Consider the following 224,552-nt stretch of genomic DNA (forward strand, 5'->3'; position numbering starts at 1 on the left):
AATTTCGGCCATTGGCGTGTCCGCATGTCGCTGTTCCTCAACGGCCGCATGCCGGTGACCACGGACCTGCCCTATTCCTGGTACGACACGCCCAACATCCATTTCTGCACCATCCGCGACTTCGTCAATCTGTGCGACGAGCTTGGCGCGACGGTCGAAAAGGCAACCGCACTCGACGCCAATGGCCAGAAGATCGGCTTGTCGATGCCGTGGTGGTTCTGGAATTTCTTCGGCCAGCAGGCGGTGTTCTTGCTGACACGGTAATCCCGCTATCTCTTTGTTTTGACGCAATTCCCTTAGGGAAAGCGCTACGCGCTTTTCCCGGGAAAACCGTTTCACACTTTTCCTGGAATTGCTCCAATCGCCGCGCCACCGTCGGCTTCACGTCTGGTCAAGGACATCCGTGGCCTTATGTGGATGCTCAACGCCATCGACGAAGATCACGTCGGATTCCGAGTTGTCGGTCCGCAACGTCAGTATCGCCTGATAGGCGGCCGAATTGTACCATCTGCGCACTTGCTGCCTGTCGGGAAATTCGATGATGATCAGGTGGCCCGGCCATTTGTTTTCGATGACCTCGACATCGCCGCCATGGACCAGAAAACGGCCGCCGAAAGGGTCCAGCGTGGCATCGATCTTCTGCAGGTATTCGACAAGCTGCGGACCCATCCGGGCTTGGCGCATATGGGCAACGGCGTAAGCAGTCATGACTGTATTCCCTCGGGAACCGAAGCCGACCAGCCGGCCTCGCGACGGCAATCTACCGAAACACCGGCCGCGATGCGATTACGTCTGACGTAGTGGAACGCATCCGGATTACAGACGCGTCGTTCGTCGCAAGGACGATTTGCAAGCATAACGCGCGGCAATAGTGTTGCAGTTGAAGCGCTAGTTTCTGGAATTCGTCATTTTGCACGCATTGAGCAGCATCACGATGGGGTGACACGGACGCTTGTTTTCTGTAGCGTCATGGCCAATACGGGGGATATGGAAGGGGGAGTCCGATCCATTTGACCGTCCTGAAGATCGAAAGACCTGGCAGGAAGCGCATTTTTGCGCTGGAAATGGCTGACGCAATATGACCGGGAAGACAGAGCACGCTCCTCTCATCACAGTGATCACGCCGACCCACAACAGGCGGGAGGCGGTGTTGCGCGCCGTGGAAAGTGTACTTTCCCAGAGCATGCCGAGGTTCGAGCATATTGTCGTTGACGATGGCTCGATGGACGGAACCGCGGCGGCGCTAGCCGGCATTCGCGATCCGCGCCTGATCTATGTCGGTGCGAAATGGCGAGGCGCCAATGCCGCCCGCAATGCGGGCATCGAGCGCGCGCGAGCACCGGTCGTGACGTTCCTCGATTCCGACGACATCTATCTGCCGCACAGGCTTGAACGAACCCTGACCTGGTTCGATGCCGATCCGGCGCTGGAAGTGCTGATCAGCTCATATATCTCCCTGAAGGCCGGACGCGCCACCAATTGCATCAATCGCGATGCATTCCTCAACTCGGCCACGCTGGAGCGAACGCTGGTGGCGGAGACAATCTTGATCGCAGGATCGGCGATAACAGCCCGCCGCGAGGCGTTGCTGGCCATCGGCGGCTACGACAGCGACATCGCCCGGATGCAGGATCGGGAACTGCTGCTGCGCCTTGCCCGACGCTTCGGCGCGCAGTTGTCCCAGAACATCGACTGGACGAAGCACAATTCGGACAATTCGATTTCGCGACGTCGCCGCGGCTATGTCGAAGCCTATGCGAACCTGATGCGCAAACACCCGAATATTGCCCGCTCCTACCCGCATATTCCGCCCTACATGATCATGCGGCAGATCATTTCCGATATTCTGAAGTGCCGGATCCCGGAAGCCTTCTCGGGCTACATGGCCAACCGCTCGTCGAAAGATCTCGGCTACTCGCTGCCCGAACTGATCAATGGCTATGTCTATGGCCGGCGCTGGCGCCGCGACCTCCACGATGAGTTTCGGCAGAAGTTCGGCGCCCGCCCGGCCTGAGCCCAGTTGCGACGACGCTCATCGGTCGAGCTCCGGAAAATACGGGTCCGAAAAAAACCGTCTGTCCCGCTCGCCTTGCAGGCAATCGATAGGCGCGGCAGCGTCGACAGGGATGACCCTCATCCTCTCCTGAATGCCGCTCACTTCGAGGATCAGCTTGCGCCGGATGGCCGTCGAAAATTCGGCGGCCGCGTAAATCGGCAGCACGAAGGAACCAGGCCCTCCGGTCACGCACTGTGCATAATACTGGTCGAGATGGCTGAAGGTTGGCGATGGGTTGATCAGGATCGGCAGTCCGTTGATGACGATGCCTTTGGCGGTTGCCGCATCGCGCGTCGCGGTGACCGGCGGGCCGATATTGTTGGGGCCATCGCCTGAAATGTCGATAACGCTGCGTTCGCCTTCGAAAGAAGTGCGGTCGAAAAGCTCGGTGCCGAAAGCCAGCGCACTGGAAATCGAGGTGCCGCGGAAGCTGCGGAACGGTCTGGCCGCGACCTTGTCGGCAAAGCTGTTGGCGCTCTCGGCGCTGTCGATGATTTGCCAATCGATGATCGCGTCATCGCGCACCGTGCCGGCCCATTCGAAATAGGCGAGCGCAATGCGGCCCGTATGGCCGGCGCGGACAGCCTGGATGAAATCTGGATGCCGCAGCGCCTCGACATAACCGGCGCGCTGCAGGGCGAACTCCTTCTCGTCCATCGACAGCGAAATGTCGACCGCCAGCACCAGCTCGACATCGACCGCCAGCACATCCGGCGGCGAGGCGATGGGAGCTGCCTGGGCACAAGCAAGACAGGCAAGCAGGCGCAAAGCATCAAGCATGGCCGACGCCAGGGTTGTTTCTCCGGGGAAGCTTCCTTCGCGATCACGGCAAAATAAAGCTTGGGGCCCGTAGCCGGGAAAACAGCCTATTTCTTGCGGCGGGCGGCCGCCGGCGGCGGGTCGATCGCGCCGGCCCTGACGCGGACGGGTTTCAGCGCCGGTGCACCGGAATCCTTGACGATCGTCAACGCGCGCGGAAAGAAATGATTGTTGTGCTGGCCGCGTCCGATGTTGAGGATCGCGGTCCCGGGCAAACGCTTCTCCAGCATCGACAGCACGCGCCGCAGCGAGGGTCCGTCGAACGCGTCCATGGCTTCGTCGATGATCACCCATTTCGGCTGCCGCAAGGCGAGCCTGGCAAAGGCTAGCGAACGCTGTTCGTCATCACCCAGCTCATGCTCCCAGCGCGCGCTGCGATCGAGTGAGGATGACAGCCGTCCAAGCCCGACCTCGGCAAGCACCGCCCAAATGTCGGCGTCATTCGCCGGCGCGATTCCGTTCGGGTGATCGAGAACCTCGCGCAACGTACCGGCGGGGAAATACGGGACGCGCGGCACGAATATGGGGGTCTCTCCCGCCGGTAGGCCGATCCGTCCGCTTCCCCATGGCCACAGACCGGCAATGGCGCGGAAGAACAACGTCTTGCCGGCGCCCGGGTCGCCGGTGATCATGACGCGCTCGCCGGGGCGGATTTCGACATGCTGGTCGGCGAGCCTGGTGCAGCCGTCCCGCGAGGCCACTTCGAGCTTCTCGAAAGTCAGGCTGCCATTGGCGTTTTCGCCGAAGGCGATGCGCCTTTCCGTGTCGTGCAGCACATCGGTTTCATCGAGTGCGATGCGGAAGTCGGCGACGCGCATCAGCGTGGCGCGCCAGTCGGCGATGCTGCCGATGTTGTTGATGAACCAGCGCAAGGAAGAGTGGACCTGGTTGAAGGCGCCGACCGCCATCATCAACCCGCCAAAGCTGATATCGCCCGAGAAATAGACCGGCGAGGCGACCAGGATGGGTGCCACGACAGTGATCCAGCCATAGGTATCGGTCACCCAGGACAGGTTGATCTGGGCGGTGTAGATGCGTCGCATGGCGCCCAGCACCGTGCCAAGGTCGAGTCCGAGCCGTCGCCTGGCATCAGCCTCGCCATGGTACAGCGCAATGGCATCGACATTCTCGTTGACGCGCACCATCGAGGAGCGCAGTTCGGCTTCGCGCGTGTAGCGGTCGCTGTTGAGACGGATCAGCGGCCGGCCGACCAGCCAGCTCAGCCAGGAGGCGGTGCCGGCATAAAGGATGGCGGCCCAGACCATGTAGCCCGGTATGGCCAGAGAGGTGCCGCCGATATGAAACACGAAGCCCGAAGACAGTTCCCACAACACGCCGACAAATGACACGAGCAGGATGCACGACTGCAGCAGGCCGACGCCGAGATCGGTCGATAGGTCGGACAGATGCGCGGCATCCTGCTGCATGCGCTGGTCGGGATTGACGCCGATGGCGCCGGCATTGGCCAGCCGGAAGGCGCGCGCCGGTCGCATCCATTGGTCGATCAGATCCGCCGTCAACGCCTCGCGCAGCCTGAGCCTGATCATTTGGTTGAGCCAGGTCTGGCCGATATTGAGCACCAGAAGCCCGCCGGCGATTGCCGCAAACACGAGAAGCTGGTGCAGGAAGGCCGCCATGTCGCGGCGCGCAAGCGCATCGTAGAAAGGCTGATTCCAGCGGTTGAGCAGGACCTGGCCGATCGACGTTGCGATGATGACGGCCATGATGCCGACCGACGTCCACAGCAACCATTTGCGAACCGGCGACACCACCAGCGCCCGCCTGATCGTCGCCACCTGTTCATGCAGGCTGCTGGCTTCAACCGCCACGGTGATCGGCTGAACGGCAGCGGCATTCTCCAGTTGATCAGCCATACCTGAGGTCCTTGCGTTCAGTAGCGGTGCTGAAACCGGGTGGAGAGACTTGAAGGCATCCGTCGTTCAAATGGGCTCAGAGCCCACTTGCGACAGATAGGGTGGGAAAAGACCCCAGACGTTGTTGACGCGATCACGAAGCTGTCACCCTCGCGACCGATGGCCTGGCATCCCCGGCCTCATTCCGACGGCCAAGCCGCGTGGCGCCATGCGGCGACAGCACCGGCACGAAGACGCGGCGCGAGGCGCGCTGGGCGACCGGAACGCCTTGATAGAGCCGCTTCTGCGCCTCGACGACGATGACGCCGGAAAAGATCGGCCACAGCCGCCGGCCGACACGCTCCAGCACATTGTGGAAGCGCATCATGAAGCGCCGCCGCGATGGCGGGAAGAACAGCGCGTCAGACCAGGACGCAGGCGTGAAATTCGTCTCGCGCAGCAGTTCCGTGAGCTGGCCGCGCGAGAAAGGCCGGCCATTGCCGAACGGCGTGTGCTCGAAGCGCGCCCAGACGCCGCGCCGGTTGGGCACGACGATGACGACGCGGCCAGCCGGTGACAGCACCCGCCAGATCTCGTTCAGCGTTTCGCGCGGATTTTCGACATGTTCGAGCGAATGGACGAGCAGCATGCGGTCGATGCAGGAATCGACCAGCGGCAGCTCCTCGTCGAAGACCAGTGCCGTCGCCGTAGGCCCCTTCGCCGGCCACACCACGGCGCCTTGCGTTGCCGGCATGAAGGCGAAGACCCGCTCGGCATCGGTGCCGAAGCGCTCCAGCCATGGCAAGGTGTAGCCGAGGCCGACCAGCCGCTCATTGGGTACGGCTGCCCAGATCGACGACAGCGCCATGGTGATCGAGCGCTCGGCGAACCGGCCGAGCGTTGTCGAATAGAAGGAGCGAAGATCGACGATGTCGGAATGCATGCGAGGGATGTAGCCGTGATATCAGCCGGTTTCAACAAAAGGCCTTGAAGAGGTCGACATCACGGGATGTCATTCGACATTCCGGGATGACATCCGCGCGCCGGCGCCCTATGTCTGCGGCGACGATGGAGAGATGCGATGCCGGTCGAAATCGAACAATTTATGTGCCGCAGCGACAATTTCGGCGTGCTGGTGCATGACCCCAAAAGTGGTCAGACCGCGATCATCGATGCACCAGAGGAAGCGCCGATCCTGGCCGCGCTCAAGCGCACCGGCTGGACGCCGACGATGATCCTGACAACGCATCACCATGTCGATCATGTCGAGGCCAATCTGGCGCTGAAGGAACGCTTCAAGCTGCGCATCGTCGGTCCGGAACCGGAAAAGGCGAAGATCCCCGGCATCGACGAAACCGTCGAAGAGGGGTCCGTCGTTCATCTCGGCGATGAGCGGATCGAGGTGATCGCCACGCCCGGCCACACCGCCGGCCACGTCTCCTATTACTTGCCGGCATCGAAGGTGGCGTTCACCGCCGACACGCTGTTTGCGCTGGGCTGCGGGCGGCTGTTCGAATGCAAGCCGCCGGTGATGTACGAATCGCTGAAGAAGCTTGTAGCGCTTCCCGCCGCGACCGTCGTCTATTGCGGCCACGAATATACGCTCTCCAACGCCCGTTTCGCGCTGACCGTCGACCCGACCAATTCGGCGTTGAAGGAACGTGCCGCCAAGATCGAGGCGTTGCGGGTCGACAACAAGCCGACCCTGCCGACGACGATCGGCGAGGAACTGTCGACCAATCCGTTCCTGCGCTGGCACGATCCGGCGATCCGCAAGCATCTTGGGCTGGAGAAGGCCTCGGACGCCGAGGTGTTCGCCGAAATCCGCAAGCGCAAGGACAATTTCTAGTGCATGTCGCGCAAAAGTCGCCCCGGTTTTGCGCGAACGGCATGCATAAAGACAAACATCCAAAGCGTGTCGCTTGAATCCGTTCAAACGCGACGCGCTTTAGGCAATCCAGGATGGTCCGAGAATCATGACCAGCGCCGCCGAAATCATCGCGATCCTCGGTCTGAAGCCGCACCCGGAAGGCGGCTGGTACGCGGAGACCTTTCGCGACGGCGCCGGCGGCGCGCGCGGCCATTCGACCGCGATCTATTTCCTGCTGGAGCAGCACCAGGTTTCGGCCTGGCACCGGGTCAAGGACGCCACCGAGGTCTGGCATTTCCATGCCGGTGCCCCGCTGGCGTTGTCGATGAGTGAGGAAGATGGCGCCGTGTTCGAGCAGGTGCTCGGCGCCGAGCTGGCGGCGGGCGAGCGGCCGCAGATCGTCGTGCCGGCAGGCTGGTGGCAATCGGCGCGCAGCCTGGGCGAATGGACCCTGGTCGGCTGCACCGTCGCACCGGGCTTTGAGTTTGCCACCTTCGAGCTGGCCGAGCCAGGCTGGCAGCCGGGAACGCCCTAGAGTGCGTTGAGATTCAGGTCAGGCCGAGTCGAAAACGGTGAGTTCCGAGAACCGGAGCGGAGCGTACTTTTGGTACGTGAGCACCGGAAGCGCAGGAACCCGCCGTTTGCAGGCCGGCATCACCTGAAGCTCAATGCACTCTTAACTCAGCAGGAACCCAAGGGTAATCGCCAGTTGGGCGGCATAGTAGAGCGCCCAGACGGCAAAGCGCATCCAGACGCGATGCGGCGAGATGGCGGCCACCAGGAATTTTTCTGCGGCGAGCAGCCCGTCCGATGCCATGAACAGCAGCGCGCCGCCGATAATCGAAACGCTGCCTGTCGTCAGCGCCGAAATGCCCATGGCGAGGATGGCCGCGACATAGACGGCGATCGGGACACGCAGGCCTGGACCGACGCGACGCCAGAGCGCCGCCAGCATGACGATCGCGAACACCGCCATTGCCAGTGCGATCGCCCCGCGCCACGATTCGGCGCCAAGCAATTCCAAGCCGCCACTGCGCAGGAAGAGCGCGACATAGACGATATGGGCGACGAGAAAACTGGCCAGCCCGCCGAGAAAGGCCTTTTCGCCGTCGCGAGACAGGAAAGCGTCGCCAACGGCGCTGAGCGCAAGGGCCATGACCAGCAGCGGCGGGCCGCCTTGCAGCGCCGCCAGCACGGCAAGCATCGCCACGGCGAGCGTCTTTGCCGCCGAGCGGGCGAGCGTCGGCGGCATGCCTGATGTGAAGGCGTAGATCACCGCCGCCACCAGCGAAAAGATCAGTGTTGCATTGGCATTGGCGTCGATGCCGCCTAGAAACGGCATCGTCATGCTTCGGCTCCGCTTTCGGTCGCGGCCGGCTTGCGCAGGAACAGCGACTTTGCCGCCAGTGCCGCCCCGCCGGCGATGAGCACACAGGCGGCGAGAATGCGCAGCGACGGCTCGGCGACGCCGGCCGCGATCAGCACCAGTGTCGACAACAACGGCGCCGCATAGCTTGCCGCGCCGAGCACCTGTATGTTGCCGCGCTTGACGCCGATGTCCCAGGCGTAGAAGGCCGCTCCGACCGGCATCAGCCCAAGCCCGAGCACGGCCAGCCACTGGCCGACACCGTCCGGCAGCACGGTCTCTTCCAGCGCCAGGTGGCAGGCGAGCGACAGCACCGCGGTCGCCGCACAGAACCAGGTGACGATGCTGGTCGGCACCGACGGGAAGCGCCGCGACAGAAGCGAATAGGACGACCACAGCACGGCGCAGACGGCGGCCATGGCATAGCCAAAGGCGTAGCGGGCATCGAAGGCGAGACCGCCGCCCTTGGTGACGATCAGCACGGTACCGGCAAGGCCGAGCAGCGCGCCGACGACATGGTTCCAGGCCAGGCGCTCGCCCGGCATCAGCGCCGAACCAAGCACAATCAGCAGAGGCCACAGATAGGCGATCAGGCTCGCCTCCACCGCCGGCGCATTGCGCAGCGCGGTGAAGTAGAAGAAGTGGTAGCCGAACAGGCCGGCAATGCCGATCAGCCAGACCTGCGGCGGTATCTTCTGGCTCTTGTCGGCAGCGGGCATGAACAGCCGCGCGACAAGCCCGACCCCAGTGCCGATCGAGAAGGTGATCGCCGACAGCAGGAACGGCGGCACCTGACCGGAGGCATCCGTGAGCAGCGCCAGCAGCGCCCACATGGCGACCGCGGAAAAGCCGATGAGTGTTGCGCGCGCCATTCTGTCTCCAGTGGCGTGCCCATTCTGTCCCCAGTGGCGCGCCTATTGTATCGCTTCGAAACGCCTGGCGCTGATGGTCAAGGTGCCGATCTGCGTTCCAACCGTGGCGTGGATCGGCGCATATACGCCGGTTTGGCCGAGCGGTGCAAACGTCACCATCATGCGGCTGCGGTCCTTCAGATAATTGATCGCCTTGCGGCCCTTGCGGTAGCCCGCCACCGGCTCGAAACCCATCCGGCAGGTGACGGTATCGCCCTTGTAACCCGGCACCGAGATCGTGCCTTTCGAATCGTAGCTCAGCGTTAGATCGGCGCGCATCTCGCCATCATAGAACTTCACCGTGCGACCGCAGACCTGGTCGAGACTGTCGGCGTGGATGACCGTGGCGGCCATCGGATCGAGCACCGATGCCAGGTCGCTGGCGCCAAGCGGCACCCAGTTGTTGGGGTCGCGCTTGCCAGGCGCGGGGATGACCTGCGTCGAGGTGACCGTGCCATTGGCAAAGCGGATATCGACCACCGATGCCTTCTTGCCGGAGGTATAGTCGGCACGAAACGCCTGCGGCACCATCTTCTTGCCCGAAATCGTGCCTTTGGACGAGATCGTGCCCTGTGTATCGTCGAACAGCTTGGCGAGACCGGCAGCGCTGACGCTGCCTTCGATCGCGTAGGCGCCGTTCTCATAGTGGCTGGAAAACGTTGATTTCGCTATCGAAAGACCAAGGAACGACACCGTGTACTCGCCCTTGAACGACTGCGGCGAGGCAGCTGCGGCGGACGGCAAGGCAATGGCAAGCACGGCAGCAAGGGCGTGAGACGAACGAAGCATGGCGGCATCGGGTCCTTGATTTTTGGCCGGAGGCGGGCAACTCCGGGCTGGCATGTCCCAATGAGACCGCTTATAGGATGAATTCCGGCCTTAATATGAAATGCCGGGCGCGTCCGTGGGCATACCGGAGCTTGACGCACCGGCGAAATGCAACTATGGAACGCCAACTTTTTCCATAAGGCCGCCAGACTAGAACCGCGCGCCACCCGGCGTGGGCACAAGGTTTGGCAGACCCGAGAACTGAAGGTTAGAACTATGTCCCGCACCTGCGAACTCACTGCCAAGGCAGTCATGTCCGGCAACAATGTGAGCCACGCCAACAACAAGACCAAGCGTCGCTTCCTGCCGAACCTCGTCAAAGTGACGCTGATCTCGGAAGCGCTGAACCAGAACGTGCGCCTGCGCATTTCCGCCAACGCGCTGCGTTCGGTCGAACATCGCGGCGGTCTGGATGCCTTCCTGGCCAAGGCCGACGTCAAGGAACTGTCGCAGCGCGCGCGTCTGTTGAAGAAGCAGATCGCCAAGAAGCTCGCCGACCAGCCTGCTGCTTAACATCGTTTAAAGGCGGGGGACGACCGCCTTGGGCATCGGATCGAATCCGCAAGGTTCGGCAATCCGGTGCTCAAATACGAAGCGAGCACAGCCCGATGGGCATGACGCTCCGCTGGTTCCATTACCCAGGATAAAAAAATGAATTCCTTCTCGCGATACCTGCCCTTCGTGGCCGCCATGGCGCTTGTCGTCGTGGCGTCGAACATTCTCGTGCAGTTCCCGATGCAGGGACAGATCGGCGACCTGTCGCTGGCCGACCTGCTGACCTGGGGCGCCTTCACCTATCCCTTCTCGTTCCTGGTGACCGATCTCGCCAACCGCCGCTACGGGCCTGCCGTGGCACGCAGGATCGTCTTTGTCGGCTTCATGACGGCGGTGATCTGCTCGATCCTCGTCCCGCCCTTCCTGTTCCGCCACGGCCTGATCGAATTCGAGACCGCCGCCGACCGGCTGGTGCGCATCGCCGCAGCGTCCGGCGCGGCGTTCCTCTGCGCGCAATTGCTTGACGTGACCGTGTTCAATCGGCTGCGCCGGCAGAGCTGGTGGCGGGCGCCGATTGTCGGCACGCTGGTCGGCTCGGTGTTCGACACCGCCGTGTTCTTTACCGTCGCTTTCTCTGCCGCTTTCGCCTTTGCTGGTCCCAACGACAGTTTCGCGCTCGAAACCGCACCGTTGATGGGCGTGTTCCATGTCGACGCCATGCGCTGGGTTTCCTGGGCGCTTGGCGACCTCAGTGTGAAGCTTATCATCGCCATTGTGGCACTCATCCCCTACCGGCTGCTCGCCGCCCGCTGGAGCCAGCCGGCTGTTGCGGTCTAGGCCGTGATCCCCTGGGTTCAGCTCGATTCGGCAAAGACCCCGGATGGCGGACAAGAGCTTCGCCTCAAGCGGCGCGGTTCTGAATTCTCGATCATGCTCGGCACCAACGAGCTGATGAACAGCCGCCTCAGCGGCTCCGAGGAAGCGCTGGCAAAACTGTCCTGCCAAAGGATTGCCAGCCATCGGCAACCGAGGATCCTGATCGGCGGGCTCGGCATGGGTTTTACCTTGCGCGCCGCTCTCGCCGAACTCGGCAATGATGCCGGCATCGTTGTCGCGGAGCTGGTGCCGGCGGTCGTCGCCTGGGCACGCGGCGCGATGGCCGAGGTGTTTGGCGACTGCCTCGACGATCCGCGCGTCACTGTTCAGGAGACCGACGTTGGCCAGCTGATACGCTCTGAGCCCGCAGCCTGGGACGCCATCCTGCTCGATGTCGACAACGGCCCGGAAGGCATCGTCCACAAATCCAACGATGCGCTTTACAGCCTGCACGGCCTCGGAGCCGCACGCACCGCCCTCAAGACGGGCGGTGTCTTGGCGGTGTGGTCGCAAGGCACGGATAGCGGCTTCACGCGGCGGCTTAAGCAGGCAGGCTTCGTGGTCGAGGAGGTCAACACGCGCGCCAACGGCAAGCGTGGCGCGCGCCATATCATCTGGATAGCCACCAACGGCCCACGATCCTGAGCGAAAGCCGGGCAGCGGATCGGTTTACTTCGACTTCTGGAGTTCTGCGCCAAGGGCTTCCAACAGCCCGCGGGTTCCCTCTTCCCGTCCCTTGGCGGAATCGACACCGTCGAAAAAGGCGCCCTGCTCGGTATAGGTCAGCCGCGTGCCATTGCCGGAGGGCGTCAGCTCCACGGTGGTCAGCGTTGCCGACATTGGCTGCGGCCCGATCGCCATCCTGTAGGAGAAGACAATGCGCTGGTCGGGAACGATGTCCTGGAACTGCGCGTCGAGCCTGACCTCCGGGCCGCCGGCATAGCTGAAGCGGGACACCTCGCCACCGCCGACGCGGAAGTCGAAGCTGAATTCAGCAATGGCAAAACCATCGCCTTCGACCCGCCAGCGCCGCACGGTCGCCTTGTCGGCGAAGGCATGGAAGACTTGGGTAGGCGATTGCGGATATCCGCTCGATGGTGAATGTGGAGTGGATGACGGAATGCTCGTCTTTCACGGGGGCGATCTGGTTCATGTCTGTTCGTCCTTTTCCTGATCTTGAACTTTCGAGGGCGATTGGCCTGTCTCGGCCAGGATCTGGCCAAGACGGTCGAGGTGACGTTCCGCCGGTATGCGGCGTTCCGTGATCCAGTCGGCGAGCGGGGCAAGCCCACCCGGTTCGATCCGGCAGGTGCGCACCCGTCCGATCTTTTCGCTACGGATCAGCCCGCAGGCCTCCAGCGTCTGCAGATGTTGCAGCACGGCGGCGAACGTCATGCCGAACGGCTCCGCCAACTGGCTGACGGTGGCCGGTCCGCGGCTCAACCTTTCCAGGATCTGCCGGCGGGTGGGCTCGACCAGAGCCCGCAAGATGCTGTCGATCTCGGAATAGTTAAGCATGGACTTGAGTATTGCGAGGTCAGCGTCAATTGTCAAGTCTGGACTAAAGTATTTTGATGAACGAGGCCGCGGCTGGAAAAGGCCGTCGACATCGGAAGCTTGGGAAGCAAATGACGCGCGCCGGACACCCGCCGCGTCGGGAGTCGCCACTGGCCGTCCCCGGCCAGGCGTTGTTCAATCCTGGTGCAGGATGAATTCCAGATAGAGGTTGCGCTGCAGGATCGAGTGGTTGTCGTCGGAGATCAGCGACACCATCAGAGCGCCGTCGTCGCGGGTCCAGACGTCGAGCCCTTCCATATTGTCTATCTGGTAGCCCATGTCGGCCTCCAGCAGCACCGGCCCGTCGGCAACGGCGCCTTTCTCGACGCTTTCGCCATAGATGCGCCGCAGCCGCATCTTGACGCCGCGCGCCATCGAAAAACTGCGCTCCAGCAACAGCAGGTCTCCATCCGGCAGGAAGGCGCCGTCGGTGATGTCGAAGTCGCCGTTGCGCTTGACGGTGAACACACCCTTGTGCGGCCCTTCGATGATGGCGGCATAGATGTTGCCGGCCTTGTCGAGGCTCTTCTCGGAGACCACCACCAGCCCGCCCTGATGCTGGCCATTGGCATTGGCATGGGTGACGGTCTCGAAGCCGCGATTCTGGCGCAATTCCCGGGCCGGCACGAGGAAATCCAGCTGCTTGAACGGCGCCTTCATGCCAGCCGGGTCGATCTTGAACTGGGCAACGTGGTGGTCGCGCTCGAAGCCGACAGTGGCGATGCCGTCCTTGACGGCGAGGCCTTCGGCGTCGACCTTCCACTTCTCGTCGATCGCCCGGCCCGTTTCGTCGACCATCTGCTGCATGCGGAAATTCTGGATGCCGGACGGCCGCTTGTCGGCGTCGCGGACCGCCGTTCCGAAGAACCAGAAACCGGTGTCTGCAACGCCGATGAAATCGCTGCCGGCTTTGAGAAAGCGGAAGGCCGACAGCGCCCCGAAATCGCGCGTCGGCGAGGTCATTTCCAGCCCGCCGACGAATTCGAATGGGCCGAACTGTTTGTCGGCGCGGCCGATTTGGAATTCGGTGATCGGGCGGGCCGAGATTTCGACCGGTTCGACCGAGGTCGAGCCGGCCGAACCGGCCAGCGCCGAAGCCGCGCCGGCAAGCAGGGCAATGGCGGCGAAAAGCGTCTGCTGGAAGCCGCCGCGCGAAAAGATCATCCGGCGCGCCGCATGCCGCCACGCCGCGTGTCGCGCGCGCTTTCCTCGGCGAACAGCGAAGCCAGTTGCTCGGTCATGGCGCCGGCCAGTTCCTCGGCATCGACGATGGTGACGGCGCGCCTGTAATAGCGGGTGACGTCATGGCCGATGCCGATGGCCAGCAGTTCCACCGGCGAGCGCGTCTCGATCAACTCGATGACGGCGCGCAGATGGCGCTCGAGATAATTGCCCGGATTGACCGACAGCGTCGAATCGTCGACCGGCGCGCCGTCCGAGATCATCATCAGGATCTTGCGCTGTTCCGGCCGGGCGATCAGCCGGTTGTGCGCCCACAGCAGCGCCTCGCCGTCGATGTTTTCCTTGAGCAGGCCCTCGCGCATCATCAGGCCGAGATTGCGCCGTGCCCGCCGCCAGGGATGATCGGCGGATTTGTAGATGATGTGGCGCAAATCGTTGAGCCGGCCGGGGTTCGGCGGCTTGCCGTCCTTCAGCCACTTCTCACGCGCCTGCCCGCCCTTCCAGGCCCGCGTGGTGAAACCAAGGATCTCGACCGAGACGCCGCAGCGTTCCAGCGTGCGCGCCAGGATGTCGGCGCAGGTGGCGGCCACCGTGATCGGCCGGCCCCGCATCGAGCCTGAATTGTCGAGCACCAGCGTCACCACCGTGTCGCGGAATTTGGTGTCGCGCTCCTGCTTGAAGGACAGCGGCTGCATCGGGTCGATGACGACACGAACCAGCCGCGCCGGGTCGAGGTAGCCCTCTTCCAGGTCGAAATCCCACGACCGGTTCTGCTGCGCCATCAGCCGGCGCTGCAGCCGGTTGGCCAGCCGGCCGACGACGCCGGACAGATTGGCAAGCTGCTTGTCGAGGAAGGCGCGCAGTCGGTCGAGCTCTTCTTCTTCGCAAAGCTCCTCGGCCCCGACCGTTTCGTCGAAAGCCGTGGTGAAGACCTTGTAGTCGATTTCCTTCGGCAGATTGGTGAAGGGATTGTCGTTGCGGCGCGCCTCGCCGGGTGTCTCGGCATCCGCATCGTCATCGTCGGACAGATCGTCGGCGGTGGCGTCGGAGGCTTCCGTCTCGGCCGACTGCTCGTCATCGGCCGAAGCCTCGGCATCCTCGGACTGCGACTGCTCGGAGCCGGAATCCTCTTCGCCGCCCTCCTCGCTCTGCTCCTCGCCTTGCGGCTGGTTGTCGTCATTGTCCTCGGAGTCTTCGGTCTCCTGGTCGTCGCCGAGTTCCTCGGCCATTTCCATGGAGGCGAGCATGTCGCGCACGACGCGGGCGAAGGCTTGCTGGTCGTCGAGCTTGGCCGAGAGACCGTCGAGATCGGCGCTGGCCTTTTCCTCGACCCAGGGCCGCCAGAGCTCGACCAGTCGCTCGCCGCTTTTCGGGATCGGACGGCCGGTCAGCTTCTCGCGCACCATCAGCGCCAGTGCTTCCTCGATCGGCGCGTCGGCCTTGTCCTTGACGTCGACGAGGTTGGCCTTGGCGTATTTGTCCTCCAGCATCGAGCCGATGTTGTCGGCGACGCCCTGCATGGCGCGGCTGCCGATGGCCTCGACGCGGGCCTGCTCGACCGCGTCGTAGACGGCGCGGGCCTGCTTGCCTTCCGGCGCCAGCTTGGTGTGGATGCGCACGTCGTGGCAGGCGCGCTTCAGCGCCATGGAATCGCCGAGGCCGCGGGTGATAGCGATGTCGGTCTTCGACGCTTTCTTCGGCAGCTCCGGCAGCCGCGCCCGGCTGCCGGCAAGTGCTGGCCGGTCCTTGGCGAAGCCGACTTCGAGCTCCTTGTCGCCGGCGATGGCACGCATGCAGACCGTGACGGCGCGCTTGAAGCTGTCGGCTTCAGACCCCGTCTTCGACTTGTTGCGCGTGTTGTCGCCCGGACCCGCCATCGAGACTCTGCTTAGCCCAGCACCACATTGGCAGCTGATTCCGGCAGATCCTCGCCAAAGGCGCGCTGGTAGAACTCGGCGACCACCGAACGCTCCAACTCGTCGCACTTGTTGAGGAAGGTCAGCCGGAACGCCATGCCGATATTGCCGAAGATTTCGGCATTCTCGGCCCAGGTGATGACCGTACGCGGGCTCATCACGGTCGACAGATCGCCATTGATGAAGGCCGAGCGCGTCATGTCGGCAACGCGCACCATCTTGTTGACGATGTCCTTGCCCTTGCCGTCGCGATAGTGCTTGGCCTTGGCCAGCACGATGTTCACTTCATTGTCGTGCGGCAGGTAGTTCAGCGTGGTGACGATCGACCAGCGGTCCATCTGCGCCTGGTTGATCTGCTGGGTGCCGTGATAGAGACCGGTGGTGTCGCCGAGGCCAACCGTGTTGGCGGTCGAGAACAACCGGAAGGCCGGATGCGGACGAATGACCCGGCTCTGGTCGAGCAGCGTCAGCCGGCCCGACGATTCCAGCACGCGCTGGATGACGAACATCACGTCCGGACGGCCGGCGTCATACTCGTCGAAGCAGAGCGCGACATTGTGCTGGTAGGCCCAAGGCAGGATGCCGTCGCGGAATTCGGTGATCTGCAGGCCGTCCTTGACGACGATCGCATCCTTGCCGACGAGATCGATACGGCTGACATGGCTGTCGAGGTTGACGCGCACGCAAGGCCAGTTGAGGCGGGCGGCAACCTGTTCGATATGGGTCGACTTGCCGGTGCCGTGATAGCCCGACACCATGACGCGGCGGTTGTAGGCAAAGCCTGCAAGGATCGCCATCGTCGTGTTCTTGTCGAACAGATAGTCCGGATCGATGTCGGGCACATGCTCGCTGGTCACCGAATAGGCCGGCACCACCATCTTGGACTCGAACCCGAATTTCTCCTTCACCGACACCGTCGTGTCGGGCAGGTTGGCGATGTCGCGATCGACCTTGTTCATATCTCTCAACGTCTCCACGGGCGAAAAGCCTGATTTCGCCGGCAATCGATTTTGTCCGGGGGCGGTCTTAGAGCCTTTTCCAACCTTATGAAAGTTGGAAAACGACACGGACTGTATGGTCGCTCAGCACAGGCCCGCCTGTTTGAGCACGCGATAGGCCTGCAGCACATCGCGGAACCGGTCTTCCGAACCTCTGTCGCCACCATTCGCATCCGGATGGTGACGCTTCACCAGTTCCTTATAGCGCGCCTTGATCTCCTTGCCAGTCGCCTTTGTATCAAGGCCAAGCGTTTCCAGCGCCTTGGCCTCAAGCGGCTTGGCCTTGCGCTCGCGCGCCTCGCGCGGGTCCTTCGGCCCCTTGAACAGGTCGAACGGGTCGCGCATGCGATTATAGTAGCCGGCGCGGCCGGAGCGCATCTGGGCCACATCGGGCGACGAACGCGTCGAGGCACCGTTGACGCCCATCTTCCAGGTCGGCCGGTGGCCGGTCATCGCTTCCTTCTGGAAGCGCGCGACCTCGGTGTCCGGCACGCCGGAGAAATAGTTGAAGCCCTTGTTGTACTCGCGCACATGATCGAAGCAGAAGCGGAAATACTCGCCCTCCTTCATCCGCCCGACCGGCGCACGATGGGTGCCCGCTTCCTTGCAGCCGTCCCACTGGCAGATCGGCGAGTGCGACTTCAGCTCCGCGTCCTTGTCGGGGCGGACGCGAATCTTCTCGAAATATTTGGGGTACGGCTTCATCTCACCCATTTATGGGGCGTTCGCAGATGCGAAACAAGAATTGACATTTTCGCGATGATCGCCCTAACCGCTGAATCGCGGCTTAAAGCAGGCGAATGGCGGATTTTGTTGCGCGGTAGCGACTTTTGCGACGACCGATTGCGGTTTCGCGGGCAATGCACCGGCCATATGTGGTGAAGGGAGACGGCGATGTCCATACAGGCGACCATGGAAGACAAGCTCAACAAGGCATTTTCGCCCGACCGGCTGGTCATCATCAACGAAAGCCATCTCCATGCCGGCCATCACCACCATGGTTCCGACCATCATGGCGCCTATGACGGCACCGGCGAGACGCATTTTCGCGTCCGCGTCGTCTCTTCCGCCTTTGCCGGCATGAGCCGCATCGACCGCCACCGCGCCGTCAACGAACTGCTTGCCGACGAACTGAAGGCCGGCGTGCATGCGCTGGCGATCGAACCGGCGGCTCCCGGCGAAAAGACCCGCTGGTAGGTCGGTTCCGCCTTGGCTGTGCTCAGAGCACCGCTTCGATAAGAAACGGTCCGCGCCGCGACAAGGCGCTGTCCAGCAGCGCGTCGAACCGCTCGCAGGTGTCGGCGCGAGCCGCCTCCACGCCCATGCCTTTGGCCAGGCAAACCCAGTCCAGCGACGGATGGTCGAGATCGAGCATTCGCCTGGCGTTCTCGCCGATGGCGCCAACACCGACATTGCGCATCTCGCCATGCAGGATCGCATAGGTTCGGTTGGAAAAGACGATCGTCACCACGTCGAGCTTTTCCCTAGCCTGTGTCCACAGCCCCTGCACCGTGTACATGCCGCTGCCGTCGGCCTCCAGATTGATCACCTTGCGATCGGGACAGGCGATCGCAGCCCCGGTTGCCATCGGAATGCCTCCGCCGATCGATCCGCCCGTGCCCATCATGTAGTCGTGAGGAGCGGCGAAGGCCGATAGCGCGAAGAAACGCCGCGCCGAGGTAACCGCTTCGTCGCAGATGATCGCATCGGCCGGCAGCTTTCGCGCCACCGACAGCGCGATCGCATCCTCGGTCAGTTTTCCGCTCGGCGTTGCCTCGTCGGGAAAGGCGGTCGCGAACACCGTCTGTTGCGACGGCTTGACGCCGAGTTCGTCGCGGAGTGCTTCCAGCGCCGCATTGAGATTCTCGCCATGGGTGGCCAGCGTCAGCACCTGGCAGCCCTCCCGAACCAGCCGTCCCGGCTTTCCCGGATAGGCGAAGAAGGCAACCGGCTCCTTCGCGCCGACCAGGACCAGAACGTCGATATCCCGCAGCACAGCCGTGGCGGCATCGACCGGATAGGGGATGCGTATCGGCGCGACACGTCCGCGGCCACGCTGCATCCGGGCGGTCAGAACCTCGCTGAACAGACGGACATCGCTGCCTGTCGAGATCTGCCCGGCGATGGCGAGTGCATCCGCTCTCGCCGCTCGCCCGCGAACGATGATGCCGGCCCGACCCGGAGCGGCGCGGATCGCCGCGGCGACTGTGCGCACGGCGTCCATGTTGACGGCGGGCGGCGATGCCAGCTTCACCTTGCCGACTGAGGCCGCGCCGACTTCGCCCCAGGCGGCATCCGCCGGCAGGATCAGGGTAGTTACGCCTGGAGGCGTCAGCGAAGCGCGGTAGGCCGCCTCGGTCGCCGGCGCGACATCGTCTGGGCCAGCGATGCGGCGCACCCAGTTCGACATTGGCGTCGCAAGGCTCTCGATATCGCTGGTGAGCGGAGCATCGAGCGACAGATGATAGGAAGCGTGGTCGCCGACAATGTTGATCATCGGGCTCAGGGCGCGCCGCGCATTGTGCATGTTGGCCAGGCCGTTGGCCAAGCCGGGGCCGGTATGCAGCAGCGTCGCGGCCGGGCGATCGGTCATCCGCGCATAGCCGTCGGCGGCACCGGTCACCACGCCCTCGAACAGGCCGAGCACGCAACGCATCTGAGGTTTCCGGTCAAGCGCTGCAACGAAGTGCATTTCGGACGTGCCGGGGTTGGCAAAGCAGACCGGCACATCATTGGCCAGCAGCACGTCACACAGGACATCGGCGCCGTTCATGAAATTCTCTCCCGTTTGACGATCGAAAAGAGCAATTGCACCGGCAGACGCCCGCGCAGCAATATCCCGCCAGCACTTTTGATCTGATCCAGTTCCTCTGACGCCTGTGCCTCGTCGGGGTCAGGGGTCAGCTGACGGTCGATTTCAGGAACGCCAGCGCGGCGGCGGTCAGCGCGTCGCCATCTTCGCCGAAATCGCGATTGATCGACATATGCGTATAGGCGCTGCCGTCGAACACTGTGACCTTGGTGCCGGTGGCGCGCAGGCGCGCGGCAAAGGCCTTCGACTCCTCGCCACGGCCCGCGGCGCGCGAATAGGCGATGAAGGTCGGCGGATGCTTGCGGCCGTCGACGTAACTGGCGGGCGACAGCGCAGCCCATTGCGTGGGATCGGAAAAGACACGCGCATAGGCCCGGACCATGCCGCCATTGCTGGAAAGGGCTGCAAGATCATAGGCCCTGGTATCGTCGAGGATGAGTGCTGCGACACCAGGCAATCCACCGCGCATGCCGGTCAGTGCAATCAGATGGCAGCCGGCCGAATGGCCCATGCCGACAATGCGGTTCGGGTCGCCGCCATGCCGGGCGATGTTGGCGCGCACATAGGCATAGGCCTTTTCGACATCGCCGGCCTGGGTGGCGACGTCGGCCTCGGGCAACATGCGATAGTCGATGGAGACGAAGCAGAAGCCGTTGGCGAGCAGGAAGGCCGGCTTGGCGTTGACCTGGCTGCGTTTGCCAAACTGCCAGCTGCCACCATGGACGAAAAAGACGACCGGCAGGCCGGTTGCACCATCGGGCGCATAGATGTCGAGCTTGGCCGGCCCGTAATCGAAGGTTTTTGGCGCGGGTTGGCGCGGGCGCCGAGCCGCCGATGCTCCCAATGGCAGCATCGCCGCCACGGAGGCCAGAATGAGGCTTCGTCGATCGATCATCATGGTCTCCCGACCGTGTAGGCCAACAGTGCCCGCAGGCGCAACGAGCGTCCAGTTAAGGATTGGTAATACCCAGAGGTCTGGCTCGACGATCGATCATCGATCCGAACCTCGAATGGCACTCGGGCTTTTGGGGGGCTCATCCGCTGTAGAGGAGGCCGGATCAACCGGGCTTCGTCGAACTCGCATCGGGTCGCAACTGTCGCAGCATCAGGCCGCATCAAATGCACTGCCCTGCAGTTCAGTTCACGAAATCAATATCTACCCCTTGACGGTCTCATCTGGCCATCACCACCTAAGTATTTGGGCAAGCATTCCAGCCACATGGGTGGTGTCCCGGGTTTCAATGCCAGATGCACGCGCTCTCCTTCATGTGAAGGGAACCACAATGCTTTCCAGCAGTTGAATCTATGACGAGCCGTCTGGTACCCAGAACGGCTCTGAGGGCAAGGATATCATGCGAGAGAACCAGTCTGACGTCTTCGATCTGTTTTCGGAAATCTACACGGGTGCTGCGCAGGAGGAGATCAGCATCCAGCAATATCTCCTTGCCTGCCGAGAGGACAGATCGATGTATGCCTCGGCGCCTGAACGGATGGTCGAGGCGATCGGCGAGCCGAACCTGGTCGACACCAGCAAGGATGAACGACTCGGCCGCATCTTCTCCAACCGGACCGTCAAGGTGTACCCCACCTTTGCAGATTTCTATGGCATGGAGGACACAATCGAGCGCATCGCCGGCTATTTTCGCTACGCTTCCCAGGGGCTCGAGGAGCGCAAGCAGATACTCTATCTCCTAGGCCCGGTTGGCGGCGGCAAATCCTCCCTTGCCGAACGGCTGAAGAAATTGATGGAGCAGCGCCCGATCTACACGCTGAAGGTCGGTAACCAGGTCAGCCCGGTTTTCGAATCGCCGCTTGGCCTCTTCCATCCCGATCGCATGGGCGACCTGCTGCAGGATAAATACGGCATAGCCCGACGCCGGCTGAACGGGCTCATCTCGCCATGGGCGGCCAAGCGCCTCGACGAACTGTCCGGCGACATTTCCAAGTTCAGCGTGGTCAAGCTGATGCCTTCGCGATTGCGCCAGATCGGCATCGCCAAGACCGAGCCCGGCGATGAGAACAATCAGGACGTCTCGGCCCTGGTCGGCAAGGTCGATATCAGACAGTTGGAAAATTTCAGCCAGTCCGATCCGGACGCCTATTCCTATAGCGGCGGACTGAACCGGACCACCCAGGGCCTGCTTGAATTCGTGGAAATGTTCAAGGCGCCCATCAAGGTCCTGCATCCGTTGCTGACCGCGACCCAGGAGGGCAGCTACAACGGCACCGAAAATTTCGGCGCCTTTCCCTACCAGGGGATCATCGTGGCCCATTCCAACGAGTCGGAGTGGCAGCAGTTCAAGAACAACAAGAATAATGAGGCCTTTCTCGATCGCATCCTCGTGGTCAAGGTGCCCTATTGTTTGCGGATCACCGAAGAGAGGCAGATTTACGAAAAGCTGCTGCGGGAGAGCGAATTGGCCGCCAGTCCCTGCGCGCCCGAGGTGCTGGACATTCTCAGCCGGTTCACCGTCTCGACCCGCCTGGCCGAGCATGACAATTCGCCACTCTACACCAAGATGCGCGCCTATGACGGCGAGAACCTGAAGGACGTCGACCCCAAGGCGAAGTCGGTTCAGGAATATCGCGATGCCGCCGGGGTCGATGAGGGCATGAGGGGCGTCAGCACGCGCTTCGCCTTCAAGATCTTGTCGCAGACCTTCAACTACGACACGAAGGAGGTGGCTGCCGATCCCGTGCATCTGATGTACATCCTGGAAGAGGCGATCAAGCGCGAGCAGTTTCCAAAGGAGACGGAAGCTGCCTATCTCGAGTTCATCAAGTCGGAACTGGCAACGCGCTATGCCGAGTTCATCGGCCACGAAATCCAGAAGGCCTATCTGGAATCGTACAGCGAGTATGGCCAGAACCTCTTCGACCGTTACATCGCCTATGCCGATGCCTGGATCGAGGATCAGGACTACAAGGATCCCGACACCGGCCAGGTTCTCAATCGCGAGGTATTGGACAAGGAATTGTCGCAGGTCGAAAAACCGGCCGGCATCGCCAATCCTAAGGACTTCCGCAACGAGGTGGTGAAGTTCACGTTGCGGGCGCGCGCAAGAAACCACGACCGCAACCCGTCATGGACGAGTTATGAAAAGCTCCGCGAAGTCATCGAGAAGCGGATGTTCGGACAGGTCGAGGATCTCTTGCCGGTGATCAGCTTCGGTTCCAAGCAGGACAGCGTCACGGAAAAGCGCCACAATGAATTCGTGCAGCGGATGGTCGAGCGCGGCTACACCCAGCGGCAGGTGCGTCGCCTTGTGGACTGGTACATGCGAGTGAACAAGGCGGGTTGAGAGAGCCCGGATGGTTCCATGCCGATCTTCATCGACCGTCGCCTGAATCCAAAGGACAAGAGCCTCGGCAATCGCCAGCGCTTTCTCAGGCGTGCGCGCGAGGAGCTGAAGCGGAGCATAAGCGATCAGATCCGCACCGGCAGTATCGCCGACGTGGATGCCGAGCATGCCGTACCCATGCCTGAAAGAGGCACAGGCGAGCCGAGCTTCAACAACGCCTGGAACAGCGGCAGGCGCCAGCACATCCTGCCGGGCAACAGGCATTTCTCCCCTGGAGACCTGATCCCCAAGCCCGGCCAGGGTGGTGGCGCGGGGTCCCCAGGAAACACGGCGTCTGAAGACGACTTTCGTTTCGTGCTGTCACGCGAAGAGGTGCTCGATCTTTTTTTCGAGGATCTCGAACTCCCAGATATGGTCAAGCTCAACCTCAAGGAGATCCTTGCCTTCAAGCCGCGCCGGGCTGGCTTCGCCGCTACCGGTTCACCGACCAACATCAATGTTGGGCGCACGATGCGTAACAGTCACGGCCGCCGCATTGCGCTGAGGCGTCCTAAGCAGGCGGAGTTGGACGCGATCCTCCAGGAAATCGCTACGCTTGAGGTGGTGCCATCCAGCGCAGCTGCACGCCAGCGCATTGCGGCATTGCGCGAAGAGCTCGACCGGCTGGAACGCCGCCGCCGGCGAATTGCCTATGTCGATCCGGTCGACATCCGCTTCAACCGCTTCGATCCTCGGCCTGTGCCGAACGTCAACGCCGTCATGTTCTGCCTGATGGATGTGTCCGGCTCGATGGGCGAGCGCGAAAAGGATCTGGCCAAGCGCTTCTTCGTGCTGCTGCATCTGTTCTTGAAACGGCGCTACGACCGTATCGAGATCGTCTTCATCCGCCACACGCACCTGGCCCAGGAGGTCGATGAGGAAACATTTTTCTACAACACGCAAAGCGGCGGCACTGTCGTGTCCACCGCGCTGGAGGAAATGCATCGCATTATTGAGGAACGTTACCCGGCCCGCGAATGGAACATCTATGCCGCCCAGGCCTCGGACGGCGACAATTTCGCCGGCGATTCCGAGCGATGCATAGCCTTGCTCAACGGCAAGCTCATGCGGCTGTGCCAGTATTTTGCCTATGTCGAGATCATCGACGAGCGTGAAGCCCATATCTTCGGCACGACTGAAAACGGGACATCGCTATGGCGTGCCTATTGCGAAATCGACCTGAGATGGCCGAACTTCCAGATGAGCCGCATCGCCACGCCCGCCGATATCTACCCGGTCTTTCGCCAGCTCTTCGGCAGACAGCCGGCTCCCCTCAAGAGAGCGTGAGGGGGTCCGATGGTCCGACAAGCCAGTAAATCCAGCCTGCTTTTTTCAGGGTCCGACTGGGATTTCAAGACATTGTCACGGGCCTATGACGCGATCGAGGCAATCGCGGTTGAAGAGCTTCATCTCGATACCTACCCCGTGCAGATGGAGATCATCTCCTCCCAACAGATGCTCGACGCCTATTCGTCGGTCGGCATGCCACTGATGTACCGTCACTGGTCTTTCGGCAAACATTTCCTCTACCAGGATCTGCTTTATCGCAAAGGCGGGCGAGGGCTTGCCTATGAACTGGTCATCAATTCCAATCCCTGCATCGTCTATCTGATGGAGGAAAACACCATGGCCCTGCAGGCCTTGGTGACGGCCCATGCTGCGCTCGGACACAACCATTTCTTTAAGAACAATCAGTTGTTCAAGCAGTGGACGGACGCCGGGGCGATCCTCGGCTATCTGGACTTCGCCAAGGGCTACATTGTTCGTTGCGAGGAGCGGCACGGCCTCACCGCCGTCGAGGCTGTTCTCGATTCCGCCCACGCGCTGATGGCGCAGGGCGTGTTCCGCTATCACCGGCCGCCGAAGCTGTCGTCGGAGCGGCAGCGCGAAGGGCTTCGCGAGCGCCTCGAATACGAAGAGCACTCCTACAATGATTTGTGGCGCACGCTGCCGCCGTCGCAGCAAAGGGCCAACGACAAGGGACAAAACCCGGAGCGGAAGAAATCGCTCAACCTGCCCGAGGAAAACCTGCTTTATTTCCTGGAAAAGAACAGCCTGGTCCTGGAGCCTTGGCAGCGTGAGATCATCAGGATCGTTCGTGTCATAGCACAATATTTTTATCCACAACGGCAAACACAGGTGATGAACGAGGGCTGCGCCACTTTCGTCCACTATACGCTGATGAACACGCTGTTCGATCGCGGCCAGATCAGCGAAGGCGCCATGCTCGAAATCCTGCGCAATCATTCCAACGTGGTCTTCCAGCCGGCGTTCGACGATCCGCGCTTTTCCGGTATCAATCCCTACGCTCTCGGCCTCGATATGATGCAGGACATTCAGCGCATCTCGACCGAGCCGACGGCCGAGGACCGGGACTGGTTTCCCGACATCGCCGGCCGCGGCAACTGGCGCGAGGTCCTGCTCGACGCCTGGGCGGATCACCGCGACGAGTCCTTTATCCGCCAGTACCTCAGTCCGACCTTGATCCGAAAATGGCGGTTCTTTGTGCTCGGCGACGCCGCCGACCAACCGCATTGCCAGGTCGCCTCGATCCACAACGAGCGCGGCTATGACAAGATACGCGCCGCGCTCGCTCACAGCTACGACGTCGGCGCGAACCGACCGGACATCCAGGTGGTGGATGTCGATCTGCTCGGCGACCGGCATTTGCGACTGCAGCACAAGGTCAATGACGGAGTCCTTCTCGAGGATGCCAGCCGCGACGCCACGCTTCGTCACATCCGCAGGCTTTGGGGTTATGAGGTCAGCTTGGCGGCCGTCGACGCTGAAACGGACGCGACGATCCACGAACGCTCGACGAGCCAGATCGCAGAATGAGGCTCCGTAGTTGCGCTGGTTCTCATGGGGTCAAAAAGTGCGCACCGGTCTTGGGCGACATGCATCAAAACAGGGGCTTGAAGCACGTCGCGTGAATTCGTTTCAGCGCGACACGCTTTAAGCGTCGCCGGCTGGCCTTATTCTCAGCCGGGCGATCCGGTTCTTGTCGCGCTTCATTACGACGAAGCGTTTGCCGTGGAACGTAAAAGCCTGTTTTTCCTCGGGGATCGACTGCGTCTCGTGAATGACGAGGCCGGCAATGGTGGTCGCCTCCTCATCCGGCAGGTTCCAGTCGAGCGCCCGGTTCAGGTCACGGATCGGCACCGTGCCGTCGACGACGACGGAACCGTCCGCCTCCTGCTTGACGCCCTGGATGTCGACATCGTGCTCGTCGGCGATCTCGCCGACGATCTCCTCGATGATGTCCTCCAGCGTCACCAGCCCTTCGACCTCGCCATATTCATCGACGACGACGGCGAAATGCGCCTTGCGGCGCAGGAAGGCGTTGAGCTGTTCCTGCAAGGTCGTGGTGTCGGGCACGAACCACGGTTTCGAGGCGATCTTCATCACGTCGATCTTGGAAAAGTCGTTGCCGACGTCGTTGAGCGCCCGCAACAGGTCCTTGGCGTGCAGCACGCCGACAATGTTGTCGAGCGAGCCCTTCCACAGCGGCATGCGGGTGTGCGGGCTCTGCAGGATCTCGCGCACCACCGCTTCCGGCGCATTGTCGGCATTGACCGAGCGCATGTTGGTGCGGTGGACCATGATGTCGGACACTTCGAGTTCGGCGAGATCGAACAGGCCGCCGACGCGATCGCGATCCTCGCGCACCACCTGGCCGTCGCGGCGGAAATCGTCGACCGCGCCGCGCAACTCGTCCTGGCTCGAGCGCTGCGGCTCGATGCGCGACAGTTCATAGCCGAAAGCGGCAAGCAGGCGCGTGCGCAAGGCAACGGCCAGCAGAATGAGGACGGCAAGGACAGCAACGACGATCCAGCCGGTCTCGTTGGTCATCTCGGCCGGCTCTTCTGCTGGCTCGGCCGGCTCTTCTGCTGGCCCGGCCGGCTTTCCTGCTCGCCCGGATGGCTCTCCTTCAGGAACGACAGCACTTCCGAAGCCGGCACGTCCTTGGCGATGAAGGCCTGGCCGATGCCGCGCGTCAGGATGAAAGTCAGCGCACCCCGCGACACCTTCTTGTCCTGGGCGATGAAGGAAAGCAGCGCCTCGGCATCGGGCAAATCACCAGGAATGTCGGCCATCCGCCACGGCAGGCCGACGGCACGCAGATGCGCCTCGACGCGCGCCGCATCGTCGGGGCTGGCGAGGTTGAGCCGCGATGAGAACCGGTGCGCCAGCGCCATGCCGATGGCGACACCCTCGCCATGGACGAGCCGGGTTCCGCCATACTGGGTGGCGGCTTCCAGCGCGTGGCCGAAAGTGTGGCCGAGATTGAGCAGCGCGCGGTCGCCGGTCTCGAACTCGTCGCGGGCGACCACATCGGCCTTGGCGCGGCAGGCTTCGGCAATGGCCTGCGCCCTCTCCGGCCCGCCGGCAAACACTCGGGCCCAGTTCTCTTCCAGCCAGGCGAAAAACGCCGGCCGGTCGATGAGGCCATATTTGGCGAGCTCGGCATAGCCGGCTCGGAATTCGCGGATCGGCAGCGTGTCGAGCACTTCGGTATCGGCCAGCACCAGCTTCGGCTGATGGAAGACGCCGACCAGGTTCTTGCCGCGCGCACTGTTGATGCCGGTCTTGCCGCCGACCGAGGAATCGACCTGCGCCAGCAATGAGGTCGGTATCTGCACGAAATTCATGCCGCGGCGCACGATGCCGGCGGCAAAGCCGGCAAGGTCGCCGATGACGCCGCCGCCAAAGGCGATGACGATGTCGCCGCGTTCCAGCCTGGCGGCCAGCACACCGTCGACCACCTCTTCGAGATGGGCGAAGCTCTTGGTCTTCTCGCCGGGCGGCAGTGTGATGACAGCGGGCTGGATGTCGCTCTTTTCGAGACCGTCCTTCAGCGCATCGAGATGCGCTGCCGCGACATTGGCGTCGGTGATGACAGCGGCGCGTGTACCCGGCAGGCGGCGCGAAATCTCGGTACCGGCGCGCGACAACAGACCGGAGCCGATCAGGATGTCGTAGGCCCGGTCGCCAAGGCCGACTTCGACCGTGACTGGCTGATCTGCGCTCACGATCGTACCTCGCCTGTAGGGGCAGTCTCATCAATGCCGAAATGCCGGCAAAGCGCATCCACCACCTCGGTCGCGATGACCTCCTTGCGGTCGTCGCGGGTCGGCACGGTGACGTCGGATGTCGCGTAGACCGGATAGCGCTCGCCCATCAGCCGCTCGAGCACGGCGCGGGGGTCGGCACTTTTCAGGAGCGGGCGGTTCTGCTTCTTGGAGACGCGGTCCATCAAAAGGTCGATCTCGGCCTTCAGCCACACCGACACGCCATGGCCTGCGATGGCCTCGCGCGTCTGCGCGTTCATGAAGGCGCCGCCGCCGGTCGACAGCACCTGCGGGCCGTTCTCCAGCACGCGCAGGATGACGCGTTGCTCCAGAGCCCTGAACTCGGTCTCGCCATACCGCTCGAACAGCTCCGGAACGGTCATGCGCGAGACGCTTTCGATCTCCTGGTCGCTGTCGATGAAGGGCAGCGCCAGCATCGTCGCCACCTTGCGGCCGATCGCCGTCTTGCCGGCGCCCATCAACCCGACAAAGACGACGGAACGGCTGCCCAGCCGGCCAAGCAGCGCGGCGTGGTTCTCGTCTGGAGGATTTGCTGGCAGCGCGTTCATCAGATACTTCGAGGGTCCTCTTTGCCGGCGTATCGACATGAAAAGCCCGTTTGCGTCAAGCGTGGCGAGCAGCCTGAGCCCGATATGGGCTGGCCGGACTGCATCAGAAGTTGCTCACAAACCTCAGCTTCTTCCTTGAATTGGCCGGAATGGCGTCCCATAAGGGCACAGGGTTTGGAAACGCAGAACAAGAAGACGGGCGAAAATTGATGCCGACACTGTTTCGCTTTGTCGTGATCCTCGCGATTCTGGTCGGCATTGCCTATGGTACGATGTTCGCGCTGGTGATGTTCGTCGAGCCCAAGAAGGCTGAAATGAGCGTGCGCATCCCTCCCGAAAAGCTCAACCCCAAGAAAAGCTGATCGCTGCCAGGAAAAGCCCTGCCAAGAAAAAGCCCGCCAAGAAAAACCCCGAATGAACAGCGCCGCCCGCATCGAAGCCTTCCTGGAAATGATGAGCGCCGAGCGGGGTGCCGCCGAGAACACGCTGTCCTCCTATCGCCGTGACCTCGAAGACGCTTCGGACGCGATCGGTGGCGCGCTTGCCAGTGCCGCCGCCGCCGATATCCGCGCCTATCTGGACGACATCGCCGCGCGCGGCTTTGCCGCGACGTCGCAGGCGCGCAAACTGTCGGCCATCCGCCAGTTCTTCAAATTCCTCTACGCCGAGGGCCTACGCGCAGATGACCCGACCGGCACGCTGGACAGCCCGAAAAAGGGCCGCCCGCTGCCGAAGACGATGAGCGAGGCCGACACCGGCCGGCTGATCGACCGCGCAGCACTTGAGGCCGGCGATCCCAGGCTCGGCAACGATGCCGCGCTTGGCAACAGCGAGTGGCTGGCGGCGCTGCGCCTACATGCGCTGGTCGAGGTGCTTTATGCCACCGGCCTGCGCGTTTCCGAACTGGTCGGCCTGCCGGTGACGGTGGCGCAGCGCGACGACCGCTTCTTCATGGTGCGCGGCAAGGGTGACAAGGAGCGCATGGTGCCGCTGTCGACCAAGGCGCGTACGGCGATGCGGAGCTGGCTTGCCGCCCGCGCCAAGGTGCCGGCCTTCGCCGACAGTCCGTTTCTGTTTCCGGCCGCCTCCGACAGCGGCTATCTCTCGCGCCAGGTCTTTGCCCGCGACCTGAAAGGACTGGCGGCAAGGGCCGGCATCGCCTCGGCGAAGATCTCGCCGCATGTGCTGCGCCATGCTTTCGCCAGCCATCTCCTGCAGAACGGCGCCGATCTCAGGGCCGTGCAGCAGTTGCTCGGCCATGCCGACATATCGACGACACAGATTTACACGCATGTGCTGGAAGAGCGGCTGGTGCGGCTGGTCAACGATCATCATCCGCTTGCCGACTAGGCCTCATATCGCTATGTGAGGACGACATTCCACCGCCCGGAGCCTTGGATTTCAGGGTTCTGCCGTTCCTCGCCTTCCGACGTATCGGTCCGCTCACGCATGTACAATTACCTCGATTTCGAAAAGCCTGTGCAGGACCTCGAGGGCAAGATCCTCGAGCTGAAGAAGCTTGCCGAGAATGGCGAGGCGGTCGATGTCGGCGACGAGATCAGCCGTCTCGAGAAGCGCTCCCGCGATGCGCTGCGCGACGCCTACAAGGCGCTGACGCCGTGGCAGAAGGTGCAGGTGGCGCGCCATCCCGACAGGCCGCATTGCGTCGACTACATCAAGGGCCTGTTCAACGATTTCACGCCGCTGGCCGGTGACCGCAATTTCGGCGAGGACCAGGCGATCGTCGGCGGTTTCGCCCGCTTCCGCGGCGAGCCCGTGGCCATCATCGGCCAGGAAAAGGGCTCCGACACGACCAGCCGGCTGAAGCACAATTTCGGCTCGGTGCGACCGGAAGGCTATCGCAAGGCGGTGCGGCTGATGGAACTCGCCGACCGCTTCAATATCCCGCTGCTGACGCTGGTCGACACCGCCGGCGCCTATCCCGGCGTCGGGGCGGAGGAACGCGGCCAGGCGGAAGCGATTGCCCGCTCGACCTCGGCCTGCCTTGGCCTGAAAGTGCCGTCGATCTCGGTGGTTATCGGCGAAGGCGGCTCGGGCGGCGCCATTGCGATTGCCACCGCCAACCGCGTCTACATGCTCGAACACGCCATCTATTCGGTGATCTCGCCGGAGGGCGCCGCTTCGATCCTGTGGCGCGACACGACACGATCGAAGGACGCGGCGACCAACATGAAGATCACCGCGCAGGATCTTCTGGAGCTGAAGATCATCGACGCCATCATCCCCGAGCCGCTGGGCGGCGCGCATCGTGGCGCTGAAACCGTGATTGCCGCGACCGGCGACCTCATCGCCAAGACGATGAAGGAGTTTTCCGGCGCCAATACCGACTTCCGCGAGCAGCGCCGCGAGAAATACCTGGCAATGGGTCGCAGCCTCTAAACCATGTCCCGCCACCGCAATGTGGCGGCGCGGAGCATTTTTGCCACAAAAATGCCGCTGCATTCGGCTCAATGAGACTGACGCAAGGGGACGCGTCGGCACTTGCGGTAAGGAATTTTCAAGGTTAACGGGCTTAGTGTCCGTACACGTTCAGTGCAGTAGCCGTGGCATGAATTGCCTTGGCGCCAGAGAAAAAGACGATATCCGTAGCCATGTTCGCCAAGCTTGCCCGCACCGGAATCCTGATCGCTGCCCTCGGCGTTGCTGGCTGCAACGATTCGTCGATGAAGGATTTTGCCCCGGAGGCCAACAAGCCGCTGCCCGACAAGATCCTCGCCGACATGAGGGCCAAGGGCATGGTCCGCACCTCGTCAGTGATGGCCCGCATCTTCAAGGAAGAGGGCAAGCTCGAAATCTGGAAGGCCAAGACCAACGGCCGCTACGACATGGTGGCGAGCTACGACATCTGCAAATGGTCGGGCAAGCTCGGACCGAAATACACCGAAGGCGACCGCCAGGCGCCGGAAGGTTTTTATACGGTGCGTCCGGCGCAGATGAACCCGCGCTCGAACTACCATCTGTCCTTCAACATCGGCTTTCCCAACGCCTATGACCGCGCCAATGGCCGCACCGGTGCCAATCTGATGGTGCACGGCGCCTGTTCGTCGTCGGGCTGCTATTCGATGACCGATGCGCAGATCGAGCAGATCTATGCCTTCGGCCGCGACGCCTTTCAGGGTGGCCAGACCGAATTCCAGATCCAGGCTTTTCCGTTCCGCATGACCGCCGCCAACATGGCGCGCTACCGCAACGACCCGAACTATGAGTTCTGGAAGATGCTGAAGGTTGGCTACGACAATTTCGAGGTCACCAAGGTGCCGCCGAAGGTCGACGTCTGCGAGAAGCGCTATGTCTTCAACCAGGTTGCCGCCGACGGCCAGACATTTGATCCGACCGGCGCCTGCCCGGCGACCACGCAGCCTGATTCGCTGAAGAGCGCCTACAACGCCTATCAGAGCACCTACGACGCGGCGTTCAACGGCGCGCTCAAGGCCAGCGTGCCCCCGCCGAAGCCAACCATCGCCGGCATCAAGGAAGCCAGCATCGTCTCCGACTGGTCCAAGCGCCGGGCGCGCGGCGAGCGCGTGCCGATCGACCCGCCGTCGCTCAATAACGACGGCTCGGTGACCGAGACGGCGCGCATGGGCCGCATCGATTCGCCGGCCGGCCGCAAGATGGCGGCACTCGACGCCGAAAAGGCCGCCAAGCAGAAGGCCGAGGAGCAGAGGCTGGCCGCCATAGAGGCCGCCAAGCAGGCCAAGGAAGCCGCCAAGGCGCAGGCCCTGGCCGAGAAGGAAGCGGCCAAGGCCCAAAAAGAGGCGGCCAAGGCAGCCAAGGAAGCACCTGTCGCCACCGCCACCATCGCAGCCCCCACGGAGGCCGCGCCTGAAGCTGAAACGCAAGCGGCAAGCGCCGACGAGAGCAGGGTCACCAGGCTGAAGAACAAGCTGCTCGGCATGTTCGGCGGCTGAGGTTTTCGCCGATGCGTGTCACCCAAAAGTGCGTAGCGGTTTTGGGGCAACGACATGCTTGAAAACAAGGACTCCAAGCGTGCGAGCGTCTACGATCTCAAGGGGCTGAACTGCCCCTTGCCTGTGCTGAAAGCAAAGAAACGGCTGGCCGGGATGCAAGCGGGCAGCAGGCTTTGGCTTGAGACCACCGATCCACTCGCCGTCATCGACATCCCGGCATTTTGTTCCGACAGCGGCCACCGTCTTGTCGAAACGGCGGCGGTGTCAGGCGGTCATCGTTTTCTGGTCGAGCGCGGCGAGCAGCAATCGTAGAGTTTACCGTCCGGCGATCGCCAGCGGATTGTTTTCCAGCGCCGCGCGGTCGGGCGTGTCGATCGACGGCCGATTGGTGAAGGCGGCGAACAGCCGGCGCACATAGTCTTCAGGCATGTCGAGCGTGATCAGCACCAGCCGTGTGCCGCGCTGGCCATCCGGCCAGGACGGCAATTGCACTGGCGGATGCAGGATTTTCTGCACACCATGGATCACCAATGGCCGCAACGGGTCTTCGCTGAGCTCGATGACGCCCTTCATTCGCAGCAGATGCTCGCCATGTGCCGAGCGCAACAGGTCGAGAAACATCTCGATCGCCGAAAACGGCACCGGGCCGTCATGGACCAGCGAATAGGAGCGCACGCGCTGATCGTGGCGGTGGCCGTGGTCATACTCGTGATCATGACCGTCATGATGATCATGATCATGCGCCTCGCCCAGCCAGCGCCGCACATCGGCAGATTTGGTCGCCGGATTGTAGAGACCGCAATCAAACAGCGCCGCCACGCCTGTCTTCGTGTCGGCGGCATCAAGCAAATCGGCGCCCGGATTGATCTGCAGCAGGCGCACCCGCAGCGTTTCCAATTCATGCGGGTCGGTGACCATATCGGCTTTGCTGAGCACGATGCGGTCGGCAACCGCCACCTGCTTGACCGCTTCGACATGCGCGTCGAGGGTCGCATTGCCATTGACCGCATCGACCAGCGTGATGACGCCGTCGAGCCGGAAGGCCTGGACCAGCGCCGGATGCGCCATGATCGACTGCAGCACCGGCGCCGGGTCGGCGAGACCCGTGGTCTCGACGATGACGCGGGCCAGACGGGCTATGCGGCCGGTCTGCAACCGGTCGACCAGGTCGGCCAGCGTGTCGACCAGTTCGCCGCGCACCGTGCAGCACAGGCAGCCATCCGACAGCTGAATGATGCCGTCGGAGGCCTGCTCGACCAGAAGATGGTCGATCGCCACTTCACCGAACTCGTTGATGATGACCGCCGTGTCGGCCAGCGCCGGATCCTTCAACAGCCGGTTGAGCAGTGTCGTCTTGCCGGCGCCGAGGAAACCGGTCAGCACGGAAACAGGGATCGGAAAGCTGCTCATCGGGCTCCGCCTGTTTGTTCGAACATGATCTCTGGCGAAAACCGGATGCCACTTTTCGGGATCATGCTCTAGTTCGCAGCCTTGACCGGCTGGTCGCCTTGCGCGGCGGAACCGGCAATGACCGGACCCGCGCCGGCCGGCGCCGGCTGGTCGGGACGCCAGCTCGGGATCGGCACGTCGGCATATTCCTGGCCGCCCTGGTCGAGCATGGCCTTCGGCGCCGGACCGGTGGCGCCGCCGAGGCCGACGGCAACCAGCGTCGGCACATGGTCGAGCTTTTCCTGGTAGGGCGATTTCGGCACATCCTTGGCGGCAGCGGCGGCGGGCGGTGCCTCGGACCGCTCCGCCGGCGCCTTCTTCTTGCAGATCTCGTCCTGCATGTCGTTGGGCGAGACAGTGTCGCCGTAGGGCGCCAGCGTGGCGATGGTGGCCGAGCCCACGGCGGGCGTGTCAAAACCCTGGTCGAGCAATTTCGCTGCGGCCTCGGCACGGGTGATTGCCGACTTCTCGCCCAGCACGACCGCCACCAGCGTGCGCCCGTTGCGGGTCGCCGAGCCGATCATGTTGAAGCCGGAGGGGCAGACGAAGCCCGTCTTCATGCCGTCGGCGCCAGGATACCGGCCGATCAGCAGATTGTAGTTCGCGATCGCCTTCTTGCCGACCGCAAGCCCCTCGATCGAGAACCACGGCGCATATTGCGGAAATTCGCGCCGGATCGCCATCACCAGCACGGCGAGGTCGCGCGCCGTCGTATACTGGTCCGGCGAATAGAGCCCGTTCGGATTGACGAAATGCGTGCCGTTCATGCCGAGGCGAGTCGCCTCGGCGTTCATCCGTTCGGCGAAGGCTGCCTGCGAGCCGCCGACATTCTCGCCGACAGCCATGGCGATGTCATTGGCCGACTTGACCAGCATCATCTTCAGCGCGTTGTCGAGCCGCATCACCGAGCCCGGCTTGAAGCCCATCTTGCTTGGCGGCTCGGCGGCGGAGTGTTTGGTCACCTTGATCGGCGAATCAAGCTGGACCTCGCCGGCCGCGATCGCCCGGAATGTCACATAAGCGGTCATCAGCTTGCTCAGGGACGCCGGATACCAGCGCTTGAACGCGTCCTGATGCTGCAGGATCTTGCCATTGTTGAGGTCGAACACAACGACCGGATTGGCCAGCGCCGACCCGGCCAGGACCGACAGCGCGATTGCGCCAGCCGAGAATAGTTTGAGGAAATGCCTGTGCCGCATGATCAAATCCGAAATCGCCTCTTGCCGTAGTCGCCCCTGGCTCCGTAAGATTTCGTTACGCGACCGCCAGCATGATGAGTCCGACCCTCAAAAACCGGACTGCATCGTTGCGGTGCTATTTACTCTATGTGACGCCAACATGGCAAAGTGCCTGACGATCACAATTGCAAGGCAGCGGACAACACCCGCCTGTCCCAACAGCGAGATGGAACCATCATGCCAATCCTGAACCGTGCCGCCGAAATGCAGGACGAAGTTGCCGGCTGGCGCCAGCATCTGCACCAGACGCCAGAACTGAACTTCGATGTCTTCAAGACCGCTGCCTTCGTCACCGACAAGCTGAAAGCCTTCGGTTGCGACGACGTGGTGACCGGCCTCGGCAAGACCGGCGTCGTTGGCATCATCCGCGGCCGCCAGGGCGAAGGCCCCACCATCGGGCTGCGCGCCGACATGGACGCGCTGCCGCTCAACGAGATCACCGGCAAGCCCTATGCCTCGACCAACCCCGGCAAGATGCATGCCTGCGGTCATGACGGCCACACGGCGATGCTTTTGGGTGCCGCGAAATATCTCGCCGAGACGCGCAATTTCACCGGCTCGGTGGCGGTGATCTTCCAGCCGGCCGAGGAAGGTGGTGGCGGCGGCAACGAGATGGTCAAGGACGGCATGATGGAACGTTTCGACATCTCCAGGGTGTTCGGCATGCACAACATGCCGGGCCTGCCTGTCGGGCAGTTCGCCATCCGCCCGGGCCCGATCATGGCGGCGACGGCCGAGTTCACCATCACCGTGCGCGGCAAGGGCGGCCATGCGGCAATGCCGCACGGCACGATCGACCCGATCGTCATCACCAGCCAGCTGGTCGGCGCGTTGCAGACGATCGCCTCGCGCAGCACCGATCCGGTCGAGGCCGTGGTGGTGTCGGTGACCAAATTCCACGCCGGCGATGCCTATAACATCATCCCGGAAACGGCGGAAATCGCCGGCACCGTGCGCACCTTGCGCAAGGAAATCGCCAAAAAGTCCGAAGAGCGCATCCGCACCATCTGCGACGGGCTGGCGACCGCGTTCGGCGCCAAGATCGAGGTCGACTATCAGGCGAATTACCCCGTCACCTTCAACCACGCGGAAGAGACGGTGTTTGCCAGCGATGTCGCGGCTGGTGTCGCCGGCGATGCCCATGTCCACCGTGGCATCCAGCCGGTGATGGGCGGCGAGGATTTCTCCTACATGCTGGAAGCCCGCCCCGGCGCCTTCATCTTCATCGGCAATGGCGACACCGCCGGTCTCCACCACCCGGCCTACGACTTCAACGACGAGGTCATCCCGCACGGCATGAGCTATTGGGTGAGACTGGCGGAAACAGCACTCGCCGCCTGATGCATGTCGCGCAAAGGGCTGGCCGAATTGCGTTCGGCCAGCCTCTTGGCGAAACGATCCGAAGCGGCTATGTGTCTGGCCGCGTGGTCCCGTAGCTCAGTAGGATAGAGCGGCAGATTCCTAATCTGTAGGTCACAGGTTCGATTCCTGTCGGGATCACCACGTTTTCAATAGCTTAGCGGATTGACGCCGTACTTTTTTGCCATTTCTGCCTGACGGGAACTCGACAAGCATGCCGTCGCCGGTGAGCTTGACGATGCGGCCCTGGTGTTCGGCGATCTTGCCGTCGGCCATCTCGCGCCGATGCGTCTTGAGCGCCGACAGCGTGCCGGCTTCGTCAAGCCCCATCAGCCTGGAATAGCCGACCACGTCGGCGGCAAGGATGGCGGTAAGCCGGCGTTCCATTGCTATCTCGCAAGCTCCAGCACCGTCTGCCAGCGCGGAAGGCTGTGCAGCGGATCAAAATCCGAGTCTTGCAGAACCCACGCTTTCATTTCGTGGTTGGCGCGCGGCATCACCCTTTCGAGCATGTCGAACACCCGGTCGAAATCACCGAGGAAGCAGTGGAAGCAGGCAAGGTTGTATTGGGTCAGGACATCGTCGGGGTCGATCGCGAAAGCGCGCGCGGCCCACTCCTTCGCTCGATCGACCTCGCCAAGTCCGGCGAGCGCGTTGGCGCCGAGGTAGGCAGGCCGGGGATTTTCCGGATTCCTTGCAAACTCGCGCTCGGCTCGTTCAACACCCCTGCGAGCAGTCTCCCCTTGTTCCTCATGTCGTCCCAACGTGCGATAGATCTGAATCAGCAGAAGCAGGGATTGGTAGTCGTTGGGGTCTATCTCGGCGGCGCGCTCCCAGTGGACGGCGGCCTTTTCGAGCTTTCCCCGCGCATAACAGCTGCGGGCGTAGAAATAGTGGGCTTCGAACAGGTTGGGATTGCCCGCGATCGCCTGCTCGAATTCTCGGTCCGCTTCGTCGTACCGCTGGCCGACCGAGAGGGCCAGTCCGCGCGAGGCATGCGCTTCGGCCAGTCCGCTTTCGATCTCGAGCGCCTTGGCGGCGTTGGCCAGTATGCCGTCGAGCGACACCTCCTCGCTGTAGTCGAGGAACAGGAAGGAGTCGCAATCGGCGCTGCCGGCATAGGCGCGCGCATAGAGCGGGTCGAGCTCGATCGCCATCGTGAACATCCGTCTGGCGAGCCGGTAGTTCAGCTTTGTGCCGCGGTGGAAAAACTCACGGCCTCTCAGATAGTAGGTGTAAGCCTCGACACTCTCGGTCGGCGACGCCTCGATCGCCTTCTTTTCTTCCGGCAGCAGCCTGACCTTGAGCTGGTCGACGATCGTTTTTGTGATCTCGTCCTGAATCGCGAAGATGTCAGTCAGGTCGCGGTCGTAACGATCGGCCCACAGATGCGTGCCGTCCTTGCTGTCGATCAGCTGCGCGGTGATGCGCACGCGCTGGCCGGCCTTGCGGACGCTGCCTTCAAGCACCGTTGCGACATTGAAGCGCCGGCTGACCTCCTGCACGTCGACCGACTTGCCCTTGTAGGTGAACACCGAATTGCGGGCGATCACCGACAGGCCGGAGATTTTCGAGAGATCGGTGATGATGTCTTCGGTGATGCCGTCGGAGAAATACTCCTGCTCCGGGTCGCCACTCATGTTGTTGAACGGCAGCACAGCGATCGACGGTTTTTCCTTCGCCGGCGCTGGCTTGGGCGACGCCGCGCCGTTCGTCACGCGCGGCGGCGGAGCGCCGGCGAAGAGGTCGATATTGTAGACTCGAACCGGCCGGTCGATGTTCTTCAGCGTCTGCTCGCCGGTGTCCTCGAAGGAGAGATCGAGCCGGTTGCCGACATTGTCGCGGACCGAGCCGGACACCGCGACGCCGCCGGGCTTGGCGATGCTTTCGATGCGCGCCGCGATGTTGACGCCGTCGCCATAGATGTCGTTGTCCTCGAAGATGATGTCACCGAGATGGACGCCGATGCGGAATTCGATGCGGCGCTCCTCCGGCACGTCGACATTGCGCTCGCGCATCCGGCGCTGGATGTCAGCGGCGCACGCCACTGCGTTCACCACGCTCGGGAACTCGACAAGCATGCCGTCGCCGGTGAGCTTGACGATGCGGCCCTGGTATTCGGCGATCTTGCCGTCGGCCATCTCGCGCCGATGCGTCTTGAGCGCCGACAGCGTGCCGGCTTCGTCAAGCCCCATCAGCCTGGAATAGCGGACCACGTCGGCGGCAAGGATGGCGGTAAGCCGGCGTTCCATACTCGGTTGCCCCGCTTGTTTCGGAGGCATACCTTAGCAGTTTCCCGCGTCGCAAGCGGGCTTTTCGTCGACCAGAGGAAGAATACCAACATCTCACCCAGCTCTCTATTCGAACGGCCTCACGGTAAGCAGTACGCTGCCAAACGACAACGGCCCATTCGACGGTAGTGTTTCATCGTAGCGGAGCGAGGAGTGTTGAGAAGTTTGCGCGACATACCATCGCTAGCTGGGAGGTATCGCAACCAGGAAGCCACTGGCCAGCAGATATTCATAAAGATGCAGTAGAGGGGATGCGGGGCGCAACTGATCGGCAGTTATCCATTGCCGGCTACCGTCAACCTCCCATCCGCGTCCCAACTCAGTTTCGAGCAGGGGAAGCAACTCCTCGCGAGGGCAGGGATAGGCCAGTACACGTACGTTGGAGCCGAAAAGCCGCGCGATACCCTCGAGCAGGCGGCCTTCCAGGTGCTGGTATCTCACATCGTCGAAAATCCGTATCAACGCAGGCAGCGGCACGGCAAAACGCAACGGAGCCTGCGTATAGCGACGCACGAATGCGGTGGTGCGGTACAACTGGCGATGCTGCGTCATCATCGCTGCGCCCTTGCCCATTGCAGGAAGCGGCGCATTGGAATCGACGACCGTCAGGCGTACATCGATGACGTCCTTCACCTCAGGACTGCCCGCGACCTCACGGCGGAGCGTTTCCAGACACTCAGCAACCGCCTTGGCAGAAAGGCCGTCACGCGGGTCGCTTGCAAGGGGTATAATAACCACAGCCTTCTTATACAGAAATTCGTTGGCGGCGACGGCCGCACCGTCACCGTCCAGCATCACCGCCTCAGCCTGACCGTCGCGTGCCAAGGCCATGTGCAGTTCGCGCATGTCGCAACCCGCGAACGCGCGGCCTCGCATCACGATCTGATCAATTTCGAGGCGATCATTTGCAAGGTTGTCGAACATCCTCGCAGGCAAATCACCGGGGGCTGCCCGCTCATTCAGCAGCGCATGCAGCAGGTTCACACCGAGAATGCCCACCGCCTCCTGCTGAAGCAGGTTGGCATTATTGCGAAGGTTTACGTGCAGCAGAATGTCGCTCGCCTCAGCCCGCGGGTGATCCTGAAAGCGGACGCCGATCCAGCCGTGGCAATCGTTGGTGCCCGCAAAGTTGCGGGCGGCGATGGTATCGGCGAACGCAAACAAGCGCGTATCTTTGCCGCGCGTGTCACCGATCTGTTGCACAAGCGATTTCCATTCACAATCGAGCATCGTCTCAAGCCGCGGCCTGGACACGTAGCGTGTTCCGGAGCCGTAAAGGTCATCGCTCACTTCCTTGTCGTAGGCTGAGACGGTCTTGGCCACCGTGCCAGACGCGGCGCCAACGCGCAGAAACCATCGCGCCACTTCTTGACCCGCGCCGATCTCGGCGAACGAGCCGAAACTCGTTGCGTCGAGATTGACCTCCAGCGCCTTCCGATGCGTGTCAGCAGCGGCGTTATCCGATCGACCAGTCGCATCGGTAGTGGCAGTATAATTCATGGCGGGGTCTCTGCGGTGGACTGCGGTTGCGTCTGAATACTGCCGCCCAGCGCTAGCTGCAAATTGATCCGCTGGGCGAGTTGTTCGCTCTGAACGAGCAGCAAACCAGCTGCGCCCAATGCGCATTCACCTGTTGCTTTTGAACCGCGCGAAGATCGCCGCTGCCTATGAGGCCGACAGAACTTGCAATAAGCATAGCGAGTCCGCTTTACGGCGGCTAGCGGGCGTCGCTACGCCAGTCGACAGGTTGCCGCTCGTTCGACCGCATTTGTCGGAAATCAGTGCCCAGCGATGCCCAGTGCCTTCATGTCGAAAAGTGGCAACGCCAGGAATGCCTTCGCAACGAGAGCATTGGCAAGATCGACGAAGAACGATCCGGCCAGGGTGATCAGCAAGAACGCCTTCGGGGCTGGACCGTAACGGCGCGCCACCTCATCCATGGTCGCCATCGCGACGGGCATCGAAGATATCCCGAAGCCGAGGAAACCACCGACCGTAACCGCTGCCTCATAGTCCCGGCCCAGCAACCGGAATAGAACGAAATAGGCAATCGCCACGATGACGATGATCTGCAGCAGTACGTTGACGAAAAGTGGTCCGAGGATAGCGGCAACGGTAATCAGCTTTGTGCTCATGAGGCTGAGCACCAGAAACAGGTTCAGAGCGACCTCGCCGCCCTTTTGAATCGGCTCGAAGTCCAGCCGGATGCGTGTCCAGTCAACAAGGTTCGTCAGGAAAACTCCCGCGAGCATCGCCGACAGGAAGCCAGGCAGCAACAATCCTGCGTCCTTGGCCCAGCTATTGAGCTTGTCGCCAAGAAGGACCGATACCGCAACAATCAGGATGGTCGCCAGAATACTCTCAAGGTTCCCGCGATCCTCCTGAACTGTTGCCGGCGCCTCCTTTTGCGGCTCGGCGAAGGAGACCTCCGTCTGCGGTGGCGCAACCGGAGAGAGTTTGTGACGCCCGATCAGCCAGCCGGTAATGGGTCCCGACACCAGCGCGCCGGTGATGACCGCAAGAGTCGCCGCTCCTGCTCCGACCGCTTGCGCGTTCTGAAGCCCGACGGCCTCCGCCTCCTTCGCCCAGGCAAGTGCCGTCCCTGGCCCACCGACGAAGGAAAGGCTCCCGGCAAGGAGCCCGTAGAAGGGGTGTGCACCCCAAGCCGTAGCGACACCGATGCCAACCAGATTCTGGCAGACCAGCAAAAGCACTGTCACCGCGCAGAGGATGACCAACGGACGGCCGCCGGCTCGCAGCGCCTTCAACTTCGCCGACAGGCCGATCGTCGTGAAGAAGACAAGCAACAGAAGATCGCGGAGCTTTGTGCCGAAGGCGACCTCGGTTCCGAACATGACCTGAGCAAGGAGAACCAGCAGCGCCACTATCATGGCACCGATCACGGCATTGGGCATGTCGATGCGTTTCAGCGCTGGAACCATTTGACGGATGCGGGTCCCCGCGACCAGCGCGATCAGACCAATGATCAAAGTTGCAAGTTCCGAGAATTCAACATGGTCCGCGGCCATCGGCTCAATCCCCCCGTCGAAGCTCTGCGAGCGCCTCCTTCATCGCCACCAATCTCGCTTCGGCGAATGGCTGAACGTCTTCGGCGATGCAAGATAACAACTGCGCTGCTCGGCCAGCTTATCACCAATGCCAGGTCATCGAGACCGGAAAACCCCCTTGGCGCTTCGATCCCACCTGCGAGCCCCTCCCAGATCAATAGCCAAGGCGAGGAGACGGCACACCAACCCGGATCAATCTCGAAAAATCCGGCGACAGGCCTGACTTCCGCGCACGGTCGTCTATGTGTGCTAGCTCCCGCAAGGTCGACAATGGCAAGCGGGTGTCGAGCGCACCCCGGTCGTACGCGTATTCGGGAAGATAGCCGTTGACGATGAGGCGCCAGTCGAGGGGAACGGCGTCGCCGACCGCTCGCATCATCTTGACGATCGTCGTCGTGCAGTTCGTCGTGATGGAATTGTAGAATGCAGGCTTCGTGGAAAGCGCATTTGCGTCCGAGACGTATTCCAGCAGAAGCGCCCGGGCCGCGTCAGGCGCCGCTTTCAGGCGATAGATCTGGACGTCCTCCCCCCGAACATTTGACCTGACGCCGACCACGTCTCGCTCGTCGGCAGCGATAATGACCAGGGGATTGCTCTTGAACAGGTCCGCTATGGGCGAAAACTCGCCACCGACACGACGCCGCACCTCAATGGACCAGGCAAGATATTCACCACCGGAGAAGCCAAAGCTCATGATGACATGGGCCATTTCCGGTCCAGCCCAATAGGACATGAAGAGGTCGGCGGTCTGAAGGGTGGAAAGGTCGTAGGTCCGGGTTGTCCAACGTTCGGTGAAATCGGTGTCGCTGCGCCATTCGAAGTCGCGCACGTCTTTCAGCGTCAACAGGTTTCCGTCGCGAGTGCCGGTTACCTGACGGGCCACATCTGGCGCCCAGTCGGCGTCGCCCAAAGGCTTGATGGTGCTCCACCAAACCAGAACCGCAGCGAACGCAGCGAGAAACAGGACGAACGCCCTGAAGCGAAAACGGCTGAAGAGGGCAATGACGGTGCCGATGCCGAATAAGATGAAAAGGGCGCAGGCCACAACCCGACCAAGCTCTGCCGAGGGCAGGCGATACCATATGGCAAATCCGGTCCAGGCAGTCAAAATTGCAACGGCTAGTGACAGGATGATGGCGAGCGATGTCCGAGCGATGCGATGCATTCATTTCCCCTTCCAGCCAGACGGGACCAGCAGAGGCGTCGCTTCAGGCGTGGGGCTCGCTCTCCGCCCACTGAATGCCATTCTCACGGAACGTTCAACGCAACTTCGAGATGGGGCATCAATAAGCTTCGCTCCCGCCTTGACTTCGTTGAAACGCTATTTCTTGCACCCTTTTGTGGGTGCCACGGGCAGGTTGCAATTCTTGCTGCCAGCATTCGTTTTCTTACTGCTTTGCGAGCCGGTCAAACTCTCGACCTCATTGCCGTAGTTTTCCCTGGTGTTCTGATCGACCATTGCAACGGGTGCCGAAATCACCAACCCTGCAGCACTGCCAGCCGCTGCCGCCGCGCCGGTCGTCGCCTGCACGATCGTGTCGCCAAGGCCCACCCTGCTGTCGGTCAGGCTCTGGCCGCCGGCCATCCGCGTTCCGATCAGCTGCACGATTTGCGGTGACGACGCGAACTTGCCGTGGTTCAAACTGTCGCCGGATTTGACTTTCGTCAGATCGATGACGACCACATTGTTGCTCGCGAGTTCTTCCTTGTATGGAGCTTGTTCCGGATCAATCGATCCGAGCCGGGGGATGTTGCCCCAGACCCGTCGCGAAACCTTGAGCGCGCGATCGTCCTGCGAGACAAAGAGGGTGAACTGCGGGTGCTGTTTGCCCATGTCGGCAATCTGCGTGCGAAACACGTCGACATCGACGTCCGGCGCGGCCAGCATGACGTTCTTGAACTTCGCCGGCAGGCCGCCATTGCGGATAGCCATCTGGCGCAAGGATTCCAAGGCAAGCCAATTACCCATCGAATGGGCGAGGATCGAAACCTCTTTTACTTCGGGATCGTGCGCCAGGTATTGGAACAGCGTCTCGAGCGCATCCCGCGTGTAGTTGGTGCTTTCGCGATCGTAGCCATAGGCCAGCGTACTGCCTCGGGAAGGCCATGTGACCAAAATCGGAGCGCTGTCGGTACCGGTATCCTTTGCGATCTGCGCAAAGCGATAAACGGAGTCCTCGAAGCGGTTGTTGAAGCCATGGATGAAGACCAGCACGCTGTGGTCCGGGCTCTTCTTGACAGAGGCGTGTAGCCACTCCTTCGCGCCATCCCGTGTTAATTCCTCGGCTTTCACAACCGCGAAATCAGTTGCCGGGTTTGAGGGCAGCTTCTTGGGCCAGGCGACCTCGCCGACCTTGCGTACCGACGCCGGCGGGATCGACACCGTAATGTCCGCAAAAGAGGGAGCGCTTCCGCGCTCGCCCGTATACATCTCGGCCGGATTGGCGGAGCGAGCGCGCGTCGTTGCCACCAGCATCTCCACCTTGCTGGATGAAGGCGACGTATCGGCCACCGGCAACAAGACATTCGTCGGGCGGGACGCACAGCCGAAAAGCAGGCCGACCAATGCAAATGCGAGCAATGCGTTGGTGGTACGCCCGACTTTCAATTTACCTATGACGCCGGTTCTCAAAACGCCCCCCAACTGTGCAACCTCAACAAGGTGGTTAGTACCGCCCTGTCGCCGACCGATCAGTCGATACAGATTGCCATGATAATGGCACCCGAGGACTGATGGGCATGCCGCTCCACACTGCCAAACGAAGACAGGCGGCCTAAAGTAAAACCCAAGCTCAAAAATTGATCTCAGGTACTTACCGGACTCTACCTCAAGTCGACGGAACTGTCAGGATTTGGAGCCTTTCCTGGTCGCCCGGGACGATATCTTCGCCGCGACGGGCTCGGTCTTCGCCTCTTGCTTAGCCGCCGAAGAAGAAGGCAGAGGATTTTCCGCCGCGCTGTCCGGCTGGGCGGGGCGAGGCGTTTCCAGCACGACGACACAGCCGTCGAGGTCATTGGTGGCCAGATGCGCATAGCGCATGGTCATCGACAGCGTCTGGTGGCCGAGCCACATCTGCACGCGCCTGATGTCGATGCCGCCCTGGACGAGACGCGAGGCGCAGGTGTGGCGCAATATGTGCGGCACCACCTGGTCGTCGGCGCCAAGGCCGACTTCGGCTTTGGCATCGTTCCAGATGGCACGGTACTGTGCCTGGCTGAGCTTGGTGAACGGGCCCTTGGGCCGGCGGCCTTCGGTGGCTGGCAGCTTGATGACCTCCTTGACCCGCTCGGTCATCGGAATGGTGCGGCTGCGGCCGGATTTGGTGATCCAGAAACTGACGCGATGCTCCTGGATGTCGTTCCAGATCAGCCCGAGCGCTTCGCCGAGACGGCATCCGCTATCGACCAGGAAGACGGAAAGCCTGTAGGCATCCTCGCTGCGGCTCTTGATAGCGGCGAACAACCGTGCCTCTTCGTCCCTCTCGAGGAAACGAATCCGTCCCGCCCGCTCCTTCTGGCGGCGGAACTCGGGCAGGCTGTGGATGTCTCCCATCTTATGAGCCTTGCGCAGCAGTTTGCTGAGGGCAGCCATCTTTCGATTGATGGTTGCGTTGCTGTTGCCGCGCTGGCGCAAGGTACCAATAAGGTTATCCAGGGTACTCTGGTCAAAGGCGCTGAATCGCTCCCCAAGGAGAAGCTCATCTATCTCGCCGATGAAAGAGCTGACATTGTATTTATGCCGCCCATCATCCCACAATATGTCCCGGTATGCTAAAAAGAGCTCACCAACCCTATACGACTTTACTTCTCTGATCTTGTTGTAACTGTATTGTATCTTCGAATTTTGAGAAGAAAACATCGAAAAATGATCGGAGGGCTCACCCTCTTGAATCGCTTCGGTCGTCATCATTTGCCACACCCCCGAGTGGGATAGATCAGCCCTATCCGCTTGGAGGCGTCCTTTCAAGAGATTTGAATCACGCAGTTGTGATTTCATCCGCCCATCAGCGGATCCCACGAAATCACCCACGGACCCTATTCAGCTACCGTTACCCCCTGTTCCTTCTGTCTGCCTTGACCCAGTCACGAAACAAAAACAGCCCGGGCGTTTGCGCGCCCGGGCTGGATTTCACCTGTGTAGAACCAGCCCTTAGAACGAGCGCTGGAAGCGGAGGAGACCGCCGATGGCGTCGTCGTCGCCAGGCCGAACACCAGTCCAGTTGGAGTCGCCCACATTGACGTAGTCGACTTCGGCCGTGATCGTCATGCCCGGAACGATGTCGTAGGCGATGTTCGCCGCGACGCCGAGGTTCTGATCCTCGTCATAGGAGATCTGAGTGTTGAACGAGGTCTTCTCGTTGAACTTGTAGGTGCCACCGCCCCAGATCGCCCAGTTGCCGCCCCACTGCTTGTAGAAGCCGCGACCGCCAGCCGGAATGGCCCAGGTCGGGTCGGAGAGGTTGTCGTCGGTGCCGTAACCGCCCATGACCCACAGCTGTATGGCGTCATTGACGTTCACGTCCAAGCGGACCTTGGTGGCGACTTCTTCGTAGTTGCTGTCATAAGCGACAACACCCGAAATGCCACCCCAGCCCTGCGTCCACTTCACGCCGCCGACGACGTGCGGAACGTAGCTGTCGATGGTGCCCTTTTCGCCCGAGCCTTCTTCGAGCGAGAGAACGGCCGAGAAGCCGTTGCCAGCATCGAAATAGTACTGGACGACGTTGGTGTCGAAATCGCCGTAGGGAACGAGCGTATCCTGGATGACGTTGCCGGCGTAACCGGTGAACGTATTGAAGGCCGATTCGTCCTTACCGACGCGGAGACCACCGAGCTGGATCCAGGCGAAGTTCAGCGAGGTGCCCTTGTTGCCGGCAGCATTGGCGTTGAAGAAATCGTCAGAGGCATCAAGCGGAGTACCATTGTCATTGCCGGTGGCATAGCCCTGCCTGTTGCCGAAGTTCCAGCGGGTCTCGGTGTAGGTCTTCAAGGTGCCGAGTTCGGTTTCCTGGCCGGTCCAGGTCTTCAGCGTGAAGCGGGCATTCTTGTAAAAGGTGTCCTGCTCGTCACCGTCCTCGTGGTCGCCTGACGTAGCGCCATCGAACGAGCCGACGTCGCCGACGCCGATGTCATAACGGACGTAGCCGCCGATGCGCAGGCAGGTCTCGGTGCCGGGGATGTAGAAGTAGCCAGCGCCGTAGACGTCGCAGATCTTGACGTATTCAGCGGGTTCCGGCTCGGCGACGACGACGGCGTCGGCGGCGCGCGCACCGGAAACTGCGAGCAGAGCCGCAGCGGAGCCGAGGAGAAGGCTCTTGATGTTCATTTTCTGACCTCCAGTCAAAAGTTAAAAAACGGGTCTGGGTATTCTTTGCTGAAGGACAGCGTTCCCTGCCCCATCCCCACTACCGAAAAAGATGCGCACCGCGCCGCTCCTTCAAACTCGACATTACCCATGAGGCGGCGGCGTTCAACCACGATCGTACCGGGCAGGTCTCTATCGGCGTGCTATCCCTGGCCTGTGTTGCAGAAACGTCACGATTTGGCCCCAGTTGGAAAGCTCTCGTTAATCTTTGGACCCCTTGCAACCCCTTGCAATCCGGCCGAATCCGGCAATTGGCCGCCGGAATTGCGGCCGAGCTCCCGAGTCGCGAGCCAGGGAATTGCCACGGAGCCGCCACATAAGGAAGGGGTGCTTCGGCAGAAGCCGGCTTCTTTAGAGATAATGCCGCCGGCTTGTTGATTGTGCGGCGCTTTTCTTTATCCCGCGGCGCAACGGAGGGGTGGCCGAGTGGTCAAGAGGCGCTCCCCTGCTAAGGGAGTAGAGGTCAAAAGCTTCTGGTGGGTTCGAATCCCATCCCTCTCCGCCATCCTGCTTCGCGCTGCGCGCCTCGCCTTCAATTTTCTCCAGCATTAACAGATGGATGACCGGGATGTTGGCCATTGCAGCCGCGCCTCACGGCCGCGAAAACCGCGGAGACGGCCACTGTTTTGTTCGATTCTGACTGGAGGTCAGAAAATGAACATCAAGAGCCTTCTCCTCGGCTCCGCTGCGGCTCTGCTCGCAGTTTCCGGTGCGCGCGCCGCCGACGCCGTCGTCGTCGCCGAGCCGGAACCCGCTGAATACGTCAAGATCTGCGACGTCTACGGCGCTGGCTATTTCTACATCCCCGGCACCGAGACCTGCCTGCGCATCGGCGGCTATGTCCGTTATGATATCGGCCTCGGCGACGTCGGCTCGTTCGATGGTGCTCGCAGCAACGACGTGCAGGACGGCAAGAACCAAAGCACCTGGTACAAAAACACCCGCTTCACGCTGAAGACCTGGACCGGCCAGGAAACCGAACTCGGCACGTTGAAGACCTACACCGAGACCCGCTTCAACTTCGGCAACTCCAACGCCGATCCTGACTTTGGCTCGAACTCCGCACACAACAAGGACGTCTCGCTGAACTTCGCCTGGATCCAGCTCGGTGGCCTGCGCGTCGGTAAGGACGAATCGGCCTTCGATACGTTCATCGGCTACGCCGGCAACGTCATCCAGGATACGCTGGTTCCCTACGGCGATTTCGACACCAACGTCGTCCAGTACTATTTCGACGCAGGCAACGGCTTCTCGGCGGTGGTCTCTCTTGAAGAAGGCTCGGGCGCCGGCGTTGATGGCCAATACGGCGTCGGTACGATCGACAGCTATGTTCCGCATGTTGTCGGCGGCGTGAAGTGGACGCAGGGCTGGGGCGCCATCAGCGGTGTCGTTGCCTATGACAGCAACTATGAAGAAGTGGCAGGCAAGGTTCGCCTGGATGTGAACGTTTCCAACGAACTGTCGCTGTTCATCATGGGTGGCTACGGCACCGACGACAATTACAACGACGCAACCTACGATCAGCCTGCGGGCGGTCGCGGCTTCTACAAGCAGTGGGGCGGCAACTGGGCAGTGTGGGGCGGCGGCACCTACAAGTTCAACGAGAAGACCTCGTTCAACGCTCAGGTGTCTGCTGACGACTGGAAGAACGTCGGCGTTGCAGCTAACGTTGCCTACGACATCGTTCCCGGCTTCACCGTCACGGCCGAAGTCGACTACCTCCATGCGGGCAAGTTCGGCGAAGCCGGCACGGAAAACTTTGCCTGGACCCCGGCCGACAAGAAGAACAGCGTCGGCGGCCTCCTCCGCTTCCAGCGCTCGTTCTAACAGGCCCTACCTGACTGAAGTCGAACCCGGCGGGCAACCGCCGGGTTCTTTCGTTACCGGAACGGCTCGCTGGTTCGATTTCCAGTGCTAAGCAAGCGGTTTCAAATTGAAGCTAGTCACCGGTCACCTGCCATTTGTCATCGGGATTGAACAGCTTTATCCCTCCGGCCACAGCCTCCGTTTTCGGGCCCAGGTCGGCCTCGTAGACAATGCCTTGCTGATTGACCACAAAGGTTTTGACGCCCGTCTCGGCATATTTCACAGGCCAGGCCAGAAGCGCGAAACCAGCGATCATGTTGCCGTTGATGATGTAGTTGTAGGCGCCACCGGCGATATTTTTGCCTTGGCCCGTCAAGATACGGAAGCGATAGCCAAAATAGCCATTGCCTTTCTTTGCCTTGTCGAGAGCCGCCTGGTTGATGAAATCGCCTGCCGGACTAACGCCATTGGTCTCGTCGGATGGCCAATATAGTCCGTCGGCCCGGCCCTCGCTGCTGACCAACTTCTGGGCGTATTCCAGCACGCCATCGCCATCGTGGTCTTCGGCAGCGTAATCACGCTGAGCGTCCACGTAGGAGCGGACCGTTTCGATCGCCGCGATCTCATTTTCGCCGACGCGCCGGTTGATGATCTCTTCGACGCCAGCCTGGGTGTCGAAAGCCCATTTGCCGTTTTTACCCTTCGTGATCGGGAATGGCAGCGTCCATAGCTTGTCGCCAATATTGAGTTCCTTGCGGTCGCCAAGGTCGCGCACGATCACCGTCTTCGCAGCGCCTTGCCGGATCTGCGCGTAGGTATCCATCACGCCTTCGCTTGTCCGCAGCTTCGCGGCATCCAGCCCAAGCAATGCCGCCAGTCCATCGAAATCGTCCTTCGCCAGGACCGATTTAAACGCTTCCACCGCCGCCGATGGATCGTCGAAAAGCGGCGGACTTTTTTTGGCCACGTAGTCCGAGAGGCTGTGCACCTCCTGCGCGCCGGCAGAATTTGCGGAACCCGCGCCAATGCCCAAGATCATTCCGGCACCGAGCAGCGAACGTAGAACAAGACTCCGGACGGACGTTTTCATGTCGGTTCTCCTCTCGCCAAACTTTATTAACGCCTGTGCCTGCCACCGCCGCGCCCGCCACCGCCGCGCCCACCACCGCCCTGCCTGCCACCGCCCTGCCTGATCATCTTGTGGCCGCCGCCGCCGCCGCTGCGAATTCCGCCTCCCATGCTCCTCGCACCGCGGTTGGAGGCAATCTGCTGACGTTTTCCGGAGCTGACGTTGCCAAGACCCGAAGGATTTCTCGGTCTGTTGTCCACTCTCGCTGCGGGCCTGGGCTTGCCGACCGGGCGATTGATTTTCCCTGACGCTTTTACGACAGAGCGGTCATTCTTTCGCGCCGAGCCAATCGGATTGTTGTTGGTTGGCTTTTTGAAATCCGGCCTCGACGCCGGGGGCCGGTTTTTCAAACCCTCTCTGATTTCGCGTTGGCGGACGTCCTTTACCTGGCCGGACTTTCCGGCAAGCGCGTTCACCCGGCCATTTCTCAGATCGGACGCCTTGTTGCGCATATTGTTGCGATCGTCGGACTTGATCCGGTTGCTGATCTTCGTTTTGTCGATGTTGGCGAATTGGTTCTTGTCGAAATTCATTTTCGAACGGTCGACGTTTTTCCAGTCGACGTCGTTGAAATTGACCTTGCCGTTTATGTTGTTGAAGCAATTGTTGCAGTCGATATCGATATCGTTGCCGTTCCAGCGCCCTCCCCACACACCCCCACCATTCCAGTCCACCGCCGCTGCCCAGACGGCGCCAGTCACGAAGGCCGCGAAATAGGGCGCAGTGGGATATTAATAACTTGGGTAGGGGGCTGGATAATAGGAGATCGGAGCAACCGGATAGTCGGTGGCATAGAGCATTTGCGGCTCATATCGTGGAACATAGATCGTTTCCGCGCTCGCGGATCGGATGACCACATTGTCGTTCTCCTCGACAACCTTGATCTTGTCATCGGACTTGATCACGCCTTTGGCGACAGCCGTGTCGCGCAACTGCTGAATAGCGACCAGAACGTCTTTTTGCTGATAGGTCAGTGCGTCGCCAAGCGCTTGGGTCCACTCCAGATCGTCGCTCATCATTTTGACGATGTCGGGGTAGTTGAGCAGTGAGATGACGCTGCCGTCCCAGCTTTCCTTTGGTTTCAGGCCTGGCTTCTTGGCGACCTGATCCAAAAACCGGTTCGCCTCCACGATCTGCAATGGATAAAGCGACGCCTCGGAAATCACCGCGACAAGTTCATCGGGGTAGAGCGCAATTCGCGCTACCAGGATTTCAAGTTCATCCTCTTCGAGCGGTTCGGGGGCTTGGGCGGCCGCAGCGCTAGCTGTAGCAGCGGCTTTATCCTGAGCAATCGCGAAAGGGGTCTGAGCGGAGCACATCAAGATCGCGATCACGACCACGGCGCCAGCATGCCAACGCGGAAACTTGATCTCCATTGTCATCCTCCCAGGTTGTGACAACCCGGTTGTCAGCGACATCCGTGTCGCTAAGTCCAGGGCGAGTGTTCTTGCCTTGGCGTTACGTTGGCGCATTGCCTGCCGATGCGGAAGGTAAGTAACTGTATGCTACGTGCAGCATTGGCAAACCCTGCCAGCGGATCAGTTGAGGTCGAGGCCATCTTCGGATCGAATGTCCGCGTCAAATAATAGTGTTCAAAGGCGCGGCGCGGATGACCGGCTGGATCCGAACGATGAGGTCTCCTTGGGCTCGAAGGAGGCATGCCGACCGGCGACTTCGATGGCGATCGGCCAGGCCTTTACTCGGCTGCTTCGGCGGAGCGGAATACCGCTAAGACGAGGCCGGGATGAAACGGAAAAGACATACGGCCCGAGCGGTCACAAGCGCTTTATGACAGCACCTTGTCTTCAGTGCTGCGCCTCGGTCCTGGCCAGAGCAACGCCGTCATGAAGATCGTATAGGCGATGGCCACCAGTATGTAGTTGACCCGCGTGGCAAAGGATTCCGCTGCCGATCCCGGCAACGGCGAGACGCCCGTTCCAAACAGGATGAGGAAGATTGTCAGCGCGCCCGCGTAGAGCTTGGCGGCAGGGTTGCTCAGAGCGGCGCGGCCGCCAAACACCAGGCCGGCGAGCAGCACCAGGACAAACAGCCAGGGGGTGGTGGGACGAACCTGCAGCAATGCGAACGCAAAGGATGCAGCCACGCCGCCGAGTAGATTGACCACGACGAGGCCGAAGGCTGCCCTGGCGCTTGCGCTTACATCGAGCTGCGACAACAGCGATGCGACGGTGATCGGAATGACGATCGCCGTGGCGAGGCCGTCCCGCGTCAGGCAAGCGAGCACGGCGATCAGCAGAATGGCAGCATTGGCGGCGGCATAGCGCGCGGCGCGAGGGTTTGCAGCAGGAGCCGGGGCTTGAACATCGGCGCTGCCTCGGTCGGGTATGACCGCATGGGCAATCCACATCAGGATCGCTCCGCTGACCACGCCCTGTACAAGGATCGACAGGATGGAATCGCCGAGATCGCGGTTGAGCACGGTCAGCAGCGGCACCATCACGGCGACCACCAGGATAAGAAAGATCGCCCCGCCACCCTTGCCGTTCGCCTGCAGGTAGAAACAGACGAAATAGACGAGCCCGAGCAGCAGCAACAGGACTGGCGGTCGGTCGCCTGTCAGCACTGCGACGGCCTGCAGAAGCGCGCCGGCGACAACAATGAGGATCACCATTCCCATTGCCTGTTTCAGCTGCAGCGGGCGGGAACTGGAGATCAAAAACTGCGCCGCGAACAATGGTCCCAGAAAGGGGATGATCGCCCCTGACAGAACCGACCAGGTGAAGCCGACGGCTACGGCCAGCGCGATGCGCAGACCCTTGCGCTTGGCATTGGCGTGCGCAAGGTCGCCGTCAGCTGACATAGGTCAGGACCGACAACACGCGCATCCAGATGCGGCCGATCGTGTTGGTCACCGGATTGTCGCCGGTATAGATCACGACGTTCGCCTGCGACCCGTAGCGCACGCCCTTGGGTCTGCCCTCGTCGAGGATCAAGCGGACCGGAAAGCTCTGTGGCGTTCTCACCCATCCGCTTTCGGTGGAAATCTTGGGCAGCCCGGTCTTGGGGTCGACACTTCCCTGGGCCACGCCCATCCCAACGCTTTCGACCGTCGCGCCAAAAACCTGGCCGGGCAAGAGGTCGAACAAAATGTCCGCGTGGTTGCCGGCGGCGACGTTCTCAAGGCTGTTCTCCTTGAACGCCGCGGTGATCCATACCGTGCCGACATCGATGAAGGTCATGGCGCTCTGGCCGGCGCCGACAACGCCTCCGACGGAAAGCTGGAGGTTGGTGACGACGCCCTCCGCCGGCGCCAGCACCGTCGTGCGCAAGAGATCAAGCTGCGCGCGTTGAAGCGCCGCGAGTGCCTCCTTCAGCTGCGGATTGTCGGCGCCTGCGGGGCCAAGCTCTTCCTGCGCCCGCTTGAGGTCCGCTTCAGCGGCGACGACCGAGGCATTTGCCTGGTCCACCGCCGCCTTCGCCTCATCGTACTTCGCCTTGGAATAGACGCCGCGCTTGACGAGCTCCATTGCCCGGTTGGCCTGTTGTTGGACGTTGTCGCGAACTGCCTGTGCCTCCACAAGGCGTGCCTGGACGGCTTCGACGGAGGCTGTCGAAGCGCCGATCGTCTGGCCTACCCGGGCAAGCTTTGCTTCTGCCTCGGCGACGGCCAGCTCGTATTGCTGCGGATCGATACGAAACAGCATCTGCCCAGGCTTCACGCCGCTGTTGTCGACCACGCCCACTTCGATGACCCGGCCGGTGACCTCCGGCGCGATGCCGACGACATAGGCGCTGACCGTCGCCTGCGATGAAGAAGGCGTGCGCCTTTCCATGAAGACCGCCAGCACGAACAGCAGGCAAGCCAGCAGCAGCACGACAAGCGCGACCCGGCGCAGCGGATTCCCCTTCGTCGCTTGTGTTTCGGCGCCGTCAGCGGAGTTGTCTTGGGAGGTTCCGGTTGCGTCGGACGCCATGGCATCTTCTCCCAGTCAGACCAAGCGGGCATCGCGCCGCCGATGGATGCTTGCTTCCTTAGAGTCTTCAGCCCAGGCAAGCCGGCATGCGGAACACGGCGCGAACGCGCGAGAAATCATGACCTACCGGCGGTTCGGTTTTCATTGCGTAAGCGCCCTCGGCGCCTCCACACTATACACAGTCTTTTGACGGTTCCAGCAACTGGGGTGTTATTTACGTGGTAACAACCGCGAATGTCGCACATTGATTTACCTGCTCGCGCCAGCGGATGTCCACGCGGATACACGATAGGTTAGCGGCTTGCTCGATCTCGCTATGCCGCTGAAGCGCGCGCTCGGCATGAAGAGCTTCAACCTGCATCCTGCGCGCGGGCCGGATGGGCCGCGGTCCACTTGGCCGTGGCATGCTGGACAGCGGCGATGAAGAGGGCCGTGGTAACCCCGAACATCATCAGCCCATTGGCGGCCTGAAGTGGCGCAAGTAGCCGCATGCGGCCGCTGAGAACCACGTCCCCATAACCAAGTGAGGTGAAGGTGACGCCCGAAAAATATACCGCCGTTTCAAAGTCCTCAAAAGCACCTAGCGACCTGTAGAGCAGCGCCCAGAACGCGACCTGGACGATGTTGCCGATCATGAGCACGATCATCAGTATCGAGAATTGCAGGAAGATCGACCGCCACGGCTTGGGACCCAGCGGTTGTTTGGTGGCCCTGGCGAAATAGCGCGCAGCGAGCATCGATGCCAGAGCCTGCAGTGCAAGGCATACCGACATCGCCAGCAAGCCGACCACAAGAACCGTGATCATGCCGCCGGACCCTCGATCCGTGGCCCGCCTTCGACCGAAGGCTGGTGCAGCCATTCATTGAGCAGCACATAGCCGACGGCCAGCAGCACCGGGCCCACAAACAGACCGAGCAAGCCGTCGACAAGCATGCCGCCGATGACACCAATGAGAATTACCGGCATCGGCGCCTCCAGTCCGCGGCCGAGCATCAATGGCTTGAGAATATTGTCGCTGAGCCCGGCGAACAGGGTCCAGACCGCAAAGATGATCGCCGGCGTGGTTGCTTCCGTCGAAAAGACATAAACTATGACAGGCAGGGTCAGCAGCACCGCCGGCACCTGCACAATGGCCAGCAAGAGTGTTGCGAGCGTCAAAAGTCCGGCTCCCGGAACGCCAATAACGAAGAAGCCGATGCCGACGAGCAGCGCCTGGATCACCGCCACGCCGACCACGCCGAGTGCCACGCCGCGGATCGTGGCGGCGGTCAGCGTAACCAGGTGTGCCCCGCGCGCCGTGCTGCCGGTGACACGTTCCAACAGGCGCCTGGCGAATTCGGCGGCACCCTTGCCGTAGGCGACGAGCACCGCGGCGATCGCGAACGAAAGGACAAACGATAATTCACCAGCGGCCAGGCCGCCAGCGAACGACATCAACGATGTCGCGGGCCCGCTCAACATCTGGCCATATTTGGCAAGCGCCGCCGGCATGTTGGTAGCGACGAGCGCCCAGGTCTCCGTCAGTTTCTGGCCCACCAGCGGCAGGTCGGCCAGCCATGGCGGCGGTGGCGGCACGGTCAAAGTGTGGTTCTGCAAACCCGAGACAAGCGAAAATATGGAAGACCCGAGCGACGTCACCACCGTGATCATCGGCACCAGCATCACCACAACGCTGACCAACCCGATCAGCACCGCCGACCACCGATTGCCAAGCCGGACGGCCAGGCGGAGGTGTAGCGGATTCAGCATCACCGCCAGGATGACCGACCAGAGCAGGATACCAGCAAAAGGCAATATGATCCGGCTGCAGGCGTAGACCAGCAAGGCCAAAAGTCCGATTTTAAGTGCGGCATCGATCATGGTCGAGTGCGGAAGCGCGTGATCGGGATTTGGCGCGTTCGGGTGCATTATCTATGCCTCGTTGCCCAGCTATACATTGTCGCCAATTCCCGTCGCTGGAGCGACCGCTCGAGAATCCGACCAAAGCGGATCAGATGGGCTCAACGGATTTGACGGCGCCGTCGGTGTCCACGAGGCAGCTTGTCTTCTTGCCGCCAGCATCGAGCTCGACCTGATAAGTTTTGGAATCGATCTTGCTCGAGGAGATGGGAAGTATCTTGGCGCTATCGACGCCGCTCGACTTGGCGACCGCGTTGGCGCAAAGAAGCTGAAGATCCGCCGGAGCCGTCTCAACCTGCGTCCTCGACATCTGCTCGGGAGCAGGCGGCGGCGTGCTGACGCAAGCGCTCAAGCTCTGCGCCATGAATCCAAGAGCTACAACCAGGATCGATCTTCTCACTGCACGTTTTTCCGACATTGCTTGTCCCTCTCCGAATGCCGCTTCAAACGCCCTTGTAAAGGGCCGCCCCCTGCATCAGAACGATGACCTTGGCGCCAACCTTGACGCGGGACGCCAGGTCGGTGATGTCGTCGTTCCGCATCCGGATACACCCTGATGACACGTCGAGCCCGATCGTCCAGGGCTCCGGCGTGCCGTGTATCCGGTAGATCGTGTCCTGATCGCCCTCGTAGAGATAGAGCGCCCTGGCGCCGAGCGGATTGTCGGGGCCTCCCGGCATGCCGGCCGCATATTTGACCGCGTTCGGATCACGAGCGACCATTTCGACCGGGGGCGTCCAGGTCGGCCATTCCGCCATGCGGCCGACGCGCACGATGCCGGCCCATCCAAACCCTTCCCGGCCGACGCCGATGCCGTAGCGCATGGCCTGCTGACCCGACTGCACAAGGTAGAGAAAATGCTTGTTGCCATCGATGATGATCGTACCGGGCATCTCCGCGGTGCGGAATTTGACCATCTGCGGGCGAAATGCCTCGGGCACCTCTTTATGGGCGGCGTAGTATTTTCGCGCTTTCTTCTTGTCGTAATCGACCCACTTGTGCGTCTGCGGATCGAATACCTGCGTTTGAGCGGCATACGCCAATGTCGCGCCGATCGCTGTCATGACAAAAGCTGCGCCAAAGACGAGGCAGCGGCCAGCCATTCTGCGATCATTGCTTTTCGAAGTGACGGACCGGATTGCGAGCGAAAAGGTCATGGTCGTCCCTGTCTCTACTTCGACCAGGCGCTAAGCCGGTCTTGATGCTTTGCAACCCAGGCCTGTGCGAACTTGGCGGGATCCTGCCGATCGACCTGCAATGCGTAGCTCATGTCGGTGACCTCGTCCGGGGTGAAGTCGACATGGGAGAGGAAGGCCGCCACTTTCGGCAGGCGCTTCGCCATCGATGACGCAAATCCGATGTAGAAATGTGATGCGTCCCACGCCACCGGCGCCTCCGATTTCGTAAGCCAGTCAGGGTCGTCGCTCGGCATCACGATGTGCCACTTGGCGGGATCGTATTTCGGCTCGGTCAATTGGACGATATCATGGAGCTTGAACATATGGTGCGGACTGTAGCAGTAGAATGCCATCGGTTGCCCGGTTGCCGCGGCTGCGTCGACTGCAGCCATGGCCATGTCTTCCGGCATTTGAAGGAGCGTCATCGTTTTTTCATAACCGTAGCTCTTGGCCCGGATCTTCTCGATGCTCGTCGACGACCAGCCCAGCGCGCCAATCCACATTTCGCCCTTGCCATCGCCGTCGGTATCGAACACGGCCGCTTTTTTCGGATCGGCCAGATCTGAAATGTCCTTGACGCCATATTTGTCAGCCGTCTCGCGCGTCACGCAGATGCCCTGCGTCGCCGACACACCCTTGGGACTGAGGTCCACGGTCTTGCGCCCGTCGACGTATTTCTTGACGAGTGAATCGAGATTGGGAAGCCAGACTTCCGGATAGACGTCGACCTCCCCGGTATCCATTCCGGCGAATGCGGTCATGGAGCCCATCTCGCGCACGTCGGCGTCCAGATTGAGTTTTTCCTTTATGCCGTACTTGATGATATTGGCGGCCGCCTGGCCCGAGGGCCAGTTCGGCATTGCAATGAGGAGGTCAGCCGCAAGGGACCGGCCATGTACTGCCAGCATCGTCAATGCCGCTAGCGACACTTTCAGCAGATGTCGCCGAAATCGACTGTCCATTTTCTCCCTCCCTGCGGGACTGAGATGAACCGTGGCGGCAACGAAGACTCCCGATATGCCACGGAACCGGCACACCATCGCCGAGACCGCTTTTGTCTGCCAGCCGGCGTTCCATCCCGTTTATTGGTTCGTGTTGTCCCGAAGACTACCGGACCGAGCCGGTAGCGGAACGTAAGTTACGTGGAGGGCAGGGTAACTTTCTGACTGCGAGGCCGTTCGAAGCAAGGTCGAATCTCCTCTCGGAAAGCCATGAAAGGCTGGACTCGCATCGGCGGCTTAATATTGAGCTGTGTCGATCACATAGAAAGTCAGTCAAAGGGCGGCACCCTGCCCATGACGACGATCGCTAGTAACAATTACCGGAATCCGCTTCCCTGGGCGAGCATGGGCGATAGGATCTGTTTGAGTGATACCCATTGCCATAATACCGGTCCTGGTAATACGGATCGCCGTAGTACGGATCGACATAATACGGATCGCCGTAATACGAACCTCCGTAGTAGTCACCGCCTCGGTAGTACCCGCCGTAGTAGCCGTTGCTGTTGGCGATCATGCTGCCGAGCAGCGCTCCGGCGACAAAAGCGCCGCCGGAGGCCCAGAAGTCGTTGTGCCGGTGGTAGTGGTGGTAGCCGCGATAGCCCCTGTGCCAGCCATCCCGAATTTGGATGAGATCGGACTGCGCGCTTTGTGCCCTGGGCACGAAGACCGGTGCGGCATCAACAGGAACAGTGCTCGTTAGTGCAAAAGTTGCGACCATGGAGGTCGCTATGCCTGACAGGAATCTCATGATCGCGTCCTCGCTGGTGGCAATGTTACCGAATGCGAAACGTCGTCATTAACTGCGGGAAACGTCGTCGATCCAAAATTGTTCCAGAGACATGCAAATCGTCTGAAGCCCGCTCCAAATGTTTGACAGGCAGGAAGGCCGCCGACCATCGGCACCCTTGTCGCGGACTGGATTTGTCAGCCTGAATTATCTGCTGCGGCCGAGTGCGGAGGAATGGTCTTCCCTTGCCCTGCCCAACCGTTCTATTTCCAGCGAATAGCAAAACAGGCTGAACAGAACCAGCAGGACTTCCAACAGCCTGACGGCTCCCTGAATGGAAGATGGGGATTGATCGAGTTCCGGTACGTGGCGGAAAAAGAGCACCGAAAACAAAGCGCCGCCAAAGAAGAAGCTGACCCGGCTGGCAAACAGGAACAGGTGCCTCACCAAGGCATTGCGAAACGGTGCGGGGATCGCAACCCAGCGAAACCTGACCCAGTAGCAGGCCTGCAGAACGAGCGCACCACAAACCACCGCGGACTGCTGATAGGGGCTGATGTCCTGTGCTTCTCCCAATTGCGTGATCACTTGCCGGAAGATTGGGAAAATCGTCAAAAACAAGAACATCGCCGCAGCCGTCTCAACGACCATCAATAAGACGTACCGGATGTTATTGCTGGTCATGCTGGACTGTCCTCTGCCACCGACCATGTCGTTCCCGGTAGAAAATGCAACTTCAACGTATCGACTTTGGTGGGCTTGACGCCGACCAGATTGCCGCGTTGTTTGATGGCCCGCCGGGAAGCGGACACTTGGTAGATGTCGGGCGCTTCTCACGGCAGACAGTCGCGAACCGAGCCGCGGATATCCTATATCCGTCACCACGGTGAGGGTGAAGCGCCAACCTTAAATTCGCATATCCCTGAAGCGATGCTAGCTGCCGCCAGTGGCGGAGATGGGTGGGAATATTGCCTGGCGGGCGGTCAGTGCTTGAGGCACTTGCGACCCACTGCCATTGCCTTGAAAGTCCCCTTCAGATCGACGACAAAGGTCCCCTTGGTGTCCGGAAACACGGTCATATTATATTTCTTCGCCACGTCGCGCTTGAACTTCGGGTCGTCGGTCAAGATGTAGCCGCCAGAATATCCGCCCTTGAGTTCGCCGCTCGTGCTCGTAGCCACACCCTTGTAGAGATGGCCGTCAAGAGAAACGAAGATTTCCGACGTGTTCCCGTTCTTGAGGCCGATATCCACCTTCGTGAACACGCCAAGATACCCGACCTCCTGATTTGCGGTAACGCCCATTTGCACCGCACTTGGCCCATCTTGGCGCACGATCAAGCAATCTCCGCGGGTTTGATTTGCATAGACCGTCCAGCCCTCGACGTCGTCCCCGTATCGGACAAGCACATCGCTGGCCTTGGGAAGCGGATTTTGTGTTTGTGCGTAGGCTGCCGTCGCAGACGTAAGTGCTACTGACATTGCCGCGATGAGTGTCATGAAGTTTCGCATGGTATTGCCTTCCCTTTGTTTGCCGTTCTTTGCTCATGAACGTTCGTTTTTGTGGATCGTTACTGCCGTGCTCATCCTGGAGCGTTGCTCGGAGGTCATTTCACCAGTCCGATCTCCCCCGGCCGCCACCTCTTGTCGAACCACGGGTCGAGCGCGCCGTAGAGGCAGCATCGGGTTCCAGCCTTTGCCGGGCAATGGTCTGGATCCAGTCCGCTTCCTTGCCTGCCGGAGCCAATGCGAGCTTTGCGGCAAGCGCGCAACCATAAGCACGGACTGTTCATCTGTGCCACAATCAGTATGTATGTTACGTGGTGTCAGGGCTTCGAAGGGGCCGCAATTCTGTCGCGCATAAGACGCAGCAATTGTGGATTGCTCCTTTGAGGCCAGCCCTTGATGTCGAGGCCGGCTTTCCTCAGCGAGCCGATGATCAATTCGACGTCTTGCGAACGGGCCAACCGCGTCGAAACCATCTGACGCATATTCTTCACCAAATCAGGTTGATTTTGGTCCAGCCATGCAACCTCGCGATCAGCCTCGATCCTATCTCCTCCTTCGCCGGTGATGGCGGCGGACGAGGCCACGCCGGAATATTGCCAGGCCAGACGAGCCGAATGGCAGGAACTCATAGATCGATTGGTCGGAGAGGTAAGAGCAGAATTGCTAGATGACGATGCCGCCGTGAGATCGCGTCTCAATCCTCCGCCACCACGGTAAGCTGGCGATCTTTTCGGCACTAAAGCGCGTCGCGTCGAAACGGATTCATGCGACGCGCTTTAAGTCTTTTGTTTCTATGCATGTCGTTGTCTCAAAACCGGGGCCACTTTTGAGCGACATGCACTAGGGATCGGTGGCCCCACGGTACTTACCGTTAGTTACGTGGCGCGTCGAAACGGCCGATGCTAAAGTAATGCATTCGCACCACTCGGCAGGGGTGCTTTACAAGGGGACGTCATGGCTGACAAAATTCACGGTTTTCTGCCGGCCACGGCCGAAATGCCAACCGACCGCCAGCGATTGATCATACGCTATCTCTTTGGAGTCCTGATCGACCTCGTGGTCCTAAACCTGTTCGATGAGTTTTCGGACAGCGTCACAGTCTCTTCCTTCAGCGTGTCATTGCTCGCCGCCATCTTGTTGCAGGCCCTTCTGAAGGGGACGATCGCTATCGAGCACCAGGTCGCCGTGTTCTTCCAGGCAAGGCAAGGTGCCTTCATGAAGTTCATGCGATTCTTCGGCGCATGGGTGGTGCTGTTCCTATCCAAGTTCGTGATCCTGGAGGTGATCACCTTTGTGTTTGGGGATAGGGTTCGCTTTGAAGGCATGCTGCACGGCGTGGTTCCGCTGATTATCGTGGTCGTCGCCATGCTCGTCGCCGAGGAAGTGATCGTGCGGTTCGTCAGATGGGTGCGTTGACAGCGTACCGCAGGGCTCACTCCACACAGGAAGCAAGCGACTTTTACGCCTCTCCAGGGCTGCGCTGTCTCATAGCAGGGGGCCGAGCGTGGCGATGCTGTTGTTCCAAAGGCGCCGTGGCAGGGACCATGAAGCCACCATCTTGGTTGTGACGGGGGTCGAGCGGGCGATGGTCGCGAAATGCCGGCCAGGGATCGGGGCGTCGACCGCCCAAAACAGGTGCGCTCGCCGCATCGAAAGATGCGGCGAGGCCCTTATGCTTCCACTCGAGCGGAAACTGTTAGCCGGCCGGGGTATACCAGATCGGCGACGTGTAGGCTCGCTCCTGTGTTGTCATGGTCACATCCGGCGACATCTTGATGCCAAAGTATTTCGCATCATAGGCGGGCCAGCGCGGTGTCGGGATCTCGATGACGCGGCCATAATAGAAGGCCCGCTGGGACGGATCGAAATCCGGGTCCTTCCACACCGCTATAAGCTCCGGTGCTCCGATCGTGTTTGTCCAGGTGGCATTGGGCACGTCCACGGTATTGCCGACCGGCGGCAGCTTGCCGTCGGCGCCTGGCTTGCGGTCGCCGGACCAGGCGACATCATAGACCTTTTCATGCACCTCGCCGGCTGCGTCCAGCCAACCCTTGATGATCTGATAGCGGTCGAGGTTGGCGCCGATCGGATCTTTCAACGCAGCGACGAGGAAGGTCGGCACCTTGCCCGCGGGCGCCTGAGTGAGATCGCCGCCCATCGGCACGCCCTTGGTGTAGCCGGCGATCGCCGGGCTGCGGGAGTTGGCGTCAGCCTCATCGAAATCGAAGCCGCCGAAGAAGCGGACCACCATCCGCGGCCCGGTCGTGGCATAGGTCTCGCGCCGCTTCATGGCGTCGAAGATCGAGGCGCGCGTGTTCTCCTGCGCCCAGACGGCGGCATAGCCCGACGCGGTCGTCTCCCAACCCATGATCTTGAGCCCGAGCTTGGGGTTCGCCATGAAGGGGTGCGACCAGCGTTCCGGGCTCGGCTCGGCGGTCGAAATCTTGCCGAAGAAATTGTCGTCGTCGGCAGTGGAGAGGCCCGTGTGCGAATCCGTGCTGCCGACCAAGCCGAATTTGTAGGGATTGACCCCCAGCTTGGCTTCCAGCTTCAGCCCGTTCTTGAGCGCCGAGCGCGTATACTCGAACTCCAGCATGTCCGGTGTCTTCTTCACGCTGAGGTCAAGATTGCCCTTGTCCCATTTCTCGAAATTGGCGAACTCGTCATTGGGAGAAAGAAAGGGGTGGCTCTCACCGTCGCCCTTCATCTGGGTGGTCTCGTAAAGCACCTCCCAGTGGGCACGCTGCTCGGCGTATTCGCGATCGATCTCCTTGCCGGTGACCGGCTCGATGATCGGGAACATCTCGCCATTGCTCAGATTGCCATTGTGGGCGATGGCAAGCACATCGCCGCCGGTCTTGTCCTCATAGTTCCGCAGCCATTTCCACAGGTCGCGCGGGTTGTTGCTGCCGACGGGCGGCTGCGTCGTGTATGGCTCGATGAGACCGGCTTTTTCGGCACCATCGCGGAAGATGACATTGCGGTGCAGGTTGTTGCCCTTGGACAGGGACGTCCATTCGAAGCCGATGAAAGCGGTGAAATGCCCCGGATCGTTGGCTTCTTCGGCTGCCGAGATAATGCTCTGCCACACCGACCGATAGGCGGGATTGCCCGGCTGGTAGATGATATCGGGCGGAAATTTGCCTTGCGAAAAGGTCACGACGATGGCCCACGCCGCTTCCCCGGCGTGCCCCGACTGTATCATGTCATACCACTCGCGGGCCTGCGCGTTCTGCAGGATCTCCGGCTTTCCGGCCATGAAGTCGGTGAACCATCCCATATTGTCGGAGTGATCCGCGACGACCAGGAAGTCGAGCGGACGTGACAGCTTGGCCGGCTGTCCTGTCGAGGAAATGACCTCCTCGCCCTTCGCAAATTTGTAGGCCTCGCGCGGTCCCAGCCTGGCTCCGGCCGCCCCGGCGTCGAAAGACAGGGCCGTGTGCAAATGCGTGTCGCCAAACAGCGGCCGCGCCGGGAAATTGCGTCCGGCATAGGGTGAGTAGGGCCGGGCCTTGATGGCTTGCCCCGCTTCCTCGACGGTATAGGTGCCGGCATCCTGTGCCCGTGCCACGGCGCTGGCGCACACGGTAAGCAATACAAGACTTGTGATTGTCAGCGGTTTCCGGATCATTGTCTCTCTCCCTCGTGGAATGAAATCTCGGTGTGGTCAGGTGTGCATCCGAGCTCGGCGGGCGCGATGCCAACCGGGTGCGACTGCATCGAAGCGAAATGGGGTGAGCCGGCCGCCGCGCTTGCTAGCGAGAAGACCGGTTTCTGTGATGTTTCGACAGCACTGTCGCTTGCGCCGACGTCCGAATAGCTGAGCAGGAATTGGGCGATCTGCGGCGCCGTCCCATAGAGACGCACCACGCCGCGCTCGACGGCCTGGCCGAAGGTCAACCGCCGCGCCGCGATTTCGGTTATTACGGCTTCGCCCGAGACGAGGACAAGGTCACCGGGGAGCGCCCCCGGAACATGAACCGTCGTGCGCAAGCCGTCGGGACCCTGATCGAAGCGTGTCCACAGCATCGGCTCGACGACGACCAGGGAAACCGAAGGCAGGGCCGCCGGACCTGGCGACGCCGCCCGGAGCATGTCGCCGAATTGCTCCAGCGCCGTCGCCGTCAGCTTAAATCTGTGTCCGAACAGATCTGGTCCGGTCTGATCGAAGTTCGCTACCGGCAGCCGTCCCGCAGCCACCTCCCTCGATATCGCGCCGACGACGTAGAGTGAATCCGGATAGAGCCAATTCAGGAAACCCTGCGAAGCGGTCTGCGGACTATCATAGCCGCAAGCGTGTCCTTCGGACGTCGGAGCAGTGGCCATAAAAGACGCAGCAAACGCCACCGCGATAGCGCGTGCAAGTTTCTGGCTCCTCAGGAGGCGCCGGCCCGTCAGTTTCGTGCGTGATCCCATTTGCTCCTCCTCACAAGAACATCGCGTCCAGTCGCTGGACGCTCCAGAATGCCGCGATGATCCCGATGGCATAGGCCGACGCGACGATCGCCTGCCGCGGGATCATGACGAACCGCATCACCGAATAAACCGCGGTCAGCAAGACGGCGATGAAGGCGAGCTGTCCGAGCTCGACGCCGACATTGAAGGCCAGCAGCGCCAGCGGAATGTCGCCATGCGGCAGGCCAAGTTCGACCAGCGCGCCGGCAAAGCCGAAGCCGTGCAGCAGGCCGAAGGCGAAGGCCACAATCCACGGCTTGGCGATGGCCAGGCTGAGCTGCCCGCGCTCCATCCGCACAACCTCGGCGGCGACCATGACGATGCTGATGGCGATCATCGCCTCCACCGGCCGCGACGGCAGCGTCAGCCATCCGAGCGTTGCGCAGGTCAAGGTGATCGAATGCGCGACTGTGAAGGCGGTGATTGCTTTCACCAGCTTGCGCCAGTCGCGCACGATGAGCATCAGCCCGGTGACGAACAGCAGGTGGTCGAAGCCGAAAGCGATATGTTCGATGCCGTGACGGACGTAGGTGACGAACACCGCCCAGACGCTCTGCGAAGCCGGGATGACTGCCGACGGTTCGCTGGGTGTGAGACGGGCTGTCCAGCTGTTGCCATTCGCGAACACCACGTGGACCAGTGTGTCGGTCATGGTGTTCTGCAACCCGTCGATCACAACGTTCTGGCCTGCGAGCGGCTCCAGGGTGCGCATGCGCCAAGTCTGCACCATGGCATCCCCGGTCGGATGCGAGATGATCGGCGTAACCGCCTCGATCTTGCCGGAAAAGAGTGCCGACAGCGCCAGTCGCGCATCGCCCTGCATCGGCGTTTTGAACAGAACGCTGAACTCGTTCGGCGCCTCCTCCTTAAGGCTGAGATATGCCGGGCGCACCTCGTGGGAATAGGCAACTTCGCAGAACAGCGCAGCAATGGCCGCTGTCAGCACGACCAGCCGAACGCACTCCAACGCAGCGCGGGCACCCTGCACGAGCGCAGACCAATTGGCCAGCCGCCTCATTGTGCGGCCACATTCGTTGCGGCCCCAGGCCCCAGCGCCGCCTTCGTACTGTCGTCAAGCTCGACGCCGTACTTGTTGCGCAGCTCGACCAGATACTCCCGGCTGAGCTCGGTCTGCTTCGCAGAGCGCCACTCAGCGAGGACGGCATCCTTCACGGTCTCGAAAGGCTTCGGCGTGGTCGCCGTGCGCTGCGTGACGAGCACCAGATGAAAGCCATAGCCAGATTTCACCGGACCGCGCCATCCACCCGGTTCAAGCGCAACCACCTCGTGCGCAAAATCGGCACCGAACATTCCGGACAGCGCCTGTTCGTCGGTATCGGCAAAGCTGTCGCCGAACAGCAGCCGGTCGCCCTCGATCGAATCGTCCTCGACATTCGCTGACAGCGCACCCAGCGCGGCGGTCGCGTCCGCCGCGGCATCCCTGCGGTGCTCCGGGTTGAAGTAGACCTGCCGGAACGACAGTTTTCCCGGTGTCTCGAACTTCGCCGGGTTGGCGGCATAAAACTGCCGCAGCTCCGCTTCGGTCGGCTCGGCAAGCTGGGCCGTATCCTCGACAAGGAATTTGAGCTTTTGCGCCAAGCGGCGGCGGATGATGGTGTCGTCCTTCTCGAGGCCCATCTCCTGCGCTTCGCGCGCCATCACTTTCTCGTTCAGCAGATCGTCGACAAGACCCTTGAGCTCATCGGCGGTTGGCTCGCGCAGCCACTGGCTCGACCAGGTCTGCTTGAGCCAGCGCAAATCGCCTTCGCCGATCCGGACCGGCTCCGCGGCTGTGGCTTCGACATGTCTGTCGTTCAGCCAGGAATAGCCGCCAAACAGGATCGCGCCGACAACGGCAAAATGCAGCAGAGGTTCCTTGAGCCACGTCATACGCTTTCCTCCGCTCCGGCTACGGCAGCATTCTGCACGCGGGCATTGTCAAATGCCGCGTTGCCTTCGACGCCGAAAACCAGCGGAACCGCCAATGGAAAAATCGATACGACGTCGCCCATGTTTGCCTCTCGTTGCGAAGGCTCCGGCAGCCGACAACAGGCATGCTCTCGAGTTACCCGTGCAACACCATTGGCGTGATACTCGATGAGCACTTCCTGCATTCCTTCACGGATAGTAGACCCCAAAGAGCTGGCGCTGGAATGTAAGTTACGTGGGGCAAGCATGTAATCGCGCTACAGAGCCTCTGTCGTTGCCGGGCGCGAACTCGTAGATGTGCCCGGGCGAGCGGGGCATCTTGCGGACCGGCGCGTGGGGACGGCACTTCGCCTTCAGCGCGCGGACTTCGCAGTTGAACCTTGCTGGCCCTTTATGGGAGCGCCGCGCCATCGTTGAGCAGCTTGCCGGTGCCGGTCAGATGCGATGTGCCACAAGCCAATGAGACGTTGTCTTACTTTCCAAGGATCAGCTCCTTGGTTGTCACCGGTTTCCCGATGGAGTTTCGCTTGGAATGCCCTGCAGCAGCAGACCACCCCAGACGGCAAGAAGTGCGTGAAATGCAACCGTAGGCCAAAGCATGACGCCGGTCATCTTCAGGACCGCGGCCGCATACACGAGGAGAATCGATACGGCCGTGTTGTAAATCAGAATGCCAACAAGCAGTCCGAACAGTGAAGGATTTAACGCGTCTTTCCTCGCCATCCAGCTTGCGACACCTATGGCAAGCAACGCCGCGCCCGCAATGCGGCCGACAAAAATTGCTTCAACCGTGGCGCTTTCCAACCCAAGCAGGAGAGCAAATGGAACGGAAGGCAGCAAAAGAAGACCGAGACCTGTCGCCGCTTCGACCGCCGCAATGACGACCAGGAATAAATTTCGTTTCGCGTTCATTTGTTGACTTTGTCCAGAGCTGGGCCCGCCGATTGGTGCTGGCAGTATCCGAGCGCACGACCCACGACCGGTCGTTGCTTGGACGATCTTGTCGCCCAAGGCCGACCTGCTGTCGGTCAGGTCTGGCCGGCGGCCATCCGCGCGCCAATCAGTTGACCTGAACGACCACGTACTTCGAACCCGAGTGCTGATAATATTTCCCGCCGCAATGCCAGACGGCCGTCCCGTTGACGGAGGTTTTGGCGCAACCGGCAGGAAGCCTGGCTACGTAGACGCTGGTTCTGCGGATTGTTCGCCGGGTCGCGCGTCGCCCGACGCCCGCGGCGCTTGTGGCCGTAAGAGGGCGGCCAACGCGCGCCAAAGCTTCAGATGATATCGATCCCCGAGTGACCAGGGAGACCGGATCAACCTGCACGAAAGTAGCCAAAGCCAAGGCCAGGACGGCGCAGTTGCGGAATGTAAGTTTCGTTGTCATCGCTTCCTCCATTGTTGTTCATTGATGCAAATTGAATCCTAGAAACGCATGACCAATCCCATGATCGGTCCTTGCTGGACGACATCGAAGACGAAGCCGTCATTGCGGTAGTTGACGCCGAGCGCGCGGTAGCCGGCGACCGCCGAAAACCGCTCGTTGAACCGGTAGCCCAGTGCGGCTGCGACATCCCAGTCGACATTGGCACCGCCTGCACCAACCATGCCCCAGCCCGTCAGATAGATTTCGGGCGTGAGCGAGTAATTCGCGCGAACGCCAACCAGCCCATCCACCCAGGTCGCTCCATCGCTGCCGGATACGCCGTCAAGGATACCGCCATGGAAGTCGAGGTCCGTGTTTACGGACCAAACCCTCATGGCGCCGACGAAATCGAGACGTCCGGTATCACTCTGGATAATCGAATAGCCAGCTCCGATTAGTCCCGAAAATGTCTCGGAAGAAACATCGACACTGGTGGCGAGGACGCCTCTCGGCGTGCCGTTTTCTCCCGATAATTTCACATACATGAGGTCGCCAAAAATGCTGTAGCGGTCGTAGCGAGCCTCGGCGACAGCCATGGCCGCGAAGTCGAGATTCTTCAGGATGTCGCTGAAGCTCGCATCAACGTCGACGGGGGGCAGACCGAACTGCGCCACCTCCCCCGACATTCCAGCCGCCCAGAAATACGGCGCAACGGAGAACGTCCACCCTTGTTCGGTGACCACCGGCTTCAGCTCCGGCGTCACTGGTGAGACCGCATCCGCGGCTCCAGCGGGATGGGTAAGCCAAAGGAAGGAAAGAACGGCACAACCTTGGGCTACTGTCCGAAAGAACGTCATCATGTCAGGGTCCCCTCCTGTGTTCCACCACCATATGCTTGATTTATTGCTCTGGGAAACGGGAGTGTTGGCATGTTTCCCGCGCTTTCGGCCCGGCACTCATGGCTGTTCACCGTGGCGGCCATGGGTTGATACCCGATTTGCGGGCGGCGTCGGTGTTCAGCACCGCTGCGCCTACCTCTCCAACCAGGCGATCCACCAGTTCCTGCCATTCGGCTCGTCTGGCCTCCCGCAATGCCGGCGGGGCTTCGTCGACCTTCGAAAGCGCAAACTCCGCATCCGCGAGTTCCTCGCAGATGTCGCGAAAGCTCTCACTTCGGTCCATCAGCCGATGGATCGTCAATTCAAACTGGGGGTATCGGCGCACTGCCGCCGAGACCGCTCGGTGCCTGTCAGACGATCCGTCTTTTGTGTTCATGACGCCAGTTCATCGACCTGACGCAATCGTATTGCAAAGAGACGGCAGCAGAAGGTAAGTTACGTGGATATGCATGTAACCGCACGATAACAAAAACTGCGGTTGCGAGGGACCAAGCGAGGGCATGGCGATCCAGGCGGAAACGCCCGCACCAAGGGAGCACGAGCTCCCTATGGAGGCTTGTCGCGCCCAACTTGCCCTTATCCTCGACAGTGCGGACTTCGATGCCACCGGCCGCGAGCGCCGCTTCCTCAGCCATGTGGTGGAAGAGGCATTGTCGGGACGAGGCGACCGTATCAAGGCCTATTCGATCGCAGTGGAAGTGTTTGGTCGCGGCGAGGCGTTCGACCCGCAGACGGATCCGATCGTTCGCATCGAGGCTGGCCACCTCAGGCGTGCGCTCGAGCGCTACTATCTGACCGCCGGACACACAGACCCAATCCTGATCACGATTCCAAAGGGGGGGTATGTCCCTGCCTTCCTGCTTCGTTCGCAGCCTTTATTGTCGCTACCGCAGGCGACCGTTGTTTCTCCAACAATCACCCACTCTCCGGTCCGATGGGTTGCGTTCCTGCTGCCTGTGATGCTTGCAGCCATTCTCGCGGCTGGAGCGTCGGTATTGGCGTGGTCGTGGACGTCTGTCAGGTCAAGCGCGCCAGAAACGCCTCACGTGCTTGTTGAGCCGTTTGACGATCTGACCGGCAACGCCGCGGCGGCAGCCATTGCGAGTGGATTGAAGCAGGAAATTGTCAGCCAACTTTCGAAGTTCAAGGACATTGTGGTCATGGAGTCGGCGCCTGAGGACGGCGATGCGTCGACCGCGCCACCACGATTTATCCTTGCTGGAAGCGTCAACCTGTCGGTCGATACCTTTCTGCTTCGGGTCAGGTTGATCAATCGAGCCAACGGTTCGGTTCTGTGGGCAGACAGCTATGATGGCCGGATGAAAGTCGCGGACCTTGTCGAAGCCCAGTCGGACATCGCGCGGAATGTATCGACGAGCTTGGCTCAAGCCTATGGCGTCATCTTCCAGGCGGATGCCAATCTCCATGTCGACAATCCGCCCGACAATTGGGTGGCATATTCGTGCACCTTGTCCTTCTATGCATATCGCGTCGACCTCAACCCAGAAACCCGTACATCCGTACGTACGTGCCTCGAGAAGGCCGTAGGGCGCTTCCCGAACTACGCCACCGCCTGGGGTCTTCTTTCGCTTGTCTACATCGATGACTATCGGTTCGAATTTCCAAACGACCCCAAACTGTCCGCCGCCGTGCTTGAGCGCGCCCTCGCCGCCGCAAGGCAGGCGGTGGAAGTCGACCCTCTCAACGTAAGAGGGCTTCAGGGAGAAATGCTTGCGCTCTATTTCAGCAAGGAAATCAATCTGGCACTGGGAGTGGGCAAACGGGGTTTGGCCATCAATCCCAACGATACCGAGTTCATGGGCGAATACGGACAGCGCCTGGCGGTCTCCGGAAATTGGCGTGACGGCTGCGCGTTGATAACGGAGGCGCGCGAAAGAAATCCGAGTTCGTTGGGCTACTATGAGGTGGAGTTGGCTCTTTGCTCTTATTTCAGCGGCGATTATCCGCAGGCGGTTATGTGGATGAAGAAATCGCCGGTTCGATCGAACCCGATCTATCATATTGTTGCGGCCGCCGTTCTGAGCGAAGGAGGCTACAAGATCGAGGCTGATCGCGAGCGCGCCTGGCTGGAGCAAAATCAACCGGCTTGGGTGAAGAACATGCGCCAGGTCGTTACGATGCGCTTGGCCCGTTCGCAAGACGTCGAAACCTTCCTCGGCTCACTGAGGAAAGCCGGCTTCGACGTGGTGGACTGAGAGCAAATTCTGTGACGTTGGCAACCGGGGGCTTGGTTCAGGGTTGGGCTCGGGACTGGCGGCTGGCCGCCCGCTCGCGATGTAGCTTGTGGCCGGCTCATAGGTCATCTCTTCCCTGATCTGTCAAAGCCCGCGCCTCTGGCGGAGAGCGCGGGCCGATCAGGCGATGGAGTCCCGATCTTCGGCAGCGATGCGGGTGAGACATCACCTGCCGCAAGCACAAACTGTTAGCGACCTCTAATGTTCCGCTCAGGCTCCGGGATTAGATGTCAGTGGCTTTGGGACGGCCTTAATGCCGTTTTCCTGAAATGCCTGGTGCACGGCGAGCAAAACGGCGCGGCGGATCATGAAGTGTTTGCCCGCTTTCGCCATGAATTTGGCCCGGATGACCAGCGTGCCGTCCTCAACCTCGCCAATTCCCTGGCTCTTGAACGGGGCGAGCAAATCCCCAGCAAGTTCCGGGTTGGCCGAAATATCCTGGCCGATCTTCTTGAAAATCTTGCGGACTTTCTCGACATCGGTGTCGAATGCAACGCGAAAGGTCAGTTTCTCGATCATCCAGTCGCGGCTGAAATTCTGGATCTTGCCAATCTCGCCATAGGGAATTGTCGCCAAGGCACCGCGCTGATGGCGCAGGGAAACCGACCGGACCGAGATTTTTTCTACGGTCCCCTTGGCGCCTGACGTTTCGATATATTCGCCGAAGCGGAATGCATCGTCGATCAGGAAAAACAGCCCGGAGACCAGGTCCTTCACCAGCGTCTGCGAGCCGAAGCCGATGGCCAGCCCGAACACACTCAAGCCGGCGATCAGAGGCCAGACATTGACCCCGATCGACACCAGGATCGAGAGCAGCGCCAACGCCACAATGCTCGATTTGCCGACCGCGCTGAGCAGCGGCACCAGCGTGCCCAGCCGTGAACGCGGCGCACCCAGCTCCTCCTCTTCACTAGCTACGGCGGGTAACTCCGCGCGCAAGGCGCGAGTCGTCCCCGTGCCGACCACGTTCCACAGAAACGCCGCCCCCAATATGATCAGCGCCACCCCGGATGCGCCCTTGGCGACCTCTCGCAGATCTATGCCGAACCCGGCAGCCAGCGGTGTCGCCCATAGCGTTCCCAGCATGGCAATCATGATAGCCACGACGGTGAAGCGGGCGGTCTGTCGCCCCGCCGCTGCCAAGATCGAGATGTCAGGAGACTCCAATCCGCGCTGCGCCCAGTTCCCGATCATTGCGTCGAGATGCGGCGCGGCAAGAAACATCAACGCGGTCAGCAGAACGGCCGATCCACGAAGCGATGCTCCCAGGGTCAGCGCGGCCTGAGTGCTGAGAAAGGTGATTATCAGGAACGCGATCACGATTGCCGGCCACATTTTGGCGAGACGGGTGCGCCAGCGGCTTCTGGGGCGCGGACCGGCGACGGCGGCAGCCAATGTTGGTCTGTGTCGCCATACCGCCCATGCAAACAGAAGGTAGATCGGAATTCCCAAGCCTGTTCGCAGCAGATCCGCCAAGGCCGGACCGACGCTCCAGAGCCGCAACGTCGCGAACAGCGTAACGCCGATGAGCGCCAAGCCAATCGCAAGCGAGAGGTCATGCACGAGCGCCGCCAGATGGGCGGAGCGCTCTGCGAACTCGGTTCGCCGCGATGCCATCAAGAGTGATCTGACGGCGGCGAGGATGATGAGGCCGAGCACGGTCGCTACCGTCCAAAGGCGAAGGGTTTGCAAAGGCACGCCAGAACCGGCCAGCAGCCGCGCAGCAATGAAACCGATCACCAGCGCCACCACAGCAGCCGCCACGCCCGCGAAGAATCTGCGCCATGCACTGGTTTTGGCACTCGCCTTCTTGAACCGCCGGGCGAGCAGGATGAACACGCCCGCGACGAGCGCGACAACCAACACAATCTCGAACAGGAGCCCAAGGAGAGATGTTCCCCCGGCCGCAAGCGAAGCCCTCAGGTTTTCAAGCTCGACGGGGACGTCGCTCAAGGCGGCAAACCGCGCGAACAGTCCGGAGACGAAACGATCGGCGAGCTGTTCGAAGCCCGAAATCAACGAAGTAACGTCCGTTTCCGCTGTCGTGTCCACGATTCCCCCTCTTCGGCCCCTCGGAAGCCAGTTCCGGCGGTCGCGGCCGCTGTCTCGCTATCCAGCACTCGACCGTCGCACAATTCAAGCTTCTTTTCTGCCCGGACCTTTTGCCCCGCGCAGGGTCCGAGCGCACTGAACTTGTCGGCCCAGGGCATGACGACCGCGCCGATGTCATAGGTCTGATTTGCGCTGCCTGTCAGGCATTTTCTGTGGCTTTCTTCTGCTCGACTTTCGGAAAACCAACATCTTATTCGGCTCTCTGTTTGAACGCCTCACGGTAAGCAAGTACGCTGCCAAACGACAATGGCCCTGTTTCTTTGCCTGTTATCAGGGAATATCAAACGGAGACTGATTCGCCTGTGACTGCTCGGTTCACCACGTTTTCAATGGCTTGGCGAAGAACCGCCGCACTTCTTAGCGAAATTGAGTTAGCGAATTGAGTCCGCTGGAGACGACGAACCCATCACGCCTTCGCATGCGCATTCGATGACTGTCGAGCCTAAGAGATGAGAGAGAATCCTCGCCTGCGCTGGCATTTCGGCATTCGCCTGCTGCATTGGCTGACCGTGATCGCGCTCGCGGCGCAAATAGCCGTTGCCTTCGGGCCGATGAACGGGCCGGGGATGGCGGCGATGAACTGGCTTCCGCTCCACATGTCGATCGGCGTGACGATCCTTGTCATCATTGTCCTCAGGCTTTGCTGGCGCATCTTCACCCAAGCCCCTGTCAGGCACGCCTCACGGTTCGTGCGGTTTGCGACCTCATTTTTCCACATGTTTCTCTACGTCGTGATTCTTGCCGTCCTGATAACGGGATGGCTGGGCTACCGGCCAATGCCTTTCATGCCACCCGCACGGCTTTTCGCAACCTTGCCTGTCCCGTTGGCGCCATCCGTCGGCGCGCTGCCGGCAAGGGCTTTCGCATTCGTCCATGCAAAGCTGGTCTGGATCATGCTTGGATTTGTCGGCGTTCACATCCTGGCTGCATTCGTGCATTTCATTCTGCTTCGCGATGGTGTCATGCGCACCATGTTCTTTGGACGGCCGGACACCGCTTCGCGGCAAGAGAACGCGCAGCTTGCGGTCAGCGATGAAGCCGGCAGCTCACGCAATCGCCCATAATCCTCCCGCAACGATCACGGCATAGCGTGCGGCCTTCCCTATTGCGACAAGAACAACGAACACCGCGAGGTTCACACGTGCCGCGCCCGCCGCAACGGTGAAAGCATCTCCGACAACCGGCAGCCAGGCAAACAGCAGCGTCCATTCGCCAAAGCGTCGGAACGTCCGGCTTGCCTGCTCATAGCGCTCAGGACTTACAGGAAACACGCGCCTGGCCCGGAGCGAGTCGATGCCACGCCCCAGAATCCAGTTCACCACGGAGCCGAGCGTGTTGCCGAGCGTGGCGACCGCAAGCAGCAGCGCCGGATCACCGCGACCCGAGACGATCAGGCCGGCGAGCACCACTTCCGATGAGACCGGCAGGATGGTTGCGGCGAGGAACGCGCTGATGAAAAGCGCGCCATAGAGCGCCGCCACCTCGGCCTATGCCTGCACGTCGACAATGCCCATCATGCCAAGCTGCTCATGCTCGAGGATGTGGCAGTGATACATGCGCGGCCCCGGCCGGTCCTGGCGCAGCAAGAGTCGCACCGTCTCGCCGCGCGCGACGTTGACGGTGTCCTTCCAGGCCAGATAAGCCGGCTTCGAGACATTGCCGTCGCGTTCGTGCTCGACCACCTGGAACTGCGTTCCATGCACATGGAATGGATGGTCCATGTCGGCCTTGTTGACGATCTCCCAAAGCTCGACCTCGCCTGCCTTGGCGACGATGTCGACGCGGTTCATATCGAAGGCGGCGCCGTTGATCAGAAACCCCATCTCCATGCCGCTGGCGCTCATGGCCATGGTTTCGGTGAACACGAAGCGCCGGCTGACGGCAGGAGCGCCGAGGAGCGCGATTGGCCGCAGCCTGTCGGGCAATGGCGGGACCGGCTCGGCCGGCGTCTCCGAAACATTGACCGTGAAGAGCGTCAGGCCGGCATCGGCAGGAAGTCCAGCGCCCATCCAGCCGCGATCGTAGTCGAGCGTGTATAATGTCGCGGGGCCGGGCTTCTCGAAGGAGACGATCAGTTCAAGCCGTTCCGCCGGGCTGAGCAGGATGTCGTCGGCTGCGACTGGCGCCTGCAAAAGACCGCCGTCCGTTCCGATGATCGTCATGGATGCGCCGTCGAAGGAGAGGCGCAAAAAGCGCGCGTTGGTCGCATTGTAAAACCGGAAGCGCCGCTTCGTGCCGAAGGAGACCGACAGAGCGGGATTCTTCTGTCCGTTGACGAGCACATGGTCGCCGACGCGCCCGTTCATCAGGTCCGTCATCGTGTTGTCGGGCAAGGTGCCATCGCCCGCGAGGCGCAGGTCAGTGAACACCAGCACAGTGTCGCCGTAGGCGGCCGGGATCGGATCGGCCTTCGGTTTGACGACGAACGCGCCGGCAAGGCCGCGATAGACCTGCTCGGCCGTCTTGCCGTGCGGATGTGGGTGATACCAGTATGAGCCGGCACTGCCTTCCGGCAGGTCGAAGCTGTAGGTGCGATCGGTGCCCGTTGCGACAGGGTCCATCGGATTGCCGTCCTGGTCGGCGGGCACCGGCATGCCATGCCAGTGGATGGTGCTTGCCTCGTCCGCAATCCGGTTGGCGAAGGTGATCTCGACCCGGTCGCCCTCGACCGCCTCGATCAGCGGCCCGGGGCTGGTGCCGTTATAGCCGAGGATCGGTGTTTCGAGCCCTTCCGCAAAACGCACAGTTGTGGACTGAGCCGTCAGCTTCGCCTTGAACAGGCCGGGCGTGCCGGCTTCGTTCGCCAGCAGGGGCAATTCGCGAAATGCTTCCCCTTCTGGCAGCACGGCCGCGCCTTGCGGCGCGGAGCCCATGTCGTGGCCTGCGTGGCCGCCCATATCCATGCCGGGCATATCGTCCATCTTCATCTGGGCAGCGGCACGCTCACTCACAAGAACCGTCGCAAGACCTGCCGCCAGAAAACCGCGTCGATGCATCTCTGTCGCCTCCTCGATCAGTCATTGAACACCCGGGTCGATCCTAAACAGACTGCCGATGCCCGGCTAGTTCAATGCGGCGTTTGAGCCGCCTGATCGGCCCGGGCGATGGCCCGGGCAAAGTTCGAGGTGAGTCCGATCGGCATCAAAGCCAAAATAGCGCCAAGGCATGCCTGTCATTGCCCGCACTGGACATCTGCCATAGGCGTTGACCATCAACGGCCTATGCGAACAGGCCGCCTCAGCCAACCCTGACGACAAAATGCTTCGTCACCGGCTCGATGATCTTCCACGTTCCCTTGAAATCGGCTTCCACCACGAAGGCATCGCCGGGGCCTACCTCGACCGGTGCGCCGCCGTCGGGGGTGATGATGATGCGGCCGGCGATCATGTGCACGAACTCGTAGTCGGTGTAGGTCGCATGATAGGTGCCGGGCGTCGCCTGCCATGTGCCCGACATCACCTTGCCGTCTTCAGTCGTGTGCTGGACGGCGGTTTTCATGGTCGGCTTGCCCTCGACCACGACCCAGCCGGCCAGATCGCCGGCTTCCGCGTTTTCGACGGCGCCGAATTTGAGGATCGTCTTGTCGGTCATATCAGGGGCTCCGTTTGATTGGTCGTTCAGGCGTCAGGTGCCTGGACGGTCAGATAGCCGATGGCCCTGGTCCGGGCAACCGGCGCGGCCTCATGGCGAGCCTTGCGCCGCGTGCGCCTCGAGCATGCGCCGCGCGCTTTCCTCGTCGGTGATCAGGATCGTCGGCGCGATCAGGTTCATGGCGCCGAGCAGCGCCTCGGTCTTCTCCGCACCGCCGGAGGTGAGGATGCGGATCGGCGCCTTGCGCAGACGGTCGACATCCACCGACATCACGTGGCTGTTGACGGGATGGTCGACCAGATCGCCATTGCGGTCGAAGAAGTGGAACAGAAGGTCGCCAACGGCGCCACGCGCAAGCAGAGCCTCCCGATCCGCTTCCTTGAGAAAGCCGCCGCGAGAGAAAGTGGTGGCCGAGGCGATGCCACCGACGCTCAGCAGAACGGCATCGAGCACGTTGGCCATTTCAAAAACCTCCTGCAGGCCGCAGCGCTCGACCAGCGCGATCTTGGTCTCGACGCTGTCGACGACGGCCGGCGTCGGGATCAGATAGCCGTCGCCCTGGAAGATTTGGGCGAAGCGCCAGGCGAACTCGGCCGGGTTGAATCGACGCACGACGCCGACACCGCCAAGCAGCGAAATGACCTTGAAGTCGGTGAGCGACTTGGCGCTGATGAAGGGCAGGCTTGAGAACAGCGTCCGACCCCAGCCAACGCCGACGCGCATGCCGGACTTCATCGTGTCGGACAGGAAGCTGCCGGTCTTGGCGCTGATCGCCGGTATCGGGTCGGCATTGGGGGCGCTAAGCGGCGCCACCAGCGCCTGCTGCAAGCCGAAGGTCCTTTCCAGCGCGCGCTCCAGCCGCACGATTTCCGACAATTCGCTCTCGATGCTGATCTTCACCTCGTTGCGCGAGCGGGCGTCCGCCAGCATGCGCACGATGCTGACGCGCCCGACGCCAAGCACGTCAGCGATCTCGTTCTGCGTCATCTGCTCGACGAAATACATCCAGGCGGCACGAATCCTGAGGCGATCCGTCCGGCTTTCGCTAGCGACCTGCTCGGTTGTCTCAGCTGCCGCCCGCCCGTTTTTGGTTTCGCCCTGTCGTCGCCTACCCAATCTATCTCTCCCCCACGGCGATGGACGAGCGCGCCGTCGCCGATTCTGCATGCTGGTCTAGTATCGCCTATTGATCTACCAATCGATAGGAACAATGTAGAGGTGGCGGCTGGCCCCGGCTGGAGGCCATCCGCGGCAATTTCGAGGCGATTGGCAATGCTCCGACAAATCTCCGAAGATGTCCGCGTCAATCTGAAAGACCGGTTGCGGGAAGTCCGCGACATCATCCGGCAGAGCCGCCATGACGGCAGCGGCGACGCCAGTGTCGTGCGCGAAGCAACCAGCCATCTGCCGCCGTTTCCGGGCAAGGGCATCGAAGATCTGCTCAGCCATGCCGCAAGTGCCTTCGACGAAGCACTGTCGATCGCCGAATCCTTTGTCCCGCATGAGCGCCCGATCAAGGTGGACGGCACGACCGTAAAAGGCCTCGGCACCTATTTCCCGGCCGGAAACGAGGATCGCCAGTTGAGCGCGGAGCGCCTGTTCCGCCGCGACATGTATTATCTGACCAAGGCGGTGCTCGCCGGCCTGAAGATCGACAATGCCCGCATCCATGAAGCCGATTTCGCCGCCGTCCATGCCACGATGCGCAAGCGGCATGGCGATCTGCTGGCCGCGTTGGTCGCGCCTGGCGCGGGACTGGAGGCGATCGCGGCCACCTGTTCGGCGCTGCTGGTCGAGTGTCTCAACCAGCGTCCCGTCCACTTTGCCGAAACCGCGCCGGAAACGCCGGCGATCGGTGACCGAGCGCTCGACGTCAACTGCCTGGCGCCGCTCGTTCTGGCCTGCGGCCTGGCGACTGCCGGCAGGGATGGTTTGCCGGAGCCGGATATGCTGGAGATCGCGATCCTGGCAGCCGATATCCGTCATGATCGCATTGTTCAGGCCTGCGCCAAGGCGAGCCCGATCGATGAACTGACACCCGTCTTCGCCACCTTGCTTGCCCATTTGCCGTAGCTACTCAGAACTCAGCTAGGCGGCACCTTCTCCCGCCATGGCCATGATCGTCTTCTTGGCACGCTGGATCGAGGCAGGGCTCATGCTGAACTCGGTCAGCCCCATCTTGACGAACGTTGCAATGAGATCGGGACGGCCGGCCGCCTCACCGCACATGCCTACCATGATGCCGGCGGCGACGCCGGCTTTTGCCGTCATTTCGATCGCCGACATGACGGCCGGGTTGGTGACATCGTTGAGCTTCGCCACGGTCGGGTTGAGCCGGTCGGCAGCCATGATGTACTGGGTCAGGTCATTGGTGCCGATCGAGAAGAAAGCCACTTCCTTGGCCAGCGCCGGGGCAATCAGCACGGCGGCCGGGGTCTCGATCATCACGCCGAGATCGAACGCCGCATGCGGCACGCCGTCGGCTTTCAGCTCGGCCGCGCACTCCGCCACCAGCACGCGCGTCCGCCTGACCTCGCCGATGTCGGCCACCATCGGCAGCATCACCTTGATGTTGCCGTGTACGGCCGCCCGCAGCAGCGCCCTGAGCTGGCGCTTGAAGATATCGGGCCGGTCGAGGCACATGCGGATGCCGCGCCAGCCGAGAAAGGGGTTTTCCTCATCGGGAAATTCGATGCCGGCGATCGGCTTGTCGCCGCCGATGTCGAGCGTGCGCACGATGACCGGGTACGGCGCAAAGGCCTTGGCCAGCGCCGCATAGGTCTCCGCCTGCATGTCTTCCGAGGGAAGGTGCATATGGCGCATGAACAGCAGCTCGGTGCGGAACAGGCCGACGCCCATCGCACCGGCCTCCTGCGCCGCCTCGATCTCCTCCAGCGAGCCGATATTGGCCGCGACCTCGATCACCTTGCCATTGGCGAGCTTCGGCGTCACCGTCTTGAAGACGGTCAACCCGGCGCGCTCCTTTGCCGCCGCCTCGACGCGGCCGGCGAATTCGGCGCGGGTCGCCGCATCGGGGTCGATGATCACACGGCCGCTGTTGCCGTCGAGTGCCACTTCGCGCGCCGTACGCAAGGCATTGATCTGGTCGCCGAGGCCGAGCACCGCCGGAATGCCGTGCGAGCGGGCGATGATGGCGATGTGCGAGGTGGCGCCGCCATGGCCGCACACCACCCCGCCGAAGCGCTTCAGCGGCGCGCGCGCCAGGTCCCAGGCGCCGATGTCGTCGGCGATGAGGACAGCGCCTTCGGGGATGGTTTCGAGGCTGACGTCGTCCTGCCCGAGCAACACCAGACAGATCTGCCGCCCGACCGCGTGGACGTCGTCCGCCCGCGCGTTGAGATAATGATCATCAACCGCGCTGAAATCGGCGGCGATGGTGGAGGCGGCGGTGATGACGGCTGAAACCGCATCGTTGCCGCCCCTGATCAGGCCCTCGGCCTCGCTGGTCAGGCTGTCGTCGGCGGCGATGTCCCTGAGTGCGGCGATGATGCCGCGGTCTCCTGCCGACAGGGTGTCCTGCGCCAGTGACCGGTCCATGCGCGCCTGGACGGCGCTGACGGCGGCGTGGAACCTGTCGATCTCGCCGGCGATCTCCTGCGCCTGCAACATGCGGCCTTGTCCGGCGATATCAGGCGGGAAATGCGCGAAGGCCGGCCCGATGGCGACACCTTCGCTTGCGGCAACGCCGCGCAAGCCGGTGATTGCGCCCGAAACCGCCGGCACAGAGTTCGGCGCGGCGGCGGCCTCCTGGCCCGTATTGCCGGCCGGCTGCGAATCCTCGTCGTCAAGGCCGGCCTTGGGATTTTCGAGATAGCCGATCAGCGCCTCGATGGCCTCGATGGCGTCGGCGCCGTTCGCCCGCACGGTGACTTCCTGGTTTTCCTTGACCGCCAGCAGCATCAGCTTGACCGAGCTCTTGGCGCTGACCGCCTTGCCGTCCTTGACCAGTTCGACGTCGGATTCGAAGCCCTTGGCGAGCCTGACGAACCGCGTCGCGGGACGGGCGTGCAAACCTTCGTGCACTCTGACGATGGTCGAGCGTTCCATGGCAATACTCTGGTCCTGGGCGCCACCGCCAACCTAGGCTGCGGCGCGAATGCTGTCAGGCGGCGATGGTGATGATCGCGCCGGTCTTGAGTGCAGCCACGAGCGCTTGCGCATCGACTTGCGATGCACAGATCTCGCCCGGTCTCTCGGCCTCGGTGGCGCCGTTGAACGAGATCACGACATGGCCCATTTCGAGCACCTTGCTCCAGGCGCTGGAACCGACCGCGGTTATGGTCGCGGCAACCGGACCTAGCGTGATCGACGCGCCCTTTTGAGGCGCGCCGTCGCTTGGTCCGTGCTCCGTCTTGTGGAGCACGGAAACCTCGGCAAGCTCCGGCGGCGAGCCATCCGCAAACAGGATGACCACGCCCCCTTCGGCAAGGTCCGCCACTTCGGGCCCGATGGCAGTGACCCGTGTTCTCAACAGAACCGTCATATGGCGAACCTCATTTCGTTTTTTCCTTAGAACACGATCAGGCTGACGATCCAGGCGATCAGCACCGAGACCGGGCCCATGATCTGGCGGCTGATGAGCACCGCCGGAACACCTATCTCGATCGTCTTCGGCTTGGCCTCGCCGAGCGCCAGGCCGACAGGGACGAAGTCGCAGCCCACCTGGGTATTGTAGGCAAACAGCGCCGGCAGCGCCATCGCCGGCGAAATCGTGCCGTTGGCGATCTGCGGACCGATGATGGCCACGCCGATGACCTGCGCGATGACCGCGCCTGGCCCGAGGATGGGCGACAGGAACGGCAGGCCGCAGATTGCCGAGATGATCAGCAGGCCGACGATGTTGTTGGCCAGCGGACCCATCGGCTGCGCCAGCACATCGCCGATGCCGGTGTAGAGGATCAGACCGATGAGCATGGTCACGAAGGCCATGAACGGCAGCACGTTGCGGACGACTTGATCGATCGTGCGGCGGCCGGCATTGAAGAAGATGCCGACGACACGGCCCATGACGCGGCCGATCGAGCTGATCAGACCGATCACGCCGCCCTCGCTCGGCAGCGGCTGCGGCGCCGCAGCCGCGTTGTTATTGCTTGAGCTCATCGATGCTGCTCCCCCGGCAGTGGTGACCGCTTCGGATCCATCCGCCATTGTGATGTTGGCCGGCTTCACGCCCGAAACGTAGATGTCCTCGGTGATGAACTGGGCAAGCGGCCCAGACTGGCCGACCGGCGTCAGATTGACGGTCGGGATGCGCTTGCGCGGATAGACGCCGCATCGCGCGGTGCCACCGCAATCGACGACGACCACCGCCATCTCGCTTTCGATCGGCGGTGCCTTGAAGCCGTCGACGGCTTCGGCGCCGGTCATATCGGCGATAAGCTGTGCCACCGGATGAATGCCACCTCCGGTGACGGAAACAACCTTGCTGCGCTGTTCGGTCGGCTCGATCACGAGCGGACCGCCCCAACCGGTTTTGCCCCGGGAGATGTGTACGGATTTGTATGTCTTGGCCATGATGTCCCTCCCCGCCCTTACAGCTCGACGCCCTGGCGGCGTGCCATGATGGCGGTGATGCGTTCGGTCAGCATGCCCTTGAGCAGGATGACGACGAGACCGACGATGGCGTACCAGATCGCCACCTTGACGTGATAACCGGCGACGACGGCGCCCTTCTTTTCCAGTTCCAGCAGCGCGACGAGAATGCCGCCCCAGACGAAATATTCGCCGGGATTGATGTGCGGGAACAGGCCGAGCGGCGGGTGCACATAGGACACGGCCGCGTCATAGAAGGCGGGCTTGTGCTTTTCTTCCAGGAACGATCCGAACGTATAGGCCATCGGATTGGTGAGGAAGAACACCGCCAGCAGCGGCAGCAGCGTGTAGCGGGTCAGCGCGATCCTGCCAGCGCCGCGCGCCAGCCCATGCACGCGCTCTTCGCCGACCAGTTCGGTGACGGCGTAGAAGGCCGTCATCAGCACCACCAGCGTCGGAATGATGCCGGTGACGAAGCCGGCGAACACCTCGCCGCCCTTCTGGAAGATACCGATGAAGTATTTGCCGATGGCGGTCAGCCAGCCGAGCTGCTCTTCCTGCTGGACTTCCTTCAGCTTTTCCTTGAACTGATCGACGGTGATCGGTCCGCTGTCCGCCTGTGCGAGGACAACGAGATGGTCGGAGGCATGCTCGACGGCGAGCTTGCCATGCAATGCGGCATCCGAGACCATGGCACCTGCGACATGCAGATTGTGCACGGCCATGTCGGCATGCTGCGCCAACAACGAAAATACAGACATTTCTCCTCCTTATGCCGCCCGCCGGTTGATCCCAGTCGGTGCGCGGCGTCCTCTAGGCCCTTGCTATGTTCAAACCGGACAGACCCGGCTTCTTCCCCGGCTCCGACCGTGTTTTGTCGATCAGTTCGATCGCCCGCTTCACGGCCTCGGCCACACCGGGTTCCCCCTCCCCCATGATTGCAGGGTTGGACCGGAGTCGATCGAGGGGAACACCCTCGAACTCTTCATGTCTCTTGAACTTGGTGAACACGGAACGGCCGCTCATCACCATTAGGCGGCGCACGACCAGGTCAGGCGTCACCACGACGAGCGCGATGGTGCCCTTGGCCAATCGACCGCGAAAATTGCCAGCTCCGACGAAGCCATCCTTGTACTGGTCGGTGACGCCCCTGAAGACATCCGAATAGTGCCGCATCTGCAGCCAGACGCCGAGCGACTGCAGCGCCCACACAATAACCAGCAGAAGCAGCCCCCACTGCCAAATCGCCATTCGGTTCTCCTCCCGAAGCCTGTGTTGAACCGCACCTTGGACCGACGCGTGACAACAGCAAAGTGAGAACATTTGTTTCCGCGAATGTCAATATGTATGATATTGGCCTTGGCTACGATCATCCACAGGCCGTCAACCGATTTCGGTGGCGGCGCCGTTGTGCTAGCCTGACCGGGAACAGGAAACGAGAAACATGGATCTGCCCTTCAGGGACGAACTGGCGCTGATGCCCGACCTTCGCCACCGGTTGCGGCAGTTGCGCTGGTTCCGCGCCACCTTCCGCGGCAGCGCCAAGGTGGTCTCGGACACGTTCGGCGTGCGCTTTGAAATCGACGAAGCCAAGCTCACCAGGGCCTTTCTCGACTGGGTCGAGATCATGGAGGCGCAGAAAGGCTTCGCCGCGGTCGACCGCGCCGACTTCATCGTCTTTGCCGCCGGCCTCGTTTTGCGCGAACTGATCAGGCAGGCGCCGGCAAGGGAAATCTCTGGCCTCAACCAGTTGATTGAGACGGATTCGAATGCCGGCACGCTGGAAATCATCCGCTTCTGGCCGGAAGGATTCCTCTACACCAACTACTGCGTCTCGGTGATCTCGGCGATCCACGAGCAGGAATTCGGCACCGCGCCAGGCATCGACAAATGCGCCGACGACCTGCGCACATGGTGGTCCTATCGCGAGAACGTGACCGAGATGCCGGCCTACGCAGTGGCTTTCCTTGACCGCTTCCTCGGCGCTGAGCCGAACTGGATCACGCCCGATCGCGCGCAGTCCCGGCAAGCCATGCAACGGGCGCTCGGATCCTCGCGTGCCAGCGATGCTATCCGCCGGCTTTGATTGTCCGCCGGTTTCGCGCTCCCTGGCGATGCGGCTGTCAAAGCACGCACTTGAACATTTGACTTTTTGCCGATAGCGATGTGCGAAATCGACTGGGAGAAAAGCGCGTGGCGCGATCAAGGCTTATCATTTTCGATTGCGACGGCGTTCTTGTCGACAGCGAACCTCTGGCCGCCCGCGCCTATGAACGCGTCTATGACAAGCATGGTATGCCTGGCGTCAACACCGGCATCATCGCCCAGTGCATCGGCATGAAGCAGTCCGATATCATCGCCAAGATCAGAGATTTGACCGGCCACCAGTTTCCGGCGACGGCCGACGGCGACATCTGGGCCGAGACCAAGGTCCTGTTTTCGCAGGAGTTGAAGCCGACCCTCGGGATCACCGCATTTCTGGCGACGCTCGTGGGCGACCGCTGCGTGGCCTCGTCATCCTCCGTCGAGCGCATAAACCACAGCCTGGCCGTCACCGGACTGGCGCGGTTTTTCGGCGATGCGATCTACAGCTCCTCGATGGTCAAGAACGGCAAGCCGGCTCCGGACATCTTCCTGTTCGCCGCCGACAAGATGGACGCCAACCCCGCCGATTGCATCGTCATCGAGGATTCACCCTTCGGCATCCAGGGCGCGGTTGCCGCCGGCATGACGGCGATCGGCTACACCGGCGGTGGCCATACCTATGCGGAGCACAGCGCGCGGCTGACAGCGGCCGGTGCCGATTTCGTCTGCGCTGACTGGCATGACGTGAGCCGGCAACTGTCCGGGCTCGGTGTCCCCGCCTAGTTTATCAGCGAAGTCCAAAGCGAGCCGCTTCTTCGGCCGAAATCACAGTCCCGACACGGTAGGCGAAGGACGAGACCCTCGTCGCATCGGTGTCGACCTCGCACCGGAAGCTCAGATGGTACCATCCTGTCGTTGTGCGGAATGCGACATCCGGGGCGTCAAGGATGTTACCCGCCTTCAGCCGAACAAATGGCAACAAGACGGGAAGATAAGAGGCGTCCAGCAGTTGCTGTTGCAACACGCTGGCGCAAAGTTTACCAGCGCGCTGATCGCGAGACACGCCGCTCATCGAGGTCGTGGCCAACGCATCGCCAGTAGCGCTCTGCGAGTTGAGCTTGCGAACACCCGGAAGGCCCGAATAAGCCCGCGATGCATCAGCGGTGGCGGCCGTGGAACTTGGCCTCTTGGCGCTCTCGCTTCCGGACTTCGAGACCTTTGAAGGGCCAGGCTTCGGCGCATTTGCGGGTTTGGGCTTCGGCGTTTCGGCCGACATGGGAAGCTCGATCTCACCGTCGCCGCCGCCGGCAGCCAACGGCGTTGGTGCCGCTTCTGTTTGCTTTTCGGCGTCTCGCGCTCCTGCCTCTTGTTTGTCTGCCTGCTGTTTGTCCAGTTCCTGGGTTGACGTTGCCTGCTTCTCCTGAGCGGGCTCAGCGTCCTTCGTCGCGGTTACCGGTTTCTCGGCGGCCTTGGTTGAAGCTGGCGGCTGATCGGAATCTGCCGGCGCTGCAGGTTGGTTTTCTGCAGGCTTCGGCACGACAGGCGGCTTCGAATCGTCATCCTTGGCTGGCGACGGCGAGTTGTCTCGAGCGCTGGCCCCATCCAGGGATTTCCTGGGGCCTGTATCCTTGTCGCCGAACTGAAAAACAGGCTTCAGGACCTCGATTGGCGAGGGCTTGCGTGGCTGTTTTTCCGGTGGTTGCGGCTTTTCGACATTCTGCTCGGGCGGTTTTTCAACCTTCGGTTCCGGTGGCTTTTTGGCTTTGGGATCCTTTGGGGGCGGCGCAGGAGCAGGCTTCGGTTGATCGGGCGGAGGCACGAGCGCGACATTTACCGCTTGCTCCTGCTGCGGTTGTTGGGGAGGCCTCGGCACGTTGTAGACCACGAGCGCGGCGATGAGCGCATGCAGGATCAGCGATGCGGGCAAGCCCCACAGCAAATTCCGACGCCGTTCTCGTGCCTCGTCCTTCATCCTGACCGATGTGGAATGAAATAGCGGCGGCTTCAAGCACAGGCACTGGATTAGCGCAATTTAGCCGCTGGACAGGATGCTGATTTGGATGACCACGCGCAGGGCCGCACCACCCAGTCCGAGGCTGGTGCGGCCTTTTTCGCCAAAGCCGCCGGCTAGGTCCCGGCATCATCACGATGCCACTCCCGCCGCCGGGATAAGCCAGCCGGACTTTATGCACAGGCGTGCCTGGGCCCCGACCTCCAACATGACTGGATCGGGCTGCTCGAAATGCAAAGTGAGATCGGGGCCAGCGGAAGACGTGAACTCGATGCGCGCCGCACCACCCTGGTAGATCACCCGCTTGACTAGGCCGTCGAGGCCGGGGCCGTCAGGCGACACGTCAAGGTCCGCTGACCGGCAGCAAATCCTGGCGCCGGCGCGCGGCCGCTCGCCTGGCCGGCAGCGGACCAACAGCTCAGTGCCGAGAACCCGCACCTTGCAGTGGCCGGCCACCTCTGCGCTCAGCACATCGGCTGGCAGCAAAATCCCTTGCGAAATGAAGGATGCCACCATCTCATTTGCCGGCTCATGATAGAGCTCGCGCGGCGTCGCGAGCTGCGCCAGCCGTCCGTGATCCATCACCGCGATCCGATCGGCCAGCGCCATCGCTTCGGCCTGATCATGGGTGATGTAGACGATGGTCGTGCCCGTGCGCTTGTGAAAGGCGGCGAACTCGTCTTCCATCGAGGCCCTCAAATGCACATCCAGATTGGCCAGCGGCTCGTCGAACAGCACCAGCGACGGCGCGGCGACAAGGCAACGCGCCAAGGCCACTCGCTGACGCTGGCCGCCTGAGAGATTGGCCGGCCTGCGGTCACCCAGCCCCTGCAGATTGACCAAGGCGAGGGCGTCGGCAACCTTCTGGCGCGCGACGGCCTTATCCAGTTTCGCCACCTTCAACGAATAGCCGATGTTCTCGGCGACCGTCATGTGTGGCCACAGCGCGTAGTTCTGGAAGACGATGCCGACCCGCCGCTTTTCCGGCGCAACGCTGCCGCCCTTGCCCGATACGACCTCGCTGCCGATGCGGATCTCGCCGGAGGTGACTTTCTCGAACCCGGCGACGAGCCGCAGCAAGGTCGTCTTGCCGCAGCCGGAGGGCCCGAGCACCGCCAGGAACTCACCGTCGCCGACATCGATCGATACATCCTTGACCGCGTCGAAGTCGGCAAAACTCTTGGTCACGTGATCCAGGGTCAATCGCGCCATGGCAGCACTCCGCTGGGCAGGTGAGCGGCAAGCATATTGGTCACCAGCATCAGCACGAAGGTGACTGCCACAGTGATGACGGACATCGCCGCCGCGTAGTTGGAATCGCCGCCCTGCTCGAAGGAGAACATCACAACGCCGATCGTTTCCGACCCTGACGACCACAGCAGCGCCGAAACGGTGAGCTCGCTGAGTGCCGTCATGAAGATCAGCAGGCCGCCGGCGATTGCCGCCGGTGCCACGAGCGGAAAGATGATCGTGCGCATGCGCATGAACAGCCCGGCGCCCGCCACCTGCGCCGCTTCCTCCAGCGCCCGGTCGATCTGGTGATAGCCGCTGATGGTCGGCCGCAGCGCCAGCACCAGGAAACGAGCGAGGTAGGCATAGAGAATGATCCAGACCGTGTTGTAGAGCTGGATGCCGGTCAGCGGAATCGGCCGCAGGAACAGGAGCAGCGAGGCGATCGCCAGCACCACGCCGGGCAAGGCGTAGGGCAGTTCGACCGACAGGTTGAGCAGCCGCACCCAACGCTGCTTGCCCCAGGCAATGAGGTAGCCGATCGGCACGGCAACTAGGACAGCGAAGAAGGCGGCCGCGATCGACAGCCAGAAGCTGTTGAAGAAGGCGCGGCTGGCCGCGTCATGCTCGAACAGCACGAAGCGGTAATTGTCGAGCGTTGCCGTCTTGGCGGTAAGGGCAATGCCGTAGCCCGGCACCAGCGATGCCAGCACCAGTCCGAACAACGGCAGCAACAGCACCACCACGATGAGCAGCCACATGCCGGCCTGAACGGCGGGCCGCCAGCGGCCGAGCTCGTAGGGCTCGGCCGGCAGCGAGGTCGAGCTGATGCGATAGTCGCGGCGGCGGCTCATGACCTCCTGGGCGAGAATACCAGCCATGGCGATGACCCCGATCAGCACCGACAGGAATGCGGCTTCGCCAAGCACCGCCGGACCGCCGCCGGCCAGCCGCTGATAGATCAGCGTCGGCAGCACGAGATAATTGGCGGGAATGCCGAGAAAGGCGGGAATGCCGAAATTGCCGACGCAGGACACGAAGGCGAGTGCCGCGGCCGCCATGATCGACGGCGTCATCAAAGGTAGCACGATGGTGACCAGCACGGTGAACCAGCCGGCGCCGCCGGCCCGCGCCGCCTCGACCAGCTCGCGCGGCAACTTGCGCAGGCCGGCGCGTACCAGCAGGAAGACCAGCGGGCCGTACTGCACGCCGAGCAGCAGGATGATGCCTGAGGTGGAATAGAGCGGATTTTTGGTGCCGAGCGGCGGTGCTGCGCCGATTAGCTTGAGGAACGGGCTTGCCGGGCCGAACAATTGCAGCCAGGCGAGCGCAGTCACCTGCGGCGCGATCATCAGCGGCATGACGTAGCAAAGCACCAGGGCGCTGCGGCCGCGTATGTCGGTCAGCGTGACGAGGACAGCCACCAGCGTTCCCGACAGCACCGCAAGCAAGGTGCCGCCAACGCCGACGACCAGTGTGTGCCAGGTCGCGATCCAGGTCGCAGGGCTTCTCAACCCGGCCTCTATCGCCATGCCGGAGAAAGTGCCGCCGGGGGCCACGATCTCCTTGATGAGGCGCAGCATCGGCAGCAAGGAAAGCAGGACGATGACGACGGCCACCGCCGCAGTCAGGACCATTTCCTGGCCCAGACTTTCCCTGATCCGTGTTGACATAATTGCGTTTCCTGAGATCGATCAGCGGACCGGGATGCCGTCGAGACGGCACCCCGCCGCGATTGTCGGGCTCAGCCGCCGAACAGTTCCGAGAACTTCGCCTTGTCGGCGTCGGTCGTGGCGACGATCGCCTTGGTGTCGAACGGCATCACCTTGATCTTGACGCCTTCCGGCATCCATTCGGGGCGGCCGACCGAGGCGCGTGCCGGCAGATAGCCCATGGACAGCGCCAGCTTCTGGCCTTCATCCGAAAGAATAAAGTCGACGAACTTCCTGGCGCCGTCAACATTCTTGGAGGTCTTCATGATCGCCACCGGTTCGGTCACCGCCGGCACGCCCTCGGACGGGAACACGAATTCGACCGGCGAGCCCTTCTTCTTGGCGTTCATCGCCATGAAGTCGACCAGGATGCCATAGGGCTTCTCGCCGCTCGCCACCGACTTCAGCACGGCGCCGTTGCCGCGCACGCTGACGGTGTTGTTGGTCTTCAGCTTCTGGAAGAAGTCTCAGCCATAATTGGTGTCGCCGACGAAGCCGGAGAGCAGATAGGCGGCCGCACCCGAATAGAGCGGGCTCGGCATGACCAGGCCATCGGCATAGGCCGGCTTGGCGAGATCGGCCCAATGCGCGGGCTTCTCAGTCGCTGCGGTGTTGTAGACAATGCCGGTGGTGATCAGCTTGCTGCCGAAATAGGTCTTGTCGGCGTCATAAGCATCCGCCTCGATGCCATCGAGCTTCGCCTCGGGATAAGGCAGCAGCCGGCCGTCCTTCTTCAACAGCTCCATGCTGACCGCGTCGGCGATCAGAAGCACGTCGGGTTGCGGGCTGCCGGCGGCGAATTCGGCTGCCATCTTGGTCAGGATGTCGCTCGTTCCCGAGCGATAGATGGTCACGTCGATACCGGGCTGCGCTTTCTTGAAGGCATCCACAGTCTTGGCCGCATCGGCCTCCGGCTGGGATGTGTAGAGCGTCAGTGTTTCAGCACCGGCGACGCCGGCAAACAAAGTTGCGGCGAGCGCAAGCTGGCTGGCCAGCAGCTTGATGAATAGCGTCTTCATGAGACCTCCTGTCTTGTCTGTGCATGAGCGGTCCGGCGTCCTGGCCGGTTCCCGTCTCCCTCCCTGCACGGCGCATATGACTGGTGGATGACAGCGCGCATGCCCGGCCCGATCAGGCGGCAGCTTCGCGCGAAATGCTCTCGCAGCACAACGATACGGGCCCGCGGAACCAGTGTTCCACGAGCCTATAGCCACCCTTGGGCTGGCTGCGACCCTTCGGGGACCCGAAGGCTTCGGCGCTTCGACCGGCCCTAGACCAGCATGCCCATCGGGTTCTCGATCAGCCGTTTGAAGGCGACCAGCAATTCGGCACCCAGCGCTCCGTCGACGGCGCGATGGTCGGTCGACAGCGTCACCGACATCACGGTGGCTATTCTGATCTCGCCGTTCTTGACCACCGCCCGCTCCTCGCCGGCGCCAACCGCGAGGATCGTCGCATGCGGTGGGTTGATGACGGCGGCAAAGTCCTTGATGCCGAACATGCCGAGGTTGGACACCGCCGTGGTGCCGCCCTGATACTCTTCCGGCTTCAGCTTGCGGCTGCGCGCCCGGCTGGTCAGGTCCTTCATCTCGTTGGAGATGGTGGACAGCGTCTTTTCGTCCGCCTTGCGGATGATCGGCGTGATCAGGCCGCCCGGGATCGACACCGCAACGCCGACATCGGCATGCTTGTGCTTGACCATGGCGCTTTCGGTCCATGACGCATTGGCATCCGGCACCGCCTTCAGCGCCATGGCCATTGCCTTGATCACCAGGTCGTTGACCGACAGTTTGTAGGCGGGTGCATCACCCTTGTCGGTCTTCTTCATCGGCGCCGCGGCATTGATCTGCGTGCGCAATGCCAGCAGCGCATCGAGTTCGCAGTCGAGCGTCAGGTAGAAATGCGGGATGGTGGTCTTGGCCTCGACCAGGCGGCGCGCGATGGTCTTGCGCATGTTGTCGTGCGGGACGAGTTCATAGGAGCCTTGCTCGAACAGTTTCAGCACCTGCTCGTCCGACATCGCCTTCACCGGCGCGGCAGGAGCAGCAGCCGGAGCCCCAGTGGGGGCTGCCTTGGCTGCAGGCTTGGCGCCGCCACCGGCAATCGCCGCGTCGACGTCGGCCTTCACCACCCGGCCGTGCGGGCCAGTTCCGGTCACGGCAGACACATCGACGCCGGCTTCCTTGGCGAGACGGCGAGCGAGTGGTGTTGCGCGCGCGACCGACGGCGATTGGCCGATCTCCCCTCTTGTGGGGGAGATGCCCGGCAGGGCAGAGGGGGGCGCGACAGAATGAGACGTCGGCGGGACAGCGCCCCCCTCTGTCGACTTCGTCGACATCTCCCCCATGGGTGGGGAGATTGGAGCCCTGTCCACCTTATCCCCATAGGCTTCGCCGTCGGCGTAGATCCAGGCAACCGCGGCACCAACCGCAATGTCGATCCCCTCTTTGCCGGTGACATCGCGCAGCACGCCGCTGGCCGGCGCGTCGATCTCCATTGCCGCCTTGTCGGTCTCGATCTCGAACAGCACATCGCCCTTGTTGACCCTGGCGCCTTCCTCGGCGAACCAGCGCGAGATCTGTCCGGTCGCCATGTCCATGTCGACCTTGGGAAGAATGACTTCGGTCGGCATTGGTCAGCGAACCCCTCTCACGAGGTCACGCGCGGCCGCGATGATGTCGGGAACCTGCGGCACAACAGCCTTTTCCAGCTCCGGATTGTAGGGGATTGGCGTCTCGGCGCCGCCCAGCCGCACGATCGGCGCGTCGAGATAATCGAACGCCTCGCTCTCGGCGATCATGGCGCTGACCTCGGCACCGATGCCCAGCGTCTTGACCGCTTCGTAGACGCACATCAGCCGCGACGTCTTCTTGACGCTGTCGATGACGGTCTGCTTGTCCATCGGCCGGATGGTCCGGAGATCGACGACTTCGATGTCGATGCCTTCGGCTTCCAGGGCGGCCGCAGCGTCAAGCGCCTTGTGCACCATGATCGAGGTGGCGACGACGGTCAGGTCGCGGCCCTCGCGGCGGACATCGGCCTTGCCGATCGGCACCGTGTAAAAGCCCTCGGGCACCGGGCCCTTCATCTTGTAGAGCAGCTTGTGTTCGAAGATCATCACCGGATCGGGATCGGCGACCGCCGCCAGCAGCATGCCCTTGGCATCGTATGGCGTCGCCGGCTGGATGACCTTGAGGCCCGGCACATGGCCGAGCCAGGCCTCGAGGCTCTGGCTGTGCTGGGCGGCGGCACCAGTGCCGGAACCAGCGGGAAAGCGCATCACCACCGGGACCGAAACCTCGCCGCCCAGCATGAAGCGCATCTTGGCCGCCTGGTTGACGATCTGCTCCATGGCCAGCGTGGCGAAATCGGAGAACTGGAACTCGAAGATCGGCCGCATGCCGGTGAGAGCGGCGCCGACCGCCACGCCCGCGCCGCCCAGTTCCGAGATCGGCGTGTCGATCACCCGCTCGGTGCCGAAGCGATCGACCAGATCGCCGGTGACCTGAAAGGCGCCGCCATAGACGCCGATATCCTCGCCCATCAGGAAGACGCGTTCGTCCATGTCCATGGCAATCGCCATGGCTTCCTGGATCGCCTGGGCGTAGCTCAGTTCACGCACCATCGCGTCCATCACGCCTGCTCCGTGTAGACATAATCGCCGGTGTCACGGACATCCGGAGACGGGCTCGCCTTGGCGAACTCGATGCCGTCGGCGATTTCCTGCGCCACTGCGCCGCGAATGGCCTCGATGCCCTTGTCGTCGATGAAGCCGAATTCGCGCAGCTCGCTTTCGAACAGGGTGATCGGGTCGCGGTTCGACATCCAGTCCTCGATCTCCTCCTTGCTGCGATAGCGGTTGCGATCGCTCTTGGAATGGCCGCGATGGCGATAGGTCTTGGATTCGATCAGCGTCGGTCCCTCGCCCGCGCGTGCACGCTCGACAGCCTTGTTGGACGCCTCGGCGACCTCCGAAAAAATGTTGCCGTTGACGATGACGCCCGGCATCGAATAGGCGGCGGCGCGCTCGGCGATGTTCTTGACGGCGGTCGAACGCGCCGTCGATGTCGACATGCCGTAGCCGTTGTTCTCGCAGACGAAGATCACCGGCAGCTTCCAGATCGCGGCCATGTTCAGCGCTTCATGGAAGGCGCCTTCATTGTTGGCGCCATCGCCGAAGAAGGAGACCACGACCTTGCCGGTCTTCATCATCTTGGAGGACAGTGCCGCCCCGACGGCGATCGGAATGCCACCGCCGACGATGCCATTGGCGCCGAGATTGCCCTTGCCGACATCGGCAATGTGCATCGAGCCGCCCCGGCCCTTGCAGTAGCCGGTGGTCTTGCCGAAGAACTCGGCGAACATGCGCTTGACCTCGGCGCCCTTGGCGATGCAGTGGCCGTGGCCGCGATGCGTCGAAGTGATCTGGTCATCCTCGGAAAGCGGCATGCAGATACCCATGGCGCTGGCTTCCTGGCCGATCGACAGGTGCATGGTGCCGTGGATCAGGCCGCGCGTGTAGCACTCCTCCGCACCCTCCTCGAAGCGCCGGATGAGGTACATCTTGTAGAGCACATTTCTGAGCTGCTCGGCGTTGTACTGGCGGTAGACGAAGGGCAGGTTGGCGCGACTGTCGTTGACGGCTTTGCTGGCTCCGGCCATGATCAGGCTCCCACGGACCCGTAGACGAGCTTGTCCTGGCGGGCGCGCAGTTCGGCGATCTTGGAGCCCGGCACGGGAGCGGCATTCGCATAGGTGATGAGCTCGCCCTTCTTGATCGGCTGGGTCACCGAGCCGCCCTGCAGCAGGCCGCAGGGAATGGCCTTGGCGGCACGCGCTTCCGGCGACGTCATGATCCAGGCGCGGTAGCAATATTCGCCGATCGCATCGAGCTTCTCGCCCGGCTTCATGTCCTTCTTGGCCACCGCGCAGACTTCGGCGGTCGGCTTGGCCAGCGGCACCATGTCGGCCTTGCCGTAGAGCACGACGCGCGCGCAGGTCAGCGGCACTTCGAGCGAGGTCAAATGATAGGGGCGGTGGAAGGTGAAGTACGGGCCCTTGCCCATCTTCAGATCTTCCATGCGCTCCGAGATGCGCGGATGCGACATGTCGGCGACGACGAAGACGCCGGGCGCGACACCCTTGCCAATCGAGTAGTCGACCACGCCGACCTTCGACAGCACGCCGCCGTCCTTTTGCGGCACCAGAACCTTGGACAGTTCGCCAAGCGTCGCCGCCGGCCCGTGCATGCCGGGCTTGTCGGGAACCAGCCCGGTGGCGTTGGCGATCGCCGCCATCTCGACCATGGTCTTGGAGCCGTCGACGAATTCGACCAGCATGCGCACATTCATGTGCCGGCGCTTGGCTTCTTCCTCATAGTCGGGGGGCGTGGCGTCGATGTTGAGCGGATTGTTCTTGCCCTTGCCGGCGGCGACGATCGGGTGACCCATCGCCGAGACGAATTCGATCAGCTCCATGCAGGAGGACGGCTCGTCGCCGGCACCCAGCGAATAGGTGACGCCGAGCCGGTCGGCCTCGCTCTTCAGATAGGCGCCGATGGTGACGTCGGCCTCGACATTCATCATCACCAGATGCTTGCCATGCTCCATGGCGCGCAGGCCGATCTCGGCGCCGACGGCTGGGACGCCGGTCGCGTCGATGACGACATCGATGAGATCATTGTTGATGATCAGGTTGGCGTCATTGGTGACCGCCACCTTACCGGCCTCCATTGCAGCCGTCATCGCCGAAGCGTTCGACACTTCGCGCGCGTGGCCGGTTTCCTGGAAGGCGATATCCACCGCTCTGCTGGCGGCGGGCAGGTTCAGTTCGGAGATCGCGCCGATCTCGATGCCGGACATATGGGCGACGCGGGTGACGATGTCGGTGCCCATCTCGCCGGAGCCGATCAGGCCGATGCGGATGGGCTTGCCCGACCTGGCGCGTTCCTCGAGATCGCGGGCAAGCCCCGTCAGCGAAACATTGGAAGCCATACCGCTCATTCCTCCGTAGTGCAGGCTCTTTGATTGCTTGACCGGTATTGAACATCTGTATTTCTGTCAAGACTAATGTCCAAATTTGCATACTTTTAAGGCGCCTGCCGGAAGACGTGTCGTGTCGAAAAAGGAGACGTGGAGGGCTGCAGCCCCTGCAGTCAGCCGATCCGCTTCGACGGTGGCCTGCGGCCGCCAGATGTGGCTTGCGATGTGAGGGAACGAAGCTGATCCAGGATCGCAGATGTTGAAATCGCTATGAAGACATTGAAATGCCGATCGGCGGCAGTCCGGAATTCACCCGACTGGTCAGCTGTGAGCCGCCAGCAGCACATCGCCTAAATCATCGTATCCTGCTGGCGTTGCACAATTTTCTCCACGGCGTCTTGCGGCACGTTGAGCTGCGCCAGCGCCCTTCGCACGATGCTTGGCCAATCCTGCATCGGGCAGCTCTTTAAGCCGGCAAAACGATCTTTGCCGATGAAGAAATTGCGCGTCGCGTGGAAGCCGAGCGCCCGATAGACCTCGAATTGCTCTTCATTGAAGAACTGATCCAAGGTCGTTTGATGGGGGAATTGCGGGTAACGCCGACGATAGTCGCGTATCATGTCGCTTTCGTCACCGCTCATGCATGACTTGATGTAGATCAGCACGCCGTGCTCGTCTTCTCCATAGTCAATTCTACCGATCGCGACGTGGGGGCCATGGAACGGCTCCTCATCGGTAGGGCTGTCGTTCAGCTTCTCCTCGGTTGCCTGCGCATTCGAGCGTCGAAGCTCGGCCCAAGGCAGATCTATCAGAATGCCGAGATCAATTCGTGCATAGCGCTCGACCCGAATGAGCGAGTTGAAATCGAGCGTCGGGTCGGCCTCGGCGTCGGCCACGACGATAACCTTACAGCGCCTTTTTAGCAGCTCATAAAGGCCCAGATTGTCGAAATGGCCTCCATCCGTCAGGTAAACATTGCTTGTCAGTTCATCGACTTTGCCCAACGCTTCCTTGGCAAAGTACCAGGGCGCGACATGGGCCAGCCATCTCCGCAGGCCCGACCGGTCACCGACGAACCGCGGGTTTGGAAGCCAGTACCCCAGGCGTACGTTCAGCGCAGCTAAGCTGAAAGTCAGGGCGCGGATGGTGTTCGCCCCCATATTTGCGGATGCCGCCGCTCCCGAGATAGCCATTGCCGTGCCAATATTGAGATTGCGGTCGGCCTGCTCAACTGAATCCGTCGCGACGTAGCCCGTTGCCTGGCTGCCGGTATAGAGTGGGCTGAGAAAGAAGGCATCGGCACTGCGACCGCGCCTGCCGAGATAGGGCGAGCCCTCCAGATTGACCGTGGTGTTTATGATCAGATACGGCGAGAACCAAATGGAATCAGCCCAGTTTCCTGGTGAGCCGGGCTTCAGCGACGTCAATTTGAACTGATCGACATCGGTCTCCCGTTTTCGCGCTTTCCGGTCTTTGAGCCATCGCTTCAAGGGAGCGAGCACGCGCTTTTTTTCAACAAGTTCGCTCTTGGCGCCGTCTCTCAGCTTGTCCAGCCGCCAAAGGAATGCCCTGCTCAGACGGTCCCGGTAGTAGCCGTGGAGCGAATTCGCGTTTGGCGTAACCAGCAATGAGAAAACAATGAGCAGGCCGGCCACGATCGCATAGTTCTCGCGTGCATTTCCGGTGACAGCTGCCGCGTCGCCACCGCTAATTCCCGCATAGGACAGGCTTAGATAAACCACCCACAGGAATATCGGCACCACCACAGACAGGCAGTACAACAGGACCTTGGAAGCCAGATGTCTAGCGATTCCGGTCCACGAATTGTCGCCCTTCGAGGCAACCACAACGGCGATAAGCTTGTTGCCAAAGGCGGCAAGCCCGGCCGACATGCCGACAAGGACACTCCAGAGCCCGCTCAGTGAGTTCGGCATATGGATCAAGGCGCACCCGACCCAGTTGATCGCTTTGCAATCCTTTGGTGGATTCGCCGCGTCGAAGAGGCCGGCGAGAACGTAAGCCTGAAACTCGAAGAAGGCGATCAGCAGGCACACGATAAAGACAAATGCAAAAACCCGGCTGGTCGTTTCTCGCTCTACAAGCGTGGTCATGCGATCGGGCCGCTTCGAAGGCAAAAAAGCAAATATCGAATAGCCAATCTGGATAAGGCCAAATGCAGTCACCAGAACGATCGACCAAAAGAAGACGCTTTGCGAATTCCTGGTCAATTTTTCGAAGATGGGCAGCCGCAGTGACGCTTCCGTCGGGTTGATCAGGATGGTCAGCCAGGCAAGCGTCACAAGAGCCGCAAGGAAAATCATCGCGTTGACCAGCAGTCCACGCAGCAGCACCACGAGGCCGACAATGACGTCGATAAATCCATTTGGCGCCAGATAGTTGGAATAATGCCGAATGTGCTGGGTCTCGAGGGACTCCGGACCGCCGAGTGTGCTTGTGAACGGAAAAACACCATCCGTCTGCATCAGCCCGGCGACCAGCGACGTGCCGATGTAGCCGCCTCCGGAAACCGTCGATAGGTAATCGACATTGTCGAACACCTTCGGCTGGTCCTCTTCGGTGATGGACTCCAGCGCCTGCAGAACGCCCATGCAAAATGCCGCCGAACGAACGCCTCCGCCTGAACACGCAAGGCCTGTCAGGTCGCGCTCCGCCTCGATTCTGGGATAAGGGTCACCGCGCTCATCCGCCGTCCCCGATGTCACCACATGGACCCGGGCCGCACGGCTCGCCGCCACGGACGGCGCATTCGGCGGTCTCTTCCCGCCCTTTTTGTCCGCCGCACGTCTGGCGGCGATCAGTTCTCGGCGACGGCTGACAACGGAAGCCTCGGCGATCATCACATCGTAGAACGAAATCGGGAGTGTTTCAGCGTCTCCAGACATGACATTGCTCGGGTGGCAAGAGAACTTTCCGACTGAGAAGATGCTCCCGAAACGCGAAAAATGACATGGTGCGATAGCCCATGAACGCGATTTCTGTTTCACTTGATCGATGGGCAACGGGCCGGCGCACGTGATTCATCGCCGGGCCAGCCAAATCAGGCGGCTGCGCTGTCTAGAAAATCGTGAAAATGCACGATCACCCCATCCGCATCGATCAGGATCACGGCATAGGCCGGCGGCTCATGGCCGAGGCTCCAGCTCTGCGAGAAATCGAGCGCGGTCTGATGATTGGTGCTGCGCAGCGTGCTGACGGGAATGCCGCGCCAGTTGCCGGCGATCAGCCGGTGGACGTGTCCGGCGAAGATGTGGCGAACATTGCCGTGACGCAGCAGAACCGCATGCAAGGCATCGGCATCGGCGAGCCGGACACGGTCGAGCTCGGGGATGTGTATCCGGAACGGCGGATGGTGCATGAAGAGGAAGACCGGCCGATCGCGGGCCTCTTGCAACCGTTCATCCAGCCAGTCGAGACGCGCTGCGCATAGTTTGCCTTCGACATGTCCGCTGTCCAGCGTGTCGAGCAGGATCAGGCGGCCTTCGCGGCTGTCGACGACGCTCTGGACAAAACCGCGCTCTGCGGCTGCCTCCGGAAACATCTCGAGAAACAGCGCCCGGTCGTCATGGTTGCCGAGCATCAGCCGGCAGGGCAGACCGAACCCTGCCAGTCTTTCCCTCAGCGCAGCATAGGCGGCGCGCTCGCCGTCATTGGTCAGGTACCCGGAAATCACCACCAGATCGGCGTCGGCATGGTTGCTGCCGATGTCGGCAAGGCAGGCTTCCAACCTGGAGAGCGGATTGGAGCCGTATAGAAGACCGCCCGGCGTCATCAGATGCGGATCGGATATCTGAATGACTTTCATGGACCTGACCGGAATGCTTTCCTGCCGGCGCGCCTGGCGGCACCAGCCGGCAAACGGAACGCCTTGACTACCCTCTACTGTGCGGTCCAGCCGCCGTCCATCGGCAAGGTGGTGCCGGTGATCTGCTTGGCTGAGTCCGAGCACAGGAACAGCGTCAGCGCCGCAAGCTCGTCGACGGTGACGAACTCCTTGGTCGGCTGCGCCGCCAGCAGCACGTCGTGCTTGACCTGCTCCTCGGTCATGCCGCGCGCCTTCATCGTGTCGGGAATCTGCTTTTCGACCAATGGCGTCCAGACATAGCCCGGCGCGATCGCGTTGACGGTGATGCCGTCAAGCGCCACCTCGAGCGCCACCGTCTTGGTCAGTCCCGCAATTCCGTGCTTGGCCGACACATAGGCTGATTTGAACGGCGAAGCGACCAGCGCGTGCGCGGAAGCCGTGTTGATGATGCGGCCCCATTTGCGTGCCTTCATGCCGGGCAGCGCCGCCTTGATCGCATAGAAGGCGGCGAGCAGGTTGATACGGATGATGGCTTCCCATTTGTCGTCCGGGAAGTCCTCGATCGGCGCGACATGCTGGATGCCGGCATTGTTGACCAGGATATCGAGACTGCCAAACGCCGCCTCGGCCTCATGCACCATGGCGCTCACCGCCGCACCGCCCATCATGTTGGCATCGGAGTAGCGGCACTTGACGCCGAAATCCTTCTCGATGCCGGCCCGCTCCTGCTCGATTGCCGCGGCATCGCCCAGACCGTTGATGGTGACGTTGGCGCCTTCGGCGGCAAAGGCGCGGGCGATGGCCAGACCGATGCCGCTGGTCGAGCCGGTAACGAGGGCGTTCTTCGAGGACAGGGAAGCCATGATGATCTCGCGAGAGGTGGGAGGGAACGAAAGACGGTGCGGCCTTGTGCGCCGCAGCATGACAATGCCATGGCGATATGTCGGCGCGATTACAGCATTGCGACAACCGCCTTGGCCCCTGGCGCCGTGGTCTTTGAGCTGACACGGCTCTGTCATGGTGCCGTGCAACATAATCAATTGCGCATTCGCGCGTTCATTCCTGAACGAAATTTGATCTGAAAGAAACCGGGGGTGCAGCTTGGAAATCGCCGATGTCCTGAAGCGCGCCTATGCGATGCCGCTGACCAACCCGTCTTTCCCGCCCGGGCCATATCGTTTCTTCAACCGCGAATACGTCATCATCACCTATCGCACCACGCGCGAGGCCCTGGAGGCCGTCGTGCCGGAGCCGCTGGAAATTGACGAGCCGCTGGTCAAATACGAGTTCATCCGCATGCCGGACTCGACCGGCTTCGGCGACTACACCGAGACCGGCCAGGTCATACCGGTGCGCTACAAGGGCGAGCACGGCGCCTATGTCCATTCGATGTATCTCGATGACGATGCGCCGATCGCCGGCGGCCGCGAGCTGTGGGGCTTTCCCAAGAAGCTGGCCAACCCCAAGATCGTGCATGAAGGCGAAGTGATCGTCGGCACGCTGCACTATGGCAGCGTTCTGTGCGCCACCGGCACCATGGGCTACAAGCACAAGGCCGTCGACCGCGATCCGGTCCTCGCTTCACTGGCAGCGCCCAATTTCCTGATCAAGATCATCCCCCATGTCGACGGCACGCCGCGCATCTGCGAGCTGGTCCGCTACCACCTCACCGACATCACGCTGAAGGAAGCCTGGACGGCGCCCGCAGCGCTCGATCTGCGGCCCCACGTCATGGCCGACGTGGCGCGGCTGCCGGTCCTCGACATCGTGTCCGCCGTCCACTTCACCGCCGATCTGACGCTTGGACTGGGCGAGGTGGTGCACGACTATCTCGCCGACCGCACCTGACCGCATCCAAACAGAACATGATCCCGAAAAGCGGGAACCGGTTTTCGGACAAGATCATGCTCAAACAAAGTCGGAGACCAAAGCCGTGCTTGAACGCAATCGCACGAAGGAGGCCACGGCCACCATCGAGGAAATCTCGGCGCAGTATGATCGCGTCGCGCTGGTGTTTCAGGGTGGCGGCGCGCTCGGCGCCTATCAGGCCGGGGTCTATCAGGCACTGGCCGACGCCGGCTGCGAACCGAGCTGGCTTTCCGGCGTGTCGATCGGCGCCATCAATGCGGCGATCATCGCCGGCAATGAATCAAGCCGCCGCCTGCAGCGTCTCGAGCAATTCTGGCAGACGATCTCGGGCCGCAAGATCTGGGCCTATACGCCGGAAGGCGACATCTACCGCGACATCCGCAACCGCACCAGTTCGTGGATGACGATGACAATGGGCCAGCCCGGCTTCTTCAAGCCACGCAATCCCAATCCCTGGTTCGAACAGCCGGGAGCCGACGGCGCCACCAGCTTCTATGACACGGCCGAGTTGAAGGAGACGCTGGAAACCCTGATCGACTTCGATATCCTCAACGACGGCAAGAAGCGGCTGAGCGTCGGCGCGGTCAATGTCAGGACCGGCAACTTCGTCTATTTCGACACCGAGAAAGTGCGCATCGAACCGGAGCACATCATGGCAAGCGGCGCGCTGCCGCCGGCCTTTCCGTCGATCCGCATCGAGGGCGAATACTACTGGGATGGCGGCATCGTCTCCAACACGCCGCTGCAATACCTTCTCGACCAGGAAGAGGACCGCTCCTCGCTGGTGTTCCAGGTCGACCTGTTCAGCGCGCGCGGCACCTTGCCACGCGGCATGGCCGACGTGCTGTCGCGGCACAAGGACATCATGTATTCCAGCCGCACGCGGCAGAACACCGACAATTTCCAGCGCATCCATGCGCTGAAGATGAAGCTGCTCGAGGCGCTGAAGCGCGTGCCAGCCGAACTGTTGAAGGAAGGCGAAAAAGAGCTGATCGAGGACTATTCGCAGGCCGGCGTCGTCAACATCGTCCACCTGATCTACCAGCACAAAGGCTATGAGGGACACGCCAAGGACTACGAATTCTCCGGCACCTCGATGCGCGAGCACTGGGAGATGGGGCTGGAAGACACGCAGCGCACGCTGCGCCATCGCCAGTGGCTGACACTGCCGACCAATGTCGAGGGCGTCGCCATCCACGATCTGCACCGCGAGGATCCAACCTGACGTCTTAGCTGGCGCCTTCGTCTGACGAGGGCATCGGCAAATCCACAGTTCACCGGCCAAGGCCTTCAGGCGTATGGGAATGTGCCCGAAGGCCTTGCCTTGAATGACACGTGGCCGAACACAATCCCGAACACGCCACAGCCGCCCCAAACGAAAAACGGCGCCGAAACCGGCGCCGTTTTCATTTCAATGGTTGATTGTCTGCTCAGAACACCTGGCGGAAGATGATGAACAGCACGAAGGCGAGCGTGATCGAGCACGGCAAGGTCAGCACCCAGGCAAGCAGCAGATTGCGCACCGTCGACCATTGAGCCCCGAACCGTTGGCAGCCATCGTTCCGGCGACGCCAGACGACAGTACGTGGGTTGTCGACACCGGCAGTCCGAGCCGGTCGGCCATGCCGATGGTCACCATCGCGACAAGCTCCGCGGCGGCACCCTGGCCATAGGTCAAATGGCTTTTGCCGATCTTCTCGCCGACCGTGACGACAATGCGTTTCCAGCCGACCATGGTGCCGAGGCCGAGCGCCAGGGCGACGGCGACCTTCACCCAGATCGGAATGAACTTCGTCGCGTTGTCGACGGCCTTGTGGTAGTCGGTGACCGCTTTCAGATCGGTCGCCTCCATCGGCAGCAACTTCTTCTTGTCGATCAGCTTGAGCGCCTCGCCGATCAGGTAGATGTCGTTGCGTGCGTTGCTGACCAGATCGGTGGGCACGTTGTCGACCGAGGCATAGGGCTGCAGGCCCGCTGTCGTGTTGTGGATGTAGGTCTGCAGCGCGACCGTCGTCTGGTCGCTCCAGGTCCGGGTCCGCACGGCATCCTGGACAGCGGCCTTGGCATCGGTGACGGTGACGCCAGGCTTGGCATATTTGCCCAGCGCCTGCTCGACGCTGGCGGAGGCCGACTTGTAGGCCTCGAGGTAATTGATGTCGGGCGTGCGGTTCAGCGCGTAGGCCGTCGGCACGACACCGATCAGGATCAGCATGATCAGGCCCATGCCCTTCTGTCCGTCATTGGAGCCATGCGCGAAGCTGACACCGGTGCAGGTGAAGATCAGCAGGGCGCGGATCCACCACGGCGGCGGCGTGTTGCCTTTCGGTGCTTCGTAGAGCGCTGGATTGCGCACCAGCAGCTTCATCGCATAGAGCAGGATCGCCGCCGCAAAGAAGCCGATGATCGGCGACACCAGCAAGGTGATGCCGACATTGGTCGCCTGCGACCAGTCGACACCGCTGGTGGCGCTGCCGGCAGGCGCCATGAACTGGTTGGCGAGGCCGACGCCGATGATCGAGCCGACCATCGTGTGCGAGCTCGACGCCGGCAGGCCGAGGAACCAGGTGCCGAGATTCCACAGGATGGCGGCAACGAGCAGCGCGAACACCATGGCAAAGCCGGAGGAAGAGCCGACCTGCAGGATCAGTTCGACCGGCAACAGCGACAGGATGCCGAAAGCGACGGCGCCGCTCGAGGTGAGAACCCCGAGGAAATTGAAGGCGCCCGACCACATGACCGCGAACTCGGCCGGCAGGGAGCGTGTGTAGATGACCGTCGCCACCGCATTGGCGGTATCATGGAAGCCGTTGACGAACTCGAAGCCGAGCGCGATCAGCAAGGCAATACCGAGCAGGATCCACGGCACGGTCTTGGCCTCTGCCAGATCCTGGCTGAGCGCGTAGCCGACATAGACAACGCCGATGAGCACCAGCACGCCGAAGGCCGGCAGGAACCACTTCGCGCTACCCGAACTATCCAGCGGATGATCCGGTCTCGGAATGCCCGCTTCACTGGAAACTATATCCACCATGTCCCACTCCTATTGCATTGCAGCAAAGAACCGAGAAAGACGCTATGTCCGCACGATGAACCCTGTGTGACGATGTCGGCCGCCATATCCGCGGATGCGCCGGGGCGAAAAGCGTGGTGACCGATGCTCTCAGGCGCCGCTGGAGCGCGTCTTCAGGATCGCCGAAAACAGCGGATCGAAGGCCCGGCTGATCGGCGCCGCGGCAGCACCGAGCGCGATCGACCAGGGATCGGTGGTGCCGAGCTGCAGGCGCGGCAAATTCCGCCCTGGTCGGTCGGCAATCGACGGCAGCAGCGGATGCATCGCCTCGACCAGCCGGCGGGCCAGGGCTTCCGGCGCTCCGCTGGTCAGGATGACGGTCTGCGGATCGAAGATCGTTTCGATGAGATGCACGCTCCAGCGCAGATCATGCGCTGCACCATCGATCCAGGCCATGATCTTGGGATCCTCGGCCATGACCAGCGCATTCATCTGTTCGTAGATGTCTTTGTCGGCCGGGTTGAGGTCGAGATGCTGGTAAAGCGAAGCCAGCGACGCGCGATGTTCGAGCGGCGTCGAGCCGGGGCCGGCCGGCGACAGCAGCGCCATGCCGATCTCGCCGGCATTGCCATGGCCGCCGCTGTAGAGCTCACCATTGAGGATCAATCCGGTGCCGATGCCGTAACCGACGTAGAGGCAGACCGCGTGATCGACGCCGTGCGCCGCGCCAACGATGCGTTCCGCCGTCGCGCAGGCGGCGGAGTCGTTCTGCAGGCTGACATTGAGGCCCGTGCCTTCGGCCAGAGTCTCCAGCAGTGGGAATTTCTGCCACGCCGGCATCATCCATTTGTCGTCCGAATTCTTCAGCCCGAAAGGACCCGGCATGGCGACGCCGAGGCCGACTAGCCTCTCTTCGGACTGGGCGGAGATCTCGGAAAGTTCACGTCGGACGCCGCCGACCAGGCCGAGGATCACCTCGACGCCCTTCGATGGCTCATCGAACGGCAGGTTGGCCTCGGCCCGCGCCAGCACGCTGCCGACCAGGTCGACGGCGACCGCCCGCGTCAAATGGCGGTCGATCTGCAGCCCGATGGCGAAGGCGCCTTCGGGAACAAGCCAGTAAGGGGTCGAGGGCTGGCCCCTGCCCTTGCGCACCGCATCGAGAGCAACGACCAGGCCATCGCTTTCGAGGTCCTCGATGATGTTGGAGACCGCCTGCTTGGTGAGTTGGGTCGCCCGTGCCAGATCGGCGCGCGACAGGGCACCATTGAGACGCAGCGCCTCGATCATGACACGACGGTTGTGGGCGCTCGTGCCTTCCTGATTGGTGCCGCTCTTGGCGCGGATCGGGCTGATATCGTCCACCGGCGTTTCCCTCTTGACTCCATTAGGATATTGATCGACTAATTAAGTCAAGCGAATTGACTTAATGGCGAAACAGACCGCAGAAGAAGACGGCCAGGGCTTTGTGCCAGTCGCCGCCCACGGTCGGGGAAACATTGGGTCACGTGACATCAACCCGGGAAGGCAACGCAAATCGCCGGCCCGCCACATCGGAAATGGGAGAAGAAGATGCTGAAATCGATCGGTAAGACACTCTTGGGCGCAGTCTTTGTCGGAGGACTGTTCGTTCCCCATGCTTTCGCCGAAACGTCGATCAATGCGCTTTTCATGGCGCAGGCCGCCTACAGCGAGGCTGACGTGCGCGCCATGACGGACGCCTTCACCAAGGCCAATCCCGACATCAAGGTCAATCTCGAATTCGTCCCCTATGAGGGCCTGCACGACAAGACCGTGCTCGCGCAGGGGTCGGGCGGTGGCTACGACGTCGTGCTGTTCGACGTCATCTGGCCGGCCGAATACGCCACCAACAAGGTGCTGGTCGACGAGTCTTCTAAGATCACCGACGACATGAAGAAGGGCGTGCTGCCCGGCGCCTGGACCACGGTCGTGTATGAAGGCAAATACTACGGCATGCCGTGGATCCTCGACACCAAATACCTGTTCTACAACAAGGAGATCCTGGAAAAGGCCGGCATCAAGACGCCGCCGAAGACCTGGGAAGAACTCGGCGAACAGGCCAAGATCATCAAGGACAAGGGCCTGCTGAAGACGCCGATCGCCTGGAGCTGGTCGCAGGCCGAGGCCGCGATCTGCGACTACGCAACGCTGGTCAGCGCCTATGGCGGCGACTTCCTCAAGGACGGCAAGCCGGACTTCCAGAATGGCGGCGGCGTCGCGGCGCTGAAATACATGGTCGACAGCTACAAATCGGGCCTCACCAATCCCAATTCCAAGGAGTTCCTGGAAGAGGACGTGCGCAAGGTCTTTGAGAACGGTGACGCCGCCTTCGCGCTGAACTGGACCTACATGTACAACATGGCCAACGATCCGAAGGACAGCAAGGTGGCGGGCAAGGTCGGCGTTGTGCCGGCGCCAGGCGTTAGTGGTACCAGCGAGGTGTCGGCCGTCAACGGCTCGATGGGCCTTGGCGTCACCGCGGTCTCAAAGCATCCGGACGAGGCCTGGAAATACATTGAATTCATGACCTCGCAGGCGACGCAAAACCAGTATGCCAAGCTCTCGCTGCCGATCTGGGCATCGTCCTATGACGACCCGGCCGTCACCAAGGGTCAGGAAGAGCTGATCGCCGCCGCCAAGGTCGGCCTGGCTGCCATGTATCCGCGCCCGACCACGCCGAAGTACCAGGAGCTGTCGACCGCCTTGCAGCAGGCGATCCAGGAATCGCTTCTTGGTCAGTCTTCGCCGGAAGACGCCTTGAAGACCGCCGCGCAAAACAGCGGCCTCTAAGACGTTGCTCTCCAACCACGGGCGGCACTACAGCGCCGCCCGTCCACTTGGACGGGCAAAGGACGCTGTAGCGCTTTCTGATCTTGCGCATGATCCTTTCCGGAAATCGGTTCCGATTTCCGGGGTCATGCGCGAGTGCCGCCCGTGCTATTTCTGAAATCTCGATGAATGAAGAGGGGCTGCTCCGATGTCGGGCACCTGGATGACAACCCGTGCATGGCTGCTGATGCTGCCACTGCTCGTGGTCATGGTCGCCGTCATCGGCTGGCCGCTGGTCGATACCGTCGGGCTTTCCTTCACCGACGCCAAGCTTGTCGGCACGGGCGGCAATTTCGTCGGCTTCGACAATTATGCGAACATGCTGTCGAGCTCGAATTTTTCGCGCACGCTGGTCACCACGACACTCTTCGCGGTGATTTCGGTCGCCGCCGAAATGGTGATCGGCGTTCTCGCGGCGCTGCTGCTCAACCAGCAGTTTCATGGCCGCGCCATCCTGCGGGCCTTGATGATCCTGCCCTGGGCGCTGCCGACGGTGGTCAACGCCACGCTGTGGCGGCTGATCTACAATCCCGAATATGGCGCGCTGAACGCCGCCCTCACACAATTGCACCTCATCGACGCCTACCGTTCCTGGCTCGGCGAGCCGGGTACGGCGCTGGCGGCGCTGATCGTCGCCGACTGCTGGAAGAATTTTCCGCTGGTGGCGCTGATCGCGCTGGCAGCGCTGCAGGCGGTGCCGCGTGACATCACTGCCGCCTCACTCGTCGACGGCGCCGGGCCCTTCAACCGCTTCCGCTTCGTCATCCTGCCCTATCTCGCCGGCCCGCTGATGGTCGCGCTGGTGCTGCGCACCATCGAGGCCTTCAAGGTCTTCGACATCATCTGGGTTATGACCCGCGGCGGCCCGGCCAACAGCACCCGCACGCTGTCGATCCTCGTCTACCAGGAGGCCTTTTCCTTCCAGCGCGCCGGCTCCGGCGCGTCGCTGGCGCTGATCGTCACCTTGCTCGTCACCGTGCTGGCCGTCGCCTATGCGGCGCTGGTGCGGAAGACCGCCGGGAGTGCCGCCTGATGGAACGCCAGAGCCCCGCCTTCAGCATCCTCATCCATGCCTGCGCTTTGCTGCTCGCCGCCGTCATCCTGGCGCCCATCGCCTGGCTGTTCATCATGAGCATATCGCCTGCCGCCGACCTTGCCGCCAAGCCGCTGCGCTGGTGGCCGCAAAGTGCTGACTTCTCCCGCTACCAGCAATTGCTGTCGACGGCCGAAAACAGCGCCGGCGCTGCCTTCACCTCATCGCTGCGCAACAGCCTCGAGATTGCCGGCATGGCGACCATCGCGGCGCTCGCCTTGGCGATCCCCGCCGGCTGGGCCGTGTCGCGCACACCGTCGATCGGCTGGTCGCTGTCGATGGTCATCGCCACCTATATGCTGCCGCCGGTGGCGCTGGCCGTGCCGCTCTATATGGGCCTGTCGTATCTCGGCCTGCTCAACAATGTCTTCGGTCTGGCACTGGTCTACCTGACCATACTGGCGCCCTTCACCACCTGGCTGATGAAGGCGGGCTTTGACTCGATCCCGCGCGAAATCGAGGCGGCGGCGATGATCGACGGCGCCGGCCTGTTCCAGACTTTGCGCATCATCACGCTGCCGCTGGCCGCACCTGTAATGGCGACATCGGCGCTGTTTGCCGTGCTGCTTGCCTGGGACGAATTCTTCTATGCGCTGCTGTTCACCTCGGACCAGCGCGCCAAGACCTTGACCGTCGCCATCGCCGATTTGGCCGGCGGTCGTGTTTCCGACTACGGATTGATCGCCACGGCCGGCGTGCTGGCCGCCTTGCCGCCGGTGCTGATCGGCCTAGTCATGCAGCGCGCCCTGATCTCCGGCCTGACCAGCGGCGGTGTGAAAGGATGACGATGAGTGCAGCAAAACCCCGGCCGGTCGGGCTGGCCGCGATCGACCGCGAGATGGCGCGCCAGCATGCCGATGCGATCGCGTCGTTCGAACACAACACGGCCATGGCGGCAAAGGTCGCCGCCTCGATCCGGCGGACCGGCCGGCTGTTGCTGCTCGGCATGGGCGGCTCACATGCCGTCGGTCGCGCCGTCGAGCCGCTCTACCGCGCGCTCGGCATCGATGCGCTGGCGCTGCCGCTTTCCGAGCAACTCGGCCAGCCGCTGCTGCTGACGGGCAGGACGGTGCTCGTCACCTCGCAGTCCGGCGAAAGTGCCGAGGTCGTCAGATGGTTCTCCGAGATCGGCAGCACTGCCGATGTTTTCGGCCTGACGCTTGAAGGCGCCTCGTTCCTCGCTCGCACCGTACCTTGCCTGGTCGGCGCCGGCGGCACCGAACTGGCGTTCGCCGCGACCCGCAGCCTGACCGTGACCTTCGCCTTGCATCTGGCGATCCTAGCCGCACTCGGCGAGGATCCGAGTGCCGCGCTTGGCGCCCTGGATCAGCCACAAGACAATGACATCGCGCAGGCACTCACGGCTCTGGCCAAGGTCACGACCATCGTCACCTCGGGCCGCCGGCTGCAAGGTCTCGCCGAAGCGCTGGCACTTGGCTTCACCGAGCTGTCGCGACTGCCATGCTTTTCGCTGGAGGGTGGCCAGTTGCGTCACGGACCGATGGAGATGCTCGGCCCGCACGTCGGCGTCATACTGTTTCGCGGCAACGACCCGACGTCGGAGCTGGTGACCGCCATGGCCTTGTCCGTGGTCGAGGCCGGCGCACCGCTCGTCATCTTCGATTCGTCCGGGCAATCGCCTGTTGCGGGTGCCATCACGCTTTCATTCAAGCCGGCTTCCGGCCTCGCCGCGATCTTCGCCATGCTGCCTGTAGCGCAACGCCTGATGATCGCCTTCGCCGATGCCCGCGTCGACAACGCCGGCACGCCTGTCCGCTCCACCAAGATCACCAGGAGCGAGTGATGCGTCCGCTTGCGGTGATCGGCAACGTCAATGTCGACCTGATTGTCGGCCCGGTAGCGCCGTGGCCTGTCGCCGGAACGGAGACCGTCGTCGACCACGACGAATTGCGCGTCGGCGGCCAGGCTGGCAACAGCGCTCTGGCCTGGGAGGCGCTGGGCGTCGATTTCGCCGTTGCCGCCAATGTCGGCGACGACCAGTTCGGCCGCTGGCTTCGCGAGGCCTTCGGCCGCCATGCCGAGAAATGGCCGGTCCGGCCTGAAGGCACGACGCTGTCCGTCGGCATGACCCACCCTGACGGTGAGCGGACCTTCTTCACCACACGTGGACATCTGCCGCGCTTCAGCCTCGCCGACGTGCTCGCCGTTCTCGACGGCAGGGCGCTCTCAGGCGGCTACGCGCTGTTGTGCGGCTCCTTCCTGACCGACGATCTGACGCGCGACTACGACGCGTTTTTCGACTGGGCGGACAGCCATGGTATTGCCGTCGCGCTCGACACCGGCTGGCCGATCGATGGCTGGACCGAGGCCAATTGCGCGGCCACCCGCGCATGGCTGTCGCGCTGCGAGCTGGCGCTGTTCAACGAGGTCGAGACCGTGACCCTGGCCGGAATGCAGAGCCCTGTGGAGGCCGCGCGCGAGATCCGGTCGAGCATGAGGGAAGGCGCGACCTTCGTCGTCAAGCGCGGGCCGCTGGGCGCCATCGCCATCGGCCCGGATGGGGCACTCGTCGAAGCCGTCGCGCCCGATGTCCGGGTGGTCGACACGATCGGCGCCGGCGATGTCTTCAACGCCGCCTTCCTCGCCGCACTGGCCCAGGAGCAACCGCTATCGGCCTGCCTCTCCGCCGCGACGCATGTGGCCTCGCGCGCGATTTCCACCTTGCCCCGCAACTATGGTGGGCCGATGCAGTACAGGGAATCCATCCATGAGCGCGCTTGAAATCCGCGACATCCGCAAGAGTTACGGCAGTGTCGAGACGCTGAAAGGCATCGACATCGCGCTGCAGAGCGGCGAATTCCTGGTGTTGCTCGGCTCGTCGGGCTGCGGAAAATCGACGCTGCTCAACATCATCGCCGGGCTGGCCGAAGCGACAAGCGGCAATGTGCTGATCGGCGGCCGCTCGATCCTTGGCGTTCATCCCAAGAACCGCGATATCGCCATGGTCTTCCAGTCCTATGCGCTCTATCCGAACCTGACTGTCCACCGCAACATCGGCTTCGGCCTGGAGATGCGCGGGGTTGCCGCCGACGAGCGCGACAAGGCCGTGCGCGAAGCGGCGAAACTGCTGCAGATCGAGACCCTGCTCGACCGCAAGCCGAGCCAGCTTTCCGGCGGCCAGCGCCAGCGCGTCGCCATTGGCAGGGCGCTGGTGCGCAAGCCGCAGGTCTTCCTGTTCGACGAACCGCTGTCCAATCTCGACGCCAAGCTGCGCCTTGAAATGCGCACCGAGCTGAAGCGCCTGCACCAGATGCTGCAGACCACGATCGTCTACGTCACCCACGACCAGATCGAGGCGATGACGCTGGCGACCCGCATCGCGGTGATGCGCGATGGCAGGATCGAGCAACTCGGCACGCCCGAAGAGATCTACAACCAGCCGGCGACGCTCTATGTCGCGGGCTTTGTCGGCGCGCCATCGATGAACATGCTGCAAGCGGTCGTCGCCGACGGAAGGCTGGCCATTGCCGATACCAACGTGCGGATACCCGTACCTGCACGCTATCGGAACTCGGCCCGTGACGGCGCAAAGGTCGTCGTCGGCATCAGGCCCGAAGCGCTTCGCGTGGCGACCGGTGCTGCGACGGACTTGTCGTTGCCCGTGGAGATCGAGGTCGTCGAACTGACTGGACCCGAACTGGTCACCACGGCCCGCATCGGCCCACAGCGGCTGACGGCTTGCCTGCCGCCACGGACCCGGCTTGCCAAGGGTGAAACATGCAGCTTCGCCTTCGACGAGACAGCGTTTCGCTTGTTTGACCCGGCAACCGGCAAGGCCTGCCTGGATCAGCCCTGATCGATGTCCTCGCGGGTCTGTGGCGATCCCGCGATCTCAAGCAGGGACGACACCAGCAGTCGCCGTTCGTCTTTCGACAGGACATCCGCATCGAAGAGGTTCATGCTGCGCAGCCCCTCAATGGCGAGATAACAGACCAGCAGCGACTTCAGATCCTGCGTCTCGCCCTTCAGCCGTTCGAAAAGCTGCCGCTTGAAGGTCTTTATCGGCGTCATGAAATCGGGATCCTCGGCGATCGCCGAAAAGATCCAGGATGCCGATGGCTGCTTGTCCTCGCAATCACTTGCCGACAGCCTGATATAGACGGCGAGCGGGTTTTCGCCTTTGTCGTTGCTGTTGGCGGATTCGAGCGCTTGCCCAAATTCACGCAAATAGCCCTCGACCAGTCCCTGCATCAACTTGGCCTTGGTCGGGAAATTGTAGAGCAACCCGCCCTTCGATACGCCGGCACGGCTGGCGACCGCTTCCAGCGACAGGCTGCCGGGGCCGGATTCTCGTGCGACATCGGCCGCTGCGGCGAGAATTTTCTCGCGCGAGTTCGATCTTGGAGCTTTCATGGCCCCTCCCATCGCAAGCTTAGGCCCAATTGACAAGACCGTCCAGACGGTACAGTAAGACCGCCATTATTTGAAATCGGGACCTGCAGTCGATATGTGTCCCGATGTCCGAGCTTCGCGCCGGATTTCGACTGAGGGGACTTCCTTGTTCAAGCGCATCCTTCGTATCGTCATCATCGCCCTTGTTCTGCTCGTCCTCGTCGTCGTGGTCGGCGGCATTGTCGGCTTTAACTTCCTGCGCGACAACGGCATTAAGCAGTATTTCGCCTCGATGAAACCACCGGCGGCGACCGTGTCGACGACGATCGCCAAGCCGTTGACCTGGACACCGGGCGTCGAGGCGATCGGCACGGTCAGGGCGGTGCGTGGTGTCGATCTGACGGTTGAAACCACCGGCATCGTCAAGGAGATCCTGTTTCACGCCAATCAGAAGGTTGCGTACGGCGCGGTCCTGCTGCAACTCGACGGTGCGGTCGAGCGCGCGGATCTAGAAGCGACGAAGGCGCAAGTGGCGCTCGTCCAGATGGCGCTGACGCGCGCCATTGAACTGCAGAGGCGCGGCGTTAACGCAGAGGCTACGCTCGACACGGCGCGGGCAACCGCATCGGCAACTGCCGCGCAAGTGAACAAACTGCAGGCGGTGCTCGACCAAAAGCAGTTGACGGCGCCTTTCAGCGGCACGGTGGGTATCCCGAAAATCGACCTCGGCCAATACCTGGCGCCCGGCACCGTAGTGGTGACGCTACAGGATCTCGACACGATGCGGGTCGATTTCACGGTACCGGAACAACAGCTGCCTTCGCTGAAGATCGGTCAAACGGTGCGGCTGGGAATCGGCGGCGGCGAGATGCCCTACGCCGGCACCATTCGCGGCATCGACCCGAAAATCGACCCTTCGAGCCGGCTGGTAAACGTGCGGGCCGAGGTCGCCAACACCGAAGGCAAATTGACCCCCGGCCAGTTCGTGCAGGTTCGTGTCGAACTGCCTGAAGAGCAGAATGTGCTGGCGCTGCCACAGACGGCGCTGACCACCAGCCTCTATGGCGACTATATATTCGTGGTGCAGCCGGCGAAGCCAGCCGAAGCGCCCCCCACGCAAGCAGCCAAGCCGGAAGAAAAGCCCGCCGCGTCGGCAACCGAGAAACCGGCGGACGCCCAGCCCGCAGACACCAAGCCGGCTGATGCCAAGCCGGCTGATGCCATGAAGCCGGCGGCTGATGCAACCAAGCCTGCCGCCGATGCGGCAAAGCCAGCGGACAAGCCTGCCGATCCGGCCAAGCCGGCGGCGGAAGGCGACAAGCCTGCGCTGGTGCTGTCGCAGGTCTTCGTCAAGCCAGGCCGCCGCAATCAAGGTATGGTCGAGATCGTCGAGGGGCTGAAGGCCGGTGACGAGGTCGTTACCGCCGGTCAGAACCGGCTATTCAATGGCATGTCCGTAGCCGTCGACAACACCATCGACCCGACCAAATCGGCGAACAAGCAGGCCGACCCGCAATGAGCTTTTCCGATCTCTTCATTCGCCGGCCTGTCCTTTCGACCGTCCTGGCCTGCATGATCCTGCTCCTGGGTTTCCAGGGCATCTTCAACCTGTCGATCCGGCAGTATCCGAAGGTTGACGAAACCGCGATCACCATCACGACGGCGTATCCGGGCGCCAGCGCCGACCTGATCCAGGGCTTCATTTCCGCCCCGATCGCTCGCGCCGTCGCCTCGACCGAAAACATCGACTACGTCACCTCGTCGAGCCGTCCGTCCTCCAGCACCGTGACGGTGCAGATGAAGCTCGGCTCCAACCCCGACGTCGCGCTGACCGAAGTGCTGTCCAAGGTCCAGGGCGTGCGCGGCACCTTGCCGGACGCCTCCAAGGATCCCGTCATCGTCAAGGGCACCGGCCAGCAGTTCGCGATGATGTACATCTCGATGCAGAATCCGAACATGACGAAGGAGCAGCTGACGGAGTATATCGAGCGCGTCATCCGGCCACGCATGTCGACGGTCGAAGGCGTCGCCGACGTTCAGATCTTCGGCGCCCAGGAATACTCGATGCGCGTCTGGATCGACCCGGTCAAGCTTGCCGCGCGCGGCGTGACGGCCTCCGAAGTTCTGGAGGCGATCAACAACTCCAACTTCCTCTCGGCGCCCGGCAATACACAGAACGAGTATGTCGTCTCGTCGATCACCGTGCGCTCGACGCTGCAGACGCCGGAAGCGTTCGCCGCGCTGCCGCTGCGCTCGACCGATGGCAATGTGGTACGGCTGCGCGACGTGGCTCGCGTCGAGCTCGGCGCCGAGAATACCGACACCAGGGTCAGCTTCAACGGCAAGCCCGGCACCTTCCTCGCCATCTTCCCGACGCCGGCGGCCAACCCGCTGACCACGGCGGCGGCGCTCACCAAGCTCGTGCCGCAGATTCAAGAGACGCTGCCGAAAGGCATGACGATCGAGGTCGTCTACGATGCGACCGGGCAGATCAGTGCCTCGATCGACGAGGTGTTCAAGACCATCGCCGAGGCGGTTGCCATCGTCATCGTCGTCATCCTTTTGTTCCTTGGCTCTTTCCGTTCGGTGATGATGCCGATCGTCACCATCCCGCTGTCGCTCATCGGCGTCTGTTTCCTTTTGTTTGCGGTCGGCTATTCGATCAACCTTCTCTCCCTGCTGGCCATGGTGCTGGCGATCGGCCTTGTCGTCGATGACGCCATCGTGGTGGTGGAGAACATCCATCGCCACATGGAAGAAGACCACATGTCGCCGATGCAGGCGGCATTCAGCGGCATGCGCGAAATCGCCTCGGCCATCGTCGCCATGACGATGACGCTGGCCGCCGTGTTCGCGCCGCTGGCCTTCACCGGCGGCCTGACCGGCGCGCTGTTCCGCGAATTCGCCGTCACGCTCGCCGGCTCGGTGGTGCTGTCAGGCGTCATCGCCGTCACCATCACGCCGATGATGTCGGCGCGCCTCTTGAAGTCCGGCACGCCCGGCCGCTTCCAGCGCATTGTCGACGGCACCTTCGCGCGGGTCGAACACGTCTACGAGAGGGCCGTCACCGGTTCGCTGAACTATCGCCCGCTGACGCTGATCATCGTGCTTGCGCTTGTCGGCGTGACCGGCTTCATGTTCACCAAGACCTCGACTGAACTGGCGCCGGAAGAGGATCAGGGCTTTCTGCTCTCGATCGTGACAGCGCCACGCTATGCGACGTCCGATTACACCGAGACATACGTCAACCAGATGCTCGGCCTTGTAAGGGATATTCCCGAGACGCGGGCGCAGTTCTCCGCCGTCGCCTTCAGCGGTGAGACAAACAGCGCCTTCGTCGGCTTTGCCTTCAAGGACTGGGCGGATCGCAAGCGCAATTCAAAGGAATTGCAGGCCGACATTACGGCCCGTCTCGCCAAGGTGGCGGGTGTCCAGGCCTTCGTCTTTGCGCCCCCGACGCTGCCGGGCTCCGGCGGCGGCCTGCCCATCGCCATGGTGGTGCGATCGACCGGCGATTCCTCGGAAGTGTACGAGGTGGCCGAGCAGATCAAGAACAAGGCGCAGGCCTCCGGCCGCTTCATCGTCGTGCAGAATTCGATGGCCTATGACGCACCGCAGGTGACGGTGACCATCGATCGCGACCGCGCCGCGGCTCTCAACCTGCCGATCGCCGATATCGGCCGGACGCTGACGCTGCTGGTCGGCGGTGCCGAAGTGGCGCAGTTCGATCGCGACTCCAACAGCTACGACATCATCCCGCAGGTGCCGCAGGAATTCCGCGACAATCCCGAAAAGCTCGGCGAATACTTCGTGCGCAGCGTGACGGGCGAGATGGTGCCGCTGTCGGCCGTGGTGAAGATTTCGAACAATGCGGCACCGGCGGCCATCGAGCAGTTCAACCAGCTGAATTCAGCGACGATTTCCGCGCTCCCACTGCCCGGCGTCACCACCGGCGACGGGTTGAAGGCACTGGAGGACATAGCCAGGGAGAGCCTGCCCGATAGCTTCTTCATCGACTACTCCGGCCAGTCCAGGCAGGAGAAGGAACAAGGCAACACCATCCTGATCGCCTTTGCGGCGGCCGTCATCGTCATCTATCTGGTGCTGGCGGCGCAGTTTGAAAGCTTCCGCGACCCGCTGATCATCATGATGGCGGTGCCGCTGTCGATCTTCGGCGCCATCGTGCCGCTCAATCTGGGTCTCGGCACGCTCAACATCTATACGCAGGTCGGCCTGATCACGCTGATCGGCCTGATCACCAAGCACGGCATCCTTCTGGTCGAGTTCGCCAACCAGCAGCGAGAAATCCACGGCATGCGCCGCCGTGACGCCATCATCGCCTCGGCCAAGGTGCGTCTGCGGCCGATCCTGATGACGACGGCGGCGATGGCGCTTGGCGTCGTGCCGCTGATCACGTCCAGCGGTGCGGGTGCCGCGGCCCGTTATTCGATGGGCCTGGTGATCTTCACTGGCATCCTGGTCGGCACCATGTTCACGCTCTTCGTCGTGCCCATGTTCTACACCTTCATTGCCAGCAAAGACCTGCCGCATCTGGCCGAGAAGCCGGATCCCAAGCTGATGCCGGCACTGCCGAACTAGAGCAATTCCAGGAAAAGTGTGTAGCGGTTTTCCGTCCGGAATTGCGAAAAACAGGTGACAAAAAAGAGGCCGGAAATTCCGGCCTCTTTTTTTGGGCTAGGCTCAATACCGCGAGAACCCGCGGGAGTCTCGAACGAGGCACGGCAGTTGGCCGGCCCGTTCCACAGCCTGCTACTTGACGATGACGATGCTGGTGTTGGTCGGCCCGAACATTTCGACAAGCTGATAGAAATCGGCGGCATTGTCGGGATGCAGCCGCACGCAGCCATGCGAAGCCGGCTGGCCGAGGCGCTTGATCGCATTGGTGGCATGCACCGCATAGCCGCCGCTGAAGAAGACCGAATGCGGCATCGGCGCGTTGTCGTACTTCTTCGAATACCACATCTCATGCATGCGCGTAGGCTTGAACGAGCCGGTCGGCGTCACATGGGCCCCATCGCCGGTGGAAACCTTCCAGGCGAAGGCCGGCCGACCATCGACCGAGACCTCCATGACCTGCTGTGAAAGCGAAACGCGCGCCACGATCTTGTTGGCGGCATGGGCGGCGCCAGAGCCGGCGCCGAACAGCAGTGCCGCACCGGTCAGGGCGGCGGCGGCGACGTTGATGAGCTTTGCGGAAATGGCGGTATGCATGATGATATCCCCTCTCTCTGCCGGGCTTGGCCGGCTCCAATTCGATGGCTGCTTATCCCAACGTCATGTTTCGACGAGATTTCGTGAAATGCTCGTTTGTGTTTCGATTCTGTTTCCTCTGGTTAACAAGAAGGAGCCGCTGACGGAGCCGAGAATGGGGATCAGATGCAGCTTGCTGACGAGGCCAGAATCACGAACATGGGTATTTTCCCCTAAACGAAAGTGCGAATTCCTGCATACGAAACAAAGGTCATCGATCTCGAAACCAATCGGCAACAATGCGCGACTCCAAGCGGCATGATCCGGATACGGGCCGCAAGCAAAGTTGACGCAACGAAAACAGCCGGTAACGAAAATGGAAACGAAATCGAACGCACTGTCCTGGGTTCTCAGGATCAGCATCGCGGCAGCGGTCATCGGCGGCGTCGGCACGGTTGCCGGCAACCCTCTGGCAAGGCTCGGCGCGATGACGTCAGGCGAGATTTCGACACTGCATGCCGCACTGTTTTTTGCCACGGTCTGGATTGTTTCCAGCCTGCGCATCGCTCGGCTCAAGGCCCTCTGGCGGGTCGGTCTTAAGCTGACGGGAGTGCGCGGCCCCTCCGGCAACTTGCTGCCGAGAGGACCGAAGGCCCGCGCCGCTGCGGGGGGCTCCGTGAGCGGCGCGGGCACTTCGGGAGTATCCTGAAGCGACCTGCAACATTTGGGGAACTGATACGATGAACACGAAATTTGCCGCTTCGGTGCTTTCTGCACTGCTCTACGCGCAGGGCCTGCTCGGCTTTGCCGGCGTTGCCACCGTCCTGCTCAGGGACCGCGCCCATGCGAGCGAACTCAACATGGGCAATGACATGCCATCGGGTCCGTCGATGCTGGTGGTGCGCTGAGCGTCAGGAGCATCGGACCCCAGGTGGAAACTCCGATGCTCGAACGAAGAGATGGCGTCAGTGCCCAGCCGTCAGTCGGCGAATTGCTGCGGCGGATCGAACCGATAGCCGGCGCCGCGTATGGTGGTGATGGTGTCGGTATCGAGCTTGCGGCGCAGCCGCACGATGCGCGAATCGATCGAGCGATCGAAGGCGTCGGCGTTCTCGGCCGGTGCCGCGGCAATGATATCGTCACGCGTCAGCACCTTGCGCGGACTGGCCAGGAACAGCCTGAGCAGCGCCACCTGACCGGGCGAAAGCTGCTCTTCTGTGCCGGAGCGATGCATGACCATGGCCGATCTCAAATCGACGGTCGCGTTCTCCAGCACGATCAGTTCCTGGGTGCCCCTGCCGCGCCGCGAAAGCAGGCCGCCGACACGAGCGGCGAGTTCCCTGACATTGAGCGGGCTCTCGACGACGTCGGCCGCACCAAGCTCGAGCGCCAGCACCTTGTCGACGAGATCGGCCGGCCGGCAGATCAGGATGAAATCCGGCCCGCCCTCGCCACCATGACGCTTGAGCAGGTCCCGCCCGTCCGCCTGGCTGAGGCTGTCGCCGACGACGACGACGTCGATGCCCTTTCCCGACAGCAGCGATTCAGCCTCCCATGGCTGCCGCGCCTGATGCACATCGTGGCCACGCCGCTCGAGATGGTCGGCGAGTTCGGTCGCGACCACTTCGGCGACCGAAACGAGCGCAATGACGGATCGTGCGGCCATATATTCTCCAACCGTTTCTTGGCAACCGGATATGAGTGCTGGACATCATGTTTATACCCAATCTACTTTCCACTGAAAGTGGGAGCGAAGGCATCGTGCGGGGAAGAATTGTCATCGTCGAGGACGAGCCCGACCTAAGGGACGCGGTCGCCGAATATCTGGGCGCCGCCGGCTATGACGTGGTCACCGCTGAAAGTGCGGCCGCCGCGCGCAGCCTCGTTGAAACGCAGTCGTTTCATCTCGCCATCCTCGACATCGCCATGCCGGGCGAGGATGGCCTGTCGCTCGGCCGCTGGCTGCGTTCGCGGCTGCCGATCGGCATAATCTACGCGACCGCCGCCGGCACCGCGCTCGACCGCATCGTCGGGCTGGAGCTCGGCGCCGACGACTACATCGTCAAGCCCTACGAATTGCGCGAAGTGCTGGCAAGGGTCCGCAGCGTGCTGCGCCGGGTTCCCCAGCCGCAGGAGCTTCAGGGCAAAAAGGCCGCGACGGATCGCCGTTCCGTTGTCTTTGGCCCTTTCCAGGCCGATCTCGACGGCAGGCTGGTCACCGGCGCCAATGGCTCGGTGATCGACATGGCCAAGAGCGAATTCGACGTGCTGGAGGTTTTCCTGACCCGCGCCAACCGGCTGCTGACCCGCGCCGCGATCTCCGAGGCGATCGGCTTCACCGAAGACCCGGAATCGTCGCGCGCGGTCGACATTCGCATCATGCGGCTGCGCAAGAAGATCGAGACGGACCCGGCCAATCCGAAATTCCTGCGCACGGTGCGCGGGGAAGGCTATATCTTCTCGCTGCCGACCGGCGACAGCAACTGAGCACCGAGGCCAGAGGGTTCGGTTTCGCGGCCGTTGCGAGCCGATCGAAATTGGCACGACTCTGGAAAGACGGCAGACGATGACCGCTGAAGCAGCAAGCACGAATATGCAAGGGCTCAGGCAGGGCGCGGCGATGGCGGCCGTGCGCGTCGTTCGCCGGCTGCGTGAGGCCGGCGACTGGCAGCGCGAGATGGAGGGCATCCTGGAAACGCTCTGCCGTGCCATGGAATGCCAGCGCGGCATCCTGTTTCGCTTGCGCGAGCTGCCCGGCCAGGGCTTCGCCCAGTCGGTCGCCGCCTACTGGATCGACCCCGACTTCGGCGGAGAACTGGCATCCCCAACCGTCATCATGCAGTCGGTCGTCAATTCGGACCCGTTGCTGGAGCGGGTGGCCGAGGATGAACGGCAAGGCAAGATCTTCGCCGGGCATACGCGCAATCTCGAAGGCTTCCTGAGAACCGACTTCGAAAAGCAGAACATCAAGTCGTTCCTGTCGGTGTCGGTCTTCGCGCATGGCCATCTGTGGGGCACGCTGGCGGTCAATGACTGCGTCGACGAGCGCGAGTGGACCGATGAGGAAGAAGCGACGCTGCACATCATCGCGCTCGCCATCGGCGACGCCATCGAACGATCGCCCTCCGACGCCCATGCCAGCGAGGTCATTCGCCGCACCATGCTGCAAGCCTCGCTCGATGCCATCATCGTCATCGACGAGACCGGCTCGATCATCGAGTTCAACCCGGCCGCCGAAAAGATGTTCGGCTACCTGCGCAGCGATATCCTCGGCAAGGACCTGCTCGACACCGTCGTGCCGGAATACTACCGCAAGGGCTATTCGTCGGGGGCCGAATACATGTCCGGCCGCGGCGCGCCGATGGTCGGCCAGCGGCTGGAGACAGTGACCCAGAACGCCGCCGGCGAAGTGTTCCCGATCGAGCTGACGGCAACCGAGATGCGGGTCGCCGACCGCCGCCTCATCTTCGGCTCGATCCGCGACCTGCGCGACAAATTGCGCGCCGAGGAGGAGATCGGTCGCCAGCGCGAGAAGCTGCACCAGAACGAGAAGATGGCGGCGATGGGTTCGTTGCTGGCCGGCGTCTCGCATGAGCTCAACAACCCGCTGGCCGTGGTGGTGGCGCAATCGACGCTGCTGCACGAATTCGCCTCCGATCCGCAGACCAAGGTGCGTGCCGAGAAAGTGCGCGCCGCCGCCGAGCGCTGCGGCCGCATCGTCAAGAGTTTCCTGTCGATGGTCCGCCTTCATCCCGCAGCCCAAGCCGAGACCGATCTCAACCAGGTGATCCGCGCAGCCCTCGAGGTGACCGCCTATGGCGCGCGATCAAGCGGCATCATCATCGACACCGATTTCGCCGCCGGCCCGCTGCTGGCCATGGCCGACGCCGACCATGTGACGCAGGTGGCGGCCAACTTCCTCATCAACAGCCAGCATGCTTTGGCCGGCGTCGCCGGCGACCGGCTGATCAAGGTGCGGACGTTCCGCGGCGACCGGGGCAACCCCTGCTTCTCGGTCGAGGACAATGGCCCCGGTGTGCCGGAAGCGATCCGCAGCCGCATCTTCGAATCCTATTTCACCACCAAGCCGGTCGGCGTCGGCACGGGCATCGGCCTGTCGATCTCGAAATCGATCATCGAGCGCCACAATGGCAATGTCTGGTTCGAGGAAGTGCTGCCGAGAGGGGCGCGTTTCGTGGTCCAGATGCCGGCCATTGCGGCCGGCGCCGCCAGCGCCGGCGAGAACCAGCCGCGCTCGAGCGGCTTGCGCCATGCCTTGATCATCGACGACGAGCCGGATGTCGCCGGCTCGCTCTCCGATATTCTCGAATTGATGGGCATCAAGTCGCGGATTGCACCTGTCTGGGAATCGGGCGCCGCCACCCTGGGCGGCCACATGCCGCCCGACATCGTCTTTTCGGACCTGCGCATGCCCGGCATCAGCGGCATGTCGATCTACCGCGAGCTGCTCGCCGAAAGGTCTGACCTGGCGCAGCGTTTCGTGCTGGTCACCGGCGATCTGATCGGCGCGAAAGCAGAGATCGAGGCCTTGCCGGCGCAGCAGCGGCCGCAGATCCTGGAAAAGCCGTTCAGCACGCTGGATGTACGCAGCGTGCTGTCCGCCATTGCCGAACAGGCGGCATTGAAAGGATAAAAAAGAGGCCCCCAGCCGGGCTCGTGGCAGGGGGCCGAAGAAGAGCGCGCTGGAGGGAGCGCTCGGGGAGGTCAGAGCATGATCCCGAGATGGGAACCGGTTTCGGGATCAGGCTTCGACAAAAATCAGAAAACGTTCGGCGTGCCGGTCAACGGCGCGGCATTGGCGATCATGCGGATCGCGCGGATCTTGTGCGCTCCTGACTGCTGAGCGATGGCGCGCAGGCAATCCATGCTCTCGGCGCCCCAGGCCTGGCCCTTGCAGGCGAAGTCGGTCGACGGCATCGGCAGACGCGCAGTCCTTGTCGTCGTCTGCGCACCGTCAACGAGGTTGGCTGGCGGATTCAGCGAAGCGAAGGCCGGCCCAACTGTCGGCGCGAACGCCATGCCGATGAAGGCGCAAGCAGCCAGCACCATGAACATCGCCATGGGATGGTCGCTGGCGCGCTGGCGCAGCGCCAGTTTCGGGCGGCGGTCATCGCGCTCAGGAGCCTGGAAGACGCGCTCACCACGGGCCGTCTGGACTTTCGCATACATCGTCGTTCCCTTCGTTGAGTTTCTTTTTGGTGATGAAACGAACTTAGCCGCACTGTGTAACCGGGTTAGGGTGGTGCAAGTCTGACAATGTAACCGCCCTGAAACAGTATTTCGGGCAGAATCGGGCAAAACCGGTCACAGCGTTTCGAACATCCCTCGAAGAATGAGTCTTCGCCCGATTCCGACCCTGATTGCTCTGGCCAAGCGCCGCCGCAGCGCGGCCCAAACCGACGACCGGCAAGCCCGTTCCGGCCCCTGCAAGGCGCTTTGTCCACCGCTCCGTCTGCCTCGCAAAGTCGTGCCGGGACAGTGTCCCTGAAAACGTAACTAACACCCGGATTCTCCGGGATTTTCCGGGCCGACAGCCGCGCAGATTTTGGCTCCAGGCGACATCAAGATTCAGTCCTAGAAACTGTTGGATTTTCACAAGCCATTGCATTTCAATGAAAAATATGCTTTTATTGAATGAGTATTCAACAAAAAGAAGAGACGTTTATGAACCCGCACCTCCGTGACGTGGCGATCCCCAACGATTGGGACCGGCGGGGACTACCGGGCTGGAGTTACCATTCCGATGCCCTTCTCGAGTTGGAGAAGGAGCACGTCTTTCGCAACCACTGGCAGATCGTCGGTCATGTCTCGGACATCCCGAATGCCGGCGATTACCTGACCATGGACGTGGTCGGCGAACGCGCTTTGATCGTGCGCGGCAAGGACGGCGTCGTGCGCGGCTTCAACAACATGTGCCGCCACCGCGGCAGCCGCGTCGTTGCCGACAGCCAGGGCAATTGCAAGAACGCGCTGGTATGCCCGTTCCATGGCTGGGTCTACAATCTCGACGGCACGCTACGCGGTGCCGCGCGCCCGCGCTCTTTCCCCGATCTCGACAAGACCGAATTCGGCTTGATGCCGCTCGATCTGGAAGTCTGGATGGGCTTCATCTTCATCCGCTTCCGCAATGGTGGGCCGCAGCCTTCGGTCGCCGAGCTGATGAAGCCGATCGAGCCCGAATTCGCGCATTACAACGCCGCCGACATGGTGCCCTCCTGGGGCATCTGGACACAGAAGACGCCGGTCAACTGGAAGTCGGTGCGCGATGTCGACAATGAGGGCTATCACGTCGCCATGGCGCATCCCGCGCTGCAGGATCTCTATGGCGCCACCTATTTCGACGAGCCCTTCATCAACGGTGTGTCGCGCTCCTTCGCCACCTACAACCCGCATGCCGGCCGCCGCTGGAGCGTCAAGAACTATGTCAAGATCGCGCCCGAGCCGACGCATCTGCCCGACTATTTGAAGAAGGCATGGGTCTATTACGGCATCTTCCCCAATGCGGTCATTTCGGTGATGCCGGAATCGGTGCAGTTCTATCAGGAGTTTCCGCTGTCGACCGGGCAAACCCTGCTGCGCGGCGCCATCTACCGCTACCGCGGCGAAAGCCGCGAGCAGGCCGCTGCCCGCTACCTCTCCTTCCGCATCGACCGCGACACGATGTCGGAGGACGTCCAGCTTTCCGTGTGGTCGAACGAATCCATGCTGTCCGAGGCGTTCGAGGGTTTTTATCTCTCGGACCTCGAATATGGCGTGCGCACGCATCACGACCATCTGCGCAAGATGCTGCCGGTTCTGGGTCTGGAGACCGCGCCCGAGGAGAAGGACATGTGGAATCTGAACGACGCGCTCAGGTCGCGGTCTTAGGGGCGACGTTGGTAATTTGCGAAACCGTCGACCCCTCTCCCCGTCAATAGGGGAGAAGGAAGCTACCCCCGCCACACGCCTTCTTTCCGCAAATCATCCATCGTGCGCGAAATGCCCTCGCGCAAGATGCCGACCATGTCGTCGATCTGCTCGCGCGTGATGATCAGTGGCGGCGACATCACGCACATGTTGATCAGCGGCCGGACCAGCAGGCCGAGTTCATGGCAATGGGCATCGATGCGCTTGCCGACATCCTTGTCTAGCTGCAGCGGATCCTTGCTTTCGCGATCGGCCACGCATTCGACGCAGCCCATCAGCCCCAGGCCACGCACCTCGCCGACCAGCGGCAGCTCTTCCAGCGTCTTCAGCTGCGCCTGGAAATAGGGCGCGACGTCCTGTGTATGGGCAAGCACGCCTTCTTCCAGCAGGTCGAGGTTCTTCAGCGCCACGGCGCAGCCGACGGGGTGGCTGGTGTAGGTCAGGCCGTGGCCGAACATCGCGTCGGGATGGTTCGACCGCCGCAGCTCTTCCAGCAGCCGTTCCGAGATGATGACACCGCCGAGCGGGAAATAGCCCGAGGTGACGCCCTTGGCGAAGGTGATCATGTCAGGATCGATGCCGAACACGTCGCCCGAGGCAAAGACATGGCCAAGCCGGCCGAAGGCCGTCACCACCTCGTCGGAAACATAGAGGATGTCGTTGTCGCGGCAGATCTCGCGGATGCGCTTGAGGTAGCCGTCGGGCGGCACGATGACGCCACCGGATGCCTGCACCGGCTCGCCGACAAAAGCGCCGATCTTGTCAGCGCCGACACGGGCGACCGTGTCGCGGAACTGATCGACGAGGAAATCGGTGAAGGCGGCAAAGCTCATGCCGTGAGGGCGGCGGAACGGATCGGGCGAAGACAGCTTGATCACCAGCTCGTCGGCGCCGTCCATCCAGTCGCGGTCGCGCGGACGGCCGTTGAGCGAGGCCGACAGATAGGTCGAGCCGTGATAGGCGCCGCCCCGGCTCAGGATCAGCTTCTTCTCCGGTCGGCCGCGCACATTGTTGTAGAACTGCATGAAGCGCAGCGCCGTCTCGACGGCCGAGGAGCCGCCGGTGGTATAGAAGACGTGGCTGAGATCGCCTGGCGCATGGCCGGCGATGCGCTTGGCAAGTTCCGCCGACGGCGCGTTCATCGTGTACCAGGGCGTGTTGTAGGACAGCGCCATCGCCTGGTCGTACATCACCTTGGCGAGTTCCTCGCGGCGGTGGCCGACATTGACGCACCACATGCCGGCAGGCCCATCGATCAGCCGCTTGCCGGTGCTGTCGGTGATGTAGATGCCGTCGCCTTCGCCGATCAGCGCGCGCGCTTCGGCACCGACCGAACCGGCGAACGGCCAGGGCTGGATGAGATGACGCTTGGCCAGTTCGACGGCATCGACATCGCCGATATCGGCCGTCTCGGTCGCTCTCAGATCTCTCGCAGCAGCCACAATCGCCTCCAATCATCTCGTCGATTTTTCTCGGGCATGAAATTCAGCGGAAAATGCCGGAAATGGCGGCTTTCTTCCCTCAATTTTGAATGTCCGTTCAATCAATATCGCAGAAATAGCGCTTGATTTCAATCCGCGGATGCGCGCATGATGAAAGAAAGCCGGCAAGCTAGGAGCGCGATCAGCAAAAGTGGTCACCGGTTTTGCGTTCGATCGCGCTCCAAAACAAAATTGGGAACAAGAAGCCGGCGCCAACACAATGGGAGCCGCATGGCGGGACAGTCCAGGCCAGCAACCAAGATTACACCCGGAGTCCTGCAATGACGGCAGCGGCGGAAGGGTCGCCCCTGTTGCGTATGACGCGGGCCAGACGAAATGCCCTTCTGCAATCCGAACCCGTACAGGGCTTTGCCCTGATCAGCCCGACCTTTCTCTACGCGCTGATCCTTCTCGTCCTGCCGATCCTGGTGGTCATTGCGCACTCCTTCTGGACGCAGAACTACCTGACCATCGACCGCACCTTCACGCTGGAAAACTACCGCATCGCGCTGACCGAGCCGATCTACCGCGATCTTTTGTGGCGCTCGCTCTACATCTCGCTGACGGTCAGTCTGTTCACCGTCCTGCTGGCCTATCCGATCGCCTACTTCATTTCTTTTCATGGCGGTCGCCACAAGAGCCTGTGGCTGTTCCTCATCACCATCCCGTTCTGGACCAGCTATCTCTTGCGCGTCATGTCGTGGAAGGTCATTCTCGGCTACAACGGCGTCCTGAATTCCGGCCTGATGGGCCTCGGCATCATCGACGAGCCGTCGACCGCGCTGCTCTACAATTCGAGCGCCGTCATCATCACGCTGACCCATGCCTGGGCAGCCTTCGCCATCCTGCCGATCTTCGTCTCGCTGGAAAAGGTCGACCGCACGCTGGTCGAAGCAGCCACCGATCTCGGCGACGGCCCGCTGCGGTCCTTCCTGCGCGTGACATTGCCGCTGACGGCGCCGGGCGTGATTTCTGCGGCGCTGATAGTCATGATCCCGACCGTCGGCGACTATGTCACGCCGAAGCTTGTCGGCGGCAAGGACGGCGTCATGATCGCCAATGCCATCCAGGCGCAGTTCGGCAAGGCTTCAAACTGGCCGTTGGGCGCGGCCCTGTCCGTCACCACCATGCTGATCGTGACGCTTATGGCGGGCGCCACGGTGCTCATCATCCGCGCCCTGCAGAGGCTGGCACGATGACGGCGGTGCGGCGTTTCCTGTCCAGCGGCTGGCTGGCCGCCTACGCGTTCCTCTACGTCGTGTTTCTCTACCTGCCGGTCATCTTCCTGCCGATCTTCTCGATCAACACGGCGGCGACGCCGAAGTTCCCGCTCTCCGGCTTCACCTTGCATTGGTACGAGGACCTGCCCCGCACCCCGGCTCTGCTCGACGCCGCCTGGAACAGCCTGATCGTCGGTGTCTCGGCCGCGATTCTCTCCACCGTGCTCGGCATCCTCGCCGCCCGCTCGATCACCCGCTACCGCTACCCCGGCCGCCGCACCATCAATGGCCTGATCATGGCGCCGTTGGTTCTGCCGGAAGTGATCGTCGCCATCTCGATGCTTCTGGTGATGCTGCAGCTTGGCTTGAGCCTGTCGCTGTTCACCGTCGTGCTCGGCCATGTCCTGGTCTGCATCCCCTATTCGATGACGGTGCTGACCTCCGGCTTCGAGGGCTTCGACCGCAGCCTGGAGGAAGCCTCCTCCGATCTCGGCGAGAGCGCCTTCGGCACCTTCCGGCGGGTGACGCTGCCGATGGTGGCGCCGGCGATCATCTCCAGCCTGCTGGTCTGCTTCACCATTTCGCTGGACGAGTTTATCATCGCCTTCTTCCTCACCGGCACCGAGGCGACGCTGCCGATCTACATCTGGGGCCAGTTGCGCTTCGCGGCGAAATTGCCCGGCGTGCTGGCGTTGGGCACGCTGCTTCTGGTTGCCTCTTTCCTGTTGATGACCGTCGCCGAAATCCTGCGTCGCCGCGCGACCAGACGCACCCAGAACGAGGGAGGCCTCTATGCCTGAGCAGCCGCAAGTCGAGCGTCAGGAAGACCGGTCCAGGCCTGAACGAGCGATGATCGAGATCCGCAGCGTCACCCGCAGCTATGGCGCGTTCAAGGCGCTCGACGACGCCTCCTTGACCATCAGGGAGGGCGAGTTCTTCTCGCTGCTTGGCCCATCCGGCTGCGGCAAGACCACGCTGTTGCGCATGATCGCCGGCTTCGACAATCCGACCAGCGGCTCGATCTCGGTCGGCGGCCAGCCGATGGAAGGCATCCCGGCCAATCGCCGGCCGACCAACATGGTGTTCCAGAGCTATGCGATCTTCCCGCATCTCAATGTCGAGCAAAACGTTGCCTACGGGCTGAAGCGGCTCAAGCTGCAGGGCGGCGAGGAGAAACGCCGCGTCGAGGAAGCGTTGGCGCAGGTGTCTTTGACAGGCCTCGGCAAGCGCCTGGCAACAGAACTTTCCGGCGGCCAGCGGCAGCGCGTGGCGCTCGCCCGTGCGCTGGTCATGCGGCCCAAGGTGCTGCTGCTCGACGAGCCGCTGTCGGCGCTCGACAAGAAGCTGCGCGAGCAGATGCAGGTCGAGCTGCGCCGCCTGCAGCAGGCCGTCGGCATCACCTTCGTACTGGTCACCCACGACCAGTACGAGGCGCTCGCCATGTCCGACCGCATCGCCGTGATGTTCGGCGGCAGGATCGCGCAGGTCGCCTCGCCCAAGGAAATCTACCAACGGCCGGTCAACCGCCAGGTTGCCGACTTCCTCGGCGGCATGAATTTCGTCAAGGCTGAGATCGTCGAAGAGAACGGCGCTTCGCTGGTTGTCGACACGCTGGGTTTCGGCCGCGTCAAGACCGATAAGCCCAAGGCCTTCGTGCGCAATGGTGGCGGCGCCACGCTCGGCATTCGGCCGGAGCGCCTACGCGTGCTGTGGGACAATGCGACAGCCAAGTTCGAGGTCGCCGGCAAGGTGGTCGAACGCCACTATTTCGGCGAGATCACCCATCTGATCGTCGAGATACCGGGCCTGGAAAAGCCGCTCTCGGTGACCGAGACCAACGATTTCGGCGCCGATGACATCCCCGTCGGCACCTCGATCCGCCTTGCCTACGATCCCGAGGCTCTGGTGGCGATGGCTGATTGAAGATCGGCCATGATCTTGCGCGCCGCGATGCGCCCGGCGACGATGGCGCCCTCGACATAGCCTGGAAATGACGGCGACAGTTCTGAACTGGCGAAATACACCGGCGGCGCGCCGGTGAGAAGCGTGCGCTCGGCGTCGGTCGCCGTTGCATCGATGATGAGATCGCTGTAGGCGCCGCCGCTCCAGCGATCATCGGTCCAGTCGCGATAGCTGAGATCGACCAGTTTTGCCGCCTCGGAACCCAAGGCCTCGACCAGCCTTTCCGTTACTTCGGCGCGCAGGGCCGCATCGCCGAGTTCGCGCCAGCGCAAGGCGAGCGGCCCACCGACGAAGACGACCAGCGCCGCGTGATCGTCGTCCTTGCTGACATCACAAGCGAAAAGGCCAGGCAAATCCCGCCACATCACCATGCCGCTCAGGCCGCGGTCACGCCAGAAGGCGGTGGGGTAGCGCACCAGCACCTTGATCACCGCGCCGCTTTGCCAGACCGCCAGGGATCCTTGCAGGCCAGCCGGCAGCGGTGGCGCAAAATCCAGTTTCGCGGCCATCGTCGGCGGCACGGCGATCAACACCGTTCGTGCCTCGATGGTGCCCGCCGCCGAGGCGAGACGAACCCTTCCCGGCCCATGGTCGATCACCGTAACCGCTGCACTCAACCGCAGCCGGTCGCCGAGATCGCCGGCCAGATCGTCGGCCAGTGAATGCATTGTTTCGCGTACGAAATATTGCAGCTCCGTCACCTCATTGGTGATGCGCCGGTCATTGTCGATCAAATGCCACAACGGCAGCTTTTCCAGAGCCTGGCACCACAGGCCTTCGATCATCGAGCGGAACACCGCCTTGGCGTCGTCGGGATCATTCTGGCCGTCGAGCCATGTGGCGACGGTCAGGCCGGCAATAGATGGATCATCAGGCGCGATCGCATTCATGCGGTCGCGGATCGCCATCGAGCCGGCATAGGTGCGCTCCGCCTCCCGGGCAGACATCGCCGGCTGGGCGACGAAGTCGCCATCGAGATAAGCGTCGACCAGCGTCTTGCCGCGCGCCTCGATCAGGGCCATCAGCTCCGGCATGTCCTCGCACAGGAACTGGCCGCCGCTGTCGATGCGCTCGCCAAGCCCGTTCTGTCTGGACTCGACGCGTCCGCCGACGCGGTCGCGCGCCTCGAGCAGCAGAAAGTCGATGCCGGCTGCCTTCAGCTCAAGCGCCGCCGACAGGCCGGTGAAGCCGGCGCCAACGATGACGACGTCGGTTCTTTCCGGTTCGCTCGTCAATAGCCGGCCTTGATCTTCTCGAATTCGGCGACCATGCGCTGCTTGAGCGCTGGCGCCACCGGCTGCTGGAACAGCGTCTTGTCGAGGAACGTGTCGAGATTGTCGAAGCCGCGGTCGACCAGCACCTTGTGGTCGATAGCGGCCATGCCGGCGCCATTGCCATGGCCATAGCCAAAGGTCTTGACCATGTAGTCCGACACGGCGGGTGCATTGACGGCGCTCAGGAAATCATAGGCTTCGTCGAGCTTGCCCGGCGCATCCTTCATCAGCACATAGCCGCACACCCAGGTCGAAATGCCTTCCTTGGTGTCGCGGTTCATGGCGATCGGCATGCCTTGCCCTTCAGCGTCACGAAGGTCTCGTTCCAGCCCCAGACCAGATCGACCTCATTGCCGATAAAGGCCTGGTTGAGGTCGGTGTCGTCGGTCCAGTAGAAGCGGATGTTCTTGTGCACGTCGCGCAGGAAGGCGGAGGCCTCCTGGAACTGCGCATCCTTCATCAGCACATAGCCGCACACCCAGGTCGAAATGCCTTCCTTGGTGTCGCGGTTCATGGCGATCGGCATGCCTTGCCCCTTCAGCGTCACGAAGGTCTCGTTCCAGCCCCAGACCAGATCGACCTCATTGCCGATAAAGGCCTGGTTGAGGTCGGTGTCGTCGGTCCAGTAGAAGCGGATGTTCTTGTGCACGTCGCGCAGGAAGGCGGAGGCCTCCTGGAACTGCGCATCGGTCATCTTGGTCCAGTCCTTGAGGCCGATGACGAGGCTCGCCAGCGCATAGGCGTCGTCGACATTGTCGCCGATGGTGACGCGGCCTTTGAACTTGGGATCGGCAAAAATCCTGAGTGACTGCGCCTGTTCTGGTGTCACCTTGTCGGTGCGGTAAAGCAGCGAGGTGTTGCCCCAGTCGAACGGCATGAACCAGGCCTTGCCGTCTGCCGTGGTGGCGAGATCCTTCATCGCCATGATGCCCGGATTGAGATCCTTCCAGCCGGGGATCCTCGATGTGTCGAGCGGTTGCAGCATGCCGGCCTCGCGCCACTTGACCACGCTTTGCGAACAGGGGTGGGCGACATCGGCCTTGAAGCCAGCCCGCATCTTCTCGAACGCTTCGTCCTCGTCGCCGAAGAAGGCGAAGGTCGGCTCGGCGCCGTATTTGGCGGTGTAGGTGGGGTGTAGCAGCGGATCCTCGTAGCCGGACCAGTCGAACACCACGAGGTCGCCACCGCCTTCCGCCAAGGCATGGACCGCGCCTGCACCGATCAGACATGCGGCGGCAAGAGCAAGGCGGCGTAGCACTGACTTCATGGCGCGAAACTCCCCCATCGCGAAAAAGCTTGCTGCGAGGTTAGGAGAATTCGGCTGCTTTGGCGAGCCTGTCCGCCCGTCATGTCGACGGGCGGACGGACAGTCGAGACAGGGCTCAATAACCGGCTTTGATCTTCTCGAATTCGGCGATCATCTTGAGCTTGAGGGCTGACGGCACCGGCGACTGGAACAGCGTCTTGTCGAGGAATTGCTGCACGTCGTCATAGCCCTTTCCCTTCAGCACCGCCGGATCGACGCCAGCCATGCCCTTGGCGTTGGCCTGGCCATAGCCCCAGTCCTTGACCAGCACCTTGGCGGTCTCCGGATCGTTGACCGCGTTCAGATAGTCATAGGCCTTGTCGATATTGCCGGGCGCGTCCTTGAACAGCACATAGCCGCAGACCCAGGTCGAGATCCCTTCGTCGGTGTCTTTCTTGGGCTTGATCGGCACGCCGGCCGCCACCGACTGCACGGTCGCGTCATTCCATGCCCAGGCGAGGTCGACCTCGCCGCCGCTGAGCAGTTGCACGACGTCGGTGGTGTCGGTCCAGTAGGAGCGCACATTCTTGTGCACCTGGCGCAGGAAATCCGACGCCTGCTTGAACTGGTCGTCGGTCATCTTGGTCCAGTCCTTCAGGCCGATGGCCAGACTGGCAAGCGCGTAGGCGTCATCGACATTGTCGCCGATCGACACCCGTCCCTTGAACTTGGGATCGACAAAGGCTTTCAGCGACTGCACGTCCTTGGCGTCGATCTTGTCGGAATTGTAGGTGAGCTGCGTGTTGCCCCAGTCCCACGGCATGAACCAGGCCTTGCCGTCCGACGTGGTGGCAAGATCCTTCATCGCCATGATGCCGGGATTGAGGTCCTTCCAGCCCGTGATCTTTGACGTGTCGAGCGGCTGCAGCAGGCCGGCTTCGCGCCATTTCACCACACTCTGCGAGCAGGGGTGACCGAGATCGGCCTTGAAGCCGGAGCGAACCTTCTCGAACGCCTCATCCTCGTCGCCGAAGAAGGCGAAGGTCGGCGAGTCGCCGTTCTTCTCGACATATTTCGGGTGGAAGCTCGAGTCTTCATAGCCGGACCAGTCGAACACGATCAGGTCCTTGTCGGCGGCGATCGCCAGTGCGGCGGCCGACGCCGCCAATGTTCCAGCCAGTGCCAGGGTCAATGTCAGGCGTCGGGCCAATGTCATTCTTTGGATCAGTGTCTTCATTGCTGTTCCATCCTCTGTCTTGTTCTGATTTTCTTATGGTTTCGTCGCGCCGGCCGCCTTCCACGGGTAGTGTTTGGGGAATGCCGCCGACAGGAATTCGTTTGCCGACTGCAAGGCGGTCTCGCGGGTGGTGTCCTCGGTGCCCATCATCAACCGCAGCCACAACCCCTCCAGCATGGCGCTGAGCGCCAGCGCCATGACTTGCGGCTCATAGGCATAGTCGCCGCTCTGTTTGAGCGTCGCGCACAGGTCGATGAAGATGGTCTGATAGACGGCGTCGCGGGCGCTGCTCAGTGCCTGATAGGTCGGCCGCGACTTGGCCTCGCCCCAGAAGGCGCACCAGGCGGCGAGCTTGCGCTTGTTGCAGATCGACCGGTCGAAATCCGCCGCGACCAGGGCCTGGAGCTGTTGGGCGGGATCATCGCCTGCCTTCTGCAGGGCATTTCGCCAATGCGTCGAGTATTCGTCATACATATGCTGCAAGGTCGCGATGAGCAGCTTTTCCTTGCTCTCGAAATGGAAATTGACGATGCCGCGCGACAGGCCCGCGCCGTCGGCGACATCGGCCATCGTCGTCTCCGAATAGCCGCGCTTGGCCAGTGAATCGATTGTCGCCTCGATGAGCTGAAGCTGCCTGACCTCCTTCGAGGCCTTGCGGCCGCGCTTTTCGGATTCGCTTTTCCGCGCCGATTCAAGGAGGCGGTCCCTGGCGTCTGCCGTCTTCATGCGTGTGATGGTCTCCAGCATCGCCGGCTATCCCTTTGCATCCGGCTTCCACCCGCGAAGATGAGTGGGACGGTGCTCGCCACTGTCAAGCACCTTCTGCATGGCTTCCCAGGTTCGGATGTTCTTGTCGACATAGGCGGCGCCGACCACGGCCGCGACCGTCGGATAGAGCGGTCCTTTGAGCCTCTCCAACTCGCCGCGCGCGACGTGGCGGTACCAGGGATTGCGGTCCCTGACGGTGACATCGGCAAAGCCGGCCCGGCGCATCGCCTGCGCATAGCGGGAGGGCGATGCCATGGCGAAGGACAAGCCTTCGGCGGCGACGTAGGCCTTCATCTCAGGCGATGGTTCGCCGTCATGCGAGATCATCCAGTTGGAGGCGGCAAAGACGCCGCCCGGCCGAGAAGACGGCATCGAAGGAATGGTCGGCGAAAGGCAGCGGTCCCGGCGGCGCCTGAACGAAGCTGACGCGATCCGTGAGCCCACGCGCGGCGGCGCGCCGGCTCGCCGTCTCGATCACCGGCTGTTCGACATCGAAGCCGGTGGCGTGGGCGGCGCCATGACGCTCGACCAGATGCAGCGTGATGCCGCCGGAGCCGCAGCCGATGTCGAGAATTGTCTTGCCCTTGAGCGAGAGCCCTTCGACCACCAGGTCGACCTCGTCCGGCCCGCCCGGCGACAGGTAGCCGTCGCCCCACAGCGCTTCGAGGAAGCGGATGGCGGTGTCGTCATACTCCGGCTCGGCAGCTGCCGTTTCGATCATCGGACCTCGGCCCCTTCAGCCGATTTGCGCATTTTCGATTGCCGGCAAAGCGTAGCGCATACAGGGCAAAACGCAACACCATTTGTTGAACATTCATTCAATATGGCTGGACAAAATGGCGGCTTCCGTGCCAAATTCCGCGCATTCGGGAACAGATCACCCAAAAATGAAGAGCGGGTCGGAATGAAGACTGGGCCAAAATGAAAGCTTGGGATGCGATCATCATCGGCGGCGGACACAACGGATTGGTCAACGCCTGCTATCTGCAGCGCGCCGGCCTCGACGTGCTGGTGGTCGAGAAGAACGACTGGGTCGGCGGTGCTGCCACCAGCCGGGAATTGACGCCGGGCTTCCTCTATTCCAACTGTTCCTATGTCTGCTCGCTGTTCCGCCCCGAGATCATGCGCGACCTCGAACTGCCGCGCTTCGGCCTGCAGGTCATCTCCTATGAGGGCGGCGCGGTATTCACGCGTGACGGCGACTACCTCGCCAACTACCGCGACCACGATGCCCACCGGCGCGAGTTCGCCCGCTTCTCGAAGCGCGATGCCGAAGCCTATGACCGCTACGCCCGCGACGTGACGCGGCAGTGCCGCTTCATCCAGCCTCTGTTGATGCGCACCGCGCCCGACCCGACCAGCCTGCGGCCGCGCGACCTCGGCGAACTCCTCTATCTCGGCAAGAAATTCGCCGGCCTGTCGGCTCAGGAAATGGCGCTGACGCTGCGCTTCTGGACGATGTCGATCTCGGAGTTCCTCGACGAATATTTCGAGACCGACGTGATCAAGGCGAACTTCGCTTTGTCCGGCATCATCGGCACCGCGCTCGGGCCGATGTCGCCAGGCACTGCTTACGTGCTGCTGCACCACTATATGGGCGAGGTCGACGGCTCGGTGGGCGCCTGGGGTTATGCGCGCGGCGGCATGGGCGCTGTGACCAAGGCGCTGGCCGCATCGTTTAAAGCCTCGGGCGGCACCATCCGAACCGGCGCCGAGGTCGACCATGTGCTGGTCGGCAGGGGCAAGGCCAAGGGCGTGGTGCTGGCCGGCGGCGAGGAGATTTACGGCAAGCTCGTCGTCTCCAATGCCGACGTGAAGCGCACCTTCCTGAAGCTGGTCGAGGAAAAGGAACTGCCCGACATCTTCCTGCGCCGGGTCAGGAACTTCAAGATCCGCGGCTCGTCCGGCAAGGTCAACATTGCACTCGATTCGCTGCCGGAATTCCCGGCACTGCCGAAGGATTCGCCGGTCTATCGCGGCGACATGCATTTCACCGATTCGATGGAGCGCATGGAGCGCGCCTATGACGACTGGAAGGCCGGGCGCTGGTCGGCCGATCCGTTCCTCGACATGGTCATTCCAACGACGCTCGACCCGACCATGGCGCCGCCCGGCAAGCATTTCATGAGCTGCTTTGTACAATACGCCCCACCCAGGATCGCAGGGGCGGAATGGACCGATGCCGACCGCGACGGCTTCGCCGAAAGCGTGATTTCGCAGATCGCGGAATATTCACCCGGCTTCCGCGATCGCATCGTCCACATGGAGGTCCGCACGCCGCGCGACATCGAGGCCGAGGTCGGCCTCACCGAAGGCAACATTTTCCAGGGCGAACTGACCTTCGACCAGCTTTTGTTCAACCGGCCGGTGCCGGGTTACGCGCAGTACCGCTCGCCGGTCGGCGGCCTCTATATGTGCGGCTCCTCGACCCATCCCGGCGGCGGCGTCATGGGTGCGCCCGGCCGCAATGCCGCGGCCGAGATCCTGCGCGACCTCGCCAAGTCGACCTCGCATATGAGCCCTGCCCATGACGTCATCTGATGCTATCGTCATTGGCGGCGGTCACAACGGCCTCGTCGCCGCAGCCGCGCTGGCGAGAGCCGGCCGCAAGGTGCTGGTGCTGGAAGCCGGAAGCGAAGTCGGTGGCGCCGCGCGCACCGAGGAATTCGCGCCGGGCTTTCGTGTCTCGTCAATCGCCCATCTGCTGAACAGGCTGCATCCCGATGTGATGAAGACGCTGGAGCTGGACAAGCACGGGCTGCAATTCGCGCGCGCCAACTTCATGCCGTCGGTTGCACTGTCCAGGGATGGCCCGCCGCTGGTCCTGCATGGCGCCTATGGCGAGGTGCTGACCGGCGCCAGCTCGTCCGAGCAGTCGGCCTGGAAGGAATTGCGCGCGCAGCTGCTGCGCTATGCCGGCATATTGAAGCCGTTCCTTTCCGGCCGCCCGCCCGATCTCGCCGGCATGTCGTTGCTCGATACTGCCTCCCTCGGCCAGACCGCGCTGGCGCTGAAAAAACTCGGCAAGGAAGACATGCGCGACTTCCTGCGCGTGCTCCTGATGAACGTTGCCGACCTGCTCGACGAGCAGCTTGCCGATATCAGGCTGAAAGGCCTGCTCGCCTTCGATGCTACGCTTGGCAGCCATCTCGGTCCACGCTCGCCAACCTCGTTGCTCGGTCTCTATTACCGGCTGGCCGGCGAGACCGGCGGTGCGGCCGGCGCGCAGATACTGCCGCAAGGCGGCATGGGCGCGGTTGTCGCGGCTATCCGCGCCTCGGCGGAGAAGGCCGGCGTTGCCATCCGCATATCGGCGCCGGTGGCGAAGATCATCGTCGAGAACGGTCGCGCCGTCGGTGTCGCGCTCGACAATGGCAAGGTGCTGCACGCCAGGACGATCGTCTCGGCCATCAATCCGGCGACCACTTTCCTCGACCTTGTCGGGCCGCGCGAGATCAACACCGGCTTTGTCCGCAAGGTGAAAAACATTCGTATGAAGGGCGATGCGGCCAAGCTCAATCTGGCGCTCGACCGGCCGCCGCAATTCACCGATGTCGATGCCGCCGGCCACAAGGGCCGGCTGGTCATCGCCCCCTCGCCCGACCACGTCGAGCGCGCTTTCAACCCCTCCAAATATGGCGAGTTCTCGCCCGAGCCGGTGATGGAGGTCACGCTGCCCAGCCTTGCGGACCCGTCGCTCGCGCCCAGCGGCGCCTGCGTGCTGTCGGCGGTCGTGCAATACGCGCCCTACGCGCTGAAAGAGGGCTGGCATGCCGGCAAGCCGAAATTCCTCAAGGCGATCATGGCGCAGCTCGAGGCCTATGCGCCTGGCATCGGCAAGAGCATTGTCCACGCCGAGCTTCTGACGCCGACCGACATCGAAACGCGCTACCGGATGCCGGGCGGCCACTGGCACCACGGCGAATTGCAGGCCGACCAGATGCTGATCTCGCGACCGGTGTCCGGCTGGTCGGGCTATGACACACCGCTCGAAGGGCTGTTCCTGGCCGGCGCGGGTTCGCATCCCGGTGGCGGCGTCTCCGGCGCACCCGGCCTGAACGCCGCGCGGCGCATCATTGCGATGAAGGGGTAAGCCATGGCCCAGGCAATCAGGAAGAAGCCCGTCTCGAAGTCAGTCAACGCGGCTGTTTCGGCCCGCATCGCCGCGCAGGACCATTTCCGCACGCTTCGGCTTGGCACGCCGTTCCAGCCGCGCATCGATGCGCTGGCCAAAACCCAGGACTGGTACAATTGGGCCGGCTGCCGCGCGCCGCATTCACTGTGGGACGAGGAACTCGAATATTTCGCCATCCGTAGCCAGGCGGCGCTGTTCGACATTTCGCCGATGACCAAATACCGGATCGAGGGGCCGGACGCAGAGGCATTCCTTGATCGTGTCACCTTGCGCGATGTCACCAAGCTGAAACCCGGCCGTGTCCACTACACGGCGTGGTGCGATGACGAGGGCTTTGTCCTCGACGACGGCACGCTGTTCCGGCTGTCGCCGAAGCGCTTTCGGCTGTGTTCGCAGGAGCGGCATCTGCCATGGCTGCTCGACAGCGCCATTGGCTTCGACGTAACAGTCGAGGAAGAAACCGAGGCCGTCGCGGGCCTCGCCTTGCAGGGACCGACCTCCTTCGCCGTGCTGCGCGATGCCGGCTTCGCCGGCGTCGAGAAGCTGAAGATATTCGACCTCGCCGACTTCCCGCATGATGGCGGCACCGTCGGTATTTCGCGCACCGGCTTCACCGGCGATCTCGGCTATGAACTGTTCGTGCCGGCCGACAAGGCGCTGAGCCTGTGGGACCGGCTGATGAAAGCGGGCGTACTGCGGGGTATCCGCGCCATCGGCTACACCGCGCTCAACCGCGCCCGCCTCGAAGCCGGATTGATCGTCGCCAATGCGGATTTCACCACCGCCGAGCACGCCATCCGCGCCGATCGCTTGCGCATGCCGGACGAGATCGGCCTCGGCTTCATGATCGATCTGGAGAAAGGTCATTTCAACGGCCGCCGCGCCATCCTCGAAACCAGGGCGAAACGCAAGCTGCGCCATATGCTGGTCGGACTGGAGATCGAAGGCAACATTCCGGCCGAACACGCCATCGTCTACCACAAGAAAAGCCAGGAGGTCGGCCTGGTCAGCGCCGCCATGTGGTCGCCAATGGCCAAGCGCAACATCGCCATCGCCTCGCTGGCGCGGCCGTACGGTGATACCATGGTCGAGGACCTCTGGGTCGAGATCTACGCCATGCGCGAGTTGCAGTATCAGAAGCTGATGAAGCGGGCCAAGGTGGTGGCGCGGCCGTTCATCAAGCTCGACCGCCGCACCGCCAATCCGCCGGCGGATTTCTGACCATGACCGACGAAGCCGAACTCGAAGCAGCCGAGCAATGGGAACTGGTCAACACGCCGCTCGGCGAGAAATGGTCGGGACGCACGCGCTATGCCGCCGCCATGTTCTTCTACAAGCGCGGCGAGATGGGCGCCGAGACGCTCGAAGTCTACCGCATCTGCGCGCGGCTCGATTCGGAAAGCCCGCTGCCGATCATCCGCGATCGCGGTGTCGGCAAGGACTGGCTGAAGCGCATGGGTTTCGAATAGGTCTTTCTAACCTATGGTTTTCTCCAGCATGCTCAGCCAGTTGCGATAGGCGATCTTTTCGGTCAGCGCGCGGCCGAAACCGCGCGCCGCCAGCGCATCGATCAGCTTCGGCAGGCCGGCGACGTCGCCGATGACGGCCGGGATCATGGCGCCGTCGAAATCCGATCCGAGGCCGACACCGTCTTCGCCCAGCGCCTGCAGCAACGAATCGACATGGCGCACCATGATGTCGAGGTTGGTGTCGGCATTCATGCGGCCATCCTCGCGCAGGAAACCGGTGGCGAAGTTCAGCCCGACCATGCCGCCGGAGTCGCGGATCGCGCCGAGCTGCCAGTCGGTGAGGTTGCGCGAATGGCCGCAGATCGCGTGCACATTGGAATGGGTGGCGACCAGCGGCGCATCGCTAAGCGCGGCGACATCGCGAAAGCCCTTCTCGTTGAGATGCGACAGGTCGATCATGATCTTCAGCTGGTTGCAGGCCTTGACCAGCGCCTTGCCGGCATCGGTCAGCCCGGGGCCGGTGTCGGGCGAGGACGGAAAGCGGAACGGCACGCCGTGGCCGAAGGCGTTCGGCCGGCTCCAGACGATGCCGAGCGAGCGCAGGCCGGCGGCATGCAGCACGTCGAGCATGGTGAGCTCGGGATCGATCGCCTCGACCCCTTCGATGTGGAACACCGCCGCGATCGAGCCTCGCGCCATGGCGTTGCGCACATCGCCGGCACTGCGGCAGACGGTGAGCGCGCCGGCTCGTTCCAGCCTGAACAGGATCGAGGCCATCGCGATCGTCGAGGTCAGCGCATCGGCACGCGGAACCTCGGGCGGCAGCGGCTCGGCAGCGCTCGGCGCCAGCGGCACGGCGCTGCGCCTGGATTTCTCGACAGGCGGCGGAAAGATGGCGAACATGCCGCCGGCAAAGCCACCGGCCTTCGCGCGCGGAAGGTCGATATGGCCGCCCGATTTCCCCTCGAGGAACAGCTTTTCGACATCTGTGTCTTTGGACTGGTAGAGTCTGAGCAGCGTGTCGTTGTGGCCGTCGAAGACGGGAACGAGGTCGGTTTCGGTCATTGGGGATCATTCGGTTCGTTTGTCGGCGCGGTGGCTGCGATATATCATATCCACTTAGGCAAGATGCGCTACCCGTGCAAATGCCAAAGCCATCCCAGCGGGATGACAGCCTGATGTCGCGCTATTCCGATCGACGAAATGCCGGCCGATCCTACTGCTTCAGCACGTCGGCCCATTCGTGATGGCGGCGGAACTGGGCGTTGGCGAACGGGCAAAGCGGGATGATCTTCTTGCCCGCCGCGCGCGCATCCTCGACGGCGCGGGTGACGAGCCGAAGCCCGGCACCCTGGCCGCGAAAGACGTCCGGCACTTCTGTATGGTCGATGATGATCTGGTGCTCGCCGATCTTGGTGAAGGTCATCTCGGCCTCGGCGCCATCAGGCCCGCGCAGGACATAGCGACCCTTGGAACCGCGATCTTCCAGTTCGATTTCAGGCAGTTGGTCCGGCATCGCTATACTCCCTGGGTGGCACCGGCAAAGAGACGCCGTGCCGCCTCGATCTCGTTTGGCCGCACCTCGTGCCCGCCATCATGCCACTCCACTGTGACATCGGCGCCGTCGGCACGCAAATAGGCTTCGAGCCGCGTGGTCAGGTTCGGCGGGCAGATCGGATCGCGCCTGCCGGCGGTCACGAGAATATGACGGCCGGCAAGGCTGCCGTTGATCTCAGGTTCGAACGGGATCAGCGGATGCATCAGCACCGTGGCATCGAACACTGCCGGCGCGGCAAACACCACCGAGGCCAGGATGTTGGCGCCGTTGGAATAGCCAAGACCGAACACGGCCGACGGCTTCGCCGCCTCGATGTGCGCCTTGACGTAACCGGCCATCTTGTCCGTCGCCCGCGCCAGATCGTCCATGTCGTAGACACCCTCGCCGGTGCGGCGGAAGAAGCGCGCCGCACCTTGTTCCGCCACATCGCCGCGCGGTGAAATGATGGTTGCCTGGGGCGCGAGATCGCGCCCCAGCGACAGAAGCTGGTTCTCATCGGCCCCCGTGCCATGGAAGACGAAGAGCAGAGGACCGCCCGGCGAACCGGGCAGCACCTTGTGGATGTAAGCGTCCTTGCTCATGATCTCAGCCTTCCAGCTTCTGCAGATGCTGTTCGAGATAGGGCCGCAGGTGCTGATGCTGCGTCGGCAGCTTCAGCGCCTCGCCGAGATGAGCAGTATCCTCATCGCGGTCGAAACCCGGCTCGTTGGTGGCGACCTCGAACAACACGCCACCCGGCGTGCGGAAATAGATCGCCCAGAAATAGTCGCGGTCGATCACCGGCGTCACCCCATAGCCGGTGTCCATCAACGCCTTGCGCACTTCGAGCTGCTTGGCGCGGTTCTCGACGGCGAAGGCGACATGGTGGACGGAGCCGGCGCCGAGATCGGCGAAGGCCGCGGTCGGCAGCGATTCGATGTCGACGACATCGGCGCCATTGCCGTTCTTCACCGCCAGTCGCCTGACGTTGCCTGACTTTTCGATTTCCTCGTAACCCATGAACTTCAGCAGCTCCCCAGTGGCGCCGCCATCCTTCAGCCGCAGCGACACCGAGTGAAAGCCGCGGATCGCCTCATCGGTGGGAATGCCGCCCTTGGCCCACGGCGCTCTGCTGTCGGCCTTGTCCTCGACCAGGGCGAAACCATCGCCGTCCGGACCGGCAAAGGCCAGGCGCTTCTCGCCGAATGTCTCTTCGCGCGACAGGCCAGAGACGCCCTCATCGGCGAAACGCTTTTCCCAATAGGCGAGCGTGCCTTCCGGCACCGAATAGACCGTGGTGCCGACTTCGCCGACGCCATGACGGCCCTTGCCAATGTCGGGAAACGGAAAATAGGTCATCACCGAACCGGGCGTGCCGGCCTCGTCGCCATAGTAGAGGTGGTAGACGTCAGGCGCGTCGAAATTGACGGTCTTCTTGACCCGGCGCTGGCCGAGCTTTTTGGTGAAGAACTCATTGTTCTGGCGGGCATCCCTGGCCATCGAGGTGACGTGATGCAGGCCCTTGATCTGGTCGAGCATTGTCTTGCTCCTTCCCTTGGTGCTTGTGCGGCCCTTGCCGCTGTCCACGCCAATATGAGGACGCGACCGCTTGCGGCAAAGGCGGCAAACACAGAATGGACTGTGCTGCATAAGTGAACAACACAAAGAGCTTTGTTCACCAGTTGGCCAACATGTCAGGCTTGCGCCATCGCCGGAATTCGGTTCCATGAGCGGCGTTCGACCATGCAGGGATAGGGTATCGCGAGTGACCGGAAAAGCCAGGCGCCCGAATGTTCTTCTGATCACATGCGACCAATGGCGCGGTGATTGCCTGTCGGCAGCAGGCCATCCGGTGGTGAAGACGCCGAATGCCGACGCGCTGGCCGCCGAAGGCGTGCTGTTCAGACAGCACTACGGTGGCGCGGCACCTTGCTCGCCGGGCCGCGCCTGCCTCTACACCGGCCTCTACCAGATGAACAACCGCGTCTGCCGCAACGGCACGCCGCTCGACGCCCGTCACGACAACATCGCGCTTCATGCCCGCAGCCTCGGCTATGATCCTACGCTGTTCGGCTACACCGACGTATCGCTCGACCCGCGCCTTCTGGCGCCGGGCGACCCACGGCTGCAAAGCTATGAGGGCGTGCTGCCTGGGTTCACGGTGCGCCAGTTGCTGCCCGAGCATCAGAAGCAATGGCTGTCCTGGCTCAAGCAACGGGGCATCGATGCCAGCGCCGGATCTCCCGACATCCATCGCCCTGTGGACAACGGCGACACGGCCAACGCTACCGTTAGCAGAGCACCGCCCGTTTACGCGAAGGACGAAACCCCGGCGGCCTTCCTGACCGGCGAATTCACGCGCTGGCTCGGCGAGCAGGAGCAAGCCACGCCATGGTTCGCCCATCTTTCCCTCATCAGCCCGCACCCGCCCTTCATCGTGCCGGAGCCATACAACACACTGTATGATCCAGCCGACGGTGCCGCCTTCCGCCGTGCTGCGAGCTGGCAGGCCGAGGCAGAGAGCCATCCCTATCTCGCCTATGATCTCGGCCAGCAGAAGCAGGCCAAGTTCCGTCCTGGCTCCAGCGGCAAGGTGCATGATTGGAGCGATGACGACTTCCGCCGCATCCGCGCGATCTACTACGGCATGATATCGGAGGTCGACGCGCAGCTCGGCCGCATCTGGCAAGCGGTCAAGGCAGCGGGCGCGTGGGATGACACCATCATCGTGCTGACCTCCGACCACGCCGAGATGATGGGCGACCATTTCATGCTGGGCAAGGGCGGCTACTTCGACGGCAGCTACCACATTCCGCTGATCATCCGCGACCCGCGTCACGGCAAGGTTGCCGGCAGCAGCGTCGATTGGTTCACTGAAGCGGTGGACATTTTGCCGACGCTTCTCGACCTGCTCGGCGAAGCCCCACAACCGCATCTCGACGGATACTCGCTGAAGCCGTTCCTGAGTGGCGGGAGCCCTGCGGGCTGGCGCGATGCCGCCCATTGGGAGTTCGATTTCCGCTCGATTGCCGAGGGTGAAGCCGAACGCCATTTCAGCATCGCCTCACGCCAGTGCAATCTCGCCGTCATCCGCACGGAGAAATTCAAATACGTGCATTTCGGCGGCGGCCTGCCCCCACTGCTGTTCGACCTGGAAAGCGATCCGGGCGAGTTGAACAATCTCGCCGCTGATCCGGCCCATATGGCCGTGCGCCTGGAGTTCGCCGAAAGGCTGCTTGCATGGCGAGCCGAACATCTCGACCAGTCGCTGGCATTGGCCGAACTGACCGAGCATGGCGTTGCCGGCCATGTCAGCAGGGGAGCAAGGCAATAAGGCAGTAGGCCTGGAATGCGCCGCACCCTACTGCCCTACTGCCCTACTGCCCTACTGCCCTACTGCCCTACTGCCCTACTGCTTCCTACCGCACGATCATTCGCTGCTGGTCGCGCTTCTCGGCATAGCTGCCCTTGTCGTAAGCAGTTTGAGCCTCGAGCTGTTCCTTGGTGAAGGTCGTGTACAGGTACTTCTTGCCATCCTTGTCGGTCATGAATTTGAGATTATCCATGCCAACCGCGACTTCCTTCTCGCCAATGCCGAGGAAACCGCCGACATCGACGATCACCGCGTCGGTCTTGCTGTCGGGCGCCAGGACGACGTCGCCGATTTCGCCGACCTTGACGTCATTGGCGCCGTAGACCGTCGTGCCCTTCAGGTCATCGCCTCGGATTTCGCCAACCGGCATCTCGGTCAGCGTCGACTTGTCGATAGCCGCCGTCTGAGTTTGGTCCGGGGCCGAGGCATCGGGTGTCGTAGCCTCCGCCGTCTTGTCCGCCGGAGTGACAGCAGGAGCCGTGGTGTCGGTCGGTGCAGCCGCCGGCGCCGTTGCCGCCGGCTCATTGGACGCTGTCGTAGCGGGCACCGGATCATAGGCCTTGCGATCGAAATCCGGCTGCGCCTGCAGTTCCTCCTTGGTGGTCTGGGCTACGAGCCAGCGGTCGCCGTTCTTCTCGGCCCACTGGGCCTTGCCGAACTCATAGGCGACATTCTTGGCGCCAAGGCCAAGGAAGCCACCGACGCCGATGATCAGCGACTCGGCCTTGCCTTCCTTCGTCAGAACGATGTCGTTGACGCTGCCGATGTTCTGCGCGTCATCGCCGGTGCCGTTGTAGACGGTTTCGCCGATGATGTTGGTGGCGAGATTGCCGTCAGCACGCTTTACCGGTTCGGCCGGAGCAGCATTCATGTCGACGGGTGTCTGCGCGGTGTCAGCCGGCGCGGAAGCTGACGGGGCCTGTGCACCCGCCGATGCGGCCGGTGCTGGAGCCGGCGCATAGGGCTTGCTGTCGAACTCCGGGCGCGCCGTCAGCTCGTCCTTGGTCGTCTGGGCAACCAGCCAGCGGTCGCCGTTCTTTTCGGCCCATTGCAGCTTGTCGTAGTCGAAAGCGACATTCTTCGCTCCGACACCCAGAAAACCGCCAACGCCGATGACGACGGACTTGGCCTGGCCTTCCTTGTCGAAGACGACATCGCTGACCTTGCCGATGTTCTCGGCGTCATCGCCGGTGCCGTTGTAGACGGATTCACCGATGATGTTGGTGACGATGCTGCCTTCGGCGCTCGACACCGGAGTGGCGGCTAGCTCCTGGACGGCAGGGGTCTGCGCGGGCGCCGGGGTTGTCGCACTCTGCGCATAGGCCCCGGTCGCGACCAGCGCTGCGAGAGCGGTCGTGGCTAAGAGGTTGCGGGTCATGATGGTCTCTCCTCGTGCGTGATTTCGTGCGTGCCGCGCCCGGTTGAACCGTCGCTGTGGGAGATCGGACGCTGCACGTTCTTCACAACGTCGTGATCATGCTGTTGTTCCGACAAAAACGCCGTGCGTCCGTGGCGAAAACCAGGAAGCGGGAAGCGTGGTGGCTGTAGACTACGCCGGCGATTTCGCTGCCCTCAAAACGGAACCTTTGCCGCTTCGTCACGTTTCAGCCTGTGGCTGGGTTTGTTCCGGCCAGATTGCGATGGAATGACGGAGCGGGGCATGAAATTTGCTGCGGTGCTGAACAGCGACGGCGGCACCTTGCGCACCACGGACATCGCCGCTTTTTCCGACAGGATGCGTCAGACCCTGGAGACGGCAGGCCACTCCCTTAGCATTGATGTTGTTGCCGGCAAGGACGTGGTGGAGACGCTCGATGGCGCTGCATCGCGCCGCTCCGTCGATGTCGTGCTGGCCGGCGGCGGCGACGGAACCATTTCTGCCGCAGCCGCTCGGCTGATGGGCACCAGGAAGGCGCTTGCCATATTACCGGCCGGCACAATGAATCTGTTCGCACGCGGACTGGGTATTCCGCAGTCCCTCGATGCCGCGCTGAAATCCTTCGCCGACGGTGAAATCATCGCGGTCGACATGGCCACGGCCAACGGCCGGCCCTTCGTTCATCAGTTCTCGATCGGCATGCATGCGCAGATGGTGCAACTGCGCCAAAAAATGGAATTCGGGTCGCGTATGGGAAAGATCCGCGCCTCGGCCAAGGCGGCTTGGGCAACGATCAACAATCCACCGGCGATGAAGGTGACGCTCAGCATCGGCAACGCCGAGATAGCGGCCCGCATCACCGGCATCGGCGTCACCAACAATTTGTTCGGCGAAGGCCACCTGCCTTACGCCGACAACCCGGCGGGCGGCGTGCTTGGCGTTTATGTCACGGTGGCGCAACAGCGTGCCGAACTGGTCAAATTCTTCTTCAACATGGCGCGCGGCAAGTGGCGCGACAACGAACACGTGGAAATCCATCAGGCTGACCGAACGGTCCTGAAAATCCATTCGGGCAGCAGGAGGTTCCGCGCCGTCATGGACGGTGAACTGGTCAGGCTCGACCGTGAGACAACGATCGAAATCCGGCCCGGCGCGCTGAATGTCCTGGTGCCGGCCAGCATCGCAGAGGCGAAGGCTGCCTGATGCGATCTCGAACGATGAAGGCCGAAAATCTAGCCGCCTGGCGAGCTTCCTTGCTCTGTCGCCGGCGTCTTGGCCAATTCACCATAGATTTCGGCGATGCCCCAGGCAACGAAGGCCAGAAGCAGCGCGGCAATCAGGATACGCAAGCCGTGCCAGCCCCACCGCCCCTGACGCGCTTTGTTTTCGGGAATGATCTTGACCATGGTCGGCCCTTGTCTCGTTTTACGCCAACTGGCGCGCTCGACAAAACACAGTCGGGTAACGGTTCCTCGCTAGGATGGTTCCGGGGAAGCCGGCTGGTCATGAGCCGGCAGATGCGTGAAGCGGCGAAGGCCGGGACGGGCCATTGGGGACTTGGGTGAACAGCAAGGCGGAAACAGTGCCGAATCTGCCGGCCGAAGTTGCTCGTGCGGTCAAGGACGAGGACCGGCTGGCCGTTCTGCACGGGCTGGAGGAGTTAGACACGGCGGCCGATCCGGATTTCGACCGCATAAGCAGCCTTGCCGCCGCGGTCATGCAGGCGCCGATCGCCTTGGTGACCCTCGTCGACCACGAGCGGCAGTGGTTCAAATCCTGTGTCGGTCTGGACGAGACCGAAACCGCGACCGATATCTCCTTCTGCGCCCATGCGATTGCCGCCGGCGACGAGCCGATGGTGGTGACGGATGCCACGACGGACCCACGCTTCAAGACTAACCCGCTGGTCACCGGCAAGCACCATGTCCGCTTCTATGCCGGCGCGCCGATGATCGTGGCAGGCGCGCGCATCGGCACGCTGTGCGTGCTCGACCGCAAGCCGCATGCCTTTCCGTCCCGCGCCAGGCTCGAGCAGTTGAAGGTGCTCGCCGGCCTCGCCGGCAGCCTGTTCACCTTGAAGGATGCGACCCGCAGCGGCGCCATCGCCGAGGCAGCACTGGTGCGTGAGGAGAAGAGGCGCGCCATCGCGCTCGATGCGGCTTCGCTCGCCAGCTGGGCGTGGGACATCCGCACCGACATCATCGAATGCGACACCTTGCTGTCGGAGCTGTTCAACCTGCCGCGTTCGAACCGGCTGCGGGCGCGCGACATCCTCACCGCCATCGATCCACGCGACGTCTACCAGACCGAAACCCGCTTTCGCGATGCCTTGACCGGCAGCGACGACTATTTCGGCGAATACCGGGTGAAGGGCTTTCATCCGCCGCGCTGGCTCGCCACGCGCGGCCGCGTCATCGAGCGCAACGGCGACGGTAAGCCGACCCTGATTTTCGGCGTCAACTACGACATCACCGAGCGCAAGCTTGGCGACGAGCGGCAACGGCTGCTGCTGCGTGAGCTCAACCACCGGGTCAAGAACACGCTGGCGACCGTCCAGGCGCTGGCAACGCAAACCGTGCGACATGCCCGCCAGCCGAGCGAATTCCTCGAAGCCTTCAGCGCCCGGCTTCAGGCCCTGGGCATCGCCCACAATCTGTTGTCCGACCGTGAGTGGCGCGGCATCGGCATCCGTGAACTCGTCCAGATCGAAGTCAGGCCTTTCGACACGACCGAACAGCCGCGCATGACGATCTCCGGCGACGACCTGCTGCTGTCTCCCGACCAGGCTGTGGGACTTGGCCTGATCCTGCATGAGCTGGCCAGCAATGCGCTGCAATATGGATCGCTGTCGGTGGCGCCCGGCAAGGTTGATCTCGGCTGGAAGAAGCAAGGCAGAAAGGGTGCCCGACGCCTTGTACTGACCTGGCGCGAAAGTGGCGGCCCGCAAGTCGCCCCGCCGGAGCGGCATGGCTTCGGTTCGATCCTCATCCGCCGCAGCCTTGCCAAGGTCATTTCAAGCGAAGTGACCCATGAGTTCCGGCCGGAAGGCGTGTTTGCCGAAATATCGATGCCGCTGGAAGATCTGTCGAGTGACAAACCATGATCCGGTTTTCGGAAAGATCATGGTCAAAGAGAAAGCGGCCTTATTTCCGCTCGTCTTCATCCGAATCGTCTGACTTCACGTTTTCACGGTAGATGGCGTAGGCCGCCAGCGCCACGGCCGGCCCCAGAATGACGCCGAGACCGCCTTTGCCCTTGAGCAGCGCCGGCAGCACGGCAAGCGCCGCGGCGATGCCTATCGCTTTCATGTCGGCATTGCGTCGTTGCGCCCGGCGCCGGGCGCGCGCGCCCGCGGATATCTGGTAAATCAGCAGGATCAGCCCGGCAAGCACCAGGAAACCGGCGCCAAAGCCCAGCGCGGCGGCAAGCGACCCATAGCGAGTTGCCGTCCAGATATAGGCTGCCGCGACCAGAAAGCCGAGACCGCAGAGCGCTGCTGATATGGCGAGCCCATAGACGATTGCCGCCGTGCGCGCCCGGCGCATGGCGGCAACGGTTTCGCCCGATGCCAGACCTGAAATCAGGGATGCGAGCATTCCCATTTGGAATGCGACTAGCGACGCGCGAGAAGCGCGAAGAGGAAGCCGACGCCGGCAGCGATCGCCAGTGACGTCACCGGCTTTTCGCGCACGCTCGCCATCAACTGCGCTTCGATATCCTTGGCATTGCCGCGCAAACTATCAAAGGCTGCTTCGCCCTGTGCACGCAATTGCTCGACCCCTTCCGTGGCCGCACGGCGCGCGGTGCCGTAGCCATGCTCGCCGGTCTTGGCCAACTGCTTGGTAAGCTTGTCGATATCGGCCTTCAACTGCCTGATATCGGCTTCGAGGTCTGAATTCGACCGGCCTTCGTTTGCGGTCTTTCCTGCAGCAGTTGCCATTGCTTAACTCCTTGTGATTGCTTGATTTCAAACGCGCCGCATGTCTCAAGGTTCCGACATCCGGAACAAAGTACCCGAAAACGCCTGCGCGTGCACCCGATCCGCTGGCGCTGGCAAAAAGGCGCTTCGTCAGATCAGCGGCCGGCGCCCCTCGCCCAGCCCTTCCCAGCCGGCGAGTTGCTTGAGCCCTTCATTGTCGGTTACCTCGCAACCGCCGTCGCGCCAGACAATCAGCTTGCGATCCATCAGCTTGCGGATCGTCTTGTTGGTATGGACCAGCGACAGGCCGAGCGTGTCGGCGATGTGCTGTTGGGTGATCGGTATCTGGACGGATTGCTTGCCGTTCAGCCCAACGACCTTGGCCCGGCTGCCGATAAAGGCGATAAGATAGGCGGCGCGCTCGATTGCGCTGCGACGCCCGAGGCTGAGCAGATTCTCGTCCAGCATGCGCTCTTCGCGCGACGCGATCCAGGTGATGTCGTAGGCCAGGCCGGGGTGATTGCGGTAGAGTTCGTGGAGATACTCGCGTTCGAAAACGCACAGCAGCATCGGCGACAAGGCCTCGACGGAATGCCGCATCTCGCCCATCACGCTACCCTGCAGGCCGATCAGATCGCCAGGCATGAGGTAGTTGAGGATCTGGCGGCGGCCGTCCCGCATCAGCTTGTAGCGGAACGCCCACCCGGAGAGCACGGTGTAGAGATGGGCGCTGTGGCTTCCCTCCACCAGGACCGTGGCGCCCTTGTCGACGGCGAGCTCGCCCTTCTTGAATTTGCTGATGAAGGCCAGTTCCTGTTTTTCAAAGTCGCGGAAAACCGGTAGCGGCCGCAACGGGCAGTTCTCGCAAGGATACTGGCGGCTGGAGAAAGCACGACCGTTCTGGCCTGACATTTCGACCCCTCCTCGAAAGCCCCCTCTTTGAAGGCTGCGTCCCAACGCGTTGCGGGGATCGAGGTTCCGGGGCGGGCACATGTCTTTTTTAAATGACAGCTTGCCAAATAGCGATCATGACTCCCCTGTGTTTCGAGGAGCCCTTGCCTGTGTCCCCTTTGCTCGATGGATTGCGGATTCTGGTCCTGGAGGATGAATTTCTCATCGCAATGGATGTCGAGCAGCTTTGCCGTGATCATGGCGCCGGCGAGGTGGTGATCGCCCGCGATCTGGCCGAGATCGACGATCGGCAGGTCGCCACGCACTTCGACGCCGCCATTGTCGACCTCATGCTGGGCGGCGCCTCGACACTCGATTTCGCCTCGGGCCTGCGCGCCGCCGGCGTGCCGTTCGTGTTTGCTTCGGGCTATTCGGATCCCGATCAAATCAAGGCATCGTTTCCGGGCGTCAGGCTGGTTGGCAAGCCCTATTCGGGTGAGGACCTCATGCAAGCGGTGGCGGCGGCCTGCGGGCGGGGTTCTCCTGGTTGAGACACGATCCCGACTTAAGGTGTGTTGAGATTCAGGTCAGGCCGAGTCGAAAATGCTGGTTTTCGAGAACCGGAGCGGAGCGTACTTAAGTACGTGAGCACCGGAAGCGCAGAAAACCACCGTTTGCAGGCCGGCATCACCTGAATATCAACACACCTTAAGTCGCGATCGCGCCTTGCGATCGCAGGTCAGTTGGCCGCCGAACCCGTTACCTGGGTCGAAATCGCATCCGGACCGTACTCGTCTTCGCCGGAGATCTTCAGGATCTCCTGCAATCGCGTGCGGGCCCGGCTGACACGACTCTTGATCGTCCCGACCGCGCAACCGCAGATTTCGGCCGCCTCCTCGTAGGAGAAGCCCGACGCGCCGATGAGGATGATGGCTTCGCGCTGGTCCTCCGGCAATTGTTCAAGGGCGTCGCGAAAATCCTTCAGGTCGAGCTGGCCATGCTGGGCCGGATGAACGGCAAGCCTGGCCGTCATGATGCCGTCGCTGTCCTGCACCTCACGCCCGCGCTTTCGCATCTGCGAATAGAATTCATTGCGCAGGATGGTGAAAAGCCACGCCTTGAGATTGGTGCCGAGCTGGAAGCTCTCATGCTTGTCCCAGGCCTTGACCAGTGTTTCCTGGACGAGATCGTCCGCCTTGTCGGCATTTTGCGTCAGCGACACGGCAAAGGCGCGCAAGCTCGGGATTGCCCCAAGCAAATCGGTCTTGAAGCCTTGGGAGACCGCTGCCATGCTTCAGTCCTTCTTCTGTGCGGGTTCGGCCTGTTCCAGTTGACTGAGCAACTGGGCGAAGCGATCCGGCACATCGTCAGAGACCAGCTCATCGTAATATTGTTTGAGTTTGCGTCCGATTTCGGAATTCGGCCCGAGTGCGTCACCGGAACCGTTCCGGCGCCTGCCCGCGACGCCAGCCAGAATATCTTTCGTCATATCCTCATTTTGCCCTTGTATTCCCAGCGCCCAAGCCGCTCACAATATTGCCCAACACAACGCAAGCGGCACCCTTGTCTGGTTGCCCATCCCGACTTCAAACGCCGTCCCCGCGCATTAGTTCCATCAAGGCCGGAACTTTTTCTCAAGACCCGCGTTGTTTGACCGGGGCTTGCAATCAGCTTGACCTGCACTCTATGCACCCACGTCATTCTGAGGGAGACGTCTTACCATGAGCTTATCCGCCACCATCGCACCACATCTGCCGTTCCTGCGCCGCTTCTCGCGGGCCGTTTCCGGATCGCAGGAGAGTGGCGACGCGCTGGTCGCCGCGATGCTCGAAGCCATCATCGCCGATATCGATATCTTTCCCGAGGCCTCGAGCGACCGCATCGCGCTGTACAAGGTCTTCGCCAAGCTGTTCACGTCGATCGCCATCCGCGTCCCCCAGGAACGGGCGCAATCGGCATGGGAACAGCGCGCCGCCGCCAATCTGAATGCGATTGCGCCGCGTCCCCGCCAGGCTTTCCTGCTCGTCGCCGTTGAAGGTTTCAGCGAGGACGAGGCGGCCGAGATTCTCGATGCCGGCGACCAGGAGTTTTCAGAGCTGCTTGCCCAGGCAAGCAACGAGATATCCCGCCAGGTGGCAACGGACGTACTGATCATCGAGGACGAACCGCTGATCGCCATGGATATAGAAGAAATGGTCGAGAGCCTCGGGCACCGCGTCGTCGGAACGGCGCGCACGCATGCCGAGGCGGTGACGATGTTCGGCAAGATGCGGCCGAAGATGGTGCTGGCCGACATCCAGCTTGCCGACGGCAGCTCGGGCATCGAGGCCGTGAACGAGATCCTGTCGTCGACATCGGTGCCGGTGATCTTCATCACCGCCTTCCCCGAGCGTCTCCTGACCGGCGAACGCCCCGAGCCGGCCTTCCTGGTCACCAAGCCGTTCAACCCCGACATGGTCAAGGCACTGATCAGCCAGGCGCTGTTCTTCGATCGCCAGGCGAAAGCCGCCGCGTAAGGATCGCAACACTTCCTGACGGCACGACACGACATCGAGGGCCGTCTGATGCGATGCATCAGGCGGCCTTTGCCATGTCGGGAACCCGTCATCAGCGAATTCCCGGCGCCACCCTGCTTAGAACGATTTGCAACCATCGTCTTTTTCGGCAAATGGTGGAACAATCCGCATCTACCCACGTTTTCATTACGCCATTCGAAGGAGATGGATCATGCTTTACTGGGCGCTCGTATTTCTCGTCGTGGCAATCATAGCCGGCGCGCTTGGTTTCGGCGGCATCGCTGGCACGTCTGCCGGCATAGCGCAGATATTGTTTTTCATCTTTCTCGCTTTCCTGGTCATTTCGCTTCTCGCCGGCCTGTTCAAACGGGCGTGAGAACCGAGCGATCATCCGAGCGAACACTGGAAGCCGCACCCCTCAAACGGTTTCCAGCCACCGCCGGGCGGTATCCTTCAACGGACGCCGCTCGGCGGACCGCTTTTGGAGGCCGGTTTTCGGGAAATCCTCTTTGGAACCCATTTCACAGTGAGCCGTTCTGCCTGAGTTGGGTGGACAGATTGGCCGATGCGTTCCAGGACCGGAGATAGGAAAGAAGACGTGCCAAGCGATGAAGTCATCGCCCTGCATCCCGCCGAAAGTGGCATGCAACTTGGTCGGGCTCTTCTCCACGCGCTGCACAATGCCGGCATTTCCGTTCTCTATCAGGATCGCGAGCTGAAAACGGTTTGGGCGCGCAACATGCGTGCGCCCTGGGTTTCCGACACCGCGGACGGCAACGGCATCCTGCCTGCGGCGCAGGTCGACCGCATCGGCGCGGCAAAGCGCGACGTCATCGCATCCGGCAATCCGCAACGCCTCGAAATCAGCGTTCCCGCTGAAGACGGTTTTCGCTGGTTTCAGGTCTGGGTCGACGCCGACCATGGCGATGGTGGCACGGTGCAAGGTGTCGTCACCACCATGGTCGAAACGACGGATCAGAAGCGCCGTGAGCAGACCCTGACGACGCTGTTGCGCGAAGTCAGCCATCGCTCGAAGAATCTCCTGGCGATCATTCAAAGCATAGCCACCCAGACCGGGCGCTATTCCGATGGCATCGCTGATTTCCTGACGCGCTTTCGCGGCCGGCTGCAGTCGCTGGCCTCGTCCCAGGATCTGGTGACCTCCTCAAACTGGCGGGGCGCGGCACTTCGCGAACTGGTGTCGGGCCAGGTCGGTCGCAACGGGGTGGACCCGTCGCACGGCCTGCGCTTCCGCGGGGCAAATCCCTATCTCAATCCCAACGCCGCGCTGCACATCGGCCTCGCCATGCATGAACTCGCCGTCAATTCGGTCAGCTACGGCGCCCTTTCACGTGCGGACGGCTTCGTTGAAGTTACGGCCGATCTTGACACCGTTGCCGGCGGCCCCGCGCTGTCGCTGACATGGGCCGAAGCGATACCGGCGAGCGACATCGAGCACAGCCAGAAGCGTTTCGGCAGTGTCGCGCTCGAGCGGGTCGTGCCCGCCTCCCTGAACGGAACGGCGACGCTGGAGATAATGCCCGGCCGCCTCGACTACCGCCTTGTCGTTCCGCACGGCAATTTCGAGACGGAGTGAGCGCCCGCGCCTTCTCCAGATCGTCCTTAACCGGCTATTCACCATAAAAGCAGATGCTGTTTTTCCCAGATACCGCTGGAACCTGCCGCACCGCCGGACATTGCCGCAGCAGGACTGCAGCATGGTGCGGGAGGAATGGCTCGATGGTTGCCGGCATGAACAGACTGGAGCAGGCCGCCCGCATTTCGATGGGCGGGTTTCAGGACCCGGAGGCGTCCGCACCACCGCCTGCTCCTCACGCCTCACTGCGCCTTGCCGCCCTGGGTCTGACCGCGGCGATTGTCGCGGTCGTCCTGTTCCAGCTGGTCTCCTGACGTCCATCACACCCGCGCCTGCCATCGCGGCCGGCGGGGGAATTGCCCGTTGCGCCGCGTTATTTCGCCGGTCGCCCTGCGGCCCAGGAACTTTGGCGGCTATGGACCGTTACTGTGGCGAGAGGACATGTCGCCATGGAACACATCGCTGCGTTGCTGCTGGTTATCGGTTGCTCGAACACGATGGTCGACTGCCGTGAATTGCAGGTGCCGGTGAGCGTTTTCGAGACCGCCGATCAATGCGTTGCCGAACGGCCATTCGCCATGGGCGACGTGCAGGGGCAGGCTCAGCACATCGTCGCCAAATGCCTTGCCGTCGATCCGGCGCTGGAAGACGACTATGACCAGATCGTCTGGAACGTGCGCGCGGACGGCACGCTCGACGCGTCCCTGGCAATTTCAAACGTCGTGATGGCATCGAACGCAGTGCGCCCAGAAAAAGACTATCTTCACCAACAATAGATTGCAGCAGCAAAGGCCGCCATTTCATGCTAAATGACTGCTGGAGCTTACCAAAGTGTGGACACAAAGTGAGGAGTGACTCTATGCGGAAGATGATTATTGCCATGATTGCGGTGGCTGCCCTCAGCGGCTGCACCAGCACCGAGCAGGACGTGGTCGGCGGCGGCTTGATTGGCGCCGGTGTCGGCGGCTTGGTCGGCGGCGGCAAGGGCGCGCTGATCGGCGCGGCTGTCGGTGCCGGGTCCGGCCTGCTGGTGCGCAACCTGCGCAACGGCTATTGCCAGTATCGCGATCATCGCGGCCGGATCTACACGGCTCGCTGCAACTAGTTCGGCGATAATCGAAATGTTAGTTCGGCGATAATCGAAATGTCGATCCGGAGACTGGTCCGCCGGCCTCCGGATTTTTGACGTTTGGACGCACCATCTCTGTTCGCCTGATGGTCGCCGTTTGAGCAATTCCGGGAAAAGTGCGAAACGGTTTTCCGTCCGGAATTGCGTAAAAACGTAAAAACAAGGCTCTAGCCCGTCAGCGGAATTCTGATTTCCACCTTCAGACCACTGGCCTGATAATCGCGGTTGATCGTGCCGCGCAATTCGCGCGTGACGTTGAGGTCGATCAGCTTGGTGCCGAATCCGGTTTTGGCGGGCGATTTGAGTTTCTTCTGTCCGGTTTCGCGCCAGTTGAGAACCAGCATCCTGTCGCGCCCGCGCCCTTCGAGCGACCAGTCGACCTTGAGCGCCCAATCCCCCTTGAGCGAATTGGCTGAATTGCCGGCTTCGCCATATTTCAGCGCATTCGTCGCCAGTTCGTGGAACGTGAGGCCGAGCGCCTGCGTCGTGGTTTCGTCGAGCAGCACCTCCGGTCCCGACAAGAGCTCTTCGGGCAGCTCCTTGCCGAACACCTGGCCGAGCTCGATGCGCAGGAGATCGCCAAGATCGGCCTTCTGCCAGCGCGAGCGCGTCAGCATGTCCTGAGACGCCGCCATCGCCTGCAGCCTGGCCGAGAAGGACGAGGAAAACTCGTTGACGTCTGTGGCTCGCGAAGCCGTCTGGCGCGCGATCGCGAGCACCCTGGTGATCGAATTCTTGATGCGATGCTTCATCTCCTGCAGCATCAGGTCTTTTTCGAGCAGGCTCTTTTCCGTCGTCTCGTGCAAGCGCGATGCGGCCTCATAGGCCCGCTCCTGATAGCGCGCCACCAGCGCGATGGCGCCCGCCAGCAGCAAGCCGAACAGCCCCAGCATCACCGGAATGGCGCGCGACGACGGCTGCGAGAAGGCGCTTGTCGGCCGGAACAGGACCGTCCACGGTTGGCCGGCCACCATGATCTTGCGGGTGACCAGCAGCCTGTCCCCGAAGGACGAAGCCGGCGGCGTCTCCGACCGGAACAAGAGATTGTCGCCACTCACCGCGCCGTCATAGATTTCGGTGTTGACCGGCAGCAGCGGCGACCGGCTGAGCGCTATCTGGAACAGGTCCCGGGCCCGAAAAGCCGCATAGAGAAAGCCGGCTGTCGAGGATCTGGACGCATTAATGACATCGGGTGCGGTTTCGACATTGAGCCGCACGAAGACGAAGAAGCCGGTGAACGTCTGCGCGGCACCCGTGTTCTGGCCGAGCTGCACCAGCCCGCTGGCGTGCTGCTGGTCGTCGGACATTGCCTTTTCGATGGCCACGCGCCGCACCGGTTCGCTGAACATGTCGTAGCCAATGGCGGCCTGGTTGGACGGATCCAGCGGCTCGAACATCACGATGGGCGCGCGCCAGGGTTGCGTGGTGTCCGGATAGATTGGATGGCTGACGCCATGGTCGTGCAGCATGTCGCGTTCGACCGCCGCCTCGTCTCCGGCCTTAACCAGCCTGAGAAAGCCGATACCGCGCAAGCCGGCGAAATTGTTGTCGACATCGAGCGCGTGGAAGAACGCCTTGAACTCGTTCTGGGAGATATCGCCGTTGCGGGCATCGAACAGGGCCTGCGTCGACCGCAGCAGCGACAGATGCAGGTCGATGCGGCTCTCGATCCGGTTGAGCGCGTCGTCGGCCGTTGCTTCGAACTTGATGCGGGCTGCCTCCTGGGTCGCGAAATAGGCAAACCCCGCCATCGTCATGCTGATCAGCGCAACGGCGATGAACGCGACGATTGGAAAAAGCTTCTTCAACGGATGATGCGGTCCATGGGCAATGTCGGACCTTTATGGGCAAGTCGCCGTGCCAACACAATGGTAAGGCCAAGCCATCATGACAGCTGGCATATCACATGACCGGCAACCCGCAGCCGGGCACGCTCGTCCGGCCAGAGCATGATCCCGAAAAGGGGGTACCGGTTTTCGGAAATGATCATGCTCTAGGCGGCGATCTTCAGCGCGCCTGGCCCGGGAATGGCGCCGGGCGGGCATTTGCCCAGAATGATCATGCCGAGCACCTCGTCCTGGGTCACATCCGTGGTGCGCGCGGTGCCGACGACCTGGCCGTTCTTCATGACGCAGACCCGGTCGGCAAGCTCGAACACGTCGTGGATGTCGTGACTGATCAGAAAGATGCCGATGCCGTCGGACTTGAGCTGCTTGACCAGCTCGCCGACCTGCGCCGTTTCCTGCGGACCAAGCGCCGCCGTCGGCTCGTCCATGATCAGGATGCGCGCGTTGAACAGGATCGCGCGCGCGATCGCCACCGACTGCCGTTGACCGCCCGACAGCTTGATCACCGGGTCCTTGAAGCGCTGGAAGCGGGGATTAAGTCGGCCCATCACCTTGCGCGCCTCGGCCTCCATCGCAACGTCATCGAGCGTGCCCCATGCGGTCATCAGCTCACGGCCGAGGAACAAATTGGCGGCGGCATCGACATTGTCGGCCAGCGCCAGCGTCTGGTAGATCGTCTCGATGCCGTATTTCTTGGCGTCGCGCGGGTTGGAGATCGATGCCTCCTCGCCGTTGACGAAGATCTGGCCCGCGTCGCGCTTGTAGGCGCCGGACAGAATCTTGATCAATGTCGACTTGCCGGCGCCGTTGTGGCCGAGCAGCGCCACGACCTCACCGGGGAAAAGGTCGATCGAGGCGTCGTCGACGGCACGGATGCCGCCAAAGGCGATCGAAATGTTCCTCATGTCGATCAGCGCAGTGGCTGCGGGAGCGGTTTTATCTGACATAATCCTTGTCCTCCCCTAGACGCGCTTGCGATAGACGGTATCGAGCCAGACCGCGACGACGAGCACTGCGCCGACGACGATGCTCTGCAGCGGCGAGTCGATGCCGAGCAGCACCATGCCGGACTGCAGCGACTGCATCAGCAGCGCGCCGAGCATGGCGCCGAGCACCGTTCCGGAGCCGCCGGCAAGCGAGGTGCCGCCTATCACGGCGGCGGCGATCACCAGCAGCTCGTCCAACGTGCCCAGCGCATTGGTCGACGCGTTGAGGCGGGCCGACGAGATCGCCGCGCTGATCGCGGCCAGTACGCCCATGATCATGAACACCTTCATGGTCACCCAGCGGGTGTTGATGCCGGCGAGATTGGCGGCCTCCGGATTGCCGCCGATGGCAAAGACATAGCGGCCGAAACGGGTGCGCTTGGTGATGAAGGTCATGACGATACCGACCGCGACCGCCATCAGTACCGGTATGGCGATGCCGTGGGCGATGAACAGCCCGCCTTCGGGAATGGTGATGCCGTTCTGCTGTGCATACTGGCGCACGATGCCGATTGGCCATGGATAGGAATTGGCGATCCAGACGGCCCCAAGGATGGCAGCGCAACTGACCAACCCGAGAAAGGTTTCCGCCCAGACGGGGCGCAGTGGAAAGTTGAACCGTTTGCGCTGCGACCGGCCGTTGAGCAGCGCGAAAGCGACAGCCGCGCAAGCGACGATGCCGACGATCCAGCTGGCGCTGGCGCCGATCGAGCCCCGCGGTCCGCCGCCCATCAGCTGGAATGTAGCGTCGAGCGGCGCGACCGTGCGCCCATTGGTGATCAGCCATGCCATGCCGCGCCAGACCAAGAGACCGCCCAGCGTCACGATGAACGCAGGAACTTCGAGATAGGCGATGATGAAGCCCTGGAAGGCGCCGATCACAAGACCAAGCACCACGCCGGCGGCCAGTGCGATGATCCAGAGCCACGGATTTCCAAGCTGGAAGCCGATGACGCGAATGAGGAATTCGGCTTGCGCCACGCCCATGATCATACCGATCACGCCTTCGACGGAACCAACCGAAAGGTCGATGTTGCGCATGACGATGACCAGCACCATGCCGGTTGCCATGATCGCGACCGAGGAAGTCTGCACCGATAGGTTCCAGAGATTGCGCGGCGTCAGGAAAAGTCCGCCCGACAGGATGTGAATGCCGACCCAGATGACCAGCAACGCACCGACCATGCCAAGCATGCGCGTATCGAGTTCGGTTGCCTTCAGGAAGCGTCCGACGGCGCTCAGTTCAGACGCACGCGCCCGGTCTGCGGGCGTATTTGCGGCAGGCGTGTTAGAGGTCGTGTCGGTCATGATGTCCTCCCACCGGTTTGCCGTCTGGCGCGGTTGCCGATGCTATTTGCTTTCCGCGGTCATTTGAAGCGGAATGCCCCTTGAGAAACGCCGCGGCCTTGAGGCCGCGGCGCCGAGATCGAACCGATCTGGTTCGGTTTTAGTTGCAGGCAGCGACCGCACCGGCGGCGACGCCTGCGCAGACTTCGTCCTTCTTGATCCAGCCGGCGTCGATGACGAGGTTGAGATTGTCCTTGGTGATGGCAACCGGGGTCAGGAACAGCGACTTGACGGTGTTGCCGCCAGGCGTCGTGAAGTCCTTGACGCCGGCGATGTCGGTCATCTTCTTGCCGTCGGCCAGCTGCGAGGCGATCTCGGCGGCGTTCTTGCCGAGCTCGCGCGCGTCCTTCCACACCGATACGGTCTGCGTGCCGAGCGCGATGCGGTTCAGCGCGGCGTGGTCGCCGTCCTGACCCGAGACCGGCACGGTGCCGGCAAGGCCCTGCGCCGTCAGCGCTGCGACGACGCCGCCGGCGGTGCCGTCATTGGCAGCGACCACGGCGTCGACCTTGTTGTCGTTGGCGGTGAGGAACTGTTCCATGTTCTTCTGGGCGTTGACGGGCAGCCACCCGTCCGTATAGGCCTCACCTACATTCTTGATCTTGCCGCTGTCGATGGCCTCCTTGAGCACTTCCATCGAGCCCGAGAACAGGAAATCGGCATTCGGATCGGCACCGGAGCCCTTGATGAAGACATAGTTGCCTTCCGGCTTGACCTTGAACACTTCGCGGGCCTGCATGCGGCCGACTTCCTTGTTGTCGAAGGTCAGATAGAAGACGTCCTTGTTCTCGATCAGCCGGTCATAGCCGACGACCGGAATGCCTTCGTCCAGCGCCTTCTGCACCGCCGGGCCGATGGCCGAGGCATCCTGCGCCAGGATGATCAGCGAATTGGCGCCCTGCGAGATCAGGCTTTCGACATCGGTGAGCTGCTTGCCCGGATTGGACTGCGCGTCGGCGGAGATGTACTTGTCGCCAGCGGCCTCGATCGCCGTCTTCATGGCGGCCTCGTCGGTCTTCCAGCGCTCTTCCTGGAAGTTGGACCAGGAAACGCCGATGACCTTGTCCTTCGCCTGCGCGACCGACGCGAGCGTCAGCGACATGGCGACACCCGCCAGGATGGCGGCTGTGAATCTTTTCATTTTATCCTCCCTGCGCCGCGTATGGCGCGACCAAACTGACCCGTAGGCCGGCACAGAGGCTCTATTTTTTCGAGCCTCGAAAAAATACTGATCCAACACCCGAACGCTGTCAACATCGATTCTGATGGATTTTGATGTCTCTCTGAATTTTTTTCGAGCTCCGGAATAAATAATGACAGGATGGCAGGCTTCTGCCAGAATTTGGCCCATCGCTGATGGCCTTCGGGGGGCACGAAAGGCTACAGCGGCCGGGAGGATGTGAAAAAGCATGTCGGTCGGAATCCGCCACGACGATCTGCGCCGCCGCAACCGGGCGATGGTGATCGCGGCCGTGCGCCGCGCCGGACAGCCGTCCCGCACCGAGATCGCCGCGACCACGGGCCTCAGCCATTCGACCATATCGGCGATCTCCTCCGACCTCATCGGCGAAGGCATCCTGACTGAGAGCAAGCCGAGCGAGGCCGGCTCGCTCAAACGCGGCCGGCCGCAGGTCGGCCTCGGCCTCAATCCGGAAGCGGCGGCGGTGATGACCGTGGTGCTGTCGCTGAACTTCCTCTCGGTCGCCGTCATCGACTATGCCGGCCAGGTGATCGCCGAGGAACAGCGCCGGCTGGACACGCTGACCATGCCGCGCGACGCGCTGGTCGGTGAATGCGTCGCCATCGTGCGGCGCCGTCTCGAAGACCCCGACCTCGACGTCCGCAGTGTCGCCCGCATCGCGCTGGCGATCCAGGGCATCACCGACACGCGTGCCCGCGCCATGCTGTGGTCGCCGATCACGCCGCACACCGATATAGCCTTTGCCGACATACTCGAAGGCGAGTTCGGCATCCCCGCCACCATGGAGAACGACTGCAACATGATGGCGATAGCGCTGCGCTGGCGCGATCCCCAGCGCTACCGCGACGACTTCATCGCCATCCTGCTGTCGCACGGCATCGGCATGGGCCTGGTGCTGAAGGGCGAGCTGTTCACCGGCACCCATTCCTCGGGCGGCGAGTTCGGCCACATGATCCATCGGCCGAACGGCGCGCTGTGCCGCTGCGGACGGCGCGGCTGCGTCGAGGCCTATGCCGGCAACTACGCCATCTGGCGCAACGCAAGGCAGATGAGTGAGGACGCAGAACCAGTGGCCGATGTCAGTGACGCTGACATGCGCGCTCTGGCAACCGCGGCTCGCGAAAGGGATGGACCCGAGCGCGAGGCCTACCGCAAGGCCGGCGAAGCGCTCGGCTACGGTCTCGGCAGCCTGTTCGCGCTGATCGATCCGGCGCCGGTCGCCATGGTCGGTGTCAGCGCCGCCGCCTTCGACCTGATCGAGCCGGCATTGCGCGAGGCGATTGCCCAGACCGCAGGCGGCCAGCATTCGAAATCGATTTCTTTCGACACCGAACCAAACGAACTGCCACTGATCCGCGAAGGCTGCGCCATGCGGGCGCTGACCTTCGTCGACCAGGAGATTTTCGCGCCCGGCACGCAGACAAGATCCGGCCTCGGCGGCAAGAACGTGGCTTGAATTTGCCCGAAGAACGCGGACTTGGGATGTGCTGAGATTCAGGTCAGGCCGCGCCGAGAATGGTGGATTCCGAGAACCGGAACGGAGCGTACATTCCAGTACGTGAGTACCGGAAGACGCCGTTCGCAGGCCGGCATCACCTGAATATCAGCGCATCCCTAATCTTCCCTGATCGCGTATCCAGCACCGCGGATGGTGCGGATGACATCGGGCATGCGGCCGTTGTTGACCGCCTTGCGCAGCCGGCCGACATGCACGTCGACCGTGCGTTCGTCGATGTAGATCGTCTCGCCCCAGACATTGTCGAGCAGCTGGCTGCGCGAAAACACGCGGCCGGGATGGCGCATCATGAACTCGAGCAGGCGAAATTCGGTCGGCCCGAGCCGGATCTCGCTCTTCTTGCGATAGACCCTGTGCGATTCACGATCGAGCACGATATCGCCGACCTTGAGCACGCTGGACAGCACTTCCGGCTTGGCGCGGCGCAGCAGCGCCTTGATCCTGGCCATGAACTCCGGCGTCGAGAACGGCTTGACCAGATAGTCGTCGGCGCCGGTCGAGAGGCCGCGCACACGATCGCTTTCCTCGCCACGCGCGGTCAGCATGATGATCGGCAGACGCTCGGTCTCGGGACGCATCCTTAGCCGGCGGCAGAGTTCGATGCCGGAAACCGCCGGCACCATCCAGTCGAGCACCAGAAGGTCGGGGACGTTCTCCTGCAGCCGGATCTCGGCCTCGTCGCCGCGCGTCACCACCTCGACCTGGTAACCCTCGGACTCCAGATTGTAGCGGAGCAGCACACCTAGCGGCTCCTCGTCCTCCACCACCATGATGCGTGGCGCGATCATCGACTGGTCACCCCTGTCGTCATGCCGCTGGCGCGGACATTGCCGTCTCGTCCTGCTTCGGACGATTGGCGGGCAGCTGCGTGCCGGTCAAAACATAATACGCATTTTCAGCGATGTTGGTGACGTGATCGCCGATGCGCTCGAGGTTCTTGGCGCAGAACAAAAGATGCGTGCAAGCGGTGATGTTGCGCGGGTCTTCCATCATGTAGGTAAGGAGTTCGCGGAACACGGAGGTGTATTTCACGTCGATGCGCTCATCGTCGGCGCGCAGTTTCGCCAGGGCCTCGGCGTCGCGCGCCGCATATTCCTCGATGACGCCCTGCACCTGGATCAGCACCAGCTGCGCCATTGCGTCGATGGAGTGCGACAGGTCGCGCGGCGTGACGCTGAGGCCGAGGGTGCCGACGCGCTTGGCGATGTTCTTGGCAAGATCACCGATGCGTTCGAGATCACCGGCCATGCGGATCGAACCGACGACGGCGCGCAGGTCGTTGGCCATCGGCTGGCGCTTGGCGATCAGCGTGATGGCGCGGTCGTCCAGCTCGCGCTGACGCGCATCCATGATGGCGTCGTCGGAAACGACGCGCTGCGCCAGCGCGTTGTCGGAATTGAGCAAGGCGCGCGTCGAGCCGCTGACCATCGAGCGGGCCAGATCGCCCATGTCGCGGATCAGCTGGCTGATCTGCTCCAGATCCTCATCGAAAGATGCGACGGTATGTTCACCCATGATCCAGTCCTCGTGCCTGAAAATTCAACGCCGGACCACTCAGCCGAACCGGCCGGTGATATAGTCTTGAGTGCGCTTGTCGTCGGGGTTGGTGAACATCTTGTCGGTGGCGCCCTCCTCGACCAGATAGCCGAGATGGAACATCGCCGTGCGCTGCGACACGCGCGCCGCTTGCTGCATCGAATGGGTGACGATGACAATCGTGTAGTTCTGGCGCAGCTCGTCGATCAGTTCCTCGACGCGCGCGGTGGCGATCGGATCGAGCGCCGAGCAGGGCTCGTCCATAAGGATCACCTCTGGCGATACGGCGATGGCGCGCGCGATGCATAGACGTTGCTGCTGGCCGCCGGAGAGGCCGGTGCCGGGTTCCTGCAGGCGATCCTTGACCTCGTTCCAGATCGCCGCCTTCTTCAGGCTCTGTTCGACGATCTGATCCATGTCAGCCTTTCGCTTGGCCAGCCCGTGGATACGTGGGCCATAGGCAACGTTCTCATAGATCGACTTCGGGAACGGATTGGGCTTCTGGAACACCATGCCGACGCGCGCCCTGAGTTCGACGACGTCAATGTTCTTGTCGTAGATATCCTCTTCGTCCAGCGTGATCTTGCCGGTCACCCGTGCCGAGTCGATGGTGTCGTTCATACGGTTGAGGCAGCGCAGGAAGGTGGACTTCCCGCAGCCCGAAGGGCCGATCAGCGCTGTCACCTGATTGAGGCGAACGTCGAGATTGACGTCGAACAGCGCCTGCTTGTCGCCGTAGAACACGCCGACTTTGTCGCCGCGCATCTTGATCACTTCGTTCGACTTGGCGTTCATTTTGTCGCCCACTGCGTTTTCAAGAGACTGCTCGGTCATGATGTTCATACCAGATGCCTTTTTTTCTACCAGCGACGCTCGAACCGACGCCGAAGCACGATCGCTGTGATGTTCATGGCCATGAGGAAGACCAGCAGGATGATGATGGCGCCCGACATGCGCTCGACGAAGGCACGTTCGGCCTCGTTGGCCCACATGTAGATCTGCACCGGCAGCGCGGTCGCCGGGTCGAAGGGCGTCTTTGGATAGTCGGCAACGAAGGCGACCATGCCGATGAGCAGCAGCGGCGCGGTTTCGCCCAGCGCACGCGCCAGGCCGATGATGGTGCCGGTGAGAATGCCGGGGGCGGCTAGCGGCAGGATATGCTGGAACACCATCTGCATCTTGGACGCGCCGAGGCCGAGCGCTGCGGCGCGGATCGACGGCGGCACCGCGGCAAGCGCGGCGCGTGTCGCGATGATGATCGTCGGCAGCGTCATCAGCGTCAGCACCAGGCCGCCGACGAACGCAGCAGAGCGCGGCATGCCGAGGAAATTGATGAACACGGCGAGGCCGAGCAGGCCGAAGACGATCGACGGCACCGCCGCCAGATTGTTGATGTTGACCTCGATCAGGTCGGTGAAGCGGTTCTTCTTGGCGAATTCCTCCAGATAGATGGAGGCGGCGACACCGATCGGCAGCGCCAGCAGCAGAACGATCACCATCATGTAGAACGAGCCGATGATCGCCACGCCCATGCCCGAGGTTTCCGGACGGCTTGAAGCGCCGTAGGAGAACAGCCCGGTGTTGAAATGCTCGGCCATCGCACCGTCCGCCCTGAGCTTGTTCATCCAGGCGATCTGCTGGTCGGAGACCTTGCGGCGCGCTTCCTCGACGCCAAGGTCGATCTGGCCCTTGAAGGCGGAGTCGAGATTGGCGGCGGCAAGGATGTTGACGTCGCGCGTCGTGCCGATGACCGACGGATCGGCGGCGACGATGTTGCGCAGCTGGACGCGGGCACCTTCGGACAGGAAGCCCTTGAGCTTCAGGATCGACGGCTTGTCGTCGGGATTGATGCCGAGCTTGGCGATCAGCGCCTTTTCGGCGAGCTTTGGATAGTTTGCCTTGATCAGCACGGTCGGATCGGTGGCGCGCTTGTTGGACGGATCGATCACCTTCTCGTCAAAGCTGATCGGCAGCGACACCGTCGTCTGCCAGAAGGCCGTGTAACCCTTCGTGACGATGGTGATGAGCATGATGGCCAGGAACGCAAGGCCGACGGAAATCGCCAGCATGCCGTAGATGCGGAAGCGGCGTTCGGCGGCATAGCGGGCCTTCAGGCCGATGTCGCGGCGCGGATGAGCGGCGACCCGGACCATCGTATTCATGGGGATGTCGGTCATTCGTACTGCTCCCGGTACTTGCGCACGATGTAGAGCGCGACGATGTTCATCACCAGCGTCAGGGCGAACAGCGTGAGGCCGAGCGCGAAGGCGACCAGGGTTTGCGGCGAATTGAACTCGAGATCGCCGGTGAGCTGGTTGACGATCTTGACGGTGATGGTCGTCATCGCCTCAAACGGATTGATGGTGAGATTGGCGGCGACACCGGCGGCCAGCACGACGATCATCGTTTCGCCGATGGCGCGCGAGGCGGTCAGCAGGATGGCGCCGACGATGCCCGGGAGCGCCGCCGGTAGGATCACCCGCTTGATCGTCTCCGAACGCGTCGCGCCAAGGCCGAGCGAGCCGTCGCGCATAGCGCGCGGCACCGCGGTGATGATGTCGTCGGACAGCGAGGACACGACCGGGATCAGCATGACGCCCATGACCAGGCCGGCGGTGAAGATGCTCTGGCCCTGGATGAACGGCGAGCCGCCGGTGAGCGCGGCGGAGAGGTCGCGCAGGAACGGCCCCAGCGTGACGACGGCGAAGATGCCGTAGACGATGGTCGGTATGCCGGCCAGCAGTTCAAGCGCCGGCTTGACCACCGATCTCACCCTGGGCGATGCATATTCGGCCATGTAGACCGCCGACATCAGGCCGACCGGCACCGCGACCAGCAATGCAATCAGGGCGATGTAGAGGGTACCGGCGAGAAGCGGGATCAGGCCGAACTGGCCCTGGCTGCCGCCCGAGCCGGCGGCGGCGAAGCGCGGATCCCAGACCGTGCCAAAGAAGAAGCTCATCGGCGAGACGCTCTCGAAGAACTGGATCGTCTGGAACAGCATCGAAAGCACGATACCAACCGTGGTCAGGATGGCGATGGTCGACGCAGCGAGCAGCCCCCACAGCATCAGCCTCTCGACATTGTTGCGCGCCCTTGCACGCGGTGCGATTTGCCTGAGCGCATAAAAAGCGCCGGCGATCGACAGGGCGAATGCAAGGACAGCGCCGATCATGCCAAGCCGGCTCTGCACGGCGTTCGCTTCGACGGCGATCGGGATCATGTAGTCTTGCGTATCCGTTGCCAGCGCCACGCCCTTGGCTGCGAGCAGCGGCTGCAGCTCGGCGAAGGTCGCGGGCAGCGCCGCCAGCGTGTTCGCATCGAGCTGATGCAGGCCTTTGGCGAGGCTCTTTACCAGGCTGACGTCCAGCGCTTCGCTGGCAACCTTGCTGTCGGCGGTGCGCTCAGGCAAGGCAGCGTGAATGTGCCGGTCGAGATAGAAGGACGAGCCGATGGTCCAGACGGCAAGCAGCAAAAGGGCAGGCAGGACGGCGAGCAGGAAGGCCCACCAGCCGTGATAGTGGGCGCGCGAATGCGGCTTCACCGTGCCGTTGTCCTGCGCTGCGGCACGCTGCCGACCTATCAGGAATGCAACCAGGCCGATGGCGACGACAATGGCCAGTACGAGCATGGACGACATGGACCCACCCCAGGGGAAACTCTAGAGCAAAGGATGCTCAAATCGCCACCCGCCAGCGGCAGGCGGCAAAACCAGGGCGCCGGCTTCGGCCGGCGCCCTGGTTTTGTAGATTGGTTACATCGACTTTCCGGCGGCGAAAGCGTCGCGCTGGGCCTGACGTTCGGCGTCCGGGGCCGCGACGAGGCCGTATTCGGCGAGCGGGCTTTCCGGGCCTACCATCTGGTCGTCAAGGAAAAACTCGACATATTCCTTGAGACCGGGGACGACGCCGAGATGCGCCTTCTTCACATAGAAGAACAGCGGGCGCGACACGGGATACTTGCCGCTGGCGATCGTCTCGGTCGAAGGCGTGATGCCTTCCACGGTAGCGACCTTCAGCTTGTCGGCATTGTTCTCGTAGAAGGCGAGGCCGAACACGCCGACGCCGGTCTTGTTCGAGTCGATGCGGGCGAGCGTCTCGGTGTAGTCGCCGTCGATGTCGATGGCCTTGCCGTCCTTGCGGATCGCAATGCAGGTCTTGCCGACTTCCTTGTCGTCGGCGACGCCGGTGGCCTTGATGGCAGCCTTGTCGCAGCCGGCGTCGAGAAGCTTGGTCTCGAACACTTCGCGCGTGCCATGCTTTTCGCCGGGAATGTAGGCAGCGATATCCCAGTCGGGCAGCTTCGGATTGACCTGGTTCCACTTGGTGTTCGGATTGTCGACGAGCTTGCCGTCGACGACGAGCTTGGCGGCGAGCGCCTTGTAGATGTCGGCGGGAACCAGCGCCCAGTCCGGACCCTTGATGTCGGTGGCGAAGACGATGCCGTCATAGCCAATGCGAACTTCCTGGATTTCCTTGACGCCAGCGTCGGCGCAGGACTTGATTTCGTCCTTTTTGATCGGGCGCGAGGAGTTGGCGATATCGATCGTGTCTTCGCCGACGCCCTTGCAGAATTCCTTGATGCCGGCGCCGCTGCCGCCGGACTCGACCACCGGGGTCTTGAAGTTGGTGAAGGCTTCGCCGAACTGCTCCGCGACGATCTTGGCATAGGGTAGCACGGTCGACGACCCGGCGACCTGGATCTGGTCGCGCGCGGCGGCGAAGCCGGACGACGCGGCGAGCGCAAGCGCCGCAGCCGACGCCGTAAGGAGGAATTTCTTCATGTGGCCTGCTCCTGTTCGGAAGATGGTCTCTCGGCGCCGTTCCTTCAGCGCCCGCTGAGGCCAATAGCCCTCGATTATTACAGTCGCATGACAGTTTGATGTCACCCCGGTAACGCGTCATCGGGGTGGGGAAAATGCCGGCCGGCCGGCGCTTGCGGCGGAGCCTGTCTTTGTGCCCGGAATCAGGCACTTGCGCCGTTTCAGACCGAGAGCGACCCGTGGTTTCGCAATCGATGCCTCGGCAAAGAAAATCCGGACGGGAGTGCGTTGCTCTCGGCCAGATGTCGTGGCCGGGCCATCGCCGAAAACAGGTCCGTTGGGGTAGGTTGACGCTGTCTCATGCCGGCGGTCGCTGCTCCCGCCCGTAACTGGAGGAGCGGAATTCGAATGTGGCCATTGTCTCGGCTGGGCGCCGCCTTGGATATGGTGCGATCGCGCCATAGTCTTGCCTCAGCGGGGATCGCGAATCGCCGCCGAGTTCCCTTGGGCAAGCCGGATGCTACGCCGGCCTTTACCCGGCGTTGCGCTGAGCCTGGCGGCTGGCGCCGACCCAGCGCTCGACCTTCTCGAGCAGGGCCCTTGGACTGATCGGCTTGGGCAGGTAGTCGTCCATGCCGGCCTCCAGGCAGCGTTCGCGATCGCCCTTCAGCGCATGCGCGGTGACGCCGACGATCGGCACATGCGTGCCGGTCTCTTCCTCCAGCCGGCGAATGGCGGCGGTGGCTTCGAGCCCGTTCATCTCCGGCATCGAGACATCCATCAGGATCATGCACGGATTGAGCCGGCCGAAGGCGTCGAGCGCCTTGCGGCCATTGCCGACGATCTCGAAACCATAGCCGGTCTCGCCGAGAATCTGGGTGAACACCATCTGGTTCACCTCATTGTCCTCGGCCACCAGGATATCCAGCCTGTCGCCGCCGGCGGTCGCGGGTGGCCGGGGGCGAACCGAAGGCGGCTGTAGCAGCGCCCGTTGTTCCGACGGCTGTGGCCGCACAACCTTGCCCAGAGGGATGTCGGCTGCCAGCGGTTGGGCGTCGCCCGTGTTGTGGCGATGCCGCTGGATGGTGGCAACCAGCGTTTCCAGCAGCACCGATGACCGCGCCGGCTTGATCAGCTGGGCATCGATGCCGAGATCGCGATAGCTGGTGTTGGCGAGCGACTGGTCGACCGAGGTCAGCATGATGATCGGCGTGCCGGCAAGGCCAGCGGTGTTGCGCACGATCCGCGCCATTTCGGCGCCGCTCATGCCGGGCATCTGGTAGTCGAGCACGACGCAGTCGACCGGCACGCCATAGGCGGCGGCGGCAATCAGCACTTTGAGACCCTCGGCGCCGCTTTCGGCCGCGCAGGAATCGAATGTCCACGATGTCATCTGCTCCGTCAGGATGGCCCGGTTGACGGCATTGTCGTCGACGATCAGCACGCGCGCGCCGGTCACGTCGACAGGCATGATGCGTTGCCCGTTCTGCTGACCGGCCCTCGGCAGCGTGACCGTGAACCAGAAGGTCGAGCCCTTGCCCTCGGAGCTCTCGACACCGATGTCGCCGCCCATCAGTTCGACGAGCCGCGAGGTGATGGCAAGGCCGAGGCCGGTTCCTTCGTGTCGCCTCGTCGACGAGGTGTCGACCTGGCTGAATTTTTCGAACACGAGTTTCAGCTTTTCCTCGGGGATACCGATACCGGTATCGGTGACCGAGATCGTCAGTTTCGTCCCAGTCGGAACCCTTTCGCCGGTGACGTCGACCAGCACATGGCCTTCATCGGTGAATTTAACCGCGTTGCCGAGCAGGTTGGTGACGATCTGCCTGATGCGGCCGACATCGCCGACAAACAGGCTCTCGAGCCGAGGCTCGATGCGCACGATGAGTTCGAGGTCCTTTTCCTTGGCGCGTGTGGACACCAGCGTCGCCACGTCCTCGATCGCCTCGGCAAGGTTGAAGGGCGCCGGATCGAGCACCAGCTGACCGGCGTCGATCTTGGAGAAATCGAGGATGTCGTTGATGATGGTGAGCAGCGCGTTGCCCGATTTGACGATGATGTCGGTGAACGTCTTCTGTTTCGGGTCAAGGTCCGATTTGGCCAGCAGTTCGGCCATGCCGAGCACGCCGTTCATCGGCGTGCGGATCTCGTGGCTCATATTGGCGAGGAATTCCGACTTGGCGCGGTCGGCGAGCACGGCGCGCTGCCGCGCCTCGCGCAGTTCGGCCTCGCGCATCTTCAATTCGGTGATGTCGGTGGTCGATCCGATCAGGTAAAGCGAACCGTCGGACGCGATCATCGCGCCCTTACGGGCGAATTGATGCCTGACGCTGCCGTCGGCCATCGTCACCGTCTCTTCGACCTCCTGGGTTTCGCCGGTGCGCAGCACGGCTAGGTCGCCATTGACGAAAGCTTCGCCATCCGGCCCGAAGATCTCGATGTCGGTCTTGCCGATCGCCTCTTCCTTGCTGAAGCCGGTCAGGTCGCACCAGCCCTTGTTGACGTAGAATTGCCTGAGGTCGGAGCGCTTGGCGTAGATCGACACCGGTACGTTGTCGATCAGGCTGCGGAACACCTCGTTCTCGCGCATGCTGTCTTCCAGCGCGCGCTCGCGCGCCTTGACCTCGGTGATGTCGGTGCTCGAACCGACCAGATGCACCGATCCGTCCAGCGCCACCAGGCGGCTCTTGCGCGTCATCAATTGCCGAACCGTGCCGTCGCGATTGGTGACGGGTTCCTCGATCTCCTTGACGGCGCCGGTCACGGCGACTTCGGTGTCGTCAAGGCTGTAGCTGTCGGCGTCCTGCGCACCGAACAGCTGGCGGTCGGTGCGGCCGATGACCTCCTCCTTGGCGAGGCCGGTTATTGCGCACCAGGCCTTGTTGACGAACTCGATGCTCAGGTCCTGCGCCTTGATGAAGGCGGCCACCGGCAGCTCGTCCAGCACGTGCCGGAACAGATCGATCTGGCGCATGCTGTCGCGCAGCGCCTTCTCGCGGCTCTTGATCTCGGAGATGTCGACGCGAACGCCGATGAACGTGCCATCGTCGGTCCGCATGTCGTAGACCTGGTACCAGCGGCCGTCGGGGTTGCGACGTTCGAACGAGGAACTGGGCAAGCGGTAGCGGGCGAGGATAGCGTCCAGCCAGCGATCGGGCTCGTCGTCGTAGAGCCTGTCGACTTGCGGGTCGCCGCTTGAGCGGAAATAGCCGTTCGAATGGCCGAGAACGAGCGCTTCGCGGAGTGTACAGCCGGGCTGCCATGCCGGCTTCAGGGCCGGCAGCGTATCCTGGATCTTGCGGTTGGCGAAAACGAACTTGTCGTCGCGATCGTAGATGATGACGGCCGCCGGCAAGGATTCCAGCACGCTGGCGAGATGCTTGCGTGCATCCTCGGCCTCGGTCTCGCGGCGCTTCATGTCGGAAATGTCGAACAGGAAACCGGCGACATAGTTGCGGCCGCTGGCCATGCCGACGCGGCTCTTCCTAACGATGCGCGAGCGGCTGGCGCCATCGGCCTCGAAATTTTCTTCCACTTCGTAAGCGCGCCCGCTGGCAAGCACGTCCCGTTCGCTCTGTTCGAAAAGCGCGACATTGTTCGTCGAGAGGAAATCGCCGCCGGGCTTGCCGAGCATCGCTTGCGGCGTCTGGCCAAACAAGGTGGCGAACGCCTCGTTGACGAACACAAACCGCAAATGGTCGTCCTTGACGAAGATCGGATCCTTGACGGCGTTGATCACCGCTTCCGCCAGCCGCGCTTTCTCCAGCGCGTCGGCAAGTTCGGCCTCACGATCCTTCATGTCGGTGACGTCGACATAGGAGATCAGCCGCTTGCCGCCGGCGAGCGGCGCCATCGACGAGATCAGCGTGCGGCCGTCATTGCGCGGGAACTGCCGCGATCCAGCTGTGCCGGCCCTGATTTCCGCCTCGCGATCGGCGATATGCCGCTGCCATGTCGCGTCGTCGTGACCGTACGGGTCGACGTCGCGGCTGGCGTCCACCAGTTCGCGGAAGCTGCAGCCGATCTCGGCGCGCCGGGCGTCGATCTGCCAGAAATCGTAGAAGGCACGGTTGATGACTTCGGCGCGCAAATCGGCATCGAGGACGAGGACACCGATCGGCATCTGGTCGACCATGGTGCGAAGGTTGGCGAAGGTCTCGGCGGTCCTGGCATTGGCGTTCTGGACTTCGGCGTCGCGAAGCTTCAGTTCGGTGATGTCGTAGTAGGTCAGCAGGCGCTTGCCGCCGGACAGCGCGGTGACCGAGAACATCATGGTCCTGCCGTCAGCGTGGGGAAACTCGCGCGGCGCAACGGAGCCGGCGCGAATCTCCTCCATGCGGGTGGCGAGGTAGCGCTGCCATTGCTGTTCGTCGATATCGCCATAGATGCCGTTGCGGCGGTTGAGTTCCATCAACAGGCTGAACGGGGCGCCGACGGTCACGGCACCGTCCGGAATCCTGGAGAGGTCGCGATAGGCCTTGTTGACGATCAGTGTGTCGAGTCTCGCGTCCAGAAGCACGACGCCCATGTGCATGGCATCCATCGTCCGCTCGAGATCGGTCAGATGCTGGGCGGGTTCGCTATCCGCCGACGACTTCTGCTCCAGGGCCTCGAAAGCGCCGGCCAGCGCCGTGACGTTGCGGCCGATGCCGCGATAGCCGGCAAATCTTCCCTCGCCATCGAACCTTGGAAAGCCCGATGTCAAGATCCAGCGGCAATCGGCGCGGCCGCCTTTCAACTCATAGACGAAGTCGCGAAACGGCCGATGTGCCTGCAGATCGGCCAGATGCGCGGCACCACTGCGGTCGCCGTTCAGGACCTGGTTGAGGAAGTCGAAGCGGAACCGGCCAAGCACATCAGCAGGATCGACGCCGGTGGCTGCCTGGTAATTTTGTGAAAGCCAGGAGAAGCGCAGTTCGGCGTCGGTCTCCCATATCCAGTCCGAACCGGCTTCGACTGGCGAAGCGTATCGGTCGAATCCATGTCCGCAGCGGACGATGATGCATCGTCGGCATGCGTTGCCGATTTGCGAGGCCCGCGCTTGCCGCGCGCGCCAATTGTGTCGTCCGCTTCCGCCATGCCGTCCCCACCCGAAAACCAAGGCCGAACCCTCCTCCGCGGTTCGTCGCCGGAATGTGCCCGACAAGCATTAACGATCCGCTAACCTTAACGGGCGGTTAGATATATCCGCCGACACGGCCTGCGGTGTTGCGCCGGGTTGTCGGCAGGATCGAAGCCGCTATATAGGTCCCAAGGGATATTGCGGATGGTTGGACGGATCTTGCCTTTCGTCATGGGGCTGACGCTGCTGTTCGGCAGCGGCTGCACGCGCACCTATGACGGCACCGTGGTGATCCCGAGGCCGCTCGATGTCCGGCGTTTCTGGGATCGGCCGCCACCGCATGTCGAATACGGGCAGATCGAAGACGGCGCCTTTCCGGTGGCGCCGCAGCCGCCGCAGCGATTTTCCGAGCGCAGGGTGATGACGCATGCTGCGCCAAGAAGGCACCGGACGAGGGTCTCGACACCGCCTTCCCTGTCTGAACCAACGAAGCCGCTGACCTGCAGAAACGTCAGCGAGCCCGGCAAGAGAGCTCGCATGGTCTGCGAATAGCGATCGATCGGCAAATGCCTTTCAGTGAGCTTGCCTTCAGAGCGAGGCGGCGCCCTTTTTGGGTTCTTTGGCACCGAGCTTGTCGAGTGCAAGGCGCACCTGACGCAAATCGTCCTGCCAGCCGTCATCGTCGCCCATCGGGCTCTCCGACGCAGCCCGCTGCAGCCCACGTGCCTCGGATTCGATCCCGCGCAGCTCAGCGATTTTCTGTTCGGTGGTCAGGGAGCCGTCTTCGACGATCTCCAGCACCCTCATTTCCCTGAACGTGGCCATGGCGTTTCTCCTGGCTGATGTCGATCACAACGCCATGAGCGCCACTCTGTTCCAGGCAGATCCTGTGTTCCGGCCGGATCGCAACAGGCCCGCTGCAACCGGTCATCCGCCGAAATCGGAAAGGCCGGTCGTCAGTCGGCCGGGAAGAAGGCAGGGCCGACCACGCGCACCGGCCGTTTGCTGGCCTCGATCGACTGGTGCTGGGCGGTGCCCAGGGCATCGGGCGCGGGAACGGCGGCAACGATGCCGAGATCCGGCTTTACCGTCGGCAGCGGAATGATGGCGTTGCTCATGTCGGCGGGCGTCACCGTCCTGGCTCGCAATTCGGCGACCCGCTGGTAATAGCGCTTGACGTCGCATGCCTTGAAATTCGCGTCATCGCGATATCTGAAGGCCGCCGGCAGCTCGGAGTAGGGCTTGCGCGTATCGAGCGCGACCATGTTGTCGGTTTCAAGGCTGGCGTCGCTCAGCGTGTAAAGGTCGACGCCGGGATCGTCGCAGATGTAACGGCACTGATCGGCCGTCTCCTTCAGATCGCCGCTTCCGGCGAATTGCGACTTTGGCGCCGGGAAGAAGTAGCCGTCCGACAGGCGCACGCAAAACAGCATCGCATTGCCGCCGAGCGATGCACCCGCCGATTGAGTCCCTGGTGTGGGCGGGCGCCGCTGCTGCTTGGCCGAAGGCGCGCAGCCAAGCGCGACGAACCGCGCCTGCAGGCCCGATGTATCCCCGCCCGAATTCGCCGCGGCAGCGATCCGGCGCTGCACGTCCGTGCGGCTCCTGGCAAGGTCGGCGCAAGCGTTGAAGAGGCCACCCTGGGAGCTTTTCGCGGTGCACTGGCGCTGTCTCTCGATATTCTGGATCGCGGCAAGTTGCCGTCGCAACGAGGCAAGCTCCGGACTTGCCCCGCCACCGCGGCCGGCCGAAAGCAGCTGGGCCCTGATTGCGCCGCAGCTATCCGCATAGGAAGGGGGTGTACCCAGCAAGATCGCCGCCACCGATATCAGCGCGATCATAATGAGAGGCCAGAAACGGGTCATCTTGACGACTTGGTCCCTGTCGCTGAGAACCTGGAATTACAATGTTTTACTTCGGTAAGCTTCAGCTAAATGAGTAAATCCTAATTCTTTCAAGCTTTTCAACCTGGATGGACTCTTCCTTTGTGTATTATGTCGCGCTCTGTAAATTCGATATTACATTTTTATTTCAAGATTGAGACGAACTCCAAAACAATCCGGCAAGGCCGACAGACCGGCAAGGTCAACGATCGCCGAGGGGCCGCAGCGCAGCGGACCCAAATCAATCCGCCGTTACCGCCATGCGCTTTGAAACTTTTGCCTGGCCTTCGGCGTTGAATGGCTAAAGGAGAACGCAGATGTCGATCCACTTCACGGTCTCGGACCTGACAAGGAACCTGTTTCACTCGCTTGGGCTGGACCACGAGCGCGCGCCAAGGCCCCTCAACGCCGAGCAAAGCCTGTTGCTGGAATGCTATCTGGCCGGCCAGATCCCGGAATCGGCCTGGAACGACTACGTCTTCGAGACGCCTGACCTTGCCCGGCATGCCGAGGCAAGGCGCAGCCACCACTGAGCCAGCACCCGCAGGGCCGCGCAAACCGCCGTGATACGGCGGTTTTGGCTGGCTTGTCGGTTTGCTCTCGCTTGTCGGTTTATTTGGGAGAGGTGAATTGCAACGTGAACACGTTGCCGGCGACCCCTTGCGCCAGCTTCGGCGAGAAGGTCAGGGGCAGGCAGTTCTGCAAGGCCGTTGTCGCGGCGTCGACAAATGATTTTTTCGCCGTGGCGTCGCCGTTCACCTTGATGGCTGTCGGCCTCGGGGGGCCGATCAGCGTGCCGTCCCGCTTGAAGCTGAAGCTCAAAGTAACGCTGGCGGTTCCGGCGTCCGCCGGCGGCGTCCAGCATGCCTGGATCGCGGCCCCGACATCGCTCATTGTGTTGAGTTCAGCGGCATTTGAAGGATGACCAGCGCCCGCCAGCATCATGCCCGCAATCGCAACCTGCCTCGCAACGCTTTTCATCGCCAGCCCTCATCTCGCTCCTGACCGGCAATCCATGCCGGACTGCCGAAATGGATGGTAGGGCCAGCGCCGGCAATGACAATATCTCTCGGCAAAAAGTTGACGCCCAAAAAGCGACACCAGATGATACCTGCGTGGCCCTGATCGCTGCTCGATCACGTCCCGCCGACAGCGTGCGAAAGCAAAAAGGCCGGCATTGCGCCGACCTTTCCTTCCACCTCGGCGCCAGTACATCCGTGGTCGCGGGGTGAATTATCGGCAGTAGACAGGGCTTTGGTTAACGAATCCTTAACCTCAGACCTTGGCCTGCGACTTCACATAGGCGATGTAGCCGCGCACGTCGCCGGCCGGCTCGGCGTAGGCCTTGCCGAGCTTCTTCTCGATCGCCGCCATATACTCCTTGGCCCATTTGGGCAGGGTGTAGTCGATGACCGCCAGGAACTCGAGCGTTGCCGCCAGGCGGATGTCGGCGATCGAGGGGTTCTTGCCGCCGATGAACGGCTTGCCGTCCCTGAAGAAGCTGTGGAAGACCTCAAGCGGCTCGGCAATCGCGGCCATCGCGGCCCTCTGGGCTTCGGACTTCTTGCCAGGGTCGGCGTCGCTGTGGCCGACCTCGCCGGCATATTGCGGGAAGCCGAGGAACGGATAGGTTGCACGCGCCACATAGGGGTAGAGCGTACCGACCAGGTAGAACATGGCACTGTCGATCATCGCCCGCTTGGCCGGCGCCTTGGGATAGAATTTCTCCAGCCCGTGCTTGTTTGAGAGGTATTGCATGATGGCGCAGCTTTCCCACAACACGCCTCTGGGAAGGCCTTTGTCCTCGATCATTGGCGTCAGATGGGCGGGGTTTCGCGCCATGAATTCCGGCGAGCGGGTGTGGCCCCAGGCATCGGTCTCGTCGGCACCCAGCCCGGCCGCGCGCGCGAACACCCGAACAGTCATGTTGTTGACGCTGGGCTTCAGCATGCTGAGCTTCACGGCAGGTTTCTTAGCCGGCTTCGCCTTGGCCTTCGCAGCGGGCTTGGCCGCTGCCTTGGCCGCCGGCTTTGCCACCGCTTTCGCCGCAGGCTTCGCGGCTGCTTTGGCCGCGGGTTTTTTCGCACTCTTCGTCGCTGTCTTGGCCATTTGTTCCTCCCTCTGGTTTGTTCAGTATGGGTTCTTCGGTGCCCGGTCATCCGACAAGGTTGCGCGGGAACGCTCGACGAGCGCCTGGATCGCATCGGCAAGATGCACTTCCGCAATGTTGTAGTCGCCGCGCGCGACACGCAGCCTGTGCGCTTCCATCAACACGTCGGCATGGGTGAAGCCCGCCGGCGGCTCGAAGCGGTAGGAGGCGAGCTCGATCAGCAGGCCGAGCGGATCCTCGAAATAGATCGAATCCATGAAGCCGCGATCCTTGACGCCGCTGTGTTTGATCCCGCGCTCGTCGAGCCGGGCAACCGCCTGCAGGAAGGTGACGCGCGACACCGCAAAAGCGATGTGGTGGACGCAACCCGGGTCGGTCGGCGTGCGTCGTTTCTCCGGCGTGCGGCTCTCGTCGGTGAAGATGGTGATCAGCCGGCCGTCGCCCGGATCGAAATAGAGGTGGCTTTCCTTGGGTTTGTCGAGGTTGGGCTGCTCGAAGATGAACGGCATGCCGAGCACGCCCTCCCAGAAATCGATCGAGGTCTGGCGCCCGGCGCCGACCAGCGTGATGTGATGCACACCTTGCGATTGCAGTTTCTGCATTGGCCTTCCTCCCGCACGGCATCAACTGCCGGTCTGGACCTGCCCGGCACCCGACGTTCTACGCGCCGCTTGCGCCATGCCTCAGGATCCATGGCGCAATGCTAATGCAATCGGCCCCGCCGCGCCAGAAGCGACGAATGCAGCCAAGATCGAACGATTGGTGGAGACGGAGAGAGTGGTACGCCCAAGGGGAATCGAACCCCTGTTCCCGCCGTGAGAGGGCGGTGTCCTGACCGCTAGACGATGGGCGCGTTCAAGAACCGGCGATATAGGCTGACGGCTGGGAAAAAGCAACTGGGGTTCGGGTGGCTTTGTCGTATCGAGGAAAAGCCGGCCGCAAGCCTACCGTTTCGGCTCGATCAGGTCCCAGAGATTGCCGTGGAGATCCGCAAAAACGGCCACCGTGCCATAGGGCTCGAAGCGCGGCGGCTCGCGGAATTCGACGCCCTTCTCCAGCATCGCCGCGTGGTCGCGGGCAAAATCGTCGGTTTCGAGAAACAGAAAAACCCGGCCGCCGGTCTGGTTGCCGATGCTTTTGCTTTGTGCCTCGTCGGAAGCCTCGGCCAGAAGCAGCCTCGCGCCCTGCCCGTTGGCCGGCGCCACTGTGACCCAGCGCTTGCCGGCGCCGAGATCGACATCCTCGATGAGCAGGAAACCCAGCCGATCAACATACCAGGCAATCGCCTCGTCATAATTGGCGACGACCAGCGCCACGGTCGCGACACGACGGTGCTCGGCGAACCCGGTCATCCCTGAGGCTTACTCATTTGTTGCGCCCCGCTCATTTGTTGCGGATTGCAAAACGGCCGATCAGACGGCGCTCGGCGATATCGTAGATGAAGATCGTGCGGCTGCCGTCGGTGAGTTCGGCGTCGATGGAGACGCGATTGTCGGACAGCGACTGGCTGACCACCTTGGCGCCGACCGGCAGCACGATGTCGCCGCTGACCGGCTCGCCGGCCGGCACCTGGATGTCACCGGCCAGCGGCGGGTTCGCCGGCGGTGCGTTGCGCGCTTTGTAGACAAGGGCGCCGATCACCACCATAAGGGCAAGGAACAGCAGGCCGAGATTGATCCCGACGAAGCGGACGAGTTTCCTGCGCACCTTTTCGACCTCGGGGTCGAGCGGTTTCTCCTGATCTTCCTCGGCAATTGGGCTGGCCATGGCAAATAGTCCGGAACGGTTTTTCAATGAGCGCTCATAGCGAAGAGGCCCCTGAATTGATAGAGGACCAATTCAGAGAGGCAGCCCCCACCGTGCTGGTGGCGGGCGCGGATGCGGCCGGCCAGCGCCTCGACCAGTGGCTGGCGGCCAGCCTCGGCCCGGATATGTCGCGCAGCCGCGTGCAGATGCTGATCAGGCAGGGCGCGGTCTCGATCGACGGCAAGCCGGTCGACGAGACCAAACGCAAGATGACGCCGGGCGAAAGCGTCTCGGTCGCCATGCCGGAGCCGGAACCGGCGGAGCCACAGGGCGAGAACATCGCGCTCGATGTGCTCTATGAGGATGACGAACTGATCGTCATCAACAAGCCGGCTGGCCTTGTCGTGCATCCCGGCGCCGGCAATTGGACCGGCACGCTGGTCAACGCGCTGATCCACCACTGCGGCGACAGCCTTTCCGGCATCGGCGGCGTACGGCGGCCGGGCATCGTCCACCGCCTCGACAAGGAGACCAGCGGTGTAATGGTGGTCGCCAAGACCGACCGCGCCCACAAGTCGCTGTCCGAGGCCTTCGCCGATCACGGCCTGACCGGCGATCTCGAGCGCGCCTATCTGGCGTTGGTCTGGGGTATACCGCAGAGGCCGACCGGCACGGTCGACGCGCCGCTCGGCCGTGCCGCCGACCGCGTAAGGCGTGCCGTGGTGCCGGGAGGACGCGACGACGCCCGCCATGCCGTCACCCACTTCGCCGTGCGGGAACGCTTCGGCGTCGATCAGCAGGAGTTCGCCACGGCCAGCCTGGTCGAATGCCGGCTCGAGACCGGCCGCACCCACCAGATCCGCGTGCACATGGCGCATATCGGCCATCCGGTGATCGGCGACCCCGACTATGGCCAGGCTTTCCGCACCAAGGCCAACCGGCTGCCCGAACCGCTGAAAGGCCAGGTCAAGGCATTTTCCCGGCAAGCTTTGCATGCCTGGCTCCTTGCATTTCGCCACCCGGCTACCCATCTAACGATGCGGTTCGAGGCGCCGTTACCGGGGGACATGGAGGAACTCGTCGGCGGCTTTCGCAAGCTGTGAACCTGGTCACCAACAAGCTTCAAGCTAGCCATCAAAAAACCTGACTGGTATTGTTCACTTCAGCGTGACACACTGTTTCGTGTTGAACAAACGCCTGTCTTTTCTGGTTTTGTTCCTGTATAAGATCTGATGTCGCGGGCGAGCCTTTTGGTGCTCGCGTCATATGCCTGCCGCGTTTCGGGGGCATCACTCCAATAGAGAGGGGGCGCTATCATGGCCCAGTCATTACCCAGTATCGTTTCCGGCGAAGGCGGCCTCAGCCGCTACCTGGAAGAAATCCGCCGCTTTCCCATGCTGCAGCCGCAGGAAGAGTACATGCTCGCCAAGCGTTATGCCGAGCATGAGGACACCTCCGCCGCGCACAAGCTCGTCACCAGCCACCTCAGGCTCGTCGCCAAGATCGCCATGGGCTATCGCGGCTACGGCCTGCCGATCGGCGAAGTGATCTCGGAAGGCAATGTCGGCCTGATGCAGGCCGTCAAGAAATTCGAACCCGAGCGCGGCTTCCGCCTCGCGACCTACGCCATGTGGTGGATCAAGGCCTCGATCCAGGAGTACATCCTGCGCTCGTGGAGCCTGGTCAAAATGGGCACGACCGCCAATCAGAAGCGCCTGTTCTTCAACCTGCGCAAGGTGAAGGGCAAGATCCAGGCGCTCGATGACGGCGACCTCAAGCCTGACCAGATCACCGAAATCGCCACAAGGCTGAACGTTTCCGAAGCCGAAGTGGTGTCGATGAACCGCCGCCTGTCGGGCGACGCCTCGCTCAACGCCCCGATCCGGGCGAGCGAAGGCGAATCCGGCGAATGGCAGGATTGGTTGGTCGACGACCATGAAAGCCAGGAAGAGATGCTGATCGAACAGGACGAGCTGGAAAACCGGCGCGGCATGCTGTCGGGCGCTCTTGCCGTGCTCAACGAGCGCGAGCGGCGCATCTTCGAGGCCCGTCGCCTCGCCGAGGAGCCGCTGACCCTGGAAGAGCTGTCGGCCGAGTTCGACATCAGCCGCGAGCGCGTGCGCCAGATCGAGGTGCGCGCCTTCGAGAAGGTGCAGGACGCGGTCAAGGCCGCCGCCAAGCGCCAGACCCAGGCGCTGCGCACAATCGAGGTGCAGCCGGCGGCGTAAAGCCAGCTTCGGCAGCGAAACACAAAGGCGGCGTCAGGAAACTGGCGCCGCCGTTTTTTTGTGGGTTCTGCGAACGGATGCGGACAGCTGCTATTCAGCGCTTTTCCAAACGATGTTAGCGCTGCCCCTCATCCGCCTGCCGGCACCTTCTCCCCGTATTGTGACGGGGAGAAGGGGCTGATCGCGGCACCGCCGCTCTTTCTTGCAACGTGGAAAATTGGCGAAAGCTTCGGGCGCAGGCTTCTTTCTCCCCGTCACAATACGGGGAGAAATGTCCGGCAGGACAATGAGGGGCGGCACTGACTTCCCAGAAAGTGGTATGCCGTCTGCGAGCGCCCTCACAAGCAATCCAGCGGAAATTTCAGATAGCGCCGGCCATTGGCTTCCGGGTCCGGCAGCCGTCCGCCATTCATGTTGACCTGCAGCGCATGCAGGATCAGCCTCGGCATTGGCAGTGTCCTGTCGCGGGTCTCGCGCAAGGCGACGAAATCAGCCTCGGTGCGCGCGGCAACGAGGTGGATGTTGCCGGCTTTCTGCTCGGCGACCGTGCTTTCCCACAACGGTTCTCGTCCGCCGACCTGATAGTCATGACCGACGAAAACGCGCGTCTCGTCCGGCAGCGCCAGAATGTCCTGGATCGAGTGCCACAGCCGCGCGGCACTGCCGCCGGGAAAGTCCGCCCTCGCCGTGCCGCTGTCGGGCACGAACAGCGTATCGTGGACGAAGGCGGCATCGCCGATCACATAGGTGATCGAGGCCAGCGTATGCCCGGGGGAAAACAGCACCGTGACCGGAAGGGTGCCGATCCGGAAGGTTTCGCCTTCCCTAAACAGCCTGTCCCATTGCGAACCGTCGGCGGGAAAATCCGGCCAGTTGTAGATCGCCTTCCAAAGTTTCTGGACGTCGACGATCCTCTCGCCGATCGCCGTGGGCGCGCCGGTCTTCTGCTTCAGATAGTGTGCCGCAGAGAAATGGTCGGCATGCGGATGGGTATCGAGGATCCACTCGATGCTCAGCCCTTGCTCGCTGACGAAGTCGAGCAAGACGTCGGCGCTCTTCGTTGCCGTGGCGCCGGACCTCTCGTCGAAGTCGAGGATCGGATCGATGATGGCGCATCGTTTCGTCGCCTGGTCGGCGACGACATACTGGATAGCCCCTGTCGGCTTGTCGTAGAAGCCGCTGACCTGCGGCCTGGCCAAAGCTACGTCCAATTTCGGCTTCCCCAAACCCTGATGCATGTCGCCCAAAAGTGCCCCCGGTTTTGGGAGAACGACATGCATAAAAACAAAGACCTAGAGCGCGTCGTCTGAATCCGTTCAGACGCGACGCGCTTTGGTCGGCAGGAATGATTTTCTCTGCCGGTACCCGAGGGGAGCATGGTTGTCCCCCCGTGTGCCCCAGTCAAGTATCATTTCGCTCGCAGCGGCGAGAAAGCCAAAAGCTGTTCCGAAGAAGCGCGGTCAGGCGGATGGCTGCTTGGTCTTCCTGAGATAGGGCAGGATGGTCTCGTAGGCGCCGAAACGCTTGATTGCATCCTCGTTGGAGACGGCGGCGGTGATGATGACATCCTCGCCCTGCTTCCAGTTCGCCGGCGTCGCCACCTGGTGTTTGGCGGTCAGCTGCATGGAATCGACCGCGCGCAGGATCTCGTCGAAGTTGCGGCCCGTGGTCATTGGGTAGGTAAGCACCAGCTTGATCTTCTTGTCCGGCCCGATGACATAGACCGACCGCACGGTGGCGTTGTCGGCGGGCGTGCGGCCCTCCGACGTCTCGCCGGCGCCGCCTGGCAGCATGTCGTAGAGCTTGGCGACCTTGAGGTCCTTGTCGCCGATCAGCGGATAGTTCACCGAATGGCCGGTCGCCGTCTTGATGTCGTCCTGCCATTTGCCGTGGCTTTCGACCGGATCGACCGAAATGCCGATGATCTTGACGTTGCGCTTCCTGAACTCGCCTTCCAGCCCGGCCATCGTGCCAAGCTCGGTCGTGCAGACCGGGGTGAAGTTCTTCGGATGACTGAACAGGATCGCCCAGCCGTCACCGATCCATTCATGGAACTTGATCGTCCCTTGCGTGGTCTCGGCGGTGAAGTCCGGCGCGATGTCGTTGATACGAAGGCTCATGGCACATCTCCCCTGTAACAAACTCGCCAGCAGAGAGGGCGGGCGGCAAACCATGCCGCCATCAAGGCACCCACGCTCCGGCTTAACTCTATCTTAGCGCAAAAATTGCGACGGCGAGATAATATGAAACTCTTGTCGGCGGCGGAACGAGCACTTTCGTACTGCCTGCGGCGCCACTGGCGCACGAGAGCTTTTGGCTGGGTTGGAAGGGCCGCGTGCGGCTCAGACCTTGTTGACCGCCAGCGTCGCCGTCAGATCTTCCATGCGCTGTGCCAGCGCGCCAAGCGCATTGGTGAGCACGCCGTCGTTCTTGTCGGCCTTGGTCAACGCGTCGTCGCGCGTCTTGCGCAAGGTCAGCACTTCGCTTTCCATGCCCTTGACGCGCTTCTGCAACTCCGAGAGTTCGTCCATCACCATGATGCCGGCCATGACGGTCAGCCGCTGGTCGCCGATCTCGCCAAATGACTCCTTCAGATGCGAGACATAGCGGTCGAAGCGTTCGGCAAGATCGATCAGATGCTCTTCCTGGCCTTCGTCGCAGGCCATCCGATACTGCTTGCCGTCGATGGAAACCGTGACTTGTGCCATGAGCCTACCTGTCCAGCCCTATCTGTCCAACACAGCGCGGATGGTTTCCATGGCGGTCACCAGCCGTCGCGACACTTCCTTGTTGGCGTCTTCCAGCCTTTCGGCGCGCGCTTCGGAATTGTCGAGTTCTTGCGCCAGCCGCGAGCGGTCGGCGTTCATCCGCTGCACCTCGGCCTCGGCTTCCGAGTAATCGCGTTCATGCTCGAGCTTGGCCGCGACGGCATTTTCCAGCCCCTCGATGGCCTTACCCAGCCTGGAGATGACTTCCTTGAGCGTGGTTTCCCCGGTCATGGCCTTCGTCCTGTGCCCTGCCCATCACCGAATCGTTCGCGTTCAGAACGCGTTATCCGCGAAACATTAGGCACCGGGTGAAGGCAACGTCAACAAAGCTCTCGCGACTGTCCCCTGCTAACGCTAATGTAGGCCCGCCGCCGGCATCACAAGACCGGCAAATGCGCACCGGTTTGTTGACTAAAAGCCCGCGCCTGCTATGTGTCGCGCACCCTTTTCAAGGCTCTCCCAAGCCCCCAAACCCCCATTTCTGGAGGAACCATGACGTCGCGTGAACAACATGACCGGATGGCCAATGCGATCCGCTTTCTCTCCATGGACGCCGTCGAGAAGGCTCAATCCGGCCACCCCGGCCTGCCCATGGGCTGCGCCGACATCGCCACGGTGCTGTTCACGCGCTTCCTGAAATACGATCCCAAGGCCCCACACTGGGCCGACCGCGACCGCTTCATCCTGTCGGCCGGCCATGGCTCGATGCTGCTCTATTCGCTGCTGCATCTGACCGGCTATGAAGACATGACCATCGACCAGATCAAGCATTTCCGTCAGTTGGGCTCGAAGACCGCCGGCCACCCCGAATATGGTCACGCCACCGGCATCGAGACGACGACCGGCCCGCTCGGCCAGGGTCTCGCCAATTCGGTTGGCTTCGCGCTCGGCGAGCGCATCATGAACGCTGCCTTCGGCAACGACCTCGTCGATCACTACACCTATGTGCTGGCCGGCGACGGCTGCCTGATGGAAGGCGTCAGCCAGGAAGCCATCGCGCTTGCCGGGCATCTCAAGCTCAACAAGCTGATCGTCTTCTGGGACAACAACAACATCTCGATCGACGGTCCGGTGTCGCTCGCCGACAACACCGACCAGGTCGCCCGCTTCCAGGCCTCCGGCTGGAACGCCAGCCACATCGACGGCACGGATCCGGAGGCAATCGCCTATGCCATCGAAGCCGCCCGCCATTCCGACAAGCCGACGATGATCGCCTGCAAGACGACCATCGGCTTCGGCGCGCCGACCAAGGCCGGCACCAACAAGGCACACGGCTCGCCGCTCGGCGCCGACGAGATCGCCGGCGCGCGGAAGTTCTTCAACTGGGATTCGCCGCCCTTCGAGATTCCGGCCGACATCCTCGACGCCTGGCGCACCGCCGGCAAGGCCGGCGTCAAGGCACGCACCGACTGGGAAGGCCGCCTCGCCAAGGCCGATGCGAAGCTGAAGGCTGAGTTCGAGCGCCGCCTCGCCGGCAAGCTACCGTCCAACTTCGACGCCGTCATCGCCGACTACAAGAAGAAGCTCTCCGCCGACAAGCCGAAGGTCGCCACCCGCAAATCGTCCGAGATGGCGCTGGAAGTCATCAACGGCGCCGTGCCCGAGACCATCGGCGGCTCCGCCGACCTGACCGGCTCCAACAACACCAAGACGAGCCAGACCAAGAACATCACGCCGGACGACTACGGCCAGCGCTATGTCCACTATGGCATCCGCGAGCATGGCATGGCCGCCGCGATCAACGGCCTGACGCTGCATGGCGGCCTCATCGCCTATGGCGGCACCTTCATGTGCTTCTCCGACTATGCCCGCCCGTCGATGCGGCTTTCCTCGCTGATGGGCATCCGCTCGATCTTCGTCATGACCCATGATTCCATTGGTCTGGGCGAAGACGGTCCGACCCACCAGCCGGTCGAGCATCTGGCGGCACTGCGCGCCATCCCGAACCACAATGTCTTCCGTCCGGCCGATGCGGTGGAAACCGCCGAATGCTGGCAGATCGCTCTCGAGTCGGAAAAGACGCCTTCGACGCTGGCGCTGACCCGTCAGAACCTGCCGACGGTGCGCACCGAATTCTCGCCCGAGAACCTGAGCAGCCAGGGCGCCTACGAACTGGCCGCCGCCAGCGGCGAGGCGGCGGTGACGATCTTTGCCACCGGCTCGGAGGTCGAGATCGCACTTGGTGCCCGCGATTTGCTGGAAAAGCACGGTCACCCGACTCGCGTCGTCTCGGTTCCCTGCTTCGAACTGTTCGACAAGCAGAGCGACGACTACCGCAAGAAGACGATCGGCAACGCGCCGATCAAGATGGCGATCGAAGCCGGCATCCGCCAGGGCTGGGATCATCTCATCGGCTCCGACGGCATCTTCATCGGCATGACCGGCTTCGGCGCCAGCGGCACCATCGAACAGCTCTATCCGCATTTCGGCATCACCGCCGAAGCCGCCGCCAAGGCAGCGGAAGCCCGCTTGCACAGCAAGTAAGGTCTTGCATGTCGTCCAAAGAGTATCGCGGTTTTGGGATGACGACATGCATGAAACAAAAATGCTCCGGCGAAACCGCGCAAAGCGATTTCGCCGGACTGGCCCAACCTAATCGATTTAAATCCACGTCGCTGCGGCTGGATTCTTTCCGCTTCCGCCGCTATGAAGCTGCGGACCCATCGTCTGCCCTCCAGCTCCCCGGGAGAGAAAAATGACCGTCAGAGTTGCCATCAACGGATTCGGCCGCATCGGCCGCAACATCCTGCGCGCCATCCATGAATCAGGCCGCAAGGACATCGACGTCGTCGCCGTCAACGATCTCGGCCCGGTCGAGACCAATGCCCATCTCTTGCGCTTCGACAGCGTGCATGGCCGCTTCCCGCACGAAGTCTCGGTCTCCGGCGACCAGATCACCGTCGGCAAGGAAAAGTTCAAGGTCACCGCGATCAAGGATCCGACGCAGCTGCCTTGGAAGGAACTGGGCGTCGACATCGCGCTCGAATGCACCGGCATCTTCACCGCACGCGACAAGGCCGTCGCGCACCTGACCGCCGGCGCCAAGCGCGTGCTGGTCTCCGCGCCCGCCGAAGGCGCCGACCTCACCGTCGTCTACGGCATCAACCACGACAAGCTGACCAGGGACCACATCGTCATCTCGAACGCGTCGTGCACCACCAACTGCCTGGCGCCGCTGGCTGCCGTGCTGCACGAGACGGTCGGCATCGAAAAGGGCATGATGACGACGATCCATTCCTACACCGGCGACCAGCCGACGCTGGACACCATGCACAAGGATCTCTACCGCGCCCGCGCCGCCGCCCTGTCGCAGATCCCGACCTCGACCGGTGCCGCCAAGGCGATCGGCCTGGTGCTGCCCGACCTCAAGGGCAAGCTCGACGGCATCTCGATCCGCGTGCCGACCCCGAACGTCTCGGTCGTCGATTTCAAGTTCATCGCCAAGCGGCCGACCACCGTCCAGGAGATCAACGATGCGGTCATCGCCGCTTCCAAAGGCAAGCTGAAGGGCATTCTCGGCGTCACCCATGACCCGAACGTCTCGATCGACTTCAACCACGATCCGCGGTCTTCGATCATGGCGCTCGACCAGACCAAGGTCATGGACGGCAACTTCGTTTCGGTGCTGTCCTGGTACGACAATGAGTGGGGTTTCTCCAACCGCATGTCCGACACCGCCGTCGCCTTCGGCAAGACCATCGCCTAATCGCAAGGCTTTCTTTTCGAGACTTGAAACGCCCGGCTTTGTCCGGGCGTTTTTCATGAGAGCGCCGTGCGCCTTCCCAAATTGCGTCCTGATCGCCAAAGCGCCCGAAAATCAGCAGCATAGGGCAAAAAACCACCCCGCCGCCTTGCACTGGTCACGTCTTCGCCCCACTCTGCCGTAAACCAGGAGACAGACGAATTTGAGGGGCTGATTCAGGATGGAGCATGCGATCTATCTCGTCACGCTGGTCGGCACAGCGCTTGTTGTCGCCGCCGCGTTTTCGAGCCTGATCGCCTTCCGCTTCGGCGCCCCGCTTCTGCTTCTGTTTCTCTGTATCGGATTGGCCACAGGCACCGACGGCCTCGGCATCCAGTTCGACAACGCCCGCATCGCCTATTTTGCCGGCTCACTGGCGCTGGCCGTCATCCTGTTCGATTCCGGTTTCGGCACCCCGCTCAGCGCCTTGCGGCAGGCGGCAGGCCCGGCGCTGTCGCTGGCGACCTTTGGCGTGCTTCTCACCACCGGCCTGTTCGGCGCCGCCGCCCACTACCTGCTCGACCTCACCTGGCTGGAATCCTTCCTGCTCGGCGCCGCCGTCGCCTCCACCGATGCCGCGGCGGTGTTCTTCCTGCTGCGCGCCGGCGAGATCAATCTGCGCGAGCGCGTGCGCTCCACGCTTGAGGTGGAATCCGGCACCAACGACCCGATCGCCATCTTCCTGACCATCACGCTGGTCGAAATCATCGCCGCCCACGCCAACCCTGAAGCCAATGTCCTGGTCACCAGCCTGATCCTCGGCTTCGTCCTCAACATGGGCCTCGGCGCCGTCGTCGGCGTGCTCGGCGGCCTCGCCATTGTGCGCCTCGTCGATCGGCTCAACCTCGATCACGGCCTGCTGCCGATCTTCGTGCTGACCCTGTCGCTGATGGTCTTTGCCGCCGCCGGCGCCATCGGCGGCTCGGGCTTCCTGGCGGTCTATCTCGCCGGCCTGATCGCCGGCAATTCCGACATCCGCGCCGTCACCATCCTCAAGCGCTTCCAGGACGGCATGTCATGGCTGGCGCAGATCATCATGTTCCTGATCCTCGGCCTGTTCGCGACGCCGTCGCAATTTCCGGCGATCATGGTGCCAGCGGTAGCGCTCGGCCTGTTCCTGATGTTTGTCGCCCGGCCGATCGCAGTCTGGCTCTGCCTGATCCCGTTCCGCTTGCCCCGCCCCGAAGTCGCCTTCGTCTCCTGGGTCGGCCTGCGTGGCGCCGTATCGATCCTGCTCGCCATCACCCCGCTGCTCGGCGGGCTGGAAAACGGCCGTGTCATCTTCAACACCGCCTTCATCATCGTGCTGGTGTCGCTGGTCATCCAGGGCTGGACGGTCGGACCGCTGGCGCGCCGCCTGGGTCTGATCGTGCCGGCGCGGCTCGGCCCGCTGGACAAGGTCGAGCTGGAATTGCCGGGCTCGGCCCATCACGAGCTTCTTGCCTATCGCGTAGCACACGGCAGTCCGGTGGCGCGCGGCGAGCGCATCCCGCGCTGGGCACGGCCCTCGCTGGTGCTGCGCGACGGGCGCTCGATGCGCTTCCAGGACATGGGCAGGCTCGCCGCCGGCGACCAGGTCTATATCTTCGTGCCGGATCGCTATCCGCGCCTGCTCGACAAGCTGTTCGCCAGCCGCGCCGTGGTCGATCCCGAGGATGCGGATTTCTTCGGCGCCTTCGCCGTCGACCCGGCGCGCTCCGCCGCCGAACTGGAAGCCGCCTATACGCCCGGCCTGACCGAAGCGGAGCAAAAGCTCACCGTCGGCGCGCTGGTCACGGCGCGGCTCGGCGGCCATGCCGAATATGCCGACCGCGTGCTGCTCGGCCCGATCGAGCTGATCGTCCGCGACGTCGACGACAAGGGCAAGATCATGGGCCTCGGCCTTTCCTTCGAGCCGACCGCGCCGGTGGCGCGGGTGCCGGTTTTCCTGAGTGCCGGCGAAATCGGCGATCGTCTCTCTGCCTTTATCCGCAACTGGCGCAAGCCGGCTGAAACGCAGATTGCAGAGGCGCGGGTGGACGAGAAACCGGCGCCGGAACCGGCGGCGGAAAAGGCAACGACCGAGAGCTGACACGGCGATCGTTTGCGCCGCCCCTCATTCGCCTGCCGGCAAGCCTTGGTACCGACTTCAAAATTTCGTTTCGAACCCAGCCTAAGCCTTGCATCATCGTTGGCGCGGGGTATGGTCCCCCGATTTTTCGCGAAAGGAACCCGTATGGCCGCCTTCAAGACCCTGGACGACATCGGCAACATCAGCGGCAAGCGCGTGCTGGTGCGCGTCGACCTCAACGTGCCCGTCGCCGACGGCAAGGTCACCGACGCTACCCGCATCGAACGCATCGCGCCGACCATCGCCGAGCTGTCCGGCAAGGGCGCCAAGGTCATCCTGCTCGCCCATTTCGGCCGCCCCAAGGATGGCCCCTCGCCCGAATTCTCGCTGGAGCCGATCGCCAGGGCAGCGGCAGATGTGCTCGGCCGCCCCGTCGGCTTCGCCAGCGATTGCGTCGGTGACACGGCAGGAAGCGCCATCGCCGCCATGAACAAGGGCGACGTGCTGCTGCTCGAAAACACCCGCTTCTACAAGGCCGAGGAGAAGAACGATCCGGCCTTCACCGAAAGGCTCGCCGCCTGTGGCGACATCTTCGTCAACGACGCCTTTTCCGCGGCGCACCGCGCCCACGCCTCGACGGAGGGGCTGGCGCGCCTGTTGCCGGCCTTTGCCGGCCGCACCATGCAGGCCGAGCTCGAGGCCTTGGAGAAGGGTCTGGGAAATCCGGTCCGCCCGGTGGTTGCCATCGTCGGCGGCGCCAAGGTCTCGACCAAGATCGACCTGTTGATGAACCTGGTGAAGAAGGTCGACGCGCTGGTCATCGGCGGCGGCATGGCCAACACCTTCCTTGCCGCGCGCGGCACCGATGTCGGCAAATCGCTGTGCGAGCATGATCTCGCCACCACTGCCAAGCAGATCATGATCGAGGCGGCCGAGGCCGGCTGCGCCATCATCCTGCCGGTCGACGGCGTCGTCGCAAAGGAATTCAAGGCGGGTGCCGCCTGCGAGACCGTCGCCATCTCGGATGTGCCGGCCGACGGCATGATCCTCGATGTCGGCGCCAAAACGGTAAAGACCATTGGCGAATGGATCGACCGCGCCGCGACATTGGTCTGGAACGGCCCGCTCGGCGCTTTCGAGATCGCGCCCTTCGATCATGCGACGGTGGCCGCGGCGAAGCATGCGGCAGCGCGCACCAAGGCCGGCAAGCTGGTCTCAGTTGCCGGCGGCGGCGATACGGTGGCGGCGCTCAACCATGCCGGTGTCGCCGACGACTTCACCTATGTCTCGACCGCCGGTGGCGCTTTCCTGGAATGGATGGAAGGCAAGCCGCTGCCCGGCGTCGACGTGCTGAAGCGCTAAAGCATTTTGCAGCCAGGCGGAAACGCCTGGCGTGGCAGAAATGCGGCTAAAACAAACAACTCGATCAACATAAAGGGCGCCTAGGACTTTCAATCGATTCGAGCTTTCCGATGCCATTCCTTTGGCGGTAGACTTCCGTTAAGCGCGGAAAGCAACCGTTTCAGGAGAAGCAGAATGAGCGAACGTCTCGAAGACATTGCCGCCGCGATCGTGGCTGATGGCAAGGGCCTGCTGGCCGCCGACGAAAGTTCCGGCACCATCAAGAAGCGTTTCGACGTCATCGGCGTCGAATCGACCGCCGACAGCCGCCGCGACTACCGCGAGATGATGTTCCGCGCCAGGGAGGCCATGACCCGGTACATTTCCGGTGTCATCCTCTACGACGAGACGATCCGCCAGAAGGCCACCGACGGCACACCGCTGGTCGACATCATCAAGGCGGCCGGAGCCATCCCCGGCATCAAGGTCGATGCCGGCGCCAAGCCGCTGGCCGGTTTTCCCGGCGACACCGTCACCGAGGGACTCGACGGCCTGCGCGAGCGCCTTGCCGACTATTACAAACTCGGCGCCCGCTTCGCCAAATGGCGTGCGGTGATCGACATCGACACCGGCAAGGGCGTGCCTTCGGCCAATTCGATCAGCTCGAACGCCCATGCGCTCGCCCGCTATGCAGCGCTTTGCCAGGAAGCCGGCATCGTGCCGATCGTCGAGCCGGAAGTGCTGATGGACGGCGCCCACGACATCGACACCTGCTATGCGATTTCGAAGGCGACGCTGATCAATCTCTATGACGAGCTCCATGCGGCGCGCGTCGTGCTTGAAGGCACGATCCTGAAGCCCAACATGGTGCTGGCCGGCAAGAAATCGGGCAAGGTGAGCAGCCCGGAAGAAGTCGCGGAAATGACCATAAAACTGTTCCGCGAGACCGTGCCGGCAGCGGTGCCGGGCATCGCCTTCCTCTCCGGCGGCCAGGAGGACGAGGAAGCGACCGCCAACCTCAACGCCATCAACGCCATCGGGCCGCACCCGTGGAAGCTGACCTTCTCCTATGGCCGCGCCCTGCAGGCCGCGCCGCAGAAAGCCTGGAGCGGCAAGGCCTCGAACATCGCCGCCGGCCAGGCCGCCTTCACCCACCGCGCCCATATGAACCATCTGGCAGCACTTGGAAAATGGAAGGCGAGCCTGGAACAGGCTGCCTGATCGGGGCTTTTCCGTATTCCTTCGAACCCGGGCCATTGCGCCCGGGTTTTTTGTTTGTGGCTTGCCTGGGCTTGGGACGGAGCGCCTGCGTCCTTATTTCCTCTCCGGCGATGTCGGTTTTCGCCCGTCCCGACCGTCCTTGGGATGACAGACAGGGAGAGGTTCATGCATCGCAACAAGGTCGTTTCGCGTGAAGACTGGTTCCAGGCGCACAAGGCGCATCTGGCCCGCGAGAAGGAACTGACGCGGCTTCGCGAACGCATCTGCACTGAGCGGCGTGAACTGCCCTGGCTGAAGATCCGAAAGGACTATGTCTTTGAGACCGAGCAAGGACCGAAGAAACTGGCCGACCTGTTTGCTGGCAACAGCCAGTTGATCGTCTATCACTTCATGTTCGGGCCGGGGTGCAACCATCACTGCGAGGGCTGCTCGTTCCTTGCCGACCATATCGACGGCGCCAACCGGCATCTCAGACATCACGACGTGTCACTGGTCGTGATCTCGCGGGCACCGCTGGCTGAACTTCTGCCCTACAAACAGCGCATGGGCTGGAAGTTCGACTGGGTGTCGTCCTATGCCTCGGATTTCAACTTCGACATGCAGGTCTCCTTCACCGACAAGCAGATCGCCGCTGGCGACACCACCTACAATTTCGAGGCCCGCCCCCGGACGTCGAAGGAGCTTCCCGGCACCAGTGTTTTCTACCGAGAGGAGAACGGCGACATCTTCCTCACCTTCATGTCGCGCGCCCGCGGCGGCGAGGCGCTGATCGGCACGTATGATTATCTCGACATGACGCCGAAGGGCCGCAACGAAACCGGTCCCTATCACGGCCTGATGGATTGGGTGCGGCTGCATGATGAATACGGTGACCGGTCGGGAGCGCAGGAGACCTGTTGCGACTAGAGCAATTCCAGGAAAAGTGAAACGGTTTTCCCGGGAAAAGCGCATAGCGCTTTCCCTTAGGGAATTGCGTCAAAACAGGCAGATAGCGCGGTGGCCAGCCGCCGGTCGTTCACCTCCGGCGCAACATGCGCTAAAGGGTGCGCATGCAGCGCCTTCTCGCCCTCCTCACCTGGCTCGCCTACCCGGTCTATGTCTGGCAAGGCCTCGGCGTGCGCCGCCGCACCACGCGCATGCTGCCGGCTCAGGGACCGGTCATGCACGATCTCTCGGGCAATGCGCCGGCGATCTCGCTTCTGGTGCTGGGGGATTCCTCGGCCGCTTCGGTCGGCATCGGTAATTCGGAAAACGGGCTTGCCGCGCAACTCGCCGTGCTGATTTCGCAAAACACCGGCCGCGCCGTGCGCTGGCGGGCCGCCGGCTTCAATTCGGCAACGTCGGGCCAGATCCGCGACCATGTCCTGCCCAATCTGTCGGCGGATCCGTGGACGCATATCGTGCTCGCCATCGGCACCAACGACACCAAGAATTTTCACTCGGTGCCGCGCTTCAAGAGGGAGTTCGGCGGCCTGCTCTATGCGCTGCGCGCCAAATGGCCGGAAGCGCGCGTAGTGTGGTCGCCGGTGCTGGAGTTCACGCGGGCGCCGGCGATGCCGTCGCTGCTGGGAAAAATCCTTGAGATTCGTGCCACCGAGATGAACCGGATGGGCGAGCGCCTTTGCCTGGAGCGCGGCGCAGTGCCGGCGCCGCGCCTGCCGATCACAAATCCTGAAGAGGGTTTTGCCTCCGACGGATTTCATGCCTCGGAAGCCGGCTACCGGGCCTGGGCCGAGCATCTCGTCGGCCAGGTGCTCGCCAGCTGAACTGAGCCGGGCCTGCTTGGCGCAGGCCTATGTCCAGTGTCCGAGCACGGCTGTTATGGAAATCGCCGCCATCGCCAGCAGCGCCAGCTTCCAGAAATCGCTACGCCGTTTCAGCCCCGGCCAGCCGAGCGGCTTGATCAGCTGGATGACCATGATGCCAACAATGACGAGCGCGAGGAGTTTCGACATGACGCCTTTGACCAGCAACGCGGCCGACTGTCAAAGCACGTCGTTCGTCGCCGGGGAAAGAATGGGCGCCGCGATCCCGAACCGGAACGCGGCGCCCGCCTTGACTGAGGAACGATCTATTTCAGCGGCTTGAGGCCGGCCTCGATCGAAGCGCGCTTCGGTTCGAGGAACGGCGGCAGGGCCAGTTTTTCACCAAGCGTCTCGAGCGGCTCGTCGGCCGTGAACCCCGGTCCGTCGGTGGCGATCTCGAACAGGATGCCGTTCGGCTCACGGAAATAGAGCGAACGGAAGTAGTAGCGCTCGACCTCACCGCTCGACGGCAGCCGGAATTCGGCCAGCCGCGCCGTCCATTGATGCAGCGTCTCCTGGTCCGGCGCCCTGAAGGCGACGTGATGGACCGCACCGGCACCTTGCCTTGCGGGCGCCAGTCCCGGCTGCACCAGGACATGAAGCTCCGCCGCCGGCCCGCCCTCGCCCATTTCGAAGACGTGAACCTGACCTTCCGGCGAGGCATAGTCGCGGGCCTTGCGCATGTTCATCACTTGCGTCACCACCGCCTCGGTGTTGGTGCTGTCGGGAACGCTGATGACAATTGGCCCGAGCCCGCGGATCTGGTGCTCGGCCGGCACCGGGCTTTGCGCCCAGGGATGACTGTCGCCCTTGCCGCCATCGCTGACGAGGCGCAGACGCTGGCCCTCGGGATCCTCGAAATCCAGACAGAGGTAGCCGCCGATGTCGGCGGTCTCGCTCGCCACGATGTTTTCGTCGGTCAGGCGCTGCTTCCACCAGGCAAGGCTTTGCTGGCTGCCGACCCTGAGGCTGGTCCGCACGATGCTGTGGGTGCCGCGCCGCTCGCGGCCAACCGGCCAGTCGAAGAAGGTAAGGTCGGTGCCCGGTGTCGCTTCGCCGTCGGCATAGAAGAGGTGGTAGGCCGAGGTGTCGTCCTGGTTCACCGTCTTCTTAACCAGCCGCAAGCCCAGCACCTTTGTGTAGAAATGGAGATTTCCAGGCGCATTGGCGGTGATGGCGGTCAGATGGTGGATCCCTGTCAGTTGCAGGCTCATGGTCGTCTCCCTGTTTTTGGGGAAGAATTTTCTCCTTCCATATCAGAACTGCGGCCTCGTTGCTGAAGGCCGCGTATCCTGACAGACCGTCGCCGGAGACTGAACAGTGGACCCTCGATCGATATTCGAGGGGTGAACAATCTCAGCCGGCCGAGCCCGTTGCTGGCTAGTCTGGATGCCGTGAAAACGATGCCTTCCCTCAAAAGAAGCATCGATCGCAACTATCGTCCGCGCCCTGCCACCCTCCTGACAGACTGCTGTCAGGAGGGGTATGCGATAGTGTCTCCATTCAGAGAGAGGAGACTAGCCATGAACGGTTTTACCATTCTGCGCGGCATGCAGCACTATGTCGGCAAGATCCGGACGATGCGCAACGAAATCCGCACCCAGCGGTTCATGAACTCGCTGCCGGCGGACCTTCGCAAGGATATCGGCTGGCCGGACATGTATTCGGAACGTCGCCATCGCGGCAATTGAGACGAATTTTTCGACACAGCGGTTGGATGTGGGCGCCACAACGCCCAGATAAGTGGCCAGATAGCAGGTTTGGCGCGCGAGGGATGGAGCGAGCTCATGCCCGAACAGAAGACAATCGGCTTTCTTTTCATCGAAGGCTTTGCCGACTGGGAATATGGTTTGCTGGCGGCATCGGCGGTCGAATGGTTCGGCGCCCGCGCGGTGTCGCTGACACCCGATGGCAAGCCGGTGACCGGGACGAGCGGTTTTCGGCTGACGCCCGATCGCTCTGCTGAAGTCGGTGAGAATGCTGATCTCGATGCCATCGCTGTGATCGGCTCCGACCAGTGGGCAGGCAAGGCGCCGCCGGATGCGGCAGAATTGCTCACATCCGTTGCGTCGCGCGGCGGCGTGGTCGGCGGTATCTGTGCCGGCACGCTGGCGTTGGCCCGGGCCGGCCTGTTCGAGCAGGCCAGGCACACCAGCAATGGCCGCGACTGGATCAACCGCCACGAAGCCGGCTATGCCGGCGAAAGCAACTATCAGGACGTGCCGCACGCCGTGGCCGACGGCGCGGTCGTTTCCGCGCCAGGCTCAGCGCCGGGCACCTTCGCGCTTGCCTTTCTGAAGACGCTCTATCCGGAAAGAGGCAGCGATCTCGCGCAGATGCGGACGCTGTTCGCCAAGGAGTATGCTGAAGCCTCCTGACAGTATGTTGTCAGGAGGAACGTGCAATGGTGCGAAATCGAGATGCTGTGCATCGACGAGAGGACGATCGATGAAGAGCTGGAACGACAGATTGAACGCACAAGGTATCAACGGCGTGAAGCCGACGCCGCGCACGATGGCCGATGTCGTCGAGGGCCAGCCGATGCTGGTGCCGACAGCTCGTCAGGTCGATGATTTCATCCGCTCGATTTCGGAAGGCGTCGAGATGGATGTCCGTGCGCTGCGCACGGCACTTGCCATCGAGCATGGCGCCGAAGTGACATGCCCGGTTACCATCGGCTATCATCTGCGCACTGTTGCCGAGGCCGCCAACGAGGATCTCGAGCGCGGCATGACACTGAGCGACATCGCGCCGTTCTGGTGCGTGCTCGATGCGAACACGCCGACCACGAGAAAACTGTCCTTTGGCGCGGCATTCGTCGCCGCGCAGCGCAAGCGCGAAGGGCTGAAACCATAATGCATGCCGCCCAAAAGTGTTCTGCGGTTTTGGGATGACGGCAAGCGCAAAACCACAATGCGCGTCGCCCAAAAATGGAGACCGGTTTTGGGCGACATGCATAGAAACAACGCCGAGGGACCAACCAATGCGCCGCGCCGACAGGCTCTTCCAGATCGTGCAGCATCTGCGTGGTGGCCGTCTGGTCACCGCTCAGAAGCTCGGCACGTGGCTCGAGGTTTCCGAGCGAACCATCTACCGCGATATCGCCGACCTGCAGTCGACCGGAGTGCCGATCGACGGCGAGGCCGGCGTTGGCTACATGATGAGGGAGGGTTTCGACCTTCCGCCGCTGATGTTCACGCGTGACGAGATCGTCGCGCTGGTTGCCGGCGCCCGCATGGTGCGCGCCTTTGGCGGCGCCGCCATGGCGAGGGCGGCCGACGAGGCGCTGGTCAAGATCGGTGCGGTGCTGCCGGATGCCGAGAAGGACCGCATCGCCCGCACCGAGATCCACACGCCGATGTGGGTGGTCAGCGACGCCGCCCGCGAGGCGATCGACCTGATCGAGCGTGCGGTCGAAAAGCGCCAGGTGCTGACCATCGACTATTGCGACGAGGCCGGCCGCGGCACCGCCCGTGATATCCGTCCGCTCGGCCTGTGGTTCTGGGGCAAGGTGTGGACGCTGGTTGCCTGGTGCGAGATGCGCGACGATTTTCGCGCCTTCCGCATCGATCGCATCGCTTCGGTGGTCATCGCCGGCCGCATCTTCAAGCCGGAACGCGGCAAGCAGCTTGCCGACTTCTACCGGGCAGTGGAGCGCAGCGAGGATTACGGCATGGCACCGGACCGCGCGGCGCGGACCTAGAGCAATTCCAGGAAAAGTGTGAAACGGTTTTTCCCGGGAAAAGCGCATAGCGCTTTCCCTTAGGGAATTGCGTCAAAACAAAGAGATAGAGCGGTTCTGCGTTTCCGTGAAACGACGAACCCTCTGAGACTGCCGGACCGCACAAAAAAGCCCGCTCGAAGCGGGCTTTTTTGTTGGATTGTCGGAGATATCACTCGTCGTCGTTATCAGTGTTCTTGGACTTCAAGGCCGAGAGCTTGGCGAAGACGGCGTTGGCGTCGAGCTCGGCATCCTCGTCCTTCGGTTTCTCCGGAGTCGGCACCAGCCGCTCGGTCAAGGCCGCCGGCAGCAGCGTGTCGCCGACCGGCTGTGCCTGCTCGCGACCACGCGAAGCGCGGTTGACTTCCATGTCGAGGTCGATCTGCGAAGCGAGGCCCAGCGTCACCGGGTCCATCGGCTGCAGATTGGCCGAGTTCCAGTGCTTGCGCTCGCGGATCTGCTCGATCGTCGACTTGGTGGTGCCAACGAGGCGCGAAATCTGCGCGTCCTTCAGTTCGGGATGGTTGCGCACCAGCCACAGAATGGCATTCGGCCGATCCTGGCGCTTCGACAGCGGCGTGTAGCGCGGACCCTTGCGCTTGGATTCCGGCACCCGCACCTTGGGGTCCGAAAGTTTCAAGCGCTGGTTGGGGTCCTTTTCGGCGCGCGCGATCTCGTCGCGGGTCAGCTGGCCGGTCATGATCGGGTCCATGCCCTTGATGCCTTGCGCCGATTCGCCGTCGGCGATGGCCTTGACCTCGAGCGGATGCAGCCCGCAGAACTGCGCGATCTGCTCGAAAGAAAGCGCGGTGTTGTCGACCAGCCAGACGGCGGTCGCCTTGGGCATCAGCAGCGTATTGGCCATTTTAAAAATCCTTCTCGTTCGCCCGCGTTCCCGCGCGGGCGGTGGTTTAGAGCCACCAAAATGGGAAATTCGCGGCCTATATAGCCGCTCCATCGCCGCTTCGCAATGTTTTTGGATGTCGTCGGCCAGAAACCGTCGCTCGCGACGACCGGAACGGCTCCGCGCTCTTGAGCAGCGACAAGCTGGCTTTGCTGACTGAGGCCGCGGTCGATCCCGTCTCGCCGCCCGACCCCCAAAACGACAAAACCCGCCGGACTGGGTCCAGCGGGCTCGGAACCGCGACGGAAATCCGTCTGATGCGGCTCTGGCTTCTCGTGCATGGTCCGCTCGGAGCGGACCGTGCTCGACTTCAGATGGTCCTGCGGGCGATCTTTTCGATGTCGGCGCGGTTGATGCCGAGATCGTTGAGCTGACGTGCGTTGAGACGGTTCAGTTCGCGCACGGTCTCGGTGTACATGCGCCAGTTACGAAAAGCGCGGATCGGGTTCATGGTAGTCCTCCAAATGGGTTGTTCGTTTCGGTGATGCTCAAATAGTCATCATCGATCAGGACTTGAACGGCCGATTTTGCATAGCAATGATGCAAATGCTGCATTGCATCATTAAGCCTCTGTTCATCTTGTAGGCAGCGAGACGCACGCCGGGGACGTGTCGAGATTCAGGTCAGGCCGAGTCGAAAATGGTGGTTTCCGAGAACCGGAGCGGAGCGTACTTAAAGTACGTGAGCACCGGAGGCGCAGGAAGCCGCCATTTGCAGGCCGGCATCACCTGAATATCGATACGGCCTAGCCGACGTCGAGCACGATCTTGCCGATATGCTCGCCCTCTTCCATGCGCTCATGCGCCCGCCAGGCCTCGCTGAGCGGGAAGATCATGTCCATGACGGGAGCGACCTTGCGCGTGCCGAGCAACGGCCACACCTGCGCCTCCAGCGCTGCCGCGATCGCTGCCTTGAATTCGACGGTGCGCGGCCTCAGCGTCGACCCTGTGTGGGTCAGCCGCTTGACCATGATCTTCGAGAAGTCGGCGCTCGCCACGGCGCCGGCCTGCACGGCAATCTGCACAATACGACCCTCAATCGCCGCGGCCTCGTAGTTGCGTGCCACATAGTCGCCGCCAACCATGTCGAGGATGACATTTGCGCCTTTGCCTCCGGTCGCCTCCTTGACCGCGGCGACGAAATCCCCCTCGCGATAGTTGATCGCCCGGTCGGCGCCCAGCTTCAGGCACGCGTCGCATTTCTCCTTGCTGCCGGCGGTGGTGATGACATAGGCGCCGAAAGCCGAGGCAAGCTGGATCGCCGTGGTGCCGATGCCGGACGAGCCGCCATGGACGAGCAGCGTCTCGCCGCTTTTCAGGCCGCCGCGCTCGAACACATTGTGCCAGACGGTGAAGTAGTTTTCCGGCACCGCCGCGGCTTCGGTGTGGGTAAAGCCGGCCGGCAGCGGCAGCACGCTGCCGGCGTGAACCTTGACATATTCGGCATAGCCGCCGCCGGGCGTGAGCGCGCAGACGCGGTCGCCGATGCGCCAGCGCGATATGTCATCGCCAAGAGCGGCCACTTCGCCCGAGGCCTCGAGGCCGGGCAGGTCGGATGCGCCGGGCGGCGGCGGATAGGCGCCCTTGCGCTGCTGGATGTCGGGTCGGTTGACGCCGGCGGCATGCACCTTGATCAGGATCTCGCCGGGGCCGGGCTGCGGCACGTCGCGCGTTTCGGGTTTCAGCACCCGGGGGCCGCCCGGCTCCGAGATCGCGATGGCCGTCATTCTTGCCGGAACTTTCTGTCCGCTCGCCATGAGATTTCCTGTCTTTCCTCGCCGTTATCCGATCGGCTGTTTGCATCGACGCCCGTGCCCTATGTATGCTGATTGCCAAATCAGGCAAATGGCCAATCTGGGAGGAGCGACGATGGCGATCTTCGACGACGAACCCAAGAAGAAGGCGCGCCCGCACGAGATCGGGCAGGACCTGTCGCTGCTTTCGGTTGGTGAATTGACCGAACGGATCGGCATCCTGCGCGATGAGATCACCCGCCTGGAAAACGAGCTCAAGGCCAAGGACAGCACCAAATCGGCCGCCGAAGCACTCTTCCGCCGCGAATAGAGGCGGGCGCAAAGGCTCGCCGCCGAAAAGCCCGAATGCGACTGTCTTCAGACCCAGCGTCCCCCGCCAACCCGAGCCGGATCAAACAATGTTCGCAACCTACCGACCGATCCTCTCGCTGCTTCGCGGCACCGCCTTTCTGCTCGCGGCGTCTGGATTGCACGGGCTGCTGTTGCCCCTGCGCGGTCAGTTGGAAGGCTTCTCGACCGCATCGCTCGGCCTGATGGGCACGGCCTGGGCCGGCGGCTTCGTCACCGGCTGTTTCTTTGCACCGCGCATCGTGCGCCGCGCCGGGCATGTGCGCGCGTTCGGCGCCTTCGCCGCGTCGGGCGCCATCGTGGCGCTGCTCACCGGGCTGATCATCGACGAATATGTCTGGATCCTGCTGCGCGCCTTCACCGGCTTCACCATGGCCGGCGCGTTCATGGTCATCGAAAGCTGGCTGAACGAGAAGGCCACCAACGAGAACCGCGGCACCGTCTTTGGCCTCTACATGATGGTCACCTATGCCTCGATCATGGGCGGACAGATGATCGTCGCCGGCGGCGACGTGAAATCGGCATCGCTGTTCATGATCACCGGCATCCTGTTTTGCCTGTCACTGCTCCCGACCGCGGTTTCGACCGCCTCCCACCCCAAGCCGCTGCAGGATGTCTCGCTCGACGTCAAAGGCCTTTATGCCAATTCGCCAGTGTCGGCTGTCGCTTGCGTCCTGATCGGCATCGCCAACGGCGCCTGGGGCACGCTGGGCGCTGTCTATGGCGCCCGCATCGGCATTCCCACGGCCGAGATCGCCTTGATGATGAGCCTGGTGGTCGTTGCCGGTGCCGCCATGCAGCTTCCGGCCGGGCGTCTCTCGGACAAGACCGACCGGCGTTTCGTGCTGGCGGGTGCTGCCTTCGGCGCGGCCTTGTTTGCGCTTGCCATCTTCCTGTTCGAGCCACGCTCCAGCGTCTTCGTCATCGTCTTCACCGCCGCCTATGGCGCCTTCGCCTATACGCTCTATTCGATCGCGGTGGCGCATGCCAACGATCACGCCCGCGCCGAGGATTTCGTCAAGGTGTCGGGCGGCCTGCTTCTGCTCTACGGCTTCGGCACGATGATCGGACCTCTGCTGGCAGCCGCCTTGATGGGCTGGATGCGCCCGGAAGGCCTGTTCCTGGCGACCGCTTTCGCGCATCTCTGCCTGGCGGGCTATACGCTGCTGCGCATCAGCCGGCGCGCTCCGGTGCCGATCGGCGATCGTGACGCCTTCAAGACGCAGCCGGCCGACCGTTCGGTGACGCCGGAAGCATTGCGGCTTGATCCCAGAAGAAAAGCAGAAGCAGACAGTTGAGATTCGAGAGGCTTTGCCTCACTAATAAAGGCATGATGTTTTCCGACGCCTTCATGGCGATTGCCGACCCCAACCGGCGCCATCTTCTGGAAGAACTTCGACGCGGCCCGAAAACCGTCAACGAACTGGCCGCGGGTTTGCCCGTATCGCGCCCGGCCGTTTCGCAACATTTGAAAGTGCTGCTCGATGCCGGGCTGGTCAACGCCAAGGCCGAAGGCACCAGGCGCGTCTATACAGTGAGCAATCCCGGCTTCCTCAAACTCAACATCTGGCTCGATCAGTTCTGGCAAGCCTGACGGCCCGCAGCATCGGCAACACTCACCTCGTAGTTCAAGCTTCCTTGCGCAAGACAGCGCCGAGCGCGTCGAGCAGCTCGCCTGTGCCATGTTCGCGTGTGGCTGGCGTGTCGTGGCCATCGAGGAAGGCGCCCTGTTCCGTCATCACAAGACGCGTGCCGTTGCCCTCGGCAAGGAGTTCGATCGTCGTCAGCGACACCGAAATGCGGGCTTCGCCAAACAGCATCTCGTAGCTGTAGACGATGCGCTGGTCCGGCACGATGTCCTGGTAGACGGCGTTGAAGACGTGGATCGGACCATCCTTCGGCCCGCCGGCATTGACCTCCTTGCCGCCGACGCGGAAATCCATTTCGTGCCTGTGGGTCATCGGATTGTCGGGGTCGGCGAACCAGCGCCGCTTGGCGGCCGGATTGCTCAGCGCAAAATAGACTTTTGCGGGCGACGCTGGGTAGCTGCGCTCGATGACGAAGGTGGAATGGACGACGGAATGTTCGGTCATGATGGGCTCCTTCAGTTTCCTTCGGTGTCATCGCCAGTCTCGGCCAGAAAATCGCCGAGCCGATCCAGCCGGCGTTCCCAGGCAAGACGCCGTTCATTGATCCAGTGTTCGGCCGCTCTTAATGCTTTGGGTTCGATCTGGCAGGTGCGCACCCGGCCAAGCTTCTGCGTGCGCACGAGGCCGCTTGCCTCCAGCAGGTTCAGATGCTGGACGACGGCCGACAGCGACATCGCCAGCGGCTCGGCGAGCTGGCTGACCGAGGCCGGGCCGCGCGACAGCCGGTCGACCATCTGCCGCCGCGCCGGATCGGCGAGCGCCTGGAACATCAGATCGATCTGGGCAGGATCGTGCAGCATTGCGATCAGCCGTTGTTGTAGGGGAAGAACTTGAAGTAGGGCTGCGCCTCCTCGATCACGCGGGCGAAAGCCGCGCGCTGCACCAGGCGGTCATGGTATCGTTTTACGGCAGGATACTTGTCGCCGAACGGCTCGACCTTGTTGGCATAAAACAGTGCGGGAGACGCCGAGCAATCGGCCATGCTGAAGGCGTCGCCGATCGCCCAGTTCTTCGTCTGCATGTCCTCTTCGAGGATGGCGTAGGAGTTGCGCAACTGGGCGCGGGCCTGCTCGACGCCGAACGGGTCGGTCTTGTCCTGCGGCCGCAACCGGTCGCCGACGATCTTCTGCATCGGCTCCTGAACATAGAAATCATAGAAGCGATCAGCCTGCCGGACTGCCAGCGCCAGGTCGATGTCGGCCGGGACGAGGTCGACCGGCCCCGGATAGTACGCGGCCAGATATTCGACGACGATGGTCGATTCCAGCACCGTGCGGTCGCGCGCATCGTCGCTCAGGGCCGGCATCTTGCCGGTCGGCGAAATCTTCAGGAAGGCCGTGCGCGACTCGGTATCGCCGAGATCGACGATGACCGGCGTGAACGGTATGCCGTTCTCATACAGCGCGATCAACGGCTTCCAGCAGAAGGAGGCCAGTGGATGGAAATGAAGCGTCAGGGACATTTTTTGCTCGTCTGTTTCAGGATGCGTCGGTGGTCGCTGCCGTGCTGCTTGCCAGAATAAAACACTGAAGCATTTACTTAACTATTGCGACAGGCCTGGCTCGTCAAGGCCCGTGCAGGATGGCTCAATTGGCTTGAGTGTGATCGACGATGGCGGCGACCATCACCGTCCAGTCGTCCGGATGCAACTCGTGGCCGCCGCCTGTGATCCGAAGAATTTTGGCGCCGGCGACAGCCTCGGCCAGCGCCTCGCCGTGCTCGACCGGAAAGATCGGATCCGCCGTGCCATGGATGACCAGCAGTGACGCCGTCATCTCGTGCACGCGGCCCTTCCACGCATCGCCACCCCTAAGCATGAAGTGATTGGTCGCGCTCAGCAGGCCACCGGAGCGGTCATAATCGTGCTCGACAAAAGCCCGCATCTGGGCCTCATCAAATGGGTGCACGGTGCTGGCGATCGCCTGCGCGTCCTTGACGATGAAATCGACCACCTGGCCACGGTTCGACCAATCGACTTTCGCGCCCTCAGCCGAATGCTTGATATAGGCATCGCTCGTCTGAGGCAGTTGCGAGGTGTCGATCCCCAGGGGCGAGCTGCTGATGACGATCAGCGAAGCGACACGGGACGGGTGCTTGAGGGCCACAAGCTGCGCGATCATACCGCCCATCGACATGCCGACAACATGTGCCTTGCCAACGCCGTGGTCGTCGAGAACACGCATCGCGTCGTCGGCCATGTCATCGAATGTATAAGGCGGCTCTCCCGGCGGATATTTGGTCGAGCAGCCGGTATCGCGATTGTCATAGCGGATCACGAACAGGTCGGCATCGGCCAGTTTCCGGCACAGCGCCTGCGGCCACCAGAGCATGGAGGCCATCGCTCCCATGATCAGCAACAGCGGCGGGTTTGCCGGATCGCCAAAGGCCTCGGATACGATCTTGGGGCGTTCGATGGTTGTCATGGCTCGGTCTCCTGCCCAGCAATACTGATTGCATTTTGCAATCGGTTGCACGATAATAAAACTGATACGATAATGCAACCGGTTTTTTGGAGAAATCTCATGAGCATGGATCACCGGTCCGGATGCCCGATCAACCTGTCGCTGGAAGTGTTCGGCGACCGCTGGAGCCTGATCATCCTTCGCGACATGATTTTCGGCGGCAGGCGCCACTTCCGCGAGCTGCTCAACGGATCGATGGAAGGCATTGCCTCCAACATCCTTGCCGACCGGCTGAAGCGGCTGATGGAGCTGGGCATGCTGACCAAGGCCGACGATCCCAGCCACAAGCAGAAGGCGATCTACAGCCTGACCGAGATGGCGATCACCCTGGTGCCGATCCTGGCCCATCTCGGCGCCTGGGGCCGTGTCTGGCTGCCGGTCAGCGAAGAACTGTCGATCCGCGCCGAGCTTCTGGAGAAAGGCGGACCGCCGCTGTGGGACAAGTTCATGGACGAGTTGCGCCACGATCATCTCGGCATGCCGCTCGATACACCGGCGGACGCTACCGTTCGGGCGACCTTGCAGGCCGCCTACGAGGCCGTGGTCGCCAGCAAGGCCCTCGCCGCCAGCCCGGCCGCTTGACCAACTTATTTTCCCGTTTGGGACCCGGCTCTGCTAGAAGAGGCGGAAAATCACGATTCACGGGATTGGATAAGGTCTTGGTTGAGAACTCTCGGGATGCTGCCCGCGCGCGCGCTGACCTGCGTTTCAAGAAGCAGGAAGAGGCGGCAACCGTCCGCCAGAAGGCGATGGCCGAATACGTCGCCGAGAGCGACGCCCGCCAGGCCAAGACCAACAAGTTGCGGGCGCTCCGTCTCGCCAAGGAAGCGGAAGACCTTGCCAACGCGCCGGCGGCACCCGCCAAGAAGCCGGCCCGCGCCAAGAAGAAATAGCGCTGCCAGCCGGCACGTCTGGAGCAATTCCAGGAAAAGTGTGAAACGGTTTCCGTCCGGAATTGCGTCAAAACAAAGAGATGGAGCCACAGCGGTAGTACCATGTCCGGATGGTGTCGGTGAACGCCGCTTTCCATTCCGCCTCTTCATGCGAAGCTATTTCAACCGAAACCGGGATTTTGCCGTGCCCGTCGACGGTCGATGATCGACGCGTTTCAACCAGGAGACTGCCATGACCGCACTGTCGCTCGAAAAAGCCGTTGAGATCATCGATGCCGCCTTTGCCAGGGGCGCCGATCTCAAGCTCAAGCCGCTCGGCGTCTCGGTGCTCGACGCCGGCGGACATCTGGTCGCCTTCCAGCGCCAGGACGGCGCCTCGTTCCTGCGTCCGCAAATGTCGGCCGGCAAGGCCTATGGCGCGCTCGCCATCGGTATGGGCTCGCGCCGCGTCGAGGCCTTCGCCAAGGAGCGCCCGCACCTCGTTGCCGGCATCTCGGACGTGTCTGGCGGACGCGTGCTGCCGGTCGTCGGCGGTGTGCTGATCCGTGACAAGGCCGGCGCCATCATCGGCGCCGTCGGCATTTCCGGCGATACGTCAGACAATGACGAAGCGGCTGCCATCGCCGGCATCGAGGCCGCCGGCTTCACCGCCGATCCTGGTTGAGGCGCCGGCTCTAATTTAAGTTGATGTCTCTGCTCGCCGACCGCATCGACACTGCGAACCCGGCCAGCACGTCGAACAGCGTGATGACCATCAGCGTGAAGAAGATGGAATGTGCCGCGCCCTTCACCAGCAGGAATTCGACCAGGAACGCAACGAAGACCAGTGTCGACAAAAGATGATCCATGATCGAGGCACTGGTCGTGCGCGTCGACTTCACCATTTCGGCGAAAAGGAAAATCAGCCCAATCAGCACCATCAGATCGCCGAGCGTCATCGAGAACACCCCGCCCGACATCATCCTGAAGGAGAAGATTTCGCTCGCCCACGGATCGTCGCCGCCGCCGAATATTCCGAGCAGGCCGAGATTGTAGAGCACGAAAGGCACGATCAAAAGCGGGACGGCACCGAACATCTGGCGTCTCCATATGGGGGCAATCTTCTGTAGAATGCGCCACAGGCACGCCGTCAAGATTTTTCGTGAAAGGCCACGAACACGGTCGAAGACCGGATGCAACAACCATGTCAGCCGGTCGCCCGGCCGACATGGAGCAGATTCCAGGAAAGTGAAACGATTTTCCGTCCGGAATTGCGTCAAACAAAGAGATCGAGGGCTCAGCGCGCCAACGCGGGCCAGGGGCTGCCCGGTCCTGGGGCCCGCCAAACGCAAAAAGACCGGCCACTGGCCGGTCTTTCGATAGCTCAAAACGTCGAAAAAGCTGGTCTCAGCTTTCCTTGGGCGTCAACACCTGACGGCCGCGATACATGCCGGTCTTCAGGTCGATGTGATGCGGACGGCGCATTTCGCCGGAATTCTTGTCCTCGACATAGGTCGGGGCCTTGAGGGCGTCGGCCGAGCGGCGCATGCCGCGCTTGGACGGAGAGGTTTTTCGTTTCGGAACGGCCATGGATATGCTCCATTACATGGTCAAAAAGCCTCGCCCGCCCTCGTAAAAGGGCCGTGTCGGGGCCGGAATCTGAGAAAGTCGGGTGCCTATACACGCCCTGCGCCGTTTTGGCCAGCACTGCCGCGAATTTTTTTGAGCTGGCTACTGCAGACAGCCGACATAGGCGCCGGAGCGGCCAGCGCGGCGCTCGATCAGATTGGCGAGCCGTCTCAGGCCCGGGCCGGGCTTCGCCGGATTGCGGGCAATCGGATTTGGCAGGGAGACGGCGAGCAGGGCTGCCTGCCGTCGCGACAATTGCTTTGCTGAAACGCCGAAATGGTGCTGTGCCGCGGCCTCGATGCCATAGATGCCCGGCCCCCACTCTGCGATGTTGAGATAGATTTCCATGATGCGCCGTTTCGACATCACCGCGTCGAAATAGACGGCCAGCGGCAGTTCGACCACCTTGCGCACCGAGCCCAGCGGCCGCGACCAGAGAAACAGGTTCTTGACCGTCTGCATGGTGATGGTCGAGGCGCCGCGCGTCGCTTCGCCGGCCAGCGCGTCGTCGACGACGCCCCTCAGCTCGCCGAGATCGACACCCCGGTGAAAGCAGAACTGCCCATCCTCCGACATGATGACCGAATTGGCCAGCACCGGCGCCACGTCGTCGATCGACACCCAGCGGCGGTCGTAGCCGGAGAACGTCGCCAGGTCCTTCAGCATCAGTGTCGAGACCGGATGCACGAAGGACGGCAGATAGAGGAACGTCAGCACCGTTGGTATGAGCGCCAGCACCGCGGCCACGACGATGCCGCGCCGGACCCAGCGCTTGAGACTGCGGCGGTTCACGCCCCGCGATCTCGTCGCCATGTCCAGCTTTTCGATTTCATGATCGACGATCGGTTCCGCCAAGCCGCCCAACCCGTGCTTCTCCCTGCTCCGGCATAATGGCGCTTGGCTTCTTGCGCAACGTCTGAGTGTCGGCTACCGCTCCCGGCCATGACGAATGAGGACGAAATGGCGTTCGAAATGGCGCTTATTGCGCGCGCTGCCGCCGTCGAGGTGCTGCTGCGGCGGCTTCTCGACGACCGCACGCTTTCGGGCGAGATCGCGCGGCCCGACCGCCTGATGGCGGCGATGCGCCACGGCGTGCTGAACGGCGGCAAGCGCCTGCGTCCCTTCCTGGTCATGGAAAGTGCAGCCCTTTTTTCCGCCGATGGCGACGCGGCACTGCGCGTCGCCGCCGCCCTTGAATGCGTGCATTGCTATTCGCTGATCCACGATGATCTGCCCGCCATGGACAACGATGATCTGCGTCGCGGCCAGCCCACCGTGCACAAGGCCTTCGACGAGGCAACCGCCATCCTGGCCGGCGACGCCTTGCTGACGCTGGCCTTCGACATCATCGCCGGCGAGGCAACCGTGCTGCCGGCGGAGCGGCGGGCAGCCTTGGTGCTGGCGCTGGCCCGCGCCGCCGGGGCCGGCGGCATGGTCGGCGGCCAGAAGCTCGACCTCGAGGCCGAACAAGCGCAGCCGGACGAAGCCGGCATCATCCGGCTGCAGGCGATGAAGACCGGCGCGCTGATCCGCTTCGCTTGCGAGGCGGGCGCGCTGATCGCCGGTGCCCCTGCCGAGGACCGTGAGCGGCTGGCCGAATTCGGCTCGGCGATCGGCCTCGCCTTCCAACTCGCCGACGATTTGCTCGATTTGACCGCCGATGCCACTCAGATGGGCAAGGCCACCGGCAAGGACGCCGCCGCCGGCAAGGCGACGCTGGTGGCGCTGCATGGCGCGAACTGGGCGCGCAGCCAGCTGCAAGGGCTAGTCGACCAGGCGCATGAATTGCTCGCGCCTTATGGCGAGCGTGCCATGCGGCTGAAGGAAGCAGCGACATTCGTGGCGGCGCGTAACAGCTGAGGTTGCGGCCGATCTGATCTTTGCTCCGATCAGATTGCCAAATTTGCCTGCTTTGTGCCGGGAGCGGACGCTTAGCATCAAGGCTTTGAACGTCCCTATGTGGACCGGAAGCGGAATGGCAGCTTCTAGCATCCAGAAAGCGATGGCAGACATTCAAGCAGGTGGGATTGAAGTCTCCAACTGACCCAAACACGACAGCCGACATCACGGCTAACAGGTCCGCTTGCACCAAAAACGATCTTCCGAAGCAAATCTCAACCAGTGGAGGGAGTGGGATTGAAACCACCGAGAACTCGTGCCCGCGCCGGTTTTCAGTCCGGTGCCCTGGCTAAAGCGCCTCGCGACTGAACGGATTCATGCGACGCGCCTTAGGTTACTGCTGTTATCCATCTCGTTGTACCAAAACCGCTGCGCACTTTTTGGGCGACATCTACGAATGTCCGGTTCCCGCAGCCTTTTGCCGACGAGACCTGACCGCCTCCAGCAGTTCGCGCTCGCAGGTGTGAGCATTTCGAAAAATGGCCACAACCATCACCGCCAAGATTTCTGCGTCCAGGTCCAAAGGGTCGAGATTCTCATCCTCGCAGACCTGATTGAACACGCGCTCGCAAATAGCCAGATCGAGGGGGCTCAGGCAGGTGCGATTGAAACGCCGACGCAGCATCTGTGCGAACCTTTCAGGGCCCGCCCCCGTGCTTGGAGGCGGGCTTTTACTAATGAACCGCTGACGCGATGGAATGCTTAAATGATAATATCGTCCACAGTGTATTGAATCAGTTTACCTGTTGCCTGATGATTCCTCTGTTAATAGTCCCAAAATCAGCGCGCATTCACGAGCTTTATACTGCCCAGCAATCATAAGCTGGTAGTAATCTTGCCGTTTGTGTTCCGGGACGTGAAATCCGCGCCGAAATTCCGCCGCTTCTTTCGCGGTTCGAGTGCAGCCGAGTTTACTGGCGGTGACTTTCAAACTCGCCAGCGAGCATCCGATCTTTTCTGCAATAATTTTCAACGGCTCGTTGTTACCGTATCCATCAAGAATTATCTTGCGACGAGCTTCGCTGTTGAGCTTTGTGTTCATTTCGATGGTCTCCTCAACTACTATCTCACGATGCCAGATTCTTACGCGTCAGGTTGAAGAGTGTCGTTAGCTTCGCATCCAGAAACTTATCTCGGAATGCATTTCTTGCTGTAATCCAGCGTGATCGCCGTTTTTGTCGACTCGGGTTCCGCCAGTCTTGCCAGATGCCTGAAATACACCACATGATTGTGAGGGGCATGGGCATACCCGAATCGGATATGGCACCACGCGATGGACACTAAGAGGCAAGACCAGGCCCTTGCGAGGCAGCAGCGGGACCTTGATCGGCGTCGTTGGCCGCGCGAAGGTCAACCCCACAATGAGGCCGCTCCATCGCTCGCGCCGGTGCTCGAACCTCTGCCCTTTTCAACGCTCGAACTGGCGCCAGAGGGTCAATTCGCTGCTTGGCAAGCGCATATGGCGCCGCTTGTCGAGGTCAGGTTGCCGGAAGACAAATCGCCGGACAATGGCTTTCCCGCCGACCACACGGCTTGGAATCTCGGTGGCATGCTGATCGTTCAACAGCGCGCGCCGGCACATAGCTACATGCGTTCCGCCGCGAAGCTCCGATCCAGTTCGATCGATCACTGGTATATCGTCTTGCCACGTACTGGCCGGTCGTGGACGGAGGTGGATCGCCGCGTTGCGGAAAACCAGTCGGGCAAATTGGAGATCAGATCGCTTGGCTATCCGTTTCGCGGGAGGGTAACGGACTCGGAAAGTCTCTTTCTCTATCTGCCGCGTGATTTGTTCTCTGATGCGGCGTCGACCCTCGACGCAAAGAACAATTCAATTCTGTCCGGCAACTTTGCCAACCTCTTCGTCGACTACGTCAACAGCATCGAAGCAAGACTGCGCAGTCTCACGGCCGAAGATCTGCCCCGCATCATACACGCAACACGCAGCATGATCATTGCCTGCCTCGCGCCTCCGGCGGAACATGCCGCGGCTGCCGAACAATTGGCGAGTGTCGCGCTGATGGAGCGCGCGCGTCGATACGTCCAAACCAATCTGGATGCGGCTCATCTGACACCGGATTCAATGTGCCGGGCGCTCGGCGTATCGCGCTCTCGTCTGTATCAATTGTTCGAACCGAGCGGTGGTGTTCTCCATTACATACAAAGTCGCCGACTTCTGGCAGCTCATGTTGCACTCAGCGATCCGGCGGACAGCCGGCGAATTGTTGATATTGCCGAGACCTTCGGGTTTAGTTCAGCGGCCAATTTCAGTCGAGCATTCAGCAAGGAATTCGGTTACAGCCCCCGCGAAGGCCGCAGTACTGTGGTGTTGCCGCGCCCCGCCCACTCTGTTTCGCTTGCTGAACACGAGAAGGCCTCGTCCTTTGAAGGTTGGCTCAAAGCGCTCGGAAGCTGAGTGCAGGATCGGCGATGGTTGAGATGGGCGGGCTTAAAACAGGGGCGGGGAAGGCGACGCCGCTCCGTGGACCAGAATATTTCGTGTCGCGTCCACCCGCGCCATCAATCATATGGCCAATTCCCGCCAATTTCCGGTTTATTAACCAACTGGGATTGCTCATCGTTATCGCCGCCAATCACAGCAGAGCATACATTGCAACTACGCCGCATGCGGAACTTGTTAAGACCGGGAGTTGAAAGTTTGCCAAGCTTGACAGTTATGCTATTTTTACACTGGGGACGCGGATTCGCACCGCCTATGGAGGTGGCTATTGCATCCAGACGCATCAGGCGTCGGCACGGAGAGTGAGGGGCCCTCCTCAAGCGATGTTCCACGTCCCGGCGAAACGCTTCTCGCTGACCTTTTGGCGAACACGACCGAACTTTTGTCGTTCTATGACCGCGACTTCTGTCTGACGCACTACGCAACCAAGCTCAAAGGCGTGTACGGAGGCGTGGTGGCGCCGGGTGCCGCCATTTGGGAGATCTATCCGAGCTTCCTCGATGCGAGGTATCGCGACGAATTTCATCGTGTGTTCCACGGCGGCTCGCCGGCAAGCATCGATTTGCCGCGATCATCGGGCGAAGCGCCGCGGTCCGCTTTCGTTTTCGCGACTGCAAATGGTGTGGGAATCATCGAATCAAGGGGGCGTGGTGGGCGGAGCGTCGCGGAGGAGCAAGAGCATGTAATTCTGCTCCATCAGGCGACGCACGACGTGTTGACCGGACTGCAGAATCGGCGGCGATTCGGCGAGCAGCTGCAGCAAGCACTGGCGGCCCTCGGCGAACCAAAGTCGAAAATCGCCCTGCTGCAGATCGACCTCGATGATTTCAAAGCGGTCAACGACACGCTCGGCCATGGAGCAGGCGATACGCTCCTTCAGCTCGCGGCGGGTCGTATCCGCGACGCGCTGCAGGATGGCGAATCCGCGTACCGGTATGCCGGCGATGAGTTCGCTGTCATCCAATTGGGAAGGGAGCAGCCAGCAGAGGCTGAGCGCCTCGCCGGATCGCTGGTCGACGCGTTCAAGGCCCCCTTCGTCATCAACGGTATTCCCGTCTTCGTCGGCTCGAGTATCGGAATTGCTTTCGGGCCGGAGCACGGGACCGATGGCGAGCAGCTGATGAAAGCCGCTGACATTGCTCTTTACGCAGCCAAGACAGATGGGCGCGGCTGCGCTCGAACATTCAACCGTTCGATGCTGCTCTTGCTCGAGCAACGCGAGAATCTGAGGCGCAGCCTTCGAACCGCGCTGGAGCGGGGCGAGCTTTATCTGGAATATCAGCCGCTCATTCGGCCCCCCTCGTCGGTGATCGGTTTCGAAGCGCTGCTGCGGTGGCGGCACCCCGACGTCGGGGTCATTCCTCCCAGCGTGTTCATCCCGATCGCCGAAGCCGACGGTTTGATGGACGACATTGGACGATGGGTGCTCGAGGAAGCCTGTCGCCAGGCATTGACCTGGCCTTCCTCGCTGACAGTCGCGGTGAACCTGTCGCCGGCTCAGTTCCTTGGCGGTTCGCTGACAGACACGGTTGCTCAGGTCATCGACGAAGTTGGAATCCGACCCGACCGGCTTGAACTCGAGATAACCGAGACGGTTCTTCTTGAGAAGACGATCGACAATATCGATACATTAAACACTCTGAACGTATTGGGAATACGAATATCGCTCGATGATTTTGGAACGTACTATTCGTCGTTGAGTTACCTTAAGAATTTTCCCTTCGACACGTTGAAGATAGATCAGTACTTCATTGCGGACCTGGAGACCGATCTCAAAAGCCAAACGATCGTGCGATCGATCATAAATCTGGCGCACGGCCTGGGAATAAGTGTCACTGCCGAGGGGGTCGAGACGTCGGCACAGGCACGATGGCTGATCAAGGAAAACTGCGATTGCTTGCAAGGTAATTTCCTGGGACGGCCGCTCGGAGCCGAAGCAACCAACGATTTCATCAGGCGGTCCCCGCTGAGGGTGGTACGAGCGATGGAGGAATCAAATCGGGCGGTCTAGCGCCTTGCACCCTTTGTTAACGGTGAAGTGGAGATTTGTAGAAACGATCGAGACAGATACCGCGCAATCCTTCGAGTCAGTGCGAGAGTGACTCGTTACGGGCGCGGTGAAATTTTCAGCCTCGGAGGTCATTGCCCCACCAGGGCTCAATACTGATGGAACATGGGAGGATGCCGATGGGACCTGTTCAACATGACCTAGCTGGCGAGCCGACTTTTGAGCCCATGATCCAGATCGACATGGAAATCAAAGCTTTCGTCTCCGCTTGGAGACACTGCGATTATGTCTCGACATACATGGCCCGCATGATCAGTCAAAATAGATCAGACTCGGTCCGGCATTCAAATCTCTTTTCCTCTGCCTTTAACGAACTGCTGGAAGTCGTCTTTCGTACCCGCCATGCCGACGGCGAATTGGCATGCAGGGTGTCTCGCCATGGCGCCACGGATAGGATCGAGCTGACATTCCCTTGCGTGCCAGGGGAGCGCCGATTCTACCAAGAGGCCGTGTCGCAAGTCGCAGGATTCGAGGCCGGGGAGCGATACCTTAACTCGGTGTCCGGGGATCTCGCGCCCAGCCGGGAGGTCGTACTCCTGGAACTGGCTGTCGACTACAACGCGACACTCAGGGTCGAGGAAGCCGATGGCGATGCAATCAAGCTTGTCGTCGATCTTCCGCTTGAGGGCCTGCGAAATTGAGCCCTTATGACCTTCTCCCGCGCTTCAAGGCGCAATACGACGCGAACAACCAGGAGTTCTCCATATGGGGGGTGGTCCGGCCTCAGGCGGTCGATGAGCTCGGGCCCAGCATGGCATTGCTTCGCGATGCGATCGGCCGCGTGTGCGGCGTTCTCTACATCAATGTCAGACGCCTGACGCAGATGAACAACGCTGCGTTTTACGCCTTTTCGAGGACCATCATTGATGCCTGTCGCGCTCGACCCGATCTCAAATTCGTCGTCATCACGTCAAGCGTCGTCGGATGGACCTCGCGAAAATTCGGTCGCTTGAGCGGAATCGAACCGAACATCACGGTCGAGGAGTATGACAGTGAATTCTATCCGGGGCAGGGCTTCCTCGAGGAAGGCGGGTTCGTTCCGATCCTCCGCACACAGACAAAGATGACCTGGCGCCACGAGCGCGCAATCTTGCCGCGACACGGCATGAGGCCCGGGATCGTCATGGCCGACATCTGTTGCGGGATCGGAGATTTCGCCGTGCTCGTGCAGAAGGAGTTCCAGCCATCGCGGATCGTCGCCCTCGACCACTCCATGTCAAGCCTCAGCTATGCTCGACAAGTGATGCGGGAGTTCGATATCCGGGGCATCGAATATACCTATGGCGATGCGTCGGAGATGCTGCTCGACGAAGCGCAGTTCGATTTGGTCACCTGCCGGCATTCACTGCAAATCTTCAATCGGCCTGAACTCATCCTCAAGGAACTCTATCGCATATGCAAGCCGGGCGGACGGGTCTACATTACCAACGAGAAGAATTCGCATTGCCTCGGGGAGCCGCGCTCCGAAAGCATTCGTTGGACCTACAACGAGGTGGCGAAGCTGTTCGGGCATTTCGAGATGGATGTCGAGCTTGGGCCCAAGAGTCGGCGATACCTGGTCGAAGCCGGGTTCGAAGATATACGTGTCGAGTCCTTCATGGTCACTAACCTGGACGGCGATCCGCAGGACTTCGCCGATGTCATTGTGGCCTGGGCGAATGTCTATGCGGGCGAGATGGCGACCAGACGCGGCGACGGACCGGAGTTCGTCGCACGGTTCCGGCAGGGCTTCCAGGACCACATTTTCGCTGCACTCCACCCCAAGGGTTATGCGGGTTGGCCGATCTGGGTCGCATCGGGGCGACGGCCGCAATGAAAGCCGACAATGAGCCTACACCACGCTTCGGCCTGCGCTCCTTTCGAGCGAAATTCGTATTGGTCGTTGGCGGCGCCGTACTGTTCGACCTCCTGCTGAGTGGCGGCCTGGCGCTTTGGAACGTTCAAAAGCTGTCGCGCGACGCCACATCGGAAGTCGGTGAGGGCCTGACGACCGCAAACCAGGAATACATTCGTTCCTATGCCGATTCGACGGCGTTGAGTGTCGACCTGCTGCTCGATCGGGTTCATGGGGACGTCAAGGCGCTGGCCGGCGTGCTGCAGGCCCAGATCGACGATCCGAGTAGGCAGCAACAGGTCGGAGCGACGCTTTCGCATCAGGCGCCCGGCTCCGTGAAGGTCGTCTACGACACTAAGGGCGATTGGGCGCAGAATCTGCCGGGCTCGCCTTCCGTGGTAAGCGTCTGGGGCTACCTGCTGGGCGCCGACCACAGTCCGCTGCCCGGCGTTCAGAAGGAAATAGAAGACAGTACCGTGATCGATCTCGTCGCACCGACTCTCATGGCCAGCGGGGCGTCCAAACTGCAGATGTACTATATTGGTCCAAAAGAACGGCCGATCTTCAGGACGGTACCATATACGGACCAGGCACAGACCTTCGACCGGCTCTATCCAGGCCACAACAAGGCGGAGTTCTGGGAGTTCTTCTTTCCGGGAATCTATGGTTCATGGCAGCAATGGGCCAAGGATCCAGCCTCACGTCCGGTCCCTGACGACATAACCCAGACAGCGCCTTACACCGATGCGATCACGGGAAAGCTGATCGTCAGCTTTTTCCACCCGCTGTGGACGCGCGATCGCACCAGTATCGCCGGCACGGCGGGGGCGGACATCACGCTCGATCAGCTCGCGGAAGTCGTTGAAAGGGTGAAGATCGCTGAAACCGGGTTCGGTTTCCTCACGATGTCGACCGGCAACGTGGTGGCGATCAATCCGTCGGGCCAGGCGATCATCGGCCTGACTTCATCGAGCGATGCCGGCACGCAGGGCGTCACCGGCCTGGAGAGGTCCCTGCGGGGAAGTACGCAGCCGGCTATCGCGTCGCTGCCTCTCGACCAGAACAATGACGGTGTCATCCAGCATATCATGCTCGACAACAAGGGCGAACGCGTTCCCTACATTGTTGTTCTCAAGAGGTTGAAACCGACCAATCTGTGGAGTTCGGGACCGATCAAGTCCGAAACGATGTCGGTCGGGATCGTCGTTCCCGAAGGGGAGATCTATGCGTCCCTGTTCGCCGCGCAGAAGAGTATTTCCCGCGCAACCAATCGTATCCTGCTCTTCCAGGTCGGCGCGATCGTCGTTTCGCTTCTGATTGTCTTTGCGGCCGTGCTCGGGATTTCGAAACGGATCACCGCGGGCCTCAGGGCGCTTGCCAGCGCCGCCCAGAAGCTCCAGTCCAAAGATTATTCAGTCCGCGTGAACATTCCAACGCGCGACGAGGTTGGAGCGGCAGGGATTGCCTTCAACCGGATGGCTGAGGAGATCAGCTTTCACACGGAAAACCTCGAGCAACTCGTCGACGAACGAACCAGGGAGCTCGGGGACGCAAATCAGGAGATTTCCGCACTCAACGAAAAGTTGCGGGACGAGAACGTCCGCCTCGGTGCCGAACTCGCAGTTGCCAGGCAGATCCAGATGATGGTCCTGCCGAAACCATTCGAACTCGAAGCGATTCCGGGGCTGGAGATCGCAGCGTATATGCGGCCGGCAGACGAGGTCGGCGGGGACTACTACGACGTCCTGCAGAACGGATCACGGGTAAAGATCGGCATCGGCGACGTGACCGGTCATGGTCTCGAGAGCGGCGTGCTGATGCTGATGGTCCAATCCGTTGCACGCGCGCTGCAGGAGACCAACGAAGCGGATCCGCACCAGTTTCTGGATCGGCTGAACAGAGCGATCTACAAGAACATCGAGCGGACGAACACCGATAAGCATCTTACGCTGGCCTTCCTTGACTTTGAGGATGGGCGGGTAACGCTATCCGGCCAGCATGAGGACGTTCTCGTCGTCCGTGCGGACGGGGAAGTCGAACGCATCGACACGCTTGATCTGGGTCTGCCGGTTGGTCTGGAGAGTGACATCTCGCAGTTCATTGACACGCATGACATCAAGTTCGGGAGCGGCGACGTGATCGTGCTGCACACCGACGGTGTGACCGAGGCGGAAGACCAGGACAAAAGACTGTTCGGGTTCGAGCGCCTTTGCCAGAGCGCACGAAAACGTCATGGCAGGAGCGCCGAGGAAATCAAAACCGGGATCATCGAGGATCTGATGGCCCATATCGGAATACAGAAGATCCACGACGACATCACCCTCGTGATCATAAGGCACACATAGGCATGACCACGCTGTTCGGTACCCCTGACGTTGCAATCGGGATGAAGGAGAGTGTCAGTCGCGTGCGGCTGTTCGACGGACCTCTCGACTTGAGTTGGCGTCATTGTGCCACGACCTCGGACTTCATCGCCGATCTTTTCGCGTTGCGCTTTCAGTCGTCCCGCAATGACTACAGGGAAGTGCGCCATAGCATCGGATATCTGGTCAACGAGCTCATCGAAAATGCCGTCAAGTTTCGCGCACCGGGTGAGATCGTGATCGAAGCGTCGATGGATTCGGAGTGCTTCAAGCTCAAGGTGTCGAACGACGTCGATGGTGAAGACGCGTCCGAGTTCCAAAACCTCCTGGCGGACATCACGGTTGGCGACCCCAGAGACCTGCTGATACAGCGAATTGAAGCGAATGCCGCGAACCCCGACATGGCAGGCTCCGGACTCGGATTGCTGACGTTGATGAGCGACTATGGCGCACGCCTGGCTTGGATATTCAGCTCCGCCGACGAAAGCGATCGGATTTGCCTGGAGACATATGCCTCCATTCCGATCTCGCAAACTCACAACTAGATGAAACGAAGCCAGGCCATGGAAATCAAGACAGACGACTACCGCGTGTGGATTGAAGGAAGCGAAATTTTTTTCGACGGTGCCATGCGGCTCGCCAGTTCCGAAGCCGGTGCGCCTATCACGGCTTTGGCGGCCAGTGTTCTTGCCTCAAATCCCTCCTCCATTACGCTCAACTTGAAGGACCTTCACTTTCTCAACTCTTCCGGTATCAACCTGCTGGCGAAATTTACCATCGAGGTGCGCAAGCATCCCGATGTTCGACTCGTCGTGCGTGGAACGCCCGACATACCCTGGCAATCGAAATCATTGCCGAATCTGAAGAAGCTGCATCCCGCTCTGGTGCTTTTGATGGACTAACCAGGTCGCTCGAAATCAGCCAAAGGACTGCGTGGTGCAAGAGCGCCGCAACGAGCGAGATATGTACGCCAGGATAAGTATTTGGATGCGAAGCTAACGACAATCCGACCCCGTGCGCAGATGCTTGCAATGGCTCGGCGGGGGCTCGGCACAGGCGGCAGGCATCCAGGTTGGGGGGATGTCGGGCTGCCTGTGCCGATCAGCCGCTGCTGCGCGATCAAAGGTGGCGTCATTGAGGAAGCGTGCCAAGGTGAACGGTGGCCGGCTGGAGTTCATTCCGCCGCAGATCCCGACTCGGGTCGAGGAGCCGCCCGAAGATGAGGGATGGGTTCACGAGGTCAATCTTGACGGCTACCGAACGCAGATCATCATCGATAAAGGCGGCGTACGTCTTTACAGCAACAACGGCCGTGACTGGACCACGAAATACTGGCCCATCGCGCTGGCTGCCGAGCTGCCATGCCGAGCTGCCATTATCGACGGCGAGGTCATCGTGCCAGGCGAGCAGGGCGATCCCGATTGCCCTGCGCTGGAAGCTGCGATCTGGAACGAACCGAGCCGGCTGGTGTTCGTCGCGTTCGACATCCTCCATCTCGACGGTCGCAATCTAGCCTCCTTGCCCCTGTTGCAGCGCAAGCAGGCGCTGTGGCAACTGGTTGGGCACGACCTCGGCAAGATCCAGTACAGCGAGCATTTCGAGAGCAGTGCGCTAGCGATCTTTCGCGCCATCGAGAAGGTGGGGCTCGAGAGCATCATCTCGAAGCGCGTCGACAGCCGCTACAGGAGCGGACCGTCGAACACATGGCTGAGGGCCAAATACTTCGAGGAAGCCGATTTCTGAGCATCGACGACCGCATCTGGCGCAACCGCGACCGCAGCGTCGGCACCAGCAATGTCCGCTTTTGGTAGGCGGTCAAGTCGGCCGGAATGACCGGAGGCGCAAAGCAGTCACTCAGGATTCAGTCTGCGAAGGTCGACTTCGGATCGAAACCCGTCACCCATCGCTTAGTTCGCCTCCACACCCGAACGAAATTTTAATGTAAATGAAGCGTAATCCCGGTCATTAAAATGATGCGTATGTGTTGGGGTTGCGCATGCCGGAATATTCGTCCTTCATCCGGTCAGTCCGGATTCGCTATATTTCAGGGTTGCTGATCTTTGCGCTGGCTTCCGCCGCCATCGTGATTGCGCTCGATCGGGTCAATTCCTTTCGCCATGACATCGATGCGCTGAGCAGCAACCTCGTCGTCTTCACCCGCGACCTGCGCAACGCGACCAGCTTTGCCGAGACGACCGGCACCGCCTGGCGGACGGAGACTCGCGATGCGCTGACCACATCGGCGCGCGGCCATTCGGAGCGCCTGACCGGCGAGATCGAAACGCTGACCGCGCAGCTTGCCGCGATCAGGCCGCGCCTTTCGGTGAAGACCATCAACGAGCTCGAAACCGCTTCCGTCAACGGCGACCTGTTCTGGTCGCCGCGCGACATGGTGCGCAACTTCAACCTGATGTCGATGGCGCAGAAGGTCGATGAATGGAGCTATCGCGAAATCCGCAACCAGAACGACCTGTTTGCCCAGCCCATGCTGGTCCGCGTCCGCACCGCCATGGACGATGAGCGCCATCTGGCCGATGTCTCCAGCGACAGGCTGCTGCTGTGGGCGAGCGGCATCCTGTTCGCCGCCCTTGCCATCGTCGCCTTCTGGATCTTCCGTCCGATGGAAGTGGCCATCCGCCGCGCCTTTGCCGAATCCGCCGAATCCCTGTTCAAGGCCGAGGCCGCCGACCGCGCCAAATCGGAATTCCTGGCCAATATGAGCCACGAGATCCGCACGCCGATGAACGGTGTGCTCGGCATGGCCGAGCTGCTGGCCAAGACCGACCTGACGGCGCGCCAGAAAACCTTCACCGACGTCATCGTCAAATCCGGCAACGCGCTGCTCACCATCATCAACGACATCCTCGATTTCTCGAAGATCAACGCCGGCCAGCTCACCCTCGACCCGGCTCCCTTCCGTCTTTCCGAGGCGGTCGAGGATGTGGCGACGCTGGTATCGGCGCGCGTCGCCGAAAAGAACCTCGAACTGATCGTGCGCGTCGACCCGCGCCTGCCGGCCCATGTCGTCGGCGACGCCGGGCGGTTCCGGCAGATCGTCACCAACCTGCTCGGCAATGCGGTGAAGTTCACCGAAAAGGGTCATGTGCTGATCGATGTCGGCGGCGAGATCGTCAACGACGTGGTCCAGCTCAAGGTTCGCGTCGAGGACACCGGCATCGGCATACCGGCCGAGAAACTGCAGAACGTGTTCGAAAAATTCGCCCAGGTCGATGGTTCATCGACCCGCCGCCACGAGGGCACTGGCCTTGGCCTCGCCATTGCCGCGCGCCTCGTCGACCTGATGGCAGGCAAGATCGGCGTCGAGAGCGAGATCGGCCGCGGCTCGGTGTTCTGGTTCGCGGTGCCGCTGCCCGCGCACCATGCCGCGGCGCGCGACGAAATCGTCCCGGTCGACGTCACCGGCGCGCGCGTGCTGGTCATCGACGACAATCCGGTCAACCGCGAAATCCTGCTCGAGCAGCTGAGAAGCTGGAGCTTCGACTGTGCCGCTGCCGAAAGCGGCGCCGTGGGCCTGGCCTTCCTCGATCGCGCCTGCCAGCTGGGAGCCGCCGTCGACTGCATCATCCTCGACTACCAGATGCCGGGCATGAACGGCGCCGACGTCGCCAGGGCCATAGCTTCCGACAGCCGGCTGGCTTCCATTCCGGTGGTGCTGCTGACCTCGGTCGACCAGGTCGATTTCGGCAAGATGATCATCGACTTCGGCATTGCCGCGCACCTGACCAAGCCGGCGCGTTCCGCCATCCTGCTTGGCACCGTGATCTCGGTTGTCCAGAAGGCCCGTTCGCAGGTCGGCAAGGCGCAGTTCGTTCGCGAACCGATCGTGCCGGCTCCCCCGGCAGCACCACCCGCATTCACCGTCATTCGCGGCCCGGCGATGCCGATCGCCATGGCACCGGAATCGACGGCCACGCCGAACGGTCCCATCGACATCCTCATTGCCGAGGACAATGACGTGAACCAGCTGGTGTTCGGCCAGATCCTCAACGGGCTGGGGCTGAGCTATCGCATTGCCGGCAACGGCCGCACGGCGGTCGAGATGTACCGGGCGCTGCGCCCCAAGCTGATCCTGATGGACGTCTCGATGCCGGAGATGAACGGCTACGAAGCGACCCGCGCCATCCGCGCCATGGAGACCTCGTCGGGCACTCACATCCCGATCATCGGCGTCACCGCGCATGCGCTGAAGGGCGATCGCGACAAATGCATCGAGGCCGGCATGGACGATTATCTGCCCAAGCCGGTTTCGCCTGATCGTCTCGGCACCAAGATCGGCACCTGGCTCAGCGAGACGGTGGTGGCGAAGACGGCGTGAAGCACGGCTGCCGGATCAGCGCCGCCGGCCGATCGGGATGATTTCCGCAGAGGTTGCGACATAAGGCTCGCCTTGCCAATCGCCTAGCCATTGCTCGACCTGCAGGCCGGCCTCGTCCAGCATCCCCGCGAGATATTCCTTTGCCGGAAACGCGATTTTCGACAAGGCGCCCAGAATCGGTCCGCCGCCTGGAATCTCATAGTGGGTTGAATAGGTGACGATGCCGGTGGCGGCGTCGTGTTCGACATCATTCCAGGCCTTGACTGTGCCGAGACTGGGATGCGCCACCATCCGTTCGGAGCGCTCCGGCGTCCACTCCAGCCACTCCTCCACAGCAGGATTTCGCGTGTCGAAGATGAAGCGCCCACCGGGAGCGAGATGTTCAGCGATGGTGCGCAACACCGCTTCTTGATCCGGTTTGGTCAGGAAAACCTGGAACGCGTGCCCGGTCAGCAGCACCAGATCGAAGCGTCGTCCGAGGCGAACGGTTCGAGCGTCGGCCTCGACCCACTCCACCTTGTGCCCGCCGGTCCTGCGCCGCGCGACGTCGAGCATCGCCGATGCCGGATCAACGCCGGTGACACTTTGCCGGTCGGCCAGTTCGGCAGCCAGCTGCCCGGTGCCACAGCCGAGATCGAGGACCGAACCGCCATGTCTGGCAAGGCTTACGCAGTAGTCAAAATCAGCACGGCCCTGGTTCTCAATGTCGTAGAACTGGACGAGGTTGGGATCGCTGTAGGGTCTGTCGGTCATGGCGGTCGCCTATAACCGAAATCTTTGCTGAATGCGACGGCGCATTCAGCCGAACAAGGCACGCTGCCGAGTTCGTTCAATGCGACTGTTCTACCGGTTGCGCACCACCACGCACGCTCCGCCGACGCTTTGCAATTTCTGGCAGATGACATTGGCGGCGGCGCGGTCGTCGATGCCGATCCTGACCGCGTATATGCCGCGCCGGCCGATTGGCGTGCGCACCCGGCTGACCACCGGATCATGCCCGCTGAGCAGGGCCGGGAACCGGCTCCTCACCCGCAGCCACTGGCCGATCGCGGCACTGCGGCGGAAGTTGCCGGCCACCTGGATGCCCCACGGTTTTATGTTGATCGAGGCCATCGCCACGGTCTGCGACATGATCACCGGCAGCCTGCGGCAAGCGACGGCAAAATCCGCCTTCTGATCGAGCGGTTCGACCTTGCCGGCATAGGCCCGGTCGGAAAACTTGTCGACCGGCTCGCCCATGATGTCGAA

216 protein-coding genes, 3 tRNA genes and 5 pseudogenes (2 of these 224 running past the window's edge) are annotated in these 224,552 nt (G+C 62.2%); 89 read left to right on the plus strand and 135 right to left on the minus strand.

What is annotated here, in order from left to right; genetic code table 11:
• Nucleotides 1–264, plus strand: partial view of a methionine biosynthesis protein MetW gene (gene metW, locus B5V02_RS11285; RefSeq protein ID WP_111544524.1) — the final stretch only. 351 nt of this gene lie to the left of the window's left edge; 264 of the gene's 615 nt are visible here — the last part of the coding sequence; its start codon lies off the left edge, out of view; the stop codon is at nt 262–264.
• A 117-nt stretch (nt 265–381) separates the two neighbouring features.
• Here metW and B5V02_RS11295 read toward each other — a convergent pair whose 3' ends face one another.
• On the minus strand, nt 382–708 hold the full coding sequence (locus tag B5V02_RS11295) for a DUF1330 domain-containing protein (RefSeq protein WP_111544286.1): 327 nt from the start codon (nt 706–708) through the stop codon (nt 382–384).
• 370 nt (nt 709–1,078) lie between these two features.
• Between B5V02_RS11295 and B5V02_RS11300 the strand changes: the two genes are divergently transcribed.
• Entirely contained in the window at nt 1,079–2,014 is a 936-nt protein-coding gene (locus B5V02_RS11300) for a glycosyltransferase family 2 protein (protein ID WP_111544287.1), read from the plus strand.
• 18 nt (nt 2,015–2,032) lie between these two features.
• On the opposite strand, the gene B5V02_RS11305 is transcribed toward B5V02_RS11300, so the two are convergent.
• The 3 genes from B5V02_RS11305 to B5V02_RS11315 all read right to left on the minus strand — a co-directional run bounded on the left by B5V02_RS11305 (nt 2,033) and on the right by B5V02_RS11315 (nt 5,671).
• On the minus strand, nt 2,033–2,836 hold the full coding sequence (locus tag B5V02_RS11305; protein ID WP_111544288.1) for a DUF1194 domain-containing protein: 804 nt from the start codon (nt 2,834–2,836) through the stop codon (nt 2,033–2,035).
• Between the two features lie 86 nt (nt 2,837–2,922).
• Nucleotides 2,923–4,749, minus strand: coding sequence for an ABC transporter ATP-binding protein/permease (locus B5V02_RS11310; protein WP_111544289.1), 1,827 nt, complete (start codon nt 4,747–4,749; stop codon nt 2,923–2,925).
• Nucleotides 4,750–4,882: 133 nt separating this feature from the next.
• On the minus strand, nt 4,883–5,671 hold the full coding sequence (locus B5V02_RS11315; protein WP_111544290.1) for a class I SAM-dependent methyltransferase: 789 nt from the start codon (nt 5,669–5,671) through the stop codon (nt 4,883–4,885).
• A 138-nt stretch (nt 5,672–5,809) separates the two neighbouring features.
• On the opposite strand from B5V02_RS11315, the gene gloB reads away from it, so the two are divergent.
• Entirely contained in the window at nt 5,810–6,577 is a 768-nt protein-coding gene (gene gloB, locus B5V02_RS11320) for a hydroxyacylglutathione hydrolase (RefSeq protein ID WP_111544291.1), read from the plus strand.
• A 127-nt stretch (nt 6,578–6,704) separates the two neighbouring features.
• Nucleotides 6,705–7,133 carry a cupin domain-containing protein gene (locus tag B5V02_RS11325; RefSeq protein ID WP_111544292.1) on the plus strand — a complete coding sequence of 143 codons (429 nt, stop codon included), beginning with the start codon at nt 6,705–6,707 and terminating at the stop codon, nt 7,131–7,133.
• Nucleotides 7,134–7,274: 141 nt separating this feature from the next.
• On the opposite strand, the gene B5V02_RS11330 is transcribed toward B5V02_RS11325, so the two are convergent.
• Genes B5V02_RS11330 through B5V02_RS11340 form a run of 3 tightly spaced genes read right to left on the minus strand, consistent with a single transcriptional unit; the run spans nt 7,275 to nt 9,664 of the window.
• Nucleotides 7,275–7,946: a lysoplasmalogenase gene (locus B5V02_RS11330; protein WP_111544293.1), complete on the minus strand. Its 672-nt coding sequence runs from the start codon at nt 7,944–7,946 to the stop codon at nt 7,275–7,277.
• Nucleotides 7,943–8,836 carry an aromatic amino acid exporter YddG gene (gene yddG / locus B5V02_RS11335; protein WP_111544294.1) on the minus strand — a complete coding sequence of 298 codons (894 nt, stop codon included), beginning with the start codon at nt 8,834–8,836 and terminating at the stop codon, nt 7,943–7,945. Before yddG ends, B5V02_RS11330 begins: the two co-directional genes overlap by 4 nt.
• Before the next feature lie 42 nt (nt 8,837–8,878).
• Entirely contained in the window at nt 8,879–9,664 is a 786-nt protein-coding gene (locus B5V02_RS11340; RefSeq protein WP_111544295.1) for a DUF3108 domain-containing protein, read from the minus strand.
• Nucleotides 9,665–9,919: 255 nt separating this feature from the next.
• Here B5V02_RS11340 and rpmB point away from each other — a divergent pair, with 255 nt between their 5' ends.
• The 3 genes from rpmB to B5V02_RS11355 all read left to right on the plus strand — a co-directional run bounded on the left by rpmB (nt 9,920) and on the right by B5V02_RS11355 (nt 11,719).
• Nucleotides 9,920–10,216, plus strand: coding sequence for a 50S ribosomal protein L28 (rpmB, locus tag B5V02_RS11345; protein ID WP_111544296.1), 297 nt, complete (start codon nt 9,920–9,922; stop codon nt 10,214–10,216).
• Between the two features lie 138 nt (nt 10,217–10,354).
• Nucleotides 10,355–11,035: a queuosine precursor transporter gene (locus B5V02_RS11350; RefSeq protein WP_111544297.1), complete on the plus strand. Its 681-nt coding sequence runs from the start codon at nt 10,355–10,357 to the stop codon at nt 11,033–11,035.
• A gap of 3 nt (nt 11,036–11,038) precedes the next feature.
• Nucleotides 11,039–11,719 (plus strand): spermidine synthase family protein, encoded by a 681-nt coding sequence (locus B5V02_RS11355; RefSeq protein WP_111544298.1) that lies wholly within the window; start codon nt 11,039–11,041, stop codon nt 11,717–11,719.
• Between the two features lie 24 nt (nt 11,720–11,743).
• Here B5V02_RS11355 and B5V02_RS11360 read toward each other — a convergent pair whose 3' ends face one another.
• The 6 genes from B5V02_RS11360 to B5V02_RS11385 form a co-directional block, all read right to left on the minus strand.
• Complete coding sequence (locus B5V02_RS11360; RefSeq protein ID WP_245445858.1) at nt 11,744–12,109, minus strand: SRPBCC family protein; 366 nt, start codon at nt 12,107–12,109, stop codon at nt 11,744–11,746.
• 114 nt (nt 12,110–12,223) lie between these two features.
• Nucleotides 12,224–12,592: an ArsR/SmtB family transcription factor gene (locus B5V02_RS11365; RefSeq protein ID WP_111544299.1), complete on the minus strand. Its 369-nt coding sequence runs from the start codon at nt 12,590–12,592 to the stop codon at nt 12,224–12,226.
• A 174-nt stretch (nt 12,593–12,766) separates the two neighbouring features.
• The gene (locus B5V02_RS11370; protein ID WP_111544300.1) at nt 12,767–13,795 is read right to left on the minus strand and encodes an esterase-like activity of phytase family protein; all 1,029 of its coding nucleotides are present in this window, start codon (nt 13,793–13,795) and stop codon (nt 12,767–12,769) included.
• On the minus strand, nt 13,792–15,690 hold the full coding sequence (gene cobT, locus B5V02_RS11375) for a cobaltochelatase subunit CobT (protein WP_111544301.1): 1,899 nt from the start codon (nt 15,688–15,690) through the stop codon (nt 13,792–13,794). Before cobT ends, B5V02_RS11370 begins: the two co-directional genes overlap by 4 nt.
• 11 nt (nt 15,691–15,701) lie before the next feature.
• Nucleotides 15,702–16,688: a cobaltochelatase subunit CobS gene (cobS, locus tag B5V02_RS11380; RefSeq protein ID WP_095084912.1), complete on the minus strand. Its 987-nt coding sequence runs from the start codon at nt 16,686–16,688 to the stop codon at nt 15,702–15,704.
• 123 nt (nt 16,689–16,811) lie between these two features.
• On the minus strand, nt 16,812–17,441 hold the full coding sequence (locus tag B5V02_RS11385; protein ID WP_111544302.1) for a J domain-containing protein: 630 nt from the start codon (nt 17,439–17,441) through the stop codon (nt 16,812–16,814).
• Nucleotides 17,442–17,621: 180 nt separating this feature from the next.
• On the opposite strand from B5V02_RS11385, the gene B5V02_RS11390 reads away from it, so the two are divergent.
• The gene (locus B5V02_RS11390; RefSeq protein ID WP_095084914.1) at nt 17,622–17,924 is read left to right on the plus strand and encodes a BolA family protein; all 303 of its coding nucleotides are present in this window, start codon (nt 17,622–17,624) and stop codon (nt 17,922–17,924) included.
• A gap of 22 nt (nt 17,925–17,946) precedes the next feature.
• Here the strand turns inward: B5V02_RS11390 and B5V02_RS11395 are convergent, their stop codons facing one another.
• Together B5V02_RS11395 and B5V02_RS11400 are read right to left on the minus strand one after the other, a co-directional pair.
• Nucleotides 17,947–19,500 (minus strand): acetolactate synthase large subunit, encoded by a 1,554-nt coding sequence (locus tag B5V02_RS11395; protein ID WP_111544303.1) that lies wholly within the window; start codon nt 19,498–19,500, stop codon nt 17,947–17,949.
• 127 nt (nt 19,501–19,627) lie between these two features.
• Nucleotides 19,628–20,434 (minus strand): alpha/beta hydrolase, encoded by an 807-nt coding sequence (locus tag B5V02_RS11400; RefSeq protein WP_111544525.1) that lies wholly within the window; start codon nt 20,432–20,434, stop codon nt 19,628–19,630.
• Nucleotides 20,435–20,891: 457 nt separating this feature from the next.
• Here B5V02_RS11400 and B5V02_RS11405 point away from each other — a divergent pair, with 457 nt between their 5' ends.
• The 3 genes from B5V02_RS11405 to B5V02_RS11415 are packed head-to-tail and all read left to right on the plus strand — an operon-like array spanning nt 20,892 to nt 25,718.
• Entirely contained in the window at nt 20,892–22,841 is a 1,950-nt protein-coding gene (locus B5V02_RS11405; RefSeq protein WP_111544304.1) for a PrkA family serine protein kinase, read from the plus strand.
• Nucleotides 22,842–22,859: 18 nt separating this feature from the next.
• Nucleotides 22,860–24,167, plus strand: a complete 1,308-nt coding sequence (locus B5V02_RS11410) for a YeaH/YhbH family protein (protein ID WP_111544305.1) — start codon at nt 22,860–22,862, stop codon at nt 24,165–24,167.
• 9 nt (nt 24,168–24,176) lie between these two features.
• The gene (locus tag B5V02_RS11415) at nt 24,177–25,718 is read left to right on the plus strand and encodes a SpoVR family protein (RefSeq protein ID WP_111544306.1); all 1,542 of its coding nucleotides are present in this window, start codon (nt 24,177–24,179) and stop codon (nt 25,716–25,718) included.
• 117 nt (nt 25,719–25,835) lie between these two features.
• Here the strand turns inward: B5V02_RS11415 and B5V02_RS11420 are convergent, their stop codons facing one another.
• The 3 genes from B5V02_RS11420 to B5V02_RS11430 are packed head-to-tail and all read right to left on the minus strand — an operon-like array spanning nt 25,836 to nt 28,521.
• A complete protein-coding gene (locus tag B5V02_RS11420; protein ID WP_111544307.1) occupies nt 25,836–26,732 on the minus strand; it encodes an HlyC/CorC family transporter in 897 nt (298 codons plus the stop codon).
• Complete coding sequence (gene aroB, locus B5V02_RS11425; RefSeq protein WP_111544308.1) at nt 26,729–27,913, minus strand: 3-dehydroquinate synthase; 1,185 nt, start codon at nt 27,911–27,913, stop codon at nt 26,729–26,731. The genes B5V02_RS11420 and aroB overlap by 4 nt, the downstream gene beginning before the upstream one ends.
• A complete protein-coding gene (locus B5V02_RS11430) occupies nt 27,910–28,521 on the minus strand; it encodes a shikimate kinase (RefSeq protein ID WP_111544309.1) in 612 nt (203 codons plus the stop codon). Before B5V02_RS11430 ends, aroB begins: the two co-directional genes overlap by 4 nt.
• 209 nt (nt 28,522–28,730) lie before the next feature.
• On the opposite strand from B5V02_RS11430, the gene B5V02_RS11435 reads away from it, so the two are divergent.
• The 5 genes from B5V02_RS11435 (at nt 28,731) to B5V02_RS11455 (ending at nt 32,765) form a co-directional block, all read left to right on the plus strand.
• Nucleotides 28,731–28,883, plus strand: coding sequence for a histidine kinase (locus B5V02_RS11435; protein WP_111544310.1), 153 nt, complete (start codon nt 28,731–28,733; stop codon nt 28,881–28,883).
• 52 nt (nt 28,884–28,935) lie between these two features.
• Nucleotides 28,936–29,871, plus strand: coding sequence for a site-specific tyrosine recombinase XerD (locus B5V02_RS11440; RefSeq protein WP_111544311.1), 936 nt, complete (start codon nt 28,936–28,938; stop codon nt 29,869–29,871).
• A gap of 99 nt (nt 29,872–29,970) precedes the next feature.
• Nucleotides 29,971–30,921 carry an acetyl-CoA carboxylase carboxyltransferase subunit alpha gene (locus tag B5V02_RS11445; RefSeq protein WP_111544312.1) on the plus strand — a complete coding sequence of 317 codons (951 nt, stop codon included), beginning with the start codon at nt 29,971–29,973 and terminating at the stop codon, nt 30,919–30,921.
• 212 nt (nt 30,922–31,133) lie between these two features.
• The gene (locus B5V02_RS11450; protein ID WP_111544313.1) at nt 31,134–32,453 is read left to right on the plus strand and encodes a L,D-transpeptidase family protein; all 1,320 of its coding nucleotides are present in this window, start codon (nt 31,134–31,136) and stop codon (nt 32,451–32,453) included.
• A 54-nt stretch (nt 32,454–32,507) separates the two neighbouring features.
• A complete protein-coding gene (locus B5V02_RS11455; RefSeq protein ID WP_111544314.1) occupies nt 32,508–32,765 on the plus strand; it encodes a sulfurtransferase TusA family protein in 258 nt (85 codons plus the stop codon).
• A 3-nt stretch (nt 32,766–32,768) separates the two neighbouring features.
• On the opposite strand, the gene B5V02_RS11460 is transcribed toward B5V02_RS11455, so the two are convergent.
• Together B5V02_RS11460 and B5V02_RS11465 are read right to left on the minus strand one after the other, a co-directional pair.
• Nucleotides 32,769–33,863, minus strand: coding sequence for a CobW family GTP-binding protein (locus tag B5V02_RS11460; RefSeq protein ID WP_111544315.1), 1,095 nt, complete (start codon nt 33,861–33,863; stop codon nt 32,769–32,771).
• A gap of 68 nt (nt 33,864–33,931) precedes the next feature.
• The gene (locus tag B5V02_RS11465) at nt 33,932–35,101 is read right to left on the minus strand and encodes a D-alanyl-D-alanine carboxypeptidase family protein (protein WP_111544316.1); all 1,170 of its coding nucleotides are present in this window, start codon (nt 35,099–35,101) and stop codon (nt 33,932–33,934) included.
• Nucleotides 35,102–35,317: 216 nt separating this feature from the next.
• Here B5V02_RS11465 and B5V02_RS11470 point away from each other — a divergent pair, with 216 nt between their 5' ends.
• Together B5V02_RS11470 and B5V02_RS11475 are read left to right on the plus strand one after the other, a co-directional pair.
• The gene (locus tag B5V02_RS11470; RefSeq protein ID WP_111544526.1) at nt 35,318–36,481 is read left to right on the plus strand and encodes a M20 aminoacylase family protein; all 1,164 of its coding nucleotides are present in this window, start codon (nt 35,318–35,320) and stop codon (nt 36,479–36,481) included.
• Nucleotides 36,482–36,566: 85 nt separating this feature from the next.
• Nucleotides 36,567–36,643: transfer RNA gene (locus B5V02_RS11475), tRNA-Arg, on the plus strand.
• 51 nt (nt 36,644–36,694) lie between these two features.
• Here B5V02_RS11475 and B5V02_RS11480 read toward each other — a convergent pair.
• The 8 genes and pseudogenes from B5V02_RS11480 to B5V02_RS11515 all read right to left on the minus strand — a co-directional run.
• Nucleotides 36,695–36,886, minus strand: a pseudogene (locus B5V02_RS11480) (adenylate/guanylate cyclase domain-containing protein); the annotation flags it as partial.
• A 2-nt stretch (nt 36,887–36,888) separates the two neighbouring features.
• Nucleotides 36,889–38,751, minus strand: a complete 1,863-nt coding sequence (locus B5V02_RS11485; protein ID WP_167458463.1) for a TPR end-of-group domain-containing protein — start codon at nt 38,749–38,751, stop codon at nt 36,889–36,891.
• A gap of 222 nt (nt 38,752–38,973) precedes the next feature.
• The gene (locus B5V02_RS11490) at nt 38,974–40,290 is read right to left on the minus strand and encodes a hypothetical protein (protein ID WP_111544318.1); all 1,317 of its coding nucleotides are present in this window, start codon (nt 40,288–40,290) and stop codon (nt 38,974–38,976) included.
• A 278-nt stretch (nt 40,291–40,568) separates the two neighbouring features.
• A complete protein-coding gene (gene gltS, locus B5V02_RS11495; protein ID WP_111544319.1) occupies nt 40,569–41,819 on the minus strand; it encodes a sodium/glutamate symporter in 1,251 nt (416 codons plus the stop codon).
• A 193-nt stretch (nt 41,820–42,012) separates the two neighbouring features.
• Nucleotides 42,013–43,023, minus strand: coding sequence for an Lnb N-terminal periplasmic domain-containing protein (locus B5V02_RS11500; protein ID WP_111544320.1), 1,011 nt, complete (start codon nt 43,021–43,023; stop codon nt 42,013–42,015).
• A 156-nt stretch (nt 43,024–43,179) separates the two neighbouring features.
• Nucleotides 43,180–44,466 carry an alpha/beta hydrolase gene (locus B5V02_RS11505; RefSeq protein ID WP_425374389.1) on the minus strand — a complete coding sequence of 429 codons (1,287 nt, stop codon included), beginning with the start codon at nt 44,464–44,466 and terminating at the stop codon, nt 43,180–43,182.
• Nucleotides 44,467–44,703: 237 nt separating this feature from the next.
• Nucleotides 44,704–45,768 (minus strand): tyrosine-type recombinase/integrase, encoded by a 1,065-nt coding sequence (locus B5V02_RS11510; protein ID WP_111544321.1) that lies wholly within the window; start codon nt 45,766–45,768, stop codon nt 44,704–44,706.
• Between the two features lie 240 nt (nt 45,769–46,008).
• Complete coding sequence (locus B5V02_RS11515; RefSeq protein WP_111544322.1) at nt 46,009–47,184, minus strand: porin; 1,176 nt, start codon at nt 47,182–47,184, stop codon at nt 46,009–46,011.
• A 451-nt stretch (nt 47,185–47,635) separates the two neighbouring features.
• Here B5V02_RS11515 and B5V02_RS11520 point away from each other — a divergent pair.
• Both B5V02_RS11520 and B5V02_RS11525 read left to right on the plus strand, forming a co-directional pair.
• Nucleotides 47,636–47,728: transfer RNA gene (locus tag B5V02_RS11520), tRNA-Ser, on the plus strand.
• A 149-nt stretch (nt 47,729–47,877) separates the two neighbouring features.
• Nucleotides 47,878–49,050, plus strand: coding sequence for a porin (locus B5V02_RS11525; protein ID WP_111544323.1), 1,173 nt, complete (start codon nt 47,878–47,880; stop codon nt 49,048–49,050).
• Between the two features lie 112 nt (nt 49,051–49,162).
• On the opposite strand, the gene B5V02_RS11530 is transcribed toward B5V02_RS11525, so the two are convergent.
• From B5V02_RS11530 to B5V02_RS11590, 13 genes and pseudogenes are all read right to left on the minus strand, one after another.
• Entirely contained in the window at nt 49,163–50,119 is a 957-nt protein-coding gene (locus B5V02_RS11530) for a DUF2950 domain-containing protein (RefSeq protein ID WP_111544324.1), read from the minus strand.
• 26 nt (nt 50,120–50,145) lie between these two features.
• Nucleotides 50,146–51,477, minus strand: a pseudogene (locus B5V02_RS11535) (DUF3300 domain-containing protein).
• Between the two features lie 467 nt (nt 51,478–51,944).
• The gene (locus B5V02_RS11540) at nt 51,945–52,979 is read right to left on the minus strand and encodes a DUF2955 domain-containing protein (RefSeq protein WP_111544325.1); all 1,035 of its coding nucleotides are present in this window, start codon (nt 52,977–52,979) and stop codon (nt 51,945–51,947) included.
• On the minus strand, nt 52,969–54,093 hold the full coding sequence (locus tag B5V02_RS11545; protein ID WP_111544326.1) for an HlyD family secretion protein: 1,125 nt from the start codon (nt 54,091–54,093) through the stop codon (nt 52,969–52,971). Before B5V02_RS11545 ends, B5V02_RS11540 begins: the two co-directional genes overlap by 11 nt.
• 350 nt (nt 54,094–54,443) lie before the next feature.
• On the minus strand, nt 54,444–54,899 hold the full coding sequence (locus B5V02_RS11550; protein WP_111544327.1) for a potassium channel family protein: 456 nt from the start codon (nt 54,897–54,899) through the stop codon (nt 54,444–54,446).
• Entirely contained in the window at nt 54,896–56,002 is a 1,107-nt protein-coding gene (locus B5V02_RS11555) for an AI-2E family transporter (protein WP_111544328.1), read from the minus strand. The genes B5V02_RS11550 and B5V02_RS11555 overlap by 4 nt, the downstream gene beginning before the upstream one ends.
• An 82-nt stretch (nt 56,003–56,084) precedes the next feature.
• On the minus strand, nt 56,085–56,393 hold the full coding sequence (locus B5V02_RS11560; RefSeq protein WP_245445860.1) for a hypothetical protein: 309 nt from the start codon (nt 56,391–56,393) through the stop codon (nt 56,085–56,087).
• Between the two features lie 43 nt (nt 56,394–56,436).
• Complete coding sequence (locus tag B5V02_RS11565; RefSeq protein ID WP_111544330.1) at nt 56,437–57,096, minus strand: L,D-transpeptidase; 660 nt, start codon at nt 57,094–57,096, stop codon at nt 56,437–56,439.
• 68 nt (nt 57,097–57,164) lie between these two features.
• Nucleotides 57,165–58,133, minus strand: a complete 969-nt coding sequence (locus B5V02_RS11570) for an ABC transporter substrate-binding protein (protein ID WP_111544331.1) — start codon at nt 58,131–58,133, stop codon at nt 57,165–57,167.
• A gap of 346 nt (nt 58,134–58,479) precedes the next feature.
• Complete coding sequence (locus tag B5V02_RS11575) at nt 58,480–58,920, minus strand: BA14K family protein (RefSeq protein WP_111544332.1); 441 nt, start codon at nt 58,918–58,920, stop codon at nt 58,480–58,482.
• 186 nt (nt 58,921–59,106) lie between these two features.
• Complete coding sequence (locus B5V02_RS11580) at nt 59,107–59,583, minus strand: hypothetical protein (protein WP_111544528.1); 477 nt, start codon at nt 59,581–59,583, stop codon at nt 59,107–59,109.
• A gap of 299 nt (nt 59,584–59,882) precedes the next feature.
• Entirely contained in the window at nt 59,883–60,410 is a 528-nt protein-coding gene (locus B5V02_RS11585) for a hypothetical protein (protein ID WP_111544333.1), read from the minus strand.
• A gap of 314 nt (nt 60,411–60,724) precedes the next feature.
• A complete protein-coding gene (locus B5V02_RS11590) occupies nt 60,725–61,105 on the minus strand; it encodes a hypothetical protein (RefSeq protein ID WP_146606055.1) in 381 nt (126 codons plus the stop codon).
• 256 nt (nt 61,106–61,361) lie between these two features.
• Between B5V02_RS11590 and B5V02_RS11595 the strand changes: the two genes are divergently transcribed.
• Nucleotides 61,362–61,823: a hypothetical protein gene (locus B5V02_RS11595; protein ID WP_111544335.1), complete on the plus strand. Its 462-nt coding sequence runs from the start codon at nt 61,362–61,364 to the stop codon at nt 61,821–61,823.
• A 280-nt stretch (nt 61,824–62,103) separates the two neighbouring features.
• Here the strand turns inward: B5V02_RS11595 and B5V02_RS11600 are convergent, their stop codons facing one another.
• The 8 genes from B5V02_RS11600 to B5V02_RS11635 form a co-directional block, all read right to left on the minus strand.
• The gene (locus B5V02_RS11600; protein WP_111544336.1) at nt 62,104–64,038 is read right to left on the minus strand and encodes a DUF3604 domain-containing protein; all 1,935 of its coding nucleotides are present in this window, start codon (nt 64,036–64,038) and stop codon (nt 62,104–62,106) included.
• A complete protein-coding gene (locus tag B5V02_RS11605; RefSeq protein ID WP_111544337.1) occupies nt 64,035–64,823 on the minus strand; it encodes a hypothetical protein in 789 nt (262 codons plus the stop codon). The genes B5V02_RS11600 and B5V02_RS11605 overlap by 4 nt, the downstream gene beginning before the upstream one ends.
• A gap of 10 nt (nt 64,824–64,833) precedes the next feature.
• The gene (locus B5V02_RS11610) at nt 64,834–65,880 is read right to left on the minus strand and encodes a HupE/UreJ family protein (protein ID WP_111544338.1); all 1,047 of its coding nucleotides are present in this window, start codon (nt 65,878–65,880) and stop codon (nt 64,834–64,836) included.
• Entirely contained in the window at nt 65,877–66,752 is an 876-nt protein-coding gene (locus B5V02_RS11615) for a peptidyl-prolyl cis-trans isomerase (RefSeq protein ID WP_111544339.1), read from the minus strand. The genes B5V02_RS11610 and B5V02_RS11615 overlap by 4 nt, the downstream gene beginning before the upstream one ends.
• Complete coding sequence (locus B5V02_RS42230) at nt 66,749–66,874, minus strand: hypothetical protein (protein ID WP_281004930.1); 126 nt, start codon at nt 66,872–66,874, stop codon at nt 66,749–66,751. The genes B5V02_RS11615 and B5V02_RS42230 overlap by 4 nt, the downstream gene beginning before the upstream one ends.
• A 418-nt stretch (nt 66,875–67,292) precedes the next feature.
• On the minus strand, nt 67,293–67,703 hold the full coding sequence (locus tag B5V02_RS11620; RefSeq protein WP_111544340.1) for a hypothetical protein: 411 nt from the start codon (nt 67,701–67,703) through the stop codon (nt 67,293–67,295).
• Nucleotides 67,704–68,216: 513 nt separating this feature from the next.
• On the minus strand, nt 68,217–69,014 hold the full coding sequence (locus tag B5V02_RS11630; RefSeq protein ID WP_425374390.1) for a hypothetical protein: 798 nt from the start codon (nt 69,012–69,014) through the stop codon (nt 68,217–68,219).
• A 109-nt stretch (nt 69,015–69,123) separates the two neighbouring features.
• Entirely contained in the window at nt 69,124–69,339 is a 216-nt protein-coding gene (locus tag B5V02_RS11635) for a hypothetical protein (protein WP_342633856.1), read from the minus strand.
• A 217-nt stretch (nt 69,340–69,556) separates the two neighbouring features.
• Here B5V02_RS11635 and B5V02_RS11640 point away from each other — a divergent pair, with 217 nt between their 5' ends.
• Nucleotides 69,557–71,272, plus strand: coding sequence for a hypothetical protein (locus B5V02_RS11640; protein WP_111544343.1), 1,716 nt, complete (start codon nt 69,557–69,559; stop codon nt 71,270–71,272).
• Nucleotides 71,273–71,521: 249 nt separating this feature from the next.
• Here the strand turns inward: B5V02_RS11640 and B5V02_RS11645 are convergent, their stop codons facing one another.
• Nucleotides 71,522–73,363 (minus strand): mechanosensitive ion channel family protein, encoded by a 1,842-nt coding sequence (locus tag B5V02_RS11645; RefSeq protein WP_245445864.1) that lies wholly within the window; start codon nt 73,361–73,363, stop codon nt 71,522–71,524.
• 509 nt (nt 73,364–73,872) lie between these two features.
• On the opposite strand from B5V02_RS11645, the gene B5V02_RS11650 reads away from it, so the two are divergent.
• Nucleotides 73,873–74,487, plus strand: coding sequence for a cytochrome b (locus tag B5V02_RS11650; RefSeq protein ID WP_245445866.1), 615 nt, complete (start codon nt 73,873–73,875; stop codon nt 74,485–74,487).
• Here the strand turns inward: B5V02_RS11650 and B5V02_RS11655 are convergent.
• The 4 genes from B5V02_RS11655 to B5V02_RS11670 form a co-directional block, all read right to left on the minus strand.
• Nucleotides 74,470–74,904, minus strand: coding sequence for a YqaA family protein (locus B5V02_RS11655; RefSeq protein WP_111544345.1), 435 nt, complete (start codon nt 74,902–74,904; stop codon nt 74,470–74,472). The genes B5V02_RS11650 and B5V02_RS11655 overlap by 18 nt on opposite strands.
• 6 nt (nt 74,905–74,910) lie before the next feature.
• A complete protein-coding gene (locus tag B5V02_RS11660) occupies nt 74,911–76,419 on the minus strand; it encodes a multicopper oxidase family protein (protein WP_111544346.1) in 1,509 nt (502 codons plus the stop codon).
• A gap of 241 nt (nt 76,420–76,660) precedes the next feature.
• A complete protein-coding gene (locus B5V02_RS11665) occupies nt 76,661–77,014 on the minus strand; it encodes a cupin domain-containing protein (RefSeq protein WP_111544347.1) in 354 nt (117 codons plus the stop codon).
• 90 nt (nt 77,015–77,104) lie between these two features.
• Nucleotides 77,105–78,130: a sugar-binding transcriptional regulator gene (locus B5V02_RS11670; RefSeq protein ID WP_111544348.1), complete on the minus strand. Its 1,026-nt coding sequence runs from the start codon at nt 78,128–78,130 to the stop codon at nt 77,105–77,107.
• Between the two features lie 156 nt (nt 78,131–78,286).
• Here B5V02_RS11670 and B5V02_RS11675 point away from each other — a divergent pair, with 156 nt between their 5' ends.
• Complete coding sequence (locus B5V02_RS11675; RefSeq protein WP_111544349.1) at nt 78,287–79,087, plus strand: hypothetical protein; 801 nt, start codon at nt 78,287–78,289, stop codon at nt 79,085–79,087.
• 15 nt (nt 79,088–79,102) lie between these two features.
• Here B5V02_RS11675 and ptsP read toward each other — a convergent pair whose 3' ends face one another.
• The 5 genes from ptsP to B5V02_RS11700 are packed head-to-tail and all read right to left on the minus strand — an operon-like array spanning nt 79,103 to nt 83,818.
• On the minus strand, nt 79,103–81,082 hold the full coding sequence (ptsP, locus tag B5V02_RS11680; RefSeq protein ID WP_111544350.1) for a phosphoenolpyruvate--protein phosphotransferase: 1,980 nt from the start codon (nt 81,080–81,082) through the stop codon (nt 79,103–79,105).
• 55 nt (nt 81,083–81,137) lie between these two features.
• The gene (locus tag B5V02_RS11685) at nt 81,138–81,518 is read right to left on the minus strand and encodes a PTS glucitol/sorbitol transporter subunit IIA (RefSeq protein ID WP_111544351.1); all 381 of its coding nucleotides are present in this window, start codon (nt 81,516–81,518) and stop codon (nt 81,138–81,140) included.
• 26 nt (nt 81,519–81,544) lie between these two features.
• Complete coding sequence (srlE, locus tag B5V02_RS11690; RefSeq protein ID WP_111544352.1) at nt 81,545–82,549, minus strand: PTS glucitol/sorbitol transporter subunit IIB; 1,005 nt, start codon at nt 82,547–82,549, stop codon at nt 81,545–81,547.
• 17 nt (nt 82,550–82,566) lie between these two features.
• Complete coding sequence (gene srlA, locus B5V02_RS11695; RefSeq protein ID WP_013892733.1) at nt 82,567–83,328, minus strand: PTS glucitol/sorbitol transporter subunit IIC; 762 nt, start codon at nt 83,326–83,328, stop codon at nt 82,567–82,569.
• 52 nt (nt 83,329–83,380) lie between these two features.
• The gene (locus B5V02_RS11700) at nt 83,381–83,818 is read right to left on the minus strand and encodes a transcriptional regulator GutM (protein WP_111544531.1); all 438 of its coding nucleotides are present in this window, start codon (nt 83,816–83,818) and stop codon (nt 83,381–83,383) included.
• A 193-nt stretch (nt 83,819–84,011) separates the two neighbouring features.
• On the opposite strand from B5V02_RS11700, the gene B5V02_RS11705 reads away from it, so the two are divergent.
• Both B5V02_RS11705 and B5V02_RS11710 read left to right on the plus strand, forming a co-directional pair.
• Nucleotides 84,012–84,653, plus strand: coding sequence for a hypothetical protein (locus B5V02_RS11705; protein ID WP_111544353.1), 642 nt, complete (start codon nt 84,012–84,014; stop codon nt 84,651–84,653).
• Nucleotides 84,654–84,760: 107 nt separating this feature from the next.
• A complete protein-coding gene (locus B5V02_RS11710; RefSeq protein WP_111544354.1) occupies nt 84,761–85,435 on the plus strand; it encodes an HAD family hydrolase in 675 nt (224 codons plus the stop codon).
• Nucleotides 85,436–85,439: 4 nt separating this feature from the next.
• Here B5V02_RS11710 and B5V02_RS11715 read toward each other — a convergent pair whose 3' ends face one another.
• The 11 genes and pseudogenes from B5V02_RS11715 to B5V02_RS11765 form a co-directional block, all read right to left on the minus strand.
• A complete protein-coding gene (locus tag B5V02_RS11715; RefSeq protein ID WP_111544355.1) occupies nt 85,440–86,624 on the minus strand; it encodes a DUF930 domain-containing protein in 1,185 nt (394 codons plus the stop codon).
• A 171-nt stretch (nt 86,625–86,795) separates the two neighbouring features.
• Nucleotides 86,796–87,875, minus strand: a complete 1,080-nt coding sequence (locus B5V02_RS11720) for an ABC transporter ATP-binding protein (protein ID WP_111544356.1) — start codon at nt 87,873–87,875, stop codon at nt 86,796–86,798.
• Nucleotides 87,863–89,566 carry an ABC transporter permease gene (locus B5V02_RS11725; protein ID WP_111544357.1) on the minus strand — a complete coding sequence of 568 codons (1,704 nt, stop codon included), beginning with the start codon at nt 89,564–89,566 and terminating at the stop codon, nt 87,863–87,865. The genes B5V02_RS11720 and B5V02_RS11725 overlap by 13 nt, the downstream gene beginning before the upstream one ends.
• Before the next feature lie 71 nt (nt 89,567–89,637).
• A pseudogene (locus B5V02_RS11730) lies at nt 89,638–90,624 on the minus strand (ABC transporter substrate-binding protein).
• A 251-nt stretch (nt 90,625–90,875) separates the two neighbouring features.
• Complete coding sequence (locus B5V02_RS11735) at nt 90,876–92,237, minus strand: pyruvate dehydrogenase complex dihydrolipoamide acetyltransferase (protein WP_111544358.1); 1,362 nt, start codon at nt 92,235–92,237, stop codon at nt 90,876–90,878.
• Between the two features lie 3 nt (nt 92,238–92,240).
• A complete protein-coding gene (locus B5V02_RS11740) occupies nt 92,241–93,239 on the minus strand; it encodes an alpha-ketoacid dehydrogenase subunit beta (protein WP_111544359.1) in 999 nt (332 codons plus the stop codon).
• A complete protein-coding gene (locus tag B5V02_RS11745; protein WP_111544360.1) occupies nt 93,239–94,267 on the minus strand; it encodes a thiamine pyrophosphate-dependent dehydrogenase E1 component subunit alpha in 1,029 nt (342 codons plus the stop codon). Before B5V02_RS11745 ends, B5V02_RS11740 begins: the two co-directional genes overlap by 1 nt.
• Nucleotides 94,268–94,269: 2 nt before the next feature.
• Nucleotides 94,270–95,598 carry an NAD(P)H-dependent oxidoreductase gene (locus B5V02_RS11750; protein WP_111544361.1) on the minus strand — a complete coding sequence of 443 codons (1,329 nt, stop codon included), beginning with the start codon at nt 95,596–95,598 and terminating at the stop codon, nt 94,270–94,272.
• A gap of 338 nt (nt 95,599–95,936) precedes the next feature.
• A complete protein-coding gene (locus B5V02_RS11755; RefSeq protein ID WP_111544362.1) occupies nt 95,937–98,489 on the minus strand; it encodes a patatin-like phospholipase family protein in 2,553 nt (850 codons plus the stop codon).
• 155 nt (nt 98,490–98,644) lie between these two features.
• Nucleotides 98,645–99,409, minus strand: a complete 765-nt coding sequence (locus B5V02_RS11760) for a phosphodiesterase (protein WP_111544363.1) — start codon at nt 99,407–99,409, stop codon at nt 98,645–98,647.
• Between the two features lie 74 nt (nt 99,410–99,483).
• Nucleotides 99,484–100,272 carry a 3-hydroxybutyrate dehydrogenase gene (locus tag B5V02_RS11765; RefSeq protein ID WP_111544532.1) on the minus strand — a complete coding sequence of 263 codons (789 nt, stop codon included), beginning with the start codon at nt 100,270–100,272 and terminating at the stop codon, nt 99,484–99,486.
• A 238-nt stretch (nt 100,273–100,510) separates the two neighbouring features.
• On the opposite strand from B5V02_RS11765, the gene B5V02_RS11770 reads away from it, so the two are divergent.
• Nucleotides 100,511–101,257, plus strand: a complete 747-nt coding sequence (locus tag B5V02_RS11770) for an acetoacetate decarboxylase (RefSeq protein ID WP_111544364.1) — start codon at nt 100,511–100,513, stop codon at nt 101,255–101,257.
• A gap of 85 nt (nt 101,258–101,342) precedes the next feature.
• Nucleotides 101,343–102,503 (plus strand): patatin-like phospholipase family protein, encoded by a 1,161-nt coding sequence (locus tag B5V02_RS11775; protein ID WP_111544365.1) that lies wholly within the window; start codon nt 101,343–101,345, stop codon nt 102,501–102,503.
• A 205-nt stretch (nt 102,504–102,708) separates the two neighbouring features.
• On the opposite strand, the pseudogene B5V02_RS11780 reads toward B5V02_RS11775, so the two are convergent.
• Both B5V02_RS11780 and B5V02_RS11785 read right to left on the minus strand, forming a co-directional pair.
• Nucleotides 102,709–104,309 (minus strand): annotated as a pseudogene (locus B5V02_RS11780) (inorganic phosphate transporter).
• Nucleotides 104,310–104,438: 129 nt separating this feature from the next.
• Complete coding sequence (locus B5V02_RS11785) at nt 104,439–105,653, minus strand: ROK family transcriptional regulator (RefSeq protein WP_111544366.1); 1,215 nt, start codon at nt 105,651–105,653, stop codon at nt 104,439–104,441.
• Between the two features lie 207 nt (nt 105,654–105,860).
• On the opposite strand from B5V02_RS11785, the gene B5V02_RS11790 reads away from it, so the two are divergent.
• The 6 genes from B5V02_RS11790 to B5V02_RS11815 all read left to right on the plus strand — a co-directional run bounded on the left by B5V02_RS11790 (nt 105,861) and on the right by B5V02_RS11815 (nt 112,048).
• Nucleotides 105,861–107,099 carry an extracellular solute-binding protein gene (locus B5V02_RS11790; RefSeq protein WP_111544367.1) on the plus strand — a complete coding sequence of 413 codons (1,239 nt, stop codon included), beginning with the start codon at nt 105,861–105,863 and terminating at the stop codon, nt 107,097–107,099.
• A 187-nt stretch (nt 107,100–107,286) separates the two neighbouring features.
• Nucleotides 107,287–108,171, plus strand: coding sequence for a carbohydrate ABC transporter permease (locus tag B5V02_RS11795; RefSeq protein WP_111544368.1), 885 nt, complete (start codon nt 107,287–107,289; stop codon nt 108,169–108,171).
• Complete coding sequence (locus B5V02_RS11800) at nt 108,171–109,016, plus strand: carbohydrate ABC transporter permease (RefSeq protein WP_111544369.1); 846 nt, start codon at nt 108,171–108,173, stop codon at nt 109,014–109,016. Before B5V02_RS11795 ends, B5V02_RS11800 begins: the two co-directional genes overlap by 1 nt.
• A gap of 2 nt (nt 109,017–109,018) precedes the next feature.
• On the plus strand, nt 109,019–110,035 hold the full coding sequence (locus B5V02_RS11805; protein WP_425374388.1) for an SIS domain-containing protein: 1,017 nt from the start codon (nt 109,019–109,021) through the stop codon (nt 110,033–110,035).
• A complete protein-coding gene (locus B5V02_RS11810; protein WP_111544371.1) occupies nt 110,035–110,973 on the plus strand; it encodes a PfkB family carbohydrate kinase in 939 nt (312 codons plus the stop codon). The genes B5V02_RS11805 and B5V02_RS11810 overlap by 1 nt, the downstream gene beginning before the upstream one ends.
• Nucleotides 110,960–112,048 (plus strand): ABC transporter ATP-binding protein, encoded by a 1,089-nt coding sequence (locus tag B5V02_RS11815; RefSeq protein WP_111544372.1) that lies wholly within the window; start codon nt 110,960–110,962, stop codon nt 112,046–112,048. Before B5V02_RS11810 ends, B5V02_RS11815 begins: the two co-directional genes overlap by 14 nt.
• Here B5V02_RS11815 and B5V02_RS11820 read toward each other — a convergent pair.
• On the minus strand, nt 112,039–112,605 hold the full coding sequence (locus B5V02_RS11820) for a TetR/AcrR family transcriptional regulator (RefSeq protein WP_111544373.1): 567 nt from the start codon (nt 112,603–112,605) through the stop codon (nt 112,039–112,041). The genes B5V02_RS11815 and B5V02_RS11820 overlap by 10 nt on opposite strands.
• A gap of 145 nt (nt 112,606–112,750) precedes the next feature.
• On the opposite strand from B5V02_RS11820, the gene B5V02_RS11825 reads away from it, so the two are divergent.
• Together B5V02_RS11825 and B5V02_RS11830 are read left to right on the plus strand one after the other, a co-directional pair.
• Nucleotides 112,751–114,103, plus strand: coding sequence for an efflux RND transporter periplasmic adaptor subunit (locus tag B5V02_RS11825; protein ID WP_111544374.1), 1,353 nt, complete (start codon nt 112,751–112,753; stop codon nt 114,101–114,103).
• Complete coding sequence (locus B5V02_RS11830) at nt 114,100–117,183, plus strand: efflux RND transporter permease subunit (protein WP_111544375.1); 3,084 nt, start codon at nt 114,100–114,102, stop codon at nt 117,181–117,183. The genes B5V02_RS11825 and B5V02_RS11830 overlap by 4 nt, the downstream gene beginning before the upstream one ends.
• Nucleotides 117,184–117,354: 171 nt before the next feature.
• Here the strand turns inward: B5V02_RS11830 and B5V02_RS11835 are convergent, their stop codons facing one another.
• Nucleotides 117,355–117,816, minus strand: coding sequence for a L,D-transpeptidase (locus B5V02_RS11835; RefSeq protein WP_095089260.1), 462 nt, complete (start codon nt 117,814–117,816; stop codon nt 117,355–117,357).
• Nucleotides 117,817–117,879: 63 nt separating this feature from the next.
• Complete coding sequence (locus tag B5V02_RS40560) at nt 117,880–118,359, minus strand: hypothetical protein (protein ID WP_167458464.1); 480 nt, start codon at nt 118,357–118,359, stop codon at nt 117,880–117,882.
• Between the two features lie 176 nt (nt 118,360–118,535).
• Between B5V02_RS40560 and B5V02_RS11845 the strand changes: the two genes are divergently transcribed.
• Nucleotides 118,536–118,703 carry a hypothetical protein gene (locus tag B5V02_RS11845; RefSeq protein ID WP_111544377.1) on the plus strand — a complete coding sequence of 56 codons (168 nt, stop codon included), beginning with the start codon at nt 118,536–118,538 and terminating at the stop codon, nt 118,701–118,703.
• A 71-nt stretch (nt 118,704–118,774) separates the two neighbouring features.
• Here B5V02_RS11845 and B5V02_RS11850 read toward each other — a convergent pair whose 3' ends face one another.
• On the minus strand, nt 118,775–119,461 hold the full coding sequence (locus B5V02_RS11850) for a response regulator transcription factor (protein WP_111544378.1): 687 nt from the start codon (nt 119,459–119,461) through the stop codon (nt 118,775–118,777).
• A gap of 47 nt (nt 119,462–119,508) precedes the next feature.
• Between B5V02_RS11850 and B5V02_RS11855 the strand changes: the two genes are divergently transcribed.
• Nucleotides 119,509–120,282, plus strand: coding sequence for a response regulator (locus tag B5V02_RS11855; protein WP_208647071.1), 774 nt, complete (start codon nt 119,509–119,511; stop codon nt 120,280–120,282).
• A gap of 79 nt (nt 120,283–120,361) precedes the next feature.
• Nucleotides 120,362–122,449: a PAS domain S-box protein gene (locus B5V02_RS11860; protein WP_167458466.1), complete on the plus strand. Its 2,088-nt coding sequence runs from the start codon at nt 120,362–120,364 to the stop codon at nt 122,447–122,449.
• A 125-nt stretch (nt 122,450–122,574) separates the two neighbouring features.
• Here the strand turns inward: B5V02_RS11860 and B5V02_RS11865 are convergent, their stop codons facing one another.
• Nucleotides 122,575–122,985, minus strand: a complete 411-nt coding sequence (locus tag B5V02_RS11865) for a hypothetical protein (RefSeq protein WP_111544379.1) — start codon at nt 122,983–122,985, stop codon at nt 122,575–122,577.
• A 495-nt stretch (nt 122,986–123,480) separates the two neighbouring features.
• Between B5V02_RS11865 and B5V02_RS11870 the strand changes: the two genes are divergently transcribed.
• A complete protein-coding gene (locus tag B5V02_RS11870) occupies nt 123,481–124,683 on the plus strand; it encodes an aromatic ring-hydroxylating oxygenase subunit alpha (RefSeq protein ID WP_111544380.1) in 1,203 nt (400 codons plus the stop codon).
• Between the two features lie 62 nt (nt 124,684–124,745).
• Here B5V02_RS11870 and B5V02_RS11875 read toward each other — a convergent pair whose 3' ends face one another.
• On the minus strand, nt 124,746–126,164 hold the full coding sequence (locus tag B5V02_RS11875; protein WP_111544535.1) for an aminotransferase: 1,419 nt from the start codon (nt 126,162–126,164) through the stop codon (nt 124,746–124,748).
• Between the two features lie 320 nt (nt 126,165–126,484).
• Here B5V02_RS11875 and B5V02_RS11880 point away from each other — a divergent pair, with 320 nt between their 5' ends.
• Genes B5V02_RS11880 through B5V02_RS11890 form a run of 3 tightly spaced genes read left to right on the plus strand, consistent with a single transcriptional unit; the run spans nt 126,485 to nt 129,346 of the window.
• Nucleotides 126,485–127,402 (plus strand): ABC transporter permease, encoded by a 918-nt coding sequence (locus B5V02_RS11880; protein ID WP_111544381.1) that lies wholly within the window; start codon nt 126,485–126,487, stop codon nt 127,400–127,402.
• A complete protein-coding gene (locus tag B5V02_RS11885; RefSeq protein WP_111544382.1) occupies nt 127,399–128,223 on the plus strand; it encodes an ABC transporter permease in 825 nt (274 codons plus the stop codon). The genes B5V02_RS11880 and B5V02_RS11885 overlap by 4 nt, the downstream gene beginning before the upstream one ends.
• A 49-nt stretch (nt 128,224–128,272) precedes the next feature.
• Nucleotides 128,273–129,346 (plus strand): ABC transporter ATP-binding protein, encoded by a 1,074-nt coding sequence (locus tag B5V02_RS11890; protein ID WP_111544383.1) that lies wholly within the window; start codon nt 128,273–128,275, stop codon nt 129,344–129,346.
• On the opposite strand, the gene B5V02_RS11895 is transcribed toward B5V02_RS11890, so the two are convergent.
• The 7 genes from B5V02_RS11895 to B5V02_RS42645 all read right to left on the minus strand — a co-directional run bounded on the left by B5V02_RS11895 (nt 129,310) and on the right by B5V02_RS42645 (nt 134,631).
• On the minus strand, nt 129,310–130,620 hold the full coding sequence (locus B5V02_RS11895; RefSeq protein ID WP_111544384.1) for a flavin monoamine oxidase family protein: 1,311 nt from the start codon (nt 130,618–130,620) through the stop codon (nt 129,310–129,312). The two genes, B5V02_RS11890 and B5V02_RS11895, sit on opposite strands and share 37 nt — an antisense overlap.
• Complete coding sequence (locus B5V02_RS11900; protein ID WP_245445868.1) at nt 130,617–130,952, minus strand: hypothetical protein; 336 nt, start codon at nt 130,950–130,952, stop codon at nt 130,617–130,619. The genes B5V02_RS11895 and B5V02_RS11900 overlap by 4 nt, the downstream gene beginning before the upstream one ends.
• A complete protein-coding gene (locus B5V02_RS11905) occupies nt 130,937–131,926 on the minus strand; it encodes an extracellular solute-binding protein (protein WP_245445870.1) in 990 nt (329 codons plus the stop codon). The genes B5V02_RS11900 and B5V02_RS11905 overlap by 16 nt, the downstream gene beginning before the upstream one ends.
• 115 nt (nt 131,927–132,041) lie before the next feature.
• A complete protein-coding gene (locus tag B5V02_RS11910; protein WP_245445872.1) occupies nt 132,042–133,142 on the minus strand; it encodes an ABC transporter substrate-binding protein in 1,101 nt (366 codons plus the stop codon).
• A 33-nt stretch (nt 133,143–133,175) separates the two neighbouring features.
• Nucleotides 133,176–133,889 (minus strand): transcriptional regulator BetI, encoded by a 714-nt coding sequence (gene betI, locus B5V02_RS11915; RefSeq protein WP_111544385.1) that lies wholly within the window; start codon nt 133,887–133,889, stop codon nt 133,176–133,178.
• A 6-nt stretch (nt 133,890–133,895) separates the two neighbouring features.
• Nucleotides 133,896–134,282 (minus strand): hypothetical protein, encoded by a 387-nt coding sequence (locus tag B5V02_RS42640; protein ID WP_245445895.1) that lies wholly within the window; start codon nt 134,280–134,282, stop codon nt 133,896–133,898.
• Nucleotides 134,224–134,631 (minus strand): class I SAM-dependent methyltransferase, encoded by a 408-nt coding sequence (locus tag B5V02_RS42645; RefSeq protein ID WP_245445874.1) that lies wholly within the window; start codon nt 134,629–134,631, stop codon nt 134,224–134,226. The genes B5V02_RS42640 and B5V02_RS42645 overlap by 59 nt, the downstream gene beginning before the upstream one ends.
• Nucleotides 134,632–134,831: 200 nt before the next feature.
• Here B5V02_RS42645 and B5V02_RS11925 point away from each other — a divergent pair, with 200 nt between their 5' ends.
• From B5V02_RS11925 to B5V02_RS11940, 4 genes are read left to right on the plus strand one after another with little or no spacing between them, the layout of a single operon-like run.
• Nucleotides 134,832–136,451, plus strand: coding sequence for a phytoene desaturase family protein (locus B5V02_RS11925; protein ID WP_111544386.1), 1,620 nt, complete (start codon nt 134,832–134,834; stop codon nt 136,449–136,451).
• Nucleotides 136,438–138,003 carry a phytoene desaturase family protein gene (locus B5V02_RS11930; RefSeq protein ID WP_111544387.1) on the plus strand — a complete coding sequence of 522 codons (1,566 nt, stop codon included), beginning with the start codon at nt 136,438–136,440 and terminating at the stop codon, nt 138,001–138,003. Before B5V02_RS11925 ends, B5V02_RS11930 begins: the two co-directional genes overlap by 14 nt.
• Nucleotides 138,004–138,006: 3 nt before the next feature.
• Complete coding sequence (locus B5V02_RS11935; RefSeq protein ID WP_111544388.1) at nt 138,007–139,266, plus strand: aminomethyl transferase family protein; 1,260 nt, start codon at nt 138,007–138,009, stop codon at nt 139,264–139,266.
• Between the two features lie 2 nt (nt 139,267–139,268).
• Nucleotides 139,269–139,514, plus strand: a complete 246-nt coding sequence (locus B5V02_RS11940; protein ID WP_111544389.1) for a hypothetical protein — start codon at nt 139,269–139,271, stop codon at nt 139,512–139,514.
• A 6-nt stretch (nt 139,515–139,520) separates the two neighbouring features.
• Here B5V02_RS11940 and B5V02_RS11945 read toward each other — a convergent pair whose 3' ends face one another.
• The 4 genes from B5V02_RS11945 to B5V02_RS11960 all read right to left on the minus strand — a co-directional run bounded on the left by B5V02_RS11945 (nt 139,521) and on the right by B5V02_RS11960 (nt 142,590).
• Entirely contained in the window at nt 139,521–140,579 is a 1,059-nt protein-coding gene (locus tag B5V02_RS11945; RefSeq protein WP_111544390.1) for a dipeptidase, read from the minus strand.
• A gap of 151 nt (nt 140,580–140,730) precedes the next feature.
• Nucleotides 140,731–141,030, minus strand: coding sequence for a GNAT family N-acetyltransferase (locus B5V02_RS11950; protein ID WP_095089283.1), 300 nt, complete (start codon nt 141,028–141,030; stop codon nt 140,731–140,733).
• A 2-nt stretch (nt 141,031–141,032) separates the two neighbouring features.
• Complete coding sequence (locus tag B5V02_RS11955; RefSeq protein ID WP_111544391.1) at nt 141,033–141,653, minus strand: alpha/beta hydrolase; 621 nt, start codon at nt 141,651–141,653, stop codon at nt 141,033–141,035.
• Between the two features lie 4 nt (nt 141,654–141,657).
• On the minus strand, nt 141,658–142,590 hold the full coding sequence (locus B5V02_RS11960) for a VOC family protein (protein ID WP_111544537.1): 933 nt from the start codon (nt 142,588–142,590) through the stop codon (nt 141,658–141,660).
• A 226-nt stretch (nt 142,591–142,816) separates the two neighbouring features.
• Between B5V02_RS11960 and B5V02_RS11965 the strand changes: the two genes are divergently transcribed.
• A complete protein-coding gene (locus B5V02_RS11965) occupies nt 142,817–144,385 on the plus strand; it encodes an alkaline phosphatase family protein (protein WP_111544392.1) in 1,569 nt (522 codons plus the stop codon).
• Nucleotides 144,386–144,470: 85 nt separating this feature from the next.
• Here B5V02_RS11965 and B5V02_RS11970 read toward each other — a convergent pair whose 3' ends face one another.
• Nucleotides 144,471–145,802 carry a PRC-barrel domain-containing protein gene (locus tag B5V02_RS11970; protein ID WP_111544393.1) on the minus strand — a complete coding sequence of 444 codons (1,332 nt, stop codon included), beginning with the start codon at nt 145,800–145,802 and terminating at the stop codon, nt 144,471–144,473.
• A gap of 282 nt (nt 145,803–146,084) precedes the next feature.
• On the opposite strand from B5V02_RS11970, the gene B5V02_RS11975 reads away from it, so the two are divergent.
• Nucleotides 146,085–147,005: a diacylglycerol/lipid kinase family protein gene (locus B5V02_RS11975; protein WP_111544394.1), complete on the plus strand. Its 921-nt coding sequence runs from the start codon at nt 146,085–146,087 to the stop codon at nt 147,003–147,005.
• 29 nt (nt 147,006–147,034) lie between these two features.
• On the opposite strand, the gene B5V02_RS11980 is transcribed toward B5V02_RS11975, so the two are convergent.
• Nucleotides 147,035–147,208, minus strand: a complete 174-nt coding sequence (locus tag B5V02_RS11980) for a hypothetical protein (RefSeq protein ID WP_111544395.1) — start codon at nt 147,206–147,208, stop codon at nt 147,035–147,037.
• 155 nt (nt 147,209–147,363) lie between these two features.
• Here B5V02_RS11980 and B5V02_RS11985 point away from each other — a divergent pair, with 155 nt between their 5' ends.
• On the plus strand, nt 147,364–148,905 hold the full coding sequence (locus B5V02_RS11985; protein ID WP_111544396.1) for a sensor histidine kinase: 1,542 nt from the start codon (nt 147,364–147,366) through the stop codon (nt 148,903–148,905).
• Nucleotides 148,906–148,945: 40 nt separating this feature from the next.
• On the opposite strand, the gene B5V02_RS11990 is transcribed toward B5V02_RS11985, so the two are convergent.
• From B5V02_RS11990 to B5V02_RS12000, 3 genes are all read right to left on the minus strand, one after another.
• Nucleotides 148,946–149,404 (minus strand): hypothetical protein, encoded by a 459-nt coding sequence (locus tag B5V02_RS11990; RefSeq protein WP_111544397.1) that lies wholly within the window; start codon nt 149,402–149,404, stop codon nt 148,946–148,948.
• A gap of 11 nt (nt 149,405–149,415) precedes the next feature.
• A complete protein-coding gene (locus tag B5V02_RS11995; RefSeq protein WP_111544398.1) occupies nt 149,416–149,742 on the minus strand; it encodes an ElaB/YgaM/YqjD family protein in 327 nt (108 codons plus the stop codon).
• 129 nt (nt 149,743–149,871) lie between these two features.
• Nucleotides 149,872–150,633 carry a Crp/Fnr family transcriptional regulator gene (locus B5V02_RS12000; protein WP_111544399.1) on the minus strand — a complete coding sequence of 254 codons (762 nt, stop codon included), beginning with the start codon at nt 150,631–150,633 and terminating at the stop codon, nt 149,872–149,874.
• A 209-nt stretch (nt 150,634–150,842) separates the two neighbouring features.
• Between B5V02_RS12000 and B5V02_RS12005 the strand changes: the two genes are divergently transcribed.
• Nucleotides 150,843–151,163 carry a response regulator gene (locus B5V02_RS12005; protein ID WP_167458475.1) on the plus strand — a complete coding sequence of 107 codons (321 nt, stop codon included), beginning with the start codon at nt 150,843–150,845 and terminating at the stop codon, nt 151,161–151,163.
• A gap of 188 nt (nt 151,164–151,351) precedes the next feature.
• On the opposite strand, the gene B5V02_RS12010 is transcribed toward B5V02_RS12005, so the two are convergent.
• Entirely contained in the window at nt 151,352–151,903 is a 552-nt protein-coding gene (locus B5V02_RS12010) for an RNA polymerase sigma factor (protein ID WP_111544401.1), read from the minus strand.
• A gap of 3 nt (nt 151,904–151,906) precedes the next feature.
• Nucleotides 151,907–152,101 (minus strand): NepR family anti-sigma factor, encoded by a 195-nt coding sequence (locus tag B5V02_RS12015; protein WP_111544402.1) that lies wholly within the window; start codon nt 152,099–152,101, stop codon nt 151,907–151,909.
• 232 nt (nt 152,102–152,333) lie between these two features.
• Between B5V02_RS12015 and B5V02_RS12020 the strand changes: the two genes are divergently transcribed.
• From B5V02_RS12020 to B5V02_RS12040, 6 genes are all read left to right on the plus strand, one after another.
• Nucleotides 152,334–153,128: a response regulator gene (locus tag B5V02_RS12020; RefSeq protein ID WP_111544403.1), complete on the plus strand. Its 795-nt coding sequence runs from the start codon at nt 152,334–152,336 to the stop codon at nt 153,126–153,128.
• 211 nt (nt 153,129–153,339) lie between these two features.
• Entirely contained in the window at nt 153,340–153,504 is a 165-nt protein-coding gene (locus tag B5V02_RS12025; protein WP_027031438.1) for a DUF1328 domain-containing protein, read from the plus strand.
• A 189-nt stretch (nt 153,505–153,693) separates the two neighbouring features.
• Nucleotides 153,694–154,725 (plus strand): sensor histidine kinase, encoded by a 1,032-nt coding sequence (locus B5V02_RS12030; protein WP_167458467.1) that lies wholly within the window; start codon nt 153,694–153,696, stop codon nt 154,723–154,725.
• Between the two features lie 155 nt (nt 154,726–154,880).
• Nucleotides 154,881–155,039: a hypothetical protein gene (locus B5V02_RS40565; protein WP_167458468.1), complete on the plus strand. Its 159-nt coding sequence runs from the start codon at nt 154,881–154,883 to the stop codon at nt 155,037–155,039.
• Nucleotides 155,040–155,174: 135 nt separating this feature from the next.
• Complete coding sequence (locus B5V02_RS12035; RefSeq protein ID WP_111544404.1) at nt 155,175–155,501, plus strand: hypothetical protein; 327 nt, start codon at nt 155,175–155,177, stop codon at nt 155,499–155,501.
• Between the two features lie 83 nt (nt 155,502–155,584).
• The gene (locus B5V02_RS12040; protein WP_111544405.1) at nt 155,585–155,830 is read left to right on the plus strand and encodes a YMGG-like glycine zipper-containing protein; all 246 of its coding nucleotides are present in this window, start codon (nt 155,585–155,587) and stop codon (nt 155,828–155,830) included.
• 191 nt (nt 155,831–156,021) lie between these two features.
• Here the strand turns inward: B5V02_RS12040 and B5V02_RS12045 are convergent, their stop codons facing one another.
• From B5V02_RS12045 to xylF, 4 genes are all read right to left on the minus strand, one after another.
• Nucleotides 156,022–157,662, minus strand: a complete 1,641-nt coding sequence (locus B5V02_RS12045) for a CHASE domain-containing protein (protein ID WP_111544406.1) — start codon at nt 157,660–157,662, stop codon at nt 156,022–156,024.
• A gap of 185 nt (nt 157,663–157,847) precedes the next feature.
• On the minus strand, nt 157,848–158,648 hold the full coding sequence (locus tag B5V02_RS12050) for an ATP-binding cassette domain-containing protein (protein ID WP_111544407.1): 801 nt from the start codon (nt 158,646–158,648) through the stop codon (nt 157,848–157,850).
• Nucleotides 158,649–158,663: 15 nt separating this feature from the next.
• Entirely contained in the window at nt 158,664–159,995 is a 1,332-nt protein-coding gene (locus B5V02_RS12055) for a sugar ABC transporter permease (protein WP_111544408.1), read from the minus strand.
• Between the two features lie 139 nt (nt 159,996–160,134).
• Entirely contained in the window at nt 160,135–161,175 is a 1,041-nt protein-coding gene (gene xylF, locus B5V02_RS12060; RefSeq protein WP_111544409.1) for a D-xylose ABC transporter substrate-binding protein, read from the minus strand.
• A gap of 268 nt (nt 161,176–161,443) precedes the next feature.
• On the opposite strand from xylF, the gene B5V02_RS12065 reads away from it, so the two are divergent.
• Nucleotides 161,444–162,691 (plus strand): ROK family protein, encoded by a 1,248-nt coding sequence (locus tag B5V02_RS12065; protein WP_111544410.1) that lies wholly within the window; start codon nt 161,444–161,446, stop codon nt 162,689–162,691.
• Nucleotides 162,692–162,849: 158 nt separating this feature from the next.
• Here the strand turns inward: B5V02_RS12065 and phoB are convergent, their stop codons facing one another.
• The 7 genes from phoB to B5V02_RS12100 form a co-directional block, all read right to left on the minus strand.
• Nucleotides 162,850–163,539 (minus strand): phosphate regulon transcriptional regulator PhoB, encoded by a 690-nt coding sequence (phoB, locus tag B5V02_RS12070; RefSeq protein WP_006328038.1) that lies wholly within the window; start codon nt 163,537–163,539, stop codon nt 162,850–162,852.
• A gap of 19 nt (nt 163,540–163,558) precedes the next feature.
• Nucleotides 163,559–164,266: a phosphate signaling complex protein PhoU gene (gene phoU, locus B5V02_RS12075; RefSeq protein ID WP_111544411.1), complete on the minus strand. Its 708-nt coding sequence runs from the start codon at nt 164,264–164,266 to the stop codon at nt 163,559–163,561.
• Between the two features lie 39 nt (nt 164,267–164,305).
• Complete coding sequence (pstB, locus tag B5V02_RS12080; protein WP_111544412.1) at nt 164,306–165,130, minus strand: phosphate ABC transporter ATP-binding protein PstB; 825 nt, start codon at nt 165,128–165,130, stop codon at nt 164,306–164,308.
• Between the two features lie 17 nt (nt 165,131–165,147).
• Nucleotides 165,148–166,464 carry a phosphate ABC transporter permease PstA gene (pstA, locus tag B5V02_RS12085; protein ID WP_111544413.1) on the minus strand — a complete coding sequence of 439 codons (1,317 nt, stop codon included), beginning with the start codon at nt 166,462–166,464 and terminating at the stop codon, nt 165,148–165,150.
• Nucleotides 166,461–167,927, minus strand: a complete 1,467-nt coding sequence (gene pstC, locus B5V02_RS12090) for a phosphate ABC transporter permease subunit PstC (RefSeq protein WP_111544414.1) — start codon at nt 167,925–167,927, stop codon at nt 166,461–166,463. Before pstC ends, pstA begins: the two co-directional genes overlap by 4 nt.
• Before the next feature lie 114 nt (nt 167,928–168,041).
• Nucleotides 168,042–169,070: a PstS family phosphate ABC transporter substrate-binding protein gene (locus B5V02_RS12095; RefSeq protein ID WP_111544415.1), complete on the minus strand. Its 1,029-nt coding sequence runs from the start codon at nt 169,068–169,070 to the stop codon at nt 168,042–168,044.
• Between the two features lie 511 nt (nt 169,071–169,581).
• Nucleotides 169,582–174,150 carry a PAS domain-containing protein gene (locus tag B5V02_RS12100; protein ID WP_167458469.1) on the minus strand — a complete coding sequence of 1,523 codons (4,569 nt, stop codon included), beginning with the start codon at nt 174,148–174,150 and terminating at the stop codon, nt 169,582–169,584.
• 165 nt (nt 174,151–174,315) lie between these two features.
• Between B5V02_RS12100 and B5V02_RS12105 the strand changes: the two genes are divergently transcribed.
• Nucleotides 174,316–174,663 (plus strand): hypothetical protein, encoded by a 348-nt coding sequence (locus B5V02_RS12105; RefSeq protein ID WP_111544416.1) that lies wholly within the window; start codon nt 174,316–174,318, stop codon nt 174,661–174,663.
• Between the two features lie 36 nt (nt 174,664–174,699).
• On the opposite strand, the gene B5V02_RS12110 is transcribed toward B5V02_RS12105, so the two are convergent.
• Together B5V02_RS12110 and B5V02_RS12115 are read right to left on the minus strand one after the other, a co-directional pair.
• Nucleotides 174,700–174,936 carry a hypothetical protein gene (locus B5V02_RS12110; RefSeq protein WP_111544417.1) on the minus strand — a complete coding sequence of 79 codons (237 nt, stop codon included), beginning with the start codon at nt 174,934–174,936 and terminating at the stop codon, nt 174,700–174,702.
• A 131-nt stretch (nt 174,937–175,067) separates the two neighbouring features.
• Entirely contained in the window at nt 175,068–175,952 is an 885-nt protein-coding gene (locus B5V02_RS12115; RefSeq protein WP_245445878.1) for a DUF2865 domain-containing protein, read from the minus strand.
• Between the two features lie 359 nt (nt 175,953–176,311).
• Between B5V02_RS12115 and B5V02_RS12120 the strand changes: the two genes are divergently transcribed.
• Nucleotides 176,312–176,527 carry a hypothetical protein gene (locus B5V02_RS12120; protein ID WP_111544419.1) on the plus strand — a complete coding sequence of 72 codons (216 nt, stop codon included), beginning with the start codon at nt 176,312–176,314 and terminating at the stop codon, nt 176,525–176,527.
• Between the two features lie 79 nt (nt 176,528–176,606).
• On the opposite strand, the gene B5V02_RS12125 is transcribed toward B5V02_RS12120, so the two are convergent.
• The 6 genes from B5V02_RS12125 to B5V02_RS12150 all read right to left on the minus strand — a co-directional run bounded on the left by B5V02_RS12125 (nt 176,607) and on the right by B5V02_RS12150 (nt 179,871).
• Nucleotides 176,607–176,975: a hypothetical protein gene (locus tag B5V02_RS12125; RefSeq protein WP_111544420.1), complete on the minus strand. Its 369-nt coding sequence runs from the start codon at nt 176,973–176,975 to the stop codon at nt 176,607–176,609.
• A 294-nt stretch (nt 176,976–177,269) separates the two neighbouring features.
• Nucleotides 177,270–178,103, minus strand: coding sequence for a glutathione S-transferase family protein (locus B5V02_RS12130; RefSeq protein ID WP_111544421.1), 834 nt, complete (start codon nt 178,101–178,103; stop codon nt 177,270–177,272).
• Nucleotides 178,104–178,124: 21 nt separating this feature from the next.
• A complete protein-coding gene (locus tag B5V02_RS12135) occupies nt 178,125–178,706 on the minus strand; it encodes a VOC family protein (RefSeq protein WP_111544422.1) in 582 nt (193 codons plus the stop codon).
• A 176-nt stretch (nt 178,707–178,882) separates the two neighbouring features.
• Nucleotides 178,883–178,957 (minus strand) — tRNA-Glu (locus B5V02_RS12140).
• 91 nt (nt 178,958–179,048) lie between these two features.
• Nucleotides 179,049–179,456 carry a VOC family protein gene (locus tag B5V02_RS12145; protein WP_111544423.1) on the minus strand — a complete coding sequence of 136 codons (408 nt, stop codon included), beginning with the start codon at nt 179,454–179,456 and terminating at the stop codon, nt 179,049–179,051.
• A 31-nt stretch (nt 179,457–179,487) separates the two neighbouring features.
• Nucleotides 179,488–179,871 (minus strand): fimbrial protein, encoded by a 384-nt coding sequence (locus B5V02_RS12150; protein WP_111544424.1) that lies wholly within the window; start codon nt 179,869–179,871, stop codon nt 179,488–179,490.
• A gap of 26 nt (nt 179,872–179,897) precedes the next feature.
• On the opposite strand from B5V02_RS12150, the gene B5V02_RS12155 reads away from it, so the two are divergent.
• Both B5V02_RS12155 and rpoH read left to right on the plus strand, forming a co-directional pair.
• A complete protein-coding gene (locus tag B5V02_RS12155) occupies nt 179,898–180,953 on the plus strand; it encodes an RluA family pseudouridine synthase (protein ID WP_111544425.1) in 1,056 nt (351 codons plus the stop codon).
• Between the two features lie 213 nt (nt 180,954–181,166).
• Entirely contained in the window at nt 181,167–182,078 is a 912-nt protein-coding gene (rpoH, locus tag B5V02_RS12160; RefSeq protein WP_111544426.1) for an RNA polymerase sigma factor RpoH, read from the plus strand.
• Between the two features lie 338 nt (nt 182,079–182,416).
• On the opposite strand, the gene B5V02_RS12170 is transcribed toward rpoH, so the two are convergent.
• The 4 genes from B5V02_RS12170 to B5V02_RS12185 form a co-directional block, all read right to left on the minus strand.
• Nucleotides 182,417–183,316 carry an MBL fold metallo-hydrolase gene (locus B5V02_RS12170; protein ID WP_167458477.1) on the minus strand — a complete coding sequence of 300 codons (900 nt, stop codon included), beginning with the start codon at nt 183,314–183,316 and terminating at the stop codon, nt 182,417–182,419.
• 222 nt (nt 183,317–183,538) lie between these two features.
• Nucleotides 183,539–184,198: a peroxiredoxin gene (locus tag B5V02_RS12175; RefSeq protein ID WP_111544427.1), complete on the minus strand. Its 660-nt coding sequence runs from the start codon at nt 184,196–184,198 to the stop codon at nt 183,539–183,541.
• A gap of 222 nt (nt 184,199–184,420) precedes the next feature.
• A complete protein-coding gene (locus tag B5V02_RS12180) occupies nt 184,421–184,786 on the minus strand; it encodes a cell division protein ZapA (protein ID WP_111544428.1) in 366 nt (121 codons plus the stop codon).
• 18 nt (nt 184,787–184,804) lie between these two features.
• On the minus strand, nt 184,805–185,077 hold the full coding sequence (locus B5V02_RS12185; RefSeq protein ID WP_095089347.1) for a DUF4164 domain-containing protein: 273 nt from the start codon (nt 185,075–185,077) through the stop codon (nt 184,805–184,807).
• 261 nt (nt 185,078–185,338) lie between these two features.
• Between B5V02_RS12185 and tkt the strand changes: the two genes are divergently transcribed.
• The 7 genes from tkt (at nt 185,339) to B5V02_RS12220 (ending at nt 194,966) form a co-directional block, all read left to right on the plus strand.
• Nucleotides 185,339–187,330: a transketolase gene (tkt, locus tag B5V02_RS12190; RefSeq protein WP_111544429.1), complete on the plus strand. Its 1,992-nt coding sequence runs from the start codon at nt 185,339–185,341 to the stop codon at nt 187,328–187,330.
• Between the two features lie 211 nt (nt 187,331–187,541).
• Complete coding sequence (gene gap, locus B5V02_RS12195; RefSeq protein ID WP_111544430.1) at nt 187,542–188,552, plus strand: type I glyceraldehyde-3-phosphate dehydrogenase; 1,011 nt, start codon at nt 187,542–187,544, stop codon at nt 188,550–188,552.
• 217 nt (nt 188,553–188,769) lie between these two features.
• Entirely contained in the window at nt 188,770–190,659 is a 1,890-nt protein-coding gene (locus B5V02_RS12200; protein ID WP_111544431.1) for a potassium/proton antiporter, read from the plus strand.
• Nucleotides 190,660–190,803: 144 nt separating this feature from the next.
• Nucleotides 190,804–192,000 (plus strand): phosphoglycerate kinase, encoded by a 1,197-nt coding sequence (locus tag B5V02_RS12205; RefSeq protein ID WP_111544432.1) that lies wholly within the window; start codon nt 190,804–190,806, stop codon nt 191,998–192,000.
• Nucleotides 192,001–192,174: 174 nt separating this feature from the next.
• On the plus strand, nt 192,175–193,200 hold the full coding sequence (locus B5V02_RS12210) for a class I fructose-bisphosphate aldolase (RefSeq protein WP_111544433.1): 1,026 nt from the start codon (nt 192,175–192,177) through the stop codon (nt 193,198–193,200).
• A 165-nt stretch (nt 193,201–193,365) separates the two neighbouring features.
• The gene (locus tag B5V02_RS12215) at nt 193,366–194,106 is read left to right on the plus strand and encodes a DUF899 domain-containing protein (RefSeq protein WP_111544540.1); all 741 of its coding nucleotides are present in this window, start codon (nt 193,366–193,368) and stop codon (nt 194,104–194,106) included.
• 143 nt (nt 194,107–194,249) lie between these two features.
• Complete coding sequence (locus B5V02_RS12220; RefSeq protein WP_111544434.1) at nt 194,250–194,966, plus strand: SGNH/GDSL hydrolase family protein; 717 nt, start codon at nt 194,250–194,252, stop codon at nt 194,964–194,966.
• A 27-nt stretch (nt 194,967–194,993) separates the two neighbouring features.
• Here B5V02_RS12220 and B5V02_RS12225 read toward each other — a convergent pair whose 3' ends face one another.
• The gene (locus tag B5V02_RS12225) at nt 194,994–195,155 is read right to left on the minus strand and encodes a hypothetical protein (RefSeq protein ID WP_082525434.1); all 162 of its coding nucleotides are present in this window, start codon (nt 195,153–195,155) and stop codon (nt 194,994–194,996) included.
• Between the two features lie 116 nt (nt 195,156–195,271).
• The gene (locus B5V02_RS12230; RefSeq protein WP_111544435.1) at nt 195,272–196,219 is read right to left on the minus strand and encodes a ring-cleaving dioxygenase; all 948 of its coding nucleotides are present in this window, start codon (nt 196,217–196,219) and stop codon (nt 195,272–195,274) included.
• Nucleotides 196,220–196,528: 309 nt separating this feature from the next.
• On the opposite strand from B5V02_RS12230, the gene B5V02_RS12235 reads away from it, so the two are divergent.
• The 4 genes from B5V02_RS12235 (at nt 196,529) to B5V02_RS12250 (ending at nt 198,708) form a co-directional block, all read left to right on the plus strand.
• A complete protein-coding gene (locus B5V02_RS12235; protein ID WP_111544436.1) occupies nt 196,529–196,696 on the plus strand; it encodes a hypothetical protein in 168 nt (55 codons plus the stop codon).
• A 96-nt stretch (nt 196,697–196,792) separates the two neighbouring features.
• Nucleotides 196,793–197,383, plus strand: a complete 591-nt coding sequence (locus tag B5V02_RS12240) for a DJ-1/PfpI family protein (protein ID WP_111544437.1) — start codon at nt 196,793–196,795, stop codon at nt 197,381–197,383.
• Nucleotides 197,384–197,453: 70 nt separating this feature from the next.
• On the plus strand, nt 197,454–197,861 hold the full coding sequence (locus B5V02_RS12245) for a hypothetical protein (protein ID WP_111544438.1): 408 nt from the start codon (nt 197,454–197,456) through the stop codon (nt 197,859–197,861).
• 127 nt (nt 197,862–197,988) lie between these two features.
• Complete coding sequence (locus tag B5V02_RS12250) at nt 197,989–198,708, plus strand: helix-turn-helix transcriptional regulator (protein ID WP_095089366.1); 720 nt, start codon at nt 197,989–197,991, stop codon at nt 198,706–198,708.
• A 190-nt stretch (nt 198,709–198,898) separates the two neighbouring features.
• Here B5V02_RS12250 and B5V02_RS12255 read toward each other — a convergent pair whose 3' ends face one another.
• The 3 genes from B5V02_RS12255 to B5V02_RS12265 form a co-directional block, all read right to left on the minus strand.
• Nucleotides 198,899–199,591: a DUF1013 domain-containing protein gene (locus B5V02_RS12255; protein WP_111544439.1), complete on the minus strand. Its 693-nt coding sequence runs from the start codon at nt 199,589–199,591 to the stop codon at nt 198,899–198,901.
• 349 nt (nt 199,592–199,940) lie between these two features.
• Nucleotides 199,941–200,081 carry a DUF1127 domain-containing protein gene (locus tag B5V02_RS12260; protein WP_111544440.1) on the minus strand — a complete coding sequence of 47 codons (141 nt, stop codon included), beginning with the start codon at nt 200,079–200,081 and terminating at the stop codon, nt 199,941–199,943.
• Between the two features lie 294 nt (nt 200,082–200,375).
• Nucleotides 200,376–201,386, minus strand: a complete 1,011-nt coding sequence (locus tag B5V02_RS12265) for an NAD(P)H-quinone oxidoreductase (RefSeq protein ID WP_111544441.1) — start codon at nt 201,384–201,386, stop codon at nt 200,376–200,378.
• 112 nt (nt 201,387–201,498) lie between these two features.
• Here B5V02_RS12265 and B5V02_RS12270 point away from each other — a divergent pair, with 112 nt between their 5' ends.
• From B5V02_RS12270 to B5V02_RS12280, 3 genes and pseudogenes are all read left to right on the plus strand, one after another.
• The gene (locus B5V02_RS12270) at nt 201,499–201,693 is read left to right on the plus strand and encodes a DUF1192 domain-containing protein (protein WP_111544541.1); all 195 of its coding nucleotides are present in this window, start codon (nt 201,499–201,501) and stop codon (nt 201,691–201,693) included.
• A 73-nt stretch (nt 201,694–201,766) separates the two neighbouring features.
• Nucleotides 201,767–203,029: pseudogene (locus B5V02_RS12275) on the plus strand (MFS transporter); the annotation flags it as partial.
• A 32-nt stretch (nt 203,030–203,061) separates the two neighbouring features.
• A complete protein-coding gene (locus B5V02_RS12280; protein ID WP_111544443.1) occupies nt 203,062–203,325 on the plus strand; it encodes an ArsR/SmtB family transcription factor in 264 nt (87 codons plus the stop codon).
• Nucleotides 203,326–203,359: 34 nt separating this feature from the next.
• Here B5V02_RS12280 and B5V02_RS12285 read toward each other — a convergent pair whose 3' ends face one another.
• The 4 genes from B5V02_RS12285 to B5V02_RS12300 all read right to left on the minus strand — a co-directional run bounded on the left by B5V02_RS12285 (nt 203,360) and on the right by B5V02_RS12300 (nt 205,803).
• On the minus strand, nt 203,360–203,824 hold the full coding sequence (locus tag B5V02_RS12285) for an SRPBCC family protein (protein ID WP_111544444.1): 465 nt from the start codon (nt 203,822–203,824) through the stop codon (nt 203,360–203,362).
• 11 nt (nt 203,825–203,835) lie between these two features.
• Nucleotides 203,836–204,180, minus strand: coding sequence for an ArsR/SmtB family transcription factor (locus B5V02_RS12290; RefSeq protein ID WP_111544445.1), 345 nt, complete (start codon nt 204,178–204,180; stop codon nt 203,836–203,838).
• A gap of 5 nt (nt 204,181–204,185) precedes the next feature.
• The gene (locus B5V02_RS12295; protein ID WP_111544446.1) at nt 204,186–204,842 is read right to left on the minus strand and encodes a glutathione S-transferase family protein; all 657 of its coding nucleotides are present in this window, start codon (nt 204,840–204,842) and stop codon (nt 204,186–204,188) included.
• Between the two features lie 124 nt (nt 204,843–204,966).
• Nucleotides 204,967–205,803, minus strand: coding sequence for an alpha/beta fold hydrolase (locus B5V02_RS12300; RefSeq protein ID WP_111544447.1), 837 nt, complete (start codon nt 205,801–205,803; stop codon nt 204,967–204,969).
• A gap of 99 nt (nt 205,804–205,902) precedes the next feature.
• Here B5V02_RS12300 and B5V02_RS12305 point away from each other — a divergent pair, with 99 nt between their 5' ends.
• From B5V02_RS12305 to B5V02_RS12315, 3 genes are all read left to right on the plus strand, one after another.
• Entirely contained in the window at nt 205,903–206,424 is a 522-nt protein-coding gene (locus B5V02_RS12305; protein ID WP_111544448.1) for a winged helix-turn-helix transcriptional regulator, read from the plus strand.
• Nucleotides 206,425–206,501: 77 nt separating this feature from the next.
• Nucleotides 206,502–206,735, plus strand: coding sequence for a hypothetical protein (locus tag B5V02_RS12310; protein ID WP_023810948.1), 234 nt, complete (start codon nt 206,502–206,504; stop codon nt 206,733–206,735).
• A gap of 232 nt (nt 206,736–206,967) precedes the next feature.
• Nucleotides 206,968–207,399, plus strand: a complete 432-nt coding sequence (locus B5V02_RS12315) for a GlcG/HbpS family heme-binding protein (RefSeq protein ID WP_111544449.1) — start codon at nt 206,968–206,970, stop codon at nt 207,397–207,399.
• 10 nt (nt 207,400–207,409) lie between these two features.
• On the opposite strand, the gene B5V02_RS12320 is transcribed toward B5V02_RS12315, so the two are convergent.
• The 3 genes from B5V02_RS12320 to B5V02_RS12330 form a co-directional block, all read right to left on the minus strand.
• Entirely contained in the window at nt 207,410–207,811 is a 402-nt protein-coding gene (locus tag B5V02_RS12320) for a hypothetical protein (RefSeq protein ID WP_111544450.1), read from the minus strand.
• A gap of 310 nt (nt 207,812–208,121) precedes the next feature.
• Entirely contained in the window at nt 208,122–208,304 is a 183-nt protein-coding gene (gene rpmF, locus B5V02_RS12325; protein WP_008834724.1) for a 50S ribosomal protein L32, read from the minus strand.
• Between the two features lie 141 nt (nt 208,305–208,445).
• Nucleotides 208,446–209,207, minus strand: a complete 762-nt coding sequence (locus B5V02_RS12330; RefSeq protein WP_111544451.1) for a biosynthetic peptidoglycan transglycosylase — start codon at nt 209,205–209,207, stop codon at nt 208,446–208,448.
• Nucleotides 209,208–209,285: 78 nt separating this feature from the next.
• Here B5V02_RS12330 and B5V02_RS12335 point away from each other — a divergent pair, with 78 nt between their 5' ends.
• Nucleotides 209,286–210,203 (plus strand): polyprenyl synthetase family protein, encoded by a 918-nt coding sequence (locus B5V02_RS12335; RefSeq protein WP_111544452.1) that lies wholly within the window; start codon nt 209,286–209,288, stop codon nt 210,201–210,203.
• A 430-nt stretch (nt 210,204–210,633) separates the two neighbouring features.
• Here the strand turns inward: B5V02_RS12335 and B5V02_RS40070 are convergent, their stop codons facing one another.
• Together B5V02_RS40070 and B5V02_RS40075 are read right to left on the minus strand one after the other, a co-directional pair.
• A complete protein-coding gene (locus B5V02_RS40070) occupies nt 210,634–210,867 on the minus strand; it encodes a hypothetical protein (RefSeq protein ID WP_146606056.1) in 234 nt (77 codons plus the stop codon).
• Between the two features lie 114 nt (nt 210,868–210,981).
• Nucleotides 210,982–211,284, minus strand: coding sequence for a hypothetical protein (locus tag B5V02_RS40075; protein WP_146606057.1), 303 nt, complete (start codon nt 211,282–211,284; stop codon nt 210,982–210,984).
• 231 nt (nt 211,285–211,515) lie between these two features.
• Here B5V02_RS40075 and B5V02_RS12345 point away from each other — a divergent pair, with 231 nt between their 5' ends.
• The 9 genes from B5V02_RS12345 (at nt 211,516) to B5V02_RS12385 (ending at nt 223,304) form a co-directional block, all read left to right on the plus strand.
• Nucleotides 211,516–212,658 (plus strand): helix-turn-helix domain-containing protein, encoded by a 1,143-nt coding sequence (locus B5V02_RS12345; RefSeq protein ID WP_111544454.1) that lies wholly within the window; start codon nt 211,516–211,518, stop codon nt 212,656–212,658.
• A 406-nt stretch (nt 212,659–213,064) separates the two neighbouring features.
• On the plus strand, nt 213,065–214,714 hold the full coding sequence (locus tag B5V02_RS12350; RefSeq protein WP_111544455.1) for a putative bifunctional diguanylate cyclase/phosphodiesterase: 1,650 nt from the start codon (nt 213,065–213,067) through the stop codon (nt 214,712–214,714).
• Between the two features lie 224 nt (nt 214,715–214,938).
• Nucleotides 214,939–215,412 carry a ubiquinone biosynthesis methyltransferase UbiE gene (locus tag B5V02_RS12355; RefSeq protein ID WP_245445882.1) on the plus strand — a complete coding sequence of 158 codons (474 nt, stop codon included), beginning with the start codon at nt 214,939–214,941 and terminating at the stop codon, nt 215,410–215,412.
• Nucleotides 215,409–216,587, plus strand: coding sequence for a class I SAM-dependent methyltransferase (locus tag B5V02_RS12360; RefSeq protein ID WP_111544456.1), 1,179 nt, complete (start codon nt 215,409–215,411; stop codon nt 216,585–216,587). Before B5V02_RS12355 ends, B5V02_RS12360 begins: the two co-directional genes overlap by 4 nt.
• Nucleotides 216,584–218,950 carry a SpoIIE family protein phosphatase gene (locus B5V02_RS12365; protein WP_111544543.1) on the plus strand — a complete coding sequence of 789 codons (2,367 nt, stop codon included), beginning with the start codon at nt 216,584–216,586 and terminating at the stop codon, nt 218,948–218,950. The genes B5V02_RS12360 and B5V02_RS12365 overlap by 4 nt, the downstream gene beginning before the upstream one ends.
• Before the next feature lie 2 nt (nt 218,951–218,952).
• Nucleotides 218,953–219,513, plus strand: coding sequence for a slr1658 superfamily regulator (locus tag B5V02_RS12370; RefSeq protein WP_167458470.1), 561 nt, complete (start codon nt 218,953–218,955; stop codon nt 219,511–219,513).
• 18 nt (nt 219,514–219,531) lie between these two features.
• Nucleotides 219,532–219,870, plus strand: coding sequence for a slr1659 superfamily regulator (locus B5V02_RS12375; protein ID WP_111544545.1), 339 nt, complete (start codon nt 219,532–219,534; stop codon nt 219,868–219,870).
• Nucleotides 219,871–220,102: 232 nt separating this feature from the next.
• Nucleotides 220,103–220,711 (plus strand): ATP-dependent DNA ligase, encoded by a 609-nt coding sequence (locus B5V02_RS12380; protein ID WP_483466541.1) that lies wholly within the window; start codon nt 220,103–220,105, stop codon nt 220,709–220,711.
• Between the two features lie 253 nt (nt 220,712–220,964).
• Complete coding sequence (locus B5V02_RS12385; RefSeq protein WP_111544458.1) at nt 220,965–223,304, plus strand: response regulator; 2,340 nt, start codon at nt 220,965–220,967, stop codon at nt 223,302–223,304.
• Between the two features lie 15 nt (nt 223,305–223,319).
• Here B5V02_RS12385 and B5V02_RS12390 read toward each other — a convergent pair whose 3' ends face one another.
• Together B5V02_RS12390 and B5V02_RS12395 are read right to left on the minus strand one after the other, a co-directional pair.
• Nucleotides 223,320–224,057 (minus strand): class I SAM-dependent methyltransferase, encoded by a 738-nt coding sequence (locus B5V02_RS12390; RefSeq protein ID WP_111544459.1) that lies wholly within the window; start codon nt 224,055–224,057, stop codon nt 223,320–223,322.
• Between the two features lie 90 nt (nt 224,058–224,147).
• Nucleotides 224,148–224,552, minus strand: the final stretch of a protein-coding gene (locus tag B5V02_RS12395) for a lytic transglycosylase domain-containing protein (RefSeq protein WP_111544460.1). 450 nt of this gene lie beyond the right edge of the window; only the last 405 of its 855 coding nucleotides appear in the window; its start codon lies off the right edge, out of view — the gene reads right to left on this strand; it ends in the stop codon at nt 224,148–224,150.

Origin of the sequence: Mesorhizobium kowhaii, assembly GCF_003253745.1 — a bacterium.
Classification (GTDB): Bacteria; Pseudomonadota; Alphaproteobacteria; order Rhizobiales; family Rhizobiaceae; genus Mesorhizobium; species Mesorhizobium kowhaii.

Coding starts and splice junctions, on each gene's coding strand:
- B5V02_RS11675 (WP_111544349.1), top strand. CDS start 78,287: ATGCTCCGACAAATCTCCGAAGATGTCCGCGTCAATCTGAAAGACCGG.
- B5V02_RS12180 (WP_111544428.1), bottom strand. CDS start 184,786: ATGGCACAAGTCACGGTTTCCATCGACGGCAAGCAGTATCGGATGGCC.
- B5V02_RS11900 (WP_245445868.1), bottom strand. CDS start 130,952: ATGCCGATCGCCATGAACCGCGACACCAAGGAAGGCATTTCGACCTGG.
- B5V02_RS11950 (WP_095089283.1), bottom strand. CDS start 141,030: ATGCCGGACCAACTGCCTGAAATCGAACTGGAAGATCGCGGTTCCAAG.
- B5V02_RS11410 (WP_111544305.1), top strand. CDS start 22,860: ATGCCGATCTTCATCGACCGTCGCCTGAATCCAAAGGACAAGAGCCTC.
- B5V02_RS12280 (WP_111544443.1), top strand. CDS start 203,062: ATGATGTTTTCCGACGCCTTCATGGCGATTGCCGACCCCAACCGGCGC.
- B5V02_RS11580 (WP_111544528.1), bottom strand. CDS start 59,583: ATGACCAGCAATAACATCCGGTACGTCTTATTGATGGTCGTTGAGACG.
- gloB (WP_111544291.1), top strand. CDS start 5,810: ATGCCGGTCGAAATCGAACAATTTATGTGCCGCAGCGACAATTTCGGC.
- B5V02_RS11455 (WP_111544314.1), top strand. CDS start 32,508: ATGCTTGAAAACAAGGACTCCAAGCGTGCGAGCGTCTACGATCTCAAG.
- B5V02_RS12230 (WP_111544435.1), bottom strand. CDS start 196,219: ATGAGCCTGCAACTGACAGGGATCCACCATCTGACCGCCATCACCGCC.
- B5V02_RS11390 (WP_095084914.1), top strand. CDS start 17,622: ATGTCCATACAGGCGACCATGGAAGACAAGCTCAACAAGGCATTTTCG.
- B5V02_RS11880 (WP_111544381.1), top strand. CDS start 126,485: ATGACGGCAGCGGCGGAAGGGTCGCCCCTGTTGCGTATGACGCGGGCC.
- B5V02_RS12285 (WP_111544444.1), bottom strand. CDS start 203,824: ATGACCGAACATTCCGTCGTCCATTCCACCTTCGTCATCGAGCGCAGC.
- B5V02_RS12175 (WP_111544427.1), bottom strand. CDS start 184,198: ATGAGCCTTCGTATCAACGACATCGCGCCGGACTTCACCGCCGAGACC.
- B5V02_RS12235 (WP_111544436.1), top strand. CDS start 196,529: ATGAACGGTTTTACCATTCTGCGCGGCATGCAGCACTATGTCGGCAAG.
- B5V02_RS12025 (WP_027031438.1), top strand. CDS start 153,340: ATGCTTTACTGGGCGCTCGTATTTCTCGTCGTGGCAATCATAGCCGGC.
- B5V02_RS11365 (WP_111544299.1), bottom strand. CDS start 12,592: ATGCTTAACTATTCCGAGATCGACAGCATCTTGCGGGCTCTGGTCGAG.
- B5V02_RS11980 (WP_111544395.1), bottom strand. CDS start 147,208: ATGGTCAAGATCATTCCCGAAAACAAAGCGCGTCAGGGGCGGTGGGGC.
- pstC (WP_111544414.1), bottom strand. CDS start 167,927: ATGTCGTCCATGCTCGTACTGGCCATTGTCGTCGCCATCGGCCTGGTT.
- B5V02_RS11740 (WP_111544359.1), bottom strand. CDS start 93,239: ATGGACGCGATGGTGCGTGAACTGAGCTACGCCCAGGCGATCCAGGAA.
- B5V02_RS11405 (WP_111544304.1), top strand. CDS start 20,892: ATGCGAGAGAACCAGTCTGACGTCTTCGATCTGTTTTCGGAAATCTAC.
- B5V02_RS11865 (WP_111544379.1), bottom strand. CDS start 122,985: ATGTATGCGAAAGTCCAGACGGCCCGTGGTGAGCGCGTCTTCCAGGCT.
- B5V02_RS12295 (WP_111544446.1), bottom strand. CDS start 204,842: ATGTCCCTGACGCTTCATTTCCATCCACTGGCCTCCTTCTGCTGGAAG.
- B5V02_RS11395 (WP_111544303.1), bottom strand. CDS start 19,500: ATGAACGGCGCCGATGTCCTGTGTGACGTGCTGCTGGCCAATGATGTG.
- B5V02_RS11620 (WP_111544340.1), bottom strand. CDS start 67,703: ATGAACGCGAAACGAAATTTATTCCTGGTCGTCATTGCGGCGGTCGAA.
- B5V02_RS11925 (WP_111544386.1), top strand. CDS start 134,832: ATGAAAGCTTGGGATGCGATCATCATCGGCGGCGGACACAACGGATTG.
- B5V02_RS11610 (WP_111544338.1), bottom strand. CDS start 65,880: ATGAGGCGGCTGGCCAATTGGTCTGCGCTCGTGCAGGGTGCCCGCGCT.
- B5V02_RS12115 (WP_245445878.1), bottom strand. CDS start 175,952: ATGATCGCGCTGATATCGGTGGCGGCGATCTTGCTGGGTACACCCCCT.
- B5V02_RS11605 (WP_111544337.1), bottom strand. CDS start 64,823: ATGGGATCACGCACGAAACTGACGGGCCGGCGCCTCCTGAGGAGCCAG.
- B5V02_RS42645 (WP_245445874.1), bottom strand. CDS start 134,631: ATGATCGAAACGGCAGCTGCCGAGCCGGAGTATGACGACACCGCCATC.
- B5V02_RS11935 (WP_111544388.1), top strand. CDS start 138,007: ATGGCCCAGGCAATCAGGAAGAAGCCCGTCTCGAAGTCAGTCAACGCG.
- B5V02_RS11800 (WP_111544369.1), top strand. CDS start 108,171: ATGGAACGCCAGAGCCCCGCCTTCAGCATCCTCATCCATGCCTGCGCT.
- B5V02_RS11795 (WP_111544368.1), top strand. CDS start 107,287: ATGTCGGGCACCTGGATGACAACCCGTGCATGGCTGCTGATGCTGCCA.
- B5V02_RS11720 (WP_111544356.1), bottom strand. CDS start 87,875: ATGGCGCGATTGACCCTGGATCACGTGACCAAGAGTTTTGCCGACTTC.
- B5V02_RS12320 (WP_111544450.1), bottom strand. CDS start 207,811: ATGTTCGGTGCCGTCCCGCTTTTGATCGTGCCTTTCGTGCTCTACAAT.
- B5V02_RS40565 (WP_167458468.1), top strand. CDS start 154,881: ATGAACAGACTGGAGCAGGCCGCCCGCATTTCGATGGGCGGGTTTCAG.
- B5V02_RS12265 (WP_111544441.1), bottom strand. CDS start 201,386: ATGGCGAGCGGACAGAAAGTTCCGGCAAGAATGACGGCCATCGCGATC.
- xylF (WP_111544409.1), bottom strand. CDS start 161,175: ATGAAAAGATTCACAGCCGCCATCCTGGCGGGTGTCGCCATGTCGCTG.
- B5V02_RS11305 (WP_111544288.1), bottom strand. CDS start 2,836: ATGCTTGATGCTTTGCGCCTGCTTGCCTGTCTTGCTTGTGCCCAGGCA.
- B5V02_RS11310 (WP_111544289.1), bottom strand. CDS start 4,749: ATGGCTGATCAACTGGAGAATGCCGCTGCCGTTCAGCCGATCACCGTG.
- betI (WP_111544385.1), bottom strand. CDS start 133,889: ATGCTGGAGACCATCACACGCATGAAGACGGCAGACGCCAGGGACCGC.
- B5V02_RS12240 (WP_111544437.1), top strand. CDS start 196,793: ATGCCCGAACAGAAGACAATCGGCTTTCTTTTCATCGAAGGCTTTGCC.
- B5V02_RS11885 (WP_111544382.1), top strand. CDS start 127,399: ATGACGGCGGTGCGGCGTTTCCTGTCCAGCGGCTGGCTGGCCGCCTAC.
- B5V02_RS11510 (WP_111544321.1), bottom strand. CDS start 45,768: ATGATGACGACCGAAGCGATTCAAGAGGGTGAGCCCTCCGATCATTTT.
- B5V02_RS11665 (WP_111544347.1), bottom strand. CDS start 77,014: ATGACCGACAAGACGATCCTCAAATTCGGCGCCGTCGAAAACGCGGAA.
- B5V02_RS11470 (WP_111544526.1), top strand. CDS start 35,318: ATGCCAATCCTGAACCGTGCCGCCGAAATGCAGGACGAAGTTGCCGGC.
- B5V02_RS11930 (WP_111544387.1), top strand. CDS start 136,438: ATGACGTCATCTGATGCTATCGTCATTGGCGGCGGTCACAACGGCCTC.
- B5V02_RS11995 (WP_111544398.1), bottom strand. CDS start 149,742: ATGGCAACTGCTGCAGGAAAGACCGCAAACGAAGGCCGGTCGAATTCA.
- B5V02_RS12305 (WP_111544448.1), top strand. CDS start 205,903: ATGAGCATGGATCACCGGTCCGGATGCCCGATCAACCTGTCGCTGGAA.
- phoU (WP_111544411.1), bottom strand. CDS start 164,266: ATGGGTGAACATACCGTCGCATCTTTCGATGAGGATCTGGAGCAGATC.
- B5V02_RS12245 (WP_111544438.1), top strand. CDS start 197,454: ATGAAGAGCTGGAACGACAGATTGAACGCACAAGGTATCAACGGCGTG.
- B5V02_RS11445 (WP_111544312.1), top strand. CDS start 29,971: ATGTACAATTACCTCGATTTCGAAAAGCCTGTGCAGGACCTCGAGGGC.
- B5V02_RS12120 (WP_111544419.1), top strand. CDS start 176,312: ATGTCGATCCACTTCACGGTCTCGGACCTGACAAGGAACCTGTTTCAC.
- rpmF (WP_008834724.1), bottom strand. CDS start 208,304: ATGGCCGTTCCGAAACGAAAAACCTCTCCGTCCAAGCGCGGCATGCGC.
- B5V02_RS11525 (WP_111544323.1), top strand. CDS start 47,878: ATGAACATCAAGAGCCTTCTCCTCGGCTCCGCTGCGGCTCTGCTCGCA.
- B5V02_RS11790 (WP_111544367.1), top strand. CDS start 105,861: ATGCTGAAATCGATCGGTAAGACACTCTTGGGCGCAGTCTTTGTCGGA.
- B5V02_RS12200 (WP_111544431.1), top strand. CDS start 188,770: ATGGAGCATGCGATCTATCTCGTCACGCTGGTCGGCACAGCGCTTGTT.
- B5V02_RS11540 (WP_111544325.1), bottom strand. CDS start 52,979: ATGTCAGCTGACGGCGACCTTGCGCACGCCAATGCCAAGCGCAAGGGT.
- B5V02_RS12375 (WP_111544545.1), top strand. CDS start 219,532: ATGGAAATCAAGACAGACGACTACCGCGTGTGGATTGAAGGAAGCGAA.
- B5V02_RS11295 (WP_111544286.1), bottom strand. CDS start 708: ATGACTGCTTACGCCGTTGCCCATATGCGCCAAGCCCGGATGGGTCCG.
- B5V02_RS11440 (WP_111544311.1), top strand. CDS start 28,936: ATGAACAGCGCCGCCCGCATCGAAGCCTTCCTGGAAATGATGAGCGCC.
- B5V02_RS11820 (WP_111544373.1), bottom strand. CDS start 112,605: ATGAAAGCTCCAAGATCGAACTCGCGCGAGAAAATTCTCGCCGCAGCG.
- B5V02_RS12220 (WP_111544434.1), top strand. CDS start 194,250: ATGCAGCGCCTTCTCGCCCTCCTCACCTGGCTCGCCTACCCGGTCTAT.
- B5V02_RS11910 (WP_245445872.1), bottom strand. CDS start 133,142: ATGAAGACACTGATCCAAAGAATGACATTGGCCCGACGCCTGACATTG.
- phoB (WP_006328038.1), bottom strand. CDS start 163,539: ATGATCGCGCCACGCATCATGGTGGTGGAGGACGAGGAGCCGCTAGGT.
- B5V02_RS11585 (WP_111544333.1), bottom strand. CDS start 60,410: ATGCGAAACTTCATGACACTCATCGCGGCAATGTCAGTAGCACTTACG.
- B5V02_RS11325 (WP_111544292.1), top strand. CDS start 6,705: ATGACCAGCGCCGCCGAAATCATCGCGATCCTCGGTCTGAAGCCGCAC.
- B5V02_RS11955 (WP_111544391.1), bottom strand. CDS start 141,653: ATGAGCAAGGACGCTTACATCCACAAGGTGCTGCCCGGTTCGCCGGGC.
- pstA (WP_111544413.1), bottom strand. CDS start 166,464: ATGACCGACATCCCCATGAATACGATGGTCCGGGTCGCCGCTCATCCG.
- B5V02_RS11990 (WP_111544397.1), bottom strand. CDS start 149,404: ATGGGAATGCTCGCATCCCTGATTTCAGGTCTGGCATCGGGCGAAACC.
- B5V02_RS11890 (WP_111544383.1), top strand. CDS start 128,273: ATGATCGAGATCCGCAGCGTCACCCGCAGCTATGGCGCGTTCAAGGCG.
- B5V02_RS11555 (WP_111544328.1), bottom strand. CDS start 56,002: ATGCACCCGAACGCGCCAAATCCCGATCACGCGCTTCCGCACTCGACC.
- B5V02_RS12260 (WP_111544440.1), bottom strand. CDS start 200,081: ATGAACCCGATCCGCGCTTTTCGTAACTGGCGCATGTACACCGAGACC.
- B5V02_RS12345 (WP_111544454.1), top strand. CDS start 211,516: ATGGACACTAAGAGGCAAGACCAGGCCCTTGCGAGGCAGCAGCGGGAC.
- B5V02_RS12205 (WP_111544432.1), top strand. CDS start 190,804: ATGGCCGCCTTCAAGACCCTGGACGACATCGGCAACATCAGCGGCAAG.
- B5V02_RS12250 (WP_095089366.1), top strand. CDS start 197,989: ATGCGCCGCGCCGACAGGCTCTTCCAGATCGTGCAGCATCTGCGTGGT.
- B5V02_RS12010 (WP_111544401.1), bottom strand. CDS start 151,903: ATGGCAGCGGTCTCCCAAGGCTTCAAGACCGATTTGCTTGGGGCAATC.
- B5V02_RS11685 (WP_111544351.1), bottom strand. CDS start 81,518: ATGACGGTTCTGTTGAGAACACGGGTCACTGCCATCGGGCCCGAAGTG.
- B5V02_RS11850 (WP_111544378.1), bottom strand. CDS start 119,461: ATGGCCGCACGATCCGTCATTGCGCTCGTTTCGGTCGCCGAAGTGGTC.
- B5V02_RS11485 (WP_167458463.1), bottom strand. CDS start 38,751: ATGGAACGCCGGCTTACCGCCATCCTTGCCGCCGACGTGGTCCGCTAT.
- B5V02_RS11350 (WP_111544297.1), top strand. CDS start 10,355: ATGAATTCCTTCTCGCGATACCTGCCCTTCGTGGCCGCCATGGCGCTT.
- B5V02_RS12005 (WP_167458475.1), top strand. CDS start 150,843: ATGGATGTCGAGCAGCTTTGCCGTGATCATGGCGCCGGCGAGGTGGTG.
- B5V02_RS12170 (WP_167458477.1), bottom strand. CDS start 183,316: ATGCATCAGGGTTTGGGGAAGCCGAAATTGGACGTAGCTTTGGCCAGG.
- gap (WP_111544430.1), top strand. CDS start 187,542: ATGACCGTCAGAGTTGCCATCAACGGATTCGGCCGCATCGGCCGCAAC.
- B5V02_RS11755 (WP_111544362.1), bottom strand. CDS start 98,489: ATGTCTGGAGACGCTGAAACACTCCCGATTTCGTTCTACGATGTGATG.
- B5V02_RS11945 (WP_111544390.1), bottom strand. CDS start 140,579: ATGACCGAAACCGACCTCGTTCCCGTCTTCGACGGCCACAACGACACG.
- B5V02_RS11975 (WP_111544394.1), top strand. CDS start 146,085: ATGAAATTTGCTGCGGTGCTGAACAGCGACGGCGGCACCTTGCGCACC.
- rpmB (WP_111544296.1), top strand. CDS start 9,920: ATGTCCCGCACCTGCGAACTCACTGCCAAGGCAGTCATGTCCGGCAAC.
- B5V02_RS12225 (WP_082525434.1), bottom strand. CDS start 195,155: ATGTCGAAACTCCTCGCGCTCGTCATTGTTGGCATCATGGTCATCCAG.
- B5V02_RS11385 (WP_111544302.1), bottom strand. CDS start 17,441: ATGGGTGAGATGAAGCCGTACCCCAAATATTTCGAGAAGATTCGCGTC.
- B5V02_RS12000 (WP_111544399.1), bottom strand. CDS start 150,633: ATGTCAGGCCAGAACGGTCGTGCTTTCTCCAGCCGCCAGTATCCTTGC.
- B5V02_RS11550 (WP_111544327.1), bottom strand. CDS start 54,899: ATGATCACGGTTCTTGTGGTCGGCTTGCTGGCGATGTCGGTATGCCTT.
- B5V02_RS12155 (WP_111544425.1), top strand. CDS start 179,898: ATGAGCGCTCATAGCGAAGAGGCCCCTGAATTGATAGAGGACCAATTC.
- B5V02_RS11615 (WP_111544339.1), bottom strand. CDS start 66,752: ATGACGTGGCTCAAGGAACCTCTGCTGCATTTTGCCGTTGTCGGCGCG.
- B5V02_RS11860 (WP_167458466.1), top strand. CDS start 120,362: ATGACCGCTGAAGCAGCAAGCACGAATATGCAAGGGCTCAGGCAGGGC.
- B5V02_RS11970 (WP_111544393.1), bottom strand. CDS start 145,802: ATGACCCGCAACCTCTTAGCCACGACCGCTCTCGCAGCGCTGGTCGCG.
- yddG (WP_111544294.1), bottom strand. CDS start 8,836: ATGGCGCGCGCAACACTCATCGGCTTTTCCGCGGTCGCCATGTGGGCG.
- B5V02_RS11545 (WP_111544326.1), bottom strand. CDS start 54,093: ATGGCGTCCGACGCAACCGGAACCTCCCAAGACAACTCCGCTGACGGC.
- B5V02_RS11855 (WP_208647071.1), top strand. CDS start 119,509: ATGTTTATACCCAATCTACTTTCCACTGAAAGTGGGAGCGAAGGCATC.
- B5V02_RS11575 (WP_111544332.1), bottom strand. CDS start 58,920: ATGAGATTCCTGTCAGGCATAGCGACCTCCATGGTCGCAACTTTTGCA.
- B5V02_RS12130 (WP_111544421.1), bottom strand. CDS start 178,103: ATGGCCAAGACAGCGACGAAGAGTGCGAAAAAACCCGCGGCCAAAGCA.
- B5V02_RS11725 (WP_111544357.1), bottom strand. CDS start 89,566: ATGTCAACACGGATCAGGGAAAGTCTGGGCCAGGAAATGGTCCTGACT.
- B5V02_RS12315 (WP_111544449.1), top strand. CDS start 206,968: ATGACCGCACTGTCGCTCGAAAAAGCCGTTGAGATCATCGATGCCGCC.
- B5V02_RS12125 (WP_111544420.1), bottom strand. CDS start 176,975: ATGAAAAGCGTTGCGAGGCAGGTTGCGATTGCGGGCATGATGCTGGCG.
- srlA (WP_013892733.1), bottom strand. CDS start 83,328: ATGTCTGTATTTTCGTTGTTGGCGCAGCATGCCGACATGGCCGTGCAC.
- B5V02_RS11400 (WP_111544525.1), bottom strand. CDS start 20,434: ATGATCGATCGACGAAGCCTCATTCTGGCCTCCGTGGCGGCGATGCTG.
- B5V02_RS11705 (WP_111544353.1), top strand. CDS start 84,012: ATGGATCTGCCCTTCAGGGACGAACTGGCGCTGATGCCCGACCTTCGC.
- B5V02_RS40070 (WP_146606056.1), bottom strand. CDS start 210,867: ATGCTGCGTCGGCGTTTCAATCGCACCTGCCTGAGCCCCCTCGATCTG.
- B5V02_RS11810 (WP_111544371.1), top strand. CDS start 110,035: ATGCGTCCGCTTGCGGTGATCGGCAACGTCAATGTCGACCTGATTGTC.
- B5V02_RS11640 (WP_111544343.1), top strand. CDS start 69,557: ATGGCGATCCAGGCGGAAACGCCCGCACCAAGGGAGCACGAGCTCCCT.
- B5V02_RS11805 (WP_425374388.1), top strand. CDS start 109,019: ATGAGTGCAGCAAAACCCCGGCCGGTCGGGCTGGCCGCGATCGACCGC.
- B5V02_RS11300 (WP_111544287.1), top strand. CDS start 1,079: ATGACCGGGAAGACAGAGCACGCTCCTCTCATCACAGTGATCACGCCG.
- B5V02_RS12365 (WP_111544543.1), top strand. CDS start 216,584: ATGAAAGCCGACAATGAGCCTACACCACGCTTCGGCCTGCGCTCCTTT.
- B5V02_RS11660 (WP_111544346.1), bottom strand. CDS start 76,419: ATGCATCGACGCGGTTTTCTGGCGGCAGGTCTTGCGACGGTTCTTGTG.
- B5V02_RS11460 (WP_111544315.1), bottom strand. CDS start 33,863: ATGAGCAGCTTTCCGATCCCTGTTTCCGTGCTGACCGGTTTCCTCGGC.
- B5V02_RS11415 (WP_111544306.1), top strand. CDS start 24,177: ATGGTCCGACAAGCCAGTAAATCCAGCCTGCTTTTTTCAGGGTCCGAC.
- B5V02_RS11845 (WP_111544377.1), top strand. CDS start 118,536: ATGAACACGAAATTTGCCGCTTCGGTGCTTTCTGCACTGCTCTACGCG.
- B5V02_RS11745 (WP_111544360.1), bottom strand. CDS start 94,267: ATGGCCGGAGCCAGCAAAGCCGTCAACGACAGTCGCGCCAACCTGCCC.
- B5V02_RS11435 (WP_111544310.1), top strand. CDS start 28,731: ATGCCGACACTGTTTCGCTTTGTCGTGATCCTCGCGATTCTGGTCGGC.
- B5V02_RS12145 (WP_111544423.1), bottom strand. CDS start 179,456: ATGACCGGGTTCGCCGAGCACCGTCGTGTCGCGACCGTGGCGCTGGTC.
- B5V02_RS11870 (WP_111544380.1), top strand. CDS start 123,481: ATGAACCCGCACCTCCGTGACGTGGCGATCCCCAACGATTGGGACCGG.
- B5V02_RS11565 (WP_111544330.1), bottom strand. CDS start 57,096: ATGGCTGGCCGCTGCCTCGTCTTTGGCGCAGCTTTTGTCATGACAGCG.
- B5V02_RS11830 (WP_111544375.1), top strand. CDS start 114,100: ATGAGCTTTTCCGATCTCTTCATTCGCCGGCCTGTCCTTTCGACCGTC.
- B5V02_RS11420 (WP_111544307.1), bottom strand. CDS start 26,732: ATGACCAACGAGACCGGCTGGATCGTCGTTGCTGTCCTTGCCGTCCTC.
- B5V02_RS12020 (WP_111544403.1), top strand. CDS start 152,334: ATGAGCTTATCCGCCACCATCGCACCACATCTGCCGTTCCTGCGCCGC.
- B5V02_RS11430 (WP_111544309.1), bottom strand. CDS start 28,521: ATGAACGCGCTGCCAGCAAATCCTCCAGACGAGAACCACGCCGCGCTG.
- B5V02_RS12370 (WP_167458470.1), top strand. CDS start 218,953: ATGACCACGCTGTTCGGTACCCCTGACGTTGCAATCGGGATGAAGGAG.
- B5V02_RS12030 (WP_167458467.1), top strand. CDS start 153,694: ATGCGTTCCAGGACCGGAGATAGGAAAGAAGACGTGCCAAGCGATGAA.
- cobS (WP_095084912.1), bottom strand. CDS start 16,688: ATGAACAAGGTCGATCGCGACATCGCCAACCTGCCCGACACGACGGTG.
- B5V02_RS11530 (WP_111544324.1), bottom strand. CDS start 50,119: ATGAAAACGTCCGTCCGGAGTCTTGTTCTACGTTCGCTGCTCGGTGCC.
- B5V02_RS12270 (WP_111544541.1), top strand. CDS start 201,499: ATGGCGATCTTCGACGACGAACCCAAGAAGAAGGCGCGCCCGCACGAG.
- tkt (WP_111544429.1), top strand. CDS start 185,339: ATGACGTCGCGTGAACAACATGACCGGATGGCCAATGCGATCCGCTTT.
- B5V02_RS11760 (WP_111544363.1), bottom strand. CDS start 99,409: ATGAAAGTCATTCAGATATCCGATCCGCATCTGATGACGCCGGGCGGT.
- B5V02_RS11715 (WP_111544355.1), bottom strand. CDS start 86,624: ATGAAGGACGAGGCACGAGAACGGCGTCGGAATTTGCTGTGGGGCTTG.
- B5V02_RS12215 (WP_111544540.1), top strand. CDS start 193,366: ATGCATCGCAACAAGGTCGTTTCGCGTGAAGACTGGTTCCAGGCGCAC.
- B5V02_RS12255 (WP_111544439.1), bottom strand. CDS start 199,591: ATGGCCAATACGCTGCTGATGCCCAAGGCGACCGCCGTCTGGCTGGTC.
- B5V02_RS12040 (WP_111544405.1), top strand. CDS start 155,585: ATGCGGAAGATGATTATTGCCATGATTGCGGTGGCTGCCCTCAGCGGC.
- B5V02_RS11750 (WP_111544361.1), bottom strand. CDS start 95,598: ATGGCTTCCAATGTTTCGCTGACGGGGCTTGCCCGCGATCTCGAGGAA.
- B5V02_RS42640 (WP_245445895.1), bottom strand. CDS start 134,282: ATGCCGTCTTCTCGGCCGGGCGGCGTCTTTGCCGCCTCCAACTGGATG.
- B5V02_RS12065 (WP_111544410.1), top strand. CDS start 161,444: ATGTCGGTCGGAATCCGCCACGACGATCTGCGCCGCCGCAACCGGGCG.
- B5V02_RS11905 (WP_245445870.1), bottom strand. CDS start 131,926: ATGAAGTCAGTGCTACGCCGCCTTGCTCTTGCCGCCGCATGTCTGATC.
- B5V02_RS11570 (WP_111544331.1), bottom strand. CDS start 58,133: ATGGACAGTCGATTTCGGCGACATCTGCTGAAAGTGTCGCTAGCGGCA.
- B5V02_RS12185 (WP_095089347.1), bottom strand. CDS start 185,077: ATGACCGGGGAAACCACGCTCAAGGAAGTCATCTCCAGGCTGGGTAAG.
- B5V02_RS12150 (WP_111544424.1), bottom strand. CDS start 179,871: ATGGCCAGCCCAATTGCCGAGGAAGATCAGGAGAAACCGCTCGACCCC.
- B5V02_RS11500 (WP_111544320.1), bottom strand. CDS start 43,023: ATGCATCGCATCGCTCGGACATCGCTCGCCATCATCCTGTCACTAGCC.
- B5V02_RS11450 (WP_111544313.1), top strand. CDS start 31,134: ATGTTCGCCAAGCTTGCCCGCACCGGAATCCTGATCGCTGCCCTCGGC.
- B5V02_RS11960 (WP_111544537.1), bottom strand. CDS start 142,590: ATGCTCGACCAGATCAAGGGCCTGCATCACGTCACCTCGATGGCCAGG.
- B5V02_RS11340 (WP_111544295.1), bottom strand. CDS start 9,664: ATGCTTCGTTCGTCTCACGCCCTTGCTGCCGTGCTTGCCATTGCCTTG.
- B5V02_RS11940 (WP_111544389.1), top strand. CDS start 139,269: ATGACCGACGAAGCCGAACTCGAAGCAGCCGAGCAATGGGAACTGGTC.
- gltS (WP_111544319.1), bottom strand. CDS start 41,819: ATGGCCGCGGACCATGTTGAATTCTCGGAACTTGCAACTTTGATCATT.
- B5V02_RS12055 (WP_111544408.1), bottom strand. CDS start 159,995: ATGACCGACACGACCTCTAACACGCCTGCCGCAAATACGCCCGCAGAC.
- B5V02_RS12050 (WP_111544407.1), bottom strand. CDS start 158,648: ATGTCAGATAAAACCGCTCCCGCAGCCACTGCGCTGATCGACATGAGG.
- B5V02_RS12015 (WP_111544402.1), bottom strand. CDS start 152,101: ATGACGAAAGATATTCTGGCTGGCGTCGCGGGCAGGCGCCGGAACGGT.
- cobT (WP_111544301.1), bottom strand. CDS start 15,690: ATGGCGGGTCCGGGCGACAACACGCGCAACAAGTCGAAGACGGGGTCT.
- B5V02_RS11650 (WP_245445866.1), top strand. CDS start 73,873: ATGAGAGAGAATCCTCGCCTGCGCTGGCATTTCGGCATTCGCCTGCTG.
- B5V02_RS12355 (WP_245445882.1), top strand. CDS start 214,939: ATGATCCAGATCGACATGGAAATCAAAGCTTTCGTCTCCGCTTGGAGA.
- ptsP (WP_111544350.1), bottom strand. CDS start 81,082: ATGGAACGCTCGACCATCGTCAGAGTGCACGAAGGTTTGCACGCCCGT.
- B5V02_RS12095 (WP_111544415.1), bottom strand. CDS start 169,070: ATGAAGAAATTCCTCCTTACGGCGTCGGCTGCGGCGCTTGCGCTCGCC.
- B5V02_RS11700 (WP_111544531.1), bottom strand. CDS start 83,818: ATGGCGATTTGGCAGTGGGGGCTGCTTCTGCTGGTTATTGTGTGGGCG.
- B5V02_RS11635 (WP_342633856.1), bottom strand. CDS start 69,339: ATGGACCGAAGTGAGAGCTTTCGCGACATCTGCGAGGAACTCGCGGAT.
- B5V02_RS12335 (WP_111544452.1), top strand. CDS start 209,286: ATGACGAATGAGGACGAAATGGCGTTCGAAATGGCGCTTATTGCGCGC.
- pstB (WP_111544412.1), bottom strand. CDS start 165,130: ATGAACATCATGACCGAGCAGTCTCTTGAAAACGCAGTGGGCGACAAA.
- B5V02_RS12300 (WP_111544447.1), bottom strand. CDS start 205,803: ATGACAACCATCGAACGCCCCAAGATCGTATCCGAGGCCTTTGGCGAT.
- B5V02_RS12210 (WP_111544433.1), top strand. CDS start 192,175: ATGAGCGAACGTCTCGAAGACATTGCCGCCGCGATCGTGGCTGATGGC.
- B5V02_RS12385 (WP_111544458.1), top strand. CDS start 220,965: ATGCCGGAATATTCGTCCTTCATCCGGTCAGTCCGGATTCGCTATATT.
- rpoH (WP_111544426.1), top strand. CDS start 181,167: ATGGCCCAGTCATTACCCAGTATCGTTTCCGGCGAAGGCGGCCTCAGC.
- B5V02_RS12390 (WP_111544459.1), bottom strand. CDS start 224,057: ATGACCGACAGACCCTACAGCGATCCCAACCTCGTCCAGTTCTACGAC.
- B5V02_RS11315 (WP_111544290.1), bottom strand. CDS start 5,671: ATGCATTCCGACATCGTCGATCTTCGCTCCTTCTATTCGACAACGCTC.
- B5V02_RS12290 (WP_111544445.1), bottom strand. CDS start 204,180: ATGCTGCACGATCCTGCCCAGATCGATCTGATGTTCCAGGCGCTCGCC.
- B5V02_RS11815 (WP_111544372.1), top strand. CDS start 110,960: ATGAGCGCGCTTGAAATCCGCGACATCCGCAAGAGTTACGGCAGTGTC.
- B5V02_RS12135 (WP_111544422.1), bottom strand. CDS start 178,706: ATGCAGAAACTGCAATCGCAAGGTGTGCATCACATCACGCTGGTCGGC.
- B5V02_RS11600 (WP_111544336.1), bottom strand. CDS start 64,038: ATGATCCGGAAACCGCTGACAATCACAAGTCTTGTATTGCTTACCGTG.
- B5V02_RS12105 (WP_111544416.1), top strand. CDS start 174,316: ATGGTTGGACGGATCTTGCCTTTCGTCATGGGGCTGACGCTGCTGTTC.
- B5V02_RS11595 (WP_111544335.1), top strand. CDS start 61,362: ATGGCTGACAAAATTCACGGTTTTCTGCCGGCCACGGCCGAAATGCCA.
- B5V02_RS11735 (WP_111544358.1), bottom strand. CDS start 92,237: ATGCCGACCGAAGTCATTCTTCCCAAGGTCGACATGGACATGGCGACC.
- B5V02_RS12110 (WP_111544417.1), bottom strand. CDS start 174,936: ATGGCCACGTTCAGGGAAATGAGGGTGCTGGAGATCGTCGAAGACGGC.
- srlE (WP_111544352.1), bottom strand. CDS start 82,549: ATGGCCAAGACATACAAATCCGTACACATCTCCCGGGGCAAAACCGGT.
- B5V02_RS40075 (WP_146606057.1), bottom strand. CDS start 211,284: ATGAACACAAAGCTCAACAGCGAAGCTCGTCGCAAGATAATTCTTGAT.
- B5V02_RS11835 (WP_095089260.1), bottom strand. CDS start 117,816: ATGCATACCGCCATTTCCGCAAAGCTCATCAACGTCGCCGCCGCCGCC.
- B5V02_RS40560 (WP_167458464.1), bottom strand. CDS start 118,359: ATGCGCAGGCTGGAAACAATCCAGACCGTGGCAAAAAACAGTGCGGCA.
- B5V02_RS11370 (WP_111544300.1), bottom strand. CDS start 13,795: ATGATCTTTTCGCGCGGCGGCTTCCAGCAGACGCTTTTCGCCGCCATT.
- B5V02_RS11330 (WP_111544293.1), bottom strand. CDS start 7,946: ATGACGATGCCGTTTCTAGGCGGCATCGACGCCAATGCCAATGCAACA.
- B5V02_RS11515 (WP_111544322.1), bottom strand. CDS start 47,184: ATGAACATCAAGAGCCTTCTCCTCGGCTCCGCTGCGGCTCTGCTCGCA.
- B5V02_RS11630 (WP_425374390.1), bottom strand. CDS start 69,014: ATGACGTTCTTTCGGACAGTAGCCCAAGGTTGTGCCGTTCTTTCCTTC.
- B5V02_RS11465 (WP_111544316.1), bottom strand. CDS start 35,101: ATGCGGCACAGGCATTTCCTCAAACTATTCTCGGCTGGCGCAATCGCG.
- B5V02_RS11765 (WP_111544532.1), bottom strand. CDS start 100,272: ATGGCTTCCCTGTCCTCGAAGAACGCCCTCGTTACCGGCTCGACCAGC.
- B5V02_RS12035 (WP_111544404.1), top strand. CDS start 155,175: ATGGAACACATCGCTGCGTTGCTGCTGGTTATCGGTTGCTCGAACACG.
- B5V02_RS42230 (WP_281004930.1), bottom strand. CDS start 66,874: ATGGGCGACGTCGTATCGATTTTTCCATTGGCGGTTCCGCTGGTTTTC.
- B5V02_RS11490 (WP_111544318.1), bottom strand. CDS start 40,290: ATGAATTATACTGCCACTACCGATGCGACTGGTCGATCGGATAACGCC.